The following is a 230686-nucleotide window of genomic DNA, read 5'->3' as shown; positions in this document are numbered from 1 at the left end:
GTCATTGATAACATAGAAGATTTCAATATCCAGCAAACTTGGATCAATGGAGAGTTGGTCGCAGAATCAGGTAGATCCAACATCCCAAAAGTCAAAAACAAAATCATCAACAACTTTGACTGCCAGCCGAAAACAGCCCATCAATTCAAAATAGAAATCAAAGGCACTAAAGTGCAGGTAATGGAAGCCCTGGACGGACAGTTAATCTCTAATTTGTTGACTTATGACAGTTCACTAATTGATCATGCCAATCAAACCAATACCGAAGAAGACTTACTGAAAATCACAGTAGTCAATCGCTACAAAGAAGCGGCTCCAGCGATCGGCTTTATTAAAAATATTGGATTAAAAGAAGGGGCGATTGCCTCTTCTGTGGGACATGATTCGCACAATATTATAGCTGTGGGTGTTGATGATGCATCTATGGCTAAAGCAATTAATCTTATCATTGAAGCCAGAGGTGGAGTATCTGCTGTAGGCAAAGGAGAAGAGAAGCTTCTTGAGCTACCTGTGGCTGGCATCATGTCCGAAAAAGATGGTTATGAGGTAGCCAATGCCTACAGTGAAATTGACGCCTTTGCAAAATCATTGGGTTCTTCTTTAAACTCTCCCTTTATGACCCTATCGTTTATGGCATTGCTCGTGATCCCAAAGGCCAAAATGAGTGACCTTGGTTTTTTTGATGGAGAGGTATTTAAGTTTATTGATGTATTTACAGACTAAGCTTATCTTCGCCCTATGGATTTGATATACACCCTCAATATCATTGGCACTTTCGTATTTGCTATATCTGGTGCGCTTACTGCTTCAGAGAAGAAAATGGACGCCTTTGGTTCGGCAGTGATTGCACTGATTACGGCGCTTGGTGGTGGAACCCTTCGTGATATCCTAATTGGCAGTCAGCCAGTAGGATGGCTACTAGACCCAAACTACTTGTATACCGTCTTAGCTGCATTGGCTTTTAGCTATTTTTTCAAAAAATGGATCGTTAAGTTGACCAGAACCATGTTTCTATTTGACACGATTGGTATTGGCTTATTCGCAGTGCTTGGTATGCAAAAGACACTTTCTTTTGGTTTATCTCCTGCCATAGCCATTATGATGGGAGCCGTTTCGGCCGTGTTTGGTGGAGTGCTACGAGATGTACTTTCCAACAGGGTTCCTCTGATTTTCAGAAAAGAGATCTATGCCACAGCATGTCTGGCGGGCGCTACTTTATATTATGGACTAACATTCACCCGTTTGCCTGAAAATTGGTCTATTTGGATAGCCATAGTAGTCGTGATGGGTATCAGAATTCTAGCTGTGAGAAGAGGCTGGGGCTTGCCTGGGATAAAGTGAGTATTGGCTTTATCCACCTTCAACTTAAATTAATCTTGCACCATATTGTTAGATAGCATTCAATCCTTTCATGAATCAGATATGAAATGAATCTCTATTTAGGTCATCTTTGAATAAGCAAAAACTACAGACATGACCGAAGCACTCGCGACACAACTCTCTCAAATTATTGAAACCGCTTTAAAGGATTTTGAATCTATTTCAGAAGAGCAATGGAACACTAAGCCAGCTCCTGAAAAATGGAGCAAAAAGGAGATTTTAGGGCATCTGGCTGATTCTGCCATAAACAATATTCACCGTTTCGTACGCATTCCTCAGGGTGACCAAACCAATATTTGGTATGATCAGAATTATTGGGTGAAGGCCAGTGATTACGAACATCAGGATTTGGAATCGATAAAGTCTCTGTGGCAATCTCTGAACCTTCAGATCGTGCGAGTGTGGAAAAAGACCTGGGATGCAGATCTCCAAAAAACCATTCCCGTGAAAGATGAAACACCCACCCTTCAGTTTTTGATGGAGGATTACATTGATCATTTGAATCATCATTTGAGACAGATTTTTTAATCTTTCAAAACCGCTTTGACCTGGCGTTTATAGCTTCTGCTGATGGGCAATTGTTCGTCGCCAATAGTGACCTGTACAGAATTAAAATTGGTAATAAGGTTCAAGTTGACCAAAAAAGATCGATGAATTCTGATAAACTCTTTAGGTAGCTCATGCTCTATATGACTGATTTTCGCTTTTGATACAATAGGAGCTTCAGCTTCAAGACTGTGTATTTTTATATAATCTGAAAGGCTTTCTATATAGCGAATGTCTTTATGAAGCACTTTCCTGTTTTGTCGGTCTGATCTAACGATGATAAAACCTTCTTCAGATTTTTTCTGCTCATCTTCTAGCGCTTCTATTTTAGATTGAGTGTCTTGATATTTTCTGTACAAAAGGTAAAAGCCATGAGCAAACACGATCGTATAAAGTGTCATGCTCAGTTTGGATACATCCAGGATAGAAGGATGCATAGCACCCACCTGATAATTCGCTAGATAAATAAAAGCAAGAAAAATCATGATGATCTCTAAATGGGCAGAAACGATCAACACATAAATGGAATAAAGCGCAAACTTCGCTCGCCTGCCATTCATCAGAAATCTGGGTACCAGGAAGAAATTGAAAAAATAGGCCGTACCAAGAATTACTGGATACATGACAGTCACAAAATACATAGAGTACAAATAGCTCTCAAAGGCATTCGCATATAATAGAATCAGCACTAAATATATTGCCACCCAAAATATTGCATGTCCCTTTATTGTCATTGACTTTTTTCTTTCAATATTCGCTAAATATATTCACAGTTGTGTCATTTGTCGACAACTGACTGGTCTAGCCATGGATTCGACCTAGGTGCAAAACATGCCTCATCCTAGCTTTGGAGCTAAATAATTTTAAACTAAAAAGAACACATCATGATTGATTTATTATTTGAAGGAGGCATCTTATTTATGAGCATTTTGACCATCGTGTTGGCTGCGAGCTGTGGATTGTTTGTTTTCTATCTGATCAAAAAAACTAAAGACGAGAGCCAAACAAGTTTAATCAAATCCGTTGGACTCTTTGCACTGGTATTTGGCCTTCTGGGTCAGTTCATTGGTCTGTATAGTGCACTTCAGCATATCAGCCAGGTAGAGTCTGTTTCCTCGGCCATGCTGGCTGGCGGCATTCGTGTGTCATCTATCACCAGCATCTATGGTATGTTGATCTTCATACTCAGCTACTTGATGTGGTTTGTATTGAAGTCGATCCGTAGCGTTGACTAATGACACAGATCATACAATTTTAGACAGATTGTCCAAGGTTCATGCGTAACTTTGGACAATCATGAAAGACATCCAAACCAGAGCAGACGTAGACCAAATGATCTATACATTTTATGAAAAGGTTATGGTTGACCCTGAGATTGGATTCTTTTTCACGGAGATTGTCCAACTAGATCTGGAACATCATCTACCAAAGATTGCTGACTTTTGGGAAACTACTCTTTTTCACCAAGCCAAGTACAAAGGCAATCCAATTACCCCACACATTGCTATACACGAAAAATCCCCTCTGACACAGGCTCATTTTGATCGCTGGGTGAAGGTGTTTTGTCAAACAATCGATGATTTATTTTCTGGGGGCATTGCCGAAATGGCTAAGCAACGTGCACAGTCTATTGCTACTGTGATGCTAATAAAAATTAAAACCGTCTAGTACCCTTGAGCTTACCCTTGCGGCTGTAGTATTTCCAAGTATCAGCAGGCTTCCCATTATCATACTTTTCTTCTGAAGCTATTTTGCCATTGTCATGGTAGGTAGTCCACGTTCCATCTGGTACCCCATTTTTATAGGTTTCCTGGATTTGCAACTCTCCATCTAGAAAATAAACGTTTCGTGTTCCGTTTCCATTCGAAAGTGTTCCTTTCGGCAATATTTCGCCTTGCTCAGAAAAATAATCACTTACATCCAGTAGCAACCCATACTTCCAGTTTTCGTCTTGGATGAGCTGTTCGTTTTCATAAAAATGTCCCCAAAGGCCGTTCTTCAAATCGGCTATATAAGAACCAATGGAATTCAACTTGCCAGATTCATAGTAGTCAATCCACTGTCCGTTTTTCAAATCATTTTTGAACTTACCTTCCGACAAAAGCGCGCCTGATTCATAGAAATATTTCCAAAGGCCCTGCTTGTGATCGGCTTGGTATGCTCCAATCGAAAACATGATGCCTTCTGGTGACATGCTCACCCAAGTCCCAGTTTTTAGGCCAGACTCATATTGTCCTTCTACACTTAGCGTTCCGTCTTTGTAGTACTCTACATACTTGCCATCTAATATGCCGTTCGCATAGTGTGCTGTGAGGGTTTTATTTTTATTATAATGAAATTCTTCTATAGCGCCATTAAGCAAACCTGACTGATAACTTTCTGTTCGTGCTATGCGCTTATTGGCATGATAATATGTCCAAGTACCTACAGGTAAATCGTCTTGATAATACTGCTCAAAGTTTTTGTATCCCAACGGGGAGAATTCTATCCAAACGCTATCTTTTTGTCCTTCTTTATAAAAACCTGACAACGCCACTTGTGCATTGTCATAGTATTCATAATAAGCCCCATTCAACACATCATTTTCGAAATTGGAAGAAGAGATAAGTTCTCCATATTGATCATAGGTATGGTATGGCCCTTCCTTTTTCCCCTCCTTAAGCAGGATGGCCTCAGAGACTTTGTAGTTGAAATATTTGAGCCAAACGCTATCAGGCACCCCATGATTGTAGTATCCAGTCACAACCATTCCATCCCGTCTTCTATCGAATTGCCACTGACCCACTCGGTTACCTAGATATCTTTCACCTGTCGCATTAAAAGTGGTGTCAGCAGGGACTTCTTTGTAAAAATTCTGTGCTTCAGAACCCCATGACTGAAGGAAGCATACCAGTAAGATCAAGGTACATTTTTTCAAATGCATAAAATGATTAGTCGTTTGCTACAAAGCAAACAATTAACGTGCTAGGTTCTACAAAATTTCAAACAAATTTTACCAACGGATCAATGCAGACGCCCACGTAAAGCCACTACCAAAGGCCGCCAGACATACCAAGTCCCCAGCTTTGACTTTGCCTTCTTCTAGTGCTTCGCTAAGTGCCAGCGGAATAGATGCTGCCGTCGTGTTGCCATACTTTTGAATATTGTTGAATACTCGTTCGTCCGTCAAATTCATTTGTTTCTGAATGAATTGACTGATTCTCAAATTGGCCTGGTGAGGAATAAGCATGTCAATATCATCTGCTTGATAGCCATTTTGTTCCAGTGCCTCCTGGATGACTTGTTGAAATCGAACAACAGCGTGCTTAAATACAAAATTTCCATTCATATATGGATAATACCTAATGTCCTCTGCGTCATTTCTTTCAATGTAATTAGGCACCCAATCTGTAGTGGCTGGGCCAATGAGAGCCAATTCTTCTGCATGCTGTCCTTCAGAATGCAAGTGTGTGGAAAGTATTCCCTTCCCTTTTTCTTCTGTGACTTGTAAGATGGCCGCTCCAGCTCCATCTCCAAAAATCACAGATACGCCTCTGCCTCGTGTCGTAAAATCCAATCCACCACTATGCACTTCACTACCCACCACCAGTACAGTTTTGTACATGCCTGTCTTGATAAATTGATCAGCTACAGATAGTCCGTATACAAAACCAGAACATTGGTTTCTTATATCTAATGCGCCAATTTCCTTTTTGAAGCCCAATTGCTGCTGAAGCATTACTCCAGGGCCTGGGAAGTAATAATCTGGACTCAAGGTGGCAAAGACAATAAAGTCTATATCATCAACTTGTATTCCTGCTTTCTCTATGGCCATTTGAGAAGCTTTGGTTGCCATAGTGGATGTGGTATCTTCTCCGCCTGGTACGATATGACGCCTTTCTTTGATACCTGTCCGTTCCTGTATCCAGGCATCATTGGTATCCATGAGTGGTTCTAATTGTTGGTTGGTTACTACATTGTCTGGAACGTAATGTCCCATTCCGATAATTTTCGCACTTTTCATATCTATCATTTTTGGATTCGGAAATTTAAGGTTTATTCCAAAACTAAAACCTCAATTCTTCGATTAAACTCACGACCTTCCTTTTCCTGATCGTTGGTAGCCATAGGTATTGCATATCCGTAACCTCTGGGCTCTACCCGACTAGATGCAATCCCCTTTCCTATTAAGTAATTGGCGACTGCTTTGGCTCGCAGAATAGAAATTCTCAGATTGGCCTTTCCGTCCCCAATATTATCAGTATGCCCAGCTATTTCAACTCTTAGTTCTTTATTTTCTTTCATTACGGCTAGTAGAGGCTTGAGCTGTGCTCGATCCTCCTCGTCTAATTTAAACTCGTCAAAATCAAAGTAGATATTGGAGAGTAGTGCTTTGTTGCTTAGTCTAAATTTACTCCCAATATTTTCCAAATCTGTGTAAGTAGGATCGTAGTAATCGCTAGAGTCATCCGCTTGACCCTTTTCTGTACTTATGGCAAAATTTTTCTTCATTACTTTTTGTTCGGCGCGAGGAGTTTGTACTGATTCTTTATGTACGAGATGATCATGAAATAATATCTCAACATTGATATTGTCTTCACTTCCTACCTTTACTTCATAGTTGCCATTTTCATCCGTCATGGTCTTCAACTCTAAACCTGATCTCCGAGATGGATAAAAATGTATTTCGGCATGATCTGCTGGTAGGCCGGCTGCATCTACAATTTGACCTGTAAGCAAGATTTTATTAGACTCATGAAAAAAGTAAATGTCAAAGCTGCCATACGAACTAAGACGGTCTGATACAAAATACCCTGAGTTTCGTGGTGCATCCATTTTAAATTGAATATCATGGCCTATGGAGTTGGTAGGGTATCCCAAAGAGACAGGAGCTGACCACGCATTAATTTCAGCATTGAATTCAGATTTAAAAACATCATATCCGCCAATTGAGCCGAATCCTTTCGAACTAAAATAGAGCGTTTTTCCATCAGTCGATAAATAAGGATAATCCTCGTCTAAGTCTGTTGTCAGGTCAGTGGAGAGCAATGCTGGTTTGCTCCAATGATTGCTTGACGGATCCAATCGTGAAACAAAAATGTCGAGGTCAGCAGTTTTTCCTTTCTTTCTATGAGCAAAGAGCATGATGTTCTCCTGTTCATTAATAAAAAAATGAGATTCTAGTTTTGAACTTGAGACCTCTCGACTCAGAGATACTGGTTTACTCCATTTCGAGTTGTCACTATGGCTAACAAACAAACTTCCTTTCTTCTCACCTTGGTATAAATACAGTTTGCTGGATTTATTGACGACTTCAATGTTGGCATTGGCCTCATCAAACGATCCAAAATAGCTTAATATACTTGGTGTACTCCATTGCGTTCCCGTACGAATGCTGTGATAGACATTAAAAGGTTTTGATTCGTTTTCATCACTTCGATCCGAGAGAAACAGCAGTTCATTCAATTCGCTAAAAAAAACAGGGCTATATTCTGTAGAAGTACTGTTAATAGGCTCGGGTAATTGGTCAATTTCATAATTTTTAGAAAAACTGTGATGCACTTCTGCTCTTTCTGCCCAGTCAATAAAAAACTTTGCCTCAGCTATAATCACTGAACTTTTGTACTTATCGAGTGTCAAAAATTTGTTCCAACTTTCAGCTGCTTTTTTGAATTGATTCTGATGAAAGTAAGCTCTGCCAAGCCAGTAGTAATAAAATTTGTCGCGTTTTCCCTGTGTACTTTTATATTGGAGTAAATCCTCCATAGACGTACTTCTTGGGTTTAGTAGCGCACGGCATATAATCAGACGATAGGCAGCCATTTTATTCTGCGAATCGATACCCAATATTTCTTCATATACCTGAGCGGCCTCAACTAACTCTTCGGCATAAAAATATTTTTGTGCCTTTTTCTCTAACTTTTCTACGTCCTGACCAAAAGCCATTGAAACAAACAGCGTCAGGACCAATAGCAAATTACATTTTCTGAAAAACATATGTCATGTGGTGTTAACCTCAATATGCTAGGAATAAGATAACGTTTTTTAAGAAATAATTGAAACCAAAGAATCTCAGTTAGTCGAAAAGTGTGTAATTCCCTAACTGATCAACAGAGGATTCTGGTTTGATTAGATGCTCTCCATTGTTCAATACATTCGTGATCAGCGGCGAAACAGAATGGTAGCTAATTTGTCCAAGGTTTTCTGTATTGTTCAATATAGCCATCAACTCTTTCAAGGTCGAGTAACTGTCCAGCCACTTTTTTTCCAAATCTTTTGGGATAACGCCAGGCATATTCATCCCAAATTCGGGAATGTTAATATAATTGGGTATCTCAATGATTTTGAACGTATAATGCACATTGCCATCCATGTCTTCATTTTCTTCCCAAACTCCTGGAAGGCTAAACATGGTTTCGGCAGGATTATAAAAATAATGAGGTGTCTTTCTTTTCTTACTGTACTGTTTCCATAGATAAAAACCATTTACTGGAATCAGGCAGCGATGTTTCTCCAATGCAAGGCGTAAAGTAGTTTTAGACATCAGCTGATCCCTTTCACAGGTCAAAAGTTTTGGAGAAATGCTCTTGTTGTTAGACCATTCTTTATTTGTCCCCCAATAAAGAAAAGATATTTCGCCCTTCACTGAATCTGTAACTATAGGAAGTTGCTGCGCTGGCGCAGCATTATAGTTGGGTACTGTAAACTCCTCGCCTTTCAATCCATATCGGGCATTGATGGCTTTAAAATCTGAGTAAATCGCGTACCTATCTAACATTTTTTGATTCTCTAGTGCTGATTGATGAAATTAAATGCTCGGTCTTCAGACCAAAATGTGCCATTGTTATGGTTTGATGAAAAACCCACATGACCTCCAAATTTAGGCATCTCGAAATAAACATTTTTCGAAGTTTGGAATTTTGTTTGATCAAAACACGATTCTGATAGAAATGGGTCGTTCAAAGCATTTACTAGCAGGGTGGGTACTTCAATACCCTCAATGAAATTTCTGGCGCTACATTTGGCGTAATAGTCGTCAGCAGAATCAAATCCATGCAATGGCGCAGTCACTACATTGTCAAACTGGTACATGTTCTTTACTTTCATCAGTTGAACTACATCTACAGATCCAGGTATTTTTTCATTTTTGGCTTTTCCTTTCACCTTCAGCGATTTTAAGAATCGTTGGCAATAAAGGAAATTATGAGGTTTATCAATTTCATGACAGCAGCCCTTGAGATCAATCGGTACTGAAAAAGCGAAAGCTGATTTGATTTTTGAGTCTCGTCTCTCTTCTCCTAAATATTTCAGCGTAAGATTCCCACCCAAACTAAATCCGCCCAAAGTAATATTTGGAATACCTAAAGTCAGCGCATATTCCACCATAGTCGCCAGATCTTGAGTAGCACCACTATGGTAAAATCTAGGCGTATGGTTCATTTCACCACTACAGCCACGATAGTTCCAAGCAATGACATTCCATCTCTCTTCATGAAATTTTTTGACCATTCCTTCTATATAGGGTCTATGGCTGTCACCTTCCAGTCCATGAGATAAAATGAGCAATTTATCCGAATTCGCTGGGTACCAGTCCAAATCCAAAAAATCTCCATCAGGTGTATCTATTCTAATTCGTTCAAACAAGGGCAAACACTTCACTTTTCTAGTTATTCCTGGAATAATGGTTTCTAAATGGCGATTAAAGAGAAGCTTCGGTCTCTTATAGTCAGACTGGGAAATTATTGGCATTGAAAATAACTACGTGTTTTTTTTGGTCAAATTTAAAATTTTAAAATAATCCAAGCGATTCTTTCCGAAAAGTATATTTTTTCACCGTTAACGTAAACGAAACAAAATTTTCAATTTAGATAAATTTGATTAAACCCTATTTCAGGCTAATTTAGCCGTTCGATTTTTAATTAATCAAAAACAATGGCGGAAGTAATAAAGATGCCTAAGATGAGCGACACCATGGAAGAGGGTGTAATCGCGTCTTGGCTAAAAAAAGTAGGGGATGAAGTAAAATCTGGAGACATTTTGGCTGAGGTAGAAACCGACAAAGCCACTATGGAATTAGAATCTTATGACGATGGAGTATTGCTGCATATTGGAGTAGAAGAAAAGTCCGCCGTTCCTGTTGATGGCGTAATTGCTATAATTGGTGAAAAAGGGGAGAAAATTGACGAGCTACTTGCCAGCCTTTCTGGATCAAATGCACCCGCAGCCAAGGAAGAAGAAGCGGCAGCTCCAGCTCCAGCACCCGCAGCAAGTACAGAGAAAATTGATACTTCTGACATCAACGCTCAGGTAATTAAAATGCCTAAGATGAGTGATACCATGACGGAAGGTGTTATCGCCTCATGGATCAAGAATGTTGGAGACGATGTGAAATCAGGCGACATTTTAGCTGAAGTAGAAACTGACAAAGCCACAATGGAACTTGAGTCTTATGATGATGGTGTCCTATTGTATAGAGCAGTGGAAGCTGGGAATGGCGTACCAGTTGATGGTGTAATAGCTATTATAGGTGAAAAAGGCGCTGATTTCGAAACATTATTGAAGGCTGAAGCAGCAAACGCTGCGGCTCCAGCTGCAGAAGAAAAGAAAGAAGTAGCCCCTGCTCCAGCAGCTGCTCCTAAAGCAACGGCTGCATCTGCTCCAGTAGCTCTCCCTACTCAGGCTACTCATTCTAACGGACGAGTAATCGCCAGTCCATTGGCAAAAAGCCTTGCAAAAGAAAAAGGATATGATATCGCACAAATTCCAGGAACTGGAGATGGCGGAAGAATTATAAAAAGAGATGTGGAGGCATTTGTTCCTTCAGCAGTCCCAGCTGTGGGTGGAGTAGCTGCTACTGGGGCATTTGGTGTAGAAAGTTACGAAGACGTGCCTGCCACTCAAATGAGAAAAGCTATTGCAAAAGGTGTGACAGCCAGTCAATTTGGAGCACCACATTTCTACTTGACCATGGAAATAGACATGGACAAGACCATAGACGCTAGGGCAAGCATCAACGAATTGGCACCTGTTAAGATTTCATTTAATGATATCATCATAAAGGCAGTAGCTGCTGCTTTGAGAAAGCATCCTGATGTTAATACATACTGGATGAGCGATACCAATAGTATTAGAAAAAATCACCACATTAGTGTAGGTGTAGCTATGGCTACGGAAGATGGACTTGTAGTTCCAGTCGTGAAATTTGCAGATACCAAAACGCTCGCCCAGATTTCTATTGAAGTAAAAGAATTTGGTGCTAAGGCTAAAGCCAAGAAAATTCAGTTGGATGAAATGCAAGGCAATACCTTTACTGTGTCTAATTTAGGTATGTTTGGTATTGAGCAGTTCACCTCGATCATCAATGCGCCTGAATCTTGTATTTTGGCAGTTGGTGGCATCAAACAAACGCCAGTGATTAAAAATGGTGAGATTGTACCAGGCAACGTAATGAAAATCACATTGACTTGTGATCATAGAACCGTAGATGGCGCTGTTGGATCTGCTTTCTTGCAAACACTGAAAGGATTTATTGAGGATCCCGTAAGAATCTTGATATAAAAACAATTCTGAAGGGAGAGGTTAACCTCTCCCTTTTTTTATTCGTTTGAATTCCCCGTAAATAAATAGACATGTCGAAATTCCCAAAAATAAAATCAACAACTGTCTGTGCTATCAAACACAATGGACAAGTAGCCATTGGCGCAGATGGACAAGCCACTTTAGGCAACACTGTTGCGAAAAGCAATGTGAAGAAAATCAGAAAGCTTCAGGACGGCAAGGTAGTGACTGGCTTTGCCGGATCAACTGCTGATGCATTTACTCTTCTGGAACGCATGGATGAAAAGCTCAATTCTTATGGTGGCAATATGAAGCGGGCCGCAATTGAGCTCGCCAAAGATTGGAGAATGGATCGCTACCTGAGAAGATTAGAAGCCATGCTAATCGTAGCTGACAAAGACGAAATTCTTGTGGTATCAGGGACTGGTGATGTCTTAGAGCCCGACAATGATATCGCCGTTATAGGATCGGGCAGTATGTACGCCCAATCTGCCGCTCTTGCTCTAAAAAAACATGCGGGCGACAAACTTTCAGCAGAAGAAATGGTCAGGGAAAGCTTGAATATTGCTGCTGACATCTGTATCTATACCAATCATAATTTGGTGGTGGAGAAGGTAGACTGATAATTATATTACCCAAATCAATATCAATTTGACATCTTCTTATTTCTAGCCAAATTCTAATCTAATTGGTCTGGAGATATTTTTGCGCTATACGGCTATTGGTTAGATTTGCGCCACTAAAATTGAACAACATGGATATCAAAAAAACAGCCCTTAACGACCTCCACGAATCCCTTGGCGGAAAAATGGTCCCATTTGCCGGATACAATATGCCGGTTCGATACAGCTCAGACAAAGAAGAACATAATCAGGTGCGTGAAGGCGTAGGCGTATTTGATGTATCCCACATGGGGGAATTTTTGCTTGAAGGGCCAAAGGCTTTAGACCTAATCCAACGTGTAAGCAGTAATGATGCTTCGAAACTTGTAGACGGTCAGGCTCAATATTCCTGTTTGCCAAACCAAGAAGGTGGAATTGTAGATGATTTGATTATTTATAGAATGACTGAAGAAAAGTATTTTCTTGTGGTCAACGCCTCAAATATTGAAAAGGATTGGAATTGGATATCCAAGTACAATACTCAAGGGGTGAAAATGACCAACCTATCAGACGACTATTCGCTTTTTGCCGTGCAAGGCCCAAAAGCTGTTGAGACACTACAGAAATTGACTGAGGTCAACCTTTCAGAGGTTAAATTTTATACTTTCGTTGAAGGTCAGTTAGCTGGAATCAACAATGTCATTATTTCTGCTACTGGCTATACAGGTGCTGGTGGATTTGAATTATACATCAAAAACAAAGATGCTGAAACTGTTTGGAAGAAGGTTTTTGAAGCAGGAGCAGAATTTGGCATACTTCCTATTGGGCTAGGTGCCAGAGATACCTTAAGATTAGAAATGGGATATTGTCTATATGGCAATGACATCACTGATGCGACTTCACCACTTGAAGCTGGCTTAGGGTGGGTCACTAAATTCACCAAAGACTTTATTAACTCTGAAAACCTTGCAAAGCAGAAGGAAGTGGGTGTAACTAGAAGACTGGTTGGGTTCATCATGGAAGACAAAGGTATTCCGAGAGGTCACTATGAAATCGCTGATGCTGATGGAAATAACATTGGTGAGGTAACTTCCGGCACGATGTCTCCATCTATGGGAGTTGGCATAGGCTTAGGCTATGTGAAAGTAGGCCATCACAAGGCGGATTCCGAAATTTACATTCAAGTAAGAAACAAGTCGCTTAAAGCACGAGTAACCAAATTACCACTTTACAAAAAATAAGATTGAAAAGAAATATAGATGTTTGCCTCTCTCCAGAGCTAATTGGCCTGTATGACCTTAAAGGGAAAATTGTAGTAGTTGTTGATATTCTGAGAGCCACCTCCGTCATGGTCACTGCCTTGGCAAATGGAGCTAAGGAGATTATCCCTGTGGCTACTCTGGACGAGGCAAAGTCATATTTAAACAAAGGATTTTTGTGTGCTGCCGAAAGAGGTGGGGCACAAGTAGAGGGTTTTCCATTGGACAATTCGCCTTTCAGTTATATGAATGAGGAGATCAAGGGCAAGCCAATTGTCATTACGACTACTAATGGCACCTTAGCCATAACTAAATCTACGACTGCAGACCAAGTGCTGGTAGGGGCATTCCTCAATATTCAGGCAGTGGCAGATTACATCACCAAACAGGACAAGGATGTCATCGTACATTGTGCAGGGTGGAAAGGCAAAACCAATATGGAAGACACCTTATTTGCTGGTGCACTAGTGGAACTTTTATACAACTCTCATAATCTAGCCTGTGATACAGCTCATCTTTCTTTGAAATACTATCAGTCTGTAAAGGACAACCTCTTAGAAACTGTAAAGAATTCAGCACATGCGAAGCGTCTGAATAAACTACATGTAATTAAAGACATTGAGTTTTGCGTAAAGCAAAGCACTTACGACATCGTCCTGATTTTAGAAGGAAAGAAGTTGATCACAACTAGCTAGTTGGTGAAAATATAATCTTCCACACTTTTTTCGGCCTGATATACCTTTTCTTTGCGATAACTTTCAAAGTGTTTTTCGTGCACTTCAAGCAGATCATCATAAGGTCCTCTTGGTGTCAAAAGCTTACCAAGAATTGGGGCTATTTCCAACATGATGAACAGCAAAATAATAAACACATTGGCATAATAAATGGTATCATATTTCTCACCCAATCTCGCCAATGCTGTCAGTTGAAATGATACCCCATTAATATCAGCCACTTCTATTTGACTTAATTCACTATTTTTTGACCTTTCAACAAGCTGAAGATCATTCCTAATCTTTTCTATCGTCAGACCATTTTCCCTTTTTATTTCTTCCAGCTCAGCTTGCGCCTGATCTGCATTATTTTTTTTGATTTGATAAATAGGCCCAGGATTTACTTTACCAGAACCTCCAGTCCCATCAGCCTCCTGCCTGGCTACATCTAAGAGATGATCCCTAATTTCTTCCTTTTCTTTGATCCCGTGTTTTAATGATTCAATTTCCGAATGGAGTGAATCTGTTTTTGAGTTATATCGAGATTGGATGATATTTTCATTAGCAGCCAACAGCTCCTGTTTGATCAGATTAAGTTCCGTGGCTATTTCCTTATCAAAAATTTTCAATTCAAGTGGTTTGGAAATTACTAATGCGATCAAAATTGCCAATAACAATCGCGGAATTGCTTGCATATACTCGTAATGGTTCTTGTGAGATTTGCGCATGCTGAGTACTATGAGCCTATCTAAATTAAAAATCATTAGACCCCATATCAAGCCAAAAACAATTGGCCAAACCAACCCATCAAAAACAAAATACAAGGCATACGCGGAAGATATAGCTGCCAGGAGGCCTGTAAAAAAAACAGCTGCACCTATACCTACAAACTTACTGATCTCAGTTGGGCATCTTTTTAGTATGGAAATAGACACACCAGAACAGTAACAGAAAAATTGTTCAATTCTTTTCATAAATTTTGAGTTTTGACCTGACCTAATTAATAGGTAATAAACAGTTCCTGTTATTACCTATTAGATAAACAAAAAAAAGCTAAGAGAGGATCCTTGCTGGCAACATAAAGAGTGCTCTAATAAAAGCAAATACGCCCTCCACAGCAAAGCCCAACAATCTAAATGGCAACAAAATCAACCAAATGAGTGGATAAAGTATCAAGAGACCAATAGCCAACGGCCAGCAAATAACCAATAAAATTAGCCAGAGTAGTAATTTCATAATTTCGAGTTTTAGACTTCCTAACGCATCAAGCGCTATTTTGTTGGAAAATCTGGAGAGGTCAGCAACGATTTCTGAAGGCCAAAATTTGTATGACTGTAGAAAACACCTAATTTTAGTGCACTTGGCATAATATTCGCTTCATTTCGACAAAATCAATACTATGAAAAAGTCTCTTCTTTTGGCCTTTACCTTCCTTATTGCACTCGCCAGTTATGGGCAATCTACTACAGACAATGTAAAACTGGCTATGAACGCAGGTAGTGCTAAGGAGTTGATCAAATATTTCAATGAAGTGACAGAACTTAAAATAGATGACGCTGGAGCTAATTATAGCAAAATTCAAGCTGAGTCTGTTTTGCGTGAATTCTTTCAACAAAATCAAGTTGAAAACTTCGACTACATCCATAAAGGCTCGTCTCCTGAGGGGCTCAAATATAATATTGGCATGTATAATGCTAAATCAGGCACCTATCGCGTGGTTATTTTACTCAAAGAAGTAAAGGGTGAATATGTGGTAGATACGATGAATTTTAACAGAGAGTAATTTGCTCTGTCAAGGCCTTTCCTACCCAATCATACCAAATGACAGAATAGCAAAGCCAAGTGTCAGCTTTTTAAAGTTTTTGATCCTTTATTCAATTTACTGACAAAGTATGGCAGTGAATATTGTCAGAAAAGTTAATTCTTTTGGCAGCTATCCAAATTCGGTATGATTTTACTTTGGGGTATTACTAAAACAAAAAGCACATGCATTTTATATGGTATAACCCTGACCTCAGAGAATACAAGTATGGAAACGTGGCCGCTTTTAATTTAGAGATTGAAAGAGCCAATAATCCCAGAGCATATACGGTGCTCATGGAATTTGACAAAGATTCTAAGCAGATCGCCTACAAGATCATTGAGCAATTAAACATTGCAAATACGCAATCCATCGTAAGAATTGCGTCCTAGGTCGAAAAAAGTAGGCAACTCGAAGTGTTTTGAGCTAGTATTAAGGACGGTTCGTTTTTTAATACGTAGTTAGAATTTGACAGTTGAGTAAAGTAAACTGGCAGACACGAACACTTAGAATTAGGTTTATTTGTAACGTTAACACATTGGCTATGCATCTTATTTGGTATAATTCTGTAACCAAAAAGTATGAGTACGGAAGTGCAGTGGACTTCAAATCTTTGAAGAAAACTAGTGATTTGGGAGACGCCCTAACTATACTCATGGAATTTACTGGAGATGACAAAGTGTTAGCTCATAAAATTATTGGAGAGTTGAACATAGCCAAGTCAGAACCCCTCATGGTGGTTTGAAACCATGACTGAAATAGCAACCTTTTTCTCATAGCTTATCCTGTAGACGGCAGGAAATAGTGTTAATAAACGAACCCCGGCTTTTAGTCGGGGTTTATTTTTTGTCAAAAAAGAAAGAAGGAAATGCTTTCCGTTCGTTCTGTCCAAGAAGATTCAGTTTGAACTGAGATTTTAAAAATCCATATCCATATCCGACCAACTGAATAAATGAGGCAGGAATAGCCAACAGAGCGACCAAAAACGAGTTCGATCTTAGTGCATCAATTCCGATCAATAAAATGAAAAAAGCAATTGGGAGCAGACTCATCCCAGTGCTCAGAGGTGCCAATATCAAGAGGCCGACAAGACTGAAAAGAAAGATGGATGGTAAAAAGTAGACCATTTTATCACTACCAGGATACCAACGATTGAGAATCACTCGCACCACGCCAAATTTGTACACCTGCTTTAAAAATTTACCAAAGTCAATTCTTCGTTTGTGATAGACTTTAGCTTCGTGAATTAAGGAAACTTTAAACCCAGCAGCCATAATTCTGAAACTCAGATCTGGATCCTCTCCCGGATGGATATCAGAAAATCCTCCCACTTTTTCATAAACCACTCTTTTCAAACCCATATTGAAACTGCGAGGCTGGTATCGATCCAGCTGCTTCTTGCCTCCACGTATGCCCCCAGTTGTAAAGAAGGATGTCATGGCATAGTTAATAGCCTTTTGAACATTAGAGAAACTAGGATGAGCTGCATCTGGGCCACCAAAAGCATCAGGCTGTAGTTCTTCGATAGCTGCTTCCAACTTTTCAAAATAGTCTTCGGGAAGCACGCAATCAGAATCAAAAAAAAGGAAGTAGTCACCCTTAGCCTTTTTCATACCAAAATTGCGACTATCGCCAGGGCCTGTATTTGGTTTGAAGAAATATTCAATAGTCAAATCATAATCACCAATAAGAAAATCAGACTTTTGGGTAGAGCCGTCCTCTACCAGTACTATTTCAAAGGGTTTTTCTGTCTGCTTTTGCAAACTATCAAGCATCTCCTTCATTTCATCAGGACGATTGAATACTGGAATAATGACAGAATATTTCGGATGCGTCATAGGTGTTGGTGCCAAATTAATTCAACCTCTCAATTTGTTGGCCATGGCCTTAACAAATTCATGTTTAACCAGATGAAAAGCGGATCTGGCAGGAGAATAACCCAGATAAACTGACCCTCCTCTACCCAATCGATCCAGTTGTAAATTGTAGAACCCAGCTTCAGCCATATCCTCAAATGCCTTAATACCCGTACGAATTGTAAATGGTTCAGGGGTGAGCTCTTCTGATAAAAACCGTTTGGCAAAATCATCATACAGCAGATAAGGTCTGGCCATACCCACTACATCCAACAAGCCCTCTTGCAAAGCTGTATTACAAAAGCTCAAGGTACGAATACCTCCTGTGACCATCAGGGGTATACTGCTTTGTTTTCTTACCTTTTCTGCAAAATCAAGGAAATAGGCTTCTCTGTTTTTGGTTGACTGTCTGACATTCTCTGCCAACAAAAATTCTGCGTTCTCATAAGTGCCACCAGAAATTTCTAATAGATCAACACCTAATTCATCTAGTTTCTTTATTACCCAAAGTGAATCCTCTTCACTAAATCCTCCTTTTTGAAAGTCAGAAGAATTTAGTTTTACACTTATAGGGAAGTTTGATCCTACTTTAGCTCTTGTTCTGCGGATAATTTCAAACAAAATTCTCGTTCTGTTTTCCAAACTTCCTCCCCAACTGTCTGTCCTCAAATTAGTATTTGGAGACAAAAACTGGCTGATCAAATAGCCATGAGCTGCATGAATCTGAACGCCTGTAAAGCCTGCTTCTTTTGAAATTCTTGACGCTTCAGCAAACTGCTCAATCAATTGCAAAATTTCGTCTTCAAGCAAGGTTCTTGGTTTAGCAAAAAAACCCAACTTCTTCAACTTTACATTTGAAGCAGAAACAGGTCGTAAATTATTGAAAATGGAAGTTTGTCGACCACTGTGGGAAATTTGAGTCCAACAATGGTTGCCATTGGCAGTGGCAGCTGCAGCCCACAATTTCAATTCGGGCATAGAGACTTCGTTCATTACCACATTCCCTGCGGATTCCAAATGCGACGAGTCCAACAAAACATTGCCAGTAATCAATAAGCCTGATCCATCCTTTGCCCATTTTTCATATAGTGTATAATGCTTTTGGTTGGGTTTTAAGTCGCTGTCGCTAAAACGCTCTGTCATGGCTGCTTTGGCCAATCGATTATCAAGTACTGCGCCACACGGCAGTTTTAAAGACGAATGAATATCCATTACAAAACTTCTTTCAAGAATTTCAGTGCCGTATTGTAAAACTTCAAAACTCTTCTTCTTTGATCTTGAATCAAGTTCAAACCAGACAGCTGACTAACTGGAAGCACTGCACCCACCCATTCGTCTTGATGCCAATGGGCTTGGACGTCACTTAAGTCAATCAGGTTCTTCATGGGGTATGGCCAGGGCGAACAATAGAAGTATGGTTCATCATAATACTTATCTCCAGGAGACATGCCCATATTGATACTTCTGGATGTTTCCGGATCGCCTGTATCCAACAAAGTAACTCTTGCAGCTATGTCAAAGTGATGTGGCCAGCATTTAATTTCTGATCCATTTTCTTCCTGATTCATCATGCTACGCAATAACAAAGAAGTATTATGGTAAAGTCTACTTAGTTCAAGTGAAGCTTCCATATTTTCAATATGAAAAGACTCTTTTTTTGCCGTGGGGTACTCAGGTATAGCATAAGGATAAGCCAGATTGATTTTTGAAAAATCAGCACCTAGTTTGCTTAGCTCATGTTCTAGCCAAACCATGACGTCTGTCTGTCGAATGTCCTGCATGGCTATAGAAGATATGGTCTGCAAATGCTCATCAACCAAATAAACCTCAAACTTTTGAAGACTTATAGACGAACGAAATTTGATGTCAGCTTCTACCCAACGTCCTACGATCCTCTGCAAATCAAAATCCCATTCCAAATTGGCATTTTCGTCTTCATCACTTGGCGGCAAAAAAGAACGACCCACTGCAGCCACATTCTGAATCGCTTGATGATATTGCTCCCTTACGCGAGAAAGGTCTGCCTGGTCAGGAAAAGTGAGCAATTGCCAATCTTTGTTCATAATATTAAATTGTACGAAAGATAAACATTGTCTTTGGCTTATGCCAAGCTAATACCTTTCATAATTCTAAATTGTTTGACAGCCGAGCTGTCTGTCATTCCAGATATATAATCTGTGATCTCAAGTGCAGATTCGTAAGGACTTTTTGCCCAGTCCAGCTTGAACTGTACCTCAGCGGGAAGCAGTCGATAAACACTTTTGTGCCGACCAGAGTAATTCTCCTTATTATAAAACTTGCAAAAAACTGCCTCCATAAAAGATTCCAATAATGCATCTATCACTTCAAAACCAGCTGCTTCTTTTTCAAGCACCTGCCTGCTTTGATAGATTCTCTTTACAGAAAATGAACTTAGTTTTTCGAGTGTTGAGGCAGAAGGTATAAGATCAGTCAATGCCCTATCAAAATTTCCACTCAAAATCTCCTCTTCATGTTTCATAAAAACTTCAGAGGTTTGGTGAATCAGTGTGTTTATAGCTACTGCCCTGAGTACGCCAATTTTTTCTTTGTCACTGGCTATATTTTCTAGTTTCTCTGGATAATAGCTTTCACCAAGGATTTCAGCCAAAAAATCCCTCGCCTCTTCAAATGAAACCAAGCCCAAACCAAACCCATCCTCCAGGTCTATGATACTATAGCATATATCATCCGCAGCTTCTACCAGAAAGGCCAGTGGATGCCTAGCGAATGTGTTTTCGTTTTGGCTCAATGGATACAGTCCCAGATGTTCGGCCACTTTACAAAAAGCAGATTCTTCTGCTTTGAAGTAGCCATATTTTTTTTGACTCTTTCTGGCCCTGTCCTGATTAAGGAGTGTGGATGAGCAAGGGTACTTGGTAAATGCAGCTAAAGTGGCATAAGTCAGTCTCAAACCCTGTTTTTGATTTTTTGTAAGCAACCTAAAGCCTTGTGCATTGCCTTCAAATCTGATCAGGTCATTCCATTCTTGTTCTAAAACTAGGGTTTTGATTTTTTGGGCCTTGGTATTATACAGAAAATAATCTGATATGGCCTGTTCGCCAGAATGACCAAAGGGCGGATTGCCCACATCATGAGCCAAAGCTGCTGCCCCAACCACAGCACCAAAATCATACGGAGTCAAATAGGACAACTCCTCATATTTTTCAATCACGGCGGCTCCTACATTTTTTCCTAGAGACTTCCCTACACTAGAAACTTCCAAACTGTGCGTCAGTCTTGTATGTACAAAATCTTGATCTGGAAGTGGAAAAACCTGCGTTTTGTCCTGTAAGTTTCTAAAGGGAGCACTAAAAATGATACGGTCATAATCAATCTCAAAATCACTCCGTAGTGGGTTAGCGTTTTTATTTTCTTTACGATCCCCTATTCGGGCAGACGACATTAAGTTCTTCCAGTTCATCATGTATCTAAAGTTGTCGGTTGACAATGGTACTGCTGGCCTGAGCCGTTGGGAAGATGGTAATATCCGCAATAGTGACATGAGGTGGTCGATCTACCACAAATTTTACTGTCTCTGCAATATCATTTGCATACAGAGGCGTGATTCCTTTGTACACACTTTCACTTTTGTCTTTGTCTCCCTTGAATCTAACCACTGAGAATTCTGTTTCTACAAGTCCTGGATGAATACCCACCACTCGAATACCATAAGGATTCAAGTCTATGCGCATACCTTTGATAGCAGCATCTACACCAAATTTAGAAGCACAGTAGACATTCCCATCAGGATAAACCTCCTTTCCAGCTATGGAGCCAATATTAATAATGTCACCCGATTTTTTTTTCACCATTCCAGGGGTGATGGCTCTGGTTACATACAAAAGCCCTTTCAAATTACTATCTATCATGGCGTCCCAGTCAGCCAAATCACCTTCATGTATAGGTGCCCGGCCGTGTGCATTTCCTGCATTATTCACCAGTATCTGAATATCCTGCCATTGGGATGGCAAAGAATCTATGGCCGTGTTTACTGTTTTAGAATCAGATACATCAAAGGTAAGTGCGTAAACATCCGTTTTCGCGCGCAGTGCATCTGCCAATTTCTCCAGCCGCTCCACTCTTCTCCCACAAATAATCAGGGCATAATCTGAGGCCAACATTTTAGCAATGGCTTCTCCTATGCCTGAAGTGGCTCCAGTTATAAAAGCAATCTTTTTCATGTCTTACTGATGGTATTTGAATCTCGAAATTACATGGAATCGATGAGATAATTAAACGCTTGCCCAGTTGTTCTTAAAGATCAAAGCTGATGCTCAACTGTGGGAAAACCATGTGCGTTCTGCTGATTTCCTGATGCTCATAATAGAAGTCTCCAGAGTCGCCTTGTTTCAAGTTCTTTGGTGAGATGTATTCTACTGGCCCGCTCGCCAGATACAGCACTCTCAAATCGGCTCCAAAAGACTGTCTGCGAAAAGAAAAACCGAGTCCAGCACCATAGCTCCATACGCCTTTAGACTGATCAGCAAAAATAGATTCGTCTTCAATATCGAGGAGTGTATCAAATAGATCATTGTTGTATTTAGTAGTCGTAGAGAAGAATTTGCCTCCACCAAGCAGATCCACATAGGGTTTGATAGGGGCATCCGTTTGAACTCTTAATCTGGTTACAAGATGAGTAGTTATTAGTGTTGCTGTGGTTTTCAAAGGAAGACCACCAATTTCACGCTTATCCTTTCCCATATAATTGATGCCCAAATCCAATCCAATCTGAAAAAAATTTGAGGTTTTAGAAGGATTCCATACACCACCCAAATTTCCACCATAACCCAAATTTCTATCTATTTCATCAGCAAAAGTCCCAACAGGTACGGCAAACTGCAGCCCCAGCCAAAATTCTCCAACTGGAACTTCCGATGAAGTTTGAGCTGAGGTATGAGTTGAAAAAGCAATAATTACGATGAGCAAAGCAATATTTTTCATTGAAGCCTAGGTTTAAGTTAATGTCAAATATATCCTTGAAACCCCTAAAGAGGTACGTCATTCGAGTCATTAAAAAAACATTATTTACAATTCTATAAATTGCACATTGAATTAAACAAATTTAAAAATGAAACAAGTCAAAAACTCAATTTTAATCTTTTTGGCACTGACGGTGGCATGTACGCCAAATCAGGATCAAAAATCATATTCCGCTGACGAAATAGCAGCTGAGTCAAAAAAAGCGAATGATTTTTTTGAAAAATCTTTCAATGAAGGATTGGAAAGGAGTCCTGAATACCAAACCTATCTGGGTATAAAAGATAATCAGGATAAATGGGATGACTACTCAGATGAAAATGCTCAGGCTGAGTTGGAAATTACAAAACAGGAGTTGCAATGGTTAAAAGACTCTGTGAACTACGACGCCCTTGACGAAAGTACCAAGGTGAGTTACAGTCTATTTGTATCCTCATCAGATCAGGAGATTGAAGGGTTTAAATATAGGCTTTACAACTATCCAGTCAATCAAATGTTCGGGATGCATTCTGGCAAACCAGCGTTTCTGATCAATATGCATCAAATCACTAATACAGAAGATGCAGAGGCCTATATTTCAAGGGTATCAAAACTAAAAGCTGTTTTTGATCAGCTAATTATAAATTTGAAGACTAGAGAAGAGAATGGCATAGTTCCTCCAAAATTCGTCTTCCCCAGAGCCATTTCCGATTCTGAAAATTTATTGAAAGGAGCTCCTTTCACTGAAGGTGAACCAAGCACATTGCTTGCAGATTTTTCAAATAAAATAGAAAAATTAGATTCATTGTCTCAAGATGACAAAAATGATCTGCTGGCTAAAGCAAATGATGCCCTACTCTCAAGTGTAAAACCCGCCTATGAGTCACTCATCTCTTTCCTAACCGAGCAAGAGCAAAGAGCAACCACAGACGATGGAGCTTGGAAGTTTCCTGATGGTGAAGCCTTTTTCAATTTCGCACTGAAAAGGACCACTACCACTGATTTGACTTCAGATGAAATACATGAAATCGGTCTGAAAGAAGTAGCAAGGATTCATGGTGAAATGAAAGAGATCATGAAGACTGTAGGCTTTGAAGGAGACTTGAAAGCATTCTTTGAATACCTAAAAGAAGATGGGCAATTTTATTACCCAAACACAGATGAAGGTAAGCTGGCCTACATGGATAGCGCCACGGCTGTAATCAACAACATGAAATCTCGTTTGGATGAATTGTTTATCACCAAGCCAAAAGCTGATATGATTGTAAAAAGAGTGGAAGCCTTCCGTGAGCAATCTGCAGGAAAAGCTTTCTATCAAAGTCCAGCGTTGGATGGCAGCAGACCAGGTACCTACTATGCTAATTTGGCCGACTCTAAGAACATGCCAAAATTTGAAATGGAAGCACTTGCGTACCACGAGGGCATACCAGGCCATCATATGCAGCGTAGTATTTCGCAGGAACTAGAAGGTATACCCAAGTTTAGAAAATTTGGTGGATATACAGCCTACACAGAAGGATGGGGCTTGTACTGTGAGTTTATTCCTAAGGAAATGGGACTGTATGAAAACCCATATTCTGACTATGGCCGTTTAGCAATGGAACTTTGGAGAGCGTGCCGTTTAGTAGTTGATACGGGAATTCATGGCAAAAAATGGACGCGTGAGGAAGGTATTGCCTACTATCAAAACAACACCTCTGGAACTGAGCGTGAGTGTGTGAGAATGGTAGAAAGACACATCGTAATGCCCTCTCAAGCTACTGCCTATAAAATCGGCATGCTGAAAATCTTAGAATTGAGAGCGGATGCAAAGGCTAAACTGGGTGAAAAATTCGACATTAGAGAATTTCATGATGTCGTTTTGACCAAGGGAGCTGTTCCTCTTGATCTATTAGAAACCATGGTGAACGATTGGGTAGCTTCTAAAAGCTGATCTTTAGAATGACTGATCCAGAATAAATGTTACACTTTTTGTGTAACGCTATTTCAACAAGGGAAAGAAGAAACCACTTGAGCAATCTGGTGGTTTTTTTATGCCCCGGCCTTAGCCACCAGATTAGAAGCGGTGAGCTCCTTAATGGCAAAGCCCATAGTGATAAGCATTGACACAAGCAAGTAGGCCATTACTACCATTGATCCAGCTGCCCAAAACCCATTGAGGCCGAACCAGTCGCCAGATTGCAAAACCCAGTAGATGGCACCAACACATTTGATAGCCTCAAACAGCACAGCTGATTTTTTCAAATCCATTAGGGCGCTATAGGCATAAATATGTATGAACAGAAATGCGCCATAAATGAACAAATTTGGAAAACCAATTTCCCCAAAATTGATCAGCATCAAAATCAAGAAAAGATGTGTCATGACCAGTTGAATCCAAGACCAAATATGTAAAGCTGAAGAAGCCTCTGTGTCATATTTAACCTGATCTTTCGGGTCATCTATATAGTCAATTGGGTATTTGTCCTTGATATCTTCAGGCCTCCATCCCAAGGGCATAAACCAAATCCTCAGTTTATCCAACCAGCTATTTGTCCGCCAGGCATCTTTTATCAGGAGCCACAAATGCTGAAAATTGATCAAAATGGGATTCCAGGTTTTTGGTGCCTTTTTCACACCATATACACAAGGTTCCTCCTCAAGTTCCTCCTGAAAAGTACCAAATGCCCGATCCCAAATACAGAATATAGCAGCCAAATTCTTGTCCAAATAAATAGGATTTATGGCATGATGTACGCGATGCTGTGAAGGCGTCACTATGATATACTCTAAAAAGCCAAGCTTAGGAATATGACGGGTGTGGTACCAAAACTGCAAAAACAAGTGAATAGGACTAACTATGGCTATAACCTTTGGGGGCACTCCCAGTAATGCGGCAGGGATCAAAAGCACAGAATATATGCCGAAAAACGAAGAAATACTCTGACGGAGTGCACAAGCCATGTTGAATTCTTCACTGCTGTGATGCACCACATGTTCATTCCAAAAATAATTGATGTGATGTCTTAATCTGTGAATCCAATAGCTGGAGAAATCTATACAAATAAAGCAGATCAAATAAACCAATACGGAACTTTTGATTTCGATCAAGGCCATCTTTTCATAAAGCCACGAATAGGCAATAATGACCAAGGTGAGTCCTAGTAAATCTTTAACAGAATTAGTAATACCAGAGCTAATACCTGTAATGGTATCAAAACTTCGAAAGGTGTTTTTTTTCACAACCATTCCGTAAATCACTTCTATTGCCATCAGCAATAAAAAAACAGGAATGATATATAAAACGGCTTTTGCGTATGCTTCCATGGGTAAATGACAATTGCCAAATCTCTACAAGATTTCGCATAATTTGGATTGATGAACTTTCAAAAATAAAAAATCAAACCACGGAAGGCAACCAAAAAACTAACTTTATTATGCGCGCATACTAAATCACTTGCTCTTCAGTATACGTTTTCATGGCTTCATTCATGGTTTCAAAGCCTTTGATTGTTTTATCACGTACTTTTTTCATGATCGCGCCTTGAAGAATGCCAGTAAAATTTTCTCCATGCACGAATTGAGTCTGAAATTCCGTCACTGGATGGAGTTTGAAATAATGATTTCCAGCAAATAGTCCCTTAAGCAAAAGTTTTCCTGTCCACTCAAATCGCCGCCCTTCCTCATAGGCCACTACTTTGGGTTTGAAAAAATTCTTCCGCCCATCCATATTGATGATCACGTCAAGCTTATTACCCAAAATAGCTTCTCCTTCTACAGTGAGAAATGGATTCCAATGCCGATAGGCCTCAAAATTCATCAGTACACGCCACACCACTTCTACTGGCGCATCAATCAAAATTTCGGTTTCAATGTTTTTCATATGAATTCTATCGGTTTATACAATATTCTTTAAGTTGCAATTAAGTAATTTACAAGAGGTTAGCAAAATTTATGACTGACGAACTGCGTACGGCTTTCTTACTCATGGGTGTCGGAATGATCACGGTATTCATCGTATTGCTCTGTGTGGTCATCATTGGAACCCTTCTTATACGCTTCGTCAATCGGTTTGTTCCTCTAACGGAAAAATCCGTTTATCAGTCTCCTGATACCTCAGAAATTTCGCCAGTGAAAATAGCGGCGATCACATCAGCTGTAGATATTTTCACCAAAGGCAAAGGGAAGATTACAAATATTAACAAAATCAAATAACCATGGGAAGAGAGATAGGATTGTGTCTGGTATATCGTGATATGTGGCAGTCTTCTGGCAAATACATGCCACGTGTGGATCAATTAGTAAAAGTTGCCGAACCCATCATTGATATGGGCTGCTTTCGACGTGTCGAAACCAATGGTGGTGGTTTTGAACAAATCAACCTCCTCTATGGAGAAAATCCAAACATCTCCAACAGAGCCTGGACACAACCCTTTAATGATGCAGGAATCCAGACACAAATGCTCGAAAGAGGGTTGAACGCCCTTCGTATGTATCCAGTAGCAGATGACGTAAGAAAATTGATGTTCAAGGTCAAAAAACTGCAGGGCACGGACATTTCCAGATCGTTTGATGGTCTCAATGATGCTCGAAATCTTGAGAAGTCTATTGACTACGCCAAAGCAGGGGGTATGATCTCTCAAACCTGTCTGTGCATTACTTATTCGAAAATTCATACAGTCGATTATTACATCAAAAAAGCCGAAGAGCTGATAAACTTAGGCGCTGAGGAGATTTGCATCAAAGACATGGCTGGCATTGGCAGACCTGTTTCTTTGGGCAAAATAGTGGCAGGAATCAAAGAAATAAAACCAGACATTTTGGTACAGTATCATGGACACTCGGGTCCGGGATTTTCAGTGACTTCATCATTAGAGGCTGTTCGAGCAGGAGCAGATATAGTAGATGTTGCCGTCGAACCTTTGTCCTGGGGAACTGTCCATGCAGATTTATTGACTGTCCATGAAGTTTTAAAAGACGCTGGCTACTCCCTGCCAGGGATCAACATGAAAGCTTACATGCAGGTGAGAACTTTAACTCAAGAGTTTATAGATGACTTCCTAGGCTACTATATCAATCCAAAAAACAGACTGATGAACTCTCTACTCATTGCGCCAGGATTACCAGGTGGCATGATGGGTAGTCTAATGGCTGATTTAGAGAACAACCTCAAAAGTTTGAACAAATGGATGGAAAAAAACAACAAGCCACTACTCTCACAAGACGACTTGTTGATTAAACTTTTTGATGAAGTACAGCACGTCTGGCCTATGATGGGTTATCCTCCACTTGTCACCCCTTATAGCCAATATGTGAAGAATGCTGCTCTGGTCAATGTGATGCAAATGGAAAAAGGGAAAGCAAGGTGGTCATTACTGGATGACAATACCTGGGACATGATGCTCGGAAAATCTGGTCGCTTACCAGGCGAAGTAAGTGAGGACCTAAAGAATCTAGCCGCTGAGCAAGGACGAGAATTTTTTGAGGGGGATCCCTCTGAATTAGTTCCAGACTGTTTAGATGAGCTGAGGAAAGAAATGGATGAAAATGGTTGGGATACAGGTGAAGATGACGAAGAATTACTGGAATATGCCCTACACCCACAGCAATACTTAGACTACAAATCAGGGAAAGCCAAAGCCGACTTCGAGACTGACTTAGCACAACGAAGGGCAGAAGAAAACACACCGCCAACCAGTACAATACCTGGCATTGACCACACCTGGGATTTAGGCCCAAAATCCATTCAAGTAGATGTAAATGGAGAAAGATTCAATGTCAATATATCTTATGATGACCATGAGACAAGTGCCAGTCAGTCACAGGAAACGTCAGCTGCACCACCTTATGCTAATGGACACTTGAAAGAAATTCTGGCACCACTCGAAGGCAAAGTCTTTCTCACCAAAGACCCATCCGAAACAGCCAAAAAAGTTGGTGATACCATTCAGGAAGGAGATGTGATCTGTTACATAGAAGCCATGAAAGTAGTGAATGCTGTGAAAGCTGATCAAAGCGGAACCATTGCTGAAGTTTGCATTAAGGATGGAGAAGATATTTTTGATGATGATGTCCTATTCAAATTGAATTAATCCAATTATTCAATGGAACTACTTCGAAAAGTATATGAAATGACCGCCATTGGCGATCTGGCTGCTCACCCAGAAAGTATTCTGATGATTCTCGTGGCTTTTGGGCTATTGTATCTTGGCATCAAGAAACAGTACGAACCCTTACTATTGGTACCCATTGCTTTTGGTGTTTTGTTGGCGAATTTTCCTGGAGGAGAAATGGGAGTGGTCAAGATTGACGAAAGCTTCAACTTACTAGAGATAGCCAAGCATCATGGCATCATGAACTTCCTTTATTACGCCTTAATAAAAACTGGCTTCCTTCCCCCTATTATCTTTATGGGCGTAGGTGCCTTGACAGATTTTGGACCTATGCTCAGAAATCTTCGATTGGCATTTTTTGGAGCTGCCGCTCAAATAGGCATTTTTTCCGTACTCATAGCTGCTATACTCATGGGATTCACTCCTAAAGAAGCAGCCTCTTTAGGAATCATAGGGGGTGCTGACGGCCCAACAGCCATTTACACGACCATCAAATTGGCTCCACATCTTTTAGGTCCAATAGCCATAGCGGCCTATTCCTATATGGCACTCGTCCCCGTGATTATTCCGTTTGTCGTCAGGTTTACTATGAATAAAAAGGAACTGGCCATCAACATGAAAAAGCAGGATAAACTTTATCCCTCTGGCTCAGAAATTAAAAACCTACAAGCTGTTAAAATCTTATTCCCTATAGCTCTTGGAACTATTGTAGCAATTATGGTTCCCTCTTCTGTGCCACTAGTCGGTATGCTGCTATTTGGCAATCTGGTAAAAGAAATAGGTAGTAATACCTCACGTTTGCTTGATGCAGCCTCAAACTCAATCATGAATGCAGCAACTATATTCTTAGGATTAACTGTAGGAGCAACTATGACGGCCAAAGCTTTTTTGAACATAGAAACCATCATGATAGTCGTAGGGGGATTCATCGCCTTTACCATATCTATTGCTGGGGGGATATTTGCTGTGAAGGTTTATAACTTGTTTGCTCAAAAGAAGATCAACCCGCTCATTGGAGCTACGGGACTTTCAGCCGTACCCATGGCCTCACGAGTGGCCAACGAGATTGCACTCAAACACGACCCATCTAATCACTTGCTTCAATACGCCATGGCTAGCAACATCTCTGGGGTCATTGGTTCAGCTGTGGCAGCAGGTGTTTTGATTTCATTTTTGGGATAAATTTCAGTTATTGAAAGCTGGCTTTACGCTTGATAGAGTTAAAGGATGTCACCACATTTATAAACATACTAGAGGCAAAAGAGCGGTTGTACCCCATCCTAAAAAAGACTTACCCAAGGGTACCTATCATTCTATATTAAAACAAGCTGGAATTTAGTTTGGCACATCTAAAACTACTGTAACAGCTCCTTTCACTATCACCCATTATTAATCCAAATATTTGTTTTGACGGATTATTCCTCTACATTTGCATTCGAAATATAGATTTCATGAACGAGGGGGCTTCAGTCCCCTCTTTTTATAGTAGTAATTGTGACTGAAAGCATCGTAGATCAAATACAAACATTGGTGGAAAGCATCTTGTCAGAGCAGGAAGACCTGTTTTTGGTAGATATCATCAAGAAAGGCAATGACCGTAGTGGCAAGCTGATCGTATTGCTCGATGGCGATCAAGGAATAACTATAGAAAAGTGCAGTGAGGTAAGTCGAGCAGTTTCTCATTTTATTGATGAGGAAATTGAGCTTAATGAGCCTTTGACATTGGAAGTCTCTTCGGCAGGGTTGGATCATCCACTCAAACTGAATAGGCAATATGTCAAAAACATTGGAAAAAATGTGAAGGTGACTTTGAATGACAAATCCATTGTGGAAGGTCAGATAAAAAGAGTGGAAGATGCTTCAATCGAACTGGAAGTGCTGATTGACAAAAAGAAGAAAACCACTGAAACCAAAGTCATTAATTTTGCAGATATAAATAAAACTATTGTTCTAGTTTCATTCAAATAATAAAATGGATAGTTCTGTATTAATTGAGTCGTTTTCGGATTTTGCTAAAAGCAAAAATGTAGACCGTCCTACCATGATTAGAATACTCGAAGATGTATTCAAAACCATGATTCGGAAGAAATTTGAGTATGATGACAACTTTGACATCATTATCAATGCTGACAAAGGTGACCTTGAAATCTGGAGGTTTAGAGAAATTGTTGATGACAATTCAGAAGACATCTGGGATCATGATAAAATCAGTTTGACTGATGCTAGAAAGATAGAACCTGATTTCGAAATCGGTGAAGAAGTAGCTGAAGAAGTAAAACTGATTGATTTTGGCAGAAGAATGGTTATGACTGCACGTCAGACCCTCATTCAAAAAATCAAGGATTTAGAAAAAGATATTCTATTCCAAAAGTATAAAGATCTCGTAGGTGAAATCATCAATGGCGAAGTTTATCAGACTTTGAGTAGAGAAGTATTGTTGATTGATGGTGAAGGAAACGAATTAACTATTCCTAAATCTGAACAAATCAGCAAGGACAGATACAGAAAAGGTGACTCTGTAAGAGCCATTGTAGATCGTGTGGAGATCGTCAATGGCAATCCAAGAATTATCTTATCAAGAATCTCTCCGACTTTCCTTGAAAGACTTTTTGAAAGTGAAGTGCCAGAAGTTTACGATGGTTTGATTACCATCAAAAAAGTGGTACGTGAGCCAGGAGAAAGAGCTAAAGTAGCCGTAGAGTCTTACGATGACAGAATTGACCCTGTAGGTGCCTGTGTGGGTATGAAAGGATCTAGGATTCACAGTATTGTCCGTGAATTACAAAACGAAAACATTGATGTGATTAACTTCACAGACAATATGGACTTGTATATTACCAGAGCGCTGAGCCCGGCTAAAATCACAAGTATCAAAATAGAAGAAGAAAACAAAAGAGTTTCTGTTTACTTGAAGCCAGACCAAGTTTCATTGGCGATAGGTAAAGGTGGACAAAACATCAAATTGGCAAGCAGACTGGTGGACATGGAGATTGATGTCTTCAGAGAGCTAGATGGATTAGAAGAGGAAGATGTAGCCTTGGCGGAATTTACCGACGAAATCGAAGATTGGGTAATTGACGAATTGAGAAAAATCGGTTTGGATACTGCTAAAAGTGTAATATCGCTTTCAATGGAAGAGCTACTCAGAAGAACTGATTTGGAAGAAGAGACCATCAATAATGTATTGGGTGTCTTAAAACAAGAATTTGAACAATAAGCTGATTATTTAATAATCAGAAGAAGAATACTTTTTAATTGACTATGGCTGAAGGTAAAATGATAAGACTCAATCAGGCAGCAAGAAAACTAAACGTCGGGATAGACACCGTCGTGGAATTCTTGTCTGAAAAGGGGCATGAAATAGAGCGGAGCCCCAACACCAAGCTTACCCCGGATCAGTATGCAATTCTTGCAAAAGAATATGCCGATTCCGCACATGAAAAAGAAGAGGCAAGTAGCCTCTCTATTGGCTCCAAATCTGGAGACAATGTGGTAATCACTGCGGAAGCCACTCCAGCACCAGAAGAACCAGTCAAAGAGGAAGAAATTCTAATTACGGACAACACTGCAACAGACGCTCCTGTAGCAGAAGAAAAGCCTGAAGAAACTGAAAAAGCAGACGAGTCATCTGTGGGAAGTCCTAAACTTCAAGGCATCAAAGTAGTTGGTAAAATCGATCTTGGAGACAACAAGAAAAAAGAGGAACCCAAGAAAGAGGAAGCACCCAAAGCAGAACCTAAAAAAGAAGAAGCACCTAAGGTAGAAGAAAAGACTCCCGAGCCAGAGGCTACGAAAGTAGAGCCTAAAAAAGAGGAAGCGCCTCAAGCAGAACCACAGAAAGAAGAGGCGCCTAAAGCAGAAGAAAAATCTTCAAAAACTGAAGCACCAAAAGTGGAAGAAAAGCCAGCAGATGCTCCAGAAAACAAAACAATTGAAGCAAAAGCGGACTCCTTGAGAGGGCTTAAAGTTTTGGGTAAAATCGAATTGCCAAAAACACCTAGCAAAGGAGATAAAGGAAAGCCAGTAGCATCCTCAGACACCTCTGGAGACAAAAAACGTCCTAGAAAACGAATCAGTACTTCTAAGAAGGATTCAGGAGGAGGCCAAAGGGGCACGGCAGATAGACGAGGAGGCGGACGATTCGAGAAAGGCAAGAAGAAAGTCGTCAAGGAAGAATTGACCGACAAGGAAATTCAAGATAAAATCAAGGCAACACTTGCAAAACTGAGTGGTGGAAAAACCAGCTCTAACGTAAGTAGATCAAAATATAGAAAAGAGAAACGATCAGCAGTAGCGGATGCCGAGGAAGAAAGGCTAATGCAGGAGCAGGAAGAATCTAAGACACTAAAAGTGACTGAATTCGTATCCGCAAATGACCTGGCCAGTTTGATGGATGTATCCGTCAACGATATCATCTCTACCTGCATGTCTTTGGGCATGTTTGTTTCCATCAACCAACGTTTGGATGCCGAATCTATAACGATTATTGCTGATGAGTTCGGATATAGCGTTGATTTTACTACCCAAGACGAAGAAGTGGATGTAGTAGAAGAAGTAGATGCAGAGGAAACCTTAGAAGATCGCGCGCCGATCGTAACCATCATGGGTCATGTCGATCATGGTAAAACTTCATTGCTTGATTATATCAGAGACTCTAAGGTAACAGATGATGAAGCAGGGGGAATCACACAGCACATAGGTGCTTATGATGTAACGACTGAATCGGGAAAGAAAATCGCTTTCTTAGATACACCAGGTCACGAAGCCTTTACGGCAATGAGAGCAAGGGGTGCTAAGATTACTGATATTGTAATTATCGTGGTCGCAGCAGATGATGACGTGATGCCACAGACGAAAGAGGCCATCAATCACGCACAAGTAGCAGGTGTACCCATCATTATTGCCATTAACAAGATAGATAAGCCCAATGCTAATCCTGATAAAATCAAGGAAGCATTGTCAGCTAATAATATTCTTGTAGAAGATTGGGGTGGTAAGTATCAGTGTCAAGAAATTTCTGCAAAAACCGGACAGGGAGTTGAGGATCTTCTTGAAAAAGTATTGCTAGAAGCGGAAGTATTAGAATTAAAAGCTAACCCCAACAAAAAAGCGGTTGGCTCGATCATAGAAGCTACACTGGACAAAGGACGAGGATATGTGACCACTATGATGGTGCAGTCAGGTACTTTAGAGGTTGGTGACGTTGTACTTGCAGGCTCTTACTTTGGTAAGGTCAAAGCCATGTTCGATCATAAGGGAGCCAAACTTAAAAAAGTTGGACCATCTACTCCATTGCAAATGCTGGGATTGGATGGTGCGGCACAAGCTGGTGACAAGTTCAACGTGATGGAGTCTGATCGGGAAGCTAGAGAGATTGCTACGAAGCGTGAGCAAATTCAGCGTGAGCAAAATATTAGAACCAAGAAACACATTACACTTGATGAAATCGGTCGTCGTTTGGCTATTGGTTCATTTAAAGAATTGAACGTAATTGTAAAAGGTGACGTGGATGGTTCTGTAGAGGCATTGTCTGATTCACTGTTGAAACTTTCTACCAAGGAAGTGCAAGTGAATATCATCCACAAAGGTGTGGGTCAGATTTCAGAATCTGATGTACTATTGGCATCTGCTTCAGATGCGATTATCATTGGTTTCCAGGTTCGTCCATCTGGAGGGGCTAAGAAAATTGCCGAAACAGAAGAAGTTGAAATCAGACTATACTCTATCATTTACGACGCCATCAATGATGTGAAAGATGCCATGGAAGGTCTATTGGCTCCTACTGTTGAAGAAGTGATCACAGGTAATATTGAAGTAAGAGAAGTTTTCAAAATCACGAAAGTAGGTACTGTAGCAGGTTGTTATGTGACTGATGGTTATGTGAAGCGATCTAACAACATTAGACTGATCAGAGATGGTATTGTAACTTACGAGGGTGAGGTTGGACAATTGAAACGATTTAAAGACGACGTAGCTGAAGTGAAACATAGCTATGAATGTGGTATCTCTATCAAAGGCTTCAACGACATCAAAGTAGGTGATGTGATCGAAGGGTTCGAACAAAGAGAGATCAAACGCTCGCTATAAGACAGGGTCTTGGAAGCGATCAAACATATCACTTCCTTTTTATGTTATAGTTCATTAGTGCTTCTTTCCATAGGTTTGTTTTACAAACCATGGGTGGTACTCTGGTGGCACGAGATACAGAATCGCTGGTTAGTGATCAAATATTATGGGACGTTAGCGGTCATCTTTTTTTTACTGAAAATACTTTTAAATGGTTGAGACAAAATAATAGACTCAACTATATTTGCAGAAATATTTGGCCTTGTAGCTCAACTGAATAGAGCACCTGATTACGGCTCAGGAGGTTTCAGGTTTGAATCCTGACAAGGTCACAAAACGAAGGTCGATTTCACCCGAAATCGGCCTTTTTTATTATCTAGTGCTATAAAATCATCGATTCTGACGTTTTAAGATAATGCAGCTCTACGCACATTAAAGCATATAGCAGCAAATATGTTGTACCAATGTTGTACCCTGTGTTGTACCCGTTTTACCGCAATAATATTGTAGTTGTGAAGTCGAATAGCAAATATTGACTCGAACTTAAATATTAGGATCATGCTACAATACGGTTTAATACACAATCGAAAAGGTATTATAGGAAAAGATGGTAAAGCTCTAATTCAAATTCGAGCCTACGATAGAAAAAGGTATAAATACTTAAGTACCGAAATTCGGATTGAACCCAAGCAATGGGACAAGGAGAAGATGAAGGTCACTCCCAATCATGCTCAATATATCAAACTAAATAGGGTTCTAGAATCCAAAATCACTCGGCTCGAGGATTATGAAATCTCTCTAGCATCACAAGGAAAAGAATGTTCACTAACCATGATTGAACAATTCCATCTGAATGGTAAAGTCACCATAACCTTTAATGAATTTGTTGATTATGAATTGAAGAATAGTACCTTAAGTAGCGGTACAATAAGACAACAAAAGGTCTTCTACAATAAACTAAATGAGTTCAGTCCCAATACAGTTTTTAGTCAACTTGATTATGACTTCTGTTGTCGATTTGAAAAGTTTTTAGTCGACAAGAAACTGCACCAAAACAGTATCGCCAAGGAATTCAAAAACTTCAAGAAATTTGTAAACCTAGCTGTAGCAAAGGACTATATGGAATTAGGTAAAAATCCCTTCTTGAAATATAAAGTCAAATCTGTTCCGTCAAAAAAGATACATCTCACTTCCGAAGAACTAAACCGAATTGAAGAGTTAGAATTTACAGATTGGGAATTTAAAAATGCAAGAGATATCTATTTGTTTGGAGCCTATACTGGTTTACGATATGGAGATATAAGTTCATTAAAGAAAAGTGATATTATTAAACTGGAAGATGGGAGTTGGAATCTAGATATCAGAATGAGAAAAACATCCAACTTGTTATTACTACCACTCCATAAGCTTTTTAATGGCAGACCAAAAGAGTTAATTCAAAAGCATAGTGAATTGCATAAGCATTCTGAAAAGTGCTTCAAATGCTTCTCAAATGAGCATCAAAATAGATTATTAAAACTAATTGCCAAACTTGCCAAAATAGATAAACGATTGGCTTTTCACTCAAGTCGACATTCATTTGGAACAAATCTTCTAAATCATGGGATCTGCATAGAAGTAGTTCAAGGGTTGATGGGTCATACGAAGATTCAACAAACACAAGAATATGCACAACTCCTTAATATTTCAGTTAACCGTGAACTCGATAGAATTTGGTAGATTAGTTACTAAAAACATACACTATTTATGAAATTTAATGAGCATCTCGAATTTAAATACAAATTCAAAGGAGGCATAAATCGTGCAAAGAAAATAAGGGAAGAAAAAGAAGCTCAGATAGCAGAATTAGAACTACAAAAAGAATTTTTTGAATACTATAAAAAACAAAAGCCATCAGACACCTCACACATTCGGCACTGCGAAAACAAATTAGAAGAATTGAACAAGTCTCTTGAAGACATAGATGCGATCGAAGAGTCCATAATAGATAAATCAAATGAATCCTTCTCCATTTACCTTTACTATAAAAAAGATAAAGCAAAAAGCACCATATCATGGATAAAGGATGGCAAATTAAATGCACTAGAAAATCCACGGGACCTTGAAGAATCGCCAGAAGGAATAGAAGAGATTGAAGCCATTGCCGATATGGTAAAAATAGAAACAGATGAATTCACCCTTCCTTTGCTTGAAAACCAGAACTTCGCTGACATTCTCAGATTTTATAGATATACCCCTTCACAAGCCATTGCATACAATGCAATGCTCTTTATTCGGATGTATTGGTCTCCATCTTTTAGTTCTCTAAGCAAATCAGATAGCACCTACAGGCCAATGAAAATTCTTGATGATTTTTTTGAATTTAAAAATCTATTTCCGACATCAGAAATATTACTAAAAAGCAGTAGCCCTAAAAACGAACTAAATCCTTCGCAATACGAAGGAATTTTCCACAGTGTAATGGAAGAAAAAGAACAGTTTGCAACTTTGGTTAAACGAATTTCCAATGCAGGTGTCAGAAAATTTAGAGAAACACAACTGTTTGAAAAAAGAAGAAATTTTATAGAAGACCCTTACCCATACTTTCAAACAGCCCTATTACTTTTCACTACTATGGATATTTCTAACGACGGTTCTGATATGATTTACGTCATGGAAATGCTTGAATTGTTTAAATCATATGACAGTGTAGTAAAAAAATTTGCTAGTAAAAATAACCTAACCAGATATCAGAATACATTATGGGCAATTTTCGCTGATCCTAACATTAAACTAAAATTCGATTCTTACATTGAACTACTTAAAAAAGAACGCAAATTCAAGTATGATGATGAATATGATTTGTACTCTTTTCTAAGACCTCCAGGAGATGTCAATCATTCCAAATTCCTACAATTCATTGATAACTCTTAAACCAATACCTAAAAAGTATGGACACTTTTAATTGAGTCACCTCAATAAAATTAACAATTATCTTCTTTAGGGGTATTTTTAGGCCTTTTGAACTTAGACACTTTTCATTGATGGATTATTGATATGAGATGCAAGATTATTGTATCATAAATTTTAAAATAAAAAAATATGAGAACATTCAATGAAACATTAGCAAAAGTGGTTCAAGATGCAGTAGCTCCCGAGCTAAACCAAATTCAATCTTCAATTGATAAGCTGGTGGAAGAATTTAAAAAAGTTTCCAAAAGTAAGATTGATTTACCTTGTGATCCCGAAATTGTCTATTTACCAGAAGCTGCTAAAATTTTGAAGTGCAGCAAGTGGACAGTAGTTCGTTTAGAAAAACGTGGCTTCTTTGCAAGACTTAACAAGATTCCTAAGTCACCAATCTATTATCGTAAAAGTGATATTATAAACTTTCTTTCTAGCAATGATAATTAAGAACAACTGTCTTTTCTGAAAATCATAGTGGGCGCCCACTATTTTCTAAGAATCCATATTAGCAGTTGAGCATAGTTGTCTATTAGACTATCCGGCCGGATAAATTCTTAAAACCGTCTAGCAGACTATGCACAAATCCCGTTTTCAAACTGATATAACACTTCAAGAACCTTGGTTCTTCAAATGATATATTTTTCATTTCGTAGTATTCCACCCACCGGTTTTGGTTTGATTTATAGAAATAAACAAAATCGCCAAAATGCAATACATATCTTATCTGCGTGTCTCAACTGAAAACCAGAGTCGCTCTGGTCTAGGATTAGATGCTCAAAAATCCATGATTCGTTCCTTTATTAATAAGGATGATATCATCCTCAAAGAATACATTGAGGCTGAGAGTGGTAAGAACAATAATAGACCCATGCTCAATCAAGCCATTGCTGATTCTAAGCAATTCAACGCCACTCTATTAATAGCCAAACTGGATCGTTTGTCCAGAAATGCAGCATTCATCTTCAAACTCCGTGATTCTGAGGTTAATTTCCGAGCAGTTGATATGCCTGATGCCAATTCACTTACTGTAGGGATTATGGCGGTTCTTGCTCAGCATGAACGGGAACTGATCTCAGATAGAACCCGAAAAGCCATGCAAGTCAAAAAACTGAGAGGTGATAGAATGGGTAATCCCCAAAACTTAACTGATTATACACGTGAACGCAGTCTAGCAGTCCGACAACGTAATGCCCTAAATCACCCTGCCAACAAACAGGCCATGGAAATGATATTCGCTCTTCGTCAATCAAATCTTACCTTTCAACAAATTGCCGATAAACTATCTGTGATGGGCATGAAAACCAGAAACAACAAGGATTTTGTCGCTTCAACGGTACGAAGATTATACAAGATCAAAGAAAGACTTGAATCTGAAAGTGTTTAAATATAACCTTTATCGGCTAGTGAGGTATATCCTTCGCTCGTAAGGATCAAATGATCCAATATCCCAATATCCAGTAATCTACCAGCTTCATAGACCTTCTTGGTCAGCTGAATATCCTGTCGACTTGGGTTAAGGTTACCTGATGGATGATTGTGGCACAGTATAATATAGGAAGCATGGGCTTTCAGTGCTGCCGAGAAGATCATTTTAACATCGACCACCGTACCTGCCACCCCACCCTTTGATATATCATATATGCCTAAAGCTTGGTTCTGTCGGTTAAGTAGCAGAATCTTGAACTCTTCCTGGAACTCTATTTTATCATGATCCCAGTATTCATTGAATACTTTGTAGGCTGCCGAAGATGAACTGACCTGTATCCTTTCTTTGGCTTTTACCTTAGAACGATAGATGAGCTCGATTTCTGCAACTTTAAACATGGATCAAATCAAACCACTATCTTAGAATAATACAATCTATTTTATGTTTTTATGATGTGAGTATATTTTAATATTAGTTATTTGCAAATATTGATTTGAAGTAAATCCATTTGATTTCTAATCCGTTTTATCAATTAATAGTTAAATTTGATCATTATCAAAATGACAATAAATGAGATAGACATTATCTAAAGACATATAAAGAATAGCGTTGCTAAGGTTTTCTTCACCCTAAAATCGCCAAATTTTAAAACACGAAGAAACTGCAGTTGTACGCATCCTAATGGGGTGTGTTACTTTCTGTTGTATTATTCGTGTTGGGTGTTTGGCGATACCCGGGTGAAGTAATTTCAGCAGAGGTTCACGCCCTTCTTTTTTGAATATACTTTTCTAGCTCTTTGTTCCTCGGAGCTCAATAATCAACAAAACAATGAGCTTACATTTTCGATCTATGTATAGTATGGCAATATGCTTCTCCATACTATTTATTACAAATGCTATTGGTCAATCCCGTGAAGTGGAAACCTATTATGACCTTGGCAGAACCAAAATACATGAGTATTACACTACCCTTGACGAGCCACCTTATAAAAAACATGGGGTTTATAAAGAATTCGATGCGGATGGCAATTTGATCCGATACAAGGAATTCAAAAATGGTGAGCAACATGGAATGGTAAGAGTGTACTACTTCATACCTGACTACGCCCAAAAAGCTTGTTATGGCAAACTAATTGGTGAATCTGAGTGGGTCAATGGCGAGCGGCATGGGTGGGACAAAACCTGGGTCTGTGATCAAGGCAATATCACGCTTGAAAGTGAAATCTATTATCAGAACGGGGTTGAACAAAAAGGCAAGTTCTATTATAAAAACGGAAACTTACAAGCCGAAAAAGTCCCTACAGGTATAAATAAGGAATGGGATGAAGCGGGTCAATTGATTGCTGAGTACGAGGTTACAGATGGTGTTGAAAATGGATCAAAAACTCTTTGGTACTCAAATGGTCAACTCAAAGCCAAAGGAGAAACTGCTGACGGTATAGAGATAGGCAACTGGGTGTCTTATTTTGAGAATGGTAACCTGCAATATGAATTAGTACTTTCTGCCGAAAAGCCCTTTCCTATCTCAAGATTGGGGTACTATCCGAATGGCAACTTGCAAAACAGCTTCAAAGAAACTGCCAATGGGCAATATGTGATGGAAGACTATTTTGAGCACGGTTCCTTGAGTGTTAGGGCCAATAAAAAGTACGACCCTTCAATTAGGGAACTGGTATTCCATGGTACACTCGAGGTTTACAATGGCAAAAACGAGAAGGTTGCAGGAGGTAATTTCATTGAAGGCTGTAGAGTCGGCGCATTTACGTTATTGTATGATAAGGATTGGAAGGAGGTTTATAATTTCACTGAAGCTGCTTTCAAACGTGAGTTGGTATTTGATCAAAGATGTAAGCCAACAGGTATGGTCACAGACTATTATATATCTGGAGTCAAACAATTCGAAGGCAAGATGACTTCACTTGATCCTGAGGTGCTTGATGGACTTTGTACCTTCTTCTATCCCAATGGAAACAAAAAAGAAGAAAGGACTATTCTCTATGGTATCCCAAGTAAGATCGTAAAGTATTACGAGCACGGTCCAGTACAAATGGAAGCCAATTACTCTGAAGGTAAGCTTGATGGTAAGGTCAATTATTATGATGAGAATGGTACACTTCGTCAAAGTGAGCAATATCGGCTTGGGCTAAAAAATGGAGAGTGGAAGTACTTCTCTGAGAACGGAACATTGATGGAAGTGGAAAGGTATCGGTTTGATCAATTGATTGATTCAAGAACGATGAACTGAGTTTCATTCTATTAAGTGCGGCTCATCACGTTTTTCACAAAACCATTGACATGGGTACTCTGGTTGGTTACAATTGTCTGGTAATCAAATGTTTTAAACTAAATTTTGAATATCATGAATGACAAAAAAGAAAACAAATCAGTTGAGCAGACAGCCTCCAACGGAATGGTGGATCTATTGTTGAACATCCTTGAAAACTCTAAGTCAAGCAAAGAAGATAAAGCGTTGTCAAGAGCTGAACTGAAAAGGATGATTGCTACTGCTGCCTGAGTCAGCAGCCTTTTGAGAAAACACATCCTATTTATGAGTCCTCAATTACTTGAGGACTCCTTTTTTTAGTTTTTAACTTCCAATCTGGGAATATTTCCAAAATTCTTGTCAAAAACGCTTTCAGCTATTTGTTTAAATTCTTTCTCATGAGACGATTTAATCAACCAAGAATCATGAACCGTTAATATATCTGTAATTCCATTTTGTGCTACTTGTTCAATTACTTGATCTAGAACTATGTTACTTTCTATTCTTTGCAAAAACAATGTCAAATTACTATGCCTCTTATTACTAGGAGAACTATTGATTTTTATTGATTTAATTTTATTCAATTCATCAATCATTCCAGGATAGTCTCTTTCGAAAGATTTGAAAATCTCTCCCTTTTGACCATAAGGAGAACTAAACAATATAGCATATGTCATCTCCTTGGCTTCCTGCCTATCTATATCAAACTCATCTGCATACCTCTGGTAGATATCCTTTTTGTCTAGAAGTATATCTTTTTGAAAAAGTCTATAACCTTCATTTGCTTTTAGGTCTTGAATCGCCATTTCAAACTTGGCAGCATCAAACGGACGCAATACTTTAAATATCCAATCGGTTGACAAGTTGGCTAAAAAATAAAGCTGACTCATTTTAATATCAATTTCTACCAGTGATTCATCTGAGTCGGAGAACTTGATTAGCGGTCTGAATTCCTTTTTTAAATTTGTAAGTATTGAATGAACTCTGTTCCCAAACTTATCCATTCCTGGCCCAGTGAAGTTGTCATAGAAATTATTTTTTGGTAGCAAAGAAGTATCTACTTTCTTAAGTGAATCAATTATTACTTGCTTGCTAGTTTCAGATAATCTAATGTTATCAGCCTTACTCTTTCTCAAAAATTTAATGAAGCATCTTTTCGCATTGATGGATTTCGCATCTTTTAGCTCATATTTAATCCACCCCCTCTGATACGTGCTGTTTAATAACTTGATAGGAATTTTGTAATGTTTGGTCTTACCTTCTAGATATACCGATTCCGTAATTATACCTTGATGATAAGATTCATCTATTTCCAACAATCCAATACATTTCAATGTTCTTAAAACGTACCTGTAATTAGCTTTTCCGAAAATCTTCCCTAGTTTGTCACTATGTACCGAAATAAACTTTGTAATTCGATAATCATGGTAATCCACTTTTTCATATCTAGCTAAAGCGAGATAATTATACATGAGATAGCTGTAAAATAGTAGTACTCTTTCTACTTGAATATTTATATGCTGTTGTAATTCTTTAATCCTATCCTCTGTGAAGTATGGAGGTAGAATAATCATATTGCTCTTTGTCATTTTAATAATTTTTAATTCAATTATTATATCGACAGATCCCGTTTTGTTTAATAAAAACTTCATTCGGTATGCGATTTTTAAATCAAGAGCAAATACAAAAACTTAACTAGATATTGATGGAGAGGAAGAATGATAGAATAATTATATAATTCTATAGAGCTAAGGAAGTGAATCGATTAATGTAAACATTAACAGTAATCATTGAACTATCAACCATTACTAACAAGTATTGAGTAAAGAGTTGATCTGTTATGATTAATACCCAATAATATAATGGTACAGGGATTCAATTTTCATTTCTGTATGGTTGTACCTTTATAGTACATCCATATTTCAATCAATTGATGGTATAAATGACATCTAGATGAATCAATTCTTTGAATTGATAGAATTATAATCAATCCGAAACAACCTTCTAGAAATCATTTAAAAGGCAAATCTTCAATTCATTTCAAAAACATCATAATCGATCCTTTTTTAATCATTCAATAGAGCATGTACTGTCACAGAGCTACATGTAGAAGCAACTCATCTCCATTCTATATTGCCAATCATTGAAGTTTTGAATCTTCATTTTTTTAATATTTAAAATTTTTAAAATGAAAAAAGATCAAATTTTTAAGGAATCCAGCGGAGAGTCCTTTTCATTCCGAAATGAAGTAGCCACTGTCTTTGATGACATGGCATCTAGAAGTATTCCAGGATATGAAAATATTCAGGAAGATGTAGCACGAATTGTAGCTCAATTCGCCAGGTCAAATACCAATGTTTATGATCTAGGATGTTCAACAGCGACAACGCTGTTGAATATTGAAAAGCTGGTAAATGAAAATGTTAATCTGATCGGAATTGATGAATCAGCTGACATGATTGAGCAGGCCATGAATAAAATTATCCAACATCAATCAAGGATAAAGGTATTGAGTAATGATTTGGTACATGGACAGACAGTTTCTAATGCATCAGTTGTACTCATGTTATGGGTATTGATGTTTGTCAGGCCAATAAATAGAAAGGAGGTAATACAAAAAATCTATGATGGCTTGAGACCTGGAGGTATTTTCATAATGACCGAAAAAATATTAGGTGAAACAGCACAAACCACTAAACTCTTCATGGATAACTATTACAACTATAAGCGAAAGCAAGGTTATTCAGAAGAGGAGATTCTAAACAAAAGGTTGGCACTTGAAAATGTGTTAGTACCCTTCAAACACTCTGAAAATTTAGAGCTGTTACAAATATTTGATCATGTCGAGGTCTTTTACAAGGACAAACAATTTGTTGGGTATCTGGCATTCAAAAGTGAGGAGCCAACAAAAACCATTATCAGTTTAGATGATATATCACCAGTCATAGACAAAGGCTACGAAGTGATTGAATCATCTGCTCAAGAGGCAGAGGTAAATAACGAAGTCGGTGCAAATCATAAATTTCCATATCAATGGAAATTGGCAGACATTAATCAACAAATCGACGAGTTGAGTAAATCCAGAGACTTACCTAAAGTGATGAGCACCTTTTCGTGTGGAGGTGGTAGTTCAATGGGGTATAAATTGGCAATGTGTGATGTAATTGCCAATCTGGAGTTTGATCAAAAAAAGAATGAGACCTACAACTTAAACATGAGTCCAATGTTCTCATATACCGAAATGATCCAAGACTTTGTTAAACGAGAGGATTTTCCAAAAGAATTATATGAGCTCGATATTCTGGATGGAAGTCCTCCTTGCAAAACATTCTCAACCAATGGCAAGAGAGAAAAGAATTGGGGAAAAGAAATTGAGTACACAGCTAATACTCCAAAACAAAAAGTATCAGAACTGTTTTTCGACTTTATTAATCTGGTAAAACGGCTCAGACCTAAGACAGTCATTGCCGAAAATGTCAGAGGGTTAATCATTGGAAAGTCAAAACTACATTACTTGATACCAATTCTTAAAGCGTATGATGAGGCTGGCTACTTTGTGAATTTATATGTATTAGATGCTAGTGAATTTGGCGTTCCTCAAAAAAGAAGAAGAGTTTTCTTTGTTGCTGTCAGAAAAGATTTAGCTCCTAGGATTAATAGCAGCATTGACCCATCTGCGGAAATGGACTATAGCATTTACGATAATGAAACGGATCATACGAAAGTCGAGCTTTCTAAATTGGAATCGATTCTACCTAAGCTAACTATTCCGTCTCCAGAAAGGCCAATTCCATTTGAATCAATTGAAGAGGTTAATCCCGAACAGGTAAAATGGATTACAAGCGATAAAGTAAAGGAGCTCTGGGAGAAACTCGAACCCGGAAATAACTTTGGAAAAATACATCCCAAAGGGCATTGGTATAACAAAAATAAAGTGAGTTCAAAACAAGTTATTCCTACTATAATTCCAAATGCTCCGATGTATCACTATAATAATCCGAGACATTTAACTCTTACTGAATTGGAAAGGGCAGGTTCATGGCCACAAGACTATGACTACGGCAAATCAGATCCAGAAGAAATGATTGGAAGGGCGGTGCCACCTGTGTTGATGGCACAACTTGTCTCGATGGTCAAGGAACAATACCTTGATCCAATAAACAATTATGAAGGGGAGAATACCGATCAAAAAGTTCCAGAAATCAAAAAAGAGGAATTGATTGCGGTTTTCAAAAGTCTAACAAATCTGTCTGACTACACAAAATTCCCTAAACCTGATTCAAAACGGAGTAACAAGAGGTATTACTATTCCAGATATTATAACCTAGGATGGGATCTTCAGCATTTGTCTTTTGACAAGGGTAAACAATATCTTTTAAAGGACTTTCTTATCCGTCATAAATCAATTACAGACGTTGATCAAAAATCTCTTTACAAAGCTTTAGAAGAGCTTCATGGATTATACAAGAGACATGCTCAGTAATCAACAAATTGGTGACTTGCGAGATAGGTTTTTGAGTCAGTTGAAATTGGACTGTCAGGATGAAAATGAGATTGGTCTGTATTTGAGTGGTGGTATTGATTCGTGCGCTGTACTTCTTGGCTTACTAGCACTTAATAAAGAAGTCACAGCATACACATTTTCTTTACCTGGTAAACTTTCAACTGATTTCAGAACCGCTCAGAAAGTGGCAGAAAAGTTCAATTGCAAATTTGTAGGTGTAGAATTATGGCAAAACGTCAACCTTTCTATTGTCTATAAGTTGATGAAAACTTTTCAATGTAGGAAGAAAACAGATATAGAATGCCTGTATCCGTTTCTTGCAACAATGCCTCATGTCAAAGAGAGAGTAGTTCTTACAGGATATGAATCTGATGATCATTTTCTCTTAAACCGACAGGCGATGACTCATTACAAGAAAACCTTGGAATTGAATCAAGCATATCGTCGATCAATTTTTCAAAACTACTCTACTCTCCAATTTGAAAAGCTGAAAGAAATTGGTCTATCACATGGCAAGTCAATACAGAGTCCTTATTGTAGCAAACCCATTTATGACTTTTTCTATGATAAAACTTGGAATGATTTGAATAAACCAAAAAGGAAATACCCCTTGATACAAATGTTTGATCAAATGAGTCTAATTGGAGACTTACTTTATCACTCAAATCTTCAAATGGGAGACAGCGGACTCAGAGAACATTTCGCGGTCCTGCTTAATTCCTCAATAAATAAAAATAACCGAAGCAGAGTCATGGATTTGTACAGAGACCTATTTAATGAAATCCGAGATGGATAAATATTAAAATATCAAACCATTTAATGCATTACCATATCAACAACTTTAGAGAAGACGCTTACATCATCACAACTGAAAAAGATCAATACTTCTTCCCTGCTCCAATATTCGAAGGGCTTCTGCATTTTGCTCAAAAACATGGATACCACTCAACTAATTATGATAAACTTTTTGATACTTTCTATTATGGAAAAGACGAGCTAACTGGAAGAACCGATTTTGCCATTGGTACAAGATGGTGGTTTGGACAAGAAGCATTGAACCTGTGGAAATCAATTCTATTAGAACAACGAGATTCCTTGGGTTTTGTAATGCATCAGAATGCTCAGTTCAAATCTAAATTTCAATCCTTTACTGCTAAAGGATATTCACTTCCTTTCAATCCTTGTTTTGTTGATTTGACAAAGCTTGAATCGTGCGGTTTAATGGACTTTCAACAATTACAAATAGATATTTGCAGACTGGCAGCTTCCATGGCTTCTAATGATGATTGCGCTATCAAACAAACCGATTCTGTTATTATTGATAATGCCGTTATTGACAGTCAAAACAAAATTCAATTTTCGAAAGGGCGTAGAAGAAAGTGTGGTGGTGAAAAGGAATTGAATATATCCTCTGAATTATTCGATGCTTTTATTCAAATCATCTCACAAGGTGAATGCAAGATCGATCAGATTAGGTTTCACATCAAATTGAAAGGTCGCAATTCATCTGAGAAGGTAGCTGAAGAGAATATCTATGGACTGGAGACTATTGATTATCCTGGTGGGAGAGCTTATTTGTTTGAATTATAATTAACATGATTAGAGGCTTTTATATGGAAAGTCATACTTCAAGATGTCCGAAAGGTTATCAAATTTATTGATCCAATCAGCATACAGCTCACAAACAGTTATACGTGTCTTTCTAGGGCTATGATTTGTAAGACCAACTGAAATTGATATACCATCAGAATTAAATTATTCTGGCTCAATAATAAGTTGTTTGAATATCTCTTGTGTGATTAATTTATTGTCTTCCCAGAATCGGATTAAACTTATCTCTCATCCAACTTTCAACATAAGGCATAATGAAGTTGTAATTTTTAACATCCACCTTCAAATATTGTATCCGAAATTTTTCATCGTAAATATTTTTTCTAGCCAACAATTTCAAACCTGTCGTCGGTTTTTTCAATTCCAAGTTTATATGGCCTTTTAGTCTTTTTCCGATATCCTTTGATCTACCTAAATACAAGGGTAACCACCTATCAGATCTATCCTCATGCTTATCTTTCCTTACTTTTCTACTATTCGGTGTGAAATTCTTTTTATAATATGGGTCTTCCCATTTTTCTATAAAGGCTTTCACCCATTCACCATAAATAAACTTGTCTCCCATGTCTATTTCGAATAAATAAATCCCTGAAAAATTATACTTTTCAAATTCTATTTCATTCAATCTTTCAACACTAAACTCCCCAATAATTTGAAAAATGGGATCATTAAATTCAGTTCTTAAATCTTGAATGATACGGTCTATGACATTATCAATTTCAGCTAATTTCATAAGTCATTATATGAAAAGATTATTTTCTATATTCTTCCTATCTAACCTTTAGCTTCCTTGGCTACAATTATTAAAAGAAATAAAGGTCTTAATTTTAATAATAAAAGAAACATTTGCTCAACCTGTGACCAAATACTTTAGAGATCAATCAGTAATTACATCTAAACTTAAATTTGGTTTTTGGATAAAATTTTTCAGCATGATCTTCTATTACTAAAAATTTCGGATCAATATTTTCAAAAAAACCATAGTAGTCAAGCCATTCACGGAACCTGTACGCCCCATCGCTCGTACGAGCGTGATCTGATATTGAGTTATAGAATAAAAGTCCCATCTCAGCATTAGATACCCTTGCCTGTAAAAGGCTGACATAATGTAAATCTTTGATTACATCAGTATTTTCTTGTGAGTTGACCCGAATAAACTTCAGGATATTATAAACGTATCGAAAATAATGTGATAGGTTTTGCTGATGCTCATCATATATGAAATCCTCATATTGAGAATTTACTATTGACTTATGGATTAGTTTTCCAGCTTCATGCTCATTGTTCACCTGATTCATTTGAACCAAACAGAGCGCCTTATACTTTTTAAAAACTTCGAACATATAATTGCGCTTTGAAGCTTTTTTGTTATTTATTCTACCGAACATGAGTTCAATAATTCCATTTAACTCTGAAAGCATGTTAAAAAATGTCATTTCAAAAGCCTGTTTGCTCAATACTTTTCTTGTTTCATCAAGCTCACTTTTCTGAGCATTGTATGTCATATAAATAAGCGCTACAGCCGTAAGCGACATTATTCCTCCAATGAACTCACCAAAAGCTGAGTATTTGTTTATATCAATTATAAAAATCCCTACTTGCGTTCCATCGATTAAGTCCCATGGAAAGAAGAGCGCAATTAATCCTACAACGAGAACCAAAGGGCCGAGCCATCTCAATTTTGACATGTCAATTCAAATTATGTGATGTGTTGATAATTAAGCATGTATCATTCAACAATAATTTATTTAAAATTTAACTAATAACCTTATTTGACGATGGTTAGAGCTAGAAAAAGCCACTATGTAGTGCAGAGTTCTAGCTTAACTGAGATACTACCAAGAATGAGAAAAATTGCAATGTTTGCAGGTTATTGTTTCCAGAGTTCAAATAACTCTTTAAGTTGTGATAAACTTGGAAACACAATTATATCTGAATCTTTAGTGTGAGCAACATTGAAGTTTTTATCGAAATGAGAAATATTTCCTGTTTGGGCTGAATTTGCATTGATCAGAACTAATTTGCTTTTTGGATCAATGGATCGGATTTTCTCAATTTTCTTAGTCGATGCTTCTTTTACTTTTTGCGTTATAGAACCTTGGACCATATTTTGCTCTGAGAAAAATTTAGCATCCACAAACCAATTAAGTTTAGGAACAACAAAGTCGACTATTTCGAAAAGATTTAGGTTGACCTCTTCAGTGTTGACCACTTCAAACAAACTTTCTCCTTCATTTGATTTTTGTGAAAGAAAGATTGCTTTGGTGGCCTCTTCTCCTAATGCCCCAAGATATATCTGCTTGAAGAAGCTAGGAGTGAAAAATTGAAAGTTTAAATGATCTATAAATTCTAATTCATAGCCTTGAAGATGAAAGTAGTTTCTTACCTCTCCATGTTGTTTAACATGCCTAAAATGTAGGTTGAAATCCCAGTTCAAAAGCTGTTCCTCAGGGTCTAATGTGTCATATTTACAAACTTTCCCATTCATGGGGTTCCACGAAATTTTCGAGTTCTTATAAATTTTTTCTGAAAAGAATGTGCCATGACAATTCTTTATCCTATGACTTTTGAAATCAAATCTTAAGGCTGATTTCCTTAATTCTCTCCAGTTTTCAATGAAGTTTCGTGCTGCTTCACCAAATAATTCGTCATCCTGTATTTGCCTAATAGAATTAACCAGCTTTGATAAAGAACCCTTGCACATTTTATCTTCTATCAGAATTTTTGAAGGGCGCTCTATGTCGTTTTTATCTCGTTTCTCCTTTGTGAATTTTCGAATTTCGGAAAAGAATAATTGGACAAAGTTTGAGAAGAAGGACAAAGACTCAGTAATAACTGGTTGAATTTCTGAATTGTGAAAATATCGGTTAAATATGTTGAGAACACTCTCGGATATTCTACCTCTTTGGAGTCCTACTTTTCTATCTCTAACTCTCTCTATTCTACCTAGAGCCTGAATTATTTTAGCAACCTGATTCAAAGTATAATCCGTGGAGTCTTTATACACTTTATTCAAATCATTTGAATTATTCATTATACCCTTTATTTTCCTGTTAAAGTCTATAGGGCTAATTTTTTTGGCAAGTACTAGTTGAGCTAACTTCCATATATCAGATTTAATTTCATTTTCTGAACGATTTGAGCCGCTTGAGAAATAGAAGTGAGGAGCTTCAAGTAAGTGGATAGACTGATAGTCTTCCATGATGAAGCGAGTACCAATTTTTCTTCCATATTGAAGATTAACACCGTTGTTAGCTGATGGATATTGTGTGATAAGCAAAGTAGGATGTGAGAGACTGAATAGACTATTGTATTCACTCTTGCTTTCAGAAGAGTCAAAGTAATATTTATGTGCTTTACTATCTAAAAGTATGATGCATAATGATTGATCAAAGTATGAAATATTGTAGTGGTGCTTCCCCTTGGAGTTTACTTTGAAGTTGGGCGTAAGTTCTTTTTTACTTTCCATAAATGCTCTAATCTGCCGAAGAGAATTAAAGAATACAATATGACTGTCAATCGTTTCTCGTTTTCTCTCAGAAAGAGGGTTTTGAACAATCCAATCTAAAGTGTTGAAGAATAGAAGCAATCGCTCAACATGATAATCATGATTTGGAGATATTGAAACAAATTTCGAGTCTTCCTTAAGTTTTTTTGCAATTGATGAGAAGGGTTCCCTACACTTCTTATTAGCAATAGAAAGTTCAACAAAGTTCTTTCTTTTCATTGCTTTTTCGTCGGAAAGAGAGTTTATGATCGATTTATCTACTTCATCTATTTCCATAAAAAGAATTGAATCATCTGCTTCAAAGTTCACCTCTTCCTTGATCCACCCTAGGTTGAAGTGTTCCAGATATCTTGTTAGTGTAGCAGTTGCAGATAAACCGAAAACAACATTTTTTTGGATCAATCCTAACAAGCATCTTTCAGGTGAGGAATTAACCATGAAAAAATTTAATAACACTTCATTTGGTTCAGCTTGAGTAGGTGGCTTATCCAATACATATAAAACATAACCTCTTTGATACAAGTATGAAAAGTTATTGATTCGATATCCTCTTTTCGAATTCCTTCTCCTTGGAGGCATTACCGAGAAAAAGGATAGTCTATTCAAATGGGCTATGTAATCCGTTTTTTCGTAGGCGTCTTCTACTAATTCTGCATATAGCTTATCGTTGTCTGTTTTAAGCTGTAGATAGAATTGTAGAATCTCATTAGTAATCAGCTTAATAGACTTCATTAGGTTGAAGGTTGTTGGAGAAGCAGGTGAGCGGGAGCCAGTGAGCCAATATCGTTGCAGATTTTGGTCTATTTCCAGGTAAATAGGTTGATCAATTGATGTATAATTTGATTGATAAAGACCTGAACCAACAAAACTCTTAATAACCTTTGGATCCTTAACACCAAAAAATCGAATATCGGGGAAGCTTGATTTCCTTTTAAGATCGTCTATTTTTTTCCATATCTCGTCTATTTGAGAACGAATTGATGGATGATCTCCAAGATAATTTTCATCAAGGCGCTTTATGCTGATATTGTGATAGAAATAAGCAATAAAAACAAATGGATTATCTAGTTTGGATTCTTCTATAATTTTATCTAGCAAAACGGGCTCTAAAAACTCAAACTCATCAAGAAAAAACACCTTGTCTTTGAGCTTATAAACGTTGACGTTTTTTGAACCGTTGAAAAATCCTGAAAAGAGCTTCTGAATCGTAATGAGAAGCACGGGTATTTTTTCGTCTGTCTCAAAACTCCAATATGGGAAAAGTTGAAAAATGACAGGGTGTCTTGTGAGCAGTTCAAATCTATCCCCAGTATTAAACTCAAACTTCGAATATCTGTTTCCTTGGTTTCTTCGATTGAGGTAACTGTTAATCTCTGCTAGTTCGAAAAATACCCCCTTAAAAAAACTCAGTATTGATGATGACTCTTTTCTGAATGCATCATCAGGATCTAGCGCATCCAGCAAATCCAAATTGCTCTTCGACTGAATGGTTAGGATTTGTTTGGCTCTATAAATATGCTTTTTACAATTGTCTAGTGAATATTTCCATTTATCATTAGAATTCGATCTAGTGTAGGTTATGTACTCTTTGAACATCTCATCCTCTAGTAAGTCGGTTAGTTTTTCTAAGCCATTATTGATTTCTAGGATAGATTTTATGGTGTCTGAATCATTTCTTAAGTAACAGTAGCCTATTCCTATTTCCTGAAGGCTATTGGCCATTTCTTCGAGTAAGTTGTGACGATGAGATACATAAATGAATTTGTGATCTGATTTATTCGCCTTTATGCACTCTATAACTCCATGAGTTTTACCTAATCCAGTTCCGCCAGCTACAGTTTTATACCCATTAACTCCTAGATCAAGAACTCGTTGGTAATATTTAGCATATCCTGTTAGATCTTCCTTCATGAACCGGAAGGTTTTGTTGTGATTTTCATGTGAGGTTGACCTCTGTATGTACCTACTTCAATTTTAATTACTCCATCCTTGTTAGTAGAAAGAGCCCTTCTTATTGTCCTTATTCCATTCCTTGATCGCGCATCTATGCCTCTTGAACCAGTAGCATATTTATTTCTCACGGAGGTTCCTCTAGGAGTGCCATCACTAATGATTGTGATTTGTGGGTTTAGATGGTCAATCATGCTTTGTACGAATCCACTTCTCCGGCCGTGGTGAGGAGCCAGCAGCATATCACAATTTTTAGTGAGCTTCCTGAATGAAGCATTGTCCAGTAATTCTTTTTGTGAAAAGGATTCATTATCACCCATCAAAACCAATCGAAAGTTCAAATGAGAGATCACTGTAACCACGCTATGATCATTTAATCGGGAACGACCAGCCTCTTTAGGATAGAAGAAACTGAATTTCACCTCATCAAAGTTGATCTTACTTGTGGTTTTTGATCGTTGTGAGTACCGATGATATTCTTCAAAAATGGGTTTATCTACTGAGCGTATTCTTGCATTTAAGTAATCCTTCTTACTTAAGTGTACTGGCAGGATTACCCGATTAACTTTAGCTCTATTTAAACTAAGAATATCCTCAATGTGATCTTTGTGAGGATGGGTTAATATAAGTAGGTCAATATGTTTTGGTTTACTTCTTGTTAGGATATGATTAACTGGGCTAAAACGTGTATTTCTGCTAGAATAGCTTCCTTTGCCAAGGTCTGAGAGTATGGAATGACCTCCTGGTGTCTTAATAAACAAGGCATTTCCGTGCTGAACATCCCAGCAAATTATTGTGAGCACGTTTTGCATAGGTCAACGACTTAAGAATTCATCCAGAAGGTAAATTGCATATGCTTCAGCAGCTTGTTTGAGGGTATTTCCGAAACGAAGTTGAAAATAAGAAAATGAAAAAATCAATATCAGAACTCCAGATGAGATTGATATCAATTGATCCTTTAAAATTACACCTACCCCAAGTTCAACAATGGAAATAACTGCAGCTAGAATCGTTGAAGGCACAAGATTACGGATTAGTCCATATCTGATATTACTCGATCTGATAATGTTAGATTTAACATTGTCTTTCACTTTGGTTCCGGATTCATGTAGAAGTTGGAGGGCTTCAGCCTCATTTTCACCTTCTTCTTTTTTGGATTTCAAATGCAATCCAAAGTACGCTATCACTTTCTCTCGATACTCTCGCTTCTGATTTTCTGAATATTTGGAATTATGGCTATAAAGCATCAAATAACCTGTAGGAAATCCCTTCTGACTGGTTGAGAAAAAATACTTCTTTTCGAATTCCTTTCCTCTCATTGAAAGCCATCCAGAAATAGCATACGCGACAGTAATAAACACTATCAGAACCATCCAAACACTAAAATTCGGTATATCGTATTTATCCAATACCAGTATTGAAAATAAGATCGGGATACTACTCAGACTTATTAATGAAGGTACAAACCTTGCACCTAGAATATACTTGTCTATCCATTCATTTGGATGCGGTGGATTCCTTTCTATTAAGAGGTCGATACTCTTTGATTTAATAGGTTGGCTAGTCTCCGGATCTATGTAACCTTCTTTCACCAAGTAAGATGCAATGTCATGGTAGCTCAAATGCTTGGCGATAGAATCAATATATTCCTTTTCTACTTTGCGTACTTCACGTGTTTCTTTTTCTGTATTATCATAGAGGTTGTATAAGTATCTTTCATTCGAGACGAATGGAAATTCAACACCATCAGCATCTTCAAGAAATACCTTAATGCCGGATTTACTCTTTCCTGATATTCTTCTTCCAACTTCAGAAACACCTGATTTATCAGTTGTTAGTCGTTCCTTTGCTGCTAGCTTATGAAGCAAGGGTATTATTGAATTTGTAGGTACAGATATATCCGTCATTGCATATTAAACTTCTTCTAACAATATGTTTTGGTCAATTTGATTTTCCAAAACTCCAGTATCACTTTCCAAAGCTGATGTAAATTCATATGGTAAAAAATCGAGCTTTGAGGTCAGGCACATAAAACTCTGTTGTTGGAATGGAGTGATTTCCTAATAAAAGAGTTTTTCCATTGAAACCCGTAATGTGTCTTTTATTTATCACATAAGATCGATGTACTTGAATGAATAGTTCTTTTTCTTTTGACTTACTTAACACAGCGAGTACTGCTCCCATATTCCTGGATACTGTCAGAGGTTTACCTTCAAGCAATCCTATTTCGCAATAGGCTCTTTCTGCTTTAAGAAAACAGATTTCATCAAATAGAATCTTTTGATATTGTCCCTCTCCAAGAAATGCGAATATTCCGTCTGGAACAAGAACAGAAGAGTCCACTAAGATTTCTTCATCTTCAGTCAAAGTGGCTGCTATCTCAATATTTTGAGCAATCTGCTTATCAATAAAGGGTTTATGTAAAAAGGCAGCAGGTGAGGTGGTCAACGCTCGTTGAAAGGTTTTGTCATCCACATGATCGGTGAGGTAAATAATGGAAGTATTGCACTTCTTTCTTAATTCCTGTACGGTTTCTATTCCATCCAACTTACCAGCCAACTCTATGTCCATCAAGACGACTTTAAACTTTGTTGTCTCAATTTCTTTAAGAAGACTCTCACCTGTACTAAAGGTGCTAATCTTAGAAAAGCCAAGCGATTCCAATCTATCTAATAAATCAAGACTCACGAGTGAATCGTCTTCCACTATTCCAATTTCAAAATCTTTATTTTGCATACATTGAGTTAGTTTCTATCAATTTAACAAGAATTCAGTGTGAAAACAGTCACGTTGTATTTTACCTTTTTACTTTATGCTTCTCAATTGGTTTCCCAAGGGGTAAATACTTCAATCGAGTGTAAGAAAGAAGGTATAGAATACTATAGGAAAAGAGATTTCCAAAAAGCGGAATTCTCTTTCCGAAATTGTATTGAATTGGCCAAGACGGAAAAAGATTGGCGGTCACTAGGTCAATGCTACAATAACTTAGGTAGTGTGTTGTTCCAGAGGGGATCTTATGCCGAAGGGATAATCAGCTATGAGAATGCAACTCAAGTGTACAGTGAAAATAAATTGGATACTTTATTAGGAGAGAGCTATCTAAATCTTGGACTAGCCTACAAGAAGCAAAATATCTATGATTCTGCAATAGTCAATTTTTACAGAGGAATTGGAATTCTTGAGGCACTACAAGTAAATGTAAGTTTACTTAAAGGCTATAATATGCTGGCAAATACACTAAGAGAAACAGCAAGCCTGAATAAAGCGAGAGTTTGGTATTTGAGGGCTTTGCAAATTGCTCAGGGAGAAGGCAATCACATAGAAATTGGGAGCATTTACAACAATATTGGCACTTTATTGAAAAAGGAAGGAAAGCCAGACTCTGCAATTATCTATTACAAAAAAAGCTTGACGATGAAGACTGATGGTCAATCGAAAGGTTTAGGTAATAGTTACTTCAACTTGGGTGAAACGTATTCAACTCTTAAACAAATTGATTCTGCTATTGCGAATTATCAAGAATCCGTTAAGTATCGTTTAATTGCCAAAGATAATTTCGGGCTTGCACATTCAAATTTAGGATTAGCAAGGGCTTTCATAACAACCGGAAACCTTGATTTTGCTCGTGATCACTTAGGGAAAGCTAAAACATTAGTAGGGTCTGTATCATCAAAAGATTTGCATTTGAAATATTTAGAGACAGAAAGGGATTATTTTCTTTCTACCGGAAGATATTTAGAGGCAGGAAACTTAAATGATAAAATTCAACAAATCCGTGACGAAATTCTTAATAAGGATAAGCAGGACCTTATTACTTCATACGAAATACAATATGATGTTCAAAAGTTGAGGGAAACGATTATTTCCAAAAACCAAGTCCTTACTTGGGCATTTACTCTAGCTGGTTTGTTATTCATTACAGGGATATTTCTTTACAGGGAAAGACAGAAAAAGAAAAAAGCAGCAGAGATTATCGAAACGCTTTTTAAGGATATGCATCATAGGGTAAAAAATAATCTTAGTTTGTTGAATGGGGTTATAACATTTAGGCGAAGAGCATTAAATGACATTTCTGCTAGGAGTATTTTGAAAGATATTAGCGGGCAGGTGGATACAATAAATCTTATTCACCAGAGACTTTATTTACAACATGGTGAAAAAGTAGGCAACATCGATCTGAGTCAGTATTTGCAAGAATTAGTAGAGAATGTTTTTGTGAGCTCTGGAATAGATTCCGGTGATTATGATCTAGTATTTGAGCTATGTACGGCTCAAGTTGCCGCGGATAAGGCTAACCCAATTGGTTTAATTGTCAATGAGGTAGTGACGAACACTATCAAACATGGAAAATCATCAGATAACAGATGGTATTTTAATGTTAATCTTATTTCTAAGGACGATAATATAGAAATTAGAATGGGGGATAAGGGGCAAGGATTAGGACATGGAGATAATGAACGAAACGAATCAGGGGGAGTAAAACTAATTGAAATACTTTGTGGACAAATAAATGCTGAGTTAGGCCTTGTTGTCGATAAAGGGACACAATATGTGTTGAGGTTTAAAAAATAGGAGACAGGCGGTTTACACCTGTCTCCTCATAGTTTATCAAACTTTTAGAATTGCTGGGAGCGTTTCTAATCCAAATGGCTCGGTCTCTCTGAACTTACCATCAGGACATATGACTTGCAGAATGAATTGCTCTTTTCTAGGCAAATTGAAATGGAAATTTCCATTCAGATTTGTCAAAGTAAAGTCCAGCATTCGATCCGCTTTTGAGTCCATCAGACTAATCAGCATATTAGAGGATCCACTTGAATCATTAGGGAATATTAGCGTACCCTGAATAATAGGGTCTTCATCATCACCGCCTGTATCACTTCCCTGAATGATGGGATCTTCATCATCCCCACCCGTATCACTTTGTTGACTAGGCAAAACCTCATCATCGTAGTTAACTGGGTTACATGCAAATACTAAAAGGATTAAACCAAATACATAAAACGTTTTCATAATCTTGACGTTTGTGGCTTTACTAGAATCCATATGATCCTTGGTAAAGCCGGTTAAACATGATTTTTCATGTCCGTCAAGGCAGAGGAAGAAGCATTTTTCAGGTTGATACTGAACTTCCATCTTCAGCAAAACACACCTGATAAATACTCGTGCATCCTCAAATTTTTGGAGAATTCAGGATTGTACACCTGGGCACATTCTAAATTCATTTTTGAGTCTGCGCTTACAGATTGAATGCTATTCGCGAACCATTCAATCTTTCTGGATGCATCCGATAAAGCATAGTGCCTATCAGAACTTTCGAAGCAAATTTGGGAGTGATGAATGGGCACTTAAAGTCTGTGCATGCATATGCATAAAATGCAACAAAATATTTTGTAACTAATTGATTAACAGCTATATGTTTATTAATATTAGCCTCTATTGCATTTCACTTTTCTTGTGGAAATGCATATCTAACTCAGGATAACACACAAAAGAGATCCCCACTGCTAGAGTTTTCTTAGATGTTTATTGAATATTTTGGGAAAGTCAATTTAAGGATTCGGAAAATGGATTTTGTATCTAGGTTTCAAACCAGAATCTTGCCTTAAAAAATAAAATCATGGCAAGAAGACAAGTAAAATGCACAACTAAAGACTCAATGAAAGAAGTGACTCACGTAGGTGGTCAGGATAATTACGGAATCAGGTTCTATGAATCAGAACCAGATGCAATTCATCATATTGAAAATGGAATTCACACGTACTTCACTTATGCCGATGGTCATCAGGCAGAAGTTAACGTAGTTATAATAAACGGGCGTAAGCATCTAAGAACAAGTAGCGATGGCACTACCAGAAACAACTTATCAAAACTACCAGACTGTTAATTATTCAAAATTGGACGTATTTTAAAACCATTCAATCAGAAATTGAAGAGGCTTTTTAGCCTCATAGGGAAACAAACAAAATATTAAAATAATGGCAAAGCACAGAATTAGGTTTTATCCAATAGGGAACGCTGATACAACATTAATAAGCTTATCGAATGGCAAGAATATTCTATGGGATTATGCCCACATGAAAGATGAAGAAGATTCTGACGATAAACGGTGCGACCTTCCTGAGGAATTAAACAAAGTAGTCAGTGACAATTACGATGTAGTAACCTTTACCCACGCAGATAAGGATCACATTAATCGATTTTCAGAATATTTCTTTCTTGATCATGCAAAGAAATATCAAAACAGTTCCAGAAAAAAGATAGAGGAATTATGGGTTCCGGCTTCTGTACTACTAGATGAACAAGCGGATGAAGAAGCCAAAATTCTGAAAGCAGAGGCAAGATTCAGGTTAAAGCAAAAAACTGGAATATTGATATTTTCCAGACCAAAGAAAATGAAGAAATGGTGTGACGATCAAGATGAAATTAGCTACGAAGAAGTTAAACATCTATTTGTTGATGCCGGAAAACTGGTACCTGGTTTCTCATTGTCCAATGATGGAGTTGAGTTCTTCAGTCACTCCCCATTTAAAAGCGAGAGTAAGGAGATTGACAGAAATGCTGAAGCTATTGTTGTTCAAGCCACATTTAATGATCGCTGTAGTACCAAACTAATTTTAGGCTCTGACTGTACCTGGGAGGTTTGGGAAGATATTGTAGATGTAACTAAAGCTAAGGGAAATCAATCTCGACTAGAATGGGACATATTCCACATTTCACATCATTGCAGCTACAAATCTCTTTCCTCAGACAAAGGGGATGATCAAACGGCACCCACGGATAATATTAAATGGATGTATGAGACTCAAAGTAATAATGGAGTCAGACTTATTTCCTCTAGTAAACCGATTCCATCCAAAGGAAGCGATGAAGACGAAGATAAACAACCTCCTCATAGGCAGGCCGCCAATTATTATAAGTCAGTTGGTACAGATAAAAATGGAGAATTTCTTGTAACAATGGAAGAACCTAATAAAAGTACTCCCAAACCTATAGAAATTGAAATTGACACATCTGACTGTTCCAAAATTATAAAAGCCATTGGAATGAGTACAATTGGCATTGGCAGCAGTAAACCACCTAGAGCAGGTAAATAATGGGAATGTTAGATTTACCTCCGAGCTTTTCTCAAGTAAATCCTAAAACTCTTGAGCTGACTAAGGCATATGATTTTTATAATACGCTACTGAAAGTGGATTATAATGAGTTTGTTTCAGCTCATAGAGATGATCATGGTAATGAGCTTATTGTTTATATAACCCAACCAGAGATTTCACAAGATCCGAAAAATGATATCCGGTATAAGGAAGAACTATATGTTGTATTTGCTAAGAATGACAATCACATCCCTTTGGTTTTTTCAAGGAGGCCAGATTTTCCCGAGGTACCCCATTTAAATGCGATGCCATTAGAGTATCCCAGATGCCTTTGCATCTATGAGGAGCCATACGAGTCTCTGAAGCATAATTGGCGAAGTATTTCTTTTATACAAAGAATAAGAGAGTGGCTTTCATTGACTTCTAGAGGAGAACTACATCAAGACGATCAACCTCTTGAACCGTTTATGATTAACATAGAAGGCCGTCTAATATTACCGTCTGATTATTCTCCAACTAAAGAGATATTTCTCACAAAAACAAACGACTATAGTGGTCTTATAACAATTGTTGGTTCTCACAGTCCGAATGATTTAAATGGCTTCTTGGTTTGTGATCTTATACTTAAACCCCAGGTTCACCACATTATTAGGTATGCTCCTAAAACACTATTCGATCTTAATGAACTTCTAGTCAATTTTATATCAGATGTTTTTAAACCTTGGCTCAGAAAAAACTTAGACTTATTAAACAATTCAAACTTTGAAAATAGGATTGTTCTTTTATTGACAATCCCTAAACTAAGAGATGAACAGGACCAAAACCCATCTTTGGAAAGAATAGGGTTTCTTATAGGAGAAAGCTTAATTGAGGTGTGCAAAATATTGAAACTGGTAGGAGAAGCTGGCAATCAGTTGGGATGGCTACCGTTTGATAATTTTGATGAAAATGATCTTAAAGAAATTCGAGTAGCACCTTTGAGTATTTATACTGGTTTTAATCCGCAACAGGCGTCAGTATTCAATGGGATCTTTGATAAACCTGAGACAGAAAAGAAGATGGGATTAATAGGTTGTGGAGCCTTAGGTTCTCAATTATTTATGAACTTAATCAGATCTGGTTATTACAAATGGAATCTAATAGATAATGACATTCTACTGCCGCACAATCTTGCTCGACACACCCTACATAGCTATGATGTCGGATCATCTAAAGCAGAAGCTTTAGCATTCGTATCCAATACCCTTTTAGGGGTAAATGATATATCCTGGCTTCAGGAAAATTATTTAACACCTAAGGATGTCAAAGTATTAGATGAATCATTAGGCGAAGTGGATATACTATTAGATGTTTCAGCTTCTATACCCGTAGCTCGAAAGTTGTCGCATGATATCACTGTAAAATCAAGAATCGTAAGTATATTTCTCAACCCAAAGGGAACCGATTTGGTTATTCTTGCCGAGCCGAGTGATCGATCAATACGTTTATCTGAGCTTGAGGCTAGTTATTACAAATTAGTCATTGACACTGAAAGGCTTCATTCACATATTGCAAAGGACAGTGAGGACGTTAGGTATTCTTCATCCTGTCGTGACCTAAGTGCGATCATAGAGCAAGACAATATTTCAATCCTTGCAGGTATAGGATCAAAATTCATTAAGAAAATAGGAGGCATGCCCAACTCCAAGATTGGAATTTGGAGTGTTCAAGAAAGTGGTGAAATAATCACAATTACGGAGGATGGAGAGGGATTCTTGGCTATAAAAGAAAATGATTGGAATTTTAAACTGTCTGAATCAGCGATCAAGAAATTGGCAAAGTTGAGAACTCAAAAACTACCAAAAGAGACAGGAGGAATTCTTCTAGGCTTTGTGGATTTTAACGATTCCACTACATATATCATTGATACAATCCCCTCGCCTTCTGATAGCAGGGAATATCCAAATGCATATTATCGGGGAATTAAAGGAATACATGAAAAGCTTGAAAATATTTATAATTGGACCTATGGAAATATTACTTATATAGGTGAATGGCACTCTCATCCGGTGGGATGCTCTCTAAATATGAGTGATGATGATAAAACACTCTTCAAATGGATAGAAGAGCATATGTCACCACTTGGTTATCCTCCTTTAATGATTATTTTAGGAGACAATGCCGATTTTAAAATTCATAATCAATTAATCTAATTTTAGAACTGAAATCAATCTGCATTTACCAAGGTTGGGAATGATTTCCCTGATGTAAATGGAACGTATTAGAAAATCTTTATGCAAGTTGGTGCAACGTGAAGCTTCTTTGGCTCTTTGTAGATTATGGTAGGATGTTTAATGTATTTTTAACTTGCCCTGTTTAAGGCCGAATCCTTTAAAATTTCATACCATGGAAAATCGCAGTCACTTTCATAACAATGGTGAATTTATGGAATACTTAAAAAGTCATGTTCGACAACTTCTTGCAGACAAAGGTTATGATGATTTAATAACAGTAAATACAGCCAGGCGAAGTGGAGTGAATTGTGCGGTATGGATTAGACCAAGGAATGCAGTTAGTCCTAACACACAATTAATTCCTGGAGGTAAATTACATACTAGAGGAGAGTCAACACTACTGGACAAAACGTCCTCTATATTAGATGCGCTTGAGAGAAAAATAGAACTACATGCAGCTAAAATGAATCTGCAACCCTTGGTTTAAAAAATTGAATTTCGATTATTCTGCGGCTATAAATAGCAACGTTTTTGAGAACTTTATGCAACGCACTAATGTAAGTTACGGTCATTAGTCGAGCAGCACATTTTGTATTTCTTAGAAAAGTACAATTCCCAACCTTATCAAAACCAAAAAGTGTATTTCCTTTGAATTTAGGCAGGTCGGTTTGTTATATAATTTTCAGTTATGTTAAACTGATTCCTTTTTATTTTTAGGGGAAGTTACAGTTTAAACCAACCCCTATGGAAGAAGTCAAACTAACCCGTGAAGTGCTCTATCGTTTGGTCTAGTCTACTCCTATGATCCGACTGGCCAAAAAATATCATCTCAGATAGCGGCTTGAGGAAAATTTGTAAAAAATATAAGATCCCAATGCCATATCTGGGCTACTGGTCAAAACTCAAACATGGTAAAAAGCTAAAACCACAACCGCAGCTACCAGAAATGGAAGGTAGGAATTCAATCACTATTTCCATTGTTGAGAACAAAGTTCAACAACGGGATTGGGACAGATAAGAATTGAACGCCCAAACGAAATTAATCTTAATGGATAAACGTCTTGATTTTACCATCAAAAAGAAATTAACCAAACCTCACCCGTTGGTTAAACAAGCCAAAGAGTTTTACAATGAGAGAACATCATGGTCACACCTGAATAATGGCTGTACAATTGCAAGACATGATATTCTAACCATAAAGGTCGCTCTTAAAAATCTTTCAAGAGCCTTGATGCAATCATTGGCTTAATAATACAAAGAGGTCATGAAATCGTGGTTGAAGATGCAAAAAGTAGATGGGTAGTCTACGGGCAAAAGATGGATATAAGCATCGTTGAGGCTTGTAAAGTGAATAAAAGGTGATATCAGAAATATTTTGAATTGGGAACTCTACCTGGCATACTAGTTCTGAGCGTCGGTAAAAGGACTTAGAGAAAAGTATCATCTGAAGAATCCCTTCCTAAAATATTGGCTTGGGTGGTCTTGCACGCCAATTTTCTGGATATTCGTCAAGAAAGAACTAATTAATTTCTAACCTGGAGATCATTGTTTCAAACCTACCACCTACCTAAAAACAAAATAGCTTAATTGCACATCCCTCTTCCTGATGAACATCTTCATAGAACACCAAATAATCTGTTGCCCTCAATATGGCAGGTTCTTCATCCATACATTCCTAAATTTAAGTTGTTGCTCACTAGGGTTGCTTAATATTTCAAATTCATGTCTGACTGCCTTTGTATCCCCGGAAAGTATAAGTTTTTTTGTAATTACCTGACCGTCGGACTTTTCAACTGTAATATTATATTCAGATTCAAAAGGAAGCTGAATTATTGCTCCAATTATCTCATTTGCATTTTCAAGATTTACTTTATTTTCATTTATGGCAACTAATTTGTCCCAATCATTAAGCCCAGTCGATTTAGTTTTGTTGTTTAGATTTACGATTACCAGCTCTCCACCTTTCAGCGCAACCGAATATCCCAATTCAGCAACCGCTTCAGATGTTTTACTTTGCTCTACATATCCAACACCTAATTTTTCATAATATTCCCTAATTGGCAAGGAGCGCGTACCCTTAATATAATTATTGATAAATGACTCTATTTCCGGGTAGGTCATATCAATGAAAACATTGAAAAATTCATCTTCAAAGAAAGCCTTATGCTGACCATACTCTCTAGTGAGATCTATGATTACTTCTCTTAACCCGCGTTGACCATTGGAAAGCTCCAATAATCGGATATCCAGTAACGAAGCTATAATAGCTCCCTTTGAATAGATATTAGGATACTGAACTTGACCTTCCTCTGTATAGGACTTTAAGGCTAACTCACTGAGGCTATAATTCTGATTGAACATTTCGTTGTTGATGAGTTTTTGCTGTTGTTGCATCAGGTATTGTTCCAAACCATAAATACCTCCCCTTAATTGTATCATATGAGCTGCCCACTCGGTAACCCCTTCATATAACCACAAATGTTCAGAGGGTATTGGTGATTCAAAATTGAATTGCTCTACAATATCACTATGAATATTTAATGGGGTGATAATATGGAAAAACTCATGGGTTGCCGCAGTTGTAATAGTATTGACATATTCTTCTGTAAGCGGTTGTTCAACAAACACATATGCGGAACTAAATGAATGTTCCCACGCACCCCATATTTCATCTTCAAAATGATATAAAAAGGTATATCGATCTACTGGAAAATCTACAAGAAATTCATGCGCTGCTTCTAGCATTTTTACCATAGAACTCATCAAACTTTCTGAGTTGATAAGGTCTGTTTTTGAATAAGTAAAGATTTCGATTTTAGTTTGATTCATCTGTCTTGAAACATGACTTAATCTACCCAACAGAAATGGAGAATCTATTAGGTGATCAAAGCTTTCAGCCACAAACCAACCTTTATCATTTTTATTTAGGGCAGTAGCAACGATCCAATCTCGCGGATACATAATGGATAAATTAATCGGACTTGCTTGCATACCGGAAAGAAATCCAATTAAACAATGCGGGTTAATCAAAGCATGATCTTTTTCCAATGAAGTACCACACATTTTATATATCGTATGATACTCCACAGGTGTATCCCATGTTTCTGCAACCTCATACAATATCGTTTTCACCTTCTTGGGTTTGGTTAATTCATATTGATTTGTAGAGATTTTGATAACTTGAATTTCATTACCCTTTACATCAAGAGCTCTGAAATCATTCACATATCTTCCTATATCCATTACCTGATATGTTCCAGGCACTGTTGATGCAAACTGATAAATTTTATTTTTGTCGCTAAGTTTGCCATCAACATTTACGGTTACTTTAAAATAAGAATCCAGATCAGATACGTCAACTTGATAAGATAATTTTTGACCACTCACCCTAATGCTTACAACAATGAGCATAGAAAGAATAAATTTAATTTTAGAATTAATGTTTTTCATGATGTTCTTATATCTACCATTATCTATGTTCTAAGGTATAGCAGGCACACTCTCCAGTGTATGACGATTCTTACTAATCTTAAAAAAAAATAGGTTAATATAAATCCAGAAATATATTCACTAACAACCCGCTTTTATCAGAAAAACACACTAACAACTGAACCACCAGAAGTCAATGATCTTAATACAGTTTTTTAAATCAACTAGAGGCCGATCCCATCTCTTAAGTGGTTCACCGGAGCAACTATAATTCTATCTTTTTTCTTACTCTTCTTTGTCAGATTTGTTCTTATATTCTCGTAACATCTTATGGACTTTATTATCAGAAGTCATAAGAAACTTGTTTTTTATGATAAGTTGATTTGCCACTTTTTTATGTTTAGAACGGATAATTGTAAACACATTATTACTTTCTAACTCTGCGAGAGAAACTTGATTTTTTTCTGCTAACTTCAGTAACCTTTCCAATAGCTCATCATTTAACTCTTCCTCATCCTTTATTGCAGTTAAAATTACCTCGCCCTCCTGACCTAGTATAGTGCTTTTAACTGAAGAATAGATTGCTTTAAAATCATCAGGAGCTAGTTGAAAATGCTTCTTAAATGATCTTGAAAAGGTTTCATAATCCTTATAACCTAATTGAGAAGCCAGCTCGTACACCTTGGCCTGATGGGTCACAATTAAGTTATAGGCTTTGGTAACTCGAATTTCTTCAACCACTTTAAAAGGTGTTTTCCCAGTTTCTAACTTAAATACACGATGAAATTGGGAGACAGACAGACAAGCTTCCCGCGCCAACCTCGCTAAGCTAAGATCACTAAAAAGGTTGTGATCTATAAAGTTGAGTACTTTTCCTATACGCTCATCCACTTTTTCAACTTAGGAAAGATTTGCAAAAATTAACTATAGAAAAATTGTATTTTCATTAAGTTAGATAAAGTTTCAATATACCCACTGTGTTAAAAAAGCCATGAACTAAAACCAAACACCAAGTATTCTTAAAGTAGAAATAGAGCATACCAACAAGAATAGAAAAATAAAAAGTCCCTATAACTCCTCCAATCCCTTGATACCAATGGGCGGTAGAAAACACCAAACTTGTGGATATAACTGAAATCCATTTATGAGCCAATGGATGAACAATTATCATTTTTAAACGATTAAATAGATAACCTCTGAAAAAAAACTCCTCAAACATGCCTCCAACTAGCCAACCAATAATTAGTACAACAAAAAAACCACTAAGACTACTCATTAATTGTTGATAACCTGATACATCTGGAGTCCCAAATTGCTTACTAATTACAGGTTCTATTAAAAAACTATCAAAAAAACCCATTAGGACTCCAATAGATGAAGCGATGATCAGTTTATCAATTGTAACGGTATTGAATCCATATTCCGACCACTTTTCATTCCGAAACTTCTTTGAAAATCCAACTATTAGAAGGACCAAAATCATGTATATAGCATTTAAATCTAAAATAGGTAAGGGTATAATTAAAAGTACTAATATCTCTAAAAGATTATAAACTTTTTTCTTTTCTCTAAAACTCATAGACTTTCAATTGGTATTCAAAAAACTGGAATAATCCCTTTGCATTCAAACCGTTTCGTGATCCTCATAGAATTTAGTAAGCTCTCTAACCTGAACTTACGAACTTTAGTAAAACTGCTAATTCATCTAAATGTTCAATTTCTCGGGATGTCAATTTATTATAAGGTTTTTGCATAAATTGCCTCAACCCATTGTTATCATCTGTGTAATTACCCTGTCGATCAGATACTCCTGATCCTACGTGATTGAGCAAACTTTAAAAATCCAACAACATCTTATAACGTATATGTGATCTGTCATCTAATAAACCTTCAACATAGGCATCTTCTACAACACTATTGCGTTTAAACCATATCAGCCAAGCGTAATCAAAATTTTCCGCATTGATCAAATGGAAATCTTTCCTTAATACCATTTCATGAGCCTCTAAATATTCAGACTTTGCATCAAGTAATTCCCATTTTTTCATCTGCATCATTCCAATATTCTGTAACCCAATGTTCAATTGAATCTATTCGCCTCTGCGCATTGCCTAGTCCAATTATTGTACAATACCGAATCTACTGGCTTAAATCGTTCAAATTCATTCACATTTTGCCAAAAATGTAAACACAATCAAAATCGTTATAGACTCTAAATAGATACGAAAAGCATGTGTGACTCAAGTGTCAATAACTGTCAGGTATCTCATAAATATGATATTTTAAGCCAATTACAATTAACAACATATGTTCTTGAGAAGTCCACTTTTCACAAATCAATACCTAAATAAGGAAGGATAAAGTCAGAGTCACACACATCTCTGACTCCCCAGTTTGATCAGCAAACTACCAATCTGATATGTTTGAATTAACAGATAAGTAAGAAAAGAAAAGTTGACAGAGCCGCTAGCCTAACTTCTAGCTCCTTCATATACCAGTCCCATCCAATAGCATGCATATCTCTACTTTCCTCATTATTAAATCCTTCATGGTTAATATTTATAACTGTATTTTTTTCAAATTCTTCAAACTCCACTGTCACAATTGATACCTCCTCACTTCCGTCCCAATGCCATGAGTATTTAACCTTTTTATTCTCCTCTAGCTCAATGAATCTTCCATTCATGACGGTTTCGAAATCACCTCTTTCTGAATATAATCTAAAGTGCCCCCCTACAACAGGGGCAACTTCAATTTTGGTAATTGGAGGGATAACCATCTTGGGAGAAATCCATGCTTCAAATAATGTTTTGACGCTAAACTTACTAGTGTATTTCTTAATTAAATTCATAAAACCTGATTTGAAATTAGACAATCGTTCCTACAAGGACATTTTATCCTTATTACTAATTATTATTGCTTGCTAATATTATCAATTAGAACTGCGTATTGATTAATTAAGCGCTTATATTATTCTAAAGGCAAATAATTATCACCTTAAGTAAGGTCTAGACATTCCAAAATTTCTAAATTTCTTCGATGTGAGATACGAACTCCAATTAAAATTGCTTCAAAATTTATTTGTTATCAGCCATGACTATTAATCGCTTTCCAATAAGTCCACTATCGGTATTTAAGTAAACCATATAAATACCTTCTGGTAACGAGTCGAAATCAATATCAAGGTGTAATACCTTTTGGCCAGCTACGAGACTCAGATCACCTTGTTCAAACCTTCTTATTACATTTCCGCTAATATCATATATCTCCAAGGAACTTACTTGAAGGTCAGTACTCACTTCTATTGACACATGAAGCAGCCCGTGAGATATTGGATTAGGAAAAATCTTTAAAAGGTCTAGATAGGAATCCGAAGCACTAATGATATTTTCATTTTGCTCTCCCAATGTCCTTGAAGAAGTAATTGAATCATCACAATCTTTCGTCATAACATGAACAATGTTGCTGTATACTGTATCACAAGCGTCAGTTACCATTCTTCGATAGCAATATGAGCCATCCATATTAATTGGAGTAAGCATATCCATATCAGTATTCTCTATAGGATACCAATTATTACTTAAGCAGCCCAATTGACTTTCCCATTGATACATGAGGTCTCCAAGTCCTCCAGAAGCTGGTTCCAAACTTTCAATGGTTTTAGGAATTTCTCCAATTGTGACTTTATTAAGAGTAGAACCCGGATCCTTTAGAGAAACATCCACAATTGTAGGGTCAACAATTTCTTCCGATAAATCAAAATATAGTTGATCATTTTTATAGAAATAAATTCCATTGTCATGCAGCTCCAATTTGAATACATCATTGTACTTATAAGCAACTTTTGAACCTAAAACGATCTCCCCGCGTTTGGTTATATGAGCAAAGCCTTTATCATTAAACAATATTGCATACTCTATCGTGGTCAAACTTTCATCCGAATTTTCATAACTTATTCCAAGTGCCCTATTTTTGTTTGTTTCCAAAATTGTCGTAGATAGGTAATTCCCAGTTTTCAAATTTTGAACTGAAATTGCACCAGCATTCCAACCTAATGGTTGAAATTCCCCTTTTCTTATCAAAGTACCGCTCTCAATCAATCCAACCACCCTTGTCCAATTAGAGAAAACTGGTGCACAAATTTCTTGATCAGCACCAATGCTTCCTGCGATTAGACTATCTGCTACCGAAATTCTAACAATATTACTTACTTGATTATTACATCTGTTTCGTACAAATCTCACATAACACAAATCAATACTAACCTCAGATGGAGGAGTATAATTGAGACCATTTTCACCAGGTATCAGTTTCCAATCCCCTTCACAGTTTTCTCGTTCATACCATTCATAAAGATATTGACCGTCTCCTCCAGTTGCTGGCAATATGTTGAATACCGATTCTGGTCGACTGTTGAAACATACATTTTGTTCTCCCCCTATTTCCCCTCCAAAAACAACCTCATTTATGCTTACGTTAATAGTTTCAGACTGAAAAACAGTTCCTGTTGAACTTTTTATTTGAACTGAATATGATCCTGTCCTGTCTACAGAAATTTCTCTAGTAGTCGCTCCTGTAGACCATAAATAACTCTCTCCTGCGGCTGCAATTAATTCAATTTCTTCTTCTTCACAAAGGCTGATATCTCCATTTGCATTGATGCCCTTTACGCTAATGCTACACCAATTAGAAAATTCTCCTTCAAGGTCATCATCAATAATATATCGCACTCGCACCGAACACACATTGTTAGATTTAATACCAGGGATGTCCAGGACATTCAATATCCCAGTTTCTGTAATGATCGATATTGGCACATCAAAAGTAGATGAATTAATCTCCCAATTGTATTTGATGTCATAGCCCATAAAATTCAGTGTTGTCCATTGATCCTGATCAGCGGTTATCTTCCCGAAGGCCACACCATCACATTCTGGGGAGGTAATTACAGGTCGAAATTGTTCATCAGAAACTTCCAACGTACAAATATTACTTTGTTCTGATACTTGTCCATTTTCCATTATGGGAAATACCCCTACATTATATGTCGCTCCAGGGACGAGTCCTTCTCCCAATAGATTTCTAACCTGTGACAATATAATTCTTGTTGGACTATCACAACCTTCAGGTTCAATTGTGTCACTAAATAAAACAGCCAAACCCTGTTTAAACTCATAATAGTAAGCAACTGCCCCTTCCACATCTTGTATTTCAGCATAACCTGACAAAGGCAAGGTTGTATCACAATGCTCATCAATCAGCGAACCAACTGGTAGATTTTCTACAGTAAATAAACAGGTTCCGCCCCAATCACCTACTGTTGTCCTTCCCAAATAGTTGACTCTTGGTCGCACTCTTGCAGAATAGGTCTCTGCATATGTTAAAGGAAATGGCGTAGTTACTAAGTCATTAATCAAATAAATTGAAGGGGCACTACTGGATGAGTGTCCTTCTCCAATAGATTGGCCTTGAGCATTAAATACTTCAAATTCATAATATTTAACTGATTCATCTACTTCATGTACATTAAGCTTATCACCTAAACAACTACCGTTTCCTTCTCCAAAATTTGATATCACTTGTTCACATGGTTCTAACCATGATTCCCTTACTGTTTCTAGATCGAAAACGCATTCTGAGCTAGGCTGGCTATACTGGTTAGTGTTGTATAAAACTTGCACGCTTATCCCATAGCTTCCTCCAAGTTCCAAATCACTTTGAAAATCTTCAAGATTGATTGTTGGGAATAATGTAAAAGTTTCAAATCCACCTCCACAGCCGCTTGTTGAACAGTGAGGAATTACTGTCCATTTATATCCTTCAGCACATGGGTGATAACCCGCATTGAAGGTAATATTGTATCCTTTATTTACACTTGGGCAATTAACCAGATAAGTTGTTGGTTTTACCTCAATTGAACATCCAAAATCGCTATAGTTACTCGAAATACCGGCAAAATTAGTACGTACCCGGACGTCGTAAATTCCACATGTGAATCCAGAAATAACAGAATCATTAAGTGGGATTGAGTCCTTAGAAGAAATCGCTTGAAACGTTCCAGTTGGTCCAACGAACTCAAATTCATAAAGTAAATCTCCAGTTTCAAAGGGTTCATTGATACATGGAGGGTCTACTTCATCTACAAATAAATAATCTCCCCAATTGTAGATCTTACCACATTGATCTTCAGGTTCAATTGAAGTTGTTAACCCTCCACAACCCGGAGAAATAACATCCAAAGTCTGTCTGGCAATACCACAGCCATTCCAACCCGAATTAACAGGTTGTAAATAAGGTTCAGCATTAAGAGTAATTGTCGTTTGACCAAGGCATGTTAGCGTAATTTCATGTGGACCTGGGCCATACAAGGTATCTGCCGGAATTTCATCTGACAACTTTATCGACCATATATAATTGAAATTTTCTTTAACCCTATCGGCAACCAACCAAATATTCCTACCAACAAATAGTTGATCCGGATCTCCCTCAGTCCCTGAGCATTCGCCTAGTGAATACTTCATTATTCCATTTCGTCGCGCTAATTCTGGCGAATTATATGTTACATTATTACAACCACAAACAACAACGAGCGGTGAATTGGGACCATCAGGGTTTAGCATTTCTTGATCCTGCTCTAAATAGTCATCATAATTCGTGTAGACATTAAATCCAGAATAATAGTCATCCACAATATAGATTGGAGGTGTTGTGATTGATGAGTCCATTCCATTCACACTTTGTGTTACAGTTAGTCTTAACTCTCCCTCGCCTTGCTCAAAAATATTCGCACTTCGTAATGTGCTTATGGTCTCTTCATTAAATTTCCAATCAAAATAATCCCATCGATTTTCTCCTACAATAGAATTATCCCATTCTGATCCTTCCAGATAACCAGTTGGTAAAGAAAAGCGTAATCTTGTTCCTTCGTTACTAGAACAATATGATAGAACCTGACTTGTTCCAAACTGAGTTGAGTTGTGAAATATTGACCCCGGTAATTCTGGATTAAAGTCTCCAGTATTATTAGTTACAGCTATAAATGGAGTCATATTCCATTGAGCGAACACCGTATCCGATCTTGTTGTGCACCCACTGTTGCCATCATTCATTGCCCATACATTTATAATTCCAGGTTTTCCTGGCTGCCCAACCTTAAATGAATCGGTGAATGCCGGAATTGTAATTTTATTGTCATAGCTCAATTCCATTTCATTGAATGGAATGTTGTCATTATCCAAAACAGGAAACCAATACCTCTCAAATCCTTCCGTAGCTTCAATTTCAATTTTACCCGGTAGACCAACATATGCTTGACTGATAGTTCCTTGAAAATCTTCCAACTCTACATTGTTTAGAGAGAGATCAAGACTTTCATCGTTTTCGGAATGGGTGAGAACTGTAACTGTATCAATGACAATACATCCATTATTAGTATTGGTAACAACCACATTATATTCTCCAGCATCATCAATCTCAGTCAATGTAATCTGAGGTTCATTTGAAAAAAATTCTCCGTTCTTAGTCCAACTTGTACTATAATGATGAGTATTTTGATTTGGGGCCGCTTCTAGAAAGCCGCTTCTACTAGAACTTCTCTCTGCATGAAAATGACCTACTAAAGTGGCAACAGCACCGTCAGACACACACAACTCTATTGGAGGCAAGCCGTTCTTTCCAGGTGTATACTCTGCATTGATAATTGCATCATCTGAAGGCTCATGATTATAACCATAAAAGCTGCCCTGATAAATTGTATTTTTTCCTTCATGAAAATAATGAACAAAAGGATACATACCTGGCAGCAACGGAGGTTGTTTAATATCAACAAAAATTTGATTAGAAGCAACAAGTCCCTGACAACTCTCGCTACCACCAATAGCTCTTACATAGTATTTTGCTAAACCAAAAGGTCTAACGTCAGACCTAGGTGAATTTGCTTCATCTGGAGAGCCTGAGTTTGATATTGCAGATCGGTGTGAATTCTTAACAACAAGTATATGAGAACTTGTATCCAATTTAATACTCAAACCTGTAGTCGTAGATTGGCCAGATCCAGACACATGCCATTCAAAACTAGAATATCCTTCAACATTCGTTAGTTCAAGCACAACACTATCCGATGGATTAGAGCAAAAAGAAAGTCCGTTCGTATCGCTTAACACATTAATTACTGGAGCACTCAACCCATTTTCCACCCTCACTTCTACAGTATCAGAATAAGCAATACAACCCAAATCATTTTCAACAGCTAAAAAATAATTTCCATTGTCTGAAGCTATATATACAGGATTCGATCCAACTTGGGAAAAAACTCCTTCGGGAAACTCGCGCGTCCAAATATACGTTACGATATCTTCGTCTTCTACAGTAGGAATTAACTCCACGGTGCCACCAGGGCAAAAAGTGGTAGGTCCATCTGGAGCAATACTAACCAAAGTTGCTTTGCTAATAACAATTCCTATAGTATCCGAATTAGAAGTACAACCAAATTGATTACCAACCTTAACAAAATAATCTCCTGTTTCTGAAGGTGTAAACTCAAAGTTATCGGCAAGCACATTATTACTATCATCTACCTCTGACCAAGCATAACTATGGGAACCTTCCTCAACACTTAGTTTTGCAGGGACATTGGAACAAACCTCTAATGGGTTGCTCTCAACATCTTCATTGTTGAATAATAATTGACTAGGCTCGGGAGTCGGGTAAACAGTGATAGTTTTATTCACCGTATCGGTGCACCCCGTGTTGGTTCTAACAATCAATTCCACGTTAAACTCTCCCGTGGATGCATATTGATGGATAGGGTTCTTTTCTGTGGAGGTAAACCCATCTCCAAAATCCCAAATCATACTTGTAGTTTGACTTTGATTATCGAAAAGGAATGTACTATCTTGAAAATGAAGTTCTCTTCCTACGCAAAGAGGTTCATTTTTAAATCCAAAATCAGCAAATAGTTTACAGCCCGTAATCGTTCCTTTTGCGGTCCGCCAAAATGACTGCCCATTCATTTCTCCTTGCATTAAAACTTGAAGGTAATAATCCAAAGTATCACGGCCATGCCTTTCAACTACACCCGTAAAAACACCATCTTCAGCTACTAAATCAAAACCTTGACCAAGGTCATTCAGATCAACGGGATAAACATGACCTAAAGTATCATAATATACTCCTACAGCCGATAAGTCAGAAGTTGGAATATCTAGAGACAAATGTGTCTGTACAACTGTTTGTCCAGAGATTTCCTCATCAACAATACTGGCTACCAAGAGATTTCTACTATCTCGTCCATGGCTAACAACAAACTCCTTATTTGGTAAAAAATTTTGACCATCGATGAGAACTTTCCACATTCCTGTATAACTAACGTAATCACTTCTTATATCATACCCTTTTATTTTCCCATCTAAACTTTCATAATACTCAATACCATTAGTAGTGGGTGTAACTATGGATTCAGATGGGTCAACTAAAATTACTTCGCTGCCAACTCCGTTATCCCCAGTATATACAAGGAAATTAATTGAATTTATATAACCATCCACAAGAAACTTAAGAGGTTCATCTAAACCATCTCCAGAAACAATTCTGTCAACGCCAGCGTCATCAATTCCTTCCAACACCCTTTCCTCATCTCCATATGCAAACTCTCCCGATTCATGATAAAATTCATTTTTTTCCAGGAAATTTATTTGAACAGGATTAAGATTAAGTTCATTGTAAGATGTTGTTGTCCATTGCAGATTCATTCCAGGATTGTCTCCCTCACTTAAGTTAAACCAGTGATTTTCAATTTTTCTTGAGGGAGACAATTCTTGAGCAATCTTTAACATCTTAGATGATGCCTGAGTATGGTCATATGCAAAAGTTTTCAACCAAACAGGAACATTCTCATGTGACTTTTTTGAGGACAACCAACCTACCCCCCAATGAGACGTTGGTATATTTAAACGAACTCCAGGTAATGGGGATTGTTCAAACTCAAATTCCAGGGTTTTATAACTTTGACTAATATCACCTACACTTTTAAAAACATTAGGAAGTCCACTTGTGAACCCATAGAAACTATGACTTTCGTTGTCCCCTGGAAATAACTTTTTATATTCCCGTTCAGATAAATTATTCTGGGAATAGTTTAACCAAGTACCTTTACTCAATGCTGAGCGTTTCCAACCTATAGCAATTTCCTCAAGAACAGCTCCTAGTTCCCATTGAGCACTATATTTCGGCAATTTAAATTTAAATGAATTATTAGGAAGTGTCTCAATAGCACCAGTACCATAGTCCTTTAAACGCTCAATTAAATCCTCTCTATTTAATGGAGTGTATGGCTGGGTTCTAGCTAGCGGCAAGTGGGGGTTTGCCGGTGAAATGGCAAACGGGGCAAGACTTATGCCAGATTCACCATCATAGGTTATATCTTCCACTTTGAACCTCAATCCACCTTTACCTTCAGATTGTCTTTGCAGAATTTCATCAATAAGCAGTCCGTCTAATAATTCCTCACCCGTTCCTTCTCCGAACGGGTTGAAAAATTTATCAGGCTTCCATAACTCCCCCGAGTACGAATTCTTGAACCTAACAATAGGCATTGTTACGTTATAGCGAACATCTCCTTTTCCTGTAAAGGAGGTAGCAGGAAGCTCTAACCCTTCCCCTCCACTCTGGTATTGGTCAAAAATATCTCTTGTCATGATGTGACCATCTACCGAACTTATATACTCATACATGATAATGGGAATATACTGTTTTTCCACTTGAGTGATCTCATATTCCGTATCTCGCCCCGTATCTGGATTGTTCAGATGTTTATGACTGTGAGCCGGAAGAAAACCAACGTCAACACCAAAATTTAATAGGTTTGCAGAACTCATGGCAACAATTCCATCTTCGTGCCTTGGTGATTCAACAGGTATGGGTGAATTATTTAATCCGTCTTTAGTCATACCGCTGATCTGAACATATTTAACACCGTTTGAACTGAAATTTTCTGTATTATTTAAAATTTCATACTCCTTGCATCCCACACCCAGAGCTCTTGAGGCTGGTGCATCTGAGTCTTTGTCCAAAAGATCCGTTAATAAGGTCTCATTAATTAGTAACTCGTGATAAATTAAATGCGATGACCAAGTACCATGTTGAGGAGTCCCTAAAAACATTACCCTTCGAATATTATTGGTATAAGAGAGATACGTCTTTTCAGGTTCTAATGAGGCTCCTATACTTAGGTACTGATAGCATTTGTTTTCAACATATGATCTTGTCACCAATCCACCCATGCTATGAGCAATAATATCTGTCTTTACCCCTTCATTATAATTAGGGAGTAACACATTTTCCAAATCGTGCCCAAAAAGATAGCCAGTCTCAATCCAATTGGCGTCGGGCGGATAATAATATTCCCATATATCAAGATTGCGTTGATTCGAGGTTTCATCTAAGTTTCTTAATCGACCTGGATATGATGTATATGGGTAGTCAACCTTACCTCCAAAATTATTATCAGGAGTATCTTTAGTTGGATTCACATATCCTCCATCATTTCCCCAATAACCGTCCGTTCCCGTAAAGCCGTGCACAAAAACTACAGGTTGTCGGGACGGGTTAATGTTTTTTGGGTGATAACCTTTAATGTCTGAACTATCGGCATATGGTAATACGAACATGGTTGTTGGATAATGTAAATTTCCGTCTAAATGAACGGCTTTATCATCTGAATAAACTGAGTTAGGTTTTTGATAATTATAACGAAACCAATTTTTATACTTCCAATCAAAGTTATTTTTATAAACCGGATGTTGGTCGTATGCAGATAAGTATTTATGAATATTTATGATGGCATGCTTTTTTCTTTGATCAACAGCATCTTTCTCAGGATAATAGAATGTCATTTTACCTAAAAGCTCATCACTCGATTCAGTTGGATCTCTCAGAACATATATTTCATCTATTGCGGTAAGATTTCCCTCGCCGTCTTTTAAATCATCCCTGAAGAAAATCGCTTGTTTATCATCATTAATTGTTTTGACAGATATACTACCTTTTTCATAGTTCCAAAGCTCTACACTATATGCCTCATAAGTGTCAGATTCCGATGTCGGTAATATTTCATTTATATAAATCGTAATGAGTGAAGGGTCCTTTGTAACAAATTTACCAAAAAAGCCTGTTTCTTTGTCCTGAGCACCATTGTTGTCTATTTCAATACTGCCATCTTCAGAAGTGGAAAAAACAATGTGATGAGTTTCTATATCGTTTCTGAATCCTCCTGAAAAATACAAACTATCACCAACGTTTGTAATAGCATTTATATGATGAGTTGGTTTAAAGTTCATTGCATATTCAAACAAGACTGGAGTCCAATCTCCCACATAGGAACTATTAAAGAAAAATGATTCATCTAATGTTACCAATCCTCCAAAACCAATGGGATGAGAATTTTGACGGTAATAAGTTTGCTGATTGTTATTAAATGCCGTTGCATTAATCAACTTACCATTAAATTCATCATACTCGGCTACGAAATAATCATTATTTGCGTCATCAACACTTTTTAGACTTATCGGGGAAGACTCTCTTTGTGAATCAAAAATCGCCCAGTTGTTATAAGACTCTTCTCCTTCCTCAAGTGTAGGCTTGCCAATTGAAAAATTTCCGGTTACAAAAACCTTTCCTTTTAATGCATATATTTCAGATGGCTCATCACTTAATGGACCACCTTCAGAAAGTGCCCATATCAATTTAAGGTTATCGGAATATGGTTTAATAGTGTATCTAGCTAAAAACAAATCCGATTTAGCAGCACCCCCATCCAAATTGGGGGTAGAAGTTAGACGTGTTCCATTCAAACTTGCTGGATCAAACTCGATTTCTCCATTGAAATATCCTGAAATCAGTAAATCTCCATTACTGGTCACATCAATATCTGATAATACAGCATAATTTGGGTCACTTTCATCCCCAAGGTCGTAGTCCAATGTCAATGCTTTGATATCCTCGTTTAATGTTTTTCTAAAAATAAAAGGTATAAGTTCGGTAGCACCAGCTATAGTTGGATTGGCGTTGGCACCACCAATAACCTGACCGACCCCAGCATAAAAAGGTATTCCAAAATCGTTGGTTCCAAATCCAATCTTACCGTCATTAAAATTGCCACCAAAATAGACAGTATTATGATCATCAATCGCCAATGCCCTGGCAAATTTTCTTGATCGACTGCCATGAGTATTTTCTGTTGACAAAATTCGTCCATCAAAAATATCAATTGACATTAGTCCTATTTGGGTAGTGTTATCACCTCCGGGATGCCAAGAAAATGTAGACTCTGTGCTATTACATCCATTAATAATATTACATTCTTTCAAACCTATTAAACCGCGATAGTCATATAATGCATATAGTCGGTTATTTGCCTTGCTAATCTCGATATCCCTAATTATTGAAAACCCATTATCATTCGCAGCAGGGTTGGCCGATCGTGAATAAACAATCCATTCCTCCTCATAATCGTTTGCCCTTGAATACTTTATTATAAAAGAACCGGAGGTAACAGGAAACAAGCTTTCAGGAAACAAGTTGGTTGTTGTAGGTCCGAACAAACCACACGAATACACATTGCCTAGTCGATCAACAACTACATCAACCCCAGCAGAATGTCCTTGCCCTTCTGTCCCTTTAGCCATTAATATTGTACCGTTCTTATCGAGAGAAATTAAGAAATAAGCACCTCTTGGACCTCCAGTCAAATCTTGGATGCCTGTAGTATTTAAAGTCAAATTACCAGAAAATGTTCCTGTTATGAATAATCTTGGGTTCTCAGGGTTTAGGGTATCAGCTGCCATACCCTGAATTACAACACCATCTCCTGATCCCGTAAGGCTTTGAATTTTTTTTACCCAAGCTACATTAGTAAAATCAGTTTGGTAGTTTATTAATGGATTAGTGGTTTGGGAATTTGAAACTTTTGCCAAACAAACCATGATAATTAGAATGACTAGTCTGGCAAATGCGACTAAATTTTTTAGCTCTTTCATGTGAGATTTCTTTAATTATGAAAGCCTAAGAAACTGAATCGAGAAATAAAATTTAACCTTATATATTGAATAAAACCTAAAGGTCGATTGTTTAGATTTAAAGGCAGCTAATACAACTTTAAATAAGTTACTTGACATACATGCATGACTTGGCTACTGGAGATCGCCTATTTTCAACTCTTAAGAAGGCACGCTTACCCAAATGATGCAATAACTACTGAAGTAATCTCAATTCACTGATTATGATTTTTGCGCAACCCAATGTTTCCTGCCTAAAATCCAGTTCTCTATCATAGATAGAATCAAACCATTATTATAATTATTATATCGTCTATTCCAATTTGCAAAAGAACTGACTCATAGTAGATATATATAATGTCCCCAAAATCAAGGGCAGATAGTTAAGCTGTAACATTGGTTTAACTTTAACTATCTAAACATGAAAACACGTAGAAGAAATTTACAGTGGCTTTCAAAGCCAAGGTAGCCATTGAAATACTAAAAGAAAAAGTGACAATCCAGCAGATCGCTCCTCGTTATGAAGTCCACCCAACCCAAGTCAGCTTCGGGAAGTGTCAGTTTTTGGGTGGAACCCAACAAGCTTTTGGTGAGCATGACGGTGATGAAAACAAACGCCTCAAATCTGAACTCGATCAGCTCTATCGAAAGATTGGAAAACTGGAAATTGAAAAGGACTTTCTAAAAAAAGTCTAGGCGAAGACTGAGTATACTCGAAGGAATATGATAGACGCTCAAAATCGCACCCTCAGTATCAGTGATCAATGTCGTTTATTTAGCCTGCATCGCTCAGGGCTCAATTATAAGCCCAGAGGAGAGAGTCCCTAAACTTGCGTCCCATGAAAACCATTGATAAAGAGTTTTTCGACAACACTTTTTACTGTTTAAGACGCATGGCTTATCACCGCTATGATGTAAATCGAAAACCAATTAGAAGGCTGTATGAGCTGATGGATATCTATGTGATCCACACGAAGAAGAGCCAGAGTAAACCAAGAAAAGTCCATCGGATGTATCCTTTCTTGCTCAAAAAGGCTGTCCATTAACAATCCCAACCAATGACATTACTTGGAAACCCTAGAAGAAAGGGTCTATGCTCCTGATGATCATTAGTAATCTGCATAGCAATATGTTAGTTTTCAACTCCGTGGATCCCAGCTGGTGCATCAATGTACTCAAAAAAGTTATCGGCAAGCATGATGCCTCCGAGATCTTCAACACAGATAAAGGAAGCAAGTTTTCATCATCGCTCTTTACCGATGTACTCAAAGCCGAGAGCATCCGCATATCAACGGATGGAAAAGGACGAGCAATTGAAAACATCTTCATCGAGCAGTTATGGAAAAGTGAATACGCCTACCTCAATCGGGCATATGGACGCATTGAACTATACCATGGAATGAAGAAGTACATGGAATTTTATAACAATCAAAGGCCGCATCAATCGCTGAAATATCAAGTATCACACAGTCTTTGAACATTAGCAAAAAGTAGCTTAGAAATGAAGAAAATTATAGCTTAATTTTAGACAAGGTGTCTGTCCTAGATATGAGGACAATATACTTAGACCTAACCAGTATCATCACAATCAACAAGAACTTTGATATTTACTTCTCTGTGTTTAATAACTGAAAAAATATTTCTGAAATTAGCTGCCTGTTTCTCCTATTTATCATGCTTCTCATAGCTAAGATGAACATCATGCTCTCCTTCAGGGATCTTCTCAATGCCATGCTTGGATCTCTTTCTTGAAAGACATAAATTCACTTCCATCCTTTAACTGCTTAAGAAAGATTTTATTGATAAACTGTATAATAAATGATTAAAAAAAGGTCTGAGTTTTAAACTCAGACCTCACTTACTCAGTAATTTAGATACTGGCTTAATTTTTGAAAAAATTCATTACCCTCCACCTTCAATCCACATTTCAGGTCCACCCAGTACATCCAGTTTCTGTTTTTCATTCAGCTTCTTCATAATTTTTAATTTGTGTTAAACATTATACTATGTTGTCGAACTTAGATCAAATAATACAATGAATACATTTACTCCTATAATTAAAACCTAAACAACAAGAATTTCCGGCTAAACCTTAATCTTTGTTTGCTGGCAGATTTTCTTGACTGCCCTCAAAATAAATTAGAGAAGAACGATTTCTAAATCTTAATATTAAATTAGATGAAAAAGTCAAAGTTTACGAAGTTACAAATAGCATTTGCCATTAAATAGGCCGAAACGGGAACCCGTGTGGATTAGGTATGCCGGAAGATGGATATCAGTAAAACTACCTTCAACATCTGGAAGAAGATGTGAGTTAGTGAGTTACGATTGCTTAAAAAGGAGAATGTTCAGTTGAAAAGGCAGGTAGCGGATTTAAATTTGGATAAACAAGGGCTTCAGCCGTAATCAAAAAACTTTGAAACCTGTTAAGTCAAAAGATTTGGCGCACATTTTGATCGATGAGTATAGGATCCCCATTTAGCGGGCATGTACACTAGTGATGTTACCTCGTTCCATGTATTACTATCAATCTCAAGCTCGGGATAATCAAACCATACGAAAACACATACATGAGATAGCCATGACCAGCATCAGATATGGGTTACGTATTACTTCGAAAGGAAGGCTGAATGACAGCAGAAACCCGATTGATTTACAGATTCATTAAGCTTAAATGGTTGAATTTGAATAGTAAATGCCCTTGAAGAAGTAGAAGTTCCCATCAACTGAATCGGATAGATGTCTCCAATATCAACCAATCATGGAGTATGGATTGGTATCAGATCATCTGTTTGATTAGTGCAGGTTTAGGGCCTAAACTGTTGTCGATAATTTTACTCGAAATTGCCTAACTATATTTTCGGGATAGTCAATCAAAGGCGAAGATATAGCAGAAGTAATGAATTGATTAAGACATTTATATAACACAAATTCTAATAGGATATGTAAGAGTCCCCTAAACCGCAGCGTTTGTAAATATAGTTCCTTCTAATAAATTTTTATCGATTTCTAGACTAGGTAATGACTGCACACCAAACTTAGCCGGTGGTATATTTCCAAGGTCTTGGATAATGGGCGTATGATAACAAAGTGGCTCTAGATTTCTTCAGGCCTGTCAAACCAGATAATCCGCATATTGAGTCTTTTAACTGTAGTTTCAGAGATGAGTGTTTAAATGTCGACTGGTTCTTATCTTTGAAAGACGCCAAGGATAAGGTTGAAGCCTGGAGAAAAGAATATAGTGAGTGCGGATCGCAGGCCTTCTTAACTGTCAAAAATATGATAGTATCTAAAGAATCATACAAGTTAGATCTGGAACCGCCCCAGACCTAACTTTAAAATTACATGATTTTTGATTTATTCTCCGCCACCAACTATAATTTCAGGTCCACCCAGTACATCCAGTTTCTGTTTTTCATTCAACTTTTTCATGATTTTTAATTTGTGTTAAACATTATACTATGTTGTCAAACATAGATCAAATAGTACAATGAATACATTTACTCCTATAATTAAAACCTAAACAATACAAATTTAGGCTTAAGTAGTAATATTTGGAAAATAAACCTAGAATATACAACCGGAGCATAAGACGGTTGCAGTCAAACTCTCGGTGTTTTGTTATTCGATATTCCACCCTTAGAGACAAGAACTGAATAATAAACCAACAAATATCAACTTCTTAATCTTATTATTGACAAGAAGAAAGAGTCAAACGAATTGAAAGAAGCCTAAGATTGAACCAGCAAAACAAACTTTAAATCCGTATTATTTGTCTTTAGAATTTTTGCTCTTAACCAAGCTGATCTATTCTTTCCATTAAAATATATTGAGAGAATTCCTTGTAAAGGGTTTTATCAATACTAACCAAAAGATATGATAACTTTTAAATTATGAAAAGAAAGCGGAAGTTTCCGATGATAAAACAAACGAGTATGATGGAATGTGGCACAACATCTCTTGCTATGATTTTTCGATACTATGGACTGTATAATATAAAGACATTATTAGCCGAAATTGGTAAGGTAAGTACTCAAGGCACCAACCTATATATGTTGAGCGAAATAGCTAAACAATTCGGTTTTGAGTCAGACGGGTATAAAATGGATGGGTTTAAACATTTCAAAAAAATTTCTTTACCCTGTATTGCACATTATGAAGGTAACCATTTTGTAGTTATATACAAGATTAACGAAACTCACATTTGGGTGGCTGATCCTGCATATGGCAAATACAAACTTAAGCAAGAAGAATTTAGGAAGAAGTGGAATGGAATTATAATGACCATCGAGCCAACCAGAGAAATATTTGAAAATAAAGATATGATGGACTTGGTGAAAAGTTTTCGTCATAAGAAGAACACAATAGCTAAAAACTTTTATACTTCTCTATTGCATCCATTTAAGAGTATTCTTATTGAAATATTTGCAGCAAGTTTCATACTCCAACTTCTTGGCTTAGCCCTACCTTTTTTTGCACAAGGAATTATCGACAAAGTACTAAGTTATAATGATCGTAAATTGCTATTTGCAATTCTCGTTGGCATGCTAGGTGTATTCCTTTCACAAATAATATTCACCTATGCCCGAAATATGCTATTAACTAAGCTCAAAATAAAAATTGAGCTTATTTTTTTCAGCAAATTTTTCAATCACTTTATAAATCTTGCCCAAACATTCTTTGATATGCACAAACGCCAGGATTTTATTCAACGTTTCCAAGAAAATTTAAAAATAAGAAGGTTGTTGGCTCCTTCTATTTTGCAAACTTTCATTGATTTGTTATTTGTAATAATATACATTGGGGTACTATTTTTTTACAACGGTGTATTAGCCATCACGTCTCTCATATTCGTCACCCTCTATGGTATTATGATGCTCAAGTTTACTCCCACATTAATGAATTTGGAGAACAGAGCGTTTAATGAAAACCTAAAGGCCATGGGATCTTTTTTGGACACACTTTTAGGAATACAAACAATAAAACTACTGAACATTGAAAAACTGAAATTTTGGAGTTGGAAGAATGATTACAAAAAAGCACTTAACAAGGCATTGGAGACTGAGAAAATGCATATTAAACTTGGCACAATACTTAAAGCTTTTTATTATTTAAGTCATATAGTCATTTATTGGGTGGGTGCTTATATGGCAGTTGATGAGAACATAAGCATCGGTCAGTATGTGGCCTTCATAGCCATTTTCACGATGGTAATGAATTCACTTAACAATACTTCGACCTTATGGTTTGTATTTACGGAACTATCAACAACCTATGCAAGACTGAATGATATCTTGCTACAAGATCCAGAGCCAAACAATATTCTCGGTACTCATAAAGATATTAATAATATAACAATCCAATTAAAGAATATTGACTTTGCTTATGATGAGAATTTAAGGCACAAAGTAATTAATGGAATAAACATGACCATTGAAAAGGGAAAACATATAGGTTTAGTTGGGAGAAATGGATCAGGTAAATCCACTTTAGTCAAGTTACTCGTAGGATTATATCAAAACTATAATGGCGAAATATTATTTAATAACGTTGAGCTGCGCCACATTTATATTCCCGAACTAAGAAAAAAAATCTATTTGTTTCCTCAAGAAGTTAGCCTGTTTGATACAACAATTAAAGAAAATATACAATACGGGAATTTAGAGGCAGGTATGGAGGATATTATTGAAGCGGCCAAATTGGCTGGTATTCATGAATTTATTAGGAATAATTATCTAGGGTACAATCTTAGAATTGGTGAAAATGGCGTAAACCTTTCCGGAGGACAAAAACTGAAAATTGCTTTCGCAAGACTATTTTTAGCCAACCCAGAAGTAATAATTCTAGATGAAGCAAGCAGTGCCTTGGATGTTGAATCAGAAAAAACCATAATGAAGAATATATATAAACACTTCAAAGGAAAGACTATTATTTCAATAGCACATCGAATGAACACGCTTACTCAAGCAGATACTTTGTATGTAATAGACGAAGGAACATTTAAAGAGGTGGGAAGTCATAAGGACCTAATGGAAAAGAAAGGTATTTACTTTGATTTCATAAAAACCTACCTTGATATTTAGAACTCTATGAACAAAGAAAAAAAAGACAAAAAAATCGAAGATCTTGATCCTCACCAGTATGAAGATATTTTCTTCGAGGAAGACATTCCTCTTGAAAATTCGAGAAACGACGTTAACCGTATTTGGTTATATTTCGGAACATTTATTCTAATCTTCTTTTTATTATTGGGGTCTAGAGTCAAGATTCCACAGCAGTTAGAATTTAAGTTTTTCATTAAAGACAAAAACAACTGTGAGCAGATCTTAACATTTGATCAAAATGTTTTTGTTGATTCTCTTCAATTAAATGTAGGCGATAGTGTGTTTAAAGGAACGCCAATAGCAACAATTTCAGGCTTTCAATTGAACCAACTGTTAGTAGATTACAATGCAATTTTGTTAGAAGAAAAGTTACTCAATCAACAGGGCAAGCAAATTTACATAGAGCAAAAAAAGCAAAAAGATTTGGAGAATACCGTTTTGTACAATGAAGTATGCGCACTCAAAGCCGGAGTACAAAAACTTCAAAGTATAAAAAACAGAGAAGAAACCATTCTTAAGTTAGAAATTGAAATGGCGCATAAAAATTATTATCGAGATAGTGTTTTGTATGGGATTGACGCTTTATCAGCTAAAGAATTTGATAAGACCAGACAAATATATAGGAAGGCCATATTGAATAATTCAGTGCAACTTGAAAAGTACCAACGCCAACTTAGCACATTGGAGGTTCAAATTATTAATCTCAATAAACAAAGGCAAAGAGTTGAAAGTCAAATAATAGAACTAAAATTAACCATGGATAAGGGCAAAAGCGTACTTGTAAACAAAAAAAAAAAGATTTTAAATATGATACATAAATTTTACGGAAGATCCCATATTAGAAATGATAAACTGGCAATTGAGGCTGAGACAACTGGAATAGTTTCCTATGTAAGTCAAGATAAGATTATAAGTAAAAACCATCCCCTGATCAAGATTTATGTTCGAACTCCGGTATTCATTGCCACAGGTAGTATCCCTCCCAAATTTATTGGTAGAGTTAATGAAAATAAAGAAGTCAAACTAAAAATTTCTTCCTTTCCTCATTTTGATTGGGGAAAATTGAGTGGGCGTTTAGCGAATATAAGTCTAACGCCCAATGCCGAAGGAAATTATCCATTTGAGGTCGACATTACGGATTATGGAAAGCTTGAAAAATTACTTTACAAGGGAATGGAAGGGAGTATGTCTGTTGTGATAGAGGAAAAAACTTTTTTTAGCCACATCTTCAACAAACTTCAAGAGGGCTACTATTATCTACAAGAACAATGAATAGGGCCTTTTTAAGAACAGGGCTGTTTTTTGCACTTTATTGATAACTATACTCATTTAGTCAAGTATTATGACTTTCAATTCAAAAGAGTTAAGGGATACAAATCAAGATAAAGCCGCGGAAGATGTGCACTAGAATGCAACCTTAACTTTAGATGTAGATTGTGCGTTTTTATAGCCTTCACGTCAGATCGGATAGCTCAAAAGTAGAGAAAATGATATCTTTAAACTGTTCAAATCTTAAAAAAAAACAAAATCACCAAGAGTCAGATCGTGCTGATACCCAAAGAGCACGAGTCAGGTAAGAAAGTCGATGATCTGCGTCGCAAGCATGGGATCAGTGAAGCCACCTACCTTCTACAATTGGAAGAGTGAGCACGGCAGTATGGATACCTAATAACTCAAGAAATTAAAGGAGCTCGAAGATGAAAACAGACGCTTAAAGGAAATGTACACCGATCTGAGTCTAGATCACTTTCTGCTTAAAGAAGTACTGGGAAAAAAGTTTTAAAACTCTCTCAGTGTTGGGAACACGTAGAGTGGTTGATAGAAGAGTTCCCTCATGAATTAAAATGCCTTTAAAGGTTCCTGTTGGCATGAATACCACCAGGATCATGGATCTCATGCACAACGTGTTAGACAATAGTCGCAAATTCAGGGTGCTCAATGTCATAGATGATTACAACAGAGAAGCCATTGCAGTAGAAGTTTCTCACAGTTTCCCTGCCACACAGGTGATAAATCTATTAGATCGACTGATCATGTTCAAACGGAAACCTCGCTTCAGGCTATTTGCATAGACAACGTGATTGGGTTTACCTCGAAGACCTTTACCGAATGGTGCAACGACAAACAGGTTCGGGTTCACTACATTCAGCTAGGTAAGCCAACACAGAACGCTTTTTTTCCAGTCTAACTACTGAAAATTATCTTAGGCAGAATTAATTTTATCACAGTCTACTATGAGGCCGATTCTTTTCCTTCAAAATACAACAATTAATATATCCTAGTATTCCGAAAGAATTGCCTGCATATTCCGACTAAGTTGATCCAACTCATGAACACTTTGAATTAAATACCTATCAATTTCATAATCCTCTTTAATTGAACCTTCTTCCTTTTTGATCATCAATAAACCCAATAATCTACAAACTGGTGATCTAAGTATGTGAGCGTTATGAAAGGCATATTCCGACAATTTTTTATTTCTGTCCAAAAGTTGGGTCGACTTATCGCGTAGTTCAGCGAGTGCTTGTACTCGTTTGCTAATATCTACTCCCATACCGAGAAAAAAATGAGAGCCGTCATCTATAAATCCATATCCTTCAAAATGAAACCAGCCACCAATCCCATCTTTCAGCTGAAGTTGTGCATCCGCTTGTCCAAACCCGCCTTCCTCAATGCTTTTCATTGCCTTGGCCACATTTTCATGTGAATCTTTTGTTAGGAAACTAGTGGGCTTCATGTTTTTTAGTTCCCTCGAGGTATACCCATAGATGTTCTCATGGTTCCTATTCCACCGTTTTAATTTATAGATTCCAGACTCTTTTTTGTATAGGTAAAAAATGCCAGGTAAGCTATTTATTACTTTATCATTAAACCGTTTTTCTTTTTCAAATTGAGTTTGTCTTCTAAGTATCTCACGTTTGAGGAATTTATTCTCATTTTTCAAAGTTTCATTTGACAAATTTAATTTTGTATTTTCCACTTTTAATTCACTCACTTCAGATCTTAGGACTAATTTTCTTCCGTAATAAAGAACCACACAAGTAATTAGACTTAAAATTGAAGTGTAATTCCCAATATCCACAAAATTTTCTACTATGATCTGGATGCAACTCATGACAAATAGAATACATATGATTTAGAATTTACAATCATAAAATGGAAGAAGGAATGGCTTGCCTAGAGAAAAATTCTTAAGGGACTAAAAAAACCTTCAAGGCGCAAAAAATTCTACTTAAATTGCTGGAATACCTCTTTGAATGATTTTTTGAGACCACCAGCTAATACTTACGAAGAAGTTAAACTTTTTGATTTTTCTACTTACACTTCTCTAGCTGAAGGAAATTCAACAACGAACTCTGCGCCTTTATTTTCTTTGCTCACGCACCAAACCTTACCCTTCATTGCCGTTACATATTCCTTTACAATGGCAAGCCCAAGACCACTCGAGGATTCTGAGCTTGTTGGAATACTTAGCCTTGTGAATTTTTTAAACAGCTGATTCAATTCCTGTTTCTTTATACCAAAACCATTATCTTTTACTGAGAATTTAATTACCTCGCCTTTCCTTTTCAACATTACTCGAACTTTACCCCGAAATGGTGTATACTTAATTGCATTTGATAATAAGTTGTCAAAAATATCAAACACGCATTTTTCATCTCCCAAGATGAAGGTACCGCCTGTTATTTCGGTTTCTATCTCAATTCTCTTTTCAACTGCCGAAAAAAAATTAACCTCTAATACTTCCTTAAGAACTGAGGTAATATTTATCTCTTTAATTTGCAAATCAAGCATTCTACTCTCAATTTTATCAATATTCAAGATATTGTAGACCATAACCTGTAATCTTTTAGTGTTATTTTGTATTCCTGATAGATATCCATGTTGCTTTTCATTTAAATTCTCCTGATTTCGTCCAAACAGTTGCACAATACTAAAAATATTGTTTAATGAATTCTTTAAATCATGTGCTATGACTCCTAACAAGAAATTCTTTTGCTTTGCCAGAGTAAGCAATGACCGTGCTTGCTTGGATATGGTGTCATGGCTACGAGTCAATTTCTCTTCATTATTGTCTATGATATCTCCCAGTATTCTATTTTGTTTTTTCAGTTTTTCTGTTTTCAACTCTGAAAACAGAATAAAAGACATTACAAAGAGAAAAAAATAAACAACGTATGCCAATGTACTTTTGTACCAAGGTGGGATTATGGTAAACTTTAATTTAGTGCTACCAAGATACAAGGAGTTCGACTGTCTCGCCTTGATATAAAATGTATTCTCCCCTACGGGTACATGATCGTAGGAGATTTTTGCATTCTTATTCCAAGAACTCCATCTAGAGTCCTTACCTTCAAGTTTGTAGCAGTATTCAATTTTGGTTTCATTCAAATATGATGGTACAGAAAACTCGAAGCTTAAATGACTTCCGTATGCAAAAGTATAACGATTCGGACCTTGATTTAACTTATTATCATTACTCAAATCACCCAACAATCTAAAAATAACATTAGGGCTTTCACCATTATCGAGAGTGATTTTTGTAATCACTGGCCTTACCAAATTTCCCCTTACATTTTCTTTTGTCAATAAGTCAATTTTCATAATCCTATCAGCCTGAGTAACCCATAATGCTTCATCCACCACTGTTATTGATCTAATTTCACCCTTTGGAAGAAAATTAAGTTTATCATTTAAGTTCTTAGGAGATTTAGTTATTTCCATACTTTCAGCAAAAAGTTGATTATTTATGGATACTATTAAATCATTATTTTCAAGAAATTCAAAGTCATTTATATGTGATGATGTCTTATTTTTATAAATAGGAAGAGAATTTTCAGGTTTCTGAAAATCTAGTTTATACACTCCGTTTATGTTAGATATATACAATTGATTATTAAAACTTTTGATTTTATTATTAGCTTGAATTACACCTTCATTATGGTAAATCTTATAGCTATGAGGATGAAAATTTTTACTGGCACTAACATCTATGCGCATCAATCCCTTTTTATAAGAATTGGCCCAAATGGATCCTAAACTATCCTCGAATACATTTCTAATGTCCATATTTCCAGTTTTAATGGTTGCTTTATAATGAATATTATTTTGCTTATCTAACTTCAAGACACCAATACCGTGATATTCACCATAGTAGATAATTGATGAATCACTTTTTGATTGTACTATACAAAAGGACTCAATACCCTCTTCAATTAAATTGGAAGAAACCTGACCATCCTCAAAGATTTCGTATATGCCATTTGAAGTTGCAACTAGAATTTTATTTTCACTGATATTTTTTCCTTTAATTTTAACAATAGAATTGACTTGAATATCCGCAAGGTCGGTTTTTTCCATTACGTCATTGTGAACTATAAATAACCCTGACATGGTACCAATAAAAAGCCTTTCATTAGACCACATACTAGTGTAGATTCCTGTTTCTAATTTTTTTAAAGCCCCTTTATCATCATATTTATTAATGTGGGGTTCAACTTTAAGTTTCGATAAACCTTTGTCATGCCCAATCCATATATTGGATTCTCTATCAATAAATAAAGCATTTATAGCATTGTACTTAAGCCCATTTTCCTTATTTATGTGAGCAATTTTTTGACCTGTGATAGTGTAGAAGTAGATTCCGTCATTGAGTGTCCCTAAAACCATTATATTCGCCCCCAGAACACATCCATCATAAATTCCTGATATATAATCACCAGCTTGACCTAAAGCTATCGGATGCACATCTCCTTTTGTAAACAAAAAAACGCTTTCGTGACAGCTAGATTTTCTTAAAAATTTTTTTTGTGAAAAAATTAAGAGCGAATCGTGACCAACCTTTCTCAAAGCTGTTACGAGAGGGTTATCGAAAATCACATCATCAATTTTTAAACTAGAAGTACCTTCCTTAAGGTGGAAAATTCCCTTATCCATTTTTTGAAAATATATACTATCCTCTATGCCATACATGAAGTAGATATTTTCTGCCTGAAATACTTTTAGTGAATTGTTAAAATACTTGAATATGTACTTTTCACTTTGAAAATAAATTCCTTGAGATGTTGAAGCAATTTTCCAAATATGACCAAATTCTGATGCATCTTCAGGCAATAGATGTTTAAGCGAATAAAATTTCGGCTCCCTATTTTTATCCAAGCTAACGTATCCAAAGTCTGATCTCATACCAATGAATATGCGATTATCTTCACCAATCGCAACTGACTGCACTAAATCATAAGGTGGTAACTTAATCCATCTTTCCCCATCAAATTGAATGAGACCATCATAAGTTCCAAAATACATCAAGCCATTCAGATCTTGAGCGATACTCCAAATACCATAGCCGATATTACATTCCTTTGGATCATAATTATTCACCATGATGTTTCTTTCTGAAAACTGTGCCATTACCGCTAAACAGTTGAACAGGCACATAATACTGAAAAGCGTTGAATTGAGTTTTACGAATACTTTCAAAGTCATTCCATTTTTAAACTTTTGTTTAAAAATTGTTGAAAATCAATACGCAGCAGTAAATATTCAGATTTGAATTTCTAAAGGTTAGATAAAATTAGTTTAATGTGAATATATATCACTTAAAGGATATACTATACTCTCGAAAATGTATAATGTCCCCCAAAATTAGGGCAGGTAGTTAAGTTCTTTCATTTTCTTGAGCTGATTGGCTTGCATAGCACCGTACTTACTCTTCCAATTCAAGTACGAATACGCTTACCTCAATCCTGCAAATGGAGGCATTGAAAATACCACGAGATGAAGAAATATATGGAATTTTACAACAATCAAAGGCTGCATCAGTCACTGAAATTCAGATGCCTAAAACAGTCTTTGAACAACAGAGTAGTGCAGCTTAGAAATGACAAAATTATAGCTTAACTTTAGACATCTATCTGCCCTAATTTTGGGGAACATTATAGTCCATTATAACCTTTTTCTCATCTCCGTTGATTTTTATATTAAAAAATCAAAAATTTCAGAATACCCTAAGAATATACAGGTAAATCGAATCTAATAATAAAATGTTCATTTACATCGAGCCGAATTTCTCCATTCATTGCACTTATATATTCAGATACAATAAACAAACCTAATCCTGTTGATGTTTCACTACCTTTTGGAAGGTTTAAAGAATTTCCTGTTACTATTTTATTTTCTACAATTTTAATTATTGATAAAGCCTTTCTCCTATTCTGAATGGAGAAACAAATTTTCTCATCTCCCTCTCTAAATAGCCTTAGACTTACGCTATCTTCAATAGGACAATATTTAATTGAATTGGAAATCAAATTATCAAACACTTCCAAAATATAGCGTTGATCTCCATAAACCATACAATTAGGTTCAATATCGAGAGAGAACCTTACTCTTTTTTCAAGAGCTGAAAATATATATTGCTCTAAAACTTCTTTTAAAACTAATCCAATATCCACTTTAGTAAATGTTAATTGATCAAGCTTTACTTCAAGTTGATTTATATTTAGCATATTATTTATTGTTACCTGCAATCTCTTTACATTTTTTTGCATTGCAGATAAGTAGCTTACTTGATAGGCCTTAAGATTTGAAGCATTTTTCTTCCTAAAAATCTCAATAATACTGTGAATATTATTGAGTGTATTTTTTAGATCATGAGATACTATGTTTAAAAGCTGATTTTTTTCCTGCCTAAGACCAGATAAATGGTTACCAAGTATACCCACTTGAATTTGCTTCTTTCGATATAAAAAGACTCCAACGAGAATTATCACAAAGGCCAATGTTACTGAAGCCAAAAGGTAATTTCGAAGAATAATAGCTTTTTGCCTTTCGATCAACTTAGAATTAGATACAGCTTGTTCTATTTTCAATCTTTTTATTTCATAATTCTCTCTTAAATCCGTGAATTCCTTAATCTTCTCTAGATTGAAAATACTATCTCTTATTTGGAAATTTTTTTTCTGAAAATAAAAAGCTTGTTCGTAGTCTCCAATTAGCGCATATAATCGTAAAAGACCTTCCGTGGCAATTCTGCTTGATTCTAATTCATTATACTCTTGTGCCAGATCAAATGCAAGAATAAATTGATTAATTCCCTGCTGAAAATTATCTATTTTTTCGAAATACTGTGCCTTAATTGTTAAATTTTGGATCTCCAATTTGTTGTTTTTCAACACTTCATTTTCAGCTCTTGCAAAATCAATATATTTATTGGCTGAGTCTATCTGATGTTGTTCCAAAAATAACTGTGCCAAATTATTACTATTCATAATTAATGAATAACGATCATTTTGCCCAACAAGCTTATTAATAGCATCCCTATAATAGTAAATAGCTGAATCGTACCTTTTCATTAGATGATATGTTGCTCCAATATGAGAAATTGCCCTTGCCGCTCGACCCGGATTAAACTTGTCAATTAATATTTGTGCCGATTTTTTCATATTTAATAATGCATCTTCATACTGCCCAATATAAAAATACACTAACCCTATATTACCACAAGCATGAGCGATTTTCTCAAAATCTTGCATCCTTTCCGCTAACACTAAAGATTTCTGATAGCTTTCCAATGCTTTAACATAATCCCCTTTCGAAACATATACGTTCCCTATTTTATTAATGATTTTTGCTTCCGTTTTTTCATCGAAATTACTGGCTAACCTCAATGCATTATTTAATAAAACCAACGATTCTTCGAACTGAGACATTATTCGTAACACTGAGGCCTTATTCATATACCCCTCTAATAGCCATTTATTATTTCTAATTGAGTCTGCTATAGAAATAATTTCATTTGTTAACTCAAGCGTCCTTTGATGGTTTTGATTCTGATAAAAAACAAATAAATGCTGAAGAGTATTGAGGCGGCCATCTGTATTAGAAGTAGTTAAAAGGACATGTTCTAAGCTATCCACATTTTTGCTCTGACTCATACTACAAAAACCTATAAAAATGAACAGAAAGAACAAACTCAGATTGATGACAAGGCATCTTCTTATTTGATAGTTCATGATGGGATTTTTTACTTAGCAATACCGCAACTCATTTAGTATCTAAACAATTAGGCTTAATTTATGTTAGTTCACAAATCACTTCAGTTATTACACTTGGTTTCAGGAATATTTCAATTTTTTCCCAATCAGAAACTTTAATCATATATTACCGTTCTAGGTGATAATTTTGAAATATGAACTTCATCACAAATCGTACAAAAAATATTTTAATAGTTGAAGATCAGCCATATCAAGCTGAACTACTTAGTCAACTAATAGCAGATTTAAGACCTAATTATTTGATTGACGATTGCCTTTGCGATATACAAAGCAGTATAAGCTATTTGCAAAAAAAAGACCCAGATTTAATTTTTATGGACATTGAATTGGGTGATGACCTTTGTTTCGAAATCTTTAATAAAGTTTCCTTCAATGCACCCGTCATATATTGTACCTCTCATCATGAATTCGCACTAGAAGCATTTTATAAAAACGGTATACATTTTCTTACAAAACCATTAACCGAAGCAAGGGTTAGGGATGGAATTGAAAAGTTTGAACAGCTTGAAAATCAGCTCAGCAATCCAGACTTCAAAACTAATGTAGAATATCAGACAAACAACAAATTTTTACTAAATGTAGGCAGGTTCACTGTGCCAATTGATAAGGATACCATCAAGTATGCATATCTTAAAGAGAAGGTGGTATATATAGTTACCATTACCGGAAAAGTTTATACTTCAGATAAAACTCTTGATGATTTCATTTCTCAACTTGGTTCTAAAAAATTCTTCCGACTCAACCGACAATTTATAACTCACGTTGATTTTATTGACAAATATAGCTCATTGGAGGGTGGAAGAATTGAAGTAAGGTTTAAAGAACATGAATTAGATAACCAATTTGTTAGTTTTAAAAAAAGAAATCAATTTCTAAATTGGATGAATGAGTAATTGAGCTGATAATATATTATCAACCTATAAAAACACTAATTATACCATTTTGATACCTAAATCATAAATAAATACTTAATCAGGTGATAATCAAAAGCTTATAAGAGTATGTTTGAATCCTGACAAGGTCACAAAATAAAGGTCGATTTCACCCGAAATCGGCCTTTTTTGTTATCCAGCACTATAAAATCATCGATTCTGACGATTTAAGCTAATGCAGCTTTATTCACATTAGAGCATCTCTTAGCAAAAATGTTGTACCAATGTTGTACTCGTTTCATCACGCAATGGAAAGAATTATAATAAGGCTTTTCCGTGCTGAATTCATTCTAAAAAGTACCCTTCAATTTTCCCGCCTTTTGCAAAAAAAGAACTCATACACCACCACTAGGGGAAATATTTATTAAGAATGGATTTTACAGATTCTTCCGTTAAAAACTTATTTTTAAATTCGCTGACGCTCGGATTTTTTTCTGCTCTATGAATGTCATCAGGATTAAGAGAAGTAGTCAACATTACTAATATAACTTTTGCTTTTTGATTGAGAGTCAGTTTTTCATATTCATCCAAAAACTCCCACCCGTTCATAACGGGCATATTTATATCCAGGAAAATAATTGATGGCTGAGGGTATTTGCCATCCTTTTTTGAAGTGAGATAGTCAATTGCTTCCTTACCATCGAATACAATTTCTATTTTCTCCGCAACATCCATCTTTTGAAAAAGCCTTTTATGAAAAAAGTTGCAGTCAGAGTTATCGTCAACTAATAATATGGAGTTCAATTTATTTTTCATTTTATGAATCCGTTAGTATTGTAAAGTAGAATTTGGATCCCCCACCTTCTCGTGATGAAACCCATATTTCACCATTATGTATTTCTGCTATTTTTTTTGCGTGAGCAAGTCCAATTCCAGTTCCCTCATATTTAGCATCATTATGAGCCCGTCGAAACATGGCAAATATCTTTTCCTGATTCAGTGGGCTAATACCAATCCCATTGTCGCTCACGCTAAATTTGTACCCGTCCTCAATCTTCGAGCAGTTTATGTTAATTACTGGAGCCGTGTCTGATTTTGTGAACTTAATGGCATTATGTATTAGATTTTGAAAAAGCAACTTTAATTCGACCTCATAACCATTTATAACTGGGAGTTTATCATAATCTATTAATGCATCAGTTTTGCTAATCAGCGAATCCAAGTCTGACATCACATCCTTAAGAATATCATTAATATTTACCAATGCTAGTTTTCTTTGTTTACTGAGTCTGGAATAATCTAAAAGACCTAAAATGAGCGTTTCCATTCTAATAGAAGCATTCAAAATCGAATTACTAATATACTTGGATTCTTCGCTGAATTTGTCCGAGTTATCTTCAATTAGTAGTTGGACAAAATTCTTAATAGTCAATAATGGTTCTCTAAGGTCATGACTAGTGATGTACGCAAATTGCTCCATCTCCTTTCGTTTAGATTCAAGTGTTGCCATTCTGCTTAGCGAGCGTTCTGTTTTTTTGTTCTCAGTTATATCCCAACTAGAACCGATGAAATTTATGGCTCTGCCCGTATAATCTCTTCGAACAATAGCTGCAGCATGGATATATCGAGTCGTTGCATCCGACCAAACAATTCTAAATTCTGTCTTGAACTCTTGTTTCCCTTCAATGGCCAATTGGATTTTGTCCTTTACGCCAGGCGCATCGTCTGGGTGCAATAAATTTAACCATGAATTATAATTATAATGAAAGGAGCCTTGTTGGACACCATACATTTCATGCATGTGATCATCCCAAATAAGATTTTTTGTTTCAATTTCTAACTCCCAAATACCAATTCTTGCAGCCTCCTTGGCCAGCACCAAACGCTCCGCCAAGCGAGTAATTTCTTCATCAGCTAAACGGCTTTCTGTAAGATCCTCTATCTGAGCTATAAAATGCATAGGATCTCCGTCACCATTTCGTACTAAAGAAGCATTGAAAAGCACCGAAATTTTCTTTTCTGATCTTGTGGAAAATTCCAGCTCAGCACTATAATAGTTGATTTTTCTATCCAGAAGATCATCTTCATAACCAAGAGATGAATAGTCTCCACCTACCATCCCAGCGAAGTGCTCATTTATTAATTCGTTTTTATTGTAGCCCAAAATCTGACAGAACCTTTCGTTTACCTCCAAGATTTTTCCATCTAATGAATTTACCGTCATTCCTAGCGGAGAATGATCGAAAGAACTTTTAAACTGTGCTTCGCTAATTTTTAGTTTTGTTTCTGCTTGTTTTTCTTGAGTGATATCTATATGAATACCAAGCAGTCTTGTTGGCTTTCCCTGCTTAGATTTTGTAATTACACTTTTACATTTCAGCCAGGATATGGAGCTGTTTTGGTGTATATACCTAACCGTCTGGTTAGGACTGGAGTGTTCTTCTTGGAAATTTTTGGTCACTACTATTACGTCATCGGGATGAATAATATCTAGCCAAGGTAACCTGGCATCAGGTCGGGTTTTGACATCATAGCCCAGAGTCTTCCAAAATTGCTCGTCAATCCAAGGTTCTTCTGGACGTTCCAAATCCCAATACAATAATCCGTCTATGATATGCCCGTTAAGAAAATTCAAGGTAGTATCATCTTTCTGAATCAGCTCGGACAATTCTTTTTCTAGGTAATGCAAGGGAGGATAGATTAGATCTAAAAGGTAACGGTTTTTATCGAAAATGCTTAAAAATATAAATAGATAAATATATGTCTAAATAATATTCAGTATAAAATATTACCTTTAGGAAGAAGGTCGAGCCTTCTTATACTATGAAACCACTTAGCCACACTTCACTTTGAGATTGACAGTTCACAATAAATTCACCTTATTGGTTTGTGGAGTTGCTTTTTTTATAGCAGCCATTATTGGAGTATTGAATTACTACCGTACAGTGCAATACACTCTTGCTGATTCAATCGAAGATCTTGCATTGAATACCCGACTTATGTCTTTGAAGTTTATGGATGTCTTTGATGGCATGCAAAATGATATCTTCGTTGTAGCCAGGACTCCTCCAATCAAGGGGTTTATCCGCACTACAAAGAACAATGGGACAGACCCATTGGACGGATCTAACATAGAACTCTGGCGTAATCGTTTAGAAACCATCTTTATTTCGGTAATGACCGAGCGAGAATTTTATACGCAGATGAGATATATCGGATTTGCAGATAACGGAAAAGAGCTGGTAAGAGTAAACCGTACTGAAAATGGATTAGCCCGTGTTTCTGTATCAGAACTTCAGCAAAAAGGTGACGAACCTTACATGAAGGCTGCAGAACAACTGCCAAATGGTCTCGCTTATTTTACAAAAGTAAATTATAATAGAGAACAAGGAAAAATCGACAGCCTACTGTTGCCGACCATTAGAGTACTGGTATCTATATACGGCGACAACGGGAAACCATTTGGCGTCATCGTTTTAAACGTTGATTATTCCAATCTGATAAAAAATACTTTAGAATTCTTAACTCCGGCTGACAACGTACTAGTGATCAATCAGTCTGGGGACTATTTGGAGCACAAAAAAAATGGAACCATCGGCGAATTCCAATTTCACCAAAACTATACAGTAACTCCTCCATTATTTGTCTCAAAGGTTATTCATAACCAAACGAATGAAACCAGCTTGATTGAAGATGACAATATTTCCTATTTTGTAAAACTCAACCTATCAAGCAACGATTCAGAAAATTATGTTGGAATAGCGCTCCGTAAACCAAAAGAGGAATTACTGGCAAATGCTTTTAAAACCCGAGATGAGATTTTACTTATTTCCATTTTTTTAATAATTGGCTCAGTCGCCATTTCCTTCACATTAGCAAGAAAGTTTACGCAACCGTTAAGACAAATGACGATCCAACTTTCCAACATTACTGATTATAATAGCAGTGTAGATTTACCAACCCATCTGACTGACGAAATTGGAGAATTAGCGAAGTCCTTTCAGGGGGCAATTAAATCATTATTGGAAAGTGAAGCTAAATCGAAGGCAGTCTTAGATTCAGTCAATGATGGCATAATAACCATCAATAGCCAGGGATTAATTGTCGCCTACAATCCTCAATGCTGTCAGATTTTTGGGTATGCAACCAACGAAGTATTGGACAAAAATATTGCGCTCCTGATACCCAAAGAACCTATTGAAGGAGGAGAAGGCGGATTTATTGAGAATTATCTGCAGACTCGAAAAAAGGGAACAATCAATACGAATAGGGAGGTTCAGGGATTGCATAAAGATGGAAGTGTATTTCCAATGGAACTTTCAATCAGCGAAGTCAAAGTTAACAGCGGCATTCTTTTTACAGCGATTGTTCGGGATATTTCTGATAGAAAGGCTGCAGAAAAAGAAATGGAAAGACTAATAGAAGCTTTAAAACAATCGAATAAAGAACTGGATGACTTTGCGTATGTAGCCTCTCATGACCTGAAGGCTCCACTACGTGTAATAGACAATACCTCTCGCTGGCTGGAAGAAGACCTTGACGAAATCATGGATGATGACAGCAAGGAAAATCTGGAACTCATGAGAAATAGAGTCAAAAGAATGGAGAAGTTGTTAGACGATTTGCTAGAGTATTCGCGTATCGGTCGTAAAATAGATGATCGATACGCGGAAGAAGTAAACGGAGCTGTTTTAGCTAACGACATAAAACTACTTTTGTCCCAGCCAGATGATTTTAATATCGTATTCAACCCCATGTTTGCTAAAACCAAATTCAAACGCATGCCACTACAACAAGTCTTGCACAATCTTATTAACAATGCCATAAAACATCATCACAGCAGTAAAGGAAATGTAGATATTTGGTTTGAAGAGTTTGATGGTAAATATAAGTTTCATGTAAAAGATGATGGCCCAGGCATACCTGCCCAATATCAAGACCAAATATTTGAAATGTTTCTTACTCTAAAACCCAGAGATCAAGTAGAAGGGAGTGGCATGGGCTTAGCCATGGTCAAAAAAAATGTTGAACACCTAGGAGGTACTATAACACTCAAATCAGTGGAAGGTCAAGGCACAGATTTTATTTTTATATGGCCTAAAACATTGGAGTCCTCTGTTAATTAAAAATGCTAAATGATACTCAAAATGAAAGACCAAATACAACCATTACAAATATTGCTTCTTGAGGACGATGATGCAGATGTCAAAGCAGTTCAGAGAACCTTTAAAAAAGCCAAAATTGCCAACCCTATCATTCGGGCCGTGGACGGAGTGGAAGGCCTTGAGATCTTACGCGGAACGAACGGGCGCGAGAAACTCAATATGCCATATTTAGTCCTTGTTGATCTCAATATGCCGAGAATGGGTGGTATTGATTTTATTCGTGAACTAAGGGCAGACGAAGAACTAAAAAAGACCATAGTATTCATACTTACTACTTCTAAGAGCCAAGAAGACAAGGCAAAAGCCTATGACTTAAATGTAGCTGGGTATATTGTGAAAGAAGTAGCGGGACAAGACTTTTTAAGATTAGTAGAGTTAGTAGATGCTTACTGGCGAATAGTAGAATTACCCGATTGATATTGAAATGGAAAAAAATTTAAAAATACTAATTGCTGACGATGATATAGGTGATCGTAAATTGATCAAACGAGCGCTTAAACAAGCAAATGTTAAAAGCATTATTTCTGAGGCAGAAAACATGGATGAGGTAATCAAATTATTTGAATCTCAATCTTTTGATTGCACATTGTTAGATTATCAAATGCCAGGAAAAACTGGTTTGGAGGGTGTTAAAATTCTTCGTGAGCAATACCCTTATTTGCCAATCATCATGATCACCGATTACGGGGACGAGATTTTAGTTTCAGAGGCATTTAATGCTGGTGCCACTGACTACATTCCAAAACGATTGATCGATGCACAATCCATTAGTCGAGTATTGCAAAGCTCGCTTGAAAAAGTACAATTAAAATACACCATAGACCAACAGCGCGAATCTTTACAAAGTTTTGCTCATATTTTAGCACATGATCTCCGATCGCCAATCGGTAACATGAGAATGCTGAGTCAGGAAATAGAAAGATCGCTAGAAGCTAAAGACTATAGCGGAATTGAGCATCTTACAAAATTGCTATCTACTTCTGCCATTCACATGGAAAAGTTAATTGATGAACTTTCACAATACAATAATGCATCCAAAATTGAGATTGAAAAGAAGCCAGTTTCAATGCAAAGTGTTGTTAAGCAGGCATTGACTAATCTTCAAGAGCTCATTGCCACCCGAAAGGCTAAGATTGAGTACGATAATCTCCCAGAAGTAAATGGTAGTGAAACCTTGCTAGTACAGCTGATGCAAAACCTAATAGCGAACGGGATAAACTACTCAGACAAAAGTCCTTACATCAAAATAGCATCTAAAGATAAGCAGGAAGGCTATTCCATATCCATTTCAGATCATGGGATTGGTTTTCCAGAAGATGCCTATCAACGTGTATTCGAACCTTTTAAGAGATTGAACAATCAAAAACAACCAGGGACGGGCTTAGGACTAGCCATATGCAAAGCGATAATAGACAGACACGGGGGTGAAATCTGGTGCCATTCTGAAGTGGGTAAAGGGTCTACCTTTTATTTTGTGTTAGAATGAAGGTTGTGCATTACTAAATACTGCATTAACGTGGAGAAAAATATTTTTTTAGCACCCCAAAAACAATACGATCTTTGATATTGCTGATCATCCTGGTGGTTGATTCACCAATAGCCAAAACAGACCCAGGTCTATCATAACTTTATAAAAATTTTCAAAATCAAGTGGTTTCACCACATAGGCGTTTACACCAAGCCCATAGCTTTCGATGATGTCCTTTTGCTCTGCAGAAGAAGTCATAATCACCACAGGGATTAATTTTGTTCGCTTATCATTTCGTATTTCCTTCAGCACTTGAAGCCCATCTACTTTAGGCATTTTTAAGTCAAGGAGAACTACTTTCGGCTTAAACTCTACTTTTCTATCTGAGTAGGCACCACGTGCAAAAATAAAATCCAGCGCTTCAGCTCCATCTTCCAAATGCACAAGATTATTCCCCAAGTTATTTTTCTTCAGCGCTCTTATCACAAGCCCTGCCTCATCCAGGTTGTCTTCAACTAAAAGTACTTCTACATCATGAATATTGTCCATTTCTTTGGTTTAGGTTTTATAGTTTCAGTTTGGTTGCGTAGGAAGAGAAAAGTAAAAGGTAGCACCCTGCTGCAGCGCCCCTTCTGCCCAGACCTTCCCATTATGTTTAGCTGTAATCCTTTGCACCAGAGCCAGTCCAACACCAGTCCCTTCAAACTCGGCACTCTTATGCAACCGTTCGAAAACACCAAATAGCTTATCATAATACTTCATATCAAATCCAACCCCATTGTCTTTGAAATAATAGATATTGTTTTTGTTTTGCTGATAAGAACCAATTTCGACCAATGGAGCGTCCTCCTTTCCAGAATATTTTAAGGCGTTCGACACGAGATTGGCGACTACCTGTTTGATCAGACTTTTGTCACCCTCTGCTGGTATCATTTCCTTCATTACAATATTTGCTCGCTCCGATTGATATTGATTTTCGTCTATGGCTTCTGCCACAATGGCTTCCATATCCAGCGGCCTTTTTGACAGCTCCTGCTTTCCGATTTTTGAAAAGGCTAGCAGATCGTCGATCAATTGCCCCATTTTAGTGGCATTGGATATTATTACTTTCAATATTCTAACCCCCTCTTCATCAAGCTTGTCCAAATAATCTTCTAAAACAATCTGCGAATAACCTATCACTGACCTAAGAGGCGCTCTCAAATCATGTGACACAGAATAAGTAAACGACTCCAACTCCTTGTTAGCGACTTCAAGTTGCGAGGTACGTTTACGGACTTTTTGTTCCAATTCTTCGTTGAGGTTTAAAATTCTATTTTCCGCATTTTTTTTATCGGTTATATCTTCTGATAAGATAAAGACGCCTTCAGGTATGGTTCGAATGGCTAACTTAAACCAGCCACTTGTTCCATTAGGGAAAATAAACTCATTTTCTATTTCGCTATTTGTTTCTTCCTCAAGACATCTTTTTATAATACTAAAAACTTCTGTAGTCTCGACGCCAGGCCATGCCTCAGTATATCTCTTTCCAAGTAGTTCTTCCTTCGGACGCTTATTATGTCTGTCGGCTGAGTCATTGAGATAAACATACCTCCAATCGAAATCAAGAATATGACACCCTTCCAGCATATTATCCAATGTGCTCTCAAAACGCTCTTCGTTCTCACGGAGTATCTGATCGTGATCCTGGATCTGATCCAGCATTTGGTTAAAGGCATCGGTGAGCAATCCTATTTCATCATTACCGTGTTTTGTCGCTCGTACTTTATAGTCCTTTCTATCAGAAATAGCTAAAGCTGTATCTGCCAACTCAAGGATCGGGTTAGTTATGCTACTCTGCATTTTTCTGGACAACAGATACGACAAAACAAAAGAAAAAACTATCACAAGTCCTGCTATGCCAGCGTACAATTGCATATGAAAATAGAAAGCATTCATGTTTGACCTTAAATAGAGAGTTCCCAATCGTCTATTTTTCTCAATCACAGGTTGAATTCCTATTAGGCCAGAATCAATGATACGATATCCATCTTTCTTAGGAGAATCCGGAAAATGATCTGCTGATAACTCCTCTGGGTAATAAGTGAAAATATTTCCGTGCTTATCATAAAGACATGCGGCTTCAATACTCTTATCTACCTTCAGGGAGGAGAGCATCTCATAAGCATCCTCCTTGCTATTAAATGCTAGCGCTGCTGTACTATTGGTTGCAATTATTTCTCCAACTATAGACAACTCTCGGATACTTGTTTGGCGAAAACTGAACAACTCATAAGCGAAATAAGCAGTGCAGGTAATGAGAATCGCTGTACCCGTGCTGAACAGGATCGCTCTTAATAGTTTTCGTCGAATGGGTATATCTGCGAACGCCATAATTAGCTTTTTACGATTTGAGACACACCTAATAATTTCGAACTTATGACAAGACCAGCAGCCTCAGCGGCCTGAACATTAATTTCCAGTCTAATCTTACCCCCTTTCATAAAAAACCTGACAACACCTCCTTTGGTAATAAAATCCCGACTTTCACCAACGGTAAGTACATGCTGATATTTCAGATGATCAGCCATTGCATTCATTTGATCCACCTGAGTGGTATGGACAAATAAAATGTGACATCCATTCACTTCGCTTATCTCATTATAATGCTCTATAACCAGTGGATGTCCCTCTATTTTCTCGTTAATGATGGTTTCTTTCAAAAAAGTTCCAAAGAGATTCTCTCCTAAAATGCCTAGTACAAACGGAGCCTTTTCATGAGCAAAAGAATCTTCCGGCCACTCCATAAATTGAGCAAAATTGAACAAGAAAATGGCCTTAACCTTATATTCTTTAGAATCTGAGGTTTGTGCAGCGCACAAACAGACTATTAAAAAAATAAGGTAGGATATTCTTGTAATCCTCTTTTTCTGCTTCTTAATTTTGCTCATTTGTCCTAAATGCTAAAATATCTAACTGCTAAGTCTCAAAATCTCAGCGCCATCTTCACATATACGCTTCTTTCTATTGCTTGTCGAGTTGGAGTAGTCGCTCCATATTCTATATGATCATTATGCAAAAGATTTCTCCCAGCAACAGAGAAACTAATCTTATCATTCGCATCCCAAGCTACTCGGGCGTCCAACTCCGCATATGAAGGCACGGTCTCTTGTGTTCCGCTATTGTTAATTGGGAGTTCATCCACCCATCTGAATGCACCGTTAACACTTATACCCAAAGGCAATGAAAACGTCGAACGAAACAAAAATTGACCTTCCGGATCGGCTGTTTCATTGTACGTATTATTGAAATCGGTCTGACCATTCTTAACCTTAAGATCTTGATGCAAAAGGGTATAACTGGTGGTAAGCTGCCACCAATAAGCCGGCTGATAAGAAACGTTCAGCTCAAACCCATAGGTTACCCCTTCCAATCCGTTTTGAAATGTTAATGGAAAAATTACTTCGGGATCGAGTACCGTACTACGTATATGATCATACTGATTATAAAAAAAAGAAACCGAAGCGGTTCCTTTCGACATAATTTTTCCACGAACACCCAATTCACTGGCAATGACAGTTTCTGTCCTAAACTCTGAACTGCCCTTGAGTAAAACAAAATTTGGTGGCGTACCTTGTGTGATATCTCTATCTACACGCGATGGTGCACGAACTGCTCTGGAAATGGCAGACCAGATCATCCAATTTTTTCCGATTGTTTTACGTATCCTGCAATTAGGTTCCAGTACATACCCAGTATAATCATTGTGTTCGAGTTTTGTACCTATGGCAACAAAAAAATCTCTAAAAACTTTAATTTCATCCTGGACGAAAATGCTAAAGAGATTCTGCTTGAGTACTTCAGGCAGAAAACCTAGGGCAGGCGAATTGGTCACCTGATCATGAGTATGTCTATATCCCAAACCCCATATCACACGGTTGATGCTGCCCAACTCAAACCGATGCTGAAAATCAATATCATAGGTTGTCAGTTTATCCTTGAAAGTACCGGCAGGTGCCAGTTCCATTCCGTTTACAATAAATGGAGCAGTAGGAAGAAGAAGATCTGTCTGATCAAAATAAGTTTGTAAACGCAAATTTGAACTATCATTGAAAGTATGCGACCATCTGGCCAGTACATTCCCTCCAATTATTTCTGAGGTTTCTCCGCTGATCAGATCAGAATCGTTTTGATACAAGTCTCCCTGTAGCGTAAAATTGGAATTTTCCTTTTCGGCATCCACTCGAAACCCTCCCTGCTTTATAAGCCAAGAATCTCTGGCGTCTACACTGTCTGAAAATACTGTTCCGTCTCGTTTACCATATTTGGCATAAGCACGATAATGTATATTAGGAGCTATCTTCCCGCCATACCTCGTGCTTACCAAAGTCTTTAGTTCATTACCAACGCTGCCTTCCAAAAATAGACCTTGAGTTTCCTTAGCGCCTTTCGAGGTGATATTAATAACTCCATTTACTGCATTTGCCCCCCAAAGAGTTCCTCCGGGACCGCTGATCACTTCTATCTGATCTATATCCTCTAGGAGATAATCCTGACGATCCCAAAACACGCCCGAAAAAAGAGGAGTATAGACAGTTCGTCCATCTATTAAAACCAGCATCTTGTTGGCCAAATCTGTATTGAACCCTCTGGCAGTAACTCCCCAGGAATGCGAACCCTTTTGAGCTATTTGGAGATTACCAGCTAGGTAGAGCGCTTCTGGGATATTAGTAGCACCATACTTTAGGATGTCTTCTCCCGTTACTACCTGAATAGCGGAAGCTGTTTTCGATAATTTTTCGGGTAGTCTACTGACAGAAGTAACTTCTATACTCATCAGTTCTTCAATACTCAGTTGTTTCAGTTCATCGGCTGAAAGGTCATCTTTCTGAGCATATAAACCGTAAGGTGAATTCAATAGGCATACAATTGACCAGACAAAACATCTTCTCAGTGAAAAAAAATCACAGTTAAGAATTAGGTTAGGCTTACACATTTATTTCAGGTTAGTATTACTTAGTTGGTTTTAAAAATTGATAATTATAAATGATTAATCCGTTATATTGAGATAATAATTTAATTCATTTTTATGTCAGATAAAAAATTATGACCAATTAGAGCCCAAAAATGGATGTGATAATGAGATATATGCTTCTATCAAAACACAGAAGGAAATTATTTAACAAGTATTTTTTTCTACATTGAAACGATCAATTTTCGCATTGATTAACCAATAAGGATTATCAACTGACAAACTGCTTTATGATGCACCTGGCTCAAACGTTGGTAGAACAACAAAATCAATTTTGCAAACCAAAAAATAAGAAAGCATACTTGATTTACCCTTTAGGATACTCTTCTGCGACAAGGAAAGTTCTCTGTTGATTTATGGATTAAAAAAACTCAATTTACCTAACCTAATATGAGTATAGCACCTTTAACTAAAAAAAGAAACCATAGGGATTCATCTGCTATCTCACTCATTATTGGAGGCACTACCTTGGCTGCAGGTATCTTGGTCATTATTGGGTGGGCTTTTGACATCGAAGTATTAAAACGACCTATAGCCGATCTTGTGGCAATGAATCCTCTAACTGCCATTTGCTTTATTTTATCTGGATTGTCCCTCCTCATACTATCAGGGAAAAGAATGGAGTCATTTTTAACCCTGAGTCAAGTCCTTTCCATTCTTATCATTTTAATAAGTCTTGTTAAGTTAATTAACCAAGTCGCTCACTCCTCCATTCAGATCGATCAGCTCATGTTTAGTGCGGAATTAATCAAAGACACGAAAGGAAATGTATCAAACAACATGGCTCCAAATACTGCACTTGGATTTGTACTTACAGCACTAGCTCTACTGTTCTCAACGCAACGTCCTAAAAGGATCAGATCAGCAGCTAACTATCTTTCCTTAGCTGTATTTATGCTGGGCTTCTTTTCTGTCATCGGTTATCTCTACAATGTAGGTGAGTTTTATGGTATTTTGAAATACTTTCCTATGTCCCTACATACAGCGCTTTTCTTTATGCTGGTTGGTACAGGCATAGTATTTATGAATAAAGACTATGGTTTCATGCGGATTTTAATGAGTCCTTATTCTGGAGGGAAAGCTGCGAAAATTTTCATCCCTTGTATTGTAATCATTCCTATCCTCCTAGGATATCTCAGGATGTCACTAAAGACTAATACGCAAATCAGTGATGAACTTAGCCTTTCGCTATTGATCGTTAGTATTATCACAGCCCTACTGATCCTTACCTGGTACTTGTCCAAAACGCTAAATGAGAGTGATATTTCTCGTGAACGGTTATTGGAAAATCAAACACAACATCAAAATATCATAGACTCCATTGAAGATTATGCGATCATTACGTTAGATAATAGGGGAATCATCAAAAGTTGGAATAAAGGAGCTGAAAAAATAAAAGGATACACACCAGAAGAAATAATAGGCAAAAACTTTAGCGTTTTTTTTCCCCCTGATGCTCAAAAAGCAAACCTACCAGAACGCTTACTTACCGATGCAAAGCAGAAGGGAAAAATTGAATCTGCAGGGTGGCGCATAAGGAAAAATGGATTGGCTTTTTGGAGTGACGCCTTGATTTCCTCACAAATAGATCTTTTTGGAAAAGTTTCGGGTTTCATCAAAATAACTCGCGATACCACTGATACTCATGAATACAGCGAAAAACTAAAAAGATCCGAAGCTAAATTCAGGAATCTTCTTGAATCCGCCCCAGATGCAATGATTGTAGTGAATCGAGAAGGAATCATAGAACTTGCCAATCAGCAATCGGAAAAAATGTTCGGTTATACCAGAGAGGAGATACAGGGAAATCTTGTTGAGATATTAATTCCCAATAGACTTTCACTTAATCATCATAAGCACCGTCAAGATTTCTTTTCCTCACCGAAAGTGAGAGGTATGGGTGCTAATATGGATCTGTTGGCTACTAGAAAAGATGGATCGGAATTTCCAGTAGAAGTGAGTCTAAGTCCGTTAGTCACAGATAAAGGAACTATTGCCATTGCAGCGATTCGGGATATTACTGAGAAAAAAAAATCAGAAGAAGCTGCACTAAAAGTTGCAGAGTTAATAAAATCCAAAAATCAAGAAATGGAACAGTTAACCTATGTTGCCTCTCATGATCTGCGCGAACCATTGCTCACTATAAAAAATTATGTAAGAGTCCTTAAAGAGGATTGTATTGATATTCTATCAGAAGAGGCCGAACTATACATCAGCTCTATACTCAGAGCAACCGGTCGCATGGACAACCTAATCACCGGGCTTCTCGACTACTCCCGACTTGGGGTTTCAAAAAAAATTGAAATGGTAAATCTAGAAGAATTGCTAATATCTATTCAACAGGACTTAGATAAAATAATAGACGTAAACAAAGCAACAATAAAAGTGAATCCAATGCCCACTATACCAGCCTATCCTTTGGAGATAAAACTTTTGTTTCAAAACCTTATACATAATGCCATTAAATTTCATAATAATGACACTCATCCAGTGATTACCATAAGTTCAAAGAAAATTAAAAAAGGTTTACAGTTTGAAGTCAAGGACAACGGCATCGGGATTGACGAAAAAAATCGAAGTACGATATTTACAATTTTCCGTAAGCTCCATAAGAAAAAAGAATACGAAGGGACTGGTATTGGATTAGCCCATGCCAAAAAAATTGTAGAAATACACAATGGGACTATCTGGGTTGAATCTGAACTCAACAAAGGCAGCTCTTTCTTTTTTACCATATTAGACAAACCGCTATGAAGAAAAAACTTAACTGCATATTATTAGTAGATGATGACGATGATTGCAACTTTTTCCACAAAAGACTTTTCAAACAAATGGATTGTGTAGAAAAAGTTGAAATAGCTACTGACGGCCAAGAAGCACTGGACTTTCTAATTTCCACCAACGATGGCAAGCACCCACAACCTCAAATTATATTATTAGATATTAATATGCCCGTCATGAATGGGTGGGAATTTCTTGATGAATATGAAAAATTAGAAGCCTCTCAAAAAGCAGAAATACTTTTAGTCATGCTAACAACCTCATTAAACCCTGATGACCGTGAGCGTGCAAAATCTCATTCTTCTGTGGGTTATTTTCAAAATAAACTCCTACAAGAAGAGCAGTTTTTGGAGCTTTTAAAAGTACATTTTCCAGATTACTTCTAAATAGGTTATAAAACAAATCGGCCCTTGTCTTGAGTCTTGAATCAGACCAAAACAAGGGGTGATTAAACTTGCCGATTCATGTGCTGTAACAGCACGCTTTGCTTTATATTATTAATCTCTATATTGTTTGTGTACTCTATAAGATTCTTTTCGAGCCTTATATTTGGCCTGACGAAACTTTCTGTCTTGTGCTCCAAACATATAGAAAGACAGCTTAGCTTGGAAAGCTGGCGTCATGTTTGCAAGTCTACTTTCTACTCCCACAGATACAATATCACTCAAATAATACTCTGCAGTAAGAGATGGGTGGATAAATACACCGTCGCGAATCAAACCAATCTTAGTTCCAAAATTCACATTTAATTTTCTTGTTGAAGCCACAGAAAATGAAGCGAGGATTCCCTGTGCTCCGATAACCTCTCGAGACTCCTCCCCATTGGAGTCAGTGGTGAATTTAGAATGGGTTTCATAAAATCCGCCCACCTCGATGTCTCCGATAAATCCAGGCAACTGCACACCAATGGATACTCCCGATATGGCTCGTGGCTTAGCTCCCGAATATACTGAGGTTTTTAACGTTTGTGCATCTACAAATCTGGGTAACCAGATTAAGATTGTAATGGTAAAAATTTTGTAAAGCGTTTTCATGATCTTTAGTTTATATTAGAATTTTAATACTGTAAAAATCGTGCGACAAACACTCGTTTATTATTCGTGAGTTTCGTATTTTAAATATTACGTAATTCTCGTAAACTGCATTCAAAACTTGCTTTAGAATGCTTCGATGCCGTTATCCATTAAATCAGGAATCATTTTAGGAAAATAAAAGAACTCATAAAAGTCCTTACTGGACTTTTATGAGTTCTTTTAGAGATAAATTTCAGGCTCAAGAAGCTGTTCGATGGGTCAGCAACTGACCAAAAGCTTCTTTCACCTGACCTAGCACCTTTGTGGTCAATTGATCGGTCTCATGAAATGTTAGGTTTGCATAATCCTGCAATTGTATCAGGTCATTTTTTAGTTCAACAAGGCCAAGAACCTTGGCTGTAAATTGCCACTTATGTGCCATCTTACTAATCTCTTCCATTTCTCTACGCGCCATACAATTTGCGAACCTAGCCTCAAATTCTGGATACTCTGATATATAAATATCTAACACATCATCAATCAGCTGGGCGTCACCAGAGAAGACTTCATTCAAATAATTAAAATTTATCATAACTGTCATATTTAACTTCAAAATTCATTTATGCTACATCTTGTTTTGCTTCTTGCACTACATTGGTCCATTGTTGGATTTTCGCAAACAATTCTTCAACCTTGAATGGCTTAGGTATGTAGTCGTTCATTCCACATTCCAAACAAGCTTCCAAATCATTTCTCATAGCACTAGCCGTCATTGCCAAAATGGGTACACTTCTCTTAGGCTCGCTCAGCAAGTTACGAATGACCTGGGTAGTTTTAATACCTCCCATTTCTGGCATATGAATGTCCATTAGAATAAGATCGTAATCCGTCTCATTGACCATGGTGATAGCTTCTTTTCCATTGTTGGCCAAATCGAAATTGATGTTTTGTCTTTGCAACGTAGTTTTAATGAGCAATTGATTCAGCGGATGATCTTCGACAATCAAAAGCCTCAATTGATCCAGTTTCATGAAACTGGGAGCCCTCTCATCCTTCTTTTTCTCAGGTTTATTGTAAGCATCGAGTTTTATTGTAAATTCAAACTTGCTTCCTTTTCCTTCCTCACTTTCCACATTTATTTCTCCACCATGAAGTGCTACTAGCTCTTTAACTATCGGCAGACCCAGACCAGTACCTCCGTACTTCCGAGTTGTCTCAGACGAAGCTTGTATAAACGTTTCAAAAATCTCCCCCAGTTTATCAGCAGGAATTCCGATGCCAGTATCAGTTACCACAAAAGTAATTTCCGATTGACCTCGGTTAATAGACTTTTGATGTATGGCAAGTCTTACTTCTCCACGTTCGGTAAATTTCAAACTGTTGTTGAGCAAATTGGTGAGTATTTGATTCATGCGTATCGGGTCTCCCTCCAGACAGACAGGAATAGAAGCATCCACATCTACATTCAGCTCTACCATCTCAGGTACTTTCACCGAAAGTGATTTAGCACAAGATTCAGCTAAGACCTTAAGGTTCATTTCAGTTTTTTCCAGTTCGATTTTGCCTGATTCAATTTTACTCATATCGAGAATGTCATTGATTATTCCGAGCAAATTCCCAGAAGACCATTTCACTGCATCCAGATATTCACGTTGCTTAGCACTTGTCTTTTCTTGCAGAAGTAAATCAGTGAACCCAACTATACTGTTGAGCGGTGTTCGAATCTCGTGACTCATATTTGCCAAAAAGTGCTCCTTTGCCTTTTCTGATTGCAGAGCAGCCTCCTTAGCTTCTCTAAGAGCCATCTCTGTCTTTTTTTTCTCTGTAATGTTCGTTTGAACAATCACATAGTTAATAATCTCTCCAGCTTCATCAAGAATGGGAGAAAGCGAATTGTCAGTCCAGTACTCTGACCCATCTCGACCGTAGCAAATTGACTCATAGGTATACGATTTTTTAAGATTGACCACTCTTCTGGCAACCTTTGAATCATCAAACGGCCCTTCTTTTCGGCTAAAAAGCCCCGCAGACATTCCATAAATTTCTTCAGATGAATAGCCTGTTAAATTTATGAAGGCCTCATTGACCCACTCAATTTTTTTGTTTCTATCAAATATGATCACCGGGTTAATAGTTTGACGAGAAACATGTGAAAGCTTTTTTATTTGGATTTCTGCCTCCTGTAATTTTTGTTTCGAACGTCTCTGCTCGAGGATCTTTTGTATAACAAGAGGAAGAACTTTAAGGTAATTTCTCACAGAGTCTTTGATGAGAAAATCAGAGGCACCATTCTTCATAGCTTCAATTACTACTTCTTCATTGCCAGCGCCACTCACAAAAATTACAGGTATCTCCTTGGTTTCTGTCAGCAAATCAAACGCGTCACCATCACCAAGAGAAAAATCTGTAATGACAACATCATAATTACCTTCTTCAAGTGATTTTTTTGCATCAGTTACGGATCCGGCTATCTCATAGATACAGTCTGTCATTTCCCGATTTGCAAATCGTTCAAAAGCTTTTTGATCGATTTTATCATCTTCTATTAATAAGAGTTTAGTTTTCATAATTTCTTTATTAAAATGTTTAATAATTGAATCAGATGGTTGATTATGCTACCGCCGACTCACTCAACAGCCAATAGTTATACACGGTCTCCATTACTTGCAAAAAATGGCGATACTGTACTGGCTTTACCATATACCCTGCTGCACTATGCCCGAAACTATCTAGTCGATCTTGTTCCTCACGAGAGGTAGTCATCACAACAATAGGAATCAGTTTCAAAGGCAATTTTTTCTTTACTTCCTTCAGAAATTCAATGCCATTCATTTTTGGCATATTTAGATCCAAAAGGATCAACCCTGGCTTGTCATTTGCAGGATCATTCAAATATTCCAATGCTTCCAATCCGTTTTGTTTGATAGTTATGGGATTATCTGCATTCAATTGTTTCAATATTCTTTTTACTGTCATTTGATCTACTTTATCGTCTTCGACCAAAAGAATAGGCAGTTCATTTTTCATATCCTTTGTATTTTCGGTTAGTTGTTATTCTAGTTTTCAGGAAGGGTGAAATAGAATGTTGTTCCAAGGTCTATATCTGAGTCCAACCAGACTTCACCTCCATATAGTTCAACACTCTTTTTTACAATAGCCAGACCCACACCTGTGCTCTCATATTCATCTCTTGGTTTGAGTGTCTGGAAAATCTGAAAAATCTTATCAAAGTATTGTTTCTCAATTCCAGGTCCGTTATCCGCCACACTAAATGTCCAAAAACCATTTTCTTTGTGGCAAGCAATCTTTATTTCACCTTTTTCTTTGTCCATATATTTGACCGCATTACTAATAATATTTTGGAAAATTTGTTGGGCACGGGTACGATCAATCGCAATACTTGGCATTGACGTCTCCAGAACGAGGTCAATTTTATCCTGCGGCACGATTGCATCTGCAACTTCCGCGATTATTTCCTTTATATCCTCTGATTCAGCGGCCTCATTATTCTTTCTTCCTACTTTAGAGTACTCCAGTATCCCATTGATGAGTCCCTCCATTCTAGTCACTCGACCCATTAGCAAATTGAATTGTTCTTGTCCTTCACTGTCAAGTTGCTCAGCATAATCATCTCGCAGCCACGAGGCCAAGGTGCCTATCGCACGCAAAGGAGCCTTCAGGTCATGAGATACGATATGAGCAAAATCCTTCAGCTCTGCGTTGGCTTTCTTCAATGCCTCCTCAGCCTCCCTCTTTTCTGAGATATCTGCAATGATTTCAAAATAACCAGTCGTTTCACCTTGATTCTTAATTGCGTTGACTGTAATAAGCGCAGGAAACAGCGTGCCATCCCGTTTTCTCATTATCATCTCTTTACTTATTGGTTGTCCGTTATCCACCATTTCTGTGAAAACAGAGAAATTTGGTTCTGGGTAGTCAATATTATTTTCAGATATGAATTCTTCTATACACTCATCACTATGAAACAGATTTGGAGAAATCTGATTTAATACTTCTTCTTCCTTATAACCAAAATATCTTTCAACAGCGGGGTTCATACCTGTGATGACACCAAATGTATCAGTGGCCACAATTGCGAAGTTTGAATTGTTCAAAATGGATCTGAAGAACGAATACAAATGCTGGATTTCTTTTTGATGATTGATAAATGCCTGAAAAACAAACCCATATACTTCTTCCCGCTCGTTGCAAATTGGTTCCTTAGAAAGCAAAACAGATATTTTATCTCCATTCTTACTTTCTATAAACACCTCTGTCTGCTCGCTATGGTTGTCCGCCAAATCAGACAAATCATTGTCTCTGAAAATACAATTGAGATGTTGGCCAATTAATTCCTTTTGACTCATTCCGAGTTCCTGGCATATTGCTTTGTTGACCTTTTGAATTTTCAATTTAGGGTCTGTAACTACTAGATAAGAACCCATAGAATGCATAATTTTATCTAGATAATGTTTCGAAATATTTATCTGCTTCAAATCTTTGGTAGTCCGTAAACCCGCATAAATTACTACCAGAGTAAAAATCGCTGAGCATAACATAGCAGCCCCGACCTCATTTTGAACCAAAGCCAATCTATCTACCCATACATAATAAGCAAGCGCACCTTCAGAAAAGGTGAAAATTAGAAGTAACAAAAAAGAACTCCACCAGATGCCGCCATACAGCCTGCCATTCATGTTTTTATATATTTTCATCATGAGCCACAAAGACATGAATAATATGATAAGGCTCAATGCCGATACAATATTTGAAGTGGTTAATATGAGTTCCATCATTATCTTTTTTCCAATTGATTAACCCAAAAATATATCGGGATTAAAGCTGTTGGAATAGGCGATCAACGTATAATATTTTATCGGTAATTCCCGTAAAACCGCCTTGTCTAACCTGCATTAAAAGACCAATTGTTTATTCTACATTAATTATTCCCACATTAGGCCCTATTACCTTTTTTGTTTCAAATGTTATTTACTATCTTTCAATGCAGCATTTTATAGAATAAGAAGCAAAATTTTCAATTGGATACGGTTGCGATGGCCGAAATCTATAGAATGGTACTATGCATACTCTAGCACATTTTCAAAGGGCAACCTGAGAAATTGAACTGTGCAGTGTTCAGCCCTTACATTCAATCATAGATTTTATTGTTATCCTAAAAGGGAAAGGCATTCTTGTTTCTAACTAAACATTTCATGTTTATCTCTCTTTAGCCATTCTGTTGAAAATAATGATCACAAGAGATTGAGCTTGGACTAAGCTAAAATCGATAAACTATGAATGCTATGTGGAGACCAGAAAAGCTAGAAAATGCTGTTTTTAGAGTGTGGAATGTGTTTGCGTCATGTTCACTTTGGCAGTATGTTTTATATCATACCTTTCTTTACATGGGGAAGAACCACCCCGTAGACAAGAAACAAAAGCGAAATTCAAATTTAGGCCATGCCATTAATTATGGCCTTCCAATATTCATATTTGCCTGCATTCTGATAGAGGCAATTCTAACAAATTCAATTTCTGTGAAAAACACGATCGGAATGGCCCCTTTATTTATAGCCATTTCTTTCCCACTTATTATTGGTACAGTCAAATCGAAGATCTCAACTGAGGAAAGAAGACCATTCCAGTTCAAGGAAAATACGAAAAAATTCGAACCCGGCAAGAAGCATTATCCAGAAGACAACGATGAATTAAGAAAAGCCGAGTTAAAGATTCACAATCTTGAAGAAGAGCTTGTAGATCTTGAAAAGAAAGTGATCACACATCGACTAGAATCCAACCTGTTAAGGAAAGAATTAGAAGAATTTTCTTATTCTGTCTCCCATGATTTGCGCGCACCACTTCGGATAATAGAAGGATTTTCCTCAATTCTTTTGGAAGATTATCTTGAGAAATTAGATGATGAGGGACAGCAAAGCCTTAAAACTATTTCTTCGAACGCTACAAAGTTGAACCTGCTGATAGAGGGTATAAGAGAACTTTCATCCATCGGACGCAAGGAACTCTTTAAATCTGAGATTGAAGCAAAACCACTTGTTGAGGAGGTTTTGACATTGATCAAGGATAATCAGAAACTGGCACATTTTGATTTTAAAACTGACATCAAAGAATCTTCTTCCTTTTATGGAGATCGGGCTTTGATGAATCAAGCACTAACTCACATGATCAACAACGCTATAAAATTCAGCAATAAAGAAAAAAAACCAACAATTGAAATTGGATTTACAACCCAGAATGGTTCAAGTCAATTTTATTTGAAAGACAACGGCGTGGGTTTCAACATGAACCACTACAGCAAAATATTTAAACCTCTTGAAAGACTTCACAAAATGAATGAATTTGAAGGTATAGGCATGGGATTGGCGATAGTACAAAAAATTGTGGATCGTCATGGCGGCTATATAGAAGGACAAAGTAAGATCAACCACGGGTCGACTTTTTATATATACATACCAGCACAAGATGATCCAAAGGATTTGTCATCTGAATATTTTGTCAATACTCAAGGTCTTGCTTCAAAAGAAAAATCCAAACACTCTCAGATTTCTTAAAAGAATCTCAATCATGAATTCTCTTCTTAAAGACCTTGTAAATAATTGCCTACAGCTATCAATCGAATACAGATATGACAAACAAAAATTCAAGAAATGGAAATCAAGCTGAGAGGAATATCCCTAGATTTCTGTTCTTTGAAGATATTGTTGCCGAATTAAAACTGACGCTCAGAATCTTAACCAAAGAAAATATTCGATTCGACTATCAATCCACTGATACTGAGTTTGAGTTTAAAAAGTTAGTTGTAGAATTCGAACCCGATCTCATTATAGCCGATTTTAATTTGCCAAATTTCAATGGAATGGAAGCCTTAGAGTGGGTGCAAAAAGAAGCCCCAGAAATTCCATTCATATTTGTGACAGGTTCTATGGGTGAGGAACGAGCCGTAGAAACATTAAAACAAGGTGCTTCAGATTTCGTGCTGAAAGGTAACCTGATCAGACTTCCTATGGTGATTAAAAGAGCGCTCAAGGAAATCGAAGAACGCAAACAGAAAATATCTGCTCAAAAAGCGTTTCTAACATCGGAAGCAAGGTATCAACAACTCATCGATAATGCACCTGTTGGCATTTGTGAATTAAGCTTCAAAGGACAAGTCACCACTATTAATAGAAGAGGTGCTGAAATATTTGGAACCGAGAAGAAGAACATACATATAAAAGACATATTCGACCAGAAGGATCTCAGTCAATATAAAAATTGGCTGAAAGAAAAACCTAACGGGAAGTCATTTAATGGCGTTTTCCATGCTCAAGATGGAAAAAAACTTATTGATCTTACTTTAATTCCTCATTTCAACATAGAGACCAAAGTAAAAACGCTTATTGGCGTAAGTCAGGACATCACACACCGAGCTAAAATGGAGAGTGAGTTACAAGAAAAAAATGCACTACTAGAAAGCATTTTCAACGCCATTCCAGATGTGATATACCTAAAAGACAAAGAGGGCAGGTATCTAATGGTCAACAAGTCTTTTGAGAAAATAAGTAACCTAAAAGCCAAAGATATTCTCAATAAAAAAGACAAAGATTTAATTGAAAAAACACTCGCCGACGAATCGGAAAAAGCTGACAAAAAAGTACTCAAATCTCAAGCACTTGTCACCACTATGCAAACCCTCACAGATCATAAAGGAGAGGTTCTAATATTTGATAATCATAAGTCTCCCATTTTTGATAGCGTCAACAAAGTGGTAGGAATTGTAGGGATCAGTCGAGATGTGACAGAAAGCATTCATTCCCAAGAGAAACTCAAACATAGTGAGGCTATGCTACTTGAAGCTGAAAACGTAGCCAATATGGGGAGTTGGGAGTTTTATGTGTCTCTAGAAAAATTATTTTATTCCCTTGGGGCTGCAAAAATGCTTGGCATCCAACTTTCTGAAAGAACCTTGAAGTACAAGAGTTTTTTAAAACTTTGCCATCCAGAAGACAGGCTCAAGATCGGTGAGGCGTTTAGAAGTGCGGTATTGGACGGTGAGTCATTTCAAATTGAACATAGAATCTTACAGTCGGATGGTTCTATCTTGTGGTTCCAAACTAAAGGCAAACCATCTCAGAACGATAGAGGCAATATTGACAAAATAGTGGGTACTGTACAAGATGTAACAGAGCAAAAACGAAGTCATGAAAAATTAGAAAAGAGCCAACTTTTACTCAAAGAGGCTCAGTCAATGGCTCAGATGGGAAGTTTTGACTGGAACATTACACAAAATATTCTGAACTGTTCTGAGGAATTCAATAGCATTCTTCAGTTTGGGCAAAGTGATCTCTGGTTAACTTTCGACCATTATCTGGAAAGAATTCACCCTTCAGATCGTGAGCTCAGTCGCAAGAAAATATTTGATGCCCTTGCGACAGCAGAAACCTACGACATCGAACATCGAATTTTGCTTCCTAACCATAGTGTCAAAACCGTAAGAGCCATTGGTAGATTCAAAACAGACAGCCAAAACCAAGTTGAAAACCTCTTTGGGACTATTCAAGACATATCTAAAAAGAAAGAAGCCGAAAATGCTCTGCTAGAAGGACAAGAACTTGAAAGGGCTCGGATAGCAAGAGAAATTCACGATGGCATAGGTCAGCTTTTAGCGGCTACAAACTTCAATCTGGCAGCTCTCGATGGCATGCCAGAGTTGGAAGTAGAACAACAGCTAGAAAAAATCCATAAAACATTGGAAATGACTATGGATGAAGCTAGAAGAATTACTAAAAATCTATCTACTAAAATTTTAGATGAATTAGGATTGGAAAAGGCCATTTATGAGCTATGTAACGAAGCGCAAGCTATTAGTGGAATATCTTTCAAGGCAACATACCAATTGGAAAAAGATGACCTAGGCGAAAAGGCAAGGGTCACTGTTTATCGAATTATCCAAGAGTCTGTTAATAATATGACTAAATATTCTGAAGCTTCTACAGCTTCCGTAAAACTAGCCAAAAAACCCAATCATATACTTCTATATATATCAGATGATGGAAAGGGCTTCGATACAAAAGACCCTAACTATAAAAGTGGCCATGGTTTGACCAATCTAAAGGAAAGAACCAAAACCCTCCATGGCTTTATAGATATCAATTCCAAACCCAACAATGGAACGACTATTCAAGTCCGAATTCCATTTGAAAATAAAAACAACTATGACAAAAATTAGAATAGTAGTAGCCGATGACCATGGTCTCATTCGAGATGGAATACAAGCGATGTTGAAATATGAAGATCACATTGAGATCATAGCTGAAGCCGAAAATGGACTGGACGCAACAATACAAGTGGAACACAACCAACCAGATATTGTGCTCATGGACATTATGATGCCAGAAATGAATGGCATAGAGGCTATGAAAAAAATAAAAGAAACTTCCCCTGAATCAAAGATCATCCTCATGTCCATGGAAATTTCAGAAGAGTTCATTTCGGAGGCGCTGGAATATGGCGTGTCTGGATACCTGCCTAAAGATGTAAGAAAGGCAACGCTAATAGAGGCCATTGAAAAAGTCTACGAAGGAGAAGAGTACTTCGACCCGAAAGTCTCAGAGGCCATTTTCAAAAACTACTACAAAAAGAAAACGAAGGGGCCTGCAGCTGCAAGTAAAGGATCAGGAAAAATAAGCAAGCGAGAAGAAGAAATTTTATTGCTAGTCTGCCAAGGGCTTAGCAACAAAGAAATTTCAGATAAATTATTCATTAGTGTGAGAACGGTCGACTCTCACAAGAGTCATATCATGGAAAAACTGAACCTCAAAAATACAATTGAACTGATAAAATTTTCGATAAAAAATGGCTTTATAGATATTTAGCAAAACTAATTTTCTATTATGACACTAAGGGTGACCGTTTTTGGCTCACCCTTTTTTTTTGGCCAACCAAATTTACTCCACATCAGTGCTTTTAGTCAAATCACCTAAAAAAATCTTTCCGAGTATCTATTATTCCAATCCTACAAATACTCTCTCACCTTTGACACAAAGATTTAAACAATTACAACCATGAAGATACGAGTATCAAAAAAGGCATTGTCCATCATAAGAATGGTAAAATATGTGAGAGGTCTAAACAGCCTTCAACAACTCCTTTTCCTCTTGGCAATCCTACTGATAGTCACTTTCTAACCGATATAACTCACCCAAACACACCTACCATGAAAGTTCTACTAGCAGATCAAAACGAAGTCAATAAAATGATTACACAACAGATGCTTACGCAAAAGAACATTACTTCTGACTGTGTGAGCAACTCTGAAGAAGTGATTGAAAAACTCTATAACGAAGAATACGCTCTGGTTTTTATGGATTTAAATATGCTCAATAACAACGTATCAAATGTAGAGCAAATATTGAATCAAGAATTTTCCAACACTCCTCTTATTGCCTATGTAAACCATGGGGAGGATTTGAATTTGGCAAATTACAAAAATCGAGGGATTGACGAAGTGATTTCCAAGCCTTATGAAATGGCCGACCTATACCTGACAATTGAAAGGCACACAACACTTGTTACCTCGCCAGAAGAACAAGAATCTGTATTGGAATTCAAAAAACATCTACTTGAATATGCAGACCATGACACGGAATTCGCATTCGAATTAGTGGATTGCTTTATTAAAAACTACGAAGAATATGAAGTGTCCGCCACTGAGGCATTTCACTTGAGAGATGAAACCCTGCTATTCGAAAGCTGGCATAAAATCAATTCCAGTAATAGAATATTCTCTATTTCATCGCTCGATGAAATAGCTGAGAATCTAAGCGCAGCAATAAATGCAAATCCATCTAAAGGTGATTCAATACTTATCAGTGAGCTGACAATAGCATGTGACAAGGTCATATTCAAACTAAATACGATCAAGAAAAACTTAAAATCATGAAGAAAATTCTGGTATGTGAAGATGACGAAGCGTTGATCAGCATGATAAGATTTAAGCTGTCAAAGGACAACTACGGAGAAGTGGTAAAAGTGACCGACGGTAAAAGTGCAATGCACAAAATATTACACGAGGACTTTGATTTGATCATTACGGATATCCATATGCCCTATTTCTCAGGATTGGAACTGGTCACATTCGTTAGGGAAAAACTAGGAAATAAGGTTCCGATAATCGTGCTATCCCTAGAAGGGATCGAAAACACAGTCACGGAAGCATTTCAGCTAGGGGCTGATGATTTTATCAGCAAGCCATTCAGCCCAAATGAGCTGTCCATGAGAGTAAAAAGACTATTAACCGCGTCCTAAAATGAAAAATCTAACAAACATACTACCCCTCGATATCTCCCCTATTGGAGCACTCGTCTTGGTGTTTGTCGGTCTGTCTATTGCCATACTAGCTTCAATTTCTTTCTCAAGAGCAGTAAAAAGGATAAGACTACTTCGAACCATAAAAATGCACAGTCTGATCAATGAAAGTCTCAATATGATTGCCATATCAGCCTGTAATGTAAATGACAACTATACCGAAATAGAAGCCGCAAATATCAAGCTGCATAGAATTTCGCGTAGATCTCGAATACTTTCTCAATATATTTCGGATCGTTTGATCCAACTACGCAAAAACTTGTCCGGCATGTCGTCAAGCGCATTGAAGAAATTGTACGATGAACTCCAATTGCACAGGCTGGCTAAGCAAAAATTAATGCAAGGTGACCATACCCTGGTCATTAAAGGAATACAAGAACTGGCAGAAATGAAAAGATATGAAGACCTCGAGTCGATTGTAGGTTTTTTACATCATTACCACAGTTCCGTGCGACGTGAAACAAGAGTGGCACTTATTAATCTGTCTCCAGATGATCCATTGGTATGCATGAAGCAAATGAAAGATCCACTGAGCAAATGGGAAAAGGTTTTGATCTACAATAAGCTTCGCTCACTTGCGCCTGATCAAGTGCCCTTATTCAAAACTTATTTTGAGCATCCTAATCCTGCGATTGTCTGTTTTTGTATCGAGTTAGCAGCAAGGTTTCTCCAGTATGATGCCATAGGGCAAATCACGAAACTAGCCTTTCACCAAAATGTATCCATCAGTTATCAGGCAGTAAACGCCATCAAGCTGCTCGAAGCAGATCAAGCAGTTAATCACATACTTGTACTTCTCAAACGTACCAAGTCTGTTAAGGTAAAAATAGAATGTGTCGAATGCCTGGCTCAAATTGGGGACAGTAGAAAATTGGCTCCTTTGTTTGAAAAAGCACTGAACAAAACCAAAAATTCTAGGCTTTTAAAATCATTGTCAAAAACATTTGCGAATTGGGACAAAGTTGGTTCTAACGTACTGTCGTCCATGAGGTTTACCGGTAAAGGAGACCTTATGATAAACCATTATTCTCATAGATTAATCAACTAAACATGTCAATTTTCAGTCTCGCACTGCACCTTCTTGGATATTTACTTTTGGGCTATGCTGCTAGCATCACGGCGATCTATTTCGCTCTCACGGTGAGTTCTCTTTTTGAGATCAGGAGATATTCCAAAGTAAAATCATACACCAACTACGACGAGCTTTTGTCATCCCCATTTGCTCCATCCATTTCGTTAATCGCCCCGGCCTACAACGAAAGCCTTACCATCAACGAAAATATTCGTTCGCTTTTGTCTATCCAATACAATGCTTATGAAGTGATCATTGTAAATGACGGAAGCACGGATGATTCCATGCAAAAGATGATAGAAAAATTTGACCTTGTTAAAGTTCCCTTTTACGAGGAAGAAAAAATCAAAACACAACCTATAAAAGCCATCTACAAATCTACCAACAAAGCCCTTCACAGACTGGTTGTGGTTGACAAGCAAAATGGAGGTAAGGCAGATGCGCTCAATGCTGGCCTTAATGTTTCGGACAAAGACCTGATTACTTGCATAGATGTGGATTGTATTCTAGAACCTGGCGCATTACTCAAATTAGTCAAACCCTTTATTGATGATCCAAAGAATGAAGTTATTGCTTGTGGAGGAGTGGTGAGAGTAATCAATAGCTGCAAAGTGGAAGAAGGTAGATTGATGAATGTTCGATTCCCAGAATCTCAACTTGCACGATTTCAAGTACTAGAGTATCTGCGAGCTTTTTTACTCGGAAGAGTTGCCTGGGGCAGGTTAAATGGCCTTATTCTAATCTCTGGTGCATTAGGCATGTTTGACAGGAAAATTGCTACGGCAGTTGGTGGTTACCAAACTGGCACCGTCGGTGAAGACATGGAACTTGTAGTTCGAATGAGAGCTTACATGTCTCTAAAAAATAAAAAATATAAAGTATCCTTCATTCCTGATCCACTATGCTGGACCGAAGTACCAGAATCAAATCAGGTATTGGGCAATCAACGAAACAGATGGACAAGGGGTACTATGGAGGTGCTAAACATCCACAGGAGAATGTTCTTGAATCCCAAATATGGTATTACAGGTATGCTCAGCTATCCCTTCTGGTTCCTATTCGAATGGCTCGCTCCTATCGTTGAAACTGCAGGCATCTTGTACTTTTTTGTTTTATTATTTACTGGTCATATCTGGTGGTCTCAGGCACTATCATTAATTATTTTGACCTATGTACTTGCCGTTTTTTTCTCGATGTGTGCTTTGCTAGCCGAAGAGATGTCATTTGCTAAATACGAAAAGAATAGAGAGGTATGGCAAATGTTCATTACCGCTTTATTGGAACCCATCATATATCATCCAAAAACCCTTTACTGGTCCCTCAAGGGCAACTATGATCTATGGATTGGAAAGAAAGATTGGGGAAAAATGAAACGTACCGGATTTAAAAGTTCAAGCCTATGAAAATCTTACTTTCAATCATAATAACGATTAGTTGGATTACTCCGTCGTTCAGTCAAACATACAGCAAGTTCACAGCAGAAATAAAGGCGCTGGCTTCTTCAAAAAGATATGCGTCTGCTGATTCGGTGATTTCTGTTGCACTCGAATACTTTCCAAAAGATCATGATCTGACTTGTCAAAAAGCACGAGCGGCCGCCTGGAGTGGAGACTTGGCCAAGGCCGATTCAATAGTGAATGAGGTGCTCGATTATTATTCACAGGATTTGGAAGCCTACAAAATCAAAGCTGCCATCTATTATTGGTCTGAAAACCCAGGAAAATTGCTCAACCTGATGGATGAAATAACAGAAACGTATTCGGGTGATTTGGACTTTAAGTATTACAAAGCCTACGCCTATTATGACCTTGGATTAGTAAACAAGAGTCTGACCCAAATCGAGGATATTTTGACCAAAGATCCTACACATACACAGACCAGGCAATTAAAGAAGAATATTGAAGCAAACCATTTCAAGTTTGCCGAAGCAGAAGTAGCGTACTCCCAATTCAGCGCTGCCCTAAGCCCTTGGCAACAAATACGACTGGGATATGGAGCACAAAAAAAATTATCCTGGAATGTCCACGCTACCGCCGTTCAACGCTTTAAACGTAGAGGTCTTAATCTAGAATTTGAGGCTTATCCGCGCTTGTCTTCTCGTACTTACTTTTTTGTAATTGCATCCTATTCTAACAGTAGTTTTATGTCCACCTATACTACTGGATTAGAATTATTCCAAAACTTGGGATCTATTGAGGTCAGTGTAGGAAGCAAAAAATACCAGTTTAAGACATCCGATTTTTTCCTTCACACAGCGAGTATTGGATTTTATAACAAGAAATATACGCTGCTTTATCAAGTCTATCTATCTAGTACCCAGGGTTTGGTCAATGACACACATGCCTTACAAGGAAGGATATATCTAAAAGGACAGAGAAGTTATCTGCAATCTAGACTAACATTAGGATCAAGCACACCAGAATATCTCAATTCTAATGGCGGTGTGATGGTACTCCAAAATCAAAGTATTACTGTAAAATACAGCACTCAACTAAAAGAGAGCACCTTCCTGCAGATCAGTATGGGTCTTAGAAAAGAGGAATACGGAGAGCTTATGTTTAGAAACAGATCAGAAATTCAAATCGGCCTAAAGAGACTATTATTTTAATAAACAGCAAATTTAGAACAACATGAAAACAATGATTAAAAACACATTTGTAGGAATAGCTGCACTCTTGTTTATCAGTAGCTGTATGGAAGATGATCTGATGCAGGTTTTACCAGTAGATGAAGACAACCTGATTGTGAACGATAACTCTTATGACCTAAACTTAAGGTTGAGCCAAAAACAAGATACCATCGGCATTCTTACAGCCCATTCAAGAGGAAGAATTGCACGTGATTTTACCTTGGTGCTTACTGAGGAAATTGCCTCACCTGTGGTAAACGGGGAAACACTGATGGCTAGCTCACTTGATCTTAAGAATAGCCTAATAGCTGCCACCTACAATTTACAAGGCGAACCTTACTTGGGTGCAGTAGATTTAATGACTCTCAGTGGAGACAAATTGAAACTTACTTCTCAGTTAATTATCCAAAACGGTGATGTAAATGCAGCCTACTTTGACAACTCCAAATTATACTTTGTAGGTGCAGCAGAAGGGTCAGACTCTACCTCTTTCGTAGGTTCAGCGGACGTAGTTAAAAATTCCATTCAAACCGAAAATATGCTTTTCAGGCGGCTAGGTGGACATACAGCTACTGGATTGATACAAAAAGATAATTTTGTATATGTGACCACCGGCAACAATGAAAGTACTGGAGGCGGACTTCATGTGCTTAATGAAACTGATTTGAGTACGTCCTCTTATTTCCCGCTACGAGACGCCAGATGGGTAGATATTGCCGATGAAAATGTGTTTGTGCAACAAGCGATGCCAGGAAACCTTTGGGTCAAACAACTAAAAAATAACTTCTCGTCTAATGAGATTAGTTTTGATGGTTTAAATACACCTCATGCAAAATCCACATTTGAAATTAGCGGTGATCTCATCTTTGTGGCAGCTGGGTACAGTGGCGTTCAAATCATCAACCTGAAATCAGGTACTATAGTGGGCGAGGTACCTCTTCCTTCCGGACCAACCTCGGATGACAAAGTGTGCAATGCTGTGAGTGTAGATGGCGACTTAATATTTATATCGAATGGCGAACATATAGCTGTAGCTACATTTGATAAGAAAGATCCCATAAACCCAAATCCAGAGATCTTAGGTACATTAGACCTTGGAAATCATCAATCTGTCAATCACATCAGATATCGCAGCAATCGACTCCTGATAGCTGGGGGATTAGGAGGCATAAAAGTCATTCGCGTTTATAGATAAGGTGGTTTTAGTGGATTTACGTATAAAACATTTTACGTAATCCACTGCTTACTAACGGCAAACAAATTGGCAACCTTTGGATATTAATTCAAATATCCAAACCATGAAAAAGTTAATTTCTACTTCGTTATTCCTCTTCATCATCTTACAGGCATCAATCAGTTTTGGTCAAGGGTTAAGGGTTAGCTCTTTAGCGGAAAAGACCGTAATGGGTTTGCAGGTAGGAACTGAAGTAAGTTATCTCCCCAATCAAGGTCTTACATTCGGAGGCTTTTACCAACGCAATATCCGAGGTGCTAATGAAATTGGTCAACAAATCTATGAGTACATGGGTGGAATGGTCAGTTTTCCACTGACAAGGTGTGACCGATTGCGTCTGAATGCAGTGTTGAGAGGTGGCTTAAGTAACCGACGATTTGTAATCGTTACACCAGGACTAGAAACTGAATTAAAAATATCCAAACTTTTTTCTTTCAACTTTGGCATGGCCTTTAGAGCCGGTGAAGCAGCAACCAGTATCAAACTCACCTTAACCCTTTAAATCATGAAACTGGCCATACTCCACATGCTCCCTATACTTCTGAGCCTTATTGCTTGTGAGCCTCAATGGGAAGAACCGTTTAAAGTTTATAAAATAGAAAAAGGAACACATGCCCCCGTCATTCCTAAGATAGGATCAATGCAATCAGAGGTATTGATGTTCACAGCCATTTTTGACGAATCAGCCCAATACAAAACAAACATCGAGGAAAATCAGCACGATGTAAATAAACTAATGGGTTTTTCCGATTGTAATTCCATGCATCATGACAATAGTGCAAGATTCGGATGGAGATGGCTAGATGATCAGTTAGAAATTCATGCCTATTGCTATGTTAATGGTGAGCGTATTACCGCCTTCATTGGTACGGTCGATCTCAACCAAAAGGTTAGTTATACGCTGCAACTTACAAGTACTCAATACACTTTTCAAATAAATGATGAGGAACCTGTATTTATAAAGCGTGGAGACCTCTGTGACATAGGTGTTTATTACATGCTTTATCCATACTTTGGAGGCAATGAGGTAGCTCCACAGGACATTAGTATACAAATACAATTAAAATATTAACAAAAGCGGTTGTACTAATCTGTTCGAATTAATTATACCCGATTGTTACCTCTTTTCATTTTATCTTTTTTAACTCAAACATTATCAATCTGTTACAAAAGAATGTTTGAATCCTGACAAGGTCACGAGGAGAGACAAACCCCAGCGTCATGCTGGGGTTTTGTTGTTTTAGTGGTTAGCGAAACATGTTTCAGCGAAGACACTGAAACAACAAAACCAGAGGCTTGAAAAGCATCGTGGTTTGTCTTTCGGAATTCGGAACGTCGAAGGATCATGAAATAATCCTGACAAGGTCACAAAACGAAGGTCGATTTCATCCGAAATCGGCCTTTTTTGTTATACATCACTATAAAATCATCGATTCTGACGTTTTAAGCTATTGCAGCTTTATTCATATTAGAGCATCTCTTTGCAAAAAAGTTGTACCAATGTTGTACTAGAAATAAGATATATCCAAGATTGTAATCTAGTGTAGGAATTAAATTGTCCTTAAAGTACTCTTCAAGTGACTTTTCCAATTTGTCAATTGTGCATTCTAAATTTTCAGTCATATAAGTGAATAGGATCAAGGGTATTGAAAGTATCCCAAAACTGCCTATCAAATGAAACTTGTTTAAGGTCCGAAACAGGATTCGAAATAGGTTTTGGATCTAGAATTATACCATTTAGCAGAAAATTCGTGCTTGTGTGCAGATAACTCTTGCCTTCCTTAAGCTGATGTCTTGTATCAAATTTTGTATGGTCTAAATAATAATAATTATTGATTTTTGTGAAGTGAGAAACAGATGAAAAGGAAACTGGTACATACTCCCATGCGGCTGACATTACTGGGTTAAAGGATATACTCATCTGATATTCAACGATTGCATAATTTTCACTCTCTATAAATAAAGTTCCTACAAAGGAGTCAACGAAACTATAACCTACATTCTTCTTTTTTGGATTTTTGCAGACAAAATCTATTTTGAAAATCATAACAGAATCTATCATCTGTCTTTCAACTATCTCGAAATAAAAATCGTTAAGTGTTCGTACATTTAATGGATATTCGAACATATGAGATTCATTGAGCAGCCAATGTGGTACGTCCAAAAACAATGGAGAGACTTCATCCTCAGTCTCCTCGTCTCCTCGCTTATTAAGAATAGATACTTGTTTTTTATTTCCGCCTTGATAGCCTTCAGGGTGCTGGAATAAAATAGCAGTTTCATAATACTTGCTAACATCATTGATACTATCTATTTCATTTACTCCATTATAGTATAGGCCTTCAAATGCCCCGGGGTTATAGTTTATATTTAAATTTAAGATTGACTTTCTCACAATTCCTTCTGCGCTCAGTGGTTTTGCTGTAACCACTATCTCTTCAAGAAATTTCTCTAGTGGGGAAATAAACACAGTATCGCCATTTTGGAAATCAAGAATATTAATTGTTTTAGAAGAAAACCCGATTGATTGAACATCGAGCAGCTCATTTGAATCAGCTTTTTGCAGCTTAATCTTAAAATATCCATCTAAATCAGACACAGTACCAATTGCCGAATTTTCCTTACTCACATGAGCAAAGGGAATAGGACGTGAGGTTTCTGAGTTAATCAATACTCCATTCAATGAAAATACTTTGTCTTCCTTCCATTGAATGGTTTGACGACGAAAAGAAGGTTCTACTTTAGGTAGGTATATCACACCATCTACAACTTCTTTCCATACACCGTTTAAAGGACTATGGTCTAATCCATAAGAAATAAACTTAAAACCCTCTGGCATTCTTCGATAATCAATAAACGATCTCTCAAATTCCTCAGAATACAAATAATATTCTAAGGAAAGCGTGTCAAGGTGAGGTATATTTTTAACCTGCTCATGTATGCCTGCGAATTGACCTGATGCTGTCACAAAACCTATTGTATAAAAATCTTCTATAGCTAATTTTTCTCTAAGTACGTTACCCATTGGTTTATATTCTACAAGCTCTTCTATTTCAAAACTGGCAAATGAATTAGCTAAATGAGTGGTAGCACCCCAGCATATTATTTTTTCATTGGGGTAGTGATCCATGATCCACATAAAGTTTTCGGCCATCTGTAAATCACGAGCGTTATTATCAGATGCTTTGAAGTTTTTCTGGTTTAGATTATATGTGCCATTGTTCAAAATGTCTCTTACATGAGCATCAATACTCTCAAGGTTTTGAATCCAAAAGCTTTGCTCTTCCTCAATAGTTGGGTCTTTAATGGATGTCAATGCACTTTTTACCTCTATGCAGAACTGATTAAATGTTTCTAATTCAAAATCAGATCCAAGCTGGAAACTACTAAGATTAACTATTAGATCATTAAAAAACTCGTAATGCCCCTGATCCAAAAAGATTTGATTTTTCTTTAACAAATATTTTAGCTCCTCTGACTGCTTTAAAGAATAATCCCCGGTTAGTTGTAAATCAAAACCTGCAATAATCAATTCATTTTTATGGTCATCTATATATTGTACGCACGGTTGAAATTGCTGACTTTTTGACCAAATTGACAAAATACTATTGTCAATGGCTTCTGATGTGGAGGTGCCTTTTCTAAGTTCCTGATTAGCCTTCCTGAGGTCATAAAAGCCACTTTCAAATGCAATGACGTTAAATCCCATTTGCTCATGTAAGTATCGAATGACTTCTACTTTTACTTCAAATTCATTCCCTTCTCCATGCGTATGCTCTCCCAACATAACCACTCTTGCATTTCCTATTGCCCTTTTAAGCACATCAATCTTTTGTACTGCGGAAAAGTCATGAACAGTCATTGAATCAAAACTTTGACCTTTAATGCTAAAAACATAAAAACAAACCCATATAGTTAGTAAACCCCTCATATTCCGATTCAAATACCACAACCACGTGGTTGTGGCTGTGGTATATTTATAAAATTATTAGCAAGATGTATGATGTGTTAGCATGCGTGACCTTTGGCAACGTGCACCAATTGATAAAATATGGAAATACCCACCTTTTATTTCTTCCATTTGCTCATCATTTAACTTTGAAACCGTCTCTTTGTTCAAAGTCAATTTTTTATTTGATTTTTTCATTATAATAATTTTAAAAAATTGCGCCTACTCTAGATTGGTTTTCGGCTTGCCCAACTGATAACAGACGCGCGCTATTCTGGAACCAGTGCTACAACTTTAGAACTTTAGAGTCCAATATTATCGGACTCTATCAAATACAACATACACCTATTCTATTAGCCTACTTTTCTCCCATTTTTCGCAGAAAATAATACCATCATAAGCACCATGATACTTTTCAGGAAAATATTTAGCTGTTTGATCTACAAAAAAGTAGTCTTGAGCCTTAATGTTTTTCATTGTTTTTTTGATCTTTGCGTTAGCTTTACGTTTCGGCTTTATTGCCATACTATACATGTTGGATTTTATGCTATCAGGCAGTAGTGCTATCATGGTGTCAAAGTACCTTTTTTTAGCTAAATGACTGTCAGCGGCCCATACTATTACTTTTTCATCTCTGAAAGGACCATTTAGCAACCACTGTAGATTACTGGACATCATTGCGTCTCTAAATGTCACCTTTTCAAAATTTCCGTACTCAATTTTCACTAAACGCAACAAGCTCTTTCTATTGTCTAAACAAGCCAATACCCACGATTTTGTAGTTGAATCCAATCTACTTGAAAGTTTTACTTGGCCCGAAAGAATCTCATATTTATCTATCAAAGCATCTACACTATCTCTTTGTGCTACTTCACGTTTTTTTAAAGAAAACATTTCGCGATATACTGCTGTCCTCTCTTCGAGATTATAAAAAGTTGTTTCCAACTTTAGGTCAACTTTTGAGATTTGTTCTGCCATTCGCTCCTCAAACATGGTACTACGATAACCAGTTTGTCCTTTGATGTCGCACCCAAAAAACTTCATATCGCTTGCTTGGGCATATTCAAATAAATCCAATAACTCAGCAGTATTCCAAACTTTGTAGATTCTACTTTTCATGTCATCCAATGGTTCTAAATTCCAATTATTTGCCGCCCAATTGTTGCAGAAAGAACTTTCAAATATTACCGTGTTAAAACCATATTCTTGTTTTAACTCTTTAATGAGAGCTACCTTAATTTCCGAAGAATTTTTATATCCATGACTATCTTCTCCCAAACCAACAATACGATTCTGGTTTAGTATCTCAGCCAAAAATTTGATATCGAGATTTTCACTAATGCCGATTTGAGCAAAACTTTTTAAGCTTAGCATGATCAGCAAAGACATTATATAGGTTCTCATTTATGTAATCTGTTAAAAGAAAGGGGTCGAATTGACCCCTAATCCAAATACTTAACACCTTCCTGCAAGGCTGTGTTTGTGCTCTTGGCACTTTTTCCCAATTGTCAGAATATAGATGTCTCCTCCTTTAATGCTTTCCATTTGCTCATCATTCAACCTTGAGACAGTTTCTTTGTTCAAAGTCAATTTTTTATTTGATTTTTTCATTTTGAAAATATTATAATAATTGCCTACTCTAGATTGGTTTTCAGCTTACCCAACTGACACCAAATGCGCGCTTCTAAAGTGCCTGCGTAACAATTTTAGATCAACAAAGTCCAGTATTACCGGACTTTGATTTTGTTCGAAAGTTTTGTTGCTTCCGCCTCGAACTTTAAGCAACGCTTCTTCACTCAATTGAGTGTGTCCAAAACTCACTTGCAAGCTCTGATCATCTTTGTAGGTGTAACTTTGTATGTGCCTGTTATATTCAATCTCAGCTCCCATAAGTTTAAACTCTTTCAAATGTTCTAACAAGGTACTGCGTGATATCTCCAATTTGTCCGCGAACTGTTCGGGAGTTCCGGTGGATTTCATCTTTACTAGGCGATTTATACGCTGAGCTCTGCGTACATACTTGATTATACTCATATTGAGTAATGATTAGGTTAAATAAATTCAGATTCTGAAAGACTGTGGCAAAAATTAACAGTCAATAATGCTCAGATGAATGGAGATTAAAACTCTTGAATTTGGAAAGAATAATTTTACAATATTATCCTCATCAGAAATGCACATCATAGGTTATTTGGTTTTTTCAAAAAAGATAAATTAATTTATCCTTCTCAAGTTGCTGGATCAATATTACTAACAAAATATTATTTGGCAAAAACTACTGGGCAAATTTTATACAAGACCACTCTGACATAAATAATTATTATTGATCAATAAATCTATCAGTAGAACTAATCAAGTTTATACCTTTATTGTACCATTTATCAGCACTCCTTTCTTAGCAAATTGATTATCAATATGTTGTTTAAATAAATTTGAATCCTGACAAGGTCACAAAACGAAGGTCGATTTCACCCGAAATCGGCCTTTTTTGTTATACATCACAATCCTGTCCTGAAATAACGTTACATAAAAAGTGACCTTATCAAAAGAACACAGAGTATGTTAAGCGAACGCAACGAGATTATAGTTATGCTTTTAAAATGCAAGTCATTCAGGAATTTGAATCAAGCCAGATTGGAATAAAAGCTGCCCATCATAATCTCGTTCCGAACTGTACCAATAATATATTGGTACAGTTGCTATTTCTGACTCTAACCTCTTACTTCTAATTGCACATACTGTTTGTTTTTGGTTCGCCAGACAAAATAGATTCTTCCGCCCTATCTCTAAACTGATCAAAGTTTTTTTGAAATTTCAGCACCAATTCATTTGCCGTTTTATAGAAGGCCTCATCATTTTTCCATGTCTCTCTCGGACTAAGAATTTCATTCGGAACGCCCGGGCACGTGGTGGGTATTTGCCCTCCAAACATAGAGTGAGTTCTAAAACCCACATTATCCAACACGCCAGATAAAGCTGCAGAGATCATTGCCCGAGTATATTTCAATTTTATTCTTGAGCCCACACCATAAGCTCCACCAGTCCAGCCCGTATTGATCAGCCAAACATTGGTACTGTTTTCTTCCAGTTTTTTCCCTAATAATTTAGCATACTCTGAGGGGTGTAGTGGCATGAATGGCGCTCCAAAACAAGCTGAGAAAACAGGCATAGGTTCAGTAACGCCTTCCTCAGTTCCTGCCACTTTAGAAGTATAACCAGAAATGAAATGGTACATCGCCTGATCTGTACTTAGTCTTTGAATAGGTGGCATCACCCCAAAGGCATCACAAGTCAAGAAAAATATATTTCGCGGTATGCCCCCAATAGAAGGTTCGATAGAATTGGAGATATGAGAAATAGGGTAGGATACTCTTGTGTTTTCAGTTACCTCCACATTTTCATAATTAACTTCTCTCTTGTCTGGATAAAATCTTGTATTTTCTAAAATGGCTCCAAACTTAATTGCGCGATAAATGTCTGGTTCATTCTCCTCAGATAATCCAATGGTCTTGGCATAACATCCTCCTTCAAAATTGAACACATTTTCACTTGTCCAGCCATGCTCGTCATCCCCAATCAAAATTCTATTGGGGTCAGCAGAGAGAGTGGTCTTGCCAGTGCCAGACAGACCGAAGAAAATAGCCGTATCGCGCTCTTCTATTCCCATATTGGCCGAACAGTGCATGGGTAGTACTCCATCTTCTAAGGGGAGCAGAAAATTCAGTACAGAAAAGATCCCCTTTTTCATTTCTCCTGAATAGCCCGTTCCCCCTATCAGAATAATCCTTTTGGTCAGATTGATTACTGCAAAATTTTTCGCTCTTGTTCCATCTGTTTCAGGATTGGCCTCAAACTCTGGACAATTGATAATGGTAAAATTGGGCACGAAAGTTTCCAACTTATATTCTTCTGGTTCGATAAACATATTGTAGCAAAACAAATTGTGCCAAGCCAGTGTGTTGATCACTCTAAGGTCGATACGATGCGTCTTGTCTGCACCAGCATAGGCATCACGCACAAATACTTTTTTCCCTGCAAGAAACCCTATCATTTTGGCGTATAACAGATCAAATTTTTCGGAATCCATGGGGATATTGATCTCTCCCCACCACACAGCACTTTTTGTCAAGCCATCCTGCACGATATATCTATCCTTCGGAGATCTACCTGTAAATTTCCCTGTATCACACATCAATGCTCCAGTATCAGTCAGCTGTCCTTCTCGGTTTTGCAATGCGATCTCAGTCAATTCTGAAGGAGATAGATTCCAATGGGCCTCTGTGACCTGTGTTATTCCTATATCGGATAAACCGCACTTATTTGATTTTATTCCTGATTCGATCATTTCTTATTTAATAATTATTTTAAAATGTAAATTCACTAATGTCCCAGCCAGATCAATTTTGATCGGATGTCAAAGGGGAAATCACACAGGCTACTTCCTGTGTGAGGCTAATAATTGCTTATTTGAATAGCTCTGATAAAATAGCTTTGAATTCAGAGGATTGATACATGCCTTGCCCATCGTGGCCAATTCCCTGGACAATCTCCTTCGTTTGGTTAGCAGGTGAAAAGTAGTGCTGAGCATGAGCAAATACATTTTCTCCTCTGCTAAATCTGGTCGATCCCAGTAGTGTAGCTTTGCAATCACTAGTATTTAATGAACCGTCGCTGCCCGTTCCGTTGCCAAGCAGGTAAGTGATGGTACGGTCAGTCAACTGCCCGTTGAAAGTCTCTAGAGACACGCCATCCAAGTATGATGGCAAACTTTTGTAACCCAAGGGCCACGAATCGTACAAGGCACAGCTTGATGGCTCTGTATACACTTGTATGTCTTCGTCATACCTAAATCCATTGGGGTAATAATAATACTGACTGTTGGACGGCATATAGGTGAAGGATAACGCCGAGTTTTGATTTTCCGCTCTATTAGCAATAGCATACACTTGCGTAAACAGCCCTCCTGATGAGTGCCCTGTAATTAAAATCTCTTCAAGCACTGGAAACAATTCAGAATTAGCAAGCTGTGTAATTAATGAATCCAATACTGCAAATGAACTTAGCTTGACATTGCTTATTGAATTTTGCCCTTCTCTCCAGGCAGAGCCATTCCAGTATAAATCATCATTTTCTGCTTCTCCATTATTTTTGAAAAATGGGGCGATCAAAATAGTATTTTCCTGCAATTCTTCCTGCTCTAGCGTACTATTCAAATAGCTATAGTAGTCGTCTGCATTTCTTTCTAATCCATGAACAACTATTATAGCTTGTGACAAATTTTCCCAAGTAGCATTAGGTTCATAAATGGGATAATTAGCATAAAATGTAAATGATCCTGTACCATCTCCCGTTGTTAATTCTGTGGTATTGAGACAAGATCCCGTATTCGTACACGGAGCCATGGATCTAATCACTTCGTCTTCTGCTGTAGTAAAGGCCAAGCTCAGAGGTGTCTCTAAAACTTCTCCTGCTAAGCCTATTGGCCCTACAGCCATGACTAATTCGTATGTAGTATTATACACCAGATCAGCAGTGACTATAAGCTTGGAGGTAGCATTCGCAAAAGTGAGATCATATACTACTGTTTGATCAGATGTAGTGAAGTGCAAATACTGGCTCACTACATCAGTATCCAAACTAGTGTCGAATACGATTTCCAAACTAAAATCAATCGCAATATTTGTGTCCCCATTTTTTATTAATGCGCCATTTACGGTCGCAGATATTACTTTCACTGGACTTACTATCTCTTCTCCATCCGAGCAAGCTCCGATTGTCAACACAAAACCTAAAGTCCAAATTCTCAAATCAATTCCCATAATTAACTGATATTGGTAGGTTTCTGCAAAAACCAGAAACCTTCCATTTCAAAAAATGCTTTAACTATTAATCGCAAAGCGTGTATGAACATCCTGAAGTTGCGTTGTCTATAGCGTCTCTCGTACAATCCACGCCCGCATAAGTCCAGGTAGCATTTACTTTGCTAGCCCAGGAGCCTGTGTATTCCCAAGGTTCACCTTCGCCATTGACACCTAGTACGCCATACGTTTCTATCAATGTGGTACCGCTAAAAAGTTCTATGACATCGTTTCCATTGGAAGTAACAAAGTCAGAAGGGATGGCATGTTCAAAAGAAGCAAAACAAGACCCAAAATAATCCGTGAGCCTTGACTCGTCACTATCTCTATAAAGCAAAATATGCTCTCCTTCACTAGCCGATTGTGCAGGAAAATTATATTCAACCCCATCAGAGGTTTCTTGTCCATTGGCTGCAATACCAACTCCAAATTGGCTCAAGTCGTCAATATCTTTTTGTGCTCTAAAATGATACGCTCTGCCATTGCCTGCTGCCATGCTCAATGACATAATCCCTCTAAATTCTATTCCTTCAGAACTAAATGGATAGATACATTCAGAGGTAGACACCACTCCAGTACCTGTGGCAAATTCTACACAGCCTACACCTCCATAAATCCACTCATCTGCCAGCTTATACGCCCATGAGTCAGTATACTCCCAGGCTTCACCAGTACCATCTACACCTGGATCTCCAAAAGATTCTACAGAAACACCATTTTGATAAAGCAATATGGCATCATCTCCATTTTGTGTAATCGCATCAGAGGTAATAACAGTGAAATCTGCATAACTCGATTCGAAATAAGCAGAAGCATTCGCCTCATCATCAGTTCTGACAATAAGGAGGTGTTCTCCAGCAGAAGCACTTGTCAAATCAGTAAAAGTGAAATCTATATCAGCTGGGTCTGGAGCTGCTCCGTTGGCAGCTATTTCTATTCCATACTCACCCAAATTCGCAATATCTTCAGTAACTAATATGTGGATCGCACGAACTCGTCCATCAGTTCCGTTGATGTAGTTGTCCAACTCCATGACTCCCTTTAGCTCCATTTTTGGTAATAGATCAAAAAGAGAAATAGTCACATCATTTTCGTCGTAAATTGCATTATTAACTGAGACTGCTATAATTATTATAGTCTCTTCTCCTTCAGATATAGCATCACTTTCTATAGTCAATTCGGCAGCAGCACTAGTAGAACCTGCAGCAATCGTCAGACTTTCAAGGTTAGCCGTGTAATCCGAATCCTTAGTTGCCGTTCCTGAAAAAGTTAGATCCAAGGTGACATCAACACTAATAGCCTCGCTGATAGTGGCCGTCACCATGGCAGCTAGCCCTTCAGTGAGTATTGTCTCTTCACTTGATAATGTCAACGTAGGAGGAACAAATTCTTTCGTAGTGAAAGTGAGATTGAACGCTTTGTCGAGCGCTTCGTCTCCTGCACCATATGTACCAATTGGCAAATCCAATGTGTAAGAAGTTTCGTAATCCAAAGCTGGGAAACTCAATGACGCAAAAGATCCCGTCTCATCATAAGACAAAGTATAAGTAGGTGATCCCGAAATACTCAGAGCTGCCTCAAAAGATACCTGATCCAGGGCATGTGAAAATGTAATTTCAATCACTACATTTTCATTTGCTACACCCACCACGCCCGTGGTAATGTTTTCTCCATTGGCCTTGACCAGAAGAACCCTTAAATCATTGGTGATTTCTAGATCACTTTCATCTTCACAGGATGAAGTCAAAACCATGACTGGCAACATGACAGCCAACACAGTTCTAAAGAATTTTTTATATAAATTTTTCATCGTATCGTTCGTTTTGTTTCTTATTGTCAATCCAGAAAAGCCTTAAATGCCTTTGGGAAAGAAGTTGGGTCGAATTCCCATAAATAAGGGAGTAAAAAGTAAGTAAAGACTGTAATCAGAATAATAGAAATGATGTTCATCACCACTCCTGATCTAACCATATCTCGAATTCTCAGATAACCTGATCCAAAAACAACCGCATTGGGTGGTGTGGCTACAGGCAACATAAATGCGCATGAAGCAGCCAACGTGACCGATGCCATAATCATAAACGGATGAAGATCAAATGCAAAAGCCATAGGCGCCAATACTGGCAACAACATGGCCGTAGTTGCCAAATTTGAAGTGATCTCGGTCAAAAAATTGACCATCGCAACCAGTATCAACATCAAGACAATCATTTTCAGTCCTTGCAATTGAGCCATCTGCATGGCAATCCACTCAGCCAAACCTGTACTAGTAAAGCCTTTGGCCAAAGCCATACCTCCACCAAAAAGTAGAATAATCCCCCAAGGCAATTTCACTGCTTCTTCCCAAGTGATCAGTTTTCTTTTTTGACTTTTTGCAGGCAAAGTAAATAGGACAATCCCGGCAATTATTGCAATGATAGAATCATCCAGACCCGGCATAACCTTTTGCAACAGCGATCTGAATATCCAAGCCATAGCTGTAAAAGCAAACACAATTAATACAGACTTTTCCTCGTAGCTAATTTTTCCTAAGTCTGTCAGCATTCGCTTGATTTCTACCGTTCCTCCAGGGAATTGATTATTATCAAATTTGAATGAATATTTCGTCAGGTATCTCCAACAGATTAGTATCAACATGACCGAAGCGGGAAGCCCAAATTTGAGCCATTGAAAAAAAGTCAGTTTCACATGATACAGCTCTTCTAGAATCCCTGCCAGTACTAGATTAGGAGGCGTACCAATCAAGGTAGCCAAACCGCCAATAGATGCGCTATAAGCTATGGCCAACATCAGTGCCTTTCCAAACTTCTCTCCTTGATTTCCCCCCTGACCCTCATTTCTTTTGAACTGAGAGACAATAGCCATTCCAATTGGCAGCATCATGACGGATGTAGCGGTATTAGATATCCACATGGACAAAAAACCCGTGGCTACCATAAATCCTAATATGATCTTTTGAATATTGGTGCCTATCAAATTAATGATGTGCAAAGCCACACGTTTATGCAAACCCCATTTTTCAATCGCAATAGCCAGTATAAACCCACCCATGTATAGAAAAATATACTTGTGCCCAAAAGCGGTAGTGGTAGATGCTATGTCTAAGGCGCCAGTCATGGGAAATAGCACGATAGGCAGCAAAGCCGTAACTGCAATGGGTACCGCTTCGAATATCCACCAGGCAGCTATCCACAAAGTAGCCCCAAAGACACTATAGGCCTCCTGACTCATATGAGCAGGCCTATCTAAAAGCTGACTTGCAATAAAAAGAGCTGGCCCTAAGAAGAGAGCGATTCGATCTCTATTTTTCTTATTCATCAGCACTTCTCCTTTCTGAAATAGTGAAATCATCCACCAATTTTTGCAAGAAGTCAGCATCAGATGGTGTCATGAATATCAAGTATAACTTTTCTCCATCAATGTCTGTGGTTGTTAGCCTTTCAGGGATACCATTAGTTTCCAACCCAAAGAAATATTTGTAAAACGCCAAGCCTAAAAGATAAGTACCATTCGAAGACGGATGTTTGTCATCATGAAATAATTCCATATCTGGTCTCAGACTTCGGACACTAGCATACAGAGGGCCACAGGGTACATAATCAGATTTGGTGATTGAAGCCAACTTTTTGTACGCCTCAGTAATGGCATCCTGCATCAACGGATTCGATTTGTAGGCCCAGGTCATCATCCAAACGGGTTCAGCTCCTTTTTGTCTCACCAACTTAGCAAACTTTTGACCATAGTCCATAAAACTCTCTGGCGTATCAATAGCACTCGAACTATGGTTGTTAAAAACCACATAATCCCACTGTCCATTGTCTAATATCTCACGTGTTTTGGTACCTTTTTCTCCTTTCCAGTGTTGCTCCAAATTGGAGCCTCCTACAGTGGACTGCCTAGTGATAATAACTTGGCCTTGTGTCTCTGCCATAGATGAAACCACCTGAGGAAGATTGAAAAAATAAGTGAAACTATTTCCTACAAAAAGTACTCGCAGAGTGTCTTTCTTCTGAGCGTGGACAAACGATGTCCACGTCACCAAAACAATTAACAACCATATTTTTTGTCTTTTAATCAATTGTATCATTACTATATGATTAGTTTATAAGTTGACCGTAGTAGGATCGAATAAGCCAGGCAAAGGATTAGGCGTACTGCTATTTCTGTCTATTTCAGACTGTGGATATATAAAACGACCAGGAAGATCAGTGCCTTCATTAGGTACAACAGGAACTCTAACTGCTGATTCGCCCAGAGTTCGTCTAGTATCCGAAAATCCTTCTATTTGTCCAAACAAAGTCACATACCTCTCTTCCAAAACCTCACGCAGTAAGGCGTTGTCTACAGAAAGTCCGTCTATATTTTCCATACCTCCTGCCTGAAAGTCGGCTGTGACATATATATCATACTGAATCTGAGCCAGATCTGCATTGGTCATATAACCGCCAGATGCCATAAAAATTCTAAAGTCATTGAGGTGTGTGAGTCCAGTAGCAAATCCAGCACTTCTTAGCCCCGCTTCAGCCAAAATCAATAGATTCTCTTCGTAAGTAATCAAGGGTGCTGAAGCAGTTTGGGAAGCCCAGCCATCTCCAGTGTTGGGTTGAACACCTGCAGAATTGACCTGAAAGAGAAAATTGAATCTGGCAGTTTCGTTGGTCTTAGCATTTCCTCGATAATTAGTAATATCAGGGCTGATCGCCCCATCAGGAGCTACCATACTGGCCATAAAATCGGATACAATCAGATCTGCTCCACGAACCTCCACGGCAAAAAATTGATAGCTGAGATTAGACTCATCCGCTCCAGTACCGTGTGGCGCATACAAGGAACGAGCCATAGAAGATATACCTACAGAGGCTGCACCATAGGCGTTCGCATATTCCTTGGTATGCATGTAGTACCGTGCCTTCAAGGAGTTGGCTACTTCTATCCATGCTACTGGATCTCCGTCTAAATATATTTCCGAACCTGCTGCTGGTCTTCCTGTTCCTGTTTGTAAATTGATGATCGCTGCATCTAGTAACATTTGAATCTTACCATAAACCTGAACCTGATCTTCATAAGTTGGGTTTTCAAATTCGAACGCAGCTTCATCGAATGGAATATCACCATATAGAGAAGTAGCTGTACCAAAAGCCATGGCCTGAAGCACTTGAGTAATCCCTTTAGTAACTCCTTCTATGCCTGCTTCGAGTGCAACTTCCTCGGTTATTCTTGCATTCCTCAAGGTATTTACAAAAGCGTCATCCCATAGTGCATCAAAGTCGCTTGTAGTAACCGTATAGGTGCTAAATCCTTGATGCTGTCTATCAATACCTGTATAGTATCCACAAAAGATACCCGCTCTTCGGGCAGTCTCTCCAGTCTGTAGCACAATATTACCAACTTCTGCCCCTGTTAAAATATTCTGATAAGGTGCGGTAATTGGGCTGTTCGGATTGTCATTCAAATCCTCTACCAAACCACTACATGCCCCAAGCAAAAGAGACAATGCCCAAATATTTTTTATACTAAATATACTTTTCATTGTTCTGTTGATTAAAAGTTTAACAAAAGTGTGAAGATGTAGGACTTGGTTCCTGGGTTGTTGAAATAGTCAATTCCACGACCACTGCTCACACCACTGAAGTTAGTATCCGGATCGTTGCCTTCGAATGGAGTCCATAGCAATAAATTTCTACCTGTAACAGAAATTTCAGCTGATCTCAATCCTGTTTTAGATTTCAACCATGGAGATGTCAAAGCATAAGACAAGCTAAGCTCTCTGAGTCTAGTCCAAGACCCGTCTTCAATGTACAGTTCGTCGTTGCCATTGCCGAAAAAACCACCATCACCTGAGTACCAAGGTTGAGTCAACGCCACGGGGCCAGCACCAAAGTCACCAATGGTGCCTCTGAAAGTAGTTCCAGCGAGGATCACATTGCCATTATAATCGAGCAGGTTTTGATTAGCAGTTGTTTCTAGGCCTGAATCCTCCCATCTGCCCAAATCATACAGTGCCGATTTAGTTCCGGCATAAATATCTGCCCCTTGGTAAGTCTCAAAAAGAGCCGAAAGCGTAAATCCCTTGTATTTTAATGTTGAAATTATTGAACCCTGCCAGTCTGGATTGGGATCGCCAATAATCCCCTCTTCTTCATCTTGTTCTGGAAAACCAAAAGCGTCGTAAACGATATTCCCGTCATCGTCTCTAAGCGTTCGAGAGCCCCAAAGAATACCATGTGGTTGACCTTCTACTACGCGATTATTCACTGCTGATAGACCACCAAGCTCCAGTGATTCTACCCCGACTAAATCCGTTACTTCATTGTCAACTTGTGTATAGATAAAGTTCAGTTGCCATGATAGATGGCTAGTTCTTAGTACAGTATAGCCCAAATCCAGCTCCACACCACTATTCTTAATTTCTGCTGCATTCGCATAGATTTCATCATAACCCCGGCTGTTTGCGACAGGAAAATCCAATAATACATCGGACGTGGTGTTATTGAAATATGTCCCACTCAAAGACAAACGATCACCCAAAAACCGAAGATCTGAACCTACTTCAAATTCTTTTTTCCGCTCTGGCTTTAGGCTTGGATTACCTCTATTCGTGCTAGGCACAAACCCTCCATTTCCATACAGACCAAGCGACAATCCGCCACCATAAGAATCAGCGTATGTTGGTGACACAAATACATTGGATGTACTATATCTTGCTGGTTGCACTCCTACTTCGCCATAGGATCCTCTCAACTTACCAAAAGACAAAAAGTCAAAATCGAGCAATTCAGAAAATTTCCAAGCTAATGTCACTGAGGGGAAAACAAAGGTGTTATCCGCGTCACCAAAAGTAGAGGCAGATTCTGCTCTAACAGTACCCGTAGCGAATAGCATATCATAGGCCGAAACGGTCAACTCCGAATAAGTCCCAACCGTTCGCTCTGAGCCATAAGAACTAGCTACAGATCTGTTTTCTGGCAGGGCATTGTCTATATCTCTAGTAATACCTGCTACATCAGCATATTGAATAAAGTTGTTGATCTCACTTCCATCCACCTGAGTTCTTCTATTGTTGTAGTTGAACCCGACCAGCAATGTACCAGAAAAATTGTCGCCAAAACTCTTGGAGGCCTTGGCTATGTAGTCCATATTGAAGATCGCATTGACTGCCGTCTCATTGCTAAACAACCCTGTGCCGAATGCTCCAGCTGCTGAACCAGGTGTATAAAATTGTTCTCTTTCTTCGCTATAGTGATCAATCCCTACTCTGCCAATTAAATCTAACCAAGTCGTAGGCGAATAGGTAAGTTTGAAAGTATTTATGAAGCGATCTACTTCTGCCAAGTCTTGTTGTTCATTGATTGTCCAAGAAGGATTGTTGTATCCTGCTGAACCTGAACTACCAACCGGATTCCGATAGGATCTATGTCTATTCACAATTGGAGCCACATTTCCCGGGCCAAAATATGACCCCCTATACCCTGAGTTGTCAAAATCGGGTGCCGTACGCAACAAGCCTAAATAAAGACCCGACGAACTTGCCCCTCGTCGTATTCTGTTTGACTTTGTTTTGATATATGTTGAATTGGCATTGATTCTGAGCTTGCTGGTCATCAGATACTCTGCATTGGTCCGAACTGTGGTTCTTCGATAATCAGAGTTGTTTTTGATGATCCCCTCCTGATTCATATCACCTATGCTAAAAAATATATTGCCTTTGTCATTGCCAGCAGTGAGGCTTATGTTGTTCTCCCAAAAATGACCGTTTTGAAAAATTTGATCAAAATTAAAATCATCATAAATTGTTTGTGAATTTTTGGATACGACTGGGTACCAGACTTTTCCGTTCTGATCCATGAAATATTCACCAGAGGTATCTAGTTCATCCTCTCCTCCTGTTCTGTCCGAAATTTTATCTCCCCAGGAGTCCACTACGTTTGGTGCCCAAACTCCATTGTTTCCTTGGCCAAATTTGGTTTGAAGAGGATACTTTCTGTTGATCACATCTACCGAGTAGCTCGATTTGAAACTGACCTGGAGGTCTTGATTATATTTGCCAGACTTAGTTTTAATCATAATCACCCCTCCTAGTGCCTGAGTGCCCCAAAGCGCTGCCGCACTTGCACCCTTCAAGACGGATACTGACTCAATGTCATTGGGGTTTATATCATTCAATCTGGACTGTTGAGCAATTCCTTCGTTGTTTCCTCTTGAGGCATTACTTATTGGCACGCCATCTACAACGATCAACGGTTGTGAATTTCGAGTAACAGAAGACAACCCTCTAATTTGAATAAATGCCCCTGCGCCAGGGTCTCCCGAATTTCTGGAAATTCTTATCCCTGAGGATTTACCTGAAAGGGAATTTAAAAGGGTAGATTCACCAGATTTAGCAATGCTCTCATTAGAGACCACAGAGGTAGCATATCCCAAATCATCTTGTTTCTGTTCAAACCCCAAGGCTGTCACGACCACTGTTTCTAACTGCTCTGAATCCTCAGTTAGAACAAGATCAATCCTTGATAGCGATCCTACTGATCTGTTTTCCTTTTTGTACCCAACATAGCTAAAGGCTAGAATAGATTCTGAACCAGCCACTGTTATCATGTAGTTTCCATCAATGTCCGTAATAGTACCATTGGTAGTGCCTTGCTCTAGTATCGTCACTCCAATGAGCGATTCTCCATACGAGTCTTTCACGGTGCCTTGTATTTGCTGCTGTGCATTCGCCTGATAGGCAAACAGAAACAAACCCATACACCAAACTCTTATTAGTAGTGCTTTAATCATAGAATTTTGTTTTTTGTATCTGTATTAAACTCCCAGTAGATCATGCAATTCAACTGAGAATTTTGTTTTGAATTATTTGTAATTGTATTGGTTTGGATTCGAAAAAGTCCTAATTCAAAAAATTATATCCCTTTTTAGTGAATTTTATTGGATTTCACCAATTGAGCATATTAAAATTAACCCAGATAGTTTAGCTTAGTTTTTTATTCTCGCATGGAATTACTCTACAAAGACTTCATTTCTAAGCTTAAAAAGCTCTTCGGAAAATACGATTCAGAGATACACAGATTTGAAAAATCGAGCAACTCTGATATTTCAAGAGAGCTAGGCTACAGCGACGCACAATTTTCACGACTCATAAATAAAACTGCCACAGAAGGTGAATATCAACGAGCTATTCAAAATCTGGATAGAATACTTACCATCCAAAACCTGGAATCAGAACTTAAAACAGGAGTAAAAAAAACAGATTGGGTAAGAAACAAAGTATGGATTTTTATCGCCACAGCTTTGTTAGTGCTTATTCTGCTCGCACTGATGGGCATCATCAATATTTCAAGCATCGAGGAGTCTCTCGAAAAAATTCCGAAAAGGGATGAAATGCTCCGCTGGACGTTTGAAACTTCATTTGTCAGTCCGTATGTCAAACTAGACGATTTGCCTGAAGACTGTAACTACCCATGCTACAAATATCAGGGCAAATGGAAGCTCAAGGAAAATTATAAAATTCCATTTTTTATCGAAAAGAACGGATTCCACTACCTAGCCAAGGAAGCAAGTATGTATGCCAAATGCACTGAAAGTGAATCACGAAATGGTAATACACTTGAGGGATATGAGTATCAAATGCACGAAATCTGGTACGACAAAAGAGAACTGCCCATTGACTCGTTTATACACGAAAATGGCTCAACTGAAATCAAGGATTTTTATCAAGGGCTCGACTTCTCTAAGAACCCTAACTTTGTAAAGTTGGCTACTGTTCATACTTTTTTTAGAAATGAGTTTGTAATTGATTCTGCAGTTGTGATCAGGTCTGGAAAAGTAATAGGCCGCGACTTAGAAATTCGATCCAGGGTACAATTGCTTGGTGACTTTAATGATGAAAGCAAAGTCAGAAGTGTTTTAAACGAACTGAATAGAATTGCAACCGGCAGACTGGAGGACTTCTCGCGACCAATAGCCTGTCAAGACGCACCAGTACCTCACTTTGATTTTCATCAAATTAAAGACAATGATGAAATGAGTTTTGATTGCGAACTAACAACAAGCAGGGTTCCATTAGGTTATAACAAAACCTATTTATTAGTGGATCAATATATAAAAAATAGCTGCAGACCAAATCCCTAATATTCAGCGCGTTCAAAAAAAAGTGACAAAAGCAGAGGTCAACAACCTGTCTTTTTCATTTCCTCCTTTTATTATTTCTTAATTTTGTGCATTAATTAAAAGTATATGCCACTCAATACTCAGACTAAAAAATACATCTATTGGTTCGCCTCGTTCACAGCACTGTTTGTGATTTTGCTTAGCATTTATTTTAGCTTGGGCGGATTTGAAGAAGTTCAAACAGCCGTTTCTAAAAACAATTCCTACAGTTTGGCGGGTAAGGAAATCAAGGGTCGTCTAACCTCCAAAGAAGAACATTTTTTATTCGAAGAAATGAAAGGATACATTGCCAATGGCGACTTGACAGGCACCTTATCCATTATCAACTACAAGGATGACACGCTGGGAGAATATGAGAGCAGAAGATTTGTTGGTGTGCTGCTCGAAGACGAAGTGTCTATGATCCCTGCTGGACTAAAAGTACTGGAAATAAAAGGGCAGACCACTTTTCAAGCAGCATTGACTATGCATCCATTGGTGATGCCCAACACGAAAAAAGTAGAAGCCAAACTTCAGCTTCTCGCTAAAGAAAGAGGCCTAGAACTGGATAATTACACGCTTGAAAAACTATATGATGACAACTCAGTAATTGTCGAGATGTTTGCCAAATAATCATCATTCAGACTTGTACACCTTTCCACCTTTCATCACAAAAGGAATGGCTTGCAATAATTTAATGTCTTTCACTGGATCACCTTTTATGGCGATCAGGTCTGCATAGACTCCCTCCTTGATTCCTCCTAGATTTTCCGATTCATTCAAGATGGCGGCATTGATAGAAGTTGCACATTTGATGGCTTGCATGGCTGACATCCCACCAGCGACCATTAGCTCAAACTCCTTTCCGTTGTCGCCATGCAGAAAGACGCCCGCATCAGTTCCAAATCCCATAGGCACACCAAACTTCACGGCTTTCTTGTATGTGTCAAAAATCTGAGGCCCAACAGCTGCAGCTTTTGGCACAATGATGTCAGGATAATAGCCATCCTCAGCAGCTTTTTCAGCCACAAAATCTCCTGCTAAAAGTGTAGGAATAAAATAAGTGTTTCTATCCTTCATCATTTGCATGGTTTCTTCACTCATGTAGGTGCCATGCTCGATGGTGGTGACTCCCGCTCTCACTGCACGTTGCATGCCTTCATCTCCATGAGCATGAGCAGCCACGTGAAACCCATAGTCTTTGGCCGTTTCGACTATAGCACGAATTTCATCTTCTTGAAAATGTGGGCCTGTACCATTTTTGGCCAAACTAAGCACTCCACCAGTAGCAGTTATTTTAATTAGGTCTGCGCCATTCTTATATCTCTGTCGAACTGCCTGTCTGGCATCTTCTACCCCATTGACCACACCATCTTTTGGGCCTGGATTACCCATGAGTTTTTGACTGTACCCGTTGGTAGGGTCTGCATGCCCACCAGTCACACCCAATGCTTTTCCAGCTGTATATATTCTAGGTCCATCAATCAATCCCTTATTTATGGCATTGCGCAATGAAATATTCACACCCGAACCTCCCAAATCTCTTACTGTAGTAAATCCAGCCATTAAGGTTCGCTCTGCATACACCACGGATTCGAAAGCTTTGTCTTCAGGATTTTGGGTGAATTTGTTCATGTATTTATTTAGGCCTGTTTCATGTTCCAAATGCACATGCATATCAATCAATCCAGGAAGCACAGTATACTCCTTTAGGTCTATTAAACTGGCCTCTTCAGTTGGTTTTAAATAGCCCTTCTTTATTTCTAGAATCCTATCATCTAAGATAATCACTGTGTGCGCCAGAATAGGTTTGTCCGAATAGCCGTCTATTAGACTCCCACAGTGTACATACACTTTTTGAGCTTTTAACTGAATAGATAGTAGGGTCAGGAAGACCAGCAAGCAATTTTTCATGATTCTATTTTTTGTGGACATGTAAGAATACGTCATTGAAATCAAAATTGAAAACTTAGCTCGTCTGACACATAAGTTTAGTTTTCTGACAGCTCTGATTCCCTCCAGGTGTACATGAGGTAAACCACACGCTATTCGTCCAAATAATACGCATCCAGCCTGATATAGCCTCGTACTTTAGCCAAAACAATAAATGTTGAAAACACTAAAACACATCAAAAACTAAACTTTAAGGAGATGAAAACAGATAACATGTCAAAACTTCTAATTATCGTGACAGTCATATTCATTGTCTCATTGCTGATCTAAATGTAGGAGTGAAGTGAAGAGAAAAACTTCCACAACATCTTTTAAACCGCTATAGTTAATAAGGCGAGGGATTCTGGTCAAACGGATAGCTCCTCGCCTTGTATTTGTTTCTGGTATAGGGACTTATACGTACCCTCCAGCCCCATCAATTCCTGGTGAGAGCCCTGCTCTACAATGAGACCATCGTCTAATACAATAATTTTGTCGGCAAGCTGTGCAGACGATACGCGGTGGGAGATAATGACAGTTGTACGGCCCACCATTATTTTTTTCATACTATTGAGAATGCTGTTTTCTGTTTTGGTATCTACTGCAGACAGGCAATCATCCATGATCAAAATTTTTGGCTCGCGAGCTATTGCCCTGGCAATAGAAACTCTCTGCTTTTGCCCTCCAGATAAGGTAATACCTCGCTCGCCCAGCATCGTTTGAAATCCCTTTGGAAAACGATCTATGTTTTCGGTGAGGTTGGCGTGATCAGATGCCTGTCTAATTTGAGCATCACTAAGTTTTTGATTTCCAAAGGCAATATTGTCTGCAATGGACTCAGAGAATAGAAACACATCTTGCGGCACATATCCAATATTGCCTCTGACCGTAGACAATGAATAATCCTTGATAGAAATGCCATCTATTTTCACCTCTCCTGCAGTGGTATCATACATCCTGCACAGCAAGTTGGCGATAGTACTTTTCCCTGATCCGGTTGTCCCAATAATAGCAATTGACTCGCCTGATTTCACACTAAAAGAGACCGCTTTGAGTGCCTCTATGCCTGAGTCAGGATAGGTGAATTTTACCTTTTCAAAAATTAAATCCCCCTCTATTTCCTTCTCAATATTTTTTCCTGAAACAATATCATTTTTAGTATGAAGGAATTCATTCACACGCTTTTGTGAAGCGGCCGCTCGCTGAATAATACTTGTAATCCAACCTAAGGCCGTCACAGGCCAGGTCAACATATTTACATAAATGATAAATTCAGCTATGTTGCCCGTGCTCAACTCCCCTTGCAAAATACCAATTGACCCAACATAGACGGTTAGAATCACACTGAGACCAATTAGGCTCATGATCAGTGGGAAAAACAGGGACTGCACAAAGGCAAGTTTTAGTGATTTGTTCTTATAGTCATTGCTAGCCGCAGAGAATTTATCATTATAATCCTGCTCACGAACAAAGGCTTTGATCACTCTGATACCTGAAAATGCCTCTTGCACAAATGTGGATAGATCGGACAGACTTTCCTGAATTTCTTCAGAGCGCTTATTGATAATATTATTGACATAATAAATACTAAACGAAAGAAAAGGTAAGGGCAGTAAAGAGTACAATGTCAATTCCACATTGATCGACAACATAAACGGAATTACAATCAGAAACATGGTGAACAAATTGATCCCATACATGATGGCAGGCCCCACATACATCCGCACGCGACTTACATCTTCAGATATTCTGTTCATCAAATCGCCCGTATTATTCTTGCGATAAAAACTAAGCGGCAGTGTTTGATAATGCTCATAAATTTCGTTTTTGAGATCATACTCAATCAATCTAGACATCACAATAATGGTCTGACGCATGAAAAACATAAAAATGCCTTTGAGTATGGCTGCCGCCAAAATAACCAAACCAAAAATCAATATACTGGAGGCAAATAGATCGTAGGTGTCCTTTTGCAGATTGAATCCTTCAAAGCCATTAAACACCTGAAAACTTCCTTGAATCAAATCAAAGGAATGTCTCACCACCACGGCAGGTATCACTCCAAATAAATTAGAAATGATAATAAACACGGTTCCTAAGATCAAGTGATACTTGTACTTAAAAAAATACTTATTCAGATGTGCGAGGTCTTTCATTCAGAATGGCCGAAAAATGCTTTTCAAAATGCAATAATACAAAGTTCAAACGGCATTATTTTTTGAAAGTTGGCATTATGTCCGATTAAAATTATGCTTTATGCAGATGTACAAAATCTAAATTAATCAATTACTTAATTTCTTGATCTGACTAAAAATAGGCTAACTTTGCGCTTATTTTCAGTACCCAACAACATTAACAATCATAAACCCAAAAATATGATAGAGGTGAACGAACCACTTAAAAAAGAAGAAGTGTCATTGTTCTCAGGAATAGAAGAGATGAATCACGAGCAGGTAGTATTTTGTCACGACAAAGCTACTGGGTTGAAAGCTATCATTGCCATCCACAATACGGTTCTAGGGCCAGCCATGGGTGGTACCAGAATGTGGCATTATGCCTCAGATAGGGAAGCTCTGACTGATGTACTTAGACTATCAAGAGGTATGACTTTGAAGAATGCGATCGCTGGCTTAAATATTGGTGGTGGAAAAGCAGTTTTGATTGGTGATGCTCGCAAGCTGAAAAACGAGGCCTTGATGAGGCGATTTGGAAAATTCGTCAACAGTCTGGGCGGAAAGTACTGGACAGCTGAAGATGTTAATATGAGTACCAAAGACATGGAATATGTCCGAATGGAAACTCCTTATGTCACTGGCTTGCCAGATTTCATGGGTGGCTCTGGCGACCCTTCTCCTGTGACCGCCTACGGCGTATATATGGGAATGAAAGCCGCAGCCAAAAAGGCCTACGGCTCTGAAAAACTAGAAGGAAAAAAAATATTGGTACAAGGCACTGGTAATGTGGGTACCTATCTGATTGAAAACTTAGTGAAAGAAAAAGCTCAAGTAATGATTTCAGATATTTTTGAAGATAAAATTAAAAAAGTGACTGACCGATTCCCTGTAGAAGTAGTATCTGCAGACCAGGTGTTTGATGCCAATTTTGACATCTATGCACCTTGCGCATTGGGCGGCACTTTAAATGACAACAGTATTGAAAAGCTCAACTGCGATATAGTTGCAGGTGGAGCCAACAATCAATTGCTTGATGAAAATATTCATGGTAAAGCACTGGTGAATAAGGGTATATTATATGCCCCGGACTTCTTGATCAATGGAGGTGGAATCACTAATGTGTACTACGAATATGAAGGCAACTATAATAGAGACAGAGTGATGAACCAAACAGAGCGCATCTACGATACCACTTTAGAGGTTTTCGAGTTATGTGCCAAATCTGGTGCAACACCACAGGCAGCTGCCATCCAAATCGCTGAAAATAGAATTGCAGCGATTGGAAATAACAAATTGCCACTATAAATTACCAGAGTGGCCTTCGTGTCGCTCAAAACTTTGATTTAATGCTAAACAGACGTTCTTTACGTATTAAAGGTATGCAAGCGATTTTTGCCTATCATACCGCCCGAGAGGCCGAATTCAACATTTGCAAAAAAGAGGCAGAGGATCACTTTCTTCCTGACCTTAACTCAATGGAGGTGCAAGACAAAGAGGAATTGGCCAAGGATCGGGAACAAACAGGCAAAGCCTTTGGAGCCTTGATTCGCAAAGGTGCTGATGCTATTCCCGAAGAAACCAAGCCAGAAATAGTAAAGTTGATCAAGGCGCATCAGCAAACCTACCTCAATCGGCTAGTAGCCAATAAAGATCATTTCAAAAAACGGCTGCTCTCTGGAATCACTTCTATCTACGACGATTATATCAAGTTCTTGTACATCGTGGTAGAGATTCAAGGATTGATCGGGACAGAAAAGCGTAAGAAGAACAATTCGCACGATAACTTTGCAAAAAATATTGTCATCAACAAACTCAAGGGTTTTGAAGCTTTGGAAGAAGAACGCATCAGAAAAAATGTGGCTTGGGATTCTGATCTTATTAGGGCATGGTACAAGGAATACATAAAACCGCAAGAGTTTTTCGTAGAGTATGATAATTTGGCGAAAGCCAACTTAGCGGATGATCAAGAATTCGTGCAAACCCTGTACAAATCCATCATATTCAAAAACGACAATATCAACGATTATTTCGAGGCGTTAGATTTAGGATGGAGTGAAAACAAGCCAATTCTGAAAAGCATGGTCCTTAAAACCGCAAAATCTATTGAAAGTGAAGAAAGTGAACCATTATTGATGGAACTTTCTAAGAACTGGGAAGAGGATTTATTATTTTTGAAAGAGCTTTACGATTTAGCAATCGATGAGGAAGAACAGTATGAAAGCTTGATCGAAGAAAAGTCGAAAAACTGGGAGATAGATCGTGTAGCGCTAACGGATAGGATTATTTTAGAAATGGCCATTGGCGAGATGATTCATTTCACATCCATTCCGGTGAAAGTGACCATTAATGAATATATTGAGTTATCGAAACTTTATAGTACGCCTAAGAGTAAACAGTTTGTAAATGGCCTTTTGGATGTACTTTCGGTAGAATTGCAGAAAGATGGTCAAATCAAGAAAAGTGGACGCGGACTGCTAGACAACAAATAATTATGAGTAAAAATTCGAATTCCTTTTTAGCATTTTTAACAGGTGCAGCGGCAGGTGCCATCTTGGGCATTCTCTATGCACCAGACAAAGGAGAAAATACCAGAGACAAACTTTCATACCAGCTGGATAAGTACAGCAAAAAGTTGGATGAAATCGTAAAAGAATTTATTGATGGCAAAGAGCTAAGCGACAATGAAGCCAAATCAGAAGGGGACAAAATCGTGAACGATGCCAAAGAAAAGGCCGAACGCCTGCTTGACGACGTCAATGGACTCATCACCAAAATCAAAGGAGAAGAAGTCTAACCAATCAAATATTCAATTGTTAAATAGTTGTTAAGGAGGGTTCCGCAATCGCTCGATTGTCATTCCTTCACTAACTTTACTCCTATTTAATTCAAGAACAATTTCAATTAAACATACTAGTTATGAAAAATATCAAAATGATTCCAGCATACTTAGCGGTTTTAGCCATGATAGCTACAGGATGCTCAAGTGCAGATGTTGAAAGCAGAATTGCAAGATTAGAAGGCCGTGTAGCCGAGTTAGAAGGTTCTGGCACAGCCACTAAAAGATCTGCGGCATCTGACAATGTCAAACCTGCTGATAATAAACCAGAGGTAAAGCCAGAAGGTCCGCTTCCTGAGTTTGCATTCAATGAAGAATCTCATGATTTCGGCACCATCAATGAAGGAGACGTAGTAGAGCATGTGTTTGCTTTTACCAACACAGGTGACGCGCCATTGATCATTTCAAGTGCCACTGGATCTTGTGGATGTACTGTTCCTGAGTGGCCAAAAGAGCCAATTGGTGTAGGTGAAAAGGGCGAAATTAAAGTGAAATTCAACAGTAGAAAAAAGCCTGGTATCCAGAACAAAACGGTGACCATTACTTCAAACACTTACCCAAAACAACAAAGAATCAAAATCAAGGCTAACGTGACTCCAGCACCTAAAGATGCTGACACACCGTCTTAAGTCCTCAATTCATTTTTAACAATTAACGAAGCATGTTAAACTTCATATTATTACAAGCAGCTGCAGGTGGCGCAGGTTATTCAAATCTGATCATGATTGGTGTCATGGTAGTCATCTTCTATTTCTTCTTCATCAGACCACAGCAAAAAAAGCAGAAAGATCAAAAGACTTTTTCTGAAGGTGTAGCTAAGGGAGATCAAGTCGTAACCATTGGAGGAATCCATGGTAAAGTTTTGTCAGTAGAAGACTCTACCGTAACTTTAGAAATAGACAAAGGCGCTAAAATGAAGATAGAAAAATCTTCCATCTCTATGGAAAATTCTAAAAAATTAGCGAGCTAATTGTTTTTATGAACAATAAACTGAATGGGAATATTTAGGTTTTTATTACCTGGATTAAAAGATAACTGGAAGGTAGTTGTGCTCTCAATTTTAGGGGCAACTACCTTTTGGTTTTTTAATGCCATGAACAAATCGTATGACACACGGGTAGACTATCCATTGTCTTACACCTTTGCTGAAGACAGTGTGGTTGTCATCAATCCCCTGGCCAAACAAATAAAAATTGACGTGACTAGTGGTGGATGGAATCTGATCCGAAAAACCTTGCGCATCAATGCCACCCCTATCAATATTCCGCTGGACAACCCGACCGAAATCAAATTTTTGACTCGCTCAAGTCTTATTCCTATGATTTCCGATCAGCTAGATGGACTCAGATTGATTTATGTAGTCACGGATACGCTTTTCTTTAATATAGAAGAAAAAATTACCAAAAAACTGCCCGTATACATTGACAGCATCTCTATACCCTTATCACAATCATACAGAATGGTGAGCCCTATTTCTTGTAGCGTTGATAGTGCTTGGGTGTCAGGACCAAAATCGACCATGATGCAAATGCCAGAATATGTTCAGCTGGACTTTAGCAACATGAGCATAGACGGAAATTTCGATGAAGAATTGCGATACTTCGTAGGTGAACACGTGAGGGTGCAACCTGCAGAAGCAACAGTTAAGTTTCAGGTGGCCAAATATCTGGCAAGGGAAATCAGCCTTCCGATTGAACTATTGGACTTTCCTCAGGATTCCTCAGCTTATCTAACAGATAGCAATATCGTACTCTACTACACGATCAAAGAAGATGACGAAGACGAGGTAAGTGCCTCAGATTTTAGTGTCACGGCGGATTACTCTATGAGAAATATGAGTGACTCTACTGTGGTTCCTATTCTCATGTATGCCCACGAAAAAGCCCTGGATATCGTACTGGCTTCCGACAGAATCAAGTTGACTTTCGCAGAACCTCAATGAAAACTGTAGGCATCACAGGTGGCATCGGATCAGGCAAATCAACGGCTTGTGAGGTTTTTAAAATTCTAGGTATTCCAGTCTATCAGGCAGATGAAAGAGCAAAGCATTTGATGCAACATGATCCTGACTTAAAGTTGGATATTGTTAAAACATTTGGAGAGGAATCTTACAAAAATGGCGAACTCAATCGTCCCTATCTGGCTCAAACGATTTTTAGTGACATTAAAAAAACAACCAAGATGAATGCGCTTGTTCATCCCGCAGTGGGAAAGGATTTTCAGTCATGGCTAAAATCACAAGACGCGCCTTATGTACTCAAAGAAGCCGCTCTGATGATTGAATCCGGGTCTTACAAAAAATTAGACTTGCTGATCAATGTTTTCGCACCAGTAGACATCCGTATCCAAAGGGTACAAAAAAGAGATCCTCAGCGTTCACTAGATGAAATTAAAGGGATTATTAACAAGCAAGCTGATGAGAAAAAAAGAGGTGAACTGTCAGACTTGATTATCAATAATGACGGAACTGAACTTCTAATCCCCCAAATATTAACCATCCATACCCATCTGGTATCCGCAGGAAGATAAATTGAATTAATTTGTTCTTATACAAGGAAATTATTTTGGAATAATCACAAATTAATCTAACTTAAATTCCTATTGTAAACCTAACTTATTTTTCATGAAACTATCTAAACTTGGCCAACTATGGCCAGTGGGCTTATTGTCGGCCCTCATCCTACATTTGATACTGCTCAGTTGTAACAAACCAGCACCTATCAATACCGAAACCCAACTACTGGAAAACATCAATCAAATTACACCCGTCTCCTTGCCTACTAAAGGAGATCCTGGTTTCAATTTTCCAGAAGATTCTACTTTGATCTATCAGTGGTTGGCTGATCGAGATACTTTATCAATCTACAAACATGCCTGGGGGATCTGGGCTGGACTTACGGCATCTACTGATCAAAGTTTTAACGGAAGCCCATTATTGGTTTTTGAAACATGGCTCGGATTGGGTGAAATGCAGTCCATCGTTAAACAAAACATGCTGCAAGCAAGAAAAACCCAACGCACGATGCTTCAAAAACCTAAGCAATTTGAGCATTCTGCCACATTAACCAAGCAAGCAGGTGTTGATACCACTGCGGGTCTTGATTTTGGTTCCAATTTTTGGGTAACTGTGTCCTACAATCCCAGTGCAGCCAACTATGCTATTCAGAATAAAATTTTTAAAAAATCAGTTTTGGACTCCTATAAGAAACCAGGAGCTATAGGTAAAATCCCTGCGTTTCCCAATGACGCCATTACCTTAAAACCTACCTATTATGTAGGTAGCGTAAAGGATGATTTTATCCGAATTCCCGCCTGGCCTGGTCCTCCAGATACACCTAAGCCTTTTGGCCCGGAAGTCTGGGACAGCTACATATTTGTGGACGTAAATAACGGTCAGGAAGAAGGAAAAAAATTAACTCCAGTAAAAGGAGGTGATGACCCAACCCCCTCATCTACGTGTAATTTGAGTGACTTTATCAATTTCGAAGTAGATGCTGAAATGGCTAAATATCTCAATGAACAACAAAGTGCTGTTCAAGGAGATACTGCTAAGGCTGGTGATGTTGCCCTGTTGGTTGCCATGCACGTAACCAGCAAAGAAATCAGCAACTGGACCTGGCAAACCTTCTATTGGGCGCCTAATCCAGATACCCCTTTAGCTCCTAGCTCCAATACAGCTGCTACACTTCGACCTGCTGAACTTTCTACAGCAGCTGCTCATTATGGGATATCCACTGGCTATGCCATGGTCTGGCCAAACCAACCTATTGTAGGAGGAACAAATGAAGGTGTGGAACCTATTTTTGGTTTCAACCCATTCTTAGAAGCCGGATTCGGCAAAGGCACTTTTGCCAAACGCAAGAACCAATTAAACCCTAATTATGACTATGGGGTACAAACCAATTGTATGAGTTGTCATTCATTGGCTACTAGCAGCTCGAGTGTAGTATATAGTGCTGACGAATACATTAGTATGGATGATCCATACTTTGTTGACAAGGTTCAGGTGGATTTCGCATGGTCTATCCAATCTGCTGTAATTACAGATCAATAAGCTGAGATATCATGTACGCTGCAATCGTTCACTAAACATTGTGGCGTACATGTTATTCAGGTTTTTCAAAAATACTATTTGGGGCGCCCTGCCCAAAGACTATATCATCAACGACTATGTCGTAAATTGACCGTCCTGTTCTGTTTTCAAATGCAAAAGGTATGGAGACACCCCCCAGATTTTTGTAGTTCTTAAAAATCACTTCCCGTTCAACCTTCTCAGGTTCATCTTCCTCATATATTCTCGCCAAATGAATGAGATGATCTTTCTTATCTACTAAATAGTCCACAAAAAAACCAGATGGCATGGTAGAACGAATTACATAATGATTGGCATCATCCGCTCGTTCAGAGCCTATTATTTCCAATACATGCCCTAGTCCATGGTCATATAGAGGTGATCCAATACCTGCATTCATCAAAAACAAATCACGCTCCCTCTCTGTCATGAGTTGAGCCACTTGCACTCCTGTCCAGGGTGCAATCGTCCAGGCCGTCTTTCCGTCAAACGCATTTACAAACGTCTGTTCGTTATATATTCCTTCTATTCGTATTTTACTAGGCGCCTTTTTTGTGATTTGGTACACTTTTCCTTCAGTGAATCCGTCCATTTCACGCACCTTCATAAAGATAGATCGCATGGCCATCAGATTTTCCTGCCCCTGAGCTTCAAAGTGCGCTTCTAAAATTTTATCTAGATTTTGTCCATTCACCAATCCTGGAAACAGAATGAACAAACCAAAAAAACACTTCATTAACTTTATTCTACTCATCTCGTCTTTATTACTGCCAATCAAAAGCAAGTTAATTGGTAATCCATATTATTTCATAGAAATTACGATTGGCTGAACAGGAAAATAAAAATTTCCAGTTTATTAGAATTTTATCTCTGATCCAGAGTATTGAAAATTTAAAAAAATAATACAGATTTGGAGAAGCTAGAGCGTAAAAACAAAAACTTATGAAGCGTGTATCAATACTTTTATTGGCTATTGTGACTCAGGGGCAAGTTATGGCACAAGCACCATCCTTGGATCAAGCTCACGGACTTCTCTCAGAGGGCTATTTGGAGGAAGCGCTTGACATGTTCAATGATCTTGAAAAGACAAATAACAACAATCCAGAATTCTTTTTCCTTAGAGGCTCTTGTCTATCAGAACTAGGAGAGAATGAAAATGCAATCGTTGATTTGAACGTTTCCATCTCATTAGACAACAAGAATGCGGATGCATTTTATCAAAGAGGTTTTGCATACTTCACTATTGGTGATAGCCAGATGGCACTTAAAGATTTCAATCAAGCGATTGTAATCAGCCCGACCTATGGAGAAGCATACCTCAATAGAGGCACGGTTCAATACGATTTAGGAAATGCAGAAGCTGCCTGTCAAGATTGGCAATACGCTCTTGATGCAGGGCTTACCTTAGCACAGGCACTAATAGATCAACTCTGCAAGGATTAGTCCATTGCTTCATCCAGCAACTCCGCAATATCCTTCACCTGAACTTCACCTTCCTTTTCCTTGTTTTTTACGCCATCAGATAGCATGGTCATGCAGAATGGGCATCCAGAAGCAATCACTTTGGCACCCGTTCCCAAGGCCTCCTCAGTCCGTTCTATGTTGATTTCTTTGTCACCAGACTCTGCATCTTTAAACATCTGACCACCACCAGCACCACAGCATAGCCCTTTGGTTTTACAACGCTTCATTTCTACCAGATCCGCATCTAATGATTTCAGCACATTGCGAGGCGCCTCGTAGATATCATTGGCACGGCCTAGGTAGCAAGAATCGTGATAAGTAATTTTTTGGCCTTTGAATGAACCTCCGCTGACTTTCAATTTACCCTCGTCCAGCAACTCCTGTAGAAAAGTAGTGTGATGAATTACTTCATAGTTGCCGCCTAAATCTGGGTATTCATTTTTCAAAGTATTAAAACAATGCGGACAGGCTGTTACTATTTTCTTTACTTGATACATATCCAATAGCTGAATATTGGCCATAGCTTGCATCTGAAACAAAAACTCATTACCTGCTCTCCTGGCTGGATCTCCAGTACAACTTTCTTCTGGTCCCAACACTGCAAAATTCACATTGAGCTTATTCAATATTTTAGTGAAGGCCACAGTCACTCTTTTATATCTATCATCAAATGATCCGGCACATCCTACCCAAAACAAAATTTCTGGTGTCTCGCCTTTAGCTTGCAATTCAGCTACAGTTGGTGCTTTTATAGTTTCGCTCATCTGCTTAGTTTTTGTCGTTTAAATCTTGTGCCCAGTTGAATCTATCAGTTGGAGAGAATTTCCAAGGGGCAAAATTGGTTTCAATATTGGAAAACATGGAATTCCAGGAGGCAGGAGAACCAGACTCTTCCATGGCCACGTAACGTTTCATTTCTAATATGATTGATAATGGATCAATGTTGATAGGGCACGCCTCTGTGCAAGCGTTGCAACTCGTACAGGCATTGATTTCTTCCTTAGTAATAAAATCACCCAATAATCTTTGGCCTTCTCCCTTTCCTGCGCCAATGTCTTCTATCCGATCACGTGTATCCATCATTACCTTTCTTGGTGAAAGCAATTTTCCTGTCTGATTTGCTGGACACTCAGCTGTGCAGCGTCCACACTCAGTACACGAATAGGCTTCCATCAAACTCTTCCAGCTCAAATCAGTTGCGTCTTTAGCTCCAAATGTTCCTACCTCTGCAGGGGGGGCTCCAGCTCCCTCCACAGGCATGCCCAACATGGATTTCACTTCCGCAGTCACAGCATTCATATTATGGATTTTACCTTTGGGTTCTAGATTCGAATAGTAGGTATTTGGGAAAGCGAGAAAAATATGAAGATGCTTAGAGTAAGTTATATAAACAGCAAAGGCAAAAATGCCAACAATATGAAACCACCAGGCACCACGTTCTATGATGACCAAAAAGCTATCAGAGAAATTTTGAAATAACGGGATGAACAAGCTTGAAATCATCAAATCACCCGTATTCACATAACCCGCAACACCTCTGCTCTGCAAAATTTGATCTGCCGCATTCATCTTTAAGATGGCAAACATAAGTACACACTCTATGATCAAAATAAGATTGCCATCCATGGCTGGCCAGCCTTTCATTTCTGGCTTGGTGAATCTTGGCACCCGGATAATATTTCTTCTGACGAGAAAAGCGATACATGAGATTAATACACCTAGCGCCAGAAACTCAAAGAAGTTCATGGCCACGTTATAAAATGATCCTAAGTATGGCGCAAAAATCCTATGCGTACCAAGCAAACCATCAATCATAAATTCAAGTACTTCCAAATTGATGACCAAAAAACCTACATAGATCAGCAAATGCAAAAAGGCTGGAATTGGCTTTTTGAACATTTTCTTTTGGCCAAAAGCAATTAGCATCATGGCCTTCCATCTATCACCTGGTCGATCGCTTCGATCCAACTCCTTGCCCAGTAAAATATTACTTCTGATCTGCTTAATTCTTCTTATCAAAAAGTAGATCGGAACGGCTACAACAGCCACAAAAACTACTTGTAAAATCCATGTCATATTCTCCCTATTTTTTTATTTCAAATATCTCTTAAAATGTTTGTGGCATTAACAATTATTTTTACTTTTGTGCCTCGTTAACGCGGTGATGTAGCTCAGTTGGTAGAGCATCGGACTGAAAATCCGTGAGTCGGTGGTTCGAGCCCACTCATCACCACCAAGTAACGAAAGGGTTTCTGATTCAGAAACCCTTTTTTTATGTTCAAAATTTGCCTCTCGATTTTCGCTGAAGGCTTGTGAGGGTACAAACCTTGACTGTTTTCTTCCTCTCAGACTCACGTGTAAGGGACTCTGAGAATATCTCGCAGAGACATCAGCGTTGTCCAAGGAGTAACTCTTGTGGAGTAGGTGTATTGAAACCACTTCAGAAGGAAAGCGTTTTGGGTTAGTTTCCATTCCTCTAAAATACAGAAGATTTTCTAAAATATAGTATGCGTGCATAACATTTTATGTCATACTGGTATATCCAAATGTTTTACCAAGAGTTATCACTTTTGCCACCACCTCTACAAGTGAAATGACCCAGAAGCCAATCATTCTTTTTTCAAAAAAACACAAAAAAACCCTGACGATCCCGTCAGGGTTTTTAAATCATTTGTAATTATATTTTTACTGAGTAAAAGGTGAGGCTCTCTTTTGATTGACAGTAACCGTCGGGATATCTGCACTCCAAGTCTCATTCATTGTTTCGATAATTTCATTGGCAACAATCGCATGACCTCTCGGATTTGGGTGTACTCCATCGTTTGACCATAAACCGTTGGGCGTAAAATCTGGCGAATAATCAAACCCTTGATATTCAATTCCAAGCACACCATCTGCTGCAGCTATAGCATCAGATGTAAGTGCCAAAGCTGTAGCCTGAGCTGCAGACAAGCCAAATGCATCTGCAAAAAATGGTTGAATATCAACAAGTTTGAAATTCGAAAATGCTGAATTGGCTAATACTGCACTAATCACCCCGTTGAAAGTAGCTCTAGCTGTAATCACTTCAACTTGTTCGCTAAAAGTTAATACATACTCATCTCCAAGAGGATTAGCTACTCCTATTGGTACATCTGGCAACCCTTCTGCATCAGTTCCTATTAAGGTAGACGCTGGTAGCAAAATCAAATCATTTTCATTTGCTTGTCTCGTTTGGCCATATAGTGCCAATGCAGGATTGATGCCGGCTAATGTTGTAGTTAGGTCTACTAAATCAGTATCCTTTATCAAGACTGGGTTAGCTCCAAGACTATAAGTTACTTTTCTTTCGTCTGCATCCTCTTGAGAAAAATTTGGATCCATGGCTGCTATACCATCCAGTGCAGCGTTGTATCCGCCAAATGCAGTTGCAGCATTTAGATCATCTACGTCTGATTGATCGGTCAATGGCACTGCATTATATGGGACGGCTCTGAAATATGGAATTAATGTTACAGGCGGTAGATTTAATACCACTCCTTTTGCTCCAGTACCTGCTAGTTTAGTCATGTGATTCGTAAACATAGTTTGAAATGTTGCAACATCAGTAGGCGCTCCACTAGCTGCTCCACCTAAAGCATATCCTAAATAATCATTAGATCCAATCCATAAAGAGATGAATGTTGGGTTTCTAGCAACCACATCATCCAATATTGAAACATTTAGTGGATTAGATGAGAATCTCAAAAAGTATGGATTTGCAAAAGAAGCATCATCCAAATCTGAAATAGTCGCTCCAGGAACACCAAAATTGGTCAGCGCTTCTATTTCATCTTCAGTGGCTCTTAAGCCAATATTATTTTCACCAGCACTAATTTCAATTCCCAGCTCCGTAATATTAAGTATGTACTTACCAAAAAGATTAGTGCCATCCGTTCCAGAATATCCATTTTCAGAATTGATATCTGGATAGACATAGTCTCCTCCACCAACTCCTTGAGCGCTAAACTGCGTGGTCAGATAAGCTGGAAAAGCATTGATTTGCCCGTCAGTATATAATGCATTGTCTTGAAATCCTGCCGTTAGTGAATTCCCGATAGCGACATAAGTACTCAAATCAAGTTCTCCTGGGTCACCCGTTGGCACTGGCAATGGATTTTCTGTAAGGATATCTGTAATCAACTTATCCTCCTCATCACATGAAAATGCGATACATGCAGAGACAAGTATTAATGTATATATTTTAAAATTTTTCATCTTGTTCTCTTTATTAGTTTAAGAATTCATCAAATGTGATAGATACATAATAAATCGCACCCATTCTTGGATTTCCAAAAGAAGTAGTATATCTCTCATTGAGCACATTGCTACCTCCAACTTTCACGATTGATTTGATACTTGGAATCTTGTAACTCACCTGTGCATCTAAAGTCCCAAAAGCTGGCACAACACCCTGACCAAATGATGAATCCCAGAAGAAGGCCTGCTGCCATCTATATGCTAAGCTAAAGCCAAAGTTTTCCACTACGTTTCTATTGGCCAAAGAAAGGTTGAATCTATATTTTGGAGTGTTATAAGATGATCTGAAACCTTGAGCTACCAAATCATCATCATCCAATAGTTCATTGTAGGCCACGTTTCCACTGGCCGTATAGCCTCTGCCAAGTGAATAATCAGCTTGCAGACCCCAGCCATGTGACTTGATGTCGCCATCTGCATTGGTATCAAATCCATAATTCTGGATTCTTCCGCCAGGTACTGCATTGCCAATAATGGCATCTTGACCCGCATCAGAGTCTGGATCGAATCCAGGTGCCGGATCAAATCCGTCTGCGTTGGTTCCATCGGAAGCATCCACTGCCTGACCGAAAGTAATTTCTGCAATAAAGTCTTGATAAGTACTGTGATAGTAATAAGCATCAATCATCAAACGGTCTTCTAAGAATAGACCTCTGTAGCCAATTTCAAAAGTTTTGATTTTCTCAGTTTTGAATTCATCATTGACTTTATCTGGAGTAACTAATAAATCTCTTGCATTTGCGTCACCACCCGCTGCTGCTGTTCTTGCCGCTGCGATACTCGCTTCTGTGTAAACCGTATTAGTCCTAAAGTTGTATCTGTCAACCAACAATTGGTTACTACCAATCAGTCTTCTGGTTTGCACGTCCAAATCAATGAATTGATCCTGAGTGGTAGGAATTCTAAAACCTTTCTGGAATGACCCGCGGAAATTGTGGTTTCCCGCAACAGTACCTACTACAGACACTCTAGGAGAAAACTGTCCATCAAAATTTTCATTCTTGTCATATCGGCCAGATGCCTGCACTTTCAATCGATCTTCTAAGAAGGCCTTTGAAATCTGTGCATACCCACCAAATTCTGAAAATGATTGCTCACTGCCGTCATCATTGAGTGCAAACAAAGTTCCCTCTGATTCCAAGTTGTACTGTCTATAGTTACCACCTACAATCACTTCAGCAAAGTCGATCATATCTGAAAAATTATAACTTCCTTCAAAATGATTCATACTTGAAGCATCCTTAAACTTAGCTCCCCCTTCGAAAATTGAAGTCTCTCTCAATACTTTGGTTTCTTCATCCCACCGTTGAGTTCCAGGCGCATAATTCTGCTGAAGGTTATCAGCATAAGCACGTGCAATGGCATGTGAGTTTTCAATGTCATTACCAGCGACTCTCGCACCTCCAAATCCCGTGACATAGTCAGGTATATAATTTCTATTCATCAATGATGCTAATGTATTTGCCGCATAGGTATCACCCGAATCTTCGTGTGTGGTATAACCTCTTAAATAAAAATTAGATCCCCTCAATTCTAACTTGGCCGTCCAGATGGAGAAGTTATCCAATACAAATCTATCATTGGCAGTATAAACCGTACTACCTGAGCCCCAGTTGAACTGCCCAAATACTTCCATATTATCAGTAACCCTGTAGTGCAGTGCACCACCCAATTTGATACTCTCTGTAGTGTTATCTACATAAGAAGATTCTGCAAATCCAGTAGGTGTAAATGCTCCATCTGAGCCAGATGGTATCAAGGTAGGCACTGCCTCTAAAGGCGTACCCGCAAGGGGGACGAGACCTAGATTATATCCAAAGTCTCCATAAGTGTTTACGCCATCATAAGTTCTATTATTGGCTCTTGTTCTACCAGTAGTCTCTACTGAACCACCATGTTCTACACCATTTGTTGTAGAGCTTTGGTCTCTGGAATCTACTCCTCTAAAGTCCTGTGCGCCTATATATGAAGCTGTGACTTTAAAAGCTAACTTATTATTGAAGGCTTTGGCATATCTGATCCCATAGTCGTTGTATATGGCAGGGTCATCATCTTCTCCATCTACATGGTTCACGCCTACTTTTGCATAAGCACTCAATCCCTGATAGTCAAATGGACTTTTACTGTTAAGTAATAAAATACCATTTAATGCATTGGGCCCATAAAGCGCAGAAGCTGCTCCAGGAATCATTTCAGCACTTTCTAGATCCAAGTCGTTAATACCTACTATGTTACCCACAGCAAAGTTCAGGCCTGGTGCTTGATTGTCTATCCCATCTATCAATTGTACAAATCGCGTATTACCATTTGCTCCAAACCCTCTGGCGTTCACAGATTTGAAGGTCAAACTCTGTGCACTCATGTCTACTCCTTTAAAGCCTTGCAAGGCATCATAGAAATTGACTGAAGGTGTGTTTTTTATGGCTAGGACGTCCATTTTTTCAATGGAAACTGGTGACTGCATCACCGACTCTTCTACTCTGGAAGCAGATACTACTACCTCTTGTCCCATAATAGAAGATTCTTCTAGATTCACTTCAAGTCCTTGGACACTCGCATCACTAATTTCTATTTCCGTGGCACTGTAACCCACCATCGAAAAGATAAGTGTGAGTGGAGGTGCAGAAGAAACATTGAGTGAGAAGTTACCGTCGGTATCCGAGATGGTACCTACTACTTTTCCCTTGACTAGAATACTAACCCCTAGTAAGGGATCCTTAGTGTTGCTATCCACAACACTTCCTGATATACTGGTTTGCGCCTGCGCACCAAAAGTCATCAGTGCTACGAGTGCTAAACTCAGATAAAATCGCTTAGTAAAAAGTTTACTCATATTAATCATTATTAAGTGTTTTGCTGATCATTAAGCCCCAAAAAACAGATTCGGGTCTCTAATATTAAAGAAAAAAATATAAAATCAGCCTTGATTAAGCACCTAATAGTGATTTTCAATAAAAATTATGCATGCATACTACTTTTCACTCAGATATTGCACTAATTTTTCACATAGATTGGAAATTTCGGACGACATAAACTCGTCACCAGTAGCCGACAAAAGCGTGCTTGCTGAGCTGCCCAAAAGGTTGATGTGAAATTGTTTCATTTCGTCCACATTCATGTCCTTGGTCCAAAGATCGAGCATGAGTGTATCTCTCTTCTTTTCATCCCAAATTCCAATAGAAATTGACTTGGTTTTTTGCTTCTCGGCTCCAGCATCTTCAGCTGACCATTGAATGTCTTCTGGTATATTTTGCTCGTCGAGTGTGACCTCAATATTGATCTTTGATTTTTTCATTTTATATGATGTATAGAATTTTCCGCTTCGGCGGATCGTTTTCGTCGAAATGACAACTATTTTGAGTGCTCGCTTGTCATCTCGACCTGTGGGAGAGATCTTATCCGCCTCAAAAAAGGAACAATTAAGCGCTGCAAAGAAACAAAAAAGCAGGAGGACATGAAAGCCTTCCTGCTCTTGTCATAAATCTTTTTCAAAGGTCTAAACCTTTGGAGAAGATCATATTCTCATTTCTGGAATTTCTCCTTCTATAATTAAAGTCCCTTCTGTGGCTTTTTGAATTTCTTCAACAGAAACGCCAGGTGCGCGTTCTATCAATTGGAATCCATCAGGAGTGACGTCCAAAACAGCCATATTGGTCACAATTTTTTTGACGCATCCAACACCTGTCAATGGCAACGTGCATTTTTTCAATATCTTGGATTCTCCTGCCTTATTGGTGTGCATCATGGCCACGATGATATTTTCCGCGGATGCTACCAGATCCATGGCTCCTCCCATACCTTTCACCATACGGCCAGGTATTTTCCAGTTGGCAATGTCGCCATTTTCGGAAACCTCCATAGCACCCAAAACTGTCAGTTGGACGTGCTGGCCTCTAATCATGGCAAAACTGGTAGAGGAATCAAAAATGGATGCACCCTTCAGAAGGGTAACTGTTTGCTTTCCGGCATTGATCATATCTGCATCTTCTTCTCCTTCATAAGGAAACGGGCCCATACCAAGTATCCCATTTTCGGATTGAAATTCTACCTCAATTCCTTCTGGGATATAATTGGCTACTAATGTCGGAATTCCAATGCCCAGGTTGACGTACCAACCATTTTGTAGTTCTTGTGCTATTCTTTTAGCTATTCCTGTCTTGTCTAACATTATATTTATTCTTTGGGAAGGGAGTTTAGTTTCTTGAACGCACGGTTCGCTGTTCGATTCGCTTTTCATAATTCTTGCCTTGGAAAATTCTTTGAACAAAAATACCAGGGGTATGAATAAAGTTTGGATCCAATTCTCCTGGCTCTACCAGTTCATCTACTTCAGCAATAGTAATTCGTCCCGCCATGGCCATAGGAGGATTAAAATTTCTAGCTGTCCCTTTGTAAATCAAGTTTCCATTTCTATCACCTTTCCAAGCTTTGACGATAGCAAAATCTGCAGTGAGTGCTGATTCAAGTATATGAGGTTTGCCGTTGAACTCTCTTACCTCTTTACCTTCAGCTACCTCTGTACCAAACCCTGCAGGCGTGAAAAAAGCAGGAATACCTGCACCACCGGCACGGCAACGTTCGGCCAACGAACCTTGAGGAATCAAATCCACTTCGAGTTCTCCGCTCAGCATCTGCCGCTCAAATTCATCGTTCTCTCCCACATAAGAAGAAATCATTTTTTTGATTTGTTTTTTCTGAAGCAGCAATCCCAAACCAAAATCATCTACTCCAGCATTATTGGAGATACATGTTAGATTGGAAATACCTTTTTCATTCAGGGCTGAGATGCAGTTTTCGGGAATGCCACAAAGGCCAAAGCCCCCAAGCATAAGTGTCATACCATGTTCGATACCTTCAATGGCGGCTTGAGCATCAGCTACAATTTTGTTCATAGCAGTAAGTTGTAGTTAATTTATTGGGTTATTGGTTATTCGCTAATAAGTTATTGGGAAAGCTGATTGCTGAGGACGCTTCCAACAGCCGTCAGAAAGTCGCCTTATTAATTCAATAACTCTTAACTAACACCTTCTCTACAAACTTAAGGTTTTTGAGGCTTTCACTCTAATCAATCTTACAACAAGTAGATCAATATTCTTCCAGAAGTGTCAAGGCTGACACTTTATCCTTTTTAAGTTGTGCTTTGAGGTCATCTAAAGAATCAAATTTTTTCTCATCGCGAAGATGCTTTACAAATTCGATTTGTATAGGTTGGTCATATATCTGTTGGTCGAAATCAAATATATGTGTTTCGATCACACGATTCAAACCATCTACTGTCGGGCGAATACCTACATTAAGCATGGCTTTATACCAATGACCACCTACTTCCGCTCGTACCGCATACGCCCCGTCTTTGGGGATCAACTTAAATTCCTCTGCCACACTAATATTAGCCGTAGGGAATCCCAGCTTACTACCAATCTTCTTTCCTTCAACCACTGTCCCCTGAATACTATAAAGTCTTCCAAGAAACCCGGCAGCCAAATCTACTTCGCCATGGAATAATGCTTGGCGAATTTTGGTGCTACTCACGCCTACATCATCAATATCCTGACGCGGGATTTCTTCTACTTCAAACCCGAAACGCTCGCTGTTTTCCTTCAAATACTCAAAACTTCCTGATCGATTCTTTCCAAAACGATGATCGTAGCCTATGATCAGTTTTTTAGTTTTCAATTGTTCAACCAACATATTTTGAATGAACGTTTCAGAAGACAATTGTGAAAACGCTCTGGTAAATTCTACTTTGATCAAATAGTCAATACCTACAGCTTCAAGCAATTGAGCCTTTTCTTTAAATGTAGACAAAAGTTTAAGCGTCTTTTCTTCTGGAAAAAGCACAAACCTAGGATGGGGCCAAAAAGTGAGGACAACACTTTTACCATTTAGTTCCCTAGCAGTTTTTACGATCTTCTTCAGAATCTTCTGATGACCAAAGTGCACACCATCAAAAGTACCACTGGTAACAATAGCGTTTTGAATATTGGGAATGGCTTGGTGTCCTTCAATGATGACCATGGAGTGTAATTATGAGCGCAAATCTAATCTCTTTGCAATCGGGAAATAAAATCTTCTAATACAAATGCGTCATCTACTTGAAAATCGCCAATAGCCGTTCTTCGCAATTCTGACATGTATGCCCCACAGCCCAATTCTTCTCCTACATCTCTTACTAAACTTCTTATATACGTTCCTTTCGAACATTGAATTTTGAAACTTACTTCTGGTAAGTTGCTTGCATCTACTTCGAAAACAGGTACTTGAACAGGTCTAGGTTTGAGCTTAACCTCTTCTTTTCGTCTGGCTGCTTTATAAGCTCTCTCTCCATCTACCTTAATGGCACTATAAATAGGTGGGATTTGTACAATATCACCAGTCCATTTGGCAGCAGCTTCTGTGACTTGTTCTGGGGTAATGTGATTGCAAGGCTTGTCACTATCGAATTCAGTTTCTAAATCCACAGAAGGCGTAGTTTTTCCCAACACCATTTTTCCCGTATAGGTTTTGCCTAAATCCTGATATTCGTTGATTTTTTTGGTGGCTTTACCTGCACAAACGATAAGTAAACCTGTAGCCAGTGGGTCTAAGGTTCCAGCGTGCCCTACTTTCTTGATTTTTAGTCTTCCTCTGATTTTCTTTACTACATCAAAAGAGGTCCACTCCAGAGGTTTGTCTACTAGAAAAACTTCCCCCTTTTCGAAGTCCATATCCGATATAAGGATGGGCTCTACCATAGCAAGCCTCCAGCTACTGCAAGCAGCCCAACTATCCCGCAATAAATGGAAAAATAGATCAGCTTACCCTTTTTTACAATGGTTATCATCCACTGGCAAGCGAGTAAGCCTGATAAAAAAGCGGCCAGAAATCCAACTGACAAATTCATACCTGAAATATTCGAAGCGATCTCTGGGTTTTCTAAAAAATCTTTAGTTTTCAACAGCATGGCGCCCAAAATAGGAGGCAACACCATCAAGAAAGAAAAACGTGCGGCCTTTTCTTTGTTTACACCAAGGAGTAAGGCTGTGGAAATCGTAGAGCCCGAACGCGAAATCCCAGGCATAATAGCAATAGCTTGTGCAAGCCCAATAATAATTGAGTTCTTAAAGGTGATCGACCCTTCATTCTTTTTACTGAAATAAGTGAAGGCTAGAAGGGCGGCTGTGATCAGCAACATCATACCCACCAATAGAATGTTTCCACCAAAAAGGGATTCTATCTGATCCTCAAAGAAAACTCCTACTATCCCTACTGGTATCATTGACAAAACAATCATAGTAGCAAATTTCGTGGATTCATTCCACTCAAACTTGAAAATGCCTTTGAATATCTCAAAGATATCTTTTCTGAAAATCACCACAGTACTACATGCCGTAGCGCCATGTAGAATGATTGAAAAAAGGAGATTGTCTTCAGATTGAACACCCAAAAAATAGGTACCTAGCTCCAAGTGTCCACTACTGCTCACTGGGAGGAATTCTGTCAATCCTTGAATAATACCAAGGATCAGAGCTTCAATAAAAGTCATTTATTTTTCTTTTGGCTTGTATAGTATAGCTACAAACTCAATAGCAAAACCCAAAAGTACCACTAGTGGCCCTAAAGTCAGTCCTAAAAAACCGAAACCATAAGGCTCTCCATCTAAGCTCATAATGATAAACCCAAGAATCAAAACCGCTACTCCGGCAAGCATGATCTGGTAGTTAATTTTTTGAAAGGCTAATTTATTCTTGTCGCTCATAATCTAATATAGTTCGTCCAGAGACATTTTCATGTACTTCCTGATGGCCGCAAATGTACTCATAAAACCTACAAATATTCCGACCAATACTATTCCTGTGGCTAGCACAACCAGTTGCTCGAGTTGAAGCAATTCCAACAGGCCTTCTACTTCAGTATTGAGGTATCTCATTAATGAAGCCAGCAAACCAATAGCTATCAATGCAGCTACAAATCCGAATAGTGAAGCACGAAGTAAAAACGGCTTTCGAATAAAGTGAGTTGTGGCTCCTACAAGCTGCATACTTCGAATTAAAAATCGCTGAGAAAAAAGTGCAAGTTTGATGGTATTGTTGATCAGTATCACCACAACAACTAGTAGAATGACAGAAAAGCCTACAAGCACAAAACTCACTTTCTTTACATTCTCTCGGATACTACTCACCAGACTTTCTATGTAGGTGACTTCGTGTACACCTCTAATAAATCCGATTTCCTTTTTTATCTCTACCAGATTTTGAGACTCATGAAAAGCAGGGCTTATTTTAATAACCACAACATCCTTAAGTGGATTGTCTCCAAGAAATTCAACAAAATCTTCGCCCGTTTCTTCGTAAAATTCCTTCGCGGCTTCTTCCTTAGTGATATGTGATATCTGAGCTACACCTTCTTTTTTGATTACATAATCTTTTGATGAAAGTGTTTTGACAATTTTAGTAATTTCATTTTGACTCAAGTTTTTATTTAGAAAAACCTGCATCTCCACATTCTCCTGAATGATGGTCGTAAGATTTTTAGTCATCATCAGCATCAAACCAAAAAGCCCCATAACAAACAGAGCGAGCGTTACGCTAAATACCACACTGATGAAGGGATAACTTCCCAGCTTCTTCTTTTTTCTAAACTTCTTGTCTTTTGCCATAAGCCTATGGTCAAAAATAGTTCAATTACTGAAAATAGTTGGGTGGAGGAAATAAAATAATCAGGAAGTGACTATCCTCTGCTTTTCAATGCGTCTAACTCATGGATCAACTCTCTATTTTCAATTTTAGAAAGTGGTGTGATAGATGAAGCATTTTTTCTCAATTGAAAGAAATCCCCATGATAGTAGAAAAACAACTTCTTATTCCCTGGTGTACTGATTTCAATGATCTCATAAGGAGACTCATTGAATTTTCCGTAAAGGAATAAACGGTTGTCTTCCAGACGATAATGGAAATTGTACCTCCTAGAATTGATCGTTTGGATATTGACTTTATCTACTTCTGATATACCAGATACTTGATCAATACGATCCACAGCACTGAAATCAACTGCCATGCCATCAAATGCTTCCTCATGTGAGGGTGTTACTTCAGGCACCTCAAAGGCGATACTTTGTTTTGGTGCTCCCTCTGCAACATTTCTTTTGTTCATGACTGGACGAGTTTCTACATAGTCCAACATTTGAAGATTGCCTTCAAATCTATAATCTAGCTGATTGAATGTATATGGGTTCAATGCAGAGTTTAGCGCATATTCAGTTTTAGCATCTAAGGTCTCAATATGATATTGGATGGCTGCTTCTTTATTGTAAAAGAAATAACCACCAGTAGCTACCATCACTGCCGTCAAACCATAAGTCAAAGATTTCATCACTGAACCTTGCATTAAGGTCCCTATCAAGGTTGGCTCTACGGAAATATTATTGAGTCTAGTTTTTAGCTCAGCTCTTCTGTGTGTCTTAAGCCCTTCTACGATATCATTTTGTCTATCAAATTCAGATTTTAGCTCAGGGTTGCTTTCGACTCTTCCTTCAAACAGGATACGGTCAGTTTCCGACATGGCGCCGCTGAAGTATGCTTCTAGTTGACTGCTGTATTTATTAATTCCCATTTTTCTTAATCTAATACATCTTGTGAAGAATAATTTCGCTTAACCATCAGGTCAAGCTTCTTTTTACATTTATACTTCTTTGTTTTAGCCGTATCAGTATTTGCAAAATTTAATTTGTCTGCAATATCTGTCATGGACAATCCATCGAAGTAGTGGTAGGTTAGTATTCTTCTACAGGTGTCTCCCAATTGATTAATACAATCGGTTATAATTTTAATTCTCTCATTCTTTTCATAATCCTGATAAATACTCTGCTCGACTTCCTCCGAAGAATGTCGGCTCTTTCGATCCAACTCCTTCCTCCACAGATTTAAACAAATACTGTAAATGTATGTGCTAATCTTTGATGTCAACACCAGTTTACCAGAAACGGCCTTCTGCCAAAATACCAAGAGCGCATCCTGAAAAACATCTTTCGCCTCATCCTCAGACCCGTTATTGTTCAACACAATACGTGTCATCATTTTGTAATGTTTTTTGTACAGGTAGTCCAATGCTTCCTCGTCACCTCTACTCACCCGCTCTAACACTTCATGATCTTTCATGATGAAAAGCTCTCGCTCTAGTTTAAATACGATAATGTAACTAATTGTAACCCTTGCAGGTAGAAATTTGTCTTCAGTCTTTCAATATAGCTGATTTACGACAAATTGTCCAATTAACTAACGTGAATAATCTCGTTTTCTGCTACCACAAAGATATTATCTTTTTTTGAGGGTTTGATTTTCGACATGCCCGTGAAGTGACCAAAAGCTGGGAGAAAAGCATGATCCTCTCTAAAAAGAAAACATGGCAACTTCAAAGACTGCTTGCCTGAACCTATCAGTGACACGGCTGGATGGATATGGCCAGAGATATTGTAGCTATCAGATTTTACTTTTCGCTCATGCGTAAATTCTATGTGATCAATGAGAAGTTGGTCGACTACTTTCAGTCTTGAATTTTGGTATAGAGTCTTTGGTAAAATGTCGTGATTCCCCTTGATTAAGATCAGTTCAATGTTTGCGTAATGATGAGCCCAGTTATAAAACAATTCCCATTCCTGGTTATGCTCACTATGAAAAAGATCCCCTACAAAAAGAATCTGACTCGGTTTTAGGTCTTCTATAATTGCATCCAAGACAAAAAACTCTTTGATGTGAATATACGAAGAAATCGGCACCCCTGCTTTTCGAAAGTGGCTGGCTTTTCCAATATGGAGATCTGATAAAATCAAAGCTTTTTGTTCTTCCCAGAAAATTACCTTTTCAGGTAATAAGTAGAAAGTTTGGTTTTGGATAAATGTCTTGAAATGCTTCATGAAATGTCACCACTCAATAAAGCTCAAAAGTAGCCAGATCTTTTACGATTTCAGTGCGCTGGTACCAGTCATTGAAAACCAAGTGCAATTCACCGATCTTCATCTTGCCAAAAAAATGATGTTGGAATTTTTCTAGCAACCCTACAAATTTCTTTGGGTTAACCATTGGTTTTCTGAATCGCATAATCGTTAGGTGGGCAGTACTAATTCTATAGCGACTATCAATTGAGTGGGGGAGATCAGCGCTTTTGAAGCTATCCCTAAGCCCTTCTCTTAATGTTTCAAGTTCATTTCCTTCTGGGAAGCCCTGAATTAAAACACCTGAAGGGCTTGCGGTAATTCCTTGACACCTTATGGTGATTGATTTGGTTAAACACTCGCTAACTATTTTCTTATAACTCTCTGTTTTAATTTGACTCAGATCAAATCCAGCATAACAAGAGATGATAGAAAGTACTGTCAGATGCAAATCTGAAATCGGTTGAAAATATTGTTCGGGCTCTATGTGCTTTAGGTTATTCTGTAAATCTGATATTTTGTCAATGATCGTTTGATCTGGCCTTGCCAACAACGTAATTCCACGTCTCTGATCATGATGATCATCTATCAAGGGATCAACTTTGCATTTACCATTCACAAACTGCGATCTAGCACTTTCCCATAAATTATTGTAATGGGTTAACAGCCTTTCATTCATACTTTAACCAAGTCTGAGTCCGATAGAAAAACGCTATGTATCCTCTTAATTTTAGTTGCCCATCTTCCATCCAAAGTTTACAACTATATACTTTGCCATTTTCTGGATCTAGAATTTTCCCATCCACATATTCATCCCCCTCTTTTTTTGCTCCTTTCAATATTTCCATACCCATGGTTTTTTGCATGTATCTGGGATCGTCTTCGTCACAATCATCACAGACTGGGTCTGGGTCTTCGTGTGGTTCGAGAAACATATCTACTACTTTGCCATAGTACATGTCTCCTTTTTTATAAATCTCCACAACAGATCTAGGTTTTCCAGTTTCATCATCTATGGTTTTCCACTGGCCAATGATGGGATCTTGGGCAGAAGTCGCGTGAAGTACAAAAAAGAGTAAGGTTGAAATTATTAGCATTGGTTTCATTTTTCTTACATTCAATTCTTTAAAGTTAAGTGTCATTTCGGAGCGATAGCGAAGAAATCTTATCAGTTTCTAGCAGATCTGCCTGTCGCTCAGGAGATCTCTTCGTTGCACTACGAGATGACCTAAATACATGATCACTCCATATTCACCTGCATCTTGGCGATGCGCTCACTGAGACTTTCTGAACTTATACGCTCTCTCATACCGTCTACTAATATAGGAAATGAAAAAGGAGTAGGTTGCGTTGTTCGAATCAGTTTTATTTTTTGTTGGTTGATACGCCCCATGGATTCCAGGAACCGTTCCTGCTCAAGCTGTAGTGACAAGACTTCTTCTTCGGCCTGTTTCAACAACAAATTATCAGGATCATAATCTGCCAATGCCTTGTAAATGATTCCAGAATTCATTTGCAGATGCTTACCTCTTACTGGTTGACCTGGATGACCTTGAAAAACCAAACCAGAGATCGTAGCAATATCTCTAAATCTCCTTCGAGCCATTTCGGATTGGTTGATGGAAGAGGTAATATCAAAGAAAATATCCTTGACCGTGAATAAGTCTTGCTCTAATGCATCTTCTATTGGAATTTCCTGATCAGACAGCAACTCAAACCCATAATCATTCATGGAAATGGAAAAAGTAATGGGCTGAGACTGCGCCATTCTAAAGGCTACCACACCTGCAAGTACCTCATGCACAGCTCTTCCCTCAAAAGGAAATACAAATACATGATATCCTTCTTTGGTTTGTGTTTTTTCAATCAACAGTGTTTGGCTATCTGGTATAATAGAAAGCCTGGCTTGCAAGTCTAGTAGTGGTCTGAGCCTTTTCATCTCTACAGATTCATAAGTCCCCTGTGCGGCTAACTCAAATTTTTGACGTAACAACCTAGACAGTTGAGAAGACAAAGGAATTCGTCCTCCTCCCCATCTTGGCACGATTCCCTTTTTGTTTCTCCCCTTTTTTACAATGACTGTCAGGTCTTTGATTCTCACAAACTCAAGTGCTTGCCCGGCAAACCAAAACACATCTCCAGCATTCAATCGAGAGATTAAACTTTCCTCTACTGTGCCTACATACCCCCCTGTGAGGAACCGTACTTTGAGTGAAGGATCTCCCACAATCGTCCCCATACTTAGGCGATGTCTCATGGCAGTTCGTTGGCGGTTGACTTTGTACACGCCATTCAGTATTTCCACTTTAGAAAACTCTTCATATTGAGACAAGCTCTCTCCTCCTGTAGTGATAAAAGTAAGGCACCATTGCCATTGCTCTATTGTCAGCTCTTTGTAGCAGTGAGTGGATTGCACTTCGTGATACACTTCGTCTGGAAAAAAGCCATCTCCAACAGCCAAAGTGACTAGATATTGCACCAATACGTCAATGCAATTGGTCAGTGGCTTTCTTGGTTCATACAAGTCATCATCAATGGCTGATCGCAGTGCGGCTGCTTCCATAAGTTCTAAAGCGTGAGTAGGCACAAATCGCATTTGACTGGTTTCCCCAGGCCCATGACCACTCCTTCCTGCTCTTTGGAAAAACCTGGAGACGCCCTTAGGGCTACCCACCTGAATGACCATATCTACCGGGCGAAAATCTACGCCCAAATCCAGGCTTGAGGTACAAATTACTAACTTCAGTTTTCCAGCATTGAGCGCATCCTCCACCCACCTTCTGATATCATTATCAATAGAGCCATGATGCATGGCCATGATGCCAATCATCTCAGGATACTTATCCATAATCCCTTGATACCAAATTTCAGTTTGTGAACGCGTATTTGTGAAGAGTAGGGTGGTATTGTTTTGTTTCACAATATCCATCACCTCCTTCATTAGACGAATGCCTAAATGACCCGCCCATGGGTAGTTTTCTATTTTTTTGGGGATTACAGATTTGATATTAATCTTTTTCTGAATGTTAGCACGAATAATCTGGCCTTTCTGACTTGGGCCTGTGAGAGTTGCTAGTGCCTCGTCCATATTGCCAACAGTGGCGGATATCCCCCAGGTTTTTAATTCAACATCTGACCATGCTCTTAGCTTTGACAAGGCCAACTCCACTTGAACTCCTCGTTTGGTACCCAACAATTCATGCCATTCATCTACAATCACACATTGTAGATTACTGAAATAATTTGGAGCATTTTTTTGGCTTAGCATGAGGTGCAAGCTCTCTGGAGTAATAATGAGCGCGTCGGGAGCAGCGTCCGTTATTTTCTTACGCTCCGCAGCTGATGTCTCGCCTGTACGGATGGCAATATTTAATCCTAATTTATTGTCGTAACTAAACTCTTCTAGCGCCAGCTTAATATCATTAGCCAAAGCTTTCAAAGGAGTGAGCCAAATCACCTTGAGTCTCTTTTTCTGTGATCTCGCCGCATGAGCATTCATGGCTGCAGGAATCCATAGCGCGAAGGTTTTTCCGCTTCCAGTAGGGGCATTGAGCAGGCCATTGGGTAAATCGAAAAAAGCTTGCCACATTTCTTTCTGAAATTTATAAACCTTCCAATTTTTCGAATGGAACCAGTTTACGCCGGTTTCTATGGCATTTTTTGCGATCAATTCAACGAAAGTCTATAAATATTATGATATCTTGATATTTTCTGTTGATAAATTAGCAAACATCCAAATAACAGTTGGTTTCTTTACGAACCAAATATTTGAATTAGTCGTTCAACCTATTAGTTTTGCCAAAATTTTTAACACACACTAAATTATTAATCAATGATTAAAGTTGCTATCAACGGATTTGGACGAATCGGAAGACTTGCGTTCAAAGCATTATTGAAAAAGGAAAATGTGGAAGTCGTTGCGATCAACGACCTGACTGATACTAAGACGTTAGCACACTTATTGAAGTATGATTCTACTCAGGGTAAATTCGACGGGACAGTTGAAGCTGCTGCTGATGGAATCGTTGTAAATGGAAAAAAAATCAGCATCACAGCTGAGAGAGTTCCTGCGGATTTACCATGGAAGTCTTTGGGTATTGACGTGGTTTTGGAATCTACTGGTAGATTCGTAGACGAAGCTGGCGCTAGCCAACACTTGACTGCAGGCGCTAAGAAGGTGGTTATTTCTGCTCCCGCAAAAGGTAACATCCCAACTGTAGTATTGGGTGTAAATGACGATATTTTGACTGGCGATGAGACGATCATGTCTAACGCTTCTTGTACTACTAACTGTCTAGCGCCTATCGCTAAGGTATTGCACGACAGCTTTGGTTTAGAGCAAGGATTTATCACTACGATCCATGCTTACACGGCTGATCAAAACTTGCAAGATGGCCCTCATGCTGACTTGAGAAGATCTAGAGCTGCTGCGATCAACATGGTACCTACTTCTACTGGAGCTGCTAAAGCTGTAGGATTGGTATTGCCAGAATTGAACGGCAAATTGGATGGCAACTCTATGAGAGTGCCTACACCTACTGGTTCTATCACTGACTTGGTAGCTACTTTGAAAAGAGAAGTAACTGTAGAGGAGGTAAATGCTGCCATGAAAGCTGCCGCTGAAGGGCCAATGAAAGGCATCTTGAAATACACTGAAGACCCTATTGTATCTTCAGATATCGTAGGTGACCCTCACTCTTCTATCTTCGATGCTGGCATCACTTCTGTGAACGGCAAGATGGTGAAAGTAGCGTCTTGGTACGACAACGAAGCTGGATACTCTAACAGAGCGGCTGACTTGATCGCTAAGATTGGATAATATGACTTATTGGTGACAACACCAACAAGGGCATTAGAGCTTAATGAAATTGAAACCTCGGCTTTTAGTCGGGGTTTTTTTGTGTAAATCCTATTCCTCACAAAAACCAGAATTAAGTATCTTATGCTTTGATTTCAATTCTTCCTTATTATGAGTAGTGAAAACACGAACAAAGCGACCACATGGCGACCATTTATTATCTGGGGTCTGTTGATTACATTAATATGGTTCTGTTACCATTTTGGGATCAATTATTTCTATCCAGACCCGGCAATATCTGGCCAATTTGGAGATAAATATGGAGCATTGAACACTCTCTTCTCTGGACTAGCTTTTGCAGCCTTTATATATACAATACACCTCCAAAGAGAAGACTTACGCTTAACCAGAACAGAGCTTCAAAAATCTGCAGATGCACACCAAAAAACGGTAGAGCATTTAGAAACACAAAGAATGGAAAATACAGAGATGCAACGAATAAGTATACTACCAGAATGGAGGTTGAGCTCTGATCCTAAAAACCATCATATTAATCAATTATCAATTGAGCTTACCCTGATTCGTGCGAACTGTCGATACAAAGCGTTTGAAAGCGATGATTTTCAACCAATTCAACTGCCATTCTGGGAGCGGTCATTTATGAAAGATGAAAAATTAAATGGAGTAATAAGCAGTAAAAAATCCTTTAAGGAAATGAGAAATTTAAATGGAGCCACTTTCACGATCAAATATTATGACGTAGCAGAAAGATTATATTTTCAAAAATTCAAGATTAACGATTCTGGTTTATTTGAAGCAGATAGACCTCAACTCTTAAAAAACTACTAATACTAGGCCAACAACTCCTCCTGGCCGTCACCCACTTCGAGATTGTGCCAGACTTGCTGCACGTCGTCGTTGTCTTCGAGGGTATCGATAAGCTTCATTACTTTTTGAAACTCTTCATCATTTACGGCTTTGGTATTGTTAGGGATACGCTGGAGTTCGGCATTTTCAAGTTCGATTCCGAGCTCTTCAAACTTTTTATTGAGGTTTCCAAAATCTTCGAGAACGCACATCACAGTCAGGTAATCTCCCTCTACTATAAATTCATCAGCACCGCCGTCGATTAGCTCCAACTCCAATTCTTCAACTTGCATTCCTTCCTTTACCGGCAAAGTGAAAACTCCCTTTCTTTCGAAGATAAATTCCAAGGAACCATTGGTACCTAAGCTCCCTTCATTTTTAGTGAAGGCTGCTCGAACTTCTTGCACTGTTCTGTTTTGATTATCAGTTAGACACTCTACAAATACTGCCACACCAGAAGGGGCATACCCCTCGAAAGTCTGCTCAATATATGAGCTGGCATCTCCACCTGTTCCTTTTTTAATCGCACGCTCTATGTTGTCCTTGGGCATGTTTGCACCTTTGGCATTTTGTATGGCCATACGCAAACGAGGATTGCCTTCAGGGTCTCCACTGCCACCTTCTTTCACTGCTACTGTGATTTCCTTACTGAAGCGCGAAAATATCTTGCCTCGTTTGGCATCTGCAGCACCTTTCTTTCGCTTGATGGTAGACCACTTACTATGTCCTGACATAATCTGACGAATTCAATATTTTAAAAAAAATTGAGCCAAGAATCAAGATAAAAGAGTCAAGACTTAAAATTTCGGATTCAAAATTAAGAATTACTCAAAAATGATCAAGCCTTCTTATACCTGAGATTGAGAATAATTCCAATGATCACCAAGGCCATTCCTATATAACTCAACCATTCGTAGGTTTCTCCGAAGATAATGAAGCCAAAGGCCAATGAATAAATGATCCCCATGTAGTTGATAATCGAAACTTTAGATAGTTCTTCTGCCTGATAAGAACGGGTCATGAAATATTGAGCGATTTGGGTAAAGATCCCTACCAATAATAAATACATCCAATCCCAGCCCACGGGATTTATCCAGTTGAAAAATGAAATGGCTCCTGCCAAAGGCAAGGACACCAAGGGGAAATAGAATATGATCACTAGCGGATGCTCTGAATTTTTGAGTATTCGGATACAATTGTAGGCCAGCCCAGTAAATATTGCCCCTCCAATTCCAATAATTAAATGGATCATTGATATCCTGGCGTCAAATCCTTGAATGACGATGATTCCTAAAAAGGAAATCAAGAAGTAAAAATATTGCTTGCCGCTCACATGCTCCTTGACAATAAAAACTCCGAGTATGGCTGTAAAAATTGGTGCCATATACTGCATACTGGCTGCAGCAGCCAGTGGAATTTGCTGAAGTATATAAAAATAAGAGGCGAGGGCAATAGATCCTACTACTCCTCTGAGGATCAATATTTTTTTATTCGAACCCCATGGGTTGATTTTGTCCTTGATAAAGAAAAAGGCACAAAGTACAATTGAGATAATGGATCGGAAAAAAATAATTTCAATGGCCGGAATGTGCGAAATCATTTTCACACAGACTTTCATCAGGGCAAAAGTGAAGGTAGAGATGATCATAAACTGCACCCCTTTGGAAAAATTCATAGTCGGTGGGTTTTAGCCTAAAATTCGCCCGTCCTGAATCACAATCTTACGATCAGTCATTTCGGCAAGATCCTGATTATGGGTGACAATGATAAAAGTCTGATTGAGCTCCTTTTGCAACTGAAAGAATAAATGGTGCAATTCGTCAGCATTTACTGAATCTAGATTACCACTTGGCTCATCAGCAAAAATCAAAGAAGGCTTGTTTATCAAGGCTCGTGCGACTGCCCCTCTTTGTAATTCTCCCCCAGATAATTCCGAGGGCTTGTGATCGCGACGATGCTCAATGTGCAGGAGCTTCATCAGCTGGCTGGCGTAATCTGCTAATGCTTTGCCATTCTTTCCATTGATATAGGCGGGAATGCAAATGTTTTCAAATAGGGTGAACTCGGGCAACAGATTATGAAATTGAAATACAAACCCGATTTCTTGGTTTCGGAAAGAGGCTAGTGACTTGGAATTCAGTTTGAACACGTTTTGACCATTGATCTCTACTGTGCCACCATCTGGCTGATCGAGTGTGCCTAGAATCTGTAGTAAGGTGCTTTTACCAGCACCAGAGGCTCCTACAACTGATACTACTTCACCTGTTTCTACTCTTAGGTCTATGCCCTTGAGTACTTGAAGTTCTCCATAAGATTTAACGATGTTCGTAGCCTGCAGCATGTATATTCCGTTGTGCAGCAAATATATGAATCAAGACATTAGAGTCAAGACATTAGATTTAAAATTAGGGATCAGACCAGAAAGGGCATAAAAAAAGGCTGCCACTAGAGCAACCCTTTTAATCCACCTGTATTATCCCATTATCTTTAAGTCATTAAGCTGACTGTTTTTCTTCTCCAAGTACTTTGATCTCTGGTATTTCCATGAAGTTGAATTCCATGTCGAAGAAACTGCACAAATCCTCTCCTGCCTCTTTCATGTCTTCGTCTCCATCTTCGAAGTACCAGTTGATTATTACTTTTTTGCCCATTTCATCAATCTTAGACAGCTTCTTCATAAAAATGTATAAACACTTAGAAGAACTTGTATTGAAATATTCAAATGCCAAGTTGGCTGTCATCTTAGCTGTGCCACTTTCGGCGTAGCTGTCTAAGCTTTCCAGAACATAATTATAAAACGCCAGTGGGTTTTCTGGACTTGACTTCCCTCTCATATCAAAAATCCCTTTTGTGGGGTTGAAGTATATAGAAGGTGTCACACGTGACGATCTTATAAAATATCCTTTCATAGCTTTTGCGTTTAGATTGAAAACTGGTCAAATAAACGGTAGCTAAAAGCCTTAACGATTAACTACAATTCAAAAGTAGACCAGATGTCGTTCAGAAAAAATAGAGGTTTTGCGTAATTAGATTTTTAGGAGTATTAAACATTACAAAAGCCATAAGAGCCTAATTTTAGTCCTGTATATTGTACTATTCAAAGAATGCATTGAAGGATAAATCATGAAAATATTTCACACTGACACACTTAAAATACAAAATCCCCTAGTGGGGATTTAAGTGTTTTTCGTATGATTAGGAGAATTACCTATTTGATTTGAAGATTCTAATGGAAATTAATCGAGTTCTATGATTTTTTCACGGATTGCATACTTTACCAATTGGGCTGTACTCTTCAATCCAAGCTTCTGCATGATATGATTTCTATGGGCGTCTACAGTCCGAATACTGATAAACAGCTTGTCTGCAATTTCGCGATTTGAAAGTCCCGAAGCAATTTGACGCAGTACTTCCACTTCACGCTTACTTAGATCTTTGTTTTCGTTGGCTACACGCTCTCCCTTGCTCTGATTGTAGAATCCTTTGAATATGACTTGCGAGATTTTCTGGCCAAAGTACTGTTCGCCTTGCATCACTTTTCGAATGGCTTCCGCCAAAATATCCTTTTTGGTATCCTTAGCCAGGTATCCTGCTACTCCTGCCTTGATGGCCTCTGAAATGTGATCTTGAGTAACTTCCATAGATAGGATTATGATTCTTACCCCTTCATGTTCTGCACCAATACGCTTGGCAGTCTCTATGCCATTCATCCCGGGCATATTGATATCCAGCAAAACGACATCAGGTGCTTGTTCACTAATTTTCTGGAGTGCTTCCTCACCGCTTTCGGCTTCTCCTATAATGGTGAAATCATCATATATTGAAAGCATCGTGATAACCCCTTCTCTTACTAAAGAGTGATCATCAACAACGAGTATAGATATTTTTGACATGGCGGTTTAATTGTTTATTGGGAACCAAGATTTTACTACCGTTCCTTTTTTGGGAACTGAAGTTATCTCAAAATGTCCGTTTTGCAAAGATGTTCTTTCTTTCATATTTTTTATACCATTCCATTTAATTTCTGAATCAAAGCCAATTCCATCGTCTTTTATCTCAAGAACAATGTTTTTGTCTACAGGCTCGATTCGAACGGATACATGTTCAGCTTTGGCGTATTTTACAATATTACTGATGGCCTCCTGGGCAATTCTATAAATAGTATTCGACAGTTCCATGTCATAATCGTCAGGAATGTCAATGATATAATCCACCTCAAATTCGCCCATGTTCTCTATCTCTTCCATCAGATAGTGCATCGTCTTACTTAAACCAAACTCCTCCAAATGACGATTCGACAAATTTCGTGAGACTCTTCTGACTTCTTCAATAGTGGTCGCCAATAAATCCTCCACGTCGTCTTTCTTTCGAGTCAGTTCTTCCTCTGAATCCGCTTCTAGTGAAGATAACTTAAATTTAGCTGCTACCAGCATCTGGCCAATACCGTCATGAATATCTCTGGCCATTCTGCTGCGCTCAAATTGCTGGGCATTAAAAATAGACTTGCTAATTTCCCTCTGCTCAGTAATATCCTGAACCACCCCCAACACTGAAGAGATTCTGCCATTTGTGCGTGAAGTAATATTGCCAGTGTTTCTTACGATTTTGGTCATATCATCTGGCAGTACAATTCTATGCTCTATATCAAAGAAGTCCTTCTGCCCTGCCAACATTTCTTTGAAGTAAGGTTTGTCTTGCTCATGCATGGTCTCCCTAATGAGTCGAAAGACAGATACCTCTGTATCATCTTCCAGTTCGAATATTCTCCTGAACTCTGCTGAAACCACAAAAGTGTTGCCCTTAGCATTCCATTCGTAACTCCCAACATGCGCCACAGACTCTGCATTTTCTAATATCGACTGATTTTTGCGAAGCTGCTCTTCGTAAACTTTTTTCTCACTAATGTCGAGCAAGGTACCTGATGCTCTGAGTGGCTCTCCTTTAAGTGACCTTCTAATGATTTTCCCTCTGGCCAGTACCCATTTTACTGCACCTGTTTTGTTTCTGACATAAAACTCCTGATCAAAAAATGGGGCCTTACCAGCAATATGCTCGTTCATGGCATCAATGACGTACTGTTGTTCGTCTGTGTCGTATTTTTGGAAATACTTGAAATCCTGAATAGCATCCTCGGCATCAAACCCTAAAATTTCAAGGCTCTTATTGTTATAGACTATCGCATTGGACATAAAGTCCAAATCCCAAATTCCAAGATCAGTTCCTTCCAGTGCAAGCTCCAATCGTTCCTTATTCAAAATCAGTTCATGCTCGGCTGATTTTTTTTCACGGGTTACTTTCTGCTCGTTGAGCGCTCTCTCAACCACGATTGGCAAACGAGACAGGCTATCCTTAGATACTAAATCCGTGACTCCTAGTTTGAGAGCCTCCACAGCGTTCTCTTCTCCTATGATACCCGATACTATAATGAAGGGCAAATTAATTTCTTTGACCAACTCGAAGGCATCTATGGCACTGCATGTTGGCAGATTGTAGTCGGACAATACTACGTGAGGCAAGAAATCAAAAAGTTTGAACTTAAAATCTTTCAAATTGTCGACACGATGAAATTCGTATTGAAATCCCGCACGTTTGAGCTCATAGAGTGCCAATTCGGCATCTTCAGCTACATCTTCAAGTATGAGTATATTTAACTTAGCGTCTTTCAAAATTCAATTAGGTAGCAGGACTTGTATTTGTCACCAGCCAGTAAAATCCAACATCAGCTATTGCTTTGGCAAAATTTTCAAATTCAACGGGCTTCACAATATAGCTATTTACGCCGAGGTCATAGGTTCTGACTACGTCTTGTTCTTCTTTGGATGAAGTCAATACAACTACAGGTATTTTTTTTATAACCTCATTATTTCTGATTTCCGCCAGGACCTCCATGCCATCTACTTTTGGTAATTTCAAGTCGAGAAAGATCACTCTAGGCAGATCATTTATGTTTCTACTGGCATATTCACCTCTGGCCAATAAAAAGTCTAATGCTTCTACGCCGTCCTTCAGCCACACGAGTTTGTTAGCCAAATGGTGCTTTTTTAAAGAGCGAATGGTGATCTCAGCATCATTGGGATTGTCTTCTACTAAAACTATATCAGGTTCGGTTATTTCTGACATGAATTTCCTTTTTTGATCAGGCCATGAATATACTCAACTCACCTATCATCTACAATTTTTCATTTGGGTAGGCTAAAATAAAAGGTAGTACCCACTCCTTCTTCACTTTCAGCCCAGACTTTGCCATTGTGCTTCATCATCACCTTCTGTACTATGGCCAATCCTACACCTGTGCCTTTAAACTCCTCCTCTGTATGCAATCTTTGAAACACGCCAAATATTTTGTCATAATAAGCCATATTAAAACCTACACCATTGTCCTTCACAAAAAATTCATAGTGATCGTCCATCTCATGTACTCCAATTGTGATCTCAGGTTTTTCTTCTTTTGCGCTAAACTTTACAGCATTACCAATCAAATTTGACAACACTTGTTTCATTAAAGTAGGTTCTCCTTTTGCTTCTGGTAAGGTGCCTATGGCAAAACTTGATTCATCCAAAGCCTGCTCCTCTATAATACCTAGTACTAATTCTTCGAAATTGATTGGCTTGAATTCTGTTATCTTTCTGGTGATTCTGGAAAAAGTGAGTAAGTCGTCAATGAGCATGGCCATTTTACCACTATTTTTTATAATGACATTGAGTAGCCGTTTGCTTTCTTCATTGAACTCATCTTCATGATCTTCAAGTATGATTTTTGAAAACCCATCAATCGCTCGCAATGGCGCTCTTAAATCATGCGAAACGGAATAGCTAAAAGCTTCCAACTCCTTGTTTGCTACGTCCATCTTTTCGACCTGAACTTCCAGCTGCTGATTGAGATTGCTGATCTTAGTTTCATTGAGTTTGCGATTGGTAACGTCATCTACAATCATGACCGTAAATCGAACCTTTTCATTTTCATCCCGAACTGTAGAAACTGTCTTGTTGATTATTATTTCCTTTCCACTCTTGGTTGTATTTTTCTTTTCTATAACGTAATGATCAATTTCTCCCACTACAATTTTTTCATATTGGCGAATGTCCAGATCCATCTCGTCTAGATCACCAGAATCTGATATTGAATAGAAGGTTTCCCCAATTAGCTCTGCTTCTGTATATTCGAGCAATTCTTGTAGTGCCCTATTCACCATTAAGATCATCCCCTTTCTATCACATACGCAAATGCCGACGTTGGCATAATCATAAATTGTCTTGAATCTCTTTTCACTCAGGTGCAATTCGTAATCTGTTTTTTTCTGATGTTCACTCCACACTTTAATATCCAATAAGTGACTTATATTAATAGCCATCAATTCCACTATTTCGATATCGTACTCTTCAAATCGATTTCGTTTTGATTCTTCAGCAGCAAATAGCAGCACACCATACTTGGCATTATTAACCATTAGTGGTGAGGCAATGAAATATTTTGAAGCTATACCAGAGATCTTTTTGTTGTCAAGGTTCGAACTGCTTCCCGCCCTAAACAGAGTAGTGTCCTCCTCATAGACTTTCCTCAGCACACCCTCATTTAGAGACAATTGTTCTGCTGCATATTGCTCATTACTGATGTTTCTTATAATAGAAGTACCACTGCTCATATCCACTATCACACCCGTTTGCATACCCAAAAGTTCTGTTCCTGAATTAAGGTAGTCAGTCAATACCTCGTCTAGATTGGAATCGTGTTTCAAATTCAAACGATGCAATTCTCGCAGTCCTCGACTGAATTTTTCAATCTTCTCCTCCTTATCATCGTAGTTGTTCTTGAGCATTACCACCAATGAAATGACTATGGATGTAAGCAATACAAAGTCTATCTCAGGTTTGTCATTAACGCCCCAGATAGGTAAATGCTTTAAGTAAATGTCTGCCCAGACCAGCAAGGACTGAGTTATAATAAAAATGGGAATAAGTCTGATGCGCCATTTTCTGGAGGCAATGATGACTAAAGTCAGGCTTACGGAGAAAAAAACTAAGCCACTACCATTCAATCCTCCTGTTTTAAACCAAAAGAAAATCGCAAAAAGAAAAATAAAAACTGCCCATGGAACAACTATAAGACGCAAACTTTGAGCTTGTCTGCTGACACGCCAGATCACATAGGTGAAGATCCAACCTAAGCCGTATCCAACTGTAGTCCAGTACTCTTCCAGGTAGAGACGATAGGCCATGGCATAAATAAGCATAGCCATGATAAACAATAAGGTTGACTTAAATATTTTGTATTCTAGCGACCCTTCTTTCAATGTATTGATTTTTAGATGTAGTTCTCGTGAAACTCAATAATGAGCAGTTTGAATGGATTTTAATTTATCCATTTGCTAATATTAAAAAGAAAGATAGTAAATCAAGGTCTCAAAAGAATTCTCTGACTTGAAAATGCCACGGTATTGCTGTAGCTTCGCGCCGAAGGCATCCCGACGGGACACAAAAACATTAAGGATATGAACATTCACGAATATCAAGCAAAGGAAATACTCAAAGGATACGGAGTAACAATACAAGAAGGCATCGTTGCTGAAACTCCAGAAGAAGCACAAGCTGCTGCAAAGAAATTGAACGCTGAAACTGGCACAGAATGGTACGTGGTAAAAGCTCAAATCCACGCGGGTGGTAGAGGAAAAGGAACGGTCAATGAGACTGGATCTCATGGAGTGGTTTTGGCAAAAAGCCTTGACGAAGTTCCAGAAAAAGCTGCAGGTATTTTAAAGGGAACTTTGGTTACTCACCAAACTGGGCCTGAGGGCAAAGTGGTAAATAAAGTTTTGATTGCCCAGGATGTGTACTATCCGGGAGAATCGGAGCCTAGTGAATATTACTTGGGAATTTTGCTTGACAGGGCTAAAGGATGCAACGTAATCATGGCATCTACAGAAGGTGGCATGGACATCGAAACAGTTGCTGAAGAAACTCCGGAAAAAATCATTAAAGAATGGATTGATCCAACTGTAGGACTCCAAGCATTTCAGGCAAGAAAAGTAGCATTTGCTCTCGGTTTGGAGGGAGAAGCTTTCAAAGGCATGGTGAAGTTCATTTTCTCACTTTACAAGGCTTACGAAGCGACCGATTCGTCAATGTTTGAAATCAACCCTGTGCTCAAAACATCTGACAACAAAATATTGGCTGTAGATGCTAAGGTAGACATTGACGACAATGCTTTGTATAGACACAAAGACATTGCGGAGCTTAGAGATTATACCGAAGAAGATCCTGCAGAAGTAGAAGCTGCTAAGTCTGGTTTGAACTATGTGAAACTAGAAGGCAACGTGGGCTGTATGGTAAATGGTGCTGGACTGGCCATGGCTACGATGGACATTATCAAATTGTCTGGAGGCGAGCCTGCCAACTTTCTTGACGTTGGAGGTTCTGCCAATGCGCAAACGGTAGAAGCTGGTTTTAGAATTATCATGAAAGATCCTAACGTGAAAGCCATCTTGATCAACATCTTTGGTGGTATCGTAAGGTGTGATCGAGTAGCTAGTGGTGTAGTAGAGGCTTACAAAAACATTGGAGAAATCAACATCCCGATTATTGTCAGACTACAAGGAACTAACGCTGAAGAAGGTGCTAAGATCATTGAAGAATCTGGGTTAAAAGTTTACTCAGCCATCGTATTGAAAGATGCAGCTGCTAAGGTGAAAGAATTGATTTAAAATAGTATTGAGTAGTTAGTACCCAGACTTAGTCTCCATACTAACTACTCAGTATTAGATACTTAATAAGCACACGTAGTTCAACTGGATAGAATATCGGATTTCGGCTCCGAGGGTTGAGGGTTCGAATCCTTCCGTGTGCACAAAAAGACTGCTAGCAATGGCGGTCTTTTTTTATCTTACGGAACAGTTGAAAAATAAATTTGGCAGCATTTTAAATATTATTGGCAAGATTCAAAATTTATACTTTACTATCCTTGCTAAGTATTTTAATCGTTTGCTATGGTTACAGCTATACTTATTCTTGCCTTTCTTATGTGCCTATACTTGGGTGTGATGAAATATCAATACGAACACGGCCCTAAAAAAGAAATGCCTGAGAATCCACATTATAGATAGTTCTCAAAGGATTTCGAAATTATGGAAAGGTAAATTTTCCAATGCCATCAGTGATTAAAAACTTAGTCAACACCTTCTCTTTTATGCACGATAAGCATTCAGTTTAATTTCTTGACTTTTTTCATTATCTTCCATATTCCGCTTAGCCAATTAACAAATTCATTAATCTTCAATCCTAAGTTCGAATGACAATGGATTGAATTATTGATACTTCCGTATGAGAAGATTAATTAAGGTTGTCGTATTCTCTTTAAGTTTAATTGTAAGCTATTCGTATTCTGTTTCTCAATCACTTACCTCAGACAGTCTCAAAAAATCACTTTTACTATCCTCTTCTCCACAAGAAAAGGCTGACATTCTGAACTTATTGGGGCTTCGTACCTACCGCTCCAATCCTGATAGCGCACTGAACTACATAGAAAAATCGCTAGAAATATCTGAGCGTATCAACTACAAATCAGGCCAAGCAGAGCACTACCGAATCAAAGGACTCATCAAACACAATACAGGTTTCTATGAAGAATCTCTAAATGACATGCGGTCTTCTTTGAAAATGTATCGTGCCTTAGGCGATTCAAACAAAGTAGGTATGGTGTATAAAAATATTGGTTGGATCTATCTGGAATTTGGTGAATTCCCTGAAGCGCTTGTATATTTCACTAAGGCAAACCAAATCGCTGACACAGAGGATGACAACTTGCTAAAGGGACAGGTATTAAATAATCTGGGCGTTTTGATGGCACTGATCGGGGAGTATGACAGCGCCATGGTGCATCTCCTCAAATCGGTTGAAATTACTTCCAAAAATGGCGATCGACTTATTGGACTCACTCACACCAATATTGGGCTTGTAAAGTCGAATTTAGGAGATTACACATCTGCTGAGACCTACTTCCTCAAGGGTCTTGAACTAGACGTACTCCATGAGCAACAATGGGGTATCGCCAATGCGTTTGAAAATATTGGTGAGCTCAAACTAAAACTAGGGATGATGGAAGAAGCACAAAACCATTTCCAAAAGGCTCGCGATCAATTTGTAGAACTAAAAGACATCAAGGGCGTCGCGGTGAATGACAATTTTTTGGGCGTCATCCTATACCAACGTGGGCTCTATAAGGAGGCCTTGGATAAATTGAGTAATGCTTACAAGCTCTATCAACAAATCAACTATCAACGCGGCCTTGCTAAGGTGCTCAGAGACATGGCCAGTTGCAATTTATTAATAGGGAAAACTGATGATGCCATAAAACTGGCAAAAGAGTCAATTGCTTTGGCAACAGAAATTGGGCAAATCCCGGAAGCAGTACAAACAGCCGAAATCTTACACAAAATATACGCTGATCTAGGAGACTCAAAGAATGCCTACAAACAAGCCATGACTTTTTTGGCTTTTAAAGACAGTTTGTACAATCGACAAAAACTTGAATACATCACGCAAGTAGAAGCCAAACACCAACTTTCTCAAATACAGCAGGAAAACGAGCTACTCCTCAAAGACAACCAACTAAAAATAAATGAGTTGCAGGCGTCAAATCTAATGATTGAGCGTCAAAACACGATTCAGTTTGCATTGGTCATTTGTTTGGCCTGTGCACTACTCACGGCATTTTTCTGGTATAGGTTCAATCTCCGAAAGCAAAAAACAATCAAGCTTTTGAGGACATTGAACGATGAGATCACTCGGCAAAAGGAGCAAATTGCAGAGCAAGCCAATGAACTTGAGAAAGTAAATGGAGAAATGAAAAATATGAATGAGTCGCTTGAAGTCTTGGTGATGGAGCGTACTCAAAAAATAGAATCCCAAAATAAGAAATTGCGCGACTATGCGTTCTCTAATTCACACGAAGTTCGTGCTCCTTTGTCCAATTTGCTCGGACTTATCAATATCTCAAAAATCCAGGGTATGTCGCCTGAAGAGCAAGAAGAGATTATAGAAAAAATATACATTTCCGCTCTAGATTTGGACAGTGTGATCACCAAAGTGAATAAAATTCTGGAAGACGAGGAGCTGTAAAATCACCAACACACCAGCTGCATCACTACTGTCATTTTTTTTATGTCCTTATCACTTTGATTGGAGACTGTCAATTTTGGTTTCTTAGTATCTGACTGAGTCTTGAGTTTTTGCTTCTTGTTCATACTATTAATGTTTATATCTCTAAAGAAGTCAATTCATGGGAATCTGAAAACTATCTTTCGACAAACCCGGTTTATCTCGGTGTGAAGCTGGAAATACAAGGATGAAATTTATTTATTCAGCCAGTTTTTAAATGCAGTGGCGCGTTCGATACTCACAATTGCGTCCTTTTTAGTGGGTGGGTTCAAACTTATTTGGAGTCGGCCTTTCGAATAATTTACCATTTCCTCTATAGCGCAAATCTGAATGATGAATTGACGATTGATTCTAAAAAAACGCTGAGGGTTCAAATATTCTTTCAGCTTATCCAACGTGTAATCCACCAGATATTCAAACCCAGACTTCTCAACCAGATAGACATACTTGCCTTCCGCAAAGAAATAAGCTACATCAGTCACATCTATCGTTTTTACCTTGTCCCCTTTATACACCATAAAACGGGTTTGATAGACGGAAGCGTCATTGGATTGTAGACTTCTCAGCAAGACCTCATAATCTACAGAAGTCTGATCTTGTTTGCCATCAAAATATTTCGTCAATGCGGCCTTCAAATCTGTCTTACTTACTGGTTTCAGGAGATAATCTATACTGTTCAGTTTGAAAGCCTTTATGGCATACTGATCATAGGCTGTTGTAAAGATGATTGGTGTTTTAATTTTAATTTTTTCGAAAATGCTAAAACTCACGTCATCTCCAAGATGGACATCTAAAAAAATAAGGTCTACACTTCTTGATGAAAGAAACTTTACTGCTCGCGAAACTGAATCTAAACATGCCACAATTTCAATCTGGCTATCAATATTTTTGAGTTGACGACTAAGCTTCTCTGCCGCCAAACGCTCGTCTTCGACTATTACTACTTCTGTCATCCTATGCTTTTTGTATCAGTGGCAGCTTGGCCACATATTCACTTTCTGTTTTAAAAAAAACAGGCTTTAGATTTGCCAACATTTCATAACGAGCATTCAAATTGTTCAACCCAATTCCTGTAGATTTCAACTTTTCTGCTCTGACCTGCAATGTGTTCTTTACCACCACCATCCCATTTTCCTCTGTGATAGAAATACTAAGCGGTTTCTCTTCAGTAACCTGATTGTGCTTAATGGCATTCTCCACCAAAAGCTGTAACGAAAGTGTAGGTATTAAATCATCCAACTTATCTTCATCCAATTCCACTGACGACACCAAACTTTGCCCAAACCTCACTTGCTGTAGCGCCAAAAAGGATTTTACAAAAGTCAATTCATCCCTTAATAAGTGAAGGTTTTTGTCTTGATGCTCTAGTAAAAACCTATAAATTTTACAAAACTCATCAATGAATTCTTCTGCCTTATTTGGGTCTTCATGTATGAGTGCAGATACTGTATTCAAACTATTGAATAAAAAATGAGGGTTGACCTGATTTTTTAGTGCTTCATAGCGAGCGGTCATATTTTCCTTTTCGAGCTGCTCATTCTTAATTAATGATTTTTTCCAAAGTGTGAAAAAATAGTAACCCTCATAAATACCAACCATAATAATATCCATGACTAGCGTGATAGACATATTGGCAATGATGTGCTCCTTTAGAGAACCATGATCATAGTCCATACCTATATAAAACGTGATCGTACTTAGTGGGAGCATGATGACCATAGCTATGGCAGGCGTGATGACCAAATCAGCTATGAATCTTAAAAAAGCCTTTCGATTCCATGGAAGAAACCTATCAATCCAACCCAACACGTATAATACTATACTCGCTACGATCACAACCAATACGTAACCCTGAATAGCATTGAGAAAGAAATTTCCACAAACATTTATGATATCGCCTTCAAAGTTCTTTCTGGCAAATCGCAAAACGGTCATGAAAACTGAGGCAACCACCCCAGCAAATCCAAAGTACAATATGAGTTTCCAACTGAATTTCATTCTTTGTAAAGAAAACTGATTTTGGAATATATAGGTTATAAAAAGGAGTGAACCTGTAAAAATGGGGCGTGAAACTGCCCTTTAGCAGATTTGGGGGAAACTAATATCAGCCTTAACAAATAGCTTGAAAATAGACGTTTACATTCAACTGAAGCACATTAAAATTCACCTTATAAATATTGAAGCTCACCTGTTTTTGCTTTCTGCTACTACAAAACCCCGTTATTCTTACCATGTAATTTATTGTTCACAACTAAACGATACTTCTATGAAAGCTAGTTTAAAATTCTTAGCAGTCGTGGCATTCACGACAGTTGCAAATGTAGCTTTGGCCAATGTGGACAAAGCCGACAAGGAAAAGAGTGTTGAAGTAAAAGCACAAATTTTTCCTTCTAAAAATGATATGATCTATGTACAGCTAGAAAAAGCTGGTAGGGGAAAGGTTCTTATTAAAATTTCCGACCAAAATGGCCATGTGCTTCACTCAGAATCTGTCAAAGAAGAAGTAAAAACGTTGAAGAGATTTGATATCTCCAACTTACCAGCTGGGTCTTACTTCTATGAAGTTTCTAGTGAATTTTATACACTAAAAAAGAAAATAGATAAAGAGTAAACTTGTTGCAAGGAGCGAGTAAACCAAATCTTAATTCTGTGTCAGTTTTTGGGTTGACACATCCATAAAAAAATCCGTCAGGCCTGACGGATTTTTTTATGGATTGCGCCCTTTAATAATATCGTATTTCTACTCTTCTATTCTTAGCATCTGCCTCTGCGGATTTAGTCTTGTCGATAAGCTTGCTTTCCCCAAAACCCACCACTTTGGCTCTTTTGGCATCAAAGCCATGTTCAAACATGTAGTCAGCCACTACCTTAGCTCTTCTTTCAGATAATTTCTGATTGTATGCTGCTGGGCCTTTGGGGTCTGTATGCCCACTTATTTCTACCTTGTACCTGCCAGTCTTCAGCAGGTCTTTATATAACTCATCCAATACCTCTTTGACTGAAGAACTCAACTCTGTACTATTGAATTCTAAATAAACAGTGACCGTACCAGGGCCGGGAGGTGCATGCTCGATTCTGACTTTTTCGTAATGATTTTTCAGACTATCCGACCAGCCTGAGATTTGATCCTTGGCAACGGATTTAATATAAGGTTTCTTCGCAAAGTCATTTTTCATCTCTACATGAATGAGCTGAGACCCTACAGGGGCAGCAGCACCTTTACTTGGTATTTCAAGATCAAACTTTAGATTGTCTTCCTCTCTAAAAAACACATCCAGAAAGTACTCTCCTTGTGAAAGTTGTCTGTCTCCATCCACCACAGTGATTTTCATGTTTTTATTGACAGGCGCATATATCTCATATTTTCCATTTTTATCCGTGTACGTGCGGAAGTACAGCGAATCATAAGCAATTTCAACCGCAGCATTTGGTACTGGATCGCCAGTCTTTTCATCTGTAATGGTTCCTCCAATCAAAATTTCGTTGAAAAGTAAAATTCTATACAAATCCAATGATCCATAACCGCCATTTCTAGTAGAACTGATAAATGCCACTTTGCCATAAGTAGAGTAGTAAATATCCTCTGCTACTGTATTAATAGGGTAGTCAAGGTTTATAGGCTTGCTCCACTTCTTGGTCTTTTTGTCATAATTAGTTTTGAATACATCATAGCCCCCAAGTGATCCATGCCCCCTTGAGCTAAAGTACAATGTACTGTCACCAGCCAGAAAAGGCGAATCTTCATCAAAATCTGTATTCAGCTCAGCTATAGGCTCGGGCTCGCTCCAGGTTCCATCTTCCAGCTTGTGAGCCGTAAACAAATCCAGATTATGGCCATAAGTATGAAAATCTGAAGCAAAAATAATACTGGATTCGTCATCAGATATATGGCAATGCGTATCCGTGGCTACTTCATCAGCATGAAGTTCCAATGGCCCGTCTTCTTCCCAAACGTTATTCACTCTGTGGGACTTAAATAATCTACCATCATGGAATGTAATGAGCTTGGTATGATTGCGATATACCTGCACAGTAGCATCATGTCTTTGCTCATGTGCTGTATGAAATTCGAAGGGGTCAGCTACATGCCATTTGTTTAAGCTATCTATTCTGGTGTCATGAATAGCTTCAAAAGCCAACCCGTCATGTGCAGTGTATTCGCTAGAATCATTTCGGCTTGTAAAAAGTAATTCGCTAAATCCATCGTACATAACGGGCGCATACTCTCTAAACTTGGTATTTACCTCAGGTCCAAAGTTTTGGATGACATAGCCTTGGGCATCGTGATAATGGTGCATGACATCAGCTATTCTATCATGCATTTCTTTTACATGAAAGGTTGCCGTGTCAGTGACAAACGAAAGTTCTACAAAAGCCTCTTCAAACTCTTCCAAATAATAATAAGAAATCGCCAATAGATAATCCAAATCTTGATCTCTCTTCTTAGACAATAAGATCACATCCTTAGCTGCATGAGGCTCATGTAGCTCTAAATGCACCTGAGCCTGGTAGGTAATCAAATCGTTGTCGCGATACCCAGAATCCAATAGCATCTGAAACTGCTCTTCCGCCTTTACGAAATTACCATTCTTAAACAGCCTTGCCCCTTTTTTAAACGACTTATGGTCAGAAGCTTTATCTTGTGGATTCTGAGCACTGGTGTGGTGTACTGCTCCCCAAAATAATAATACGAGAGAAAGTTGAACGAACTGTTTCATTTCAAGTAAAGATGGATTGACTATCAAATAATCGGCTAATTTAACTTCATTCAGCGAATCCAAAAACTCTTACTTGCAAAATAAGATGATAAAGTTGTTTTTATTTAAGATATTGTTGCGTCTTACCTATATAACCTATTCTTCTTGGCGATCTTTTCTGGACTCTAATCCATCCAACCGTAAGACAAAGACCCTTTAAGTAGTTTGCTTGGTGCCTTATAGCCTTTATATACCTTCAAATGTCTGTTGCATCAATTGCCACACCAATAATACATCCTCGTCAGTTGTTCTCCAATTGACTAGTGCGGCTCGGATACCACTTCTGCCATTAAACACAGTCGGCGTCATGAAAACCTTTCCAGTGTCATTCAATTCATTTAAGAATTTATTAACTCTTGCTGCATCACTTTCGCCTCTTAGCGTAAAGCAAACTGTATTTAAACGAACTGGAGCAAGCAACTCGAAATGCTTGCTGTTTTCCACAAAAGAACCTAACTGCTGGGTCTGTTTAATATTCCTGGTGATGATTTCTTTGTGCCCTTCTTTCCCATAAGCCTTCAGTGTAAACCAAGCCGCTAGTGCCTTGAATCTTCGGGAGTTTTCCGGAAGGAAGTTGAGATAATTGAAATTATCTAATGGATCTCCCAAATAAGGTGCATTAGAGTTCTGAAAAGCTTCTACTTGCGACAGTTTATGCTTTTCTTTTATAAAAAAGAATGCGCTTTCATAAGGTACATTCAACCATTTGTGACCATCTATGGTCAAGCTATCTGCATGCTCCCACCCTTTCAGTAAAAAATCATGCGCTGGCGACAAAACGGCGAATCCCCCAAAAGCAGCATCTATATGCCACCAGAAATTATGCTTCTTGCGCAATTGAGCAATAGCTTCAAAATCATCAAAGTCAACTGTATTCACAGTACCTCCACTAGTGATCAAAATAAATGGTTCTCCATTGAGATCATCTATCTTATGTTTTAGATCTTCCATGTCAATGGCTTCTCTGGTACCTCCAAGCGTACCCACCTTGATCAAATTGGCACTGCCCATGCCCAGCATGGCCAGTGATTTGATGGCTGAAGAATGTGGAGTGGCAGCCAATACTTTCAGTTGACCACTTATTCCCTCTTTGGCAATATCAATCCCTTTTTGTTTGCCCAGCCATTGACGTCCAACGGCCAGACAGCTAAAATTTGACATGGTTGCCCCTGTGACGAACCCGCCTAGATAATCTTTTGGTAGATCAAATAAATCTAAGAGTAACTGAATCGTTTCGAACTCGATCAGAGCCGAAACATCCCCATGCCCTTTATCCGTCTGTGTATTTTGATCGTAAATTGTCGCCAGTACATCACCCATCAAAGCCGCAGGCGTAGCACCTCCAGTAACAAAACCCCAATATCTAGGGCCAGTAGAAGCGACCATCAGAGATTTGAACCGTTGATTAAATTCTGACAGGGCTTTTTTTCCTCCCATACCTAACTCATCCAAATTAACGGATTGAGACCCTTCTACTTTTACAGAAGTCGGCAATTCGTTAATCTGATCAAGGTAATTCAAACCCTCACGAAGCGTACTATTCATTAAGTCATGAATTTCGTCCAGATCTTGTTTTAGTAGATTATTCATTGATATTTAGGTTTATCGTACTTGAAACATAGGCGTCTCCACCAGCAAATAGTCGAGTGACCTGATCCTCCGACTTTTCCAATCTCACATAAATACAGCTAGGAGAAGGTGCAGTCATAAACCTACCTTGGGATATCTTGTAGTTAGGAGTACGGTTGGAATGATACTTATCTAAATAACAGGCCAATGGACCAGCCGCCATACCTGTAGCTGATTCCTCGTCTATTCCATAATAAGGGGCAAACATTCGTGTGGTAGCATCAAAAGCTGGATCTGCTGGTTTCGCAAAGACATAAAACCCAATCAGGTCATGCTTCTTGGATATTTTTTCAATTTCAGGATGTAGGGGCTCTATAGATTCCAATACACGCTCTTCAACTTCAACAATTAAAAAGGAATTGCCTGTATTTACAATTTGAGGCAAGGCTAGCAAGTCTGTGCTCTTCAAGCCCAAAGCTCGGGCCGTTTGTGATATCTCATCATCACTCAGTTGATAAAAAGCTGGTGACTTTTGCTCCATATAAGCTCGACTCTCTTCAAAAAATATACTTCTAAGTCCATCAATAGTTTCCTTACTTGAACGATCTGTTGCGATTTGGTTCAACTGCCTTAAATAGGAAAAGGCTGCCACTGTCGCATGACCACAATGGGGAATCTGTTTAGTAGGTGTAAAGAAATCTACCTTAAAGTCAGCAAGCTCAGATTGATAAAGAAAGGCCGTTTCAGATACTCCCACTGACTTAGCAACTGTCTGCTTTTGAGCCATGCTCAAATGGTCGGCATCCAATACTACCCCTGCCGGGTTTCCGCCTTTTTCATTGATCGAAAAAGAATTTATGATTTGTACTTTAACTTTTTTCATGTTAATGACTTTTTTTGCATGTTCTGACCCTTCCAGCTATGCAAGCATGCTTCATCCAAACGGGAAACTTTGACCCTAGTCTTGACATAGGTATGAAAACAATTTGACAAAACAACCCATTTCATTCAACCTTAAGTTTGAAACAACAATTGTTCTATTCGGGTGATTTACGCTTCCAGCAAAAAATACTAATTACTCTCATTTTACGCACTTTTACTGTTTAAAGACTGTCTTATGACATGAATTTATATGGGTTGCCATCGCAATTAAAAAACAGCCCAAAAACTCCATTATACTTCAACAAGAAGAAGCTACATTTCACCTGAGAAAAAATAAAGCTCACCGATTTTAACTTTTGAGATTTCCATTTCGCCTCTATCCTTGCCTTGTAGTTAATTGTTCACAACGAAATATAATACTCCTATGAAAGCTTTAAAATTAACAGTAATCGCAATGATGGCACTTACTACCATGGCTTTGGCTCATGTGGACAAAGCAGGTAAAAAAGAAAGTGCAGAAGTAAAAGCAAACATCTTCGCTCACACCAATGACATGATCTATCTACAACTGATAAACCCTGCAGATAGCAAAGTACAGATTGCTATAATTGATCAAAAGGGAGTGACCCTACACAGTGAAACTGTAAAACAAGACATGAAAGTTTTAAAAAGATTTGATGTATCCAATCTTCCTTCTGGATTGTACTCATACAAAGTTTCCAATGCCGACTACACGGTCATAAAAAAAATCGAAAAGAAGTAATTCTTAGAAAGAACCAAACGCTGTTGGCTGTTTCAGCACGGCAAGCAGCAAAAACTTTAATCGTTAAGTAGTTTTGTTTTTGTATCATGCTGAGGATCCTAGCCTGGCCGCTAGGATCCTTTTTTTATTTACCTTTCATGAATCAACTGTTATTGGCAAACAAAGAATTGAGAATCCCTGGCACTTATTCTGATAGCAAATTAAACTGGTGGCGCTGGCTAAGTATCCTCATAATGGGTATTGGCACCCAGTTTTTTGTTGATTTCATTTACAGTCTTTTTTATGAAGAATCTGGCATTAGGTTTCAGTGGCAAGAATATGTCATAGCCATAGTGATTGCTTTTATCATTCTGGAAGGCGTCCGATGGATCAATAGAAGACTCGAAAAATACTTGCCGTGGGTAGAAAATATCTCTACTAGATTTTTTGCTCAATTGGTTAGCAACAGCTTATTCGTAGTCTTGGCTGTTACGGGTCTGAAGTTTTTATTTGACCGTCTGCTTGGCAAGCCTATCGTGCGCCCTATGTTTGACGATGTGGTAGTCATAACCACTACTTTTTCCATTACGGTCATTGTGGTGGCCATCGAGATGGGCATCTACTTTTTGAATAGGTGGAGAAGGTCTATGGTAGAATTAGAAAGATTTAAAAAATCCAGTCTTGAGTTTCGCCACGAAATGCTGAAGACACAAGTAAACCCTCACTTTTTATTCAATAGCCTAAATACACTCTCTTCCTTGGTCTACTCTGATCCCGAAACCGCCTATCATTTCATCAGGCAGCTAGCCAGTGTTTATCGCAATGTACTGGAGCACAGAAACAAAGGACTGGTAACTATAGAAGAAGAACTAAAAGCTACCTCCTCCTACATTGATTTGATGAGATTGCGATTTGGCGACAAGCTAAATTTGCAATTCAATATTTCGGAGGAGAAGAACTTTCATCAAGTGCCTCCACTTATGCTCCAGCTTTTGATAGAAAATGCCATCAAGCATAATGTGGTCTCCGAGAAGTATCCGCTTTCTCTGTGGATTACCATAGAGGGTGATCAAATTATAATTAAAAATACACTTCGATTAAAGTCCTCAAAAGGCTACTCATCTAAAATTGGTTTAGACAATATTTGCAGCCATTATGATATTGTCACTGACAAAAAGGTGGTGATTGAACAAACAGAAGAATTTTTTACGGTCAAAATTCCAATATTGGATCCTGATTATGAAGGTGTTAATTATTGAAGATGAGAAATTTGCTCAAGAAGAACTCAAGCGGTTTTTGGAGCGAATAGCAGACTACAAAATAGAGGTACTAGATTGTCTTGAATCTGTAGAGGATGCTGTTGAATGGTTTGAATCAAATGACGAACCAGACTTAGCCTTTATGGACATTCAGCTGTCGGACGGGTTGAGTTTCGAAATTTTCAATCAAAAGCAAATTACTTGTCCTGTCATTTTTACAACTGCATTTGAAAACTATGCCATTCAGGCTTTCAAAGTCAATAGCATTGACTATTTGCTCAAACCAATAGAAGAAGATCAACTAAAGGCTGCAATAGACAAATACAGTGCAATCAAAAATCAATTCTCTCCTCAAAAGTCTCCTGCACTAAGCACTGTACAAGTCGAGAAATTGCTCAGTATGAGCATGGAAGCTGTAGAATATAAGAAGCGTTTTATCATCAAAACTGGTGATCGACTGAGACATGTATCTGTAGATGATATTGCCTATTTCTACTCTGAGAACGACTATACTTATTTGGTTGCCAAGGAAAATGCCAAGTTCATTATTGACTATAAACTGGACGAATTGGTCGAATTACTAGACCCTAATGAGTTTTTCCGCCTTTCCAGAAAATTCATTACTAACATTCACTCTGTCAAAATGGTAAACAAATATTTCAATAGTCGATTGGAAGTAATCCTTGATCCAGAGCCAAAGGATCAGATTCTGATCAGTCGTGTACGGGTTCCAGAGTTTCTCAATTGGCTAGAAAGATAACATTCAAATAACCATTGTAGAATGGAAAGTGATAGTTTCGTGTTAATTTTGCCTCACGAAAAACTCCCATAGTTATGAAACTTGCAACATTTGTGTTCGTCCTTCTATTAAGTTTCGCCTTTGCCCAAGCAAATGCACAGGATGAAGACAAAATATATTCTCTTGCTGATGAGCAACCTGCCTACCCTGGTGGCATGTCCGCTTTTTTTAAATACATTCAGTCCAACATGCAATACCCAGAAGCATCTAAAGTTGCTGGAATAGAAGGTCGGGTATTCGTAGAATACGTGGTAGAAAAAGACGGAAGTGTTTCTGGCGCAAAAATACTCAAGAGTCTAAATGGCGACTGCGACAAAGAGGCACTTAGACTAGTTGCTAATTGTGAAAAATGGACACCTGGTAAGATCGATGGAAAGGCCGTACGTGTAAAGATGGCCTTGCCTTTGAATTTCAGGCTTCCAAGGTAAGGTTAACCTTTTCCTTTCAATATTGTTTTAATCTCATTCAGTTTGAGCAAGGCCTCCACTGGTGAGATTGTATTTACATCCAGCTTATTTAGTAGTCCCAGCACTTCTTCAAAATGCGGATCACTCTCAAACATGCTGAGCTGAAAGTTGTTCTTGGGCATGGACTCAATCTTTTCGTCATGCTGCTCTTTGATCTTGTCTTTTTCTAAGTGTTGGAGGATTTCGTTCGAGCGGATCACCACTTCATTGGGCATACCAGCCATCTGTGCTACATGAATTCCAAAACTGTGCTGGCTCCCGCCTTCTTTTAGCTTTCGCATAAAGATCACTCGATTATCCAGTTCTTTCACAGACACATTGAAGTTCTTCACTCTAGGAAAGTCTTCAGCAATCTGATTCAGTTCATGATAGTGGGTGGCAAACATAGTTTTCGCGTGGTATTTGGGATGATTATGCAAATGCTCCACGATGGACCAAGCAATGGACACACCATCATAGGTACTTGTCCCGCGGCCAATTTCATCCATCAAGATCAGGCTGTTTTCACTCAGATTATTCAGGATACTGGCCGTCTCAGTCATCTCTACCATAAAAGTAGATTCCCCTTTCGATAGATTGTCTGAAGCACCCACACGAGTAAACACCTTATCAATGATCCCTATTTTGGCATAAGTTGCAGGCACATAAGCACCCATCTGAGCCATCAATACAATCAATGCTGTTTGCCGCAGCAAAGCTGACTTACCCGCCATATTTGGTCCAGTGATGATCATAATCTGCTGAGAGATATCATCCAGAAAGACAGAATTGGAAATGTATTCCTCGCCTGGCGGCAATTGTGTTTCGATGACAGGATGACGACCTTCTTTGATGTCTATAGCCCTTTCATCATTGATTAATGGACGGCAATAATTTTGTTTGACGGCCACTTTGGCAAATGACACCAAACAATCTATCTGAGCAATGTTGCGCGCATTATTCTGGATTTCTAACACATAGTCAGAAGTAAAAGCAACCAGTTCATTGAACAACCTGAGTTCTATGCTGCTCAGCTTGTCCTCTGCGGTCAGAATTTTTTCTTCATAGGTTTTAAGCTCCTCAGTAATGTATCGTTCGGCATTGACCAAAGTCTGCTTTCTGATCCATTCCTCGGGCACCTTGTCCTTGTGTGCATTGGACACTTCCAGGTAATAGCCAAACACCTTGTTGTAGGCTATTTTCAACGACGAAATACCCGTGCGCTCCTTTTCTCTTTCCTGAATCTGGAGTAAATAGTCTTTGCCAGAAAAGGCTATCTTCCTCAACTCATCCAATTCGGCATCTATACCGTCCTGAATGATATTGCCCTGGGTGGCATTGAGTGGCAATTCTTCTTTTAGATTCAGATCAATCTTCTCAATCAATTGAGCACATGGATTGAGCTTGTCGCCGAATTTCTTTAAATGTTCATCTGATGTACCAATCAGAATATCCTTGATAGGCGCAATATTTTTAAGCGCCTTCTTGAGATGAAGTAGCTCTCTCGGGTTGATTCTAAGTGCGGCCACTTTAGACACCAGTCTTTCTACATCACCTATCTGCTGCAGATGTGATAGCACTTGCTCTGTGGTTTCTACATCACCTATCAAAGCTTCCACCACATTCAAACGGGCTTCTATCTCAGCCTTTTCTTTTAGAGGAAGCACCATCCACTTTTTGAGCAGTCGTGCACCCATGGGAGTATGCGTGTCATCCAAAACATGCAAAAGTGGGATGCCATCTGATTGTTGTGCGTAGACTAATTCGAGATTACGAATCGTGAATTTATCTAACCACACATATTTATCCGTGTCTATTCTGGATACGGAGGAAATATGACTGATTTCCTTATGTTCTGTTTCTTCTAGATAGAAAAGAATCGCACCAGCTGCACAAATACCTTCTTTCGAGTCTTCTATTCCAAACCCTTTAAGATTTTTGGTATTGAAGTGGGCATTCAATTTTTCATATCCAAAATCAAATCCATAGATCCATTCTTCAAGACAAAACGTATTGAAATCGTCTCCGAACTGAGCAGAAAACTGCTCTTTGTTTTTCTTACAATAAATAACTTCAGAGGGATTAAAACCCTGAATCATCTTATCTATATAAGACAAGTCCCCTGATGAAACCATAAATTCACCCGTGCTCAAATCTAAAAACGCTATCCCATGCGTGTCTTTCCCGAATGCTACTGACGCCAGGTAATTATTTTTCTTCTGATCAAGGACATTATCATTCAATGTCAATCCTGGAGTCACCAATTCCGTCACTCCTCTTTTCACAATTCCTTTGACCGTTTTAGGGTCTTCCAACTGATCACAGATAGCCACTCGATTACCAGCTCGCACTAATTTCGGCAAATAGGTATCAAGAGAATGATGTGGGAATCCCGCCAATTCGATATGGGAGGCCGATCCATTGGCTCTTTTTGTCAGTACGATATCCAGTATCTTGCTGGCTTTTACCGCATCCTCACCAAAAGTTTCATAAAAATCCCCAACTCTAAAGAGCAATAGCGCATCAGGGTGTTTCGCCTTGATCGCATTATATTGTTTCATTAAAGGAGTTTCTTTCTTTGCGGTTGCCATTTTACTTTCGGATCAAACCACGAATTTAACAAGTCGGGGAAAGTATTGACACTTCACCAAGCAGAAATTCTCTGAATCATTTTTATTTGCAGTCAGATTATCAAAAGGCTACTAATTTCATGCGAAAATTAAAGAATGAAGAACTGAATCGTCACTCAGTCGAGGAATATAAGGGCGTGAAGAAAAATGACATCATCCTGATATTAGACAATGTACGTAGTCTTAACAATGTAGGCTCGGCGTTTAGAACATCAGACGCCTTTAATGTGAAAAAAATATACCTGTGCGGCATCACAGGTCAGCCTCCTCATAGAGACATTAATAAAACGGCATTGGGCGCTACAGAAACCGTAGAATGGGAACATGTAGCGCATACACTAGAAGCAATTGAAAAATTGAAGGCTGAAAATTGGAAGGTATTTGCTGTGGAGCAGGCAGAGCATAGTTTGATGCTCAATTCATTCGAACCTACATCTATAGATAAGTATGCTTTCATTTTTGGCAATGAAGTGTTTGGTGTAGCGCAAGATGTAGTCACAGCTTCAGATCAGTGTTTGGAAATTCCCCAATTTGGAACCAAACATTCACTAAATATCTCCGTGACTATCGGGGTGGTGCTATGGCACTACATTTCTAAAATTACAAGCTAAAGAAATCCAAAAAAGACCCACAAAGCATACTATCTTTGTTTTTAAGCATTGCAAATCATACATTATGGAATATAGAATCGAAAAAGACACGATGGGGGAGGTAAAAGTCCCTGCCGAGAAATATTGGGGTGCACAAACTCAGCGCTCATTGATGAACTTCAAAATAGGTGGTGAACACATGAAGATGCCAATGGAAATCATCAGGGCATTTGCCATTTTAAAAAAATCTGCTGCTGAAGCCAATGCTGAATTAGGCGTAATGGATAAAAGCAAATCTGACTTAATCGGAAAAGTGTGCGACGAAATTCTTGCAGGTCAGCTCGATGATCAATTCCCATTAGTAGTATGGCAGACAGGGTCTGGTACGCAGTCCAACATGAATTCGAATGAAGTAATTGCCAATCGTGCGCATGTCATCAATGGTGGGTCTTTGTCTGATGACAAAAAAGCCATTCACCCAAATGATGATGTAAACAAATCACAATCATCAAACGATACTTTCCCAACTGCCATGCACATTGCTGGTTACAAAATGTTGGTAGAGACTACTATTCCTAAAGTTGAAAAACTAAGAGATACATTAGCCAAGAAAGTTGAAGCATTCAAAGATGTAGTGAAAATCGGAAGGACTCACTTTATGGATGCTACTCCCCTTACTTTAGGACATGAGTTCTCAGGCTATGTGGCTCAATTGAACTTTGGCTTGAAAGCCTTGAAAAACACACTCCCTCACTTGTCTGAATTGGCGCTGGGTGGTACGGCTGTGGGAACAGGTCTCAATACCCCAGAAGGCTATGCTGAATTAGTCGCTAAGAAAATAGCAGGACATGCAGGCCTCCCTCTCGTAACTGCCGAAAACAAATTTGAAGCACTTGCAGCACACGATGCCATAGTAGAATCGAGTGGTGCTTTGAAGCAATTGGCAGTAAGCCTTATGAAAATCGGAAATGATATCAGAATGCTGTCGTCAGGGCCAAGAAGTGGAATTGGAGAAATCATCATTCCAGAGAATGAGCCCGGGTCATCTATCATGCCAGGAAAAGTAAATCCCACACAATGTGAGGCACTGACTATGGTGTGCTGCCAAGTGATTGGAAATGATGTAGCTATCTCTACTGGCGGTATGACTGGGCACTTTGAATTGAATGTATTCAAACCAATGATGATCTATAACTTGCTCAATTCGGCCAGATTGATAGGCGATGCGTGCGAGTCCTTCAATGACAATTGCGCCATAGGCATTGAGCCTAATCACCCTATCATCGAAGAAAAACTTGAAAAGTCTTTGATGCTTGTGACGGCATTAAATACGCACATAGGGTACGAAAATGCTGCCAAAATCGCAAAAAAAGCACATAAAGAAGGTAAAACACTTCGAGAAGCTGCATTAGAGTTGGAGTTATTAACTAATGAGCAGTTTGACGAATGGGTCGTCCCAGCCAATATGGTGGGCAGTTTGAAAAAATAATCAAACATTTCAAAAACTTGAAAAAGTACAATTATTGACTAAATTGACCTATATTTAGATTAATTTTTTTGTACATTAGACATTATAAGTAGGATTAAATCATAAAATCATGAAGAATATACTAGCAATTTTTTCCCTTTTGATATTCGTGGGATTCGCACAGACGGCGGAAGCGCAGATGTCAAAACAAGAAACGAAAGAATGGAAAAAAAGAATTAAAGCACTTAGCCCTGAGCAGTACAAAGCTCTTTTAGAGGAAAACAAGTCTCTTAAAGGTCAACTAAGCAGCTTGAAGAAAGAAGTAGCTGGCGTTGATGATCGTATCAAGGAAAAAGATGATCAAATCGCAGACTATCAAGATCAGGTGTCAAGCCTGAGAAGGGAATTGGCAGATGCCAAAAAGAAGTCAGTAGAAGACCTCGGTAGTGGAGCTTCGGCTGGCAATACTCGCTCTTTAGGCGCAGGTGGTGCTGTTAATGAAAAAGGTGTTCTTTTTAAAGTTCAAATTGGAGCATTCAAAAAGAAAGATTTATCTGATTTTTCTAAAAACAATCCTTCTTTCCAATTGGACGAAAAAGATGGTGTAATGAAGTACACGATCGGCATGTTCAAAGATTATTGGGAAGCAGATACTTTCAAAAAATATTTGAGAGAAATGGGCGTGAAAGATGCTTGGATCGTAGCTTTCAAAGATGGCAAGAGAGTACCTATCAAAGATGTGCTAGAAGGCGTGATCTAATAGGATAAAAAAAGAAATTGAAACCCGTCCCGATACTTATCGGGACGGGTTTTTTTATTTAATTCCTATATTTTTGCACTCCATTATTAATAATCAACATGATCAAGTACAAAACAAGGGAAGAGATAGAACTGATTCGACAGAGCGCGCTAGTAGTATCTAAAACCCTTGGCCTTATGGCCTCTAAAATTCAACCTGGCGTGACACCATTGCAACTGGATGCTTGGGCCGAAGAGTTTATTAGAGATCAGGGCGCAGAACCTGGCTTTCTTGGTTTATATGATTATCCAAACACGATCATTACTTCGGTAAATGAGCAAGTGGTACATGGTATACCCACAAGCAGACCCTTAGAAGACGGGGATGTTGTGGGTGTGGATATTGGAGCAAAAATGAATGGCTATTATGGCGACCATGCATATACTTTTGAAGTAGGTGAAGTAGAGCCCAAGACAAAAAGACTACTGGAAGTCACTAAAGAATGCCTGGATTTGGGAATTGCACAGGTGAAAAGAGGTAACAGAATGGGTGATTTGAGCTATGCCATACAGCAACATGCCGAAAAAAATGGTTATGGTGTTGTTCGTGAGTTGGTGGGTCATGGTCTGGGAAAAGAAATGCATGAATCGCCTGAAGTGCCGAATTTTGGAAAACGCGGAAGAGGGCCATTATTCAAGGATGGGCTAGTGATTGCCATAGAACCTATGATCAATATGGGTACCAAAAACGTAAAGCAACTATCTGATGGATGGACCATTATTACGGCAGATAAACTACCCTCTGCGCATTTCGAGCATGATGTGGCGATGATTGACGGCAAAGCGGAGGTATTATCCACATTTGACTATATCGAAGAGGCTTTGGCAAAGGTCAATGCATAGGACAAGTTATTCCAAACTCATATTTTTTGATAGTTGAGTCCAAGTCCTATTTTTTTTCTTATCTTTAAAATGTGAATATTTATACTTTTAAAAGAATATTATGAATCAACCCGATGCGTCTTTAGTAGAGATGTTGCATTACGCTCAATATCTCGCTGAATTTATAGCAATAATACTCGTTAGCGGATCACTGATAGGTTATCTATTTTATTTTGGGGTTATCCAGGTGATATCTGGTAGATCTACTAGATACCGTTTTAGAGCCAAAAATGAGATCAATGTACTGTGGACAGCCTCTTTAGGACTGGTAGCAGCAGGGGCTATTTTTATCTCTGCTATTCTGATCAAGGATAGGGATTTGACTAATGCCCTAGCTTTGTCAATGAAGCTCATTTTGCCCTTAGGTTTTGCCTTTTTAGTAGGTTCTGCGATAAATACTTATCTGAGGATTTACTACCCTTCTATTTTGGAAGATAAATTGGCTAAAATTCGATTTAAGGAAAGAAAAGCGCCAAGTGGTAAGGCCATGAGATTACTCAACGAGGAAGAGGAAGATGCCTACCTTACTAAGGAAATGATTCATGAAGAAGAATTGAATCACTTTGACTATGATGTGTGGTTAGATGAAGATACCAAGGTTACTGTTATTGAAAAATATGTAGGTAATCCTAACAAACTTTGTCCTAGCTGTAAATTCAGAACTTTGAGATTGGAAAGTGAAGAAGATGAGGGCAAGTACACAACTCAAAAGTACAAGTGTACTTATTGTGGAAATAAAGAAACCGAAACAGTCGAAAACGACTAAACCGATTTCCAAAAGACATTAAAAAGGGCTTTGAATCAAATTCAAAGCCCTTTTTGTTTTTTAATTGACCACTTCTCCTTTAACTCTTAAAGTAATTGGGCCATTGGCTGTATTAGCATTTACAGTTACCGCCTTGTTGAACACACCTACTTTGGCAGCATTGTAGGTAGCAGTAACCTCACCAAACTCTCCTGGTAAGATTTCTCCTTTAGTATACTCAGCCACTGTACACCCACATGAACCCTGGGCCGAAACTATAACTAGAGGCGTCGTTCCAGAATTCTGAAACTTAAAATCGGCAGTCACGGGCCTGTTGAGCTCAATCTGACCAAAATCATACTCGGTCAGATTCCATGACATTACAGCTCCCACATTACTATTTTCAATGGTCGTGAAATTGAATGAAACTATGGCTATAGCCAACGTCAAAAATGCAAGATACTTTTTCATAGTATTATTGTTTAAGTTTAAAATAATTACCCTCCAAAGGTGAAATAGTAAGATCAGACGCTGTGTTAATAGATTCCTATCAATTGTTAATGTAATGTTAAAGCATGGAGAATCGAGCTGTTTTTGACTTAGAATGAAGTCTTTTGGGTAAGCAATTACATCATGAACAGAAAAACATTCAGACTGGTTGTATTCTTAGCCGCTATATCAATAGGTGGTATTTTGTTCATTCAGATTTTCTGGATGGGCAAGGCTTTTGATCTGAGCAACAAGCAATTTGAACATAACGTCAATCTGGCGCTATTGAACGTAACAAGTACGTTGTGCGAAATCAATCAGAACGAAATTCTTCCAGATCCCATAGAGCAGCTCTCTTCCAACTATTTCATTGTCAATCTCAATAATAAAATCGCGCCCGAGATACTCGAAACCATATTGAAAAGTGAATTTCAAAAAAGAGAGATTGCCGAAGATTTCGAATATGGGGTGTTCGACTGCACAAACCGTGAAATGGTGTACGGTAGATATATCAACTTAAAAGAAAACACGACCTCCTCTCCAGCCTCGTCCACTTTTCCTCAACTCAACAAAGACGCCTACTATTTTGGTGTCTATTTTCCTAATAAGACTTCAACCCTTGCGGGTGAAATGTGGATTTGGGGATTTTCTTCAATCGTCTTGCTCATTGTGGTTGTGTTTTTTGGGTATACACTCCTGGCCATTTTTAGACAAAAGAAACTTTCTGAAATCCAGAAAGATTTTATCAACAACATGACACACGAGTTTAAGACACCAATTTCAACCATAGCACTATCCTCAGATGTGTTGCAATCCAAAGAGATAGCTAACCAACCCGAAAGACTGTCCCAGTATGCTCAAATCATAAAAAAGGAAGCTACCCGATTACAAAATCAAGTAGATCGTGTTTTGCAAATGGCAACAGTCGAAAAAAATACAATCAGCCTAACCAAACAAGAGTTGAATCTTAACGAGCTCATAGACCAATCCATTCAAAGTGCACAATTAAACTTACCCAATGGTGGACAAATTTCTTTTGATAACAGGGCAAAAGAAACCATACTCTCTGCCGATAAAGTTCACCTCACTAATATCATTTATAACCTACTGGACAATGCATTGAAATACAATGAAAATATTCCCAAAGTAGCCGTCTCAACTCATTCAGATAAAAACACTTTGACCATAATTATCAAAGACAATGGACAAGGCATTGACAAGAAGGAACAAGACCTAATATTCAAGAAATTTTATCGCGTACCCACTGGAAACGTACACAACGTCAAGGGCTTTGGCCTCGGCCTATATTATGTAAAAATGATTGTAGAAGCTCACAAAGGGCGTATATCTCTGGAAAGTTCACCAAGTGGCACCGCATTCACCATTCACCTTCCTAAATCATGAAAAAGCACATTTTGTTAGTAGAAGATGATGAAAGTCTAGGCTTTGTAATTAAGGATAGTTTGGAAAATAATGATTACATGGTTCATTTAAGCACTGATGGAGAAATCGGATTAAAAGATTTTGATTCAAAAGCTTTTGACCTCTGTATATTGGATGTGATGCTCCCGAAAATGGACGGTTTTTCACTGGCTGAAAAAATAAGACAGCGAAGTAAAATGACTCCCATCATATTCTTAACAGCCAAAGGTATGCAGGAAGACAAGTTGGAAGGTTTTAAAATTGGTGGAGATGACTATATGACAAAACCTTTTTCTATGGAGGAGCTCATATACAGAATTGAGGTCTTTCTACGCAGAGGGGGAGCGTCAGAAAAAGAAAATACCGTTCGTTTCTTAGGGCTATATTCTTTCGACCTCAACAGCTTTACACTAACCCTTGATGATCATCAGCAAAAACTAACTCGACGAGAAGCAGAGATCTTACAGTACCTATCAGACCGTAAGGATACATTGGTAAAACGCGAAGAGCTCCTCATTGCCTTGTGGGGAGATGATGATTATTTCAAAGGCCGTAGTTTGGATGTTTTCATTTCAAAACTAAGAAAATATCTCAAGTTTGATGAGAATGTAGATATTGAAAATTACCACGGTGTAGGCTTTAAGCTGGTAGTGAAAGAATAAAAGCTAGAAGTAGGAAAGACCCTATGTTACTTCGGCCTTCTGACTTCTAGCTTCTGACTTTCCTACTTCATTCTATATCTCAAGCCTGCATAAGTATTTCTACCAAAAATAGGCCCCCAAACCAGTGAACTATCGAAGTAATCGCCAAATGGATCTTCACTTGCCAAAATGGGGCTCTCTTGCTTATAATTCAACAAGTTTTCTACGCCAACATAGACTTCAAATCGATCATTCCAACTTTTAGTTACCTGCACATTCATCAAATAGAAATCAGGTGACTTCTGCTGCAATTGATAATCTGAAGGATTGCTTCCTGTAAAAGGAATTCTCTTCTCTCCCTGCCAATTGAAAGTATAATCGAACTTCCAATCAGAGCGAGTTTCATAGCCAAGATTCAAAAATGCTCTATGGGCTGAAACCAGTGGTTTTTGTAAAGTGGCATCACCATAAGTAGTATTGACATCAAACCACCTATAGCCAATCCGCATGTCAACAAACTTCAGTATCTCATAGTCCACTTGTGCTTGAAAGCTATTTGAATAAGACGCTCCATTCAGATTATAAAAAGAAACCTGTTGAGGACTCTGATCCAAATCAACCACAATCTGGTTCTCAAAATTGGTACGATAATACTCCACACTGAAGCTACCCTCGCGATAATCCAATCTAAACTCCTGAGTCAAATTGATCCCATAATTCCAAGCCACCTCAGCATCCAATCCAAAAGGCTTGTCACTATTGTCTCCTTGCACGATGATCTGGCGAGAAGAAGCAAACAATCCAATGTTCTCGGCAAAGATGCTGGCCGTTCGCTGTCCACGACCCATTGATGCTCTGAGCACAGTCTGATCTGTCAGTGCATAACGCAAATGGATTCTGGGCGTCATAAATGTTCCATATAAATTATGATGATCTACCCGAATGCCAGCCATAGCATTGAACTTATCCAGCATGGAGTAGCTGTATTCAAAATATGCTCCTGGCACAACTTCTGTTCTGCCATAATCATTGGTATTTAATACTTCATCGTATTGATCATATTGGATACTGGCACCCGTTTTAAATTGATGATCAGTCGTTCCGATCATACTCTGATAAATGAAGTTACCATAAAAACTCTGCTGATTCGCATCATATTCATTTAACCCAAAATACGAATCCTGATCATGGTAAACACCTGATATCTGTAAGCCTACGGACTTCCAAGGTTGCTCAATATAAACTTTACCAATTTTAGCCCAACCTTCATACCGTTTGGTCAATAGATTCATACCCCAGGCATTGGTAGTCCCACGATCTGTTTCTGGATCGAAACCTACTTGACCGCCTAGGTTGTCAATATAAGTCCCTTTTACGCCAAACTGCATCATCAAACCATTCGCACCAATGTACTTCCAGCGATTAAGTCCAATAAAATGCTGACTTAAAGGATTATCTAAAAACCCATCTTTATTCCTATCACGCTCAATGGCATTAGCCTTTGTGTGCAATAAAACAGCTGTTGTCCAATTCTTCCCTACCTTTTGACTCCAATTCAAATTGGCCTCAAATCGACCACCTTCATTGCCGTAAATATTTGCATAAAGCTTATCACTCTCTTCGGGCTTTCTGAGCTCCACATTGATCTGACCAGCCACACTTTCATAGCCATTCACCACAGAACCTGCCCCTTTGTTGAGCTGAATGCTCTCTATCCAAGTACCTGGAATATAGACCATGCCATAAATGGCTGACAAGCCTCGCACGTCGGGCATATTTTCTCTTGTAATTTGAGTATAAGGTCCTGCCAATCCGAGCATCTGGATTTGTCGAGTGCCAGTCACAGCATCCGTAAAAGACACATCAACACTAGGATTGGTTTCAAAGCTTTCGCTCAGATTGCAACATGCCGCTTTCAGTAGCTCCTTTTCGCTAATGTGTTCTGATTTTAATGGATTTAGGTAATCAATTTGAACGGTTTTTTGTCTGTATTCTATTTCTACCTCATCCAATGTCGCATCTGGAACCAACTGAACCGTAAGCTCCTGATTACTTGTCACTTTCAAAGTATCGTTCTGATAACCAATATAACTCACCACCAACTGATCCATACCAGCAACTCTTTCGAGATTGAATTGACCATTAATACCAGTAGGAGTCCCCTTGGTTGTTCCTAGCCAATAAACATTGGCACCCACAAGTGGTACTTGATCACCTTTGTCATTCAATTCATAGACCTTTCCGCTCACGGTATTATTAACCTGAGCCCATGTATCAGGGATTGACCCTAAGGTCATCACCAGCAACAAAATATTTCGTATCATGTCGCTTAGTGTTTATGTACACCGTCATTGTACGCACAGCATTTCGGAAGCTTGCTATAAGACTCTTCACTGGCCTGAACCTGATCTGTGGTATGACCTGCGGCGGCAATGGCTTCGTGAATCTCCTTTTCGGAGATTTTATCTTGTCGATAAACAGCTTTCAAAACACCCGTGGCGTTGTCCCACTCAACCATTTTCACTCCTTTAATCAAAGCAGCTTCTTCGATTCTTTCCTCGCACATTTCGCATACACCCTGAACAGTGAATTCGCATGTGACAATTGATTTGTCTTGCTTTTGAGCATTCGCCAAAACTGGGAGGGCTATCAAAAGCATAGTATATAATATGTTCTTATATGTTTTCATTGTTATTAAATTCTAGATTGTAAAAAAAAGGACTGCTAGCATTTAGCAGAATCAGCCACAATAGGCTATAATAATCAAAAATTTAACCGTAGAAAGTAAAGGCGCAATACTTGACGTATGCAGGGATATGGGTAGGAGGGTCTACATCACTAAACCCGAAAACTAGACGATCTGGATTATGTTTTTCCAGAATTAATTGAGAAGGAAGTTCAATCAGCTGAAAGATATCATTCGCAAATGAGAAGGAATAGTTGCTAACCACTTTCTCTTCTTGATCTTGAGGCAGGTCAACTGTTTCATTTTCACAGCAACTATCAGTGTTCATGTCTCCACAACAACAAACCTCAGCCGTCTGAACCAAATCTATTGACTCAATGGAGCCCATGCATTTATGTATAGCTACAGATGCATCTGCTGCAATAAGCAGATAAAAAAGTGACAATATGATTGCTGTGATTTTGCGCATGACTTGCTCTTGCTTACGCAAAACTATAAAGAAGGATTTATTCTGCAGTGGAATATTTCAGTTTTAAGTTTTTTATCATGTCTGCTGTCATTGATTTTAGATCATAAGCTGGCTTCCATCCCCAATCTGCTCTTGCTCTTGAGTCATCTATGCTCTGTGGCCAACTCGCGGCTATCTGCTGTCTAAAATCTGGATCGTAAGAGATCTCAAAGTCTGGATAAAGCGCCCGAATAGACTCAGCAATCTCATTTGGAGAGAAACTCATACCTGCTAGATTATAAGAAGTTCTTGTTTTAATACTTTCTTTTGGTGCTTGCATCAATTCTATGGTTGCTCGAATGGCATCATCCATATAGATCATGGGCAGCGTAGTGTGTTCTTCAAGAAAACATGAAAACTTCTCTCCAGCTATAGCTTTATGATAAATATCAACAGCATAATCAGTTGTCCCTCCCCCTGGTAAAGATTGGTACCCAATTACACCAGGGTAACGCAATGATCTTACGTCCAATCCGTATCGCTGAAAATAGTATTGTGCCCAGTTCTCCCCAGCCGCTTTGCTGATACCATAAACTGTAGATGGATTTAGAAAGGATGCCTGAGGAGTATTTTGCTGATCCACCTCACTACCAAACACGGCAATCGAGCTAGGATAGAAAACCTTCTTCACGCCATTCAATCTTGATACTTCCAAAACATTGAACAAGGTCTTCATGTTAATCTCCCAAGTACCCAACGGGTTTTTCTCTCCATTCGCGGAGAGAATTGCAGCCAGATGATAGATTTCCTCAATTTCATACTGCTTGACTACTTCTTCAATGCGATCTGCATCCGTGGCGTCTATCACCTCAAATGGCCCAGTGATATTATCCAATACTCGCATATCAGATCGGACTACCTGGTCATTACCATAAATGTCTCGAAGGGATTGAGTAAGTACAGTGCCTAGTTGTCCACCTGCACCTATGATTAAGGAACGTGCCATGATTGCTAAATTTTTGGGTTAATGTTCAACACTCATATTTGATACAATTTTAGTATATATTCTTTTCAATTAGAATATGAACCATAATAATAGCTACCAGATGTGTTATTGTCAGTAATTATTACTTTTACCATGACCTTAGCAAGTCGCGAAAAGAAAAAATTACGGCACCATGGATGAAATAGATAAAACCATACTGAGAATCTTGCAAAAGGATGCCAAGATCACAGCGAAAGAAATAGCTACCCAACTCAACCTCACCATCTCACCAGTTTATGAAAGAATACGGCGGCTGGAAAAAGAGGGGTATATCAAACGATATGCGGCCATTCTAGATAAAGAATTGATTGGGCGATCAGTGACGGGTCTTTGCCAGGTTTCTATGCAGTACCACAATGCTGCTTTTATCGACAACTTCGAAAAACAGATTCAAGATCTAGAAGAGGTACAAGAGTGCTATCATATGGCTGGTCAAGTAGATTTTATTCTTAAAATCAATGTAAAAAGCCTGGAAGATTATCATGAGTTCGTAAGATACAAACTATCCAAAATAGAAAACATAGGCGTACTCAATACCACTTTTGTGCTAAAGGAAATCAAACACACATCGGAGTTTTATATCTAGAAATCCCCTCCATCCATATCACCTCCTTCTCCACGCTCACCCCTAGATCGAGATTTTTTCTGATTGATGCGGTAGGTGAATGACAAGCCGGCTTGCCTAGAACGCCATTGAAACTCACTTTCTTCAGAAAAATTGGAAGCTAGGGTAGTGCCTCTCCATTTTCGGGTGTTGAAAACGTCCTTCACAAAAAAAGTCAATGTGCCGTTACCCTTCATGACATCCATATTGCTGCCCAAGTCCATAGCATACATGGCCTTTCGTTTACCTTGTGTAGTATTTTCGGGTGCGCGATACCATCCACTCAGCTGAATATTTACCTTCCCAATTTTTACTTTATTGTTTAGCCTAAAGCTGGCCGTATAGGTGTCTCTATCCAATTTCACATCTTTGTATTCTCCTTGGGTCATGGCCCTGTAAAAATTGGCATTTCCATTGATATTGAGCCAATCCAATGGATCCAAGCTAAAATTAGTTTCTATGCCATAGGCATTTGCAGTACCAATGTTATAAGGTGTCGAAACCGTGGTATATCCATCATCTGAAGTTTCAATTCTGTTAATGACACCTGTGGTATATCTGTAATACCCACCCAAATAAATAGAAGCCTGCTCCAAGTTATACAACCAACCCACTTCGTAAGAATCAGCATATTCGGGATCTAAATCCGTATTACCTGTTCGAATATTTCTTGGATCACTGAAGGAAGAGAATGGATTCAAATACCAAAATCTTGGGCGGGAAATACGTCGGCTATAACTAGCCTGAACAGACTTTTTTTTATCAAACTTATAAGATACAAAGGCACTTGGAAAGGCATTCAAATATCTCTTGTCATTGGATTGGTCGGTTTCGCGTTGATACGTACTAATAAGCGTCTGTTCCAATCGGATACCTAGCTGATAACCCCACTTATCCATTTTGTTTTCATAAATTCCGTAGACTGCGTGCACGTTCTCATCATACTCGAATCGGTTTAAAAAATTCTTATAGGGCAACCACTCGCCTTGGTCATCTACTTGCTCTACCAGGTAGTCACTAGTTATTTTTCTAATAGTTCCTCTGTAGCCTGCTTCTATTTTTTTCCCCTCACCAAATGGGTTCACATAATCCAGCTGCATCATAATATTCTTATCTCCTTGTACATTTATTGAGCGCTGATACATGATTTGATCCGAGTCGGTAAGCAGGTTAGCTGAGTCAATACTAGACTTTTCTGTTTCGTCATTACTGCGATACTGAAAGTCTGCTGTCAACTCATGCCCTTCTCCTTCCATGATCCGTCTATAGCTTAATTGATATTCATAATTATCATCATCTTCTTTTTCAAAGTCCCTTCTAAAAGTATTAGACAACAATGCATCATTTACATCCCAATCATAATAGGTAATGTCAGTTGTATTTTCTTCGTTAGCGATTTTCACTAAACCAGAAGCTGTAAGGATATTATTTTCATTAATGTAATAGTCTGTACCTAATCGATAAGTATGTGAAATGTCTCTTCTCACTCGCTCATTATCAATATGCGTAATCAGTGTATCCGAGCCAAAACCAATACGATTGGTATATCCACCTCCAGGGTTTTCTCTATAATTGATACCATAACTTCCAAATACATTGAAATTGCCAGCTCTATAATTGACACTGCCTGAAAATCCATGGTTAGCCGGATAGCCCAAGTTTGTGGTAAAAGAACCATTGAAGCCTTTTTCTCGCTCCTTTTTCAGAATGATATTGATAATGCCAGCACTACCTTCAGCATCATAACGAGCCGACGGATTGGTAATAACCTCAATGCGCTCAATGAGATTCCCCTGTAGTTGGCGAAGACCATTGGCATCACTAATACCCACCAGCCCGGAAGGTTTTCCGTTTACCAAAATTCTGACGTTGCTACTCCCTCGTAAACTTACAGTACCTTCTACATCAACAGAAACAGACGGCAGATTGTCCATAATTTCAGAAGCATTGGCTCCTATATTACTCAAGTTTTCACTGACGTTGAATACTCGTTTGTCTAGCTCTAATTGCATCTGATCACGCTTGCCTGCCACTACCACTTCTTCAAGTGTTTCTGCGTCTGGAGACATTTTGATAGCACCCAAGTCAATCACTTTGTTTTCATGATTGAGCACTAAGTCATTCACGTATTTTTGTTCATAAGAGATGAATTGCAACCTGAGATAATACCTTCCTGGTCTTGGCGTAATGGTAAAAAACCCTCGCTCATTTGTAATACTGCCATCCACCAATAAACTGTCCTGAATGGAAAACAAACTTGCAGATGCATATTCTAGTGGAATCCTTGTCTCACCATCAATGAGTTGCCCAGTGATTTTAAAAGGGCTCCCCCTTTCAACACGACCTAGGCTTGTGCCCGGCTGAGCTTGCAGACTTGTGGCCAAAAGGCAAAAAAACTGAAGGAGTAAAAGTGAAATTGCTTTTTTGGTCATTATTAAGAATTTGAGTCTGCTACAAAGAAACGGCAAGACTGTGTCAGGGCTACAATTATTCTGTGAACGGTAAAACTTTACTGGTCAACGACAAGTAGGTTCAAACTCGCACAGAATTGTTGATCAACCTAACTTTTACGTCGTTGACCAGAAATCATTATCAAATACATTTTCTACACCATATATTTGAAGCATGACACCCCAAAAAAAGCCATTCATAAGTATTAGAGAAGCCATATTTCAGCTGATTCTGAATGCAGTGGTATTCGTTTTTTATGGCTACAGCAGACACAATCCGCAGTTTGAAGAATATGAATATGTGTTTTTTCTCAACTATGCTGCTGGTGCACTCATCATTAATTACTGGCTGCTACCTTCGTGCATTTACACGAAAAAGTATCTGCAGTTCACACTTTATTTTTTGCTGATAGTTGCTGCCATGGTATTGATAGAAGAGTTTATACTTGAAAAAATATACTTTCCAGACACTCGTGGACAAAGGTTTATCGCATTGGGAAACTTGTTGAACATGTTTCCTACCATTGGCATTCTGTCGGGATTCAAATTTGCATGGGACGCACTGGGCAAGCAGAAAGAAGTAGAAGAATTGAAAGACACAGTAAAGGAAAGTGAATTGCAATTTTTGAAATCTCAGATTAATCCTCACTTTCTGTTTAATAACCTAAACAATCTCTATGCCCACGCGATAGAAAACTCACCACAGACACCTACCATCATCTTGGAGTTGTCCGCCGTGATGAGGTACATGCTCTATGATTGTCAGGCCAAGTATGTGTCTTTGACCAAGGAGGTGGAGCACTTGAGCAATTTTATCAACCTAAACAATCTACAGATAGAAGGCAGGGGAAGAGTGAATTTTGATAGGCCAGAACTTACAGGAGATTGTCGAATTGCTCCTTTGATCTTGATCATTTTTGTGGAAAATGCCTTCAAACATAGTTCATCCAGTCAGACTGAAAATATTGAGATTTTCATTGACCTGAGTGTGACAGCAAAAGGTGAGTTACACTTTACTTGTACCAATTCCTATTTGGAACAAACCAATACACAAGACATCAATAGTGGAATAGGCTTAGAAAATGTGCAGAAAAGACTACAACTGCTTTATCCAGATTCTCACACATTGAACATTACAAAAACAGAAAATGAATATCAGGTCAACCTTAAAATGAACTTGGACAAATAAAAAAATGAACTGCATCATCATAGAAGATCAGCTTCCTGCCCAGCGCATCCTCAAAAGGTATATTGAAGATATCGGAACCTTGCGCTTGATAGGCACCTATTCTGATGCACTGCAAGCCATAGATACTATTAATACTCAAAGTATTGATCTCCTGTTTTTGGATATTCACCTACCTAAAATATCTGGAATTGACTTTCTGAAAACACTTCCAAATGCATCCCATGTTATATTGACAACAGCGTTTTCTGACTATGCCCTGGAGAGTTATGAGTTCAATGTGGTGGATTATCTTCTGAAACCCTTTTCATTCGAGCGGTTCGTCAAAGCCGTGTCCAAGGTAACTGCATTACGACAGGCTGCGTCATCAGAAAGAAAAGGAGGCCAAAACCAAGAGATTTTTATCAAGTCAGGATATGAGCACATTCGTATAAACCTGACGGATATCTATTATATCAAATCTGATGCTGACTACACAGAGATTCATCTCTCATCAAAAAAACACCTCTCCTCAGAATCATTGAAAAATTGGGAGGAGCAGCTTACAAAGCTTCAATTTGTAAGGGTACACAAATCATACCTGATCAATACAGCCAAAATTGATAAAATAGTTGGCAATCAGATTTACTTGATAGGTAGCAATGTCATTCCCATTGGAAGAGCGTATAAAGAAGAACTTCTTAAGAAATACATCATGTGATAAACCCTCTACTACGAATTTTATCTTCCTTCCTGCAACTTTTTGGGAGGTTATGACATCTTCTTAGTAACCAAAAACTCAAACCAATGCTCAAAAACTATTTCAACGTAGCTGTTCGCAGCCTACTCAAGAACAAATTATACTCTTTCATCAATATTTTCGGACTGGCCATTGGTCTGGCAGCATTCTTAATGATCAATCATTTTGTAGCTTTTGAAAAGAGCTATGAACAACACATTTCTGATAATGAAGATATCTATCGGGTTCAATTGGATGTTTATCAAAATGGAGAACTCATCTATAAAAGTTCTGAAAACTATCCAGGAGCAGGCCCTGCTTTACTAGAAGAGTTTCCTGAAGTCACTAGCTCAGCCAAGCTCTACAATATGGGCTCGAAAAACAACGTGGTTATTACCTCAGAAAATGGAGAAACCAATCCTCAGGTCTTAAAACACAAGAGATTTTTATATGCCGAAGCTGCCTTCTTGCCTATGTTTTCCATACCAATGATTCAGGGTGATGCTGCTACTGCATTAGAAAAACCACATACCATTGTCATCTCAGCATCCATGGCCAAAAAGTATTTTGGAAATGAAAACCCAATGGGCAAACTGCTTCGATTGGAAGATGATGATTTCAATGATGAATTATGTACAGTCACAGGAGTATTTGAAGATGTCCCTGAAAACACACATCTCAAATTTGATGTACTCATTTCATTCAACACCCTATTTACCAGAGACACTAGTGGAAATGGGTGGGCTAAAAAACGATATGGAAATGGGTGGAGAAGAAAGGACTTCTATACTTACATAAAACTGGAACCCACTGCCAACCCTCAAAGACTTGAGTCGCGTTTCGCTACTCTCATAGATAAATACAAACCAGAGAACAAGGAGAAAAACATGAAAGATGTATTGTCTTTGCAGCCGCTCAACGACATTCATCTTTACTCGAATTTGACAGACGAAGCTGAAGTCAATGGCAATGGAGACGGTGTGTTTTATATCTCCATTATTGCGTACTTCATTTTATTTATTGCTTGGGTAAATTATATCAATCTAAGCACGGCGCGCTCTTTTGATAGAGGAAGAGAAGTAGGTCTTCGTAAGGTAATGGGCTCGCACAGATCTTCATTGATTGTCCAGTTTTTAGTAGAGTCACTAGTCATCAACAGTTTGGCTATGTTAGTGGCATTTATTTTCATTTTTATTACTGGCAATCTATTCCATAACCTGAGTGGTACCCCTTTAACTTATATCATCTGGATACAAGCCTGGTTTTGGGTGATGGTAGTCAGTGTAGTATTTATTGGGTCACTTTTATCTGGCATTTATCCAGCCTTTGTGCTTTCGTCATTCAAGCCTATGCAAGTCTTGCATGGCAAACTAAAAACTTCGTCTGGTGGAGTAGCCCTAAGAAAAGCATTGGTCATTTTTCAATTTGCCATGTCTGTTGCCTTGATCGTAGGTACAGCAACTGTATTCGACCAGATGGAATATATGCAGAGCAGAGACCTTGGTTTTGATATGGAGCAAACCATCGTGGTAGAACGCCCACCAAAACAGGATACTTCACGCGAAGTAAGATCTAATAGAATAAAATCCTTCAAAGCAGGTTTAAAACAAAGGCCCGAAATTCAGTCGGTAGCAGGCTCTACCTTGTTGCCAGGTAAAAAGCTGCGTTTCAAAACGCCTATACGCACAAACCTACAAAGCCAGGACGAAGCCGTACCCTTGAGTGTGGCCGGTATTGACTTCGATTTTTCAGAATCTATGAACATGGAGATCATTGCGGGTAGAGCATTTTCCGAAGAGCTACGTGATGACTTAGACAGCTTGGTTATCCTCACAGAAAATGCATCAAGGGCTTTGGGATTCGAAAAGCCTGAAGAGGCCATTGGCAAACGCATAGAAATAGAAAGATTTCGCTGGAGTCCATCTGTAGTTGGTGTAATGTCTGACTACCATCAAGAAAGCCTGAAAGAAGAAAAACCTAAAACCTTGATATACCTTAGTGGTGCTGGTTCAGAATATTTCATGATCAAAGTAAATATGGATCAATCCGCTCAAGCCATCTCCTCCATAGAAGAACAGTGGTACAAAAGCTTTCCTGGCAATCCGTTCCATTATTTTTTCTTGGATGAGTATTTCAATAGCTACTACGAATCTGAGCGCCAGTTCAAAGACTTGTTTGCCACCTTCTCTATTCTGGCCATTATAGTAGGCTGTTTGGGGTTGTTTGGTTTGTCCTCATTCACGGCCATCCAGCGCGCCAGAGAGATTGCTATTAGAAAAGTACTGGGCAGCTCCATATTTAGCATCATTCAGTTGCTCTCTAAAGAGTTTTTGATACTTGTAGGCACTGCCACAGTCATTATCTGGCCAGTGAGTTATTACCTGATGGATCAGTGGCTCGACAACTATCCTTATCGTATCGACATCGGGTGGGCTTCGTTTGTCTACTCTGGCATAGTGGTACTCTTAGTGACAGCTATCACCATCAGCTACCAGACCCTCAAGTCTGCTACTGCCAATCCAGTAGATGCGCTGAATCATGAGTGATTAAAGAGTGGAAGTACAACTTATGGATCAGTTCAAACTCTGAACAACACTCCCATTGTCTGATCATGAGGAAAAGCTATCAGTCGTACTTCCATTTCCATTATAATTAATCACCTGATATGATAAATCATAAAATTCACTCGGGTCTATGGGTAAATCTAACAGCTCACAAGCCAGATTGTGATTGCAAATGGTATCATGTAATCCTTTGAAATAATTGTTAAAAGAGCAATAGGGCCAATCTTCCATTTTACTAACCAAACCAGTCCTCATAGGGTTTTGATGGATATAATGAAAACAGACAAAGCCATAATTAGTAAGTATTTTTTTCTTGGTGTGCTGCTGAAATAAAGAACCAGTTCTTCCTTCCTGTACATTGATGCCTCTCGTATAAGAACTCAACATGATTTTTAGCGCATGACCATAAGCCACAAAATCGAAATCATTTTTAGTGTATACCTGTAGATGAAAATGATTAGGCATTAAACAATATGCCAATACATCTACATGAGGTAGCAAATGCCTTTTTACTTTATTTAGGAAATAAGAGTAATTTTTATCCTTAAAGAAAACGAGCCCTCTATTATTACCTCGGTTAAAGAGGTGATACATCTGGTTAGGTTCCATATTATTAAAAATAGTTAAAAAAGGTAGAAAGTGGAAGTACGACTTGAACCTAAGCTGTCAAGCCAATTTAACTCTGAACAACAAACCTAGTATCTAGTTTAGATAAAAAGCTATCAGTCGTACTTCCACTAGTATTCTGAGTCTAGCATCGGCAGCTTCTTAAACATCTCATACTTCTGCCACTCATAAGCCCTGCGCAAAACTGTCACCTCATACGCATCAAAAGTTTTCTTATACTTTTTTACACAATATTCAGGGTAATAAGCCCTTTCAAATATCCAGGGTTTTAGTTGCTTAGCAATTGTAAGGTGGGGAGTAGAATTAATCCTTTTTAACTTTTTCAAATAATGCACTTCTGATGTTCTTCGAAGTGCCTCGCCAACCATTTTAAAATTCCCACTCTCTTCAAAGCAAGCATAGATTGTACACGAACCACTAAATTTATCAAAGCCATTAATTCTGAATCTAAAACATTCTATTTCTCTTATCTGAGATCCCAGATGTGTAAAAAACCATTCCTCCTTCCCTGAGACAATACCTACTTTACCCACTGTGACATGTCCAATAGAATAACGACTTTTAAAATATCCATATCGCTTCTCAAATTGCCTTTTGAGTTCCGCAACATCGAGCCTCACACCTATAGAAGGTGAAAAAAGAATCAAATATTCTAAGAGAGCTCCCATCTAGCACAATTTGAATGAACTTTAAAAATACTAATTATTTTAGTTATTACTATTTTATTTAGTATTTTTGTTAAAAACTTCAAAAGGATATGAGCTATCAAAAGTCCATTGTACACATGGATCTGGACACCTTCTTTGTCTCCTGTGAACGGTTATTAGAGCCTAAGCTCATAGGCAAACCCGTACTGATTGGAGGAACTTCAGATCGTGGCGTAGTAGCCTCTTGCAGCTATGAAGCACGTGCTTTTGGCATTCATTCGGCCATGCCGATGAAAATGGCCCGGCAGTTATGTCCTGATGCCATTATCATCAAAGGCAATTCTGGTCTATACACCAAAAAATCACAGGAGGTCACGGAAATTATCCGAGAGAATGTGCCATTGTTTGAGAAATCTTCGATCGACGAATTTTATATCGACCTCACAGGTATGGATCATTTTTTTGGCTGTATGCAATGGGCTACAGAGATCAAAAAAAAGATCGTGCAAAACACAGGATTACCTATTTCTTTTGGGCTTTCACAAAATAAAACAGTGTCCAAAGTAGCCACCAATGAGGTCAAACCTGACAATCAATTGCAAATTATGCCTGGACAGGAAAAAGCTTTTCTTGCTCCTCTTTTAGTAAAAAAAATCCCAATGGTAGGAGACAAAACCTATCATGCACTTCGCCAATTGGGTATTAAATATATTCACACCCTCCAAGGAATGCCTGTGGAATTAATGGAAAGAGCCTTTGGCCTTCATGGCATCAAAATGTGGAAAAAAGCCCAAGGGATTGACAATTCGCTTGTCATTCCCCATCAAGAAAGAAAATCCATTTCCACTGAGCGTACCTTCGACAGAGACACTACAGACGTGGTCAAGCTTAAAGCTATTATGCTAGCCATGGCCGAAAACTTAGCCTTTCAACTAAGAAGAGGGAAAAAGCTAACCGCCTGCATCACAATAAAAATCCGCTACTCTGATTTTAATACTTATACCCTTCAAAATAAGGTGGCACATACGGCCGCTGATCATGTGCTGATCCCCAAAATCATGGAGATGTTTGATCGATTGTACAACAAACGCCTTTTAGTGCGACTCATTGGCGTACGCTATAGTCACTTGGCAGAAGGCCATTATCAAATCAATCTTTTTGAAGATACCGAAGAAACCATCCGCTTGTATCAAGCCATGGACAAGATCCGTGACAAACACGGCGACCGCAAAGTGATGCGAGCTTCAGGCATTGAAGCACGAACCATTAGTCGGTTCAACCCCTTCACTGGAGAACCACCACCATTACTAGCCAATAGAAGAAATTAGAAAAAAGAATGAAATACCATACTGAGCCCCTAAAGCATGAGCATACATTAAAATTCAGAGAAGATGTACCTTAATACACATTCATATTTCAGCTTTAAATATGGTGTAATGCCCATCAACGCTCTGCTTGAAGAAGCACAGAAAAAGGGTATACCTGCTTTCGCCCTGACCGACATCAACAGTACAGCAGGGTGCATGAGATTTATTAGAGACGCTCCTAAATATGGCATTCGCCCTATGATTGGTGTGGACTTTCGCAATGGTACCAAACAACAATTCGTAGCCATTGCCAAAAACAATAAAGGTTTTCAGGAGATCAATATCTTCTTATCCAAACATCTTCATAATAAACTAGAAATTCCAAATCGAGCACCTCAGTTTGAAAATGTATATATCATTTACCCCTTTTCGTCATCATTGGAATTGCCATTATATGAAAATGAATATATAGGTATTGATCCAAGTGAGGTATTAAAAGTGGCCTTCTCCAAATGGAAGAACCACCAGCATAAACTAATTGCCCTTCCTACTGTATCATTTCGTCACAAACAAGACTTCAATATTCATAGACTGCTTCGGGCTATCGACAACAACACACTCCTAAGCAAATTAGCCCAAAGTGAAGAGGGTAACCCCTCAAATTTAATGCTTTCCAAAAGTGATCTATTGGCAAGCTATAAAGACCTTCCATTACTGATTAAAAACACTGAACATATTATTAGTACCTGTAAAATTCATTTTGAATTTGGCGATCAATTTCCGCACAAAAACATCAATACCTATACTGGTTCACCTGAAAAGGACTACGAACTCATTAGATCAAAATGCCTTGAAGGCATTCCTTATAGATACAAAAAGCCCAGTTTCAAAATTTATAGAAGATTAGCTCTCGAGTTGAAAATTATCCAACAGAAAGGTTTTGTATCTTACTTTTTAGTCAATTGGGATATTATCAACTATGCCTTACGTCAAAAATATTTTTATGTAGGCAGAGGCAGTGGTGCCAATAGCATTGTAGCCTATTTGCTAAGAATAACTGACGTAGATCCCATCGAGCTGGACTTATATTTCGAACGGTTCATCAATCTCTATCGTAAAAATCCACCTGATTTTGATATTGATTTTTCATGGCGTGATCGTGAAGATATCACCAGATATATATTTGACACATTTGGCCATGATCATACATGCCTACTAGCGACCTATAGCACCTTCAAGTTCAAAGCTGCAGTTCGCGAACTGGGTAAAGTGTGTGGTCTTCCCCCACATGAAATCAGTGCATTAACAATGACCAGAGAAGAAGACATTAAAAAAGCTTTGAAGAAAGAAGACGGCCTCGCTCGTCTGGTCTTACAATACGCCTTTTTGCTCAATGGAATCCCCAGCCATCTTAGCGTACATGCCAGTGGCATCATTATTTCCGAAAAACCTATTTACCATTATACAGCTACAAGTCTTCCTCCTAAAGGCTTCCCCATCACTCATTTTGACATGGTAGAAGCCGAAGATGTCGGCCTTTTTAAGTTTGACATTCTTAGCCAACGTGGCCTAGGTAAAATCAAGGATTCTTTAGCCATTATTAAAGAAAACAACCCCGATCATCCAACTATTGACATTCACGACACCAAACGATTTTTTGAAGATGAGAAAGTAAAAGACTTATTACGCAATGGCAGAGCCATTGGCTGCTTTTATGTAGAATCTCCAGCCATGCGTATGTTGCTCAAAAAATTGAAAGCTGACCATTACCTTGGCCTGGTTGCAGCTAGTTCTGTGATCCGCCCAGGCGTGGCCAAGTCAGGTATGATGCGTGAATATATTTTACGTTTCCGCATACCCGAACGCAGAAAAGAAGCTCATCCAGTACTAGCTGAATTAATGCCCGAAACCTATGGTGTGATGGTTTATCAAGAAGACGTAATCAAAGTAGCCCATTATTTCGCCGGACTCACTCTAGGTGAAGCTGATAGATTACGTCGAGGCATGTCTGGGAAATACCGTTCCAGAGCAGAATTCAAAGAAGTCGAGATCCAGTTTTTCAAGCGTTGCAAGGAAATGGGACATGACGATAAGTTAGCTCAAGATGTTTGGTTTCAGATTATGAGTTTTGCAGGCTATGCTTTCGCTAAAGGTCATTCAGCCTCCTACGCCATCGAGAGTTATCAATGTCTATATTTAAAAGCTCATTATCCGCTAGAATACCTGGTGAGCGTAATAAACAATGGAGGAGGGTTCTACCGAATAGATCTTTACATCCATGAAGCAAGAATGCACGGTGCTACCATAGAAGCCCCATGTATCAATATCTCCCAAAAGGAAACCGTCATTAAAGGAACAATTATCTATTTGGGATTAGACATCATCAATGATCTAGACCAACAAACCACTTATGAACTATTAGACAAAAGAAATTTTGTCGGTACATTTAACAATCTAGAACACTTCATTCATTCAGTAGATATATCCTTAGAGCAACTTAAAATTTTGATTCGAATAGGTGCCTTCAGATCAATCAATTCGAACAAAAAGAAACTACTGTGGCAAGCACACCTTTTACTATCCAAAACTACCCGACATAATCAACCCTCACTCTTTGAAACTCAGCAAAAAAAATATGATCTCCCTGCTCTATATCATGATCCAAGAGAAGATGGTTTTGACGAAATGGAAATTCTAGGTTTTCCGTTACAAAATCCATTTATATTGGTTAAAAACTTACCCATCGACAATATCACCTTAGCTCAAGACATATTTCATAAAAAAGGCAAACAAGTGACTATGCTCGGCTATCTAACAGCAATAAAAAACACTGCTACCTCCAATGGCTCAAGAATGTACTTTGGGACTTTTATAGATCAGGCAGGCGATTTTGTTGACACCGTCCACTTCCCTCCAAGTGTACGCAAGTATCCAGTTCGAGGCAAAGGTGTTTATAAGATCACTGGTAAAGTCGTAGAAGAGTTTGATTTTTACTCCATCGAAGTATCTATCATGGAAAAAGTACACTTTATCAATATGGAAGATTTCGAATTCTCCGCGGAAAAAGAACGGGTTCTTGCTTAATCAAAGAGACATAAAAAAGATCCGTTTGTAAAGTCTTTCGATAGCGTGGCAGAGGCATCTCCTGGAACCCAGTCCCAATATTTAGTGGGCAGGACAGGTTTTGTATTTAATGAAAAAGGGGGCACAAAAAAAGGGTTACTGATTGCTCAATAACCCTTTGACCTGCCTTCGCT

192 protein-coding genes, 3 tRNA genes and 2 pseudogenes (1 of these 197 cut by a window edge) are annotated in these 230686 nt (G+C 38.3%); 96 read left to right on the top strand and 101 right to left on the bottom strand.

Going from position 1 to position 230686, the window contains the following annotated elements; genetic code table 11:
• The 3 genes from B9A58_RS13520 to B9A58_RS13510 form a co-directional block, all read left to right on the top strand.
• Positions 1-723, top strand: the 3' portion of a protein-coding gene (locus tag B9A58_RS13520; RefSeq protein WP_394334427.1) for an adenine deaminase C-terminal domain-containing protein. Its footprint begins 471 nt before the window's first position; only the last 723 of its 1194 coding nucleotides appear in the window; its start codon lies beyond the left edge, outside the window; it ends in the stop codon at positions 721-723.
• A 15-nt stretch (positions 724-738) separates the two neighbouring features.
• Positions 739-1341 carry a trimeric intracellular cation channel family protein gene (locus B9A58_RS13515; RefSeq protein WP_084373406.1) on the top strand — a complete coding sequence of 201 codons (603 nt, stop codon included), beginning with the start codon at positions 739-741 and terminating at the stop codon, positions 1339-1341.
• 132 nt (positions 1342-1473) lie between these two features.
• Positions 1474-1908 carry a DinB family protein gene (locus B9A58_RS13510; RefSeq protein WP_084373405.1) on the top strand — a complete coding sequence of 145 codons (435 nt, stop codon included), beginning with the start codon at positions 1474-1476 and terminating at the stop codon, positions 1906-1908.
• On the opposite strand, the gene B9A58_RS13505 is transcribed toward B9A58_RS13510, so the two are convergent.
• Positions 1905-2630: a LytR/AlgR family response regulator transcription factor gene (locus B9A58_RS13505; protein WP_176214784.1), complete on the bottom strand. Its 726-nt coding sequence runs from the start codon at positions 2628-2630 to the stop codon at positions 1905-1907. The two genes, B9A58_RS13510 and B9A58_RS13505, sit on opposite strands and share 4 nt — an antisense overlap.
• Before the next feature lie 180 nt (positions 2631-2810).
• On the opposite strand from B9A58_RS13505, the gene B9A58_RS13500 reads away from it, so the two are divergent.
• Entirely contained in the window at positions 2811-3161 is a 351-nt protein-coding gene (locus B9A58_RS13500) for a MotA/TolQ/ExbB proton channel family protein (RefSeq protein ID WP_084373403.1), read from the top strand.
• 61 nt (positions 3162-3222) lie between these two features.
• Complete coding sequence (locus B9A58_RS13495) at positions 3223-3594, top strand: group III truncated hemoglobin (RefSeq protein ID WP_084373402.1); 372 nt, start codon at positions 3223-3225, stop codon at positions 3592-3594.
• Here the strand turns inward: B9A58_RS13495 and B9A58_RS13490 are convergent.
• The 5 genes from B9A58_RS13490 to B9A58_RS13470 all read right to left on the bottom strand — a co-directional run bounded on the left by B9A58_RS13490 (position 3581) and on the right by B9A58_RS13470 (position 9549).
• Positions 3581-4843 (bottom strand): toxin-antitoxin system YwqK family antitoxin, encoded by a 1263-nt coding sequence (locus B9A58_RS13490; RefSeq protein WP_221407860.1) that lies wholly within the window; start codon positions 4841-4843, stop codon positions 3581-3583. The genes B9A58_RS13495 and B9A58_RS13490 overlap by 14 nt on opposite strands.
• A 75-nt stretch (positions 4844-4918) precedes the next feature.
• On the bottom strand, positions 4919-5929 hold the full coding sequence (locus B9A58_RS13485) for a 3-oxoacyl-ACP synthase III family protein (RefSeq protein WP_084373999.1): 1011 nt from the start codon (positions 5927-5929) through the stop codon (positions 4919-4921).
• Between the two features lie 32 nt (positions 5930-5961).
• Positions 5962-7902 (bottom strand): OmpA family protein, encoded by a 1941-nt coding sequence (locus B9A58_RS13480; protein ID WP_084373400.1) that lies wholly within the window; start codon positions 7900-7902, stop codon positions 5962-5964.
• Positions 7903-7981: 79 nt separating this feature from the next.
• Positions 7982-8683, bottom strand: coding sequence for an SOS response-associated peptidase (locus tag B9A58_RS13475; RefSeq protein WP_084373399.1), 702 nt, complete (start codon positions 8681-8683; stop codon positions 7982-7984).
• 11 nt (positions 8684-8694) lie between these two features.
• Entirely contained in the window at positions 8695-9549 is an 855-nt protein-coding gene (locus B9A58_RS13470) for a YheT family hydrolase (protein WP_317042067.1), read from the bottom strand.
• 288 nt (positions 9550-9837) lie between these two features.
• Here B9A58_RS13470 and B9A58_RS13465 point away from each other — a divergent pair, with 288 nt between their 5' ends.
• The 4 genes from B9A58_RS13465 (at position 9838) to B9A58_RS13450 (ending at position 14019) form a co-directional block, all read left to right on the top strand.
• Complete coding sequence (locus B9A58_RS13465) at positions 9838-11463, top strand: dihydrolipoamide acetyltransferase family protein (protein ID WP_084373397.1); 1626 nt, start codon at positions 9838-9840, stop codon at positions 11461-11463.
• A gap of 71 nt (positions 11464-11534) precedes the next feature.
• Positions 11535-12086: an ATP-dependent protease subunit HslV gene (gene hslV / locus B9A58_RS13460; protein WP_084373396.1), complete on the top strand. Its 552-nt coding sequence runs from the start codon at positions 11535-11537 to the stop codon at positions 12084-12086.
• 131 nt (positions 12087-12217) lie between these two features.
• Entirely contained in the window at positions 12218-13306 is a 1089-nt protein-coding gene (gene gcvT, locus B9A58_RS13455) for a glycine cleavage system aminomethyltransferase GcvT (protein ID WP_084373395.1), read from the top strand.
• Positions 13307-13308: 2 nt separating this feature from the next.
• Positions 13309-14019 carry a 2-phosphosulfolactate phosphatase gene (locus B9A58_RS13450; protein WP_084373394.1) on the top strand — a complete coding sequence of 237 codons (711 nt, stop codon included), beginning with the start codon at positions 13309-13311 and terminating at the stop codon, positions 14017-14019.
• Here the strand turns inward: B9A58_RS13450 and B9A58_RS13445 are convergent.
• Both B9A58_RS13445 and B9A58_RS13440 read right to left on the bottom strand, forming a co-directional pair.
• Positions 14016-15011 (bottom strand): DUF4407 domain-containing protein, encoded by a 996-nt coding sequence (locus B9A58_RS13445; protein WP_084373393.1) that lies wholly within the window; start codon positions 15009-15011, stop codon positions 14016-14018. The two genes, B9A58_RS13450 and B9A58_RS13445, sit on opposite strands and share 4 nt — an antisense overlap.
• A gap of 79 nt (positions 15012-15090) precedes the next feature.
• Positions 15091-15273: a hypothetical protein gene (locus B9A58_RS13440; protein WP_084373392.1), complete on the bottom strand. Its 183-nt coding sequence runs from the start codon at positions 15271-15273 to the stop codon at positions 15091-15093.
• Between the two features lie 163 nt (positions 15274-15436).
• On the opposite strand from B9A58_RS13440, the gene B9A58_RS13435 reads away from it, so the two are divergent.
• The 3 genes from B9A58_RS13435 (at position 15437) to B9A58_RS13425 (ending at position 16583) form a co-directional block, all read left to right on the top strand.
• Positions 15437-15820 (top strand): DUF4783 domain-containing protein, encoded by a 384-nt coding sequence (locus B9A58_RS13435; protein WP_084373391.1) that lies wholly within the window; start codon positions 15437-15439, stop codon positions 15818-15820.
• Positions 15821-16023: 203 nt separating this feature from the next.
• A complete protein-coding gene (locus tag B9A58_RS13430; RefSeq protein ID WP_084373390.1) occupies positions 16024-16230 on the top strand; it encodes a hypothetical protein in 207 nt (68 codons plus the stop codon).
• 152 nt (positions 16231-16382) lie between these two features.
• Complete coding sequence (locus tag B9A58_RS13425) at positions 16383-16583, top strand: hypothetical protein (protein WP_084373389.1); 201 nt, start codon at positions 16383-16385, stop codon at positions 16581-16583.
• Between the two features lie 94 nt (positions 16584-16677).
• On the opposite strand, the gene B9A58_RS13420 is transcribed toward B9A58_RS13425, so the two are convergent.
• The 6 genes from B9A58_RS13420 to B9A58_RS13395 form a co-directional block, all read right to left on the bottom strand.
• Entirely contained in the window at positions 16678-17676 is a 999-nt protein-coding gene (locus B9A58_RS13420; protein WP_084373388.1) for a glycosyltransferase family 2 protein, read from the bottom strand.
• Positions 17677-17697: 21 nt separating this feature from the next.
• Entirely contained in the window at positions 17698-18906 is a 1209-nt protein-coding gene (locus tag B9A58_RS13415; protein ID WP_084373387.1) for an NADH:flavin oxidoreductase/NADH oxidase family protein, read from the bottom strand.
• Positions 18906-19757 carry a hypothetical protein gene (locus B9A58_RS13410; RefSeq protein WP_084373386.1) on the bottom strand — a complete coding sequence of 284 codons (852 nt, stop codon included), beginning with the start codon at positions 19755-19757 and terminating at the stop codon, positions 18906-18908. The genes B9A58_RS13415 and B9A58_RS13410 overlap by 1 nt, the downstream gene beginning before the upstream one ends.
• 38 nt (positions 19758-19795) lie before the next feature.
• Entirely contained in the window at positions 19796-21139 is a 1344-nt protein-coding gene (locus B9A58_RS13405; RefSeq protein WP_317042066.1) for a deoxyguanosinetriphosphate triphosphohydrolase, read from the bottom strand.
• A 4-nt stretch (positions 21140-21143) separates the two neighbouring features.
• Positions 21144-21896 carry an SDR family NAD(P)-dependent oxidoreductase gene (locus tag B9A58_RS13400; protein ID WP_084373385.1) on the bottom strand — a complete coding sequence of 251 codons (753 nt, stop codon included), beginning with the start codon at positions 21894-21896 and terminating at the stop codon, positions 21144-21146.
• A gap of 73 nt (positions 21897-21969) precedes the next feature.
• A complete protein-coding gene (locus tag B9A58_RS13395; RefSeq protein ID WP_084373384.1) occupies positions 21970-22656 on the bottom strand; it encodes an outer membrane beta-barrel protein in 687 nt (228 codons plus the stop codon).
• A 127-nt stretch (positions 22657-22783) separates the two neighbouring features.
• Between B9A58_RS13395 and B9A58_RS13390 the strand changes: the two genes are divergently transcribed.
• The gene (locus B9A58_RS13390) at positions 22784-24604 is read left to right on the top strand and encodes a DUF885 domain-containing protein (protein ID WP_084373383.1); all 1821 of its coding nucleotides are present in this window, start codon (positions 22784-22786) and stop codon (positions 24602-24604) included.
• A gap of 98 nt (positions 24605-24702) precedes the next feature.
• On the opposite strand, the gene B9A58_RS13385 is transcribed toward B9A58_RS13390, so the two are convergent.
• Together B9A58_RS13385 and B9A58_RS13380 are read right to left on the bottom strand one after the other, a co-directional pair.
• A complete protein-coding gene (locus tag B9A58_RS13385; RefSeq protein WP_084373382.1) occupies positions 24703-25977 on the bottom strand; it encodes a sterol desaturase family protein in 1275 nt (424 codons plus the stop codon).
• A gap of 121 nt (positions 25978-26098) precedes the next feature.
• Positions 26099-26533 carry an SRPBCC domain-containing protein gene (locus tag B9A58_RS13380; protein ID WP_084373381.1) on the bottom strand — a complete coding sequence of 145 codons (435 nt, stop codon included), beginning with the start codon at positions 26531-26533 and terminating at the stop codon, positions 26099-26101.
• Between the two features lie 71 nt (positions 26534-26604).
• Here B9A58_RS13380 and B9A58_RS13375 point away from each other — a divergent pair, with 71 nt between their 5' ends.
• The 12 genes from B9A58_RS13375 to B9A58_RS13320 all read left to right on the top strand — a co-directional run bounded on the left by B9A58_RS13375 (position 26605) and on the right by B9A58_RS13320 (position 39159).
• Positions 26605-26865, top strand: coding sequence for an OadG family protein (locus B9A58_RS13375; protein ID WP_084373380.1), 261 nt, complete (start codon positions 26605-26607; stop codon positions 26863-26865).
• A 2-nt stretch (positions 26866-26867) separates the two neighbouring features.
• A complete protein-coding gene (locus B9A58_RS13370; protein WP_084373379.1) occupies positions 26868-28742 on the top strand; it encodes a biotin/lipoyl-containing protein in 1875 nt (624 codons plus the stop codon).
• A gap of 12 nt (positions 28743-28754) precedes the next feature.
• A complete protein-coding gene (locus tag B9A58_RS13365; protein WP_084373378.1) occupies positions 28755-29945 on the top strand; it encodes a sodium ion-translocating decarboxylase subunit beta in 1191 nt (396 codons plus the stop codon).
• 10 nt (positions 29946-29955) lie between these two features.
• A complete protein-coding gene (locus B9A58_RS13360) occupies positions 29956-30102 on the top strand; it encodes a type II toxin-antitoxin system HicA family toxin (RefSeq protein ID WP_084373377.1) in 147 nt (48 codons plus the stop codon).
• 155 nt (positions 30103-30257) lie between these two features.
• Complete coding sequence (locus tag B9A58_RS13355; RefSeq protein ID WP_176214782.1) at positions 30258-30731, top strand: ribosome maturation factor RimP; 474 nt, start codon at positions 30258-30260, stop codon at positions 30729-30731.
• 4 nt (positions 30732-30735) lie between these two features.
• Positions 30736-31980 (top strand): transcription termination factor NusA, encoded by a 1245-nt coding sequence (gene nusA, locus B9A58_RS13350; protein ID WP_084373375.1) that lies wholly within the window; start codon positions 30736-30738, stop codon positions 31978-31980.
• A 44-nt stretch (positions 31981-32024) separates the two neighbouring features.
• Complete coding sequence (gene infB / locus B9A58_RS13345) at positions 32025-34850, top strand: translation initiation factor IF-2 (protein WP_084373374.1); 2826 nt, start codon at positions 32025-32027, stop codon at positions 34848-34850.
• A gap of 237 nt (positions 34851-35087) precedes the next feature.
• A tRNA-Arg gene (locus tag B9A58_RS13340) sits at positions 35088-35161 on the top strand.
• A 226-nt stretch (positions 35162-35387) separates the two neighbouring features.
• Positions 35388-36548 (top strand): site-specific integrase, encoded by a 1161-nt coding sequence (locus B9A58_RS13335; RefSeq protein WP_084373373.1) that lies wholly within the window; start codon positions 35388-35390, stop codon positions 36546-36548.
• Positions 36549-36575: 27 nt separating this feature from the next.
• The gene (locus B9A58_RS13330; RefSeq protein ID WP_084373372.1) at positions 36576-37742 is read left to right on the top strand and encodes a hypothetical protein; all 1167 of its coding nucleotides are present in this window, start codon (positions 36576-36578) and stop codon (positions 37740-37742) included.
• Positions 37743-37910: 168 nt separating this feature from the next.
• Entirely contained in the window at positions 37911-38222 is a 312-nt protein-coding gene (locus tag B9A58_RS13325; RefSeq protein ID WP_084373371.1) for a helix-turn-helix transcriptional regulator, read from the top strand.
• Between the two features lie 259 nt (positions 38223-38481).
• Positions 38482-39159, top strand: coding sequence for a recombinase family protein (locus tag B9A58_RS13320; RefSeq protein ID WP_084373370.1), 678 nt, complete (start codon positions 38482-38484; stop codon positions 39157-39159).
• Here B9A58_RS13320 and B9A58_RS13315 read toward each other — a convergent pair.
• The gene (locus B9A58_RS13315) at positions 39156-39599 is read right to left on the bottom strand and encodes a JAB domain-containing protein (protein WP_084373369.1); all 444 of its coding nucleotides are present in this window, start codon (positions 39597-39599) and stop codon (positions 39156-39158) included. The two genes, B9A58_RS13320 and B9A58_RS13315, sit on opposite strands and share 4 nt — an antisense overlap.
• 430 nt (positions 39600-40029) lie before the next feature.
• Between B9A58_RS13315 and B9A58_RS13310 the strand changes: the two genes are divergently transcribed.
• On the top strand, positions 40030-41445 hold the full coding sequence (locus B9A58_RS13310; protein WP_139793888.1) for a toxin-antitoxin system YwqK family antitoxin: 1416 nt from the start codon (positions 40030-40032) through the stop codon (positions 41443-41445).
• A gap of 114 nt (positions 41446-41559) precedes the next feature.
• The gene (locus tag B9A58_RS20390) at positions 41560-41715 is read left to right on the top strand and encodes a hypothetical protein (RefSeq protein WP_176214781.1); all 156 of its coding nucleotides are present in this window, start codon (positions 41560-41562) and stop codon (positions 41713-41715) included.
• Between the two features lie 65 nt (positions 41716-41780).
• Here the strand turns inward: B9A58_RS20390 and B9A58_RS13305 are convergent, their stop codons facing one another.
• Positions 41781-43115, bottom strand: a complete 1335-nt coding sequence (locus B9A58_RS13305; RefSeq protein WP_084373367.1) for a hypothetical protein — start codon at positions 43113-43115, stop codon at positions 41781-41783.
• A 536-nt stretch (positions 43116-43651) separates the two neighbouring features.
• On the opposite strand from B9A58_RS13305, the gene cmoA reads away from it, so the two are divergent.
• Genes cmoA through B9A58_RS13290 form a run of 3 tightly spaced genes read left to right on the top strand, consistent with a single transcriptional unit; the run spans position 43652 to position 47557 of the window.
• Positions 43652-45946, top strand: coding sequence for a carboxy-S-adenosyl-L-methionine synthase CmoA (gene cmoA, locus B9A58_RS13300; protein ID WP_084373366.1), 2295 nt, complete (start codon positions 43652-43654; stop codon positions 45944-45946).
• A complete protein-coding gene (locus B9A58_RS13295; protein ID WP_084373365.1) occupies positions 45918-46763 on the top strand; it encodes an asparagine synthase-related protein in 846 nt (281 codons plus the stop codon). Before cmoA ends, B9A58_RS13295 begins: the two co-directional genes overlap by 29 nt.
• Positions 46764-46786: 23 nt before the next feature.
• The gene (locus B9A58_RS13290) at positions 46787-47557 is read left to right on the top strand and encodes a hypothetical protein (protein WP_084373364.1); all 771 of its coding nucleotides are present in this window, start codon (positions 46787-46789) and stop codon (positions 47555-47557) included.
• Between the two features lie 214 nt (positions 47558-47771).
• Here the strand turns inward: B9A58_RS13290 and B9A58_RS13285 are convergent, their stop codons facing one another.
• The 6 genes from B9A58_RS13285 to B9A58_RS13260 all read right to left on the bottom strand — a co-directional run bounded on the left by B9A58_RS13285 (position 47772) and on the right by B9A58_RS13260 (position 55772).
• On the bottom strand, positions 47772-48311 hold the full coding sequence (locus tag B9A58_RS13285) for a hypothetical protein (RefSeq protein ID WP_084373363.1): 540 nt from the start codon (positions 48309-48311) through the stop codon (positions 47772-47774).
• A 148-nt stretch (positions 48312-48459) separates the two neighbouring features.
• Positions 48460-49266: a putative phage abortive infection protein gene (locus tag B9A58_RS13280; protein WP_084373362.1), complete on the bottom strand. Its 807-nt coding sequence runs from the start codon at positions 49264-49266 to the stop codon at positions 48460-48462.
• 182 nt (positions 49267-49448) lie between these two features.
• Positions 49449-52223 carry a hypothetical protein gene (locus B9A58_RS13275; RefSeq protein WP_139793887.1) on the bottom strand — a complete coding sequence of 925 codons (2775 nt, stop codon included), beginning with the start codon at positions 52221-52223 and terminating at the stop codon, positions 49449-49451.
• A gap of 770 nt (positions 52224-52993) precedes the next feature.
• Positions 52994-53848, bottom strand: coding sequence for a ComEC/Rec2 family competence protein (locus B9A58_RS13270; RefSeq protein WP_084373360.1), 855 nt, complete (start codon positions 53846-53848; stop codon positions 52994-52996).
• A gap of 3 nt (positions 53849-53851) precedes the next feature.
• A complete protein-coding gene (locus tag B9A58_RS13265; RefSeq protein WP_084373359.1) occupies positions 53852-54943 on the bottom strand; it encodes a hypothetical protein in 1092 nt (363 codons plus the stop codon).
• Positions 54944-55028: 85 nt separating this feature from the next.
• Positions 55029-55772 (bottom strand): response regulator transcription factor, encoded by a 744-nt coding sequence (locus B9A58_RS13260; protein ID WP_084373358.1) that lies wholly within the window; start codon positions 55770-55772, stop codon positions 55029-55031.
• 39 nt (positions 55773-55811) lie between these two features.
• Between B9A58_RS13260 and B9A58_RS13255 the strand changes: the two genes are divergently transcribed.
• A complete protein-coding gene (locus B9A58_RS13255) occupies positions 55812-57608 on the top strand; it encodes a tetratricopeptide repeat-containing sensor histidine kinase (RefSeq protein ID WP_084373357.1) in 1797 nt (598 codons plus the stop codon).
• 36 nt (positions 57609-57644) lie between these two features.
• Here B9A58_RS13255 and B9A58_RS13250 read toward each other — a convergent pair whose 3' ends face one another.
• Positions 57645-58049, bottom strand: a complete 405-nt coding sequence (locus B9A58_RS13250) for a hypothetical protein (RefSeq protein ID WP_139793886.1) — start codon at positions 58047-58049, stop codon at positions 57645-57647.
• 69 nt (positions 58050-58118) lie between these two features.
• On the opposite strand from B9A58_RS13250, the gene B9A58_RS20385 reads away from it, so the two are divergent.
• From B9A58_RS20385 to B9A58_RS13225, 6 genes are all read left to right on the top strand, one after another.
• Positions 58119-58286: a hypothetical protein gene (locus B9A58_RS20385; protein ID WP_176214780.1), complete on the top strand. Its 168-nt coding sequence runs from the start codon at positions 58119-58121 to the stop codon at positions 58284-58286.
• Positions 58287-58656: 370 nt separating this feature from the next.
• Positions 58657-58923: a DUF3892 domain-containing protein gene (locus tag B9A58_RS13245; RefSeq protein WP_084373355.1), complete on the top strand. Its 267-nt coding sequence runs from the start codon at positions 58657-58659 to the stop codon at positions 58921-58923.
• A 91-nt stretch (positions 58924-59014) separates the two neighbouring features.
• Positions 59015-60133, top strand: a complete 1119-nt coding sequence (locus B9A58_RS13240; RefSeq protein ID WP_084373354.1) for a ComEC/Rec2 family competence protein — start codon at positions 59015-59017, stop codon at positions 60131-60133.
• Positions 60133-62325 (top strand): ThiF family adenylyltransferase, encoded by a 2193-nt coding sequence (locus tag B9A58_RS13235; RefSeq protein ID WP_084373353.1) that lies wholly within the window; start codon positions 60133-60135, stop codon positions 62323-62325. Before B9A58_RS13240 ends, B9A58_RS13235 begins: the two co-directional genes overlap by 1 nt.
• Positions 62326-62518: 193 nt before the next feature.
• Entirely contained in the window at positions 62519-62833 is a 315-nt protein-coding gene (locus B9A58_RS13230) for a hypothetical protein (RefSeq protein WP_084373352.1), read from the top strand.
• A gap of 561 nt (positions 62834-63394) precedes the next feature.
• A complete protein-coding gene (locus B9A58_RS13225) occupies positions 63395-63595 on the top strand; it encodes a hypothetical protein (protein WP_084373351.1) in 201 nt (66 codons plus the stop codon).
• Positions 63596-63990: 395 nt separating this feature from the next.
• Here the strand turns inward: B9A58_RS13225 and B9A58_RS13220 are convergent, their stop codons facing one another.
• The 6 genes from B9A58_RS13220 to B9A58_RS13195 all read right to left on the bottom strand — a co-directional run bounded on the left by B9A58_RS13220 (position 63991) and on the right by B9A58_RS13195 (position 79808).
• Positions 63991-65796 carry a M61 family metallopeptidase gene (locus B9A58_RS13220; protein WP_245827088.1) on the bottom strand — a complete coding sequence of 602 codons (1806 nt, stop codon included), beginning with the start codon at positions 65794-65796 and terminating at the stop codon, positions 63991-63993.
• Positions 65797-66060: 264 nt separating this feature from the next.
• Positions 66061-66666, bottom strand: coding sequence for a helix-turn-helix domain-containing protein (locus B9A58_RS13215; RefSeq protein WP_084373350.1), 606 nt, complete (start codon positions 66664-66666; stop codon positions 66061-66063).
• A 55-nt stretch (positions 66667-66721) separates the two neighbouring features.
• On the bottom strand, positions 66722-67354 hold the full coding sequence (locus B9A58_RS13210) for a CPBP family intramembrane glutamic endopeptidase (RefSeq protein WP_084373349.1): 633 nt from the start codon (positions 67352-67354) through the stop codon (positions 66722-66724).
• 256 nt (positions 67355-67610) lie between these two features.
• Positions 67611-67823 carry a hypothetical protein gene (locus B9A58_RS13205; protein ID WP_139793885.1) on the bottom strand — a complete coding sequence of 71 codons (213 nt, stop codon included), beginning with the start codon at positions 67821-67823 and terminating at the stop codon, positions 67611-67613.
• 380 nt (positions 67824-68203) lie between these two features.
• On the bottom strand, positions 68204-68626 hold the full coding sequence (locus B9A58_RS13200; RefSeq protein WP_084373347.1) for an SRPBCC family protein: 423 nt from the start codon (positions 68624-68626) through the stop codon (positions 68204-68206).
• 226 nt (positions 68627-68852) lie between these two features.
• Positions 68853-79808: a PKD domain-containing protein gene (locus B9A58_RS13195; RefSeq protein WP_084373346.1), complete on the bottom strand. Its 10956-nt coding sequence runs from the start codon at positions 79806-79808 to the stop codon at positions 68853-68855.
• A gap of 465 nt (positions 79809-80273) precedes the next feature.
• On the opposite strand from B9A58_RS13195, the gene B9A58_RS13190 reads away from it, so the two are divergent.
• From B9A58_RS13190 to B9A58_RS13165, 6 genes and pseudogenes are all read left to right on the top strand, one after another.
• Positions 80274-80522, top strand: a complete 249-nt coding sequence (locus tag B9A58_RS13190) for a hypothetical protein (RefSeq protein WP_084373345.1) — start codon at positions 80274-80276, stop codon at positions 80520-80522.
• 451 nt (positions 80523-80973) lie between these two features.
• On the top strand, positions 80974-81303 hold the full coding sequence (locus tag B9A58_RS13185) for an integrase core domain-containing protein (protein WP_139793884.1): 330 nt from the start codon (positions 80974-80976) through the stop codon (positions 81301-81303).
• A gap of 1595 nt (positions 81304-82898) precedes the next feature.
• Positions 82899-83072 (top strand): annotated as a pseudogene (locus tag B9A58_RS20640) (integrase core domain-containing protein); the annotation flags it as partial.
• A 647-nt stretch (positions 83073-83719) separates the two neighbouring features.
• On the top strand, positions 83720-85909 hold the full coding sequence (locus B9A58_RS13175; protein ID WP_084373342.1) for a peptidase domain-containing ABC transporter: 2190 nt from the start codon (positions 83720-83722) through the stop codon (positions 85907-85909).
• Positions 85910-85915: 6 nt separating this feature from the next.
• Positions 85916-87202, top strand: a complete 1287-nt coding sequence (locus tag B9A58_RS13170; RefSeq protein ID WP_084373341.1) for an HlyD family efflux transporter periplasmic adaptor subunit — start codon at positions 85916-85918, stop codon at positions 87200-87202.
• A 596-nt stretch (positions 87203-87798) separates the two neighbouring features.
• Positions 87799-88002 carry a transposase family protein gene (locus B9A58_RS13165; RefSeq protein WP_139793883.1) on the top strand — a complete coding sequence of 68 codons (204 nt, stop codon included), beginning with the start codon at positions 87799-87801 and terminating at the stop codon, positions 88000-88002.
• Positions 88003-88208: 206 nt separating this feature from the next.
• Here B9A58_RS13165 and B9A58_RS13160 read toward each other — a convergent pair whose 3' ends face one another.
• The 3 genes from B9A58_RS13160 to B9A58_RS13150 all read right to left on the bottom strand — a co-directional run bounded on the left by B9A58_RS13160 (position 88209) and on the right by B9A58_RS13150 (position 94866).
• A complete protein-coding gene (locus B9A58_RS13160; RefSeq protein WP_176214779.1) occupies positions 88209-88925 on the bottom strand; it encodes a PAS domain S-box protein in 717 nt (238 codons plus the stop codon).
• Between the two features lie 323 nt (positions 88926-89248).
• Positions 89249-92341 (bottom strand): sensor histidine kinase, encoded by a 3093-nt coding sequence (locus B9A58_RS13155; protein WP_176214778.1) that lies wholly within the window; start codon positions 92339-92341, stop codon positions 89249-89251.
• A gap of 596 nt (positions 92342-92937) precedes the next feature.
• Positions 92938-94866 (bottom strand): tetratricopeptide repeat-containing sensor histidine kinase, encoded by a 1929-nt coding sequence (locus tag B9A58_RS13150; protein ID WP_176214777.1) that lies wholly within the window; start codon positions 94864-94866, stop codon positions 92938-92940.
• Positions 94867-95120: 254 nt separating this feature from the next.
• Between B9A58_RS13150 and B9A58_RS13145 the strand changes: the two genes are divergently transcribed.
• A complete protein-coding gene (locus tag B9A58_RS13145; RefSeq protein WP_084373336.1) occupies positions 95121-95879 on the top strand; it encodes a LytR/AlgR family response regulator transcription factor in 759 nt (252 codons plus the stop codon).
• Between the two features lie 387 nt (positions 95880-96266).
• Here the strand turns inward: B9A58_RS13145 and B9A58_RS13140 are convergent, their stop codons facing one another.
• Both B9A58_RS13140 and B9A58_RS13135 read right to left on the bottom strand, forming a co-directional pair.
• On the bottom strand, positions 96267-96674 hold the full coding sequence (locus tag B9A58_RS13140) for a response regulator (RefSeq protein WP_084373335.1): 408 nt from the start codon (positions 96672-96674) through the stop codon (positions 96267-96269).
• Position 96675: 1 nt separating this feature from the next.
• Positions 96676-98547 carry a PAS domain-containing sensor histidine kinase gene (locus B9A58_RS13135; RefSeq protein ID WP_084373334.1) on the bottom strand — a complete coding sequence of 624 codons (1872 nt, stop codon included), beginning with the start codon at positions 98545-98547 and terminating at the stop codon, positions 96676-96678.
• A gap of 310 nt (positions 98548-98857) precedes the next feature.
• Between B9A58_RS13135 and B9A58_RS13130 the strand changes: the two genes are divergently transcribed.
• The 3 genes from B9A58_RS13130 to B9A58_RS13120 are packed head-to-tail and all read left to right on the top strand — an operon-like array spanning position 98858 to position 102509.
• Positions 98858-100984, top strand: coding sequence for an ATP-binding protein (locus B9A58_RS13130; protein WP_221407859.1), 2127 nt, complete (start codon positions 98858-98860; stop codon positions 100982-100984).
• Positions 100985-101005: 21 nt separating this feature from the next.
• Positions 101006-101440, top strand: a complete 435-nt coding sequence (locus tag B9A58_RS13125; protein WP_084373996.1) for a response regulator — start codon at positions 101006-101008, stop codon at positions 101438-101440.
• 7 nt (positions 101441-101447) lie between these two features.
• Positions 101448-102509, top strand: coding sequence for a sensor histidine kinase (locus B9A58_RS13120; protein ID WP_084373332.1), 1062 nt, complete (start codon positions 101448-101450; stop codon positions 102507-102509).
• 87 nt (positions 102510-102596) lie between these two features.
• Here B9A58_RS13120 and B9A58_RS13115 read toward each other — a convergent pair whose 3' ends face one another.
• The 4 genes from B9A58_RS13115 to B9A58_RS13100 are packed head-to-tail and all read right to left on the bottom strand — an operon-like array spanning position 102597 to position 107388.
• Positions 102597-103040 carry a response regulator gene (locus tag B9A58_RS13115; RefSeq protein ID WP_176214776.1) on the bottom strand — a complete coding sequence of 148 codons (444 nt, stop codon included), beginning with the start codon at positions 103038-103040 and terminating at the stop codon, positions 102597-102599.
• A 24-nt stretch (positions 103041-103064) separates the two neighbouring features.
• Positions 103065-104864: a sensor histidine kinase, YfiR-like protein-associated gene (locus tag B9A58_RS13110; protein WP_084373331.1), complete on the bottom strand. Its 1800-nt coding sequence runs from the start codon at positions 104862-104864 to the stop codon at positions 103065-103067.
• A 2-nt stretch (positions 104865-104866) separates the two neighbouring features.
• A complete protein-coding gene (locus B9A58_RS13105; RefSeq protein WP_084373330.1) occupies positions 104867-105421 on the bottom strand; it encodes a TOL_0243 family YfiR-like periplasmic protein in 555 nt (184 codons plus the stop codon).
• A 35-nt stretch (positions 105422-105456) separates the two neighbouring features.
• The gene (locus B9A58_RS13100) at positions 105457-107388 is read right to left on the bottom strand and encodes a TOL_0244 family TonB-dependent receptor (protein WP_176214775.1); all 1932 of its coding nucleotides are present in this window, start codon (positions 107386-107388) and stop codon (positions 105457-105459) included.
• Positions 107389-107892: 504 nt separating this feature from the next.
• Here B9A58_RS13100 and B9A58_RS13095 point away from each other — a divergent pair.
• Together B9A58_RS13095 and B9A58_RS13090 are read left to right on the top strand one after the other, a co-directional pair.
• Positions 107893-110256 carry a PAS domain-containing sensor histidine kinase gene (locus B9A58_RS13095; protein WP_084373328.1) on the top strand — a complete coding sequence of 788 codons (2364 nt, stop codon included), beginning with the start codon at positions 107893-107895 and terminating at the stop codon, positions 110254-110256.
• The gene (locus B9A58_RS13090) at positions 110253-110669 is read left to right on the top strand and encodes a response regulator (protein WP_084373327.1); all 417 of its coding nucleotides are present in this window, start codon (positions 110253-110255) and stop codon (positions 110667-110669) included. The genes B9A58_RS13095 and B9A58_RS13090 overlap by 4 nt, the downstream gene beginning before the upstream one ends.
• A gap of 111 nt (positions 110670-110780) precedes the next feature.
• Here B9A58_RS13090 and B9A58_RS13085 read toward each other — a convergent pair whose 3' ends face one another.
• The 5 genes from B9A58_RS13085 to B9A58_RS13065 all read right to left on the bottom strand — a co-directional run bounded on the left by B9A58_RS13085 (position 110781) and on the right by B9A58_RS13065 (position 116092).
• Positions 110781-111317, bottom strand: a complete 537-nt coding sequence (locus tag B9A58_RS13085; protein WP_084373326.1) for a hypothetical protein — start codon at positions 111315-111317, stop codon at positions 110781-110783.
• Between the two features lie 238 nt (positions 111318-111555).
• Complete coding sequence (locus B9A58_RS13080) at positions 111556-111888, bottom strand: hypothetical protein (protein WP_084373325.1); 333 nt, start codon at positions 111886-111888, stop codon at positions 111556-111558.
• Between the two features lie 28 nt (positions 111889-111916).
• Positions 111917-113863 carry a response regulator gene (locus B9A58_RS13075; protein ID WP_084373324.1) on the bottom strand — a complete coding sequence of 649 codons (1947 nt, stop codon included), beginning with the start codon at positions 113861-113863 and terminating at the stop codon, positions 111917-111919.
• Positions 113864-113906: 43 nt separating this feature from the next.
• The gene (locus B9A58_RS13070) at positions 113907-114323 is read right to left on the bottom strand and encodes a response regulator (protein WP_084373323.1); all 417 of its coding nucleotides are present in this window, start codon (positions 114321-114323) and stop codon (positions 113907-113909) included.
• Between the two features lie 29 nt (positions 114324-114352).
• Positions 114353-116092, bottom strand: coding sequence for a PAS domain S-box protein (locus B9A58_RS13065; RefSeq protein ID WP_084373322.1), 1740 nt, complete (start codon positions 116090-116092; stop codon positions 114353-114355).
• Positions 116093-116599: 507 nt separating this feature from the next.
• On the opposite strand from B9A58_RS13065, the gene B9A58_RS13060 reads away from it, so the two are divergent.
• The 11 genes from B9A58_RS13060 to B9A58_RS13010 all read left to right on the top strand — a co-directional run bounded on the left by B9A58_RS13060 (position 116600) and on the right by B9A58_RS13010 (position 128667).
• The gene (locus tag B9A58_RS13060; protein ID WP_176214774.1) at positions 116600-117865 is read left to right on the top strand and encodes a sensor histidine kinase; all 1266 of its coding nucleotides are present in this window, start codon (positions 116600-116602) and stop codon (positions 117863-117865) included.
• A 74-nt stretch (positions 117866-117939) separates the two neighbouring features.
• Positions 117940-120522: a PAS domain S-box protein gene (locus B9A58_RS13055; protein WP_084373320.1), complete on the top strand. Its 2583-nt coding sequence runs from the start codon at positions 117940-117942 to the stop codon at positions 120520-120522.
• Positions 120509-121168 carry a response regulator transcription factor gene (locus B9A58_RS13050; RefSeq protein WP_176214773.1) on the top strand — a complete coding sequence of 220 codons (660 nt, stop codon included), beginning with the start codon at positions 120509-120511 and terminating at the stop codon, positions 121166-121168. Before B9A58_RS13055 ends, B9A58_RS13050 begins: the two co-directional genes overlap by 14 nt.
• A gap of 341 nt (positions 121169-121509) precedes the next feature.
• Positions 121510-122235: a response regulator gene (locus tag B9A58_RS13045; protein WP_084373318.1), complete on the top strand. Its 726-nt coding sequence runs from the start codon at positions 121510-121512 to the stop codon at positions 122233-122235.
• Positions 122232-122600, top strand: a complete 369-nt coding sequence (locus tag B9A58_RS13040; protein WP_084373317.1) for a response regulator transcription factor — start codon at positions 122232-122234, stop codon at positions 122598-122600. Before B9A58_RS13045 ends, B9A58_RS13040 begins: the two co-directional genes overlap by 4 nt.
• A 1-nt stretch (position 122601) precedes the next feature.
• Positions 122602-123708 (top strand): HEAT repeat domain-containing protein, encoded by a 1107-nt coding sequence (locus B9A58_RS13035; protein WP_084373316.1) that lies wholly within the window; start codon positions 122602-122604, stop codon positions 123706-123708.
• 2 nt (positions 123709-123710) lie between these two features.
• The gene (locus tag B9A58_RS13030) at positions 123711-125135 is read left to right on the top strand and encodes a glycosyltransferase family 2 protein (RefSeq protein WP_084373315.1); all 1425 of its coding nucleotides are present in this window, start codon (positions 123711-123713) and stop codon (positions 125133-125135) included.
• Positions 125132-126340: a YaiO family outer membrane beta-barrel protein gene (locus B9A58_RS13025; RefSeq protein WP_084373314.1), complete on the top strand. Its 1209-nt coding sequence runs from the start codon at positions 125132-125134 to the stop codon at positions 126338-126340. Before B9A58_RS13030 ends, B9A58_RS13025 begins: the two co-directional genes overlap by 4 nt.
• Positions 126341-126362: 22 nt before the next feature.
• Positions 126363-127556, top strand: a complete 1194-nt coding sequence (locus B9A58_RS13020; protein ID WP_084373313.1) for an LVIVD repeat-containing protein — start codon at positions 126363-126365, stop codon at positions 127554-127556.
• Positions 127557-127659: 103 nt separating this feature from the next.
• Positions 127660-128097 (top strand): hypothetical protein, encoded by a 438-nt coding sequence (locus tag B9A58_RS13015; protein ID WP_084373312.1) that lies wholly within the window; start codon positions 127660-127662, stop codon positions 128095-128097.
• A 3-nt stretch (positions 128098-128100) separates the two neighbouring features.
• Entirely contained in the window at positions 128101-128667 is a 567-nt protein-coding gene (locus B9A58_RS13010; RefSeq protein WP_084373311.1) for a hypothetical protein, read from the top strand.
• A 543-nt stretch (positions 128668-129210) separates the two neighbouring features.
• On the opposite strand, the gene B9A58_RS13000 is transcribed toward B9A58_RS13010, so the two are convergent.
• The 5 genes from B9A58_RS13000 to B9A58_RS12980 all read right to left on the bottom strand — a co-directional run bounded on the left by B9A58_RS13000 (position 129211) and on the right by B9A58_RS12980 (position 133524).
• Positions 129211-131457: an erythromycin esterase family protein gene (locus tag B9A58_RS13000; protein ID WP_176214772.1), complete on the bottom strand. Its 2247-nt coding sequence runs from the start codon at positions 131455-131457 to the stop codon at positions 129211-129213.
• A gap of 126 nt (positions 131458-131583) precedes the next feature.
• Entirely contained in the window at positions 131584-131742 is a 159-nt protein-coding gene (locus tag B9A58_RS12995) for a class I lanthipeptide (protein ID WP_084373308.1), read from the bottom strand.
• A gap of 147 nt (positions 131743-131889) precedes the next feature.
• Positions 131890-132948 (bottom strand): erythromycin esterase family protein, encoded by a 1059-nt coding sequence (locus tag B9A58_RS12990; protein WP_084373307.1) that lies wholly within the window; start codon positions 132946-132948, stop codon positions 131890-131892.
• Between the two features lie 51 nt (positions 132949-132999).
• On the bottom strand, positions 133000-133155 hold the full coding sequence (locus B9A58_RS12985; protein ID WP_084373306.1) for a class I lanthipeptide: 156 nt from the start codon (positions 133153-133155) through the stop codon (positions 133000-133002).
• A 45-nt stretch (positions 133156-133200) separates the two neighbouring features.
• Entirely contained in the window at positions 133201-133524 is a 324-nt protein-coding gene (locus B9A58_RS12980) for a hypothetical protein (protein WP_139793880.1), read from the bottom strand.
• A gap of 566 nt (positions 133525-134090) precedes the next feature.
• On the opposite strand from B9A58_RS12980, the pseudogene B9A58_RS20795 reads away from it, so the two are divergent.
• A pseudogene (locus B9A58_RS20795) lies at positions 134091-134189 on the top strand (transposase); the annotation flags it as partial.
• Between the two features lie 80 nt (positions 134190-134269).
• Here B9A58_RS20795 and pckA read toward each other — a convergent pair.
• The 7 genes from pckA to B9A58_RS12945 all read right to left on the bottom strand — a co-directional run bounded on the left by pckA (position 134270) and on the right by B9A58_RS12945 (position 146180).
• Positions 134270-135889, bottom strand: coding sequence for a phosphoenolpyruvate carboxykinase (ATP) (pckA, locus tag B9A58_RS12975; protein ID WP_084373304.1), 1620 nt, complete (start codon positions 135887-135889; stop codon positions 134270-134272).
• A 118-nt stretch (positions 135890-136007) separates the two neighbouring features.
• The gene (locus tag B9A58_RS12970; protein ID WP_084373303.1) at positions 136008-137363 is read right to left on the bottom strand and encodes an Ig-like domain-containing domain; all 1356 of its coding nucleotides are present in this window, start codon (positions 137361-137363) and stop codon (positions 136008-136010) included.
• A gap of 67 nt (positions 137364-137430) precedes the next feature.
• Positions 137431-139212 (bottom strand): hypothetical protein, encoded by a 1782-nt coding sequence (locus B9A58_RS12965; protein ID WP_084373302.1) that lies wholly within the window; start codon positions 139210-139212, stop codon positions 137431-137433.
• Between the two features lie 26 nt (positions 139213-139238).
• Complete coding sequence (locus B9A58_RS12960; RefSeq protein WP_245827086.1) at positions 139239-140753, bottom strand: SLC13 family permease; 1515 nt, start codon at positions 140751-140753, stop codon at positions 139239-139241.
• Positions 140713-141489, bottom strand: a complete 777-nt coding sequence (locus B9A58_RS12955) for an SGNH/GDSL hydrolase family protein (protein WP_084373301.1) — start codon at positions 141487-141489, stop codon at positions 140713-140715. Before B9A58_RS12955 ends, B9A58_RS12960 begins: the two co-directional genes overlap by 41 nt.
• A 15-nt stretch (positions 141490-141504) precedes the next feature.
• Positions 141505-142932 (bottom strand): SusD/RagB family nutrient-binding outer membrane lipoprotein, encoded by a 1428-nt coding sequence (locus B9A58_RS12950; RefSeq protein WP_084373300.1) that lies wholly within the window; start codon positions 142930-142932, stop codon positions 141505-141507.
• 11 nt (positions 142933-142943) lie between these two features.
• Positions 142944-146180, bottom strand: a complete 3237-nt coding sequence (locus tag B9A58_RS12945; RefSeq protein WP_084373299.1) for a SusC/RagA family TonB-linked outer membrane protein — start codon at positions 146178-146180, stop codon at positions 142944-142946.
• 213 nt (positions 146181-146393) lie between these two features.
• Between B9A58_RS12945 and B9A58_RS12940 the strand changes: the two genes are divergently transcribed.
• Together B9A58_RS12940 and B9A58_RS12935 are read left to right on the top strand one after the other, a co-directional pair.
• Positions 146394-147530, top strand: coding sequence for a hypothetical protein (locus B9A58_RS12940; RefSeq protein WP_084373298.1), 1137 nt, complete (start codon positions 146394-146396; stop codon positions 147528-147530).
• Positions 147531-147635: 105 nt separating this feature from the next.
• The gene (locus B9A58_RS12935; protein WP_084373297.1) at positions 147636-148181 is read left to right on the top strand and encodes a hypothetical protein; all 546 of its coding nucleotides are present in this window, start codon (positions 147636-147638) and stop codon (positions 148179-148181) included.
• Between the two features lie 3 nt (positions 148182-148184).
• Here the strand turns inward: B9A58_RS12935 and B9A58_RS12930 are convergent, their stop codons facing one another.
• Both B9A58_RS12930 and B9A58_RS12925 read right to left on the bottom strand, forming a co-directional pair.
• Complete coding sequence (locus tag B9A58_RS12930; protein WP_221407876.1) at positions 148185-149465, bottom strand: metal-dependent hydrolase family protein; 1281 nt, start codon at positions 149463-149465, stop codon at positions 148185-148187.
• A 383-nt stretch (positions 149466-149848) separates the two neighbouring features.
• Positions 149849-151636 carry an ABC transporter ATP-binding protein gene (locus B9A58_RS12925; RefSeq protein ID WP_084373296.1) on the bottom strand — a complete coding sequence of 596 codons (1788 nt, stop codon included), beginning with the start codon at positions 151634-151636 and terminating at the stop codon, positions 149849-149851.
• A gap of 219 nt (positions 151637-151855) precedes the next feature.
• On the opposite strand from B9A58_RS12925, the gene B9A58_RS12920 reads away from it, so the two are divergent.
• The 8 genes from B9A58_RS12920 to B9A58_RS12885 all read left to right on the top strand — a co-directional run bounded on the left by B9A58_RS12920 (position 151856) and on the right by B9A58_RS12885 (position 158544).
• Entirely contained in the window at positions 151856-152959 is a 1104-nt protein-coding gene (locus B9A58_RS12920; RefSeq protein ID WP_084373295.1) for a Glu/Leu/Phe/Val dehydrogenase dimerization domain-containing protein, read from the top strand.
• Positions 152960-153000: 41 nt separating this feature from the next.
• Positions 153001-154143, top strand: coding sequence for a transcription antitermination factor NusB (nusB, locus tag B9A58_RS12915; RefSeq protein WP_084373294.1), 1143 nt, complete (start codon positions 153001-153003; stop codon positions 154141-154143).
• A gap of 2 nt (positions 154144-154145) precedes the next feature.
• Complete coding sequence (locus B9A58_RS12910) at positions 154146-154448, top strand: YtxH domain-containing protein (protein WP_084373293.1); 303 nt, start codon at positions 154146-154148, stop codon at positions 154446-154448.
• 122 nt (positions 154449-154570) lie between these two features.
• Positions 154571-155119: a DUF1573 domain-containing protein gene (locus tag B9A58_RS12905; RefSeq protein ID WP_245827085.1), complete on the top strand. Its 549-nt coding sequence runs from the start codon at positions 154571-154573 to the stop codon at positions 155117-155119.
• Positions 155120-155151: 32 nt separating this feature from the next.
• On the top strand, positions 155152-155460 hold the full coding sequence (gene yajC / locus B9A58_RS12900; RefSeq protein ID WP_084373292.1) for a preprotein translocase subunit YajC: 309 nt from the start codon (positions 155152-155154) through the stop codon (positions 155458-155460).
• 24 nt (positions 155461-155484) lie between these two features.
• Positions 155485-156432, top strand: coding sequence for a YbbR-like domain-containing protein (locus B9A58_RS12895; RefSeq protein ID WP_084373291.1), 948 nt, complete (start codon positions 155485-155487; stop codon positions 156430-156432).
• Positions 156429-157019: a dephospho-CoA kinase gene (gene coaE / locus B9A58_RS12890; RefSeq protein ID WP_084373290.1), complete on the top strand. Its 591-nt coding sequence runs from the start codon at positions 156429-156431 to the stop codon at positions 157017-157019. Before B9A58_RS12895 ends, coaE begins: the two co-directional genes overlap by 4 nt.
• Positions 157020-157113: 94 nt before the next feature.
• Entirely contained in the window at positions 157114-158544 is a 1431-nt protein-coding gene (locus B9A58_RS12885) for a hypothetical protein (RefSeq protein WP_084373289.1), read from the top strand.
• 52 nt (positions 158545-158596) lie between these two features.
• On the opposite strand, the gene B9A58_RS12880 is transcribed toward B9A58_RS12885, so the two are convergent.
• Positions 158597-159298 (bottom strand): hypothetical protein, encoded by a 702-nt coding sequence (locus B9A58_RS12880; RefSeq protein ID WP_084373288.1) that lies wholly within the window; start codon positions 159296-159298, stop codon positions 158597-158599.
• Positions 159299-159504: 206 nt separating this feature from the next.
• Between B9A58_RS12880 and B9A58_RS12875 the strand changes: the two genes are divergently transcribed.
• Positions 159505-160005 (top strand): tetratricopeptide repeat protein, encoded by a 501-nt coding sequence (locus tag B9A58_RS12875; protein WP_084373287.1) that lies wholly within the window; start codon positions 159505-159507, stop codon positions 160003-160005.
• Here B9A58_RS12875 and B9A58_RS12870 read toward each other — a convergent pair.
• Both B9A58_RS12870 and B9A58_RS12865 read right to left on the bottom strand, forming a co-directional pair.
• Positions 160002-160790 carry a (Fe-S)-binding protein gene (locus B9A58_RS12870; RefSeq protein WP_084373286.1) on the bottom strand — a complete coding sequence of 263 codons (789 nt, stop codon included), beginning with the start codon at positions 160788-160790 and terminating at the stop codon, positions 160002-160004. The two genes, B9A58_RS12875 and B9A58_RS12870, sit on opposite strands and share 4 nt — an antisense overlap.
• Before the next feature lie 4 nt (positions 160791-160794).
• Positions 160795-162102: a 4Fe-4S dicluster domain-containing protein gene (locus B9A58_RS12865; RefSeq protein WP_084373285.1), complete on the bottom strand. Its 1308-nt coding sequence runs from the start codon at positions 162100-162102 to the stop codon at positions 160795-160797.
• An 84-nt stretch (positions 162103-162186) separates the two neighbouring features.
• On the opposite strand from B9A58_RS12865, the gene B9A58_RS12860 reads away from it, so the two are divergent.
• A tRNA-Phe gene (locus B9A58_RS12860) sits at positions 162187-162262 on the top strand.
• 449 nt (positions 162263-162711) lie between these two features.
• On the opposite strand, the gene B9A58_RS12855 is transcribed toward B9A58_RS12860, so the two are convergent.
• The 16 genes from B9A58_RS12855 to B9A58_RS12780 all read right to left on the bottom strand — a co-directional run bounded on the left by B9A58_RS12855 (position 162712) and on the right by B9A58_RS12780 (position 178883).
• Positions 162712-164262, bottom strand: a complete 1551-nt coding sequence (locus B9A58_RS12855; RefSeq protein ID WP_084373284.1) for an SGNH/GDSL hydrolase family protein — start codon at positions 164260-164262, stop codon at positions 162712-162714.
• Between the two features lie 13 nt (positions 164263-164275).
• Complete coding sequence (locus B9A58_RS12850) at positions 164276-167137, bottom strand: TonB-dependent receptor (protein ID WP_084373991.1); 2862 nt, start codon at positions 167135-167137, stop codon at positions 164276-164278.
• Positions 167138-167275: 138 nt separating this feature from the next.
• A complete protein-coding gene (gene gldC, locus B9A58_RS12845) occupies positions 167276-167599 on the bottom strand; it encodes a gliding motility protein GldC (protein WP_084373283.1) in 324 nt (107 codons plus the stop codon).
• 219 nt (positions 167600-167818) lie between these two features.
• The gene (locus tag B9A58_RS12840) at positions 167819-168472 is read right to left on the bottom strand and encodes a CoA transferase subunit B (protein ID WP_084373282.1); all 654 of its coding nucleotides are present in this window, start codon (positions 168470-168472) and stop codon (positions 167819-167821) included.
• A 25-nt stretch (positions 168473-168497) separates the two neighbouring features.
• A complete protein-coding gene (locus B9A58_RS12835; protein ID WP_084373281.1) occupies positions 168498-169196 on the bottom strand; it encodes a CoA transferase subunit A in 699 nt (232 codons plus the stop codon).
• A 193-nt stretch (positions 169197-169389) separates the two neighbouring features.
• Complete coding sequence (locus tag B9A58_RS12830) at positions 169390-170322, bottom strand: bifunctional riboflavin kinase/FAD synthetase (protein ID WP_084373280.1); 933 nt, start codon at positions 170320-170322, stop codon at positions 169390-169392.
• 23 nt (positions 170323-170345) lie between these two features.
• The gene (gene truB, locus B9A58_RS12825; RefSeq protein ID WP_139793879.1) at positions 170346-171011 is read right to left on the bottom strand and encodes a tRNA pseudouridine(55) synthase TruB; all 666 of its coding nucleotides are present in this window, start codon (positions 171009-171011) and stop codon (positions 170346-170348) included.
• Positions 171012-171031: 20 nt separating this feature from the next.
• Entirely contained in the window at positions 171032-171829 is a 798-nt protein-coding gene (locus tag B9A58_RS12820) for an undecaprenyl-diphosphate phosphatase (protein WP_084373278.1), read from the bottom strand.
• Positions 171830-172042 (bottom strand): DUF3098 domain-containing protein, encoded by a 213-nt coding sequence (locus B9A58_RS12815; protein ID WP_084373277.1) that lies wholly within the window; start codon positions 172040-172042, stop codon positions 171830-171832.
• A 3-nt stretch (positions 172043-172045) separates the two neighbouring features.
• The gene (locus tag B9A58_RS12810; RefSeq protein WP_084373276.1) at positions 172046-172942 is read right to left on the bottom strand and encodes a cell division protein FtsX; all 897 of its coding nucleotides are present in this window, start codon (positions 172940-172942) and stop codon (positions 172046-172048) included.
• Positions 172943-173013: 71 nt separating this feature from the next.
• Complete coding sequence (locus tag B9A58_RS12805) at positions 173014-173895, bottom strand: hypothetical protein (RefSeq protein WP_084373275.1); 882 nt, start codon at positions 173893-173895, stop codon at positions 173014-173016.
• Between the two features lie 5 nt (positions 173896-173900).
• Complete coding sequence (locus tag B9A58_RS12800) at positions 173901-174440, bottom strand: RNA polymerase sigma factor (RefSeq protein WP_084373274.1); 540 nt, start codon at positions 174438-174440, stop codon at positions 173901-173903.
• 113 nt (positions 174441-174553) lie between these two features.
• The gene (gene pdeM / locus B9A58_RS12795; RefSeq protein ID WP_084373273.1) at positions 174554-175195 is read right to left on the bottom strand and encodes a ligase-associated DNA damage response endonuclease PdeM; all 642 of its coding nucleotides are present in this window, start codon (positions 175193-175195) and stop codon (positions 174554-174556) included.
• Positions 175196-175208: 13 nt separating this feature from the next.
• Positions 175209-175892 (bottom strand): 2'-5' RNA ligase family protein, encoded by a 684-nt coding sequence (locus B9A58_RS12790; RefSeq protein WP_084373272.1) that lies wholly within the window; start codon positions 175890-175892, stop codon positions 175209-175211.
• Positions 175885-176310, bottom strand: coding sequence for a DUF2147 domain-containing protein (locus B9A58_RS12785; RefSeq protein WP_245827084.1), 426 nt, complete (start codon positions 176308-176310; stop codon positions 175885-175887). The genes B9A58_RS12790 and B9A58_RS12785 overlap by 8 nt, the downstream gene beginning before the upstream one ends.
• A 143-nt stretch (positions 176311-176453) precedes the next feature.
• Positions 176454-178883: a ligase-associated DNA damage response DEXH box helicase gene (locus B9A58_RS12780; protein WP_084373271.1), complete on the bottom strand. Its 2430-nt coding sequence runs from the start codon at positions 178881-178883 to the stop codon at positions 176454-176456.
• Positions 178884-179045: 162 nt separating this feature from the next.
• Between B9A58_RS12780 and gap the strand changes: the two genes are divergently transcribed.
• Complete coding sequence (gene gap, locus B9A58_RS12775; RefSeq protein WP_084373270.1) at positions 179046-180032, top strand: type I glyceraldehyde-3-phosphate dehydrogenase; 987 nt, start codon at positions 179046-179048, stop codon at positions 180030-180032.
• 150 nt (positions 180033-180182) lie between these two features.
• On the top strand, positions 180183-180860 hold the full coding sequence (locus B9A58_RS12770) for a hypothetical protein (RefSeq protein WP_084373269.1): 678 nt from the start codon (positions 180183-180185) through the stop codon (positions 180858-180860).
• A gap of 2 nt (positions 180861-180862) precedes the next feature.
• Here B9A58_RS12770 and B9A58_RS12765 read toward each other — a convergent pair whose 3' ends face one another.
• The 8 genes from B9A58_RS12765 to B9A58_RS12730 all read right to left on the bottom strand — a co-directional run bounded on the left by B9A58_RS12765 (position 180863) and on the right by B9A58_RS12730 (position 189115).
• Positions 180863-181612: a YebC/PmpR family DNA-binding transcriptional regulator gene (locus tag B9A58_RS12765; protein ID WP_084373268.1), complete on the bottom strand. Its 750-nt coding sequence runs from the start codon at positions 181610-181612 to the stop codon at positions 180863-180865.
• A 104-nt stretch (positions 181613-181716) separates the two neighbouring features.
• Entirely contained in the window at positions 181717-182553 is an 837-nt protein-coding gene (locus B9A58_RS12760) for a DMT family transporter (RefSeq protein ID WP_245827082.1), read from the bottom strand.
• A gap of 12 nt (positions 182554-182565) precedes the next feature.
• Entirely contained in the window at positions 182566-183219 is a 654-nt protein-coding gene (locus tag B9A58_RS12755) for an ABC transporter ATP-binding protein (RefSeq protein ID WP_084373267.1), read from the bottom strand.
• A 154-nt stretch (positions 183220-183373) separates the two neighbouring features.
• A complete protein-coding gene (locus tag B9A58_RS12750) occupies positions 183374-183787 on the bottom strand; it encodes a DUF1987 domain-containing protein (protein WP_084373266.1) in 414 nt (137 codons plus the stop codon).
• A gap of 327 nt (positions 183788-184114) precedes the next feature.
• On the bottom strand, positions 184115-184771 hold the full coding sequence (locus tag B9A58_RS12745; RefSeq protein ID WP_084373265.1) for a response regulator: 657 nt from the start codon (positions 184769-184771) through the stop codon (positions 184115-184117).
• A 6-nt stretch (positions 184772-184777) separates the two neighbouring features.
• Positions 184778-186544 (bottom strand): hybrid sensor histidine kinase/response regulator, encoded by a 1767-nt coding sequence (locus tag B9A58_RS12740; RefSeq protein ID WP_084373264.1) that lies wholly within the window; start codon positions 186542-186544, stop codon positions 184778-184780.
• A 7-nt stretch (positions 186545-186551) separates the two neighbouring features.
• A complete protein-coding gene (locus tag B9A58_RS12735; RefSeq protein WP_084373263.1) occupies positions 186552-186998 on the bottom strand; it encodes a response regulator in 447 nt (148 codons plus the stop codon).
• 59 nt (positions 186999-187057) lie between these two features.
• Positions 187058-189115 (bottom strand): ATP-binding protein, encoded by a 2058-nt coding sequence (locus tag B9A58_RS12730; RefSeq protein WP_139793878.1) that lies wholly within the window; start codon positions 189113-189115, stop codon positions 187058-187060.
• 252 nt (positions 189116-189367) lie between these two features.
• Between B9A58_RS12730 and sucC the strand changes: the two genes are divergently transcribed.
• From sucC to B9A58_RS12715, 3 genes are all read left to right on the top strand, one after another.
• On the top strand, positions 189368-190576 hold the full coding sequence (sucC, locus tag B9A58_RS12725) for an ADP-forming succinate--CoA ligase subunit beta (protein ID WP_084373261.1): 1209 nt from the start codon (positions 189368-189370) through the stop codon (positions 190574-190576).
• 69 nt (positions 190577-190645) lie between these two features.
• A tRNA-Arg gene (locus B9A58_RS12720) sits at positions 190646-190719 on the top strand.
• 473 nt (positions 190720-191192) lie between these two features.
• Entirely contained in the window at positions 191193-192989 is a 1797-nt protein-coding gene (locus B9A58_RS12715; protein WP_084373260.1) for a tetratricopeptide repeat protein, read from the top strand.
• Positions 192990-192991: 2 nt separating this feature from the next.
• On the opposite strand, the gene B9A58_RS20725 is transcribed toward B9A58_RS12715, so the two are convergent.
• The 3 genes from B9A58_RS20725 to B9A58_RS12705 all read right to left on the bottom strand — a co-directional run bounded on the left by B9A58_RS20725 (position 192992) and on the right by B9A58_RS12705 (position 195026).
• On the bottom strand, positions 192992-193114 hold the full coding sequence (locus B9A58_RS20725; protein WP_262502010.1) for a hypothetical protein: 123 nt from the start codon (positions 193112-193114) through the stop codon (positions 192992-192994).
• A gap of 108 nt (positions 193115-193222) precedes the next feature.
• Positions 193223-193981: a LytR/AlgR family response regulator transcription factor gene (locus B9A58_RS12710; protein ID WP_084373259.1), complete on the bottom strand. Its 759-nt coding sequence runs from the start codon at positions 193979-193981 to the stop codon at positions 193223-193225.
• 1 nt (position 193982) lies between these two features.
• A complete protein-coding gene (locus B9A58_RS12705) occupies positions 193983-195026 on the bottom strand; it encodes a sensor histidine kinase (protein ID WP_084373258.1) in 1044 nt (347 codons plus the stop codon).
• Between the two features lie 268 nt (positions 195027-195294).
• Between B9A58_RS12705 and B9A58_RS12700 the strand changes: the two genes are divergently transcribed.
• The gene (locus B9A58_RS12700; RefSeq protein ID WP_084373257.1) at positions 195295-195639 is read left to right on the top strand and encodes a T9SS type A sorting domain-containing protein; all 345 of its coding nucleotides are present in this window, start codon (positions 195295-195297) and stop codon (positions 195637-195639) included.
• A gap of 112 nt (positions 195640-195751) precedes the next feature.
• Here the strand turns inward: B9A58_RS12700 and B9A58_RS12695 are convergent, their stop codons facing one another.
• From B9A58_RS12695 to B9A58_RS12685, 3 genes are all read right to left on the bottom strand, one after another.
• Complete coding sequence (locus B9A58_RS12695; RefSeq protein ID WP_139793877.1) at positions 195752-197746, bottom strand: OmpA family protein; 1995 nt, start codon at positions 197744-197746, stop codon at positions 195752-195754.
• Positions 197747-197971: 225 nt separating this feature from the next.
• Complete coding sequence (locus B9A58_RS12690) at positions 197972-199375, bottom strand: pyridoxal phosphate-dependent decarboxylase family protein (RefSeq protein WP_084373255.1); 1404 nt, start codon at positions 199373-199375, stop codon at positions 197972-197974.
• Positions 199368-200237 carry a PhzF family phenazine biosynthesis protein gene (locus B9A58_RS12685; RefSeq protein WP_084373254.1) on the bottom strand — a complete coding sequence of 290 codons (870 nt, stop codon included), beginning with the start codon at positions 200235-200237 and terminating at the stop codon, positions 199368-199370. The genes B9A58_RS12690 and B9A58_RS12685 overlap by 8 nt, the downstream gene beginning before the upstream one ends.
• A gap of 423 nt (positions 200238-200660) precedes the next feature.
• On the opposite strand from B9A58_RS12685, the gene B9A58_RS12680 reads away from it, so the two are divergent.
• From B9A58_RS12680 to B9A58_RS12665, 4 genes are all read left to right on the top strand, one after another.
• On the top strand, positions 200661-200999 hold the full coding sequence (locus B9A58_RS12680) for a T9SS type A sorting domain-containing protein (protein ID WP_084373253.1): 339 nt from the start codon (positions 200661-200663) through the stop codon (positions 200997-200999).
• Between the two features lie 137 nt (positions 201000-201136).
• On the top strand, positions 201137-202237 hold the full coding sequence (locus tag B9A58_RS12675) for a sensor histidine kinase (protein WP_176214770.1): 1101 nt from the start codon (positions 201137-201139) through the stop codon (positions 202235-202237).
• A complete protein-coding gene (locus B9A58_RS12670) occupies positions 202218-202997 on the top strand; it encodes a LytR/AlgR family response regulator transcription factor (RefSeq protein ID WP_084373251.1) in 780 nt (259 codons plus the stop codon). The genes B9A58_RS12675 and B9A58_RS12670 overlap by 20 nt, the downstream gene beginning before the upstream one ends.
• 74 nt (positions 202998-203071) lie before the next feature.
• Positions 203072-203464: an energy transducer TonB gene (locus tag B9A58_RS12665; RefSeq protein ID WP_084373250.1), complete on the top strand. Its 393-nt coding sequence runs from the start codon at positions 203072-203074 to the stop codon at positions 203462-203464.
• A 2-nt stretch (positions 203465-203466) separates the two neighbouring features.
• Here B9A58_RS12665 and mutS read toward each other — a convergent pair whose 3' ends face one another.
• On the bottom strand, positions 203467-206073 hold the full coding sequence (mutS, locus tag B9A58_RS12660) for a DNA mismatch repair protein MutS (RefSeq protein ID WP_084373249.1): 2607 nt from the start codon (positions 206071-206073) through the stop codon (positions 203467-203469).
• A gap of 119 nt (positions 206074-206192) precedes the next feature.
• Between mutS and B9A58_RS12655 the strand changes: the two genes are divergently transcribed.
• The 5 genes from B9A58_RS12655 (at position 206193) to B9A58_RS12635 (ending at position 210616) form a co-directional block, all read left to right on the top strand.
• A complete protein-coding gene (locus B9A58_RS12655) occupies positions 206193-206723 on the top strand; it encodes an RNA methyltransferase (protein WP_084373248.1) in 531 nt (176 codons plus the stop codon).
• A gap of 64 nt (positions 206724-206787) precedes the next feature.
• Complete coding sequence (gene fumC, locus B9A58_RS12650; RefSeq protein WP_084373247.1) at positions 206788-208191, top strand: class II fumarate hydratase; 1404 nt, start codon at positions 206788-206790, stop codon at positions 208189-208191.
• Between the two features lie 109 nt (positions 208192-208300).
• Entirely contained in the window at positions 208301-208930 is a 630-nt protein-coding gene (locus B9A58_RS12645) for a hypothetical protein (RefSeq protein ID WP_084373246.1), read from the top strand.
• Between the two features lie 98 nt (positions 208931-209028).
• Positions 209029-209811, top strand: coding sequence for a type I methionyl aminopeptidase (gene map, locus B9A58_RS12640; protein WP_084373245.1), 783 nt, complete (start codon positions 209029-209031; stop codon positions 209809-209811).
• Between the two features lie 100 nt (positions 209812-209911).
• Positions 209912-210616 (top strand): hypothetical protein, encoded by a 705-nt coding sequence (locus tag B9A58_RS12635; RefSeq protein ID WP_084373244.1) that lies wholly within the window; start codon positions 209912-209914, stop codon positions 210614-210616.
• Positions 210617-210676: 60 nt separating this feature from the next.
• Here B9A58_RS12635 and B9A58_RS12630 read toward each other — a convergent pair whose 3' ends face one another.
• The gene (locus B9A58_RS12630) at positions 210677-211066 is read right to left on the bottom strand and encodes a DUF1573 domain-containing protein (protein ID WP_084373243.1); all 390 of its coding nucleotides are present in this window, start codon (positions 211064-211066) and stop codon (positions 210677-210679) included.
• A gap of 162 nt (positions 211067-211228) precedes the next feature.
• Between B9A58_RS12630 and B9A58_RS12625 the strand changes: the two genes are divergently transcribed.
• Positions 211229-212488, top strand: coding sequence for a sensor histidine kinase (locus tag B9A58_RS12625; RefSeq protein ID WP_084373242.1), 1260 nt, complete (start codon positions 211229-211231; stop codon positions 212486-212488).
• Positions 212485-213168, top strand: coding sequence for a response regulator transcription factor (locus B9A58_RS12620; RefSeq protein ID WP_084373241.1), 684 nt, complete (start codon positions 212485-212487; stop codon positions 213166-213168). The genes B9A58_RS12625 and B9A58_RS12620 overlap by 4 nt, the downstream gene beginning before the upstream one ends.
• Before the next feature lie 62 nt (positions 213169-213230).
• Here B9A58_RS12620 and B9A58_RS12615 read toward each other — a convergent pair whose 3' ends face one another.
• The 4 genes from B9A58_RS12615 to B9A58_RS12600 all read right to left on the bottom strand — a co-directional run bounded on the left by B9A58_RS12615 (position 213231) and on the right by B9A58_RS12600 (position 217287).
• Positions 213231-215471, bottom strand: a complete 2241-nt coding sequence (locus B9A58_RS12615) for a TonB-dependent receptor (RefSeq protein WP_084373240.1) — start codon at positions 215469-215471, stop codon at positions 213231-213233.
• Positions 215472-215476: 5 nt separating this feature from the next.
• A complete protein-coding gene (locus B9A58_RS12610) occupies positions 215477-215836 on the bottom strand; it encodes a heavy-metal-associated domain-containing protein (RefSeq protein WP_084373239.1) in 360 nt (119 codons plus the stop codon).
• Positions 215837-215918: 82 nt separating this feature from the next.
• Complete coding sequence (locus tag B9A58_RS12605; protein ID WP_084373238.1) at positions 215919-216302, bottom strand: HYC_CC_PP family protein; 384 nt, start codon at positions 216300-216302, stop codon at positions 215919-215921.
• A gap of 37 nt (positions 216303-216339) precedes the next feature.
• Positions 216340-217287, bottom strand: a complete 948-nt coding sequence (locus B9A58_RS12600; protein ID WP_084373237.1) for an NAD-dependent epimerase/dehydratase family protein — start codon at positions 217285-217287, stop codon at positions 216340-216342.
• A 172-nt stretch (positions 217288-217459) separates the two neighbouring features.
• Between B9A58_RS12600 and B9A58_RS12595 the strand changes: the two genes are divergently transcribed.
• Positions 217460-217912, top strand: coding sequence for an Lrp/AsnC family transcriptional regulator (locus B9A58_RS12595; RefSeq protein ID WP_084373236.1), 453 nt, complete (start codon positions 217460-217462; stop codon positions 217910-217912).
• On the opposite strand, the gene B9A58_RS12590 is transcribed toward B9A58_RS12595, so the two are convergent.
• Positions 217909-220362, bottom strand: a complete 2454-nt coding sequence (locus B9A58_RS12590; protein WP_084373235.1) for a TonB-dependent receptor — start codon at positions 220360-220362, stop codon at positions 217909-217911. The genes B9A58_RS12595 and B9A58_RS12590 overlap by 4 nt on opposite strands.
• Before the next feature lie 193 nt (positions 220363-220555).
• On the opposite strand from B9A58_RS12590, the gene B9A58_RS12585 reads away from it, so the two are divergent.
• From B9A58_RS12585 to B9A58_RS12575, 3 genes are all read left to right on the top strand, one after another.
• Entirely contained in the window at positions 220556-221569 is a 1014-nt protein-coding gene (locus B9A58_RS12585; protein ID WP_084373234.1) for a sensor histidine kinase, read from the top strand.
• A 4-nt stretch (positions 221570-221573) separates the two neighbouring features.
• On the top strand, positions 221574-222266 hold the full coding sequence (locus tag B9A58_RS12580) for a LytR/AlgR family response regulator transcription factor (RefSeq protein WP_084373233.1): 693 nt from the start codon (positions 221574-221576) through the stop codon (positions 222264-222266).
• A gap of 86 nt (positions 222267-222352) precedes the next feature.
• Positions 222353-224830 (top strand): ABC transporter permease, encoded by a 2478-nt coding sequence (locus tag B9A58_RS12575; protein WP_084373232.1) that lies wholly within the window; start codon positions 222353-222355, stop codon positions 224828-224830.
• 63 nt (positions 224831-224893) lie between these two features.
• Here the strand turns inward: B9A58_RS12575 and B9A58_RS12570 are convergent, their stop codons facing one another.
• Both B9A58_RS12570 and B9A58_RS12565 read right to left on the bottom strand, forming a co-directional pair.
• Positions 224894-225313 (bottom strand): hypothetical protein, encoded by a 420-nt coding sequence (locus B9A58_RS12570; protein ID WP_245827081.1) that lies wholly within the window; start codon positions 225311-225313, stop codon positions 224894-224896.
• A gap of 272 nt (positions 225314-225585) precedes the next feature.
• On the bottom strand, positions 225586-226143 hold the full coding sequence (locus B9A58_RS12565; protein WP_084373230.1) for a 2'-5' RNA ligase family protein: 558 nt from the start codon (positions 226141-226143) through the stop codon (positions 225586-225588).
• A gap of 89 nt (positions 226144-226232) precedes the next feature.
• On the opposite strand from B9A58_RS12565, the gene dinB reads away from it, so the two are divergent.
• A complete protein-coding gene (dinB, locus tag B9A58_RS12560; protein ID WP_084373229.1) occupies positions 226233-227450 on the top strand; it encodes a DNA polymerase IV in 1218 nt (405 codons plus the stop codon).
• A gap of 63 nt (positions 227451-227513) precedes the next feature.
• Complete coding sequence (locus tag B9A58_RS12555; RefSeq protein WP_084373228.1) at positions 227514-230513, top strand: DNA polymerase III subunit alpha; 3000 nt, start codon at positions 227514-227516, stop codon at positions 230511-230513.
• Positions 230514-230686: the final 173 nt, after the last annotated feature.

Source organism: Reichenbachiella faecimaris, assembly GCF_900176375.1.
Lineage (GTDB): Bacteria > Bacteroidota > Bacteroidia > Cytophagales > Cyclobacteriaceae > Reichenbachiella > Reichenbachiella faecimaris.
The sequence above is the reverse complement of the archived record's forward strand: the minus strand, read 5'-3'. Positions and strand labels throughout refer to the sequence as shown.

Excerpts from the sequence above, each read along its gene's own strand:
- B9A58_RS13395 (WP_084373384.1), bottom strand. The coding sequence starts at position 22,656 with ATGAAAAATATTGCTTTGCTCATCGTAATTATTGCTTTTTCAACTCAT.
- infB (WP_084373374.1), top strand. The coding sequence starts at position 32,025 with ATGGCTGAAGGTAAAATGATAAGACTCAATCAGGCAGCAAGAAAACTA.
- B9A58_RS13440 (WP_084373392.1), bottom strand. The coding sequence starts at position 15,273 with ATGAAATTACTACTCTGGCTAATTTTATTGGTTATTTGCTGGCCGTTG.
- B9A58_RS12885 (WP_084373289.1), top strand. The coding sequence starts at position 157,114 with ATGAAACTATCTAAACTTGGCCAACTATGGCCAGTGGGCTTATTGTCG.
- B9A58_RS13325 (WP_084373371.1), top strand. The coding sequence starts at position 37,911 with ATGAGAACATTCAATGAAACATTAGCAAAAGTGGTTCAAGATGCAGTA.
- B9A58_RS12705 (WP_084373258.1), bottom strand. The coding sequence starts at position 195,026 with ATGAAATTCAGTTGGAAACTCATATTGTACTTTGGATTTGCTGGGGTG.
- B9A58_RS13425 (WP_084373389.1), top strand. The coding sequence starts at position 16,383 with ATGCATCTTATTTGGTATAATTCTGTAACCAAAAAGTATGAGTACGGA.
- B9A58_RS13380 (WP_084373381.1), bottom strand. The coding sequence starts at position 26,533 with ATGAAAAACATTGAAACCGAAATTTTGATTGATGCGCCAGTAGAAGTG.
- B9A58_RS13315 (WP_084373369.1), bottom strand. The coding sequence starts at position 39,599 with ATGTTTAAAGTTGCAGAAATCGAGCTCATCTATCGTTCTAAGGTAAAA.
- B9A58_RS13205 (WP_139793885.1), bottom strand. The coding sequence starts at position 67,823 with ATGAAAAAATGGGAATTACTTGATGCAAAGTCTGAATATTTAGAGGCT.
- B9A58_RS13280 (WP_084373362.1), bottom strand. The coding sequence starts at position 49,266 with ATGTCAAAATTGAGATGGCTCGGCCCTTTGGTTCTCGTTGTAGGATTA.
- B9A58_RS13385 (WP_084373382.1), bottom strand. The coding sequence starts at position 25,977 with ATGGAAGCATACGCAAAAGCCGTTTTATATATCATTCCTGTTTTTTTA.
- B9A58_RS13165 (WP_139793883.1), top strand. The coding sequence starts at position 87,799 with ATGAATACCACCAGGATCATGGATCTCATGCACAACGTGTTAGACAAT.
- yajC (WP_084373292.1), top strand. The coding sequence starts at position 155,152 with ATGTTAAACTTCATATTATTACAAGCAGCTGCAGGTGGCGCAGGTTAT.
- B9A58_RS12610 (WP_084373239.1), bottom strand. The coding sequence starts at position 215,836 with ATGAAAACATATAAGAACATATTATATACTATGCTTTTGATAGCCCTC.
- B9A58_RS12700 (WP_084373257.1), top strand. The coding sequence starts at position 195,295 with ATGAAAGCTAGTTTAAAATTCTTAGCAGTCGTGGCATTCACGACAGTT.
- B9A58_RS12990 (WP_084373307.1), bottom strand. The coding sequence starts at position 132,948 with ATGAGAACCTATATAATGTCTTTGCTGATCATGCTAAGCTTAAAAAGT.
- B9A58_RS12940 (WP_084373298.1), top strand. The coding sequence starts at position 146,394 with ATGGAATTACTCTACAAAGACTTCATTTCTAAGCTTAAAAAGCTCTTC.
- B9A58_RS12710 (WP_084373259.1), bottom strand. The coding sequence starts at position 193,981 with ATGACAGAAGTAGTAATAGTCGAAGACGAGCGTTTGGCGGCAGAGAAG.
- B9A58_RS12830 (WP_084373280.1), bottom strand. The coding sequence starts at position 170,322 with ATGGTCATCATTGAAGGACACCAAGCCATTCCCAATATTCAAAACGCT.
- B9A58_RS13445 (WP_084373393.1), bottom strand. The coding sequence starts at position 15,011 with ATGAAAAGAATTGAACAATTTTTCTGTTACTGTTCTGGTGTGTCTATT.
- B9A58_RS12715 (WP_084373260.1), top strand. The coding sequence starts at position 191,193 with ATGAGAAGATTAATTAAGGTTGTCGTATTCTCTTTAAGTTTAATTGTA.
- B9A58_RS13245 (WP_084373355.1), top strand. The coding sequence starts at position 58,657 with ATGGCAAGAAGACAAGTAAAATGCACAACTAAAGACTCAATGAAAGAA.
- B9A58_RS13195 (WP_084373346.1), bottom strand. The coding sequence starts at position 79,808 with ATGAAAGAGCTAAAAAATTTAGTCGCATTTGCCAGACTAGTCATTCTA.
- B9A58_RS13295 (WP_084373365.1), top strand. The coding sequence starts at position 45,918 with ATGGATTATACAAGAGACATGCTCAGTAATCAACAAATTGGTGACTTG.
- B9A58_RS12590 (WP_084373235.1), bottom strand. The coding sequence starts at position 220,362 with ATGACCAAAAAAGCAATTTCACTTTTACTCCTTCAGTTTTTTTGCCTT.
- B9A58_RS12570 (WP_245827081.1), bottom strand. The coding sequence starts at position 225,313 with ATGCCTAATCATTTTCATCTACAGGTATACACTAAAAATGATTTCGAT.
- B9A58_RS12615 (WP_084373240.1), bottom strand. The coding sequence starts at position 215,471 with ATGATACGAAATATTTTGTTGCTGGTGATGACCTTAGGGTCAATCCCT.
- B9A58_RS13175 (WP_084373342.1), top strand. The coding sequence starts at position 83,720 with ATGAAAAGAAAGCGGAAGTTTCCGATGATAAAACAAACGAGTATGATG.
- nusA (WP_084373375.1), top strand. The coding sequence starts at position 30,736 with ATGGATAGTTCTGTATTAATTGAGTCGTTTTCGGATTTTGCTAAAAGC.
- B9A58_RS12665 (WP_084373250.1), top strand. The coding sequence starts at position 203,072 with ATGAAACTTGCAACATTTGTGTTCGTCCTTCTATTAAGTTTCGCCTTT.
- B9A58_RS12810 (WP_084373276.1), bottom strand. The coding sequence starts at position 172,942 with ATGGCAAAAGACAAGAAGTTTAGAAAAAAGAAGAAGCTGGGAAGTTAT.
- B9A58_RS12680 (WP_084373253.1), top strand. The coding sequence starts at position 200,661 with ATGAAAGCTTTAAAATTAACAGTAATCGCAATGATGGCACTTACTACC.
- B9A58_RS13310 (WP_139793888.1), top strand. The coding sequence starts at position 40,030 with ATGAGCTTACATTTTCGATCTATGTATAGTATGGCAATATGCTTCTCC.
- B9A58_RS12965 (WP_084373302.1), bottom strand. The coding sequence starts at position 139,212 with ATGAAAAATTTATATAAAAAATTCTTTAGAACTGTGTTGGCTGTCATG.
- B9A58_RS13405 (WP_317042066.1), bottom strand. The coding sequence starts at position 21,139 with ATGATGAACTGGAAGAACTTAATGTCGTCTGCCCGAATAGGGGATCGT.
- B9A58_RS13290 (WP_084373364.1), top strand. The coding sequence starts at position 46,787 with ATGCATTACCATATCAACAACTTTAGAGAAGACGCTTACATCATCACA.
- B9A58_RS12950 (WP_084373300.1), bottom strand. The coding sequence starts at position 142,932 with ATGAAAAGTATATTTAGTATAAAAAATATTTGGGCATTGTCTCTTTTG.
- dinB (WP_084373229.1), top strand. The coding sequence starts at position 226,233 with ATGAGCTATCAAAAGTCCATTGTACACATGGATCTGGACACCTTCTTT.
- B9A58_RS12655 (WP_084373248.1), top strand. The coding sequence starts at position 206,193 with ATGCGAAAATTAAAGAATGAAGAACTGAATCGTCACTCAGTCGAGGAA.
- B9A58_RS13150 (WP_176214777.1), bottom strand. The coding sequence starts at position 94,866 with ATGAGTCAGAGCAAAAATGTGGATAGCTTAGAACATGTCCTTTTAACT.
- coaE (WP_084373290.1), top strand. The coding sequence starts at position 156,429 with ATGAAAACTGTAGGCATCACAGGTGGCATCGGATCAGGCAAATCAACG.
- nusB (WP_084373294.1), top strand. The coding sequence starts at position 153,001 with ATGCTAAACAGACGTTCTTTACGTATTAAAGGTATGCAAGCGATTTTT.
- B9A58_RS12670 (WP_084373251.1), top strand. The coding sequence starts at position 202,218 with ATGAAGGTGTTAATTATTGAAGATGAGAAATTTGCTCAAGAAGAACTC.
- B9A58_RS12920 (WP_084373295.1), top strand. The coding sequence starts at position 151,856 with ATGATAGAGGTGAACGAACCACTTAAAAAAGAAGAAGTGTCATTGTTC.
- gcvT (WP_084373395.1), top strand. The coding sequence starts at position 12,218 with ATGGATATCAAAAAAACAGCCCTTAACGACCTCCACGAATCCCTTGGC.
- B9A58_RS12815 (WP_084373277.1), bottom strand. The coding sequence starts at position 172,042 with ATGAGCGACAAGAATAAATTAGCCTTTCAAAAAATTAACTACCAGATC.
- B9A58_RS12635 (WP_084373244.1), top strand. The coding sequence starts at position 209,912 with ATGAATCAACCCGATGCGTCTTTAGTAGAGATGTTGCATTACGCTCAA.
- B9A58_RS13045 (WP_084373318.1), top strand. The coding sequence starts at position 121,510 with ATGAAAGTTCTACTAGCAGATCAAAACGAAGTCAATAAAATGATTACA.
- B9A58_RS12905 (WP_245827085.1), top strand. The coding sequence starts at position 154,571 with ATGAAAAATATCAAAATGATTCCAGCATACTTAGCGGTTTTAGCCATG.
- B9A58_RS13430 (WP_084373390.1), top strand. The coding sequence starts at position 16,024 with ATGCATTTTATATGGTATAACCCTGACCTCAGAGAATACAAGTATGGA.
- B9A58_RS12840 (WP_084373282.1), bottom strand. The coding sequence starts at position 168,472 with ATGTTAGACAAGACAGGAATAGCTAAAAGAATAGCACAAGAACTACAA.
- B9A58_RS12675 (WP_176214770.1), top strand. The coding sequence starts at position 201,137 with ATGAATCAACTGTTATTGGCAAACAAAGAATTGAGAATCCCTGGCACT.
- B9A58_RS12880 (WP_084373288.1), bottom strand. The coding sequence starts at position 159,298 with ATGAAGTGTTTTTTTGGTTTGTTCATTCTGTTTCCAGGATTGGTGAAT.
- B9A58_RS13410 (WP_084373386.1), bottom strand. The coding sequence starts at position 19,757 with ATGAACAAAGATTGGCAATTGCTCACTTTTCCTGACCAGGCAGACCTT.
- B9A58_RS13020 (WP_084373313.1), top strand. The coding sequence starts at position 126,363 with ATGAAAACAATGATTAAAAACACATTTGTAGGAATAGCTGCACTCTTG.
- B9A58_RS13220 (WP_245827088.1), bottom strand. The coding sequence starts at position 65,796 with ATGAAAAACATTAATTCTAAAATTAAATTTATTCTTTCTATGCTCATT.
- B9A58_RS12690 (WP_084373255.1), bottom strand. The coding sequence starts at position 199,375 with ATGAATAATCTACTAAAACAAGATCTGGACGAAATTCATGACTTAATG.
- B9A58_RS13025 (WP_084373314.1), top strand. The coding sequence starts at position 125,132 with ATGAAAATCTTACTTTCAATCATAATAACGATTAGTTGGATTACTCCG.
- B9A58_RS13240 (WP_084373354.1), top strand. The coding sequence starts at position 59,015 with ATGGCAAAGCACAGAATTAGGTTTTATCCAATAGGGAACGCTGATACA.
- B9A58_RS12800 (WP_084373274.1), bottom strand. The coding sequence starts at position 174,440 with ATGAAAGATCATGAAGTGTTAGAGCGGGTGAGTAGAGGTGACGAGGAA.
- B9A58_RS12805 (WP_084373275.1), bottom strand. The coding sequence starts at position 173,895 with ATGGGAATTAATAAATACAGCAGTCAACTAGAAGCATACTTCAGCGGC.
- B9A58_RS13495 (WP_084373402.1), top strand. The coding sequence starts at position 3,223 with ATGAAAGACATCCAAACCAGAGCAGACGTAGACCAAATGATCTATACA.
- B9A58_RS12850 (WP_084373991.1), bottom strand. The coding sequence starts at position 167,137 with ATGAGTAAACTTTTTACTAAGCGATTTTATCTGAGTTTAGCACTCGTA.
- B9A58_RS13265 (WP_084373359.1), bottom strand. The coding sequence starts at position 54,943 with ATGACGGATATATCTGTACCTACAAATTCAATAATACCCTTGCTTCAT.
- B9A58_RS13285 (WP_084373363.1), bottom strand. The coding sequence starts at position 48,311 with ATGAAATTAGCTGAAATTGATAATGTCATAGACCGTATCATTCAAGAT.
- B9A58_RS12750 (WP_084373266.1), bottom strand. The coding sequence starts at position 183,787 with ATGAAAGGATATTTTATAAGATCGTCACGTGTGACACCTTCTATATAC.
- B9A58_RS13115 (WP_176214776.1), bottom strand. The coding sequence starts at position 103,040 with ATGGACAATATTCATGATGTAGAAGTACTTTTAGTTGAAGACAACCTG.
- fumC (WP_084373247.1), top strand. The coding sequence starts at position 206,788 with ATGGAATATAGAATCGAAAAAGACACGATGGGGGAGGTAAAAGTCCCT.
- truB (WP_139793879.1), bottom strand. The coding sequence starts at position 171,011 with ATGGACTTCGAAAAGGGGGAAGTTTTTCTAGTAGACAAACCTCTGGAG.
- B9A58_RS12835 (WP_084373281.1), bottom strand. The coding sequence starts at position 169,196 with ATGAACAAAATTGTAGCTGATGCTCAAGCCGCCATTGAAGGTATCGAA.
- B9A58_RS13420 (WP_084373388.1), bottom strand. The coding sequence starts at position 17,676 with ATGACGCATCCGAAATATTCTGTCATTATTCCAGTATTCAATCGTCCT.
- B9A58_RS13110 (WP_084373331.1), bottom strand. The coding sequence starts at position 104,864 with ATGGCGTTCGCAGATATACCCATTCGACGAAAACTATTAAGAGCGATC.
- B9A58_RS13475 (WP_084373399.1), bottom strand. The coding sequence starts at position 8,683 with ATGTTAGATAGGTACGCGATTTACTCAGATTTTAAAGCCATCAATGCC.
- B9A58_RS13130 (WP_221407859.1), top strand. The coding sequence starts at position 98,858 with ATGTCTTTGAAGTTTATGGATGTCTTTGATGGCATGCAAAATGATATC.
- B9A58_RS13515 (WP_084373406.1), top strand. The coding sequence starts at position 739 with ATGGATTTGATATACACCCTCAATATCATTGGCACTTTCGTATTTGCT.
- B9A58_RS20390 (WP_176214781.1), top strand. The coding sequence starts at position 41,560 with ATGAATGACAAAAAAGAAAACAAATCAGTTGAGCAGACAGCCTCCAAC.
- B9A58_RS13435 (WP_084373391.1), top strand. The coding sequence starts at position 15,437 with ATGAAAAAGTCTCTTCTTTTGGCCTTTACCTTCCTTATTGCACTCGCC.
- B9A58_RS12630 (WP_084373243.1), bottom strand. The coding sequence starts at position 211,066 with ATGAAAAAGTATCTTGCATTTTTGACGTTGGCTATAGCCATAGTTTCA.
- B9A58_RS13040 (WP_084373317.1), top strand. The coding sequence starts at position 122,232 with ATGAAGAAAATTCTGGTATGTGAAGATGACGAAGCGTTGATCAGCATG.
- B9A58_RS13170 (WP_084373341.1), top strand. The coding sequence starts at position 85,916 with ATGAACAAAGAAAAAAAAGACAAAAAAATCGAAGATCTTGATCCTCAC.
- hslV (WP_084373396.1), top strand. The coding sequence starts at position 11,535 with ATGTCGAAATTCCCAAAAATAAAATCAACAACTGTCTGTGCTATCAAA.
- B9A58_RS12585 (WP_084373234.1), top strand. The coding sequence starts at position 220,556 with ATGACACCCCAAAAAAAGCCATTCATAAGTATTAGAGAAGCCATATTT.
- B9A58_RS12955 (WP_084373301.1), bottom strand. The coding sequence starts at position 141,489 with ATGATACAATTGATTAAAAGACAAAAAATATGGTTGTTAATTGTTTTG.
- B9A58_RS12555 (WP_084373228.1), top strand. The coding sequence starts at position 227,514 with ATGTACCTTAATACACATTCATATTTCAGCTTTAAATATGGTGTAATG.
- B9A58_RS13105 (WP_084373330.1), bottom strand. The coding sequence starts at position 105,421 with ATGAGCAAAATTAAGAAGCAGAAAAAGAGGATTACAAGAATATCCTAC.
- B9A58_RS13235 (WP_084373353.1), top strand. The coding sequence starts at position 60,133 with ATGGGAATGTTAGATTTACCTCCGAGCTTTTCTCAAGTAAATCCTAAA.
- B9A58_RS13090 (WP_084373327.1), top strand. The coding sequence starts at position 110,253 with ATGAAGAAAAAACTTAACTGCATATTATTAGTAGATGATGACGATGAT.
- B9A58_RS12745 (WP_084373265.1), bottom strand. The coding sequence starts at position 184,771 with ATGTCAAAAATATCTATACTCGTTGTTGATGATCACTCTTTAGTAAGA.
- B9A58_RS13125 (WP_084373996.1), top strand. The coding sequence starts at position 101,006 with ATGAAAGACCAAATACAACCATTACAAATATTGCTTCTTGAGGACGAT.
- B9A58_RS12595 (WP_084373236.1), top strand. The coding sequence starts at position 217,460 with ATGGATGAAATAGATAAAACCATACTGAGAATCTTGCAAAAGGATGCC.
- B9A58_RS12565 (WP_084373230.1), bottom strand. The coding sequence starts at position 226,143 with ATGGGAGCTCTCTTAGAATATTTGATTCTTTTTTCACCTTCTATAGGT.
- B9A58_RS13035 (WP_084373316.1), top strand. The coding sequence starts at position 122,602 with ATGAAAAATCTAACAAACATACTACCCCTCGATATCTCCCCTATTGGA.
- B9A58_RS13095 (WP_084373328.1), top strand. The coding sequence starts at position 107,893 with ATGAGTATAGCACCTTTAACTAAAAAAAGAAACCATAGGGATTCATCT.
- B9A58_RS12945 (WP_084373299.1), bottom strand. The coding sequence starts at position 146,180 with ATGATTAAAGCACTACTAATAAGAGTTTGGTGTATGGGTTTGTTTCTG.
- B9A58_RS12960 (WP_245827086.1), bottom strand. The coding sequence starts at position 140,753 with ATGATTTCACTATTTCAGAAAGGAGAAGTGCTGATGAATAAGAAAAAT.
- B9A58_RS13010 (WP_084373311.1), top strand. The coding sequence starts at position 128,101 with ATGAAACTGGCCATACTCCACATGCTCCCTATACTTCTGAGCCTTATT.
- B9A58_RS13230 (WP_084373352.1), top strand. The coding sequence starts at position 62,519 with ATGGAAAATCGCAGTCACTTTCATAACAATGGTGAATTTATGGAATAC.
- B9A58_RS12625 (WP_084373242.1), top strand. The coding sequence starts at position 211,229 with ATGAACAGAAAAACATTCAGACTGGTTGTATTCTTAGCCGCTATATCA.
- B9A58_RS13335 (WP_084373373.1), top strand. The coding sequence starts at position 35,388 with ATGCTACAATACGGTTTAATACACAATCGAAAAGGTATTATAGGAAAA.
- B9A58_RS20385 (WP_176214780.1), top strand. The coding sequence starts at position 58,119 with ATGTCCGTCAAGGCAGAGGAAGAAGCATTTTTCAGGTTGATACTGAAC.
- B9A58_RS13500 (WP_084373403.1), top strand. The coding sequence starts at position 2,811 with ATGATTGATTTATTATTTGAAGGAGGCATCTTATTTATGAGCATTTTG.
- B9A58_RS13200 (WP_084373347.1), bottom strand. The coding sequence starts at position 68,626 with ATGAATTTAATTAAGAAATACACTAGTAAGTTTAGCGTCAAAACATTA.
- B9A58_RS13030 (WP_084373315.1), top strand. The coding sequence starts at position 123,711 with ATGTCAATTTTCAGTCTCGCACTGCACCTTCTTGGATATTTACTTTTG.
- B9A58_RS13065 (WP_084373322.1), bottom strand. The coding sequence starts at position 116,092 with ATGATGGAACTCATATTAACCACTTCAAATATTGTATCGGCATTGAGC.
- B9A58_RS12820 (WP_084373278.1), bottom strand. The coding sequence starts at position 171,829 with ATGACTTTTATTGAAGCTCTGATCCTTGGTATTATTCAAGGATTGACA.
- B9A58_RS12995 (WP_084373308.1), bottom strand. The coding sequence starts at position 131,742 with ATGAAAAAATCAAATAAAAAATTGACTTTGAACAAAGAGACGGTTTCA.
- B9A58_RS13080 (WP_084373325.1), bottom strand. The coding sequence starts at position 111,888 with ATGATAAATTTTAATTATTTGAATGAAGTCTTCTCTGGTGACGCCCAG.
- B9A58_RS13485 (WP_084373999.1), bottom strand. The coding sequence starts at position 5,929 with ATGAAAAGTGCGAAAATTATCGGAATGGGACATTACGTTCCAGACAAT.
- B9A58_RS13155 (WP_176214778.1), bottom strand. The coding sequence starts at position 92,341 with ATGGCACAGTTTTCAGAAAGAAACATCATGGTGAATAATTATGATCCA.
- B9A58_RS12645 (WP_084373246.1), top strand. The coding sequence starts at position 208,301 with ATGAAGAATATACTAGCAATTTTTTCCCTTTTGATATTCGTGGGATTC.
- B9A58_RS12790 (WP_084373272.1), bottom strand. The coding sequence starts at position 175,892 with ATGAATGAAAGGCTGTTAACCCATTACAATAATTTATGGGAAAGTGCT.
- B9A58_RS13140 (WP_084373335.1), bottom strand. The coding sequence starts at position 96,674 with ATGAAAAATAAATTGAACTCCATATTATTAGTTGACGATAACTCTGAC.
- B9A58_RS12730 (WP_139793878.1), bottom strand. The coding sequence starts at position 189,115 with ATGGCTATGCTTATTTATGCCATGGCCTATCGTCTCTACCTGGAAGAG.
- B9A58_RS13480 (WP_084373400.1), bottom strand. The coding sequence starts at position 7,902 with ATGTTTTTCAGAAAATGTAATTTGCTATTGGTCCTGACGCTGTTTGTT.
- B9A58_RS12935 (WP_084373297.1), top strand. The coding sequence starts at position 147,636 with ATGCCACTCAATACTCAGACTAAAAAATACATCTATTGGTTCGCCTCG.
- B9A58_RS13250 (WP_139793886.1), bottom strand. The coding sequence starts at position 58,049 with ATGAAAACGTTTTATGTATTTGGTTTAATCCTTTTAGTATTTGCATGT.
- B9A58_RS12605 (WP_084373238.1), bottom strand. The coding sequence starts at position 216,302 with ATGCGCAAAATCACAGCAATCATATTGTCACTTTTTTATCTGCTTATT.
- B9A58_RS12895 (WP_084373291.1), top strand. The coding sequence starts at position 155,485 with ATGGGAATATTTAGGTTTTTATTACCTGGATTAAAAGATAACTGGAAG.
- B9A58_RS12765 (WP_084373268.1), bottom strand. The coding sequence starts at position 181,612 with ATGTCAGGACATAGTAAGTGGTCTACCATCAAGCGAAAGAAAGGTGCT.
- B9A58_RS20725 (WP_262502010.1), bottom strand. The coding sequence starts at position 193,114 with ATGAACAAGAAGCAAAAACTCAAGACTCAGTCAGATACTAAGAAACCA.
- B9A58_RS12580 (WP_084373233.1), top strand. The coding sequence starts at position 221,574 with ATGAACTGCATCATCATAGAAGATCAGCTTCCTGCCCAGCGCATCCTC.
- B9A58_RS12985 (WP_084373306.1), bottom strand. The coding sequence starts at position 133,155 with ATGAAAAAATCAAATAAAAAATTGACTTTGAACAAAGAAACTGTCTCA.
- B9A58_RS12980 (WP_139793880.1), bottom strand. The coding sequence starts at position 133,524 with ATGAAATCCACCGGAACTCCCGAACAGTTCGCGGACAAATTGGAGATA.
- B9A58_RS13060 (WP_176214774.1), top strand. The coding sequence starts at position 116,600 with ATGTGGAGACCAGAAAAGCTAGAAAATGCTGTTTTTAGAGTGTGGAAT.
- B9A58_RS13390 (WP_084373383.1), top strand. The coding sequence starts at position 22,784 with ATGAAACAAGTCAAAAACTCAATTTTAATCTTTTTGGCACTGACGGTG.
- B9A58_RS13050 (WP_176214773.1), top strand. The coding sequence starts at position 120,509 with ATGACAAAAATTAGAATAGTAGTAGCCGATGACCATGGTCTCATTCGA.
- B9A58_RS13070 (WP_084373323.1), bottom strand. The coding sequence starts at position 114,323 with ATGAAAAATGAACTGCCTATTCTTTTGGTCGAAGACGATAAAGTAGAT.
- B9A58_RS13465 (WP_084373397.1), top strand. The coding sequence starts at position 9,838 with ATGGCGGAAGTAATAAAGATGCCTAAGATGAGCGACACCATGGAAGAG.
- B9A58_RS12695 (WP_139793877.1), bottom strand. The coding sequence starts at position 197,746 with ATGAAACAGTTCGTTCAACTTTCTCTCGTATTATTATTTTGGGGAGCA.
- B9A58_RS12910 (WP_084373293.1), top strand. The coding sequence starts at position 154,146 with ATGAGTAAAAATTCGAATTCCTTTTTAGCATTTTTAACAGGTGCAGCG.
- B9A58_RS13015 (WP_084373312.1), top strand. The coding sequence starts at position 127,660 with ATGAAAAAGTTAATTTCTACTTCGTTATTCCTCTTCATCATCTTACAG.
- B9A58_RS13415 (WP_084373387.1), bottom strand. The coding sequence starts at position 18,906 with ATGGATATTCATTCGTCTTTAAAACTGCCGTGTGGCGCAGTACTTGAT.
- B9A58_RS13000 (WP_176214772.1), bottom strand. The coding sequence starts at position 131,457 with ATGACTGTTCATGACTTTTCCGCAGTACAAAAGATTGATGTGCTTAAA.
- B9A58_RS13120 (WP_084373332.1), top strand. The coding sequence starts at position 101,448 with ATGGAAAAAAATTTAAAAATACTAATTGCTGACGATGATATAGGTGAT.
- B9A58_RS13145 (WP_084373336.1), top strand. The coding sequence starts at position 95,121 with ATGAACTTCATCACAAATCGTACAAAAAATATTTTAATAGTTGAAGAT.
- B9A58_RS13370 (WP_084373379.1), top strand. The coding sequence starts at position 26,868 with ATGGGAAGAGAGATAGGATTGTGTCTGGTATATCGTGATATGTGGCAG.
- B9A58_RS13330 (WP_084373372.1), top strand. The coding sequence starts at position 36,576 with ATGAAATTTAATGAGCATCTCGAATTTAAATACAAATTCAAAGGAGGC.
- B9A58_RS12785 (WP_245827084.1), bottom strand. The coding sequence starts at position 176,310 with ATGCTAATAATTTCAACCTTACTCTTTTTTGTACTTCACGCGACTTCT.
- B9A58_RS12875 (WP_084373287.1), top strand. The coding sequence starts at position 159,505 with ATGAAGCGTGTATCAATACTTTTATTGGCTATTGTGACTCAGGGGCAA.
- B9A58_RS13260 (WP_084373358.1), bottom strand. The coding sequence starts at position 55,772 with ATGCAAAATAAAGATTTTGAAATTGGAATAGTGGAAGACGATTCACTC.
- sucC (WP_084373261.1), top strand. The coding sequence starts at position 189,368 with ATGAACATTCACGAATATCAAGCAAAGGAAATACTCAAAGGATACGGA.
- B9A58_RS12755 (WP_084373267.1), bottom strand. The coding sequence starts at position 183,219 with ATGCTGCAGGCTACGAACATCGTTAAATCTTATGGAGAACTTCAAGTA.
- B9A58_RS13075 (WP_084373324.1), bottom strand. The coding sequence starts at position 113,863 with ATGAAAACTAAACTCTTATTAATAGAAGATGATAAAATCGATCAAAAA.
- B9A58_RS13400 (WP_084373385.1), bottom strand. The coding sequence starts at position 21,896 with ATGAAAAAGATTGCTTTTATAACTGGAGCCACTTCAGGCATAGGAGAA.
- mutS (WP_084373249.1), bottom strand. The coding sequence starts at position 206,073 with ATGGCAACCGCAAAGAAAGAAACTCCTTTAATGAAACAATATAATGCG.
- B9A58_RS12855 (WP_084373284.1), bottom strand. The coding sequence starts at position 164,262 with ATGAAAAATTTTAAAATATATACATTAATACTTGTCTCTGCATGTATC.
- map (WP_084373245.1), top strand. The coding sequence starts at position 209,029 with ATGATCAAGTACAAAACAAGGGAAGAGATAGAACTGATTCGACAGAGC.
- pdeM (WP_084373273.1), bottom strand. The coding sequence starts at position 175,195 with ATGAAGCATTTCAAGACATTTATCCAAAACCAAACTTTCTACTTATTA.
- B9A58_RS13320 (WP_084373370.1), top strand. The coding sequence starts at position 38,482 with ATGCAATACATATCTTATCTGCGTGTCTCAACTGAAAACCAGAGTCGC.
- B9A58_RS12870 (WP_084373286.1), bottom strand. The coding sequence starts at position 160,790 with ATGAGCGAAACTATAAAAGCACCAACTGTAGCTGAATTGCAAGCTAAA.
- B9A58_RS12575 (WP_084373232.1), top strand. The coding sequence starts at position 222,353 with ATGCTCAAAAACTATTTCAACGTAGCTGTTCGCAGCCTACTCAAGAAC.
- B9A58_RS13085 (WP_084373326.1), bottom strand. The coding sequence starts at position 111,317 with ATGAAAACGCTTTACAAAATTTTTACCATTACAATCTTAATCTGGTTA.
- B9A58_RS12760 (WP_245827082.1), bottom strand. The coding sequence starts at position 182,553 with ATGAATTTTTCCAAAGGGGTGCAGTTTATGATCATCTCTACCTTCACT.
- B9A58_RS13225 (WP_084373351.1), top strand. The coding sequence starts at position 63,395 with ATGGATAAACGTCTTGATTTTACCATCAAAAAGAAATTAACCAAACCT.
- cmoA (WP_084373366.1), top strand. The coding sequence starts at position 43,652 with ATGAAAAAAGATCAAATTTTTAAGGAATCCAGCGGAGAGTCCTTTTCA.
- B9A58_RS13365 (WP_084373378.1), top strand. The coding sequence starts at position 28,755 with ATGGAACTACTTCGAAAAGTATATGAAATGACCGCCATTGGCGATCTG.
- B9A58_RS13210 (WP_084373349.1), bottom strand. The coding sequence starts at position 67,354 with ATGAGTTTTAGAGAAAAGAAAAAAGTTTATAATCTTTTAGAGATATTA.
- B9A58_RS12685 (WP_084373254.1), bottom strand. The coding sequence starts at position 200,237 with ATGAAAAAAGTTAAAGTACAAATCATAAATTCTTTTTCGATCAATGAA.
- B9A58_RS12925 (WP_084373296.1), bottom strand. The coding sequence starts at position 151,636 with ATGAAAGACCTCGCACATCTGAATAAGTATTTTTTTAAGTACAAGTAT.
- pckA (WP_084373304.1), bottom strand. The coding sequence starts at position 135,889 with ATGATCGAATCAGGAATAAAATCAAATAAGTGCGGTTTATCCGATATA.
- B9A58_RS12970 (WP_084373303.1), bottom strand. The coding sequence starts at position 137,363 with ATGGGAATTGATTTGAGAATTTGGACTTTAGGTTTTGTGTTGACAATC.
- B9A58_RS12600 (WP_084373237.1), bottom strand. The coding sequence starts at position 217,287 with ATGGCACGTTCCTTAATCATAGGTGCAGGTGGACAACTAGGCACTGTA.
- B9A58_RS12620 (WP_084373241.1), top strand. The coding sequence starts at position 212,485 with ATGAAAAAGCACATTTTGTTAGTAGAAGATGATGAAAGTCTAGGCTTT.
- B9A58_RS13055 (WP_084373320.1), top strand. The coding sequence starts at position 117,940 with ATGACAAACAAAAATTCAAGAAATGGAAATCAAGCTGAGAGGAATATC.
- B9A58_RS13270 (WP_084373360.1), bottom strand. The coding sequence starts at position 53,848 with ATGCAAAACGTGCTCACAATAATTTGCTGGGATGTTCAGCACGGAAAT.
- B9A58_RS12770 (WP_084373269.1), top strand. The coding sequence starts at position 180,183 with ATGAGTAGTGAAAACACGAACAAAGCGACCACATGGCGACCATTTATT.
- gldC (WP_084373283.1), bottom strand. The coding sequence starts at position 167,599 with ATGAAAAAATCAAAGATCAATATTGAGGTCACACTCGACGAGCAAAAT.
- B9A58_RS13375 (WP_084373380.1), top strand. The coding sequence starts at position 26,605 with ATGACTGACGAACTGCGTACGGCTTTCTTACTCATGGGTGTCGGAATG.
- gap (WP_084373270.1), top strand. The coding sequence starts at position 179,046 with ATGATTAAAGTTGCTATCAACGGATTTGGACGAATCGGAAGACTTGCG.
- B9A58_RS13510 (WP_084373405.1), top strand. The coding sequence starts at position 1,474 with ATGACCGAAGCACTCGCGACACAACTCTCTCAAATTATTGAAACCGCT.
- B9A58_RS12735 (WP_084373263.1), bottom strand. The coding sequence starts at position 186,998 with ATGTCAGAAATAACCGAACCTGATATAGTTTTAGTAGAAGACAATCCC.
- B9A58_RS12865 (WP_084373285.1), bottom strand. The coding sequence starts at position 162,102 with ATGACATGGATTTTACAAGTAGTTTTTGTGGCTGTTGTAGCCGTTCCG.
- B9A58_RS13305 (WP_084373367.1), bottom strand. The coding sequence starts at position 43,115 with ATGAAGTTTTTATTAAACAAAACGGGATCTGTCGATATAATAATTGAA.